Annotated in this window: 177 protein-coding genes, 1 tRNA gene and 1 pseudogene (2 of these 179 only partly in view); 91 read left to right on the forward strand and 88 right to left on the reverse strand. The window is 38.5% G+C overall.

Features of this window, described 5'->3' with window-relative positions:
* The 3 genes from IEX65_RS08625 to IEX65_RS08635 all read left to right on the forward strand — a co-directional run.
* Positions 1-48 carry the final stretch of an ATP-grasp domain-containing protein gene (locus IEX65_RS08625; RefSeq protein ID WP_188765643.1) on the forward strand. 1,158 nt of this gene lie to the left of the window's left edge, so the window shows 48 of its 1,206 coding nt (coding positions 1,159-1,206); its start codon lies beyond the left edge, outside the window; the stop codon is at positions 46-48.
* 102 nt (positions 49-150) lie between these two features.
* Entirely contained in the window at positions 151-1,500 is a 1,350-nt protein-coding gene (locus IEX65_RS08630) for a glutamine synthetase family protein (RefSeq protein WP_188765644.1), read from the forward strand.
* A gap of 244 nt (positions 1,501-1,744) precedes the next feature.
* Positions 1,745-3,073, forward strand: a complete 1,329-nt coding sequence (locus tag IEX65_RS08635) for a GntP family permease (protein WP_188765645.1) — start codon at positions 1,745-1,747, stop codon at positions 3,071-3,073.
* Between the two features lie 228 nt (positions 3,074-3,301).
* On the opposite strand, the gene IEX65_RS08640 is transcribed toward IEX65_RS08635, so the two are convergent.
* The 6 genes from IEX65_RS08640 to IEX65_RS08665 form a co-directional block, all read right to left on the reverse strand.
* On the reverse strand, positions 3,302-5,635 hold the full coding sequence (locus tag IEX65_RS08640) for a DUF5916 domain-containing protein (RefSeq protein ID WP_188765646.1): 2,334 nt from the start codon (positions 5,633-5,635) through the stop codon (positions 3,302-3,304).
* Positions 5,636-5,709: 74 nt separating this feature from the next.
* A complete protein-coding gene (locus tag IEX65_RS08645) occupies positions 5,710-6,663 on the reverse strand; it encodes a D-2-hydroxyacid dehydrogenase (RefSeq protein WP_188765647.1) in 954 nt (317 codons plus the stop codon).
* A gap of 12 nt (positions 6,664-6,675) precedes the next feature.
* Positions 6,676-7,305 carry a response regulator gene (locus IEX65_RS08650; RefSeq protein ID WP_188765648.1) on the reverse strand — a complete coding sequence of 210 codons (630 nt, stop codon included), beginning with the start codon at positions 7,303-7,305 and terminating at the stop codon, positions 6,676-6,678.
* An 84-nt stretch (positions 7,306-7,389) separates the two neighbouring features.
* A complete protein-coding gene (locus tag IEX65_RS08655; RefSeq protein ID WP_188765649.1) occupies positions 7,390-9,234 on the reverse strand; it encodes a sensor histidine kinase in 1,845 nt (614 codons plus the stop codon).
* Between the two features lie 69 nt (positions 9,235-9,303).
* Positions 9,304-11,163 carry a sensor histidine kinase gene (locus IEX65_RS08660; RefSeq protein ID WP_188765650.1) on the reverse strand — a complete coding sequence of 620 codons (1,860 nt, stop codon included), beginning with the start codon at positions 11,161-11,163 and terminating at the stop codon, positions 9,304-9,306.
* The gene (locus IEX65_RS08665; protein ID WP_188765651.1) at positions 11,160-13,058 is read right to left on the reverse strand and encodes a sensor histidine kinase; all 1,899 of its coding nucleotides are present in this window, start codon (positions 13,056-13,058) and stop codon (positions 11,160-11,162) included. The genes IEX65_RS08660 and IEX65_RS08665 overlap by 4 nt, the downstream gene beginning before the upstream one ends.
* 309 nt (positions 13,059-13,367) lie before the next feature.
* Between IEX65_RS08665 and IEX65_RS08670 the strand changes: the two genes are divergently transcribed.
* The 8 genes from IEX65_RS08670 (at position 13,368) to IEX65_RS08705 (ending at position 19,335) form a co-directional block, all read left to right on the forward strand.
* Positions 13,368-13,805, forward strand: a complete 438-nt coding sequence (locus IEX65_RS08670; RefSeq protein WP_188765652.1) for a hypothetical protein — start codon at positions 13,368-13,370, stop codon at positions 13,803-13,805.
* 127 nt (positions 13,806-13,932) lie between these two features.
* Positions 13,933-14,331 (forward strand): hypothetical protein, encoded by a 399-nt coding sequence (locus IEX65_RS08675; RefSeq protein WP_188765653.1) that lies wholly within the window; start codon positions 13,933-13,935, stop codon positions 14,329-14,331.
* Positions 14,332-14,369: 38 nt separating this feature from the next.
* Entirely contained in the window at positions 14,370-14,801 is a 432-nt protein-coding gene (locus tag IEX65_RS08680; RefSeq protein WP_188765654.1) for a hypothetical protein, read from the forward strand.
* A 57-nt stretch (positions 14,802-14,858) separates the two neighbouring features.
* The gene (locus tag IEX65_RS08685; protein WP_188765655.1) at positions 14,859-15,269 is read left to right on the forward strand and encodes a hypothetical protein; all 411 of its coding nucleotides are present in this window, start codon (positions 14,859-14,861) and stop codon (positions 15,267-15,269) included.
* Between the two features lie 170 nt (positions 15,270-15,439).
* On the forward strand, positions 15,440-17,137 hold the full coding sequence (locus IEX65_RS08690) for a hypothetical protein (RefSeq protein ID WP_188765656.1): 1,698 nt from the start codon (positions 15,440-15,442) through the stop codon (positions 17,135-17,137).
* Between the two features lie 4 nt (positions 17,138-17,141).
* Positions 17,142-17,987, forward strand: a complete 846-nt coding sequence (locus IEX65_RS08695) for a hypothetical protein (protein WP_188765657.1) — start codon at positions 17,142-17,144, stop codon at positions 17,985-17,987.
* A gap of 12 nt (positions 17,988-17,999) precedes the next feature.
* On the forward strand, positions 18,000-18,551 hold the full coding sequence (locus IEX65_RS08700) for a hypothetical protein (RefSeq protein ID WP_188765658.1): 552 nt from the start codon (positions 18,000-18,002) through the stop codon (positions 18,549-18,551).
* A gap of 79 nt (positions 18,552-18,630) precedes the next feature.
* Positions 18,631-19,335, forward strand: a complete 705-nt coding sequence (locus IEX65_RS08705; protein ID WP_188765659.1) for a membrane or secreted protein — start codon at positions 18,631-18,633, stop codon at positions 19,333-19,335.
* Between the two features lie 16 nt (positions 19,336-19,351).
* Here IEX65_RS08705 and IEX65_RS08710 read toward each other — a convergent pair whose 3' ends face one another.
* From IEX65_RS08710 to typA, 4 genes are all read right to left on the reverse strand, one after another.
* Entirely contained in the window at positions 19,352-19,804 is a 453-nt protein-coding gene (locus IEX65_RS08710) for a GlcG/HbpS family heme-binding protein (protein WP_188765660.1), read from the reverse strand.
* A gap of 1 nt (position 19,805) precedes the next feature.
* Entirely contained in the window at positions 19,806-20,171 is a 366-nt protein-coding gene (locus IEX65_RS08715; RefSeq protein ID WP_188765661.1) for a hypothetical protein, read from the reverse strand.
* 27 nt (positions 20,172-20,198) lie between these two features.
* Positions 20,199-21,233 (reverse strand): glutamate 5-kinase, encoded by a 1,035-nt coding sequence (gene proB / locus IEX65_RS08720; protein WP_188765945.1) that lies wholly within the window; start codon positions 21,231-21,233, stop codon positions 20,199-20,201.
* A gap of 112 nt (positions 21,234-21,345) precedes the next feature.
* Positions 21,346-23,166 (reverse strand): translational GTPase TypA, encoded by a 1,821-nt coding sequence (gene typA / locus IEX65_RS08725; protein WP_188765662.1) that lies wholly within the window; start codon positions 23,164-23,166, stop codon positions 21,346-21,348.
* Between the two features lie 349 nt (positions 23,167-23,515).
* On the opposite strand from typA, the gene IEX65_RS08730 reads away from it, so the two are divergent.
* From IEX65_RS08730 to IEX65_RS08740, 3 genes are all read left to right on the forward strand, one after another.
* Entirely contained in the window at positions 23,516-24,247 is a 732-nt protein-coding gene (locus IEX65_RS08730; RefSeq protein ID WP_188765663.1) for a DUF2490 domain-containing protein, read from the forward strand.
* Between the two features lie 141 nt (positions 24,248-24,388).
* Complete coding sequence (locus tag IEX65_RS08735; protein ID WP_188765664.1) at positions 24,389-25,420, forward strand: DUF6807 domain-containing protein; 1,032 nt, start codon at positions 24,389-24,391, stop codon at positions 25,418-25,420.
* 142 nt (positions 25,421-25,562) lie between these two features.
* Positions 25,563-26,915, forward strand: a complete 1,353-nt coding sequence (locus IEX65_RS08740; RefSeq protein WP_188765665.1) for a thioredoxin fold domain-containing protein — start codon at positions 25,563-25,565, stop codon at positions 26,913-26,915.
* A gap of 109 nt (positions 26,916-27,024) precedes the next feature.
* Here IEX65_RS08740 and IEX65_RS08745 read toward each other — a convergent pair whose 3' ends face one another.
* Positions 27,025-28,182 (reverse strand): iron-containing alcohol dehydrogenase, encoded by a 1,158-nt coding sequence (locus IEX65_RS08745; protein ID WP_188765666.1) that lies wholly within the window; start codon positions 28,180-28,182, stop codon positions 27,025-27,027.
* Positions 28,183-28,324: 142 nt separating this feature from the next.
* Positions 28,325-29,680, reverse strand: coding sequence for a methyltransferase RsmF C-terminal domain-like protein (locus tag IEX65_RS08750; protein WP_188765667.1), 1,356 nt, complete (start codon positions 29,678-29,680; stop codon positions 28,325-28,327).
* Between the two features lie 173 nt (positions 29,681-29,853).
* On the opposite strand from IEX65_RS08750, the gene IEX65_RS08755 reads away from it, so the two are divergent.
* From IEX65_RS08755 to IEX65_RS28115, 3 genes are read left to right on the forward strand one after another with little or no spacing between them, the layout of a single operon-like run.
* Entirely contained in the window at positions 29,854-30,552 is a 699-nt protein-coding gene (locus tag IEX65_RS08755; RefSeq protein WP_188765668.1) for a porin family protein, read from the forward strand.
* Positions 30,553-30,604: 52 nt separating this feature from the next.
* Positions 30,605-31,189, forward strand: a complete 585-nt coding sequence (locus IEX65_RS08760; RefSeq protein WP_188765669.1) for an ATPase — start codon at positions 30,605-30,607, stop codon at positions 31,187-31,189.
* Between the two features lie 2 nt (positions 31,190-31,191).
* On the forward strand, positions 31,192-31,320 hold the full coding sequence (locus IEX65_RS28115; protein ID WP_255364420.1) for a hypothetical protein: 129 nt from the start codon (positions 31,192-31,194) through the stop codon (positions 31,318-31,320).
* 86 nt (positions 31,321-31,406) lie between these two features.
* Here the strand turns inward: IEX65_RS28115 and tsf are convergent, their stop codons facing one another.
* From tsf to rplM, 4 genes are all read right to left on the reverse strand, one after another.
* Positions 31,407-32,231 carry a translation elongation factor Ts gene (gene tsf / locus IEX65_RS08765; protein WP_188765670.1) on the reverse strand — a complete coding sequence of 275 codons (825 nt, stop codon included), beginning with the start codon at positions 32,229-32,231 and terminating at the stop codon, positions 31,407-31,409.
* A gap of 106 nt (positions 32,232-32,337) precedes the next feature.
* Positions 32,338-33,150, reverse strand: coding sequence for a 30S ribosomal protein S2 (rpsB, locus tag IEX65_RS08770; protein WP_188765671.1), 813 nt, complete (start codon positions 33,148-33,150; stop codon positions 32,338-32,340).
* 201 nt (positions 33,151-33,351) lie between these two features.
* Positions 33,352-33,738, reverse strand: a complete 387-nt coding sequence (rpsI, locus tag IEX65_RS08775; protein WP_015028230.1) for a 30S ribosomal protein S9 — start codon at positions 33,736-33,738, stop codon at positions 33,352-33,354.
* A 135-nt stretch (positions 33,739-33,873) separates the two neighbouring features.
* Complete coding sequence (rplM, locus tag IEX65_RS08780; protein WP_188765672.1) at positions 33,874-34,317, reverse strand: 50S ribosomal protein L13; 444 nt, start codon at positions 34,315-34,317, stop codon at positions 33,874-33,876.
* Between the two features lie 389 nt (positions 34,318-34,706).
* Here rplM and IEX65_RS08785 point away from each other — a divergent pair, with 389 nt between their 5' ends.
* From IEX65_RS08785 to IEX65_RS08800, 4 genes are all read left to right on the forward strand, one after another.
* Complete coding sequence (locus tag IEX65_RS08785; protein WP_188765673.1) at positions 34,707-37,178, forward strand: T9SS type A sorting domain-containing protein; 2,472 nt, start codon at positions 34,707-34,709, stop codon at positions 37,176-37,178.
* A gap of 30 nt (positions 37,179-37,208) precedes the next feature.
* Positions 37,209-38,270, forward strand: a complete 1,062-nt coding sequence (locus IEX65_RS08790) for a ferredoxin--NADP reductase (protein WP_188765674.1) — start codon at positions 37,209-37,211, stop codon at positions 38,268-38,270.
* Positions 38,271-38,370: 100 nt separating this feature from the next.
* Positions 38,371-41,319, forward strand: coding sequence for a serine hydrolase domain-containing protein (locus IEX65_RS08795; protein ID WP_188765675.1), 2,949 nt, complete (start codon positions 38,371-38,373; stop codon positions 41,317-41,319).
* Positions 41,320-41,398: 79 nt separating this feature from the next.
* On the forward strand, positions 41,399-42,367 hold the full coding sequence (locus IEX65_RS08800; protein ID WP_188765676.1) for a ThuA domain-containing protein: 969 nt from the start codon (positions 41,399-41,401) through the stop codon (positions 42,365-42,367).
* A gap of 37 nt (positions 42,368-42,404) precedes the next feature.
* Here the strand turns inward: IEX65_RS08800 and IEX65_RS08805 are convergent, their stop codons facing one another.
* Entirely contained in the window at positions 42,405-43,016 is a 612-nt protein-coding gene (locus tag IEX65_RS08805; protein ID WP_188765677.1) for a M23 family metallopeptidase, read from the reverse strand.
* A gap of 214 nt (positions 43,017-43,230) precedes the next feature.
* On the opposite strand from IEX65_RS08805, the gene IEX65_RS08810 reads away from it, so the two are divergent.
* From IEX65_RS08810 to IEX65_RS08840, 7 genes are all read left to right on the forward strand, one after another.
* A complete protein-coding gene (locus IEX65_RS08810) occupies positions 43,231-45,369 on the forward strand; it encodes a M48 family metallopeptidase (RefSeq protein WP_188765678.1) in 2,139 nt (712 codons plus the stop codon).
* Between the two features lie 72 nt (positions 45,370-45,441).
* Positions 45,442-46,926: an FAD-binding domain-containing protein gene (locus IEX65_RS08815; RefSeq protein ID WP_188765679.1), complete on the forward strand. Its 1,485-nt coding sequence runs from the start codon at positions 45,442-45,444 to the stop codon at positions 46,924-46,926.
* Positions 46,927-47,055: 129 nt separating this feature from the next.
* The gene (locus IEX65_RS08820) at positions 47,056-47,643 is read left to right on the forward strand and encodes a carotenoid biosynthesis protein (RefSeq protein WP_188765680.1); all 588 of its coding nucleotides are present in this window, start codon (positions 47,056-47,058) and stop codon (positions 47,641-47,643) included.
* Between the two features lie 90 nt (positions 47,644-47,733).
* On the forward strand, positions 47,734-49,005 hold the full coding sequence (locus tag IEX65_RS08825; protein ID WP_188765681.1) for an SGNH/GDSL hydrolase family protein: 1,272 nt from the start codon (positions 47,734-47,736) through the stop codon (positions 49,003-49,005).
* 47 nt (positions 49,006-49,052) lie between these two features.
* Positions 49,053-49,799, forward strand: coding sequence for a glycosyltransferase family 2 protein (locus IEX65_RS08830; RefSeq protein WP_188765682.1), 747 nt, complete (start codon positions 49,053-49,055; stop codon positions 49,797-49,799).
* Positions 49,800-49,885: 86 nt separating this feature from the next.
* On the forward strand, positions 49,886-50,557 hold the full coding sequence (locus IEX65_RS08835; protein ID WP_188765683.1) for a thiamine diphosphokinase: 672 nt from the start codon (positions 49,886-49,888) through the stop codon (positions 50,555-50,557).
* Positions 50,558-51,059: 502 nt separating this feature from the next.
* Positions 51,060-53,531: a ribonucleoside-diphosphate reductase subunit alpha gene (locus IEX65_RS08840; protein ID WP_188765684.1), complete on the forward strand. Its 2,472-nt coding sequence runs from the start codon at positions 51,060-51,062 to the stop codon at positions 53,529-53,531.
* An 89-nt stretch (positions 53,532-53,620) separates the two neighbouring features.
* On the opposite strand, the gene IEX65_RS08845 is transcribed toward IEX65_RS08840, so the two are convergent.
* Positions 53,621-56,365, reverse strand: coding sequence for a carboxypeptidase-like regulatory domain-containing protein (locus tag IEX65_RS08845; protein ID WP_188765685.1), 2,745 nt, complete (start codon positions 56,363-56,365; stop codon positions 53,621-53,623).
* A gap of 145 nt (positions 56,366-56,510) precedes the next feature.
* On the opposite strand from IEX65_RS08845, the gene IEX65_RS08850 reads away from it, so the two are divergent.
* Positions 56,511-56,891 carry a hypothetical protein gene (locus IEX65_RS08850; RefSeq protein WP_188765686.1) on the forward strand — a complete coding sequence of 127 codons (381 nt, stop codon included), beginning with the start codon at positions 56,511-56,513 and terminating at the stop codon, positions 56,889-56,891.
* Positions 56,892-56,899: 8 nt separating this feature from the next.
* Here IEX65_RS08850 and IEX65_RS08855 read toward each other — a convergent pair whose 3' ends face one another.
* The 7 genes from IEX65_RS08855 to IEX65_RS08885 form a co-directional block, all read right to left on the reverse strand.
* Complete coding sequence (locus IEX65_RS08855; protein ID WP_188765687.1) at positions 56,900-57,514, reverse strand: hypothetical protein; 615 nt, start codon at positions 57,512-57,514, stop codon at positions 56,900-56,902.
* Positions 57,515-57,538: 24 nt separating this feature from the next.
* Positions 57,539-59,017 (reverse strand): DUF1501 domain-containing protein, encoded by a 1,479-nt coding sequence (locus IEX65_RS08860; RefSeq protein ID WP_188765688.1) that lies wholly within the window; start codon positions 59,015-59,017, stop codon positions 57,539-57,541.
* A gap of 1 nt (position 59,018) precedes the next feature.
* Entirely contained in the window at positions 59,019-62,258 is a 3,240-nt protein-coding gene (locus tag IEX65_RS08865) for a DUF1553 domain-containing protein (RefSeq protein WP_188765689.1), read from the reverse strand.
* A 150-nt stretch (positions 62,259-62,408) separates the two neighbouring features.
* Positions 62,409-62,870 (reverse strand): IS200/IS605 family transposase, encoded by a 462-nt coding sequence (gene tnpA, locus IEX65_RS08870; RefSeq protein WP_188765690.1) that lies wholly within the window; start codon positions 62,868-62,870, stop codon positions 62,409-62,411.
* A 163-nt stretch (positions 62,871-63,033) separates the two neighbouring features.
* Entirely contained in the window at positions 63,034-64,470 is a 1,437-nt protein-coding gene (locus IEX65_RS08875) for a c-type cytochrome domain-containing protein (protein ID WP_188765691.1), read from the reverse strand.
* Positions 64,471-64,611: 141 nt separating this feature from the next.
* Entirely contained in the window at positions 64,612-67,470 is a 2,859-nt protein-coding gene (gene uvrA / locus IEX65_RS08880) for an excinuclease ABC subunit UvrA (protein WP_188765692.1), read from the reverse strand.
* A 58-nt stretch (positions 67,471-67,528) separates the two neighbouring features.
* The gene (locus tag IEX65_RS08885) at positions 67,529-69,913 is read right to left on the reverse strand and encodes a T9SS type A sorting domain-containing protein (RefSeq protein ID WP_188765693.1); all 2,385 of its coding nucleotides are present in this window, start codon (positions 69,911-69,913) and stop codon (positions 67,529-67,531) included.
* 167 nt (positions 69,914-70,080) lie between these two features.
* On the opposite strand from IEX65_RS08885, the gene IEX65_RS08890 reads away from it, so the two are divergent.
* The 3 genes from IEX65_RS08890 (at position 70,081) to IEX65_RS08900 (ending at position 73,444) form a co-directional block, all read left to right on the forward strand.
* Positions 70,081-70,740, forward strand: a complete 660-nt coding sequence (locus IEX65_RS08890; protein ID WP_229250581.1) for an HAD family hydrolase — start codon at positions 70,081-70,083, stop codon at positions 70,738-70,740.
* A gap of 169 nt (positions 70,741-70,909) precedes the next feature.
* Positions 70,910-72,079, forward strand: a complete 1,170-nt coding sequence (locus IEX65_RS08895; protein ID WP_188765694.1) for an MFS transporter — start codon at positions 70,910-70,912, stop codon at positions 72,077-72,079.
* Between the two features lie 306 nt (positions 72,080-72,385).
* Positions 72,386-73,444, forward strand: coding sequence for a hypothetical protein (locus IEX65_RS08900; protein WP_188765695.1), 1,059 nt, complete (start codon positions 72,386-72,388; stop codon positions 73,442-73,444).
* A gap of 719 nt (positions 73,445-74,163) precedes the next feature.
* Here the strand turns inward: IEX65_RS08900 and IEX65_RS08905 are convergent.
* Both IEX65_RS08905 and IEX65_RS08910 read right to left on the reverse strand, forming a co-directional pair.
* Positions 74,164-74,394, reverse strand: coding sequence for a hypothetical protein (locus tag IEX65_RS08905; protein ID WP_188765696.1), 231 nt, complete (start codon positions 74,392-74,394; stop codon positions 74,164-74,166).
* A 63-nt stretch (positions 74,395-74,457) separates the two neighbouring features.
* Positions 74,458-74,724 carry a hypothetical protein gene (locus IEX65_RS08910; protein WP_188765697.1) on the reverse strand — a complete coding sequence of 89 codons (267 nt, stop codon included), beginning with the start codon at positions 74,722-74,724 and terminating at the stop codon, positions 74,458-74,460.
* Between the two features lie 755 nt (positions 74,725-75,479).
* On the opposite strand from IEX65_RS08910, the gene IEX65_RS08915 reads away from it, so the two are divergent.
* Positions 75,480-76,025: a YqgE/AlgH family protein gene (locus tag IEX65_RS08915; RefSeq protein WP_188765698.1), complete on the forward strand. Its 546-nt coding sequence runs from the start codon at positions 75,480-75,482 to the stop codon at positions 76,023-76,025.
* A 46-nt stretch (positions 76,026-76,071) separates the two neighbouring features.
* Here IEX65_RS08915 and IEX65_RS08920 read toward each other — a convergent pair whose 3' ends face one another.
* Complete coding sequence (locus IEX65_RS08920; protein WP_188765699.1) at positions 76,072-77,676, reverse strand: N-acyl-D-amino-acid deacylase family protein; 1,605 nt, start codon at positions 77,674-77,676, stop codon at positions 76,072-76,074.
* Between the two features lie 201 nt (positions 77,677-77,877).
* On the opposite strand from IEX65_RS08920, the gene IEX65_RS08925 reads away from it, so the two are divergent.
* From IEX65_RS08925 to IEX65_RS08940, 4 genes are all read left to right on the forward strand, one after another.
* Entirely contained in the window at positions 77,878-79,857 is a 1,980-nt protein-coding gene (locus IEX65_RS08925; protein WP_188765700.1) for a hypothetical protein, read from the forward strand.
* Between the two features lie 44 nt (positions 79,858-79,901).
* On the forward strand, positions 79,902-81,287 hold the full coding sequence (locus IEX65_RS08930; RefSeq protein ID WP_188765701.1) for a DEAD/DEAH box helicase: 1,386 nt from the start codon (positions 79,902-79,904) through the stop codon (positions 81,285-81,287).
* A gap of 352 nt (positions 81,288-81,639) precedes the next feature.
* On the forward strand, positions 81,640-82,470 hold the full coding sequence (locus IEX65_RS08935; protein ID WP_229250584.1) for a tetratricopeptide repeat protein: 831 nt from the start codon (positions 81,640-81,642) through the stop codon (positions 82,468-82,470).
* 29 nt (positions 82,471-82,499) lie between these two features.
* Positions 82,500-82,886, forward strand: coding sequence for a hypothetical protein (locus IEX65_RS08940; protein ID WP_188765702.1), 387 nt, complete (start codon positions 82,500-82,502; stop codon positions 82,884-82,886).
* Positions 82,887-82,927: 41 nt separating this feature from the next.
* On the opposite strand, the gene IEX65_RS08945 is transcribed toward IEX65_RS08940, so the two are convergent.
* Complete coding sequence (locus IEX65_RS08945; RefSeq protein WP_188765703.1) at positions 82,928-84,112, reverse strand: MDR family MFS transporter; 1,185 nt, start codon at positions 84,110-84,112, stop codon at positions 82,928-82,930.
* Between the two features lie 306 nt (positions 84,113-84,418).
* Between IEX65_RS08945 and IEX65_RS08950 the strand changes: the two genes are divergently transcribed.
* Entirely contained in the window at positions 84,419-85,618 is a 1,200-nt protein-coding gene (locus IEX65_RS08950; protein ID WP_188765704.1) for an acetyl-CoA C-acetyltransferase, read from the forward strand.
* Between the two features lie 71 nt (positions 85,619-85,689).
* Here IEX65_RS08950 and IEX65_RS08955 read toward each other — a convergent pair whose 3' ends face one another.
* A complete protein-coding gene (locus IEX65_RS08955; RefSeq protein WP_188765705.1) occupies positions 85,690-86,298 on the reverse strand; it encodes a Uma2 family endonuclease in 609 nt (202 codons plus the stop codon).
* Positions 86,299-86,459: 161 nt separating this feature from the next.
* Between IEX65_RS08955 and asnS the strand changes: the two genes are divergently transcribed.
* The 4 genes from asnS to IEX65_RS08975 all read left to right on the forward strand — a co-directional run bounded on the left by asnS (position 86,460) and on the right by IEX65_RS08975 (position 90,861).
* Complete coding sequence (asnS, locus tag IEX65_RS08960) at positions 86,460-87,887, forward strand: asparagine--tRNA ligase (protein ID WP_188765706.1); 1,428 nt, start codon at positions 86,460-86,462, stop codon at positions 87,885-87,887.
* Between the two features lie 71 nt (positions 87,888-87,958).
* Positions 87,959-89,173 carry an AAA family ATPase gene (locus IEX65_RS08965; RefSeq protein ID WP_188765707.1) on the forward strand — a complete coding sequence of 405 codons (1,215 nt, stop codon included), beginning with the start codon at positions 87,959-87,961 and terminating at the stop codon, positions 89,171-89,173.
* The gene (locus IEX65_RS08970) at positions 89,154-89,762 is read left to right on the forward strand and encodes a hypothetical protein (protein ID WP_188765708.1); all 609 of its coding nucleotides are present in this window, start codon (positions 89,154-89,156) and stop codon (positions 89,760-89,762) included. Before IEX65_RS08965 ends, IEX65_RS08970 begins: the two co-directional genes overlap by 20 nt.
* 13 nt (positions 89,763-89,775) lie before the next feature.
* Positions 89,776-90,861: a complex I subunit 1/NuoH family protein gene (locus IEX65_RS08975; RefSeq protein ID WP_064197400.1), complete on the forward strand. Its 1,086-nt coding sequence runs from the start codon at positions 89,776-89,778 to the stop codon at positions 90,859-90,861.
* Between the two features lie 73 nt (positions 90,862-90,934).
* On the opposite strand, the gene IEX65_RS08980 is transcribed toward IEX65_RS08975, so the two are convergent.
* The 6 genes from IEX65_RS08980 to IEX65_RS09005 form a co-directional block, all read right to left on the reverse strand.
* Positions 90,935-91,495 (reverse strand): Uma2 family endonuclease, encoded by a 561-nt coding sequence (locus IEX65_RS08980; protein ID WP_188765709.1) that lies wholly within the window; start codon positions 91,493-91,495, stop codon positions 90,935-90,937.
* A gap of 50 nt (positions 91,496-91,545) precedes the next feature.
* Complete coding sequence (locus tag IEX65_RS08985; RefSeq protein ID WP_188765710.1) at positions 91,546-92,322, reverse strand: LytR/AlgR family response regulator transcription factor; 777 nt, start codon at positions 92,320-92,322, stop codon at positions 91,546-91,548.
* A 1-nt stretch (position 92,323) separates the two neighbouring features.
* Positions 92,324-93,337, reverse strand: coding sequence for a sensor histidine kinase (locus IEX65_RS08990; protein WP_188765711.1), 1,014 nt, complete (start codon positions 93,335-93,337; stop codon positions 92,324-92,326).
* Positions 93,337-94,068, reverse strand: coding sequence for an ABC transporter ATP-binding protein (locus IEX65_RS08995; protein ID WP_188765712.1), 732 nt, complete (start codon positions 94,066-94,068; stop codon positions 93,337-93,339). The genes IEX65_RS08990 and IEX65_RS08995 overlap by 1 nt, the downstream gene beginning before the upstream one ends.
* 49 nt (positions 94,069-94,117) lie before the next feature.
* Positions 94,118-95,368: an ABC transporter permease gene (locus tag IEX65_RS09000; RefSeq protein ID WP_188765713.1), complete on the reverse strand. Its 1,251-nt coding sequence runs from the start codon at positions 95,366-95,368 to the stop codon at positions 94,118-94,120.
* An 81-nt stretch (positions 95,369-95,449) separates the two neighbouring features.
* On the reverse strand, positions 95,450-96,550 hold the full coding sequence (locus IEX65_RS09005) for an efflux RND transporter periplasmic adaptor subunit (protein ID WP_188765714.1): 1,101 nt from the start codon (positions 96,548-96,550) through the stop codon (positions 95,450-95,452).
* A 233-nt stretch (positions 96,551-96,783) separates the two neighbouring features.
* On the opposite strand from IEX65_RS09005, the gene IEX65_RS09010 reads away from it, so the two are divergent.
* A complete protein-coding gene (locus tag IEX65_RS09010) occupies positions 96,784-97,254 on the forward strand; it encodes a lipocalin-like domain-containing protein (protein ID WP_188765715.1) in 471 nt (156 codons plus the stop codon).
* A 46-nt stretch (positions 97,255-97,300) separates the two neighbouring features.
* On the opposite strand, the gene IEX65_RS09015 is transcribed toward IEX65_RS09010, so the two are convergent.
* On the reverse strand, positions 97,301-97,768 hold the full coding sequence (locus IEX65_RS09015; protein WP_188765716.1) for a regulatory protein RecX: 468 nt from the start codon (positions 97,766-97,768) through the stop codon (positions 97,301-97,303).
* Between the two features lie 56 nt (positions 97,769-97,824).
* Positions 97,825-99,639, reverse strand: a complete 1,815-nt coding sequence (locus IEX65_RS09020; RefSeq protein ID WP_188765717.1) for an ABC transporter ATP-binding protein — start codon at positions 99,637-99,639, stop codon at positions 97,825-97,827.
* Positions 99,640-99,804: 165 nt separating this feature from the next.
* Here IEX65_RS09020 and IEX65_RS09025 point away from each other — a divergent pair, with 165 nt between their 5' ends.
* Entirely contained in the window at positions 99,805-100,236 is a 432-nt protein-coding gene (locus IEX65_RS09025; RefSeq protein ID WP_188765718.1) for a CHRD domain-containing protein, read from the forward strand.
* Between the two features lie 59 nt (positions 100,237-100,295).
* On the opposite strand, the gene IEX65_RS09030 is transcribed toward IEX65_RS09025, so the two are convergent.
* From IEX65_RS09030 to IEX65_RS09050, 5 genes are all read right to left on the reverse strand, one after another.
* Positions 100,296-101,672: an MATE family efflux transporter gene (locus IEX65_RS09030; RefSeq protein ID WP_188765719.1), complete on the reverse strand. Its 1,377-nt coding sequence runs from the start codon at positions 101,670-101,672 to the stop codon at positions 100,296-100,298.
* Positions 101,673-101,991: 319 nt separating this feature from the next.
* Complete coding sequence (locus IEX65_RS09035) at positions 101,992-102,582, reverse strand: 3'-5' exonuclease (protein ID WP_188765720.1); 591 nt, start codon at positions 102,580-102,582, stop codon at positions 101,992-101,994.
* Between the two features lie 122 nt (positions 102,583-102,704).
* Positions 102,705-104,150 (reverse strand): APC family permease, encoded by a 1,446-nt coding sequence (locus IEX65_RS09040; RefSeq protein WP_188765721.1) that lies wholly within the window; start codon positions 104,148-104,150, stop codon positions 102,705-102,707.
* A gap of 37 nt (positions 104,151-104,187) precedes the next feature.
* Positions 104,188-104,796: a Uma2 family endonuclease gene (locus tag IEX65_RS09045; protein WP_188765722.1), complete on the reverse strand. Its 609-nt coding sequence runs from the start codon at positions 104,794-104,796 to the stop codon at positions 104,188-104,190.
* 20 nt (positions 104,797-104,816) lie between these two features.
* Positions 104,817-106,472, reverse strand: coding sequence for an amino acid permease (locus IEX65_RS09050; protein WP_188765723.1), 1,656 nt, complete (start codon positions 106,470-106,472; stop codon positions 104,817-104,819).
* Positions 106,473-106,707: 235 nt separating this feature from the next.
* On the opposite strand from IEX65_RS09050, the gene deoC reads away from it, so the two are divergent.
* The 3 genes from deoC to IEX65_RS09065 all read left to right on the forward strand — a co-directional run bounded on the left by deoC (position 106,708) and on the right by IEX65_RS09065 (position 109,847).
* Positions 106,708-107,460, forward strand: coding sequence for a deoxyribose-phosphate aldolase (gene deoC / locus IEX65_RS09055; protein ID WP_188765724.1), 753 nt, complete (start codon positions 106,708-106,710; stop codon positions 107,458-107,460).
* Positions 107,461-107,898: 438 nt separating this feature from the next.
* Positions 107,899-108,609 carry a GntR family transcriptional regulator gene (locus tag IEX65_RS09060; protein ID WP_188765725.1) on the forward strand — a complete coding sequence of 237 codons (711 nt, stop codon included), beginning with the start codon at positions 107,899-107,901 and terminating at the stop codon, positions 108,607-108,609.
* A gap of 92 nt (positions 108,610-108,701) precedes the next feature.
* Entirely contained in the window at positions 108,702-109,847 is a 1,146-nt protein-coding gene (locus tag IEX65_RS09065; protein WP_188765726.1) for a Gfo/Idh/MocA family protein, read from the forward strand.
* Positions 109,848-109,935: 88 nt separating this feature from the next.
* Here the strand turns inward: IEX65_RS09065 and IEX65_RS09070 are convergent, their stop codons facing one another.
* From IEX65_RS09070 to purH, 3 genes are all read right to left on the reverse strand, one after another.
* Positions 109,936-110,406 (reverse strand): type II toxin-antitoxin system VapC family toxin, encoded by a 471-nt coding sequence (locus IEX65_RS09070; RefSeq protein ID WP_188765727.1) that lies wholly within the window; start codon positions 110,404-110,406, stop codon positions 109,936-109,938.
* A 2-nt stretch (positions 110,407-110,408) separates the two neighbouring features.
* Positions 110,409-111,338 carry a hypothetical protein gene (locus IEX65_RS09075; protein ID WP_188765728.1) on the reverse strand — a complete coding sequence of 310 codons (930 nt, stop codon included), beginning with the start codon at positions 111,336-111,338 and terminating at the stop codon, positions 110,409-110,411.
* A 182-nt stretch (positions 111,339-111,520) separates the two neighbouring features.
* The gene (gene purH / locus IEX65_RS09080; protein ID WP_188765729.1) at positions 111,521-113,041 is read right to left on the reverse strand and encodes a bifunctional phosphoribosylaminoimidazolecarboxamide formyltransferase/IMP cyclohydrolase; all 1,521 of its coding nucleotides are present in this window, start codon (positions 113,039-113,041) and stop codon (positions 111,521-111,523) included.
* 153 nt (positions 113,042-113,194) lie between these two features.
* Here purH and IEX65_RS09085 point away from each other — a divergent pair, with 153 nt between their 5' ends.
* Positions 113,195-113,710, forward strand: a complete 516-nt coding sequence (locus IEX65_RS09085; RefSeq protein WP_188765730.1) for a hypothetical protein — start codon at positions 113,195-113,197, stop codon at positions 113,708-113,710.
* 141 nt (positions 113,711-113,851) lie between these two features.
* Here IEX65_RS09085 and IEX65_RS09090 read toward each other — a convergent pair whose 3' ends face one another.
* The 3 genes from IEX65_RS09090 to IEX65_RS09100 all read right to left on the reverse strand — a co-directional run bounded on the left by IEX65_RS09090 (position 113,852) and on the right by IEX65_RS09100 (position 117,955).
* The gene (locus tag IEX65_RS09090) at positions 113,852-114,403 is read right to left on the reverse strand and encodes a cob(I)yrinic acid a,c-diamide adenosyltransferase (RefSeq protein WP_188765731.1); all 552 of its coding nucleotides are present in this window, start codon (positions 114,401-114,403) and stop codon (positions 113,852-113,854) included.
* Positions 114,404-114,495: 92 nt separating this feature from the next.
* Entirely contained in the window at positions 114,496-116,985 is a 2,490-nt protein-coding gene (locus IEX65_RS09095; protein WP_188765732.1) for a hypothetical protein, read from the reverse strand.
* The gene (locus tag IEX65_RS09100; RefSeq protein WP_188765733.1) at positions 116,942-117,955 is read right to left on the reverse strand and encodes a hypothetical protein; all 1,014 of its coding nucleotides are present in this window, start codon (positions 117,953-117,955) and stop codon (positions 116,942-116,944) included. Before IEX65_RS09100 ends, IEX65_RS09095 begins: the two co-directional genes overlap by 44 nt.
* 212 nt (positions 117,956-118,167) lie before the next feature.
* Here IEX65_RS09100 and IEX65_RS09105 point away from each other — a divergent pair, with 212 nt between their 5' ends.
* The 7 genes from IEX65_RS09105 (at position 118,168) to nusG (ending at position 123,357) form a co-directional block, all read left to right on the forward strand.
* The gene (locus IEX65_RS09105; RefSeq protein WP_188765734.1) at positions 118,168-118,671 is read left to right on the forward strand and encodes a hypothetical protein; all 504 of its coding nucleotides are present in this window, start codon (positions 118,168-118,170) and stop codon (positions 118,669-118,671) included.
* 40 nt (positions 118,672-118,711) lie between these two features.
* Entirely contained in the window at positions 118,712-119,926 is a 1,215-nt protein-coding gene (locus IEX65_RS09110; protein WP_188765735.1) for an S-adenosylmethionine:tRNA ribosyltransferase-isomerase, read from the forward strand.
* Positions 119,927-120,061: 135 nt separating this feature from the next.
* Positions 120,062-120,721, forward strand: coding sequence for an outer membrane beta-barrel protein (locus IEX65_RS09115; protein ID WP_188765736.1), 660 nt, complete (start codon positions 120,062-120,064; stop codon positions 120,719-120,721).
* 253 nt (positions 120,722-120,974) lie between these two features.
* Positions 120,975-122,297 (forward strand): tyrosine--tRNA ligase, encoded by a 1,323-nt coding sequence (gene tyrS / locus IEX65_RS09120; protein WP_188765737.1) that lies wholly within the window; start codon positions 120,975-120,977, stop codon positions 122,295-122,297.
* 203 nt (positions 122,298-122,500) lie between these two features.
* Positions 122,501-122,571: transfer RNA gene (locus IEX65_RS09125), tRNA-Trp, on the forward strand.
* Positions 122,572-122,593: 22 nt separating this feature from the next.
* Positions 122,594-122,776, forward strand: coding sequence for a preprotein translocase subunit SecE (gene secE, locus IEX65_RS09130; RefSeq protein ID WP_188765738.1), 183 nt, complete (start codon positions 122,594-122,596; stop codon positions 122,774-122,776).
* A gap of 23 nt (positions 122,777-122,799) precedes the next feature.
* Entirely contained in the window at positions 122,800-123,357 is a 558-nt protein-coding gene (gene nusG / locus IEX65_RS09135; RefSeq protein WP_188765739.1) for a transcription termination/antitermination protein NusG, read from the forward strand.
* 48 nt (positions 123,358-123,405) lie between these two features.
* Here nusG and IEX65_RS09140 read toward each other — a convergent pair whose 3' ends face one another.
* Both IEX65_RS09140 and IEX65_RS09145 read right to left on the reverse strand, forming a co-directional pair.
* Positions 123,406-124,104 carry a GNAT family N-acetyltransferase gene (locus tag IEX65_RS09140; protein ID WP_188765740.1) on the reverse strand — a complete coding sequence of 233 codons (699 nt, stop codon included), beginning with the start codon at positions 124,102-124,104 and terminating at the stop codon, positions 123,406-123,408.
* Positions 124,104-125,024, reverse strand: a complete 921-nt coding sequence (locus IEX65_RS09145) for a glycosyltransferase family 2 protein (protein WP_188765741.1) — start codon at positions 125,022-125,024, stop codon at positions 124,104-124,106. The genes IEX65_RS09140 and IEX65_RS09145 overlap by 1 nt, the downstream gene beginning before the upstream one ends.
* 115 nt (positions 125,025-125,139) lie before the next feature.
* Between IEX65_RS09145 and IEX65_RS09150 the strand changes: the two genes are divergently transcribed.
* Positions 125,140-125,928, forward strand: coding sequence for an SDR family oxidoreductase (locus IEX65_RS09150; protein ID WP_188765742.1), 789 nt, complete (start codon positions 125,140-125,142; stop codon positions 125,926-125,928).
* Between the two features lie 100 nt (positions 125,929-126,028).
* On the opposite strand, the gene IEX65_RS09155 is transcribed toward IEX65_RS09150, so the two are convergent.
* Together IEX65_RS09155 and IEX65_RS09160 are read right to left on the reverse strand one after the other, a co-directional pair.
* Entirely contained in the window at positions 126,029-126,559 is a 531-nt protein-coding gene (locus IEX65_RS09155; protein WP_188765743.1) for a YceI family protein, read from the reverse strand.
* Between the two features lie 169 nt (positions 126,560-126,728).
* Entirely contained in the window at positions 126,729-127,778 is a 1,050-nt protein-coding gene (locus IEX65_RS09160; protein ID WP_188765744.1) for a quinone-dependent dihydroorotate dehydrogenase, read from the reverse strand.
* Positions 127,779-128,287: 509 nt separating this feature from the next.
* On the opposite strand from IEX65_RS09160, the gene IEX65_RS09165 reads away from it, so the two are divergent.
* The 5 genes from IEX65_RS09165 to IEX65_RS09185 all read left to right on the forward strand — a co-directional run bounded on the left by IEX65_RS09165 (position 128,288) and on the right by IEX65_RS09185 (position 135,532).
* Positions 128,288-128,899 (forward strand): TetR/AcrR family transcriptional regulator, encoded by a 612-nt coding sequence (locus IEX65_RS09165; protein WP_188765745.1) that lies wholly within the window; start codon positions 128,288-128,290, stop codon positions 128,897-128,899.
* Positions 128,900-128,963: 64 nt separating this feature from the next.
* Positions 128,964-130,325, forward strand: coding sequence for a TolC family protein (locus IEX65_RS09170; protein ID WP_188765746.1), 1,362 nt, complete (start codon positions 128,964-128,966; stop codon positions 130,323-130,325).
* A gap of 60 nt (positions 130,326-130,385) precedes the next feature.
* Positions 130,386-131,516 carry an efflux RND transporter periplasmic adaptor subunit gene (locus IEX65_RS09175; RefSeq protein WP_188765747.1) on the forward strand — a complete coding sequence of 377 codons (1,131 nt, stop codon included), beginning with the start codon at positions 130,386-130,388 and terminating at the stop codon, positions 131,514-131,516.
* 82 nt (positions 131,517-131,598) lie between these two features.
* Positions 131,599-135,030: an efflux RND transporter permease subunit gene (locus tag IEX65_RS09180; RefSeq protein ID WP_229250587.1), complete on the forward strand. Its 3,432-nt coding sequence runs from the start codon at positions 131,599-131,601 to the stop codon at positions 135,028-135,030.
* A 106-nt stretch (positions 135,031-135,136) separates the two neighbouring features.
* On the forward strand, positions 135,137-135,532 hold the full coding sequence (locus IEX65_RS09185) for a hypothetical protein (protein ID WP_188765748.1): 396 nt from the start codon (positions 135,137-135,139) through the stop codon (positions 135,530-135,532).
* A gap of 103 nt (positions 135,533-135,635) precedes the next feature.
* Here IEX65_RS09185 and IEX65_RS09190 read toward each other — a convergent pair whose 3' ends face one another.
* Positions 135,636-135,869: a hypothetical protein gene (locus IEX65_RS09190; RefSeq protein WP_188765749.1), complete on the reverse strand. Its 234-nt coding sequence runs from the start codon at positions 135,867-135,869 to the stop codon at positions 135,636-135,638.
* A 107-nt stretch (positions 135,870-135,976) separates the two neighbouring features.
* On the opposite strand from IEX65_RS09190, the gene IEX65_RS09195 reads away from it, so the two are divergent.
* Complete coding sequence (locus IEX65_RS09195; protein WP_188765750.1) at positions 135,977-137,116, forward strand: endo-1,4-beta-xylanase; 1,140 nt, start codon at positions 135,977-135,979, stop codon at positions 137,114-137,116.
* Positions 137,117-137,131: 15 nt separating this feature from the next.
* On the opposite strand, the gene IEX65_RS09200 is transcribed toward IEX65_RS09195, so the two are convergent.
* Complete coding sequence (locus IEX65_RS09200; RefSeq protein WP_188765751.1) at positions 137,132-138,256, reverse strand: DUF4249 domain-containing protein; 1,125 nt, start codon at positions 138,254-138,256, stop codon at positions 137,132-137,134.
* A gap of 280 nt (positions 138,257-138,536) precedes the next feature.
* Between IEX65_RS09200 and sucD the strand changes: the two genes are divergently transcribed.
* The 8 genes from sucD (at position 138,537) to porN (ending at position 147,743) form a co-directional block, all read left to right on the forward strand.
* Positions 138,537-139,412 carry a succinate--CoA ligase subunit alpha gene (gene sucD, locus IEX65_RS09205; RefSeq protein ID WP_188765752.1) on the forward strand — a complete coding sequence of 292 codons (876 nt, stop codon included), beginning with the start codon at positions 138,537-138,539 and terminating at the stop codon, positions 139,410-139,412.
* A 190-nt stretch (positions 139,413-139,602) separates the two neighbouring features.
* Positions 139,603-140,733, forward strand: coding sequence for a DUF4271 domain-containing protein (locus IEX65_RS09210; protein ID WP_188765753.1), 1,131 nt, complete (start codon positions 139,603-139,605; stop codon positions 140,731-140,733).
* A 69-nt stretch (positions 140,734-140,802) separates the two neighbouring features.
* Positions 140,803-141,588, forward strand: a complete 786-nt coding sequence (locus IEX65_RS09215; protein WP_064198047.1) for a uroporphyrinogen-III synthase — start codon at positions 140,803-140,805, stop codon at positions 141,586-141,588.
* A 180-nt stretch (positions 141,589-141,768) separates the two neighbouring features.
* A complete protein-coding gene (locus tag IEX65_RS09220; protein WP_188765754.1) occupies positions 141,769-142,710 on the forward strand; it encodes a PorP/SprF family type IX secretion system membrane protein in 942 nt (313 codons plus the stop codon).
* 371 nt (positions 142,711-143,081) lie between these two features.
* Entirely contained in the window at positions 143,082-144,179 is a 1,098-nt protein-coding gene (gene porK, locus IEX65_RS09225; protein ID WP_188765755.1) for a T9SS ring complex lipoprotein PorK/GldK, read from the forward strand.
* Between the two features lie 157 nt (positions 144,180-144,336).
* A complete protein-coding gene (porL, locus tag IEX65_RS09230) occupies positions 144,337-145,149 on the forward strand; it encodes a type IX secretion system motor protein PorL/GldL (RefSeq protein WP_188765756.1) in 813 nt (270 codons plus the stop codon).
* 110 nt (positions 145,150-145,259) lie between these two features.
* Positions 145,260-146,843, forward strand: coding sequence for a type IX secretion system motor protein PorM/GldM (gene porM / locus IEX65_RS09235; RefSeq protein WP_188765757.1), 1,584 nt, complete (start codon positions 145,260-145,262; stop codon positions 146,841-146,843).
* A gap of 21 nt (positions 146,844-146,864) precedes the next feature.
* Positions 146,865-147,743: a type IX secretion system ring subunit PorN/GldN gene (gene porN, locus IEX65_RS09240; RefSeq protein ID WP_188765758.1), complete on the forward strand. Its 879-nt coding sequence runs from the start codon at positions 146,865-146,867 to the stop codon at positions 147,741-147,743.
* Positions 147,744-147,815: 72 nt separating this feature from the next.
* On the opposite strand, the gene IEX65_RS09245 is transcribed toward porN, so the two are convergent.
* The 9 genes from IEX65_RS09245 to IEX65_RS09285 form a co-directional block, all read right to left on the reverse strand.
* Complete coding sequence (locus IEX65_RS09245) at positions 147,816-148,694, reverse strand: inositol oxygenase family protein (RefSeq protein ID WP_188765759.1); 879 nt, start codon at positions 148,692-148,694, stop codon at positions 147,816-147,818.
* 273 nt (positions 148,695-148,967) lie between these two features.
* On the reverse strand, positions 148,968-150,650 hold the full coding sequence (locus tag IEX65_RS09250) for a RagB/SusD family nutrient uptake outer membrane protein (protein ID WP_188765760.1): 1,683 nt from the start codon (positions 150,648-150,650) through the stop codon (positions 148,968-148,970).
* 19 nt (positions 150,651-150,669) lie between these two features.
* Positions 150,670-153,702, reverse strand: a complete 3,033-nt coding sequence (locus IEX65_RS09255) for a SusC/RagA family TonB-linked outer membrane protein (RefSeq protein WP_188765761.1) — start codon at positions 153,700-153,702, stop codon at positions 150,670-150,672.
* Between the two features lie 422 nt (positions 153,703-154,124).
* On the reverse strand, positions 154,125-154,931 hold the full coding sequence (locus tag IEX65_RS09260; RefSeq protein ID WP_188765762.1) for a 2-oxo acid dehydrogenase subunit E2: 807 nt from the start codon (positions 154,929-154,931) through the stop codon (positions 154,125-154,127).
* The gene (locus IEX65_RS09265; RefSeq protein ID WP_188765763.1) at positions 154,928-155,278 is read right to left on the reverse strand and encodes a hypothetical protein; all 351 of its coding nucleotides are present in this window, start codon (positions 155,276-155,278) and stop codon (positions 154,928-154,930) included. Before IEX65_RS09265 ends, IEX65_RS09260 begins: the two co-directional genes overlap by 4 nt.
* Positions 155,279-155,383: 105 nt before the next feature.
* A complete protein-coding gene (locus IEX65_RS09270; protein WP_188765764.1) occupies positions 155,384-156,565 on the reverse strand; it encodes an alpha/beta hydrolase family protein in 1,182 nt (393 codons plus the stop codon).
* A gap of 24 nt (positions 156,566-156,589) precedes the next feature.
* Positions 156,590-157,750: an alginate lyase family protein gene (locus IEX65_RS09275; RefSeq protein ID WP_188765765.1), complete on the reverse strand. Its 1,161-nt coding sequence runs from the start codon at positions 157,748-157,750 to the stop codon at positions 156,590-156,592.
* Between the two features lie 11 nt (positions 157,751-157,761).
* On the reverse strand, positions 157,762-158,115 hold the full coding sequence (locus IEX65_RS09280; RefSeq protein ID WP_188765766.1) for a cupin domain-containing protein: 354 nt from the start codon (positions 158,113-158,115) through the stop codon (positions 157,762-157,764).
* Positions 158,116-158,184: 69 nt separating this feature from the next.
* Positions 158,185-160,080, reverse strand: coding sequence for a pectinesterase family protein (locus IEX65_RS09285; protein ID WP_188765767.1), 1,896 nt, complete (start codon positions 160,078-160,080; stop codon positions 158,185-158,187).
* A 160-nt stretch (positions 160,081-160,240) separates the two neighbouring features.
* Here IEX65_RS09285 and IEX65_RS09290 point away from each other — a divergent pair, with 160 nt between their 5' ends.
* Positions 160,241-163,384 carry a S41 family peptidase gene (locus tag IEX65_RS09290; RefSeq protein ID WP_188765768.1) on the forward strand — a complete coding sequence of 1,048 codons (3,144 nt, stop codon included), beginning with the start codon at positions 160,241-160,243 and terminating at the stop codon, positions 163,382-163,384.
* Between the two features lie 91 nt (positions 163,385-163,475).
* On the opposite strand, the gene IEX65_RS09295 is transcribed toward IEX65_RS09290, so the two are convergent.
* From IEX65_RS09295 to IEX65_RS09310, 4 genes are all read right to left on the reverse strand, one after another.
* Positions 163,476-167,168 (reverse strand): PVC-type heme-binding CxxCH protein, encoded by a 3,693-nt coding sequence (locus IEX65_RS09295; RefSeq protein ID WP_188765769.1) that lies wholly within the window; start codon positions 167,166-167,168, stop codon positions 163,476-163,478.
* A gap of 22 nt (positions 167,169-167,190) precedes the next feature.
* Positions 167,191-168,975, reverse strand: a complete 1,785-nt coding sequence (locus tag IEX65_RS09300; protein ID WP_188765770.1) for a Helicase associated domain protein — start codon at positions 168,973-168,975, stop codon at positions 167,191-167,193.
* Between the two features lie 159 nt (positions 168,976-169,134).
* A complete protein-coding gene (locus IEX65_RS09305; RefSeq protein WP_188765771.1) occupies positions 169,135-170,250 on the reverse strand; it encodes a Gfo/Idh/MocA family protein in 1,116 nt (371 codons plus the stop codon).
* 5 nt (positions 170,251-170,255) lie between these two features.
* Positions 170,256-171,068 carry a sugar phosphate isomerase/epimerase family protein gene (locus IEX65_RS09310; protein ID WP_229250589.1) on the reverse strand — a complete coding sequence of 271 codons (813 nt, stop codon included), beginning with the start codon at positions 171,066-171,068 and terminating at the stop codon, positions 170,256-170,258.
* A 241-nt stretch (positions 171,069-171,309) separates the two neighbouring features.
* Between IEX65_RS09310 and IEX65_RS09315 the strand changes: the two genes are divergently transcribed.
* Both IEX65_RS09315 and IEX65_RS09320 read left to right on the forward strand, forming a co-directional pair.
* Positions 171,310-172,176, forward strand: a complete 867-nt coding sequence (locus tag IEX65_RS09315; RefSeq protein ID WP_188765773.1) for an AraC family transcriptional regulator — start codon at positions 171,310-171,312, stop codon at positions 172,174-172,176.
* Between the two features lie 189 nt (positions 172,177-172,365).
* Complete coding sequence (locus IEX65_RS09320) at positions 172,366-174,252, forward strand: beta-N-acetylhexosaminidase (protein WP_188765774.1); 1,887 nt, start codon at positions 172,366-172,368, stop codon at positions 174,250-174,252.
* A 60-nt stretch (positions 174,253-174,312) separates the two neighbouring features.
* On the opposite strand, the gene IEX65_RS09325 is transcribed toward IEX65_RS09320, so the two are convergent.
* From IEX65_RS09325 to hutH, 4 genes are all read right to left on the reverse strand, one after another.
* On the reverse strand, positions 174,313-175,290 hold the full coding sequence (locus IEX65_RS09325) for a formimidoylglutamase (protein WP_188765775.1): 978 nt from the start codon (positions 175,288-175,290) through the stop codon (positions 174,313-174,315).
* Between the two features lie 6 nt (positions 175,291-175,296).
* On the reverse strand, positions 175,297-176,523 hold the full coding sequence (gene hutI, locus IEX65_RS09330) for an imidazolonepropionase (RefSeq protein WP_188765776.1): 1,227 nt from the start codon (positions 176,521-176,523) through the stop codon (positions 175,297-175,299).
* Positions 176,524-176,614: 91 nt separating this feature from the next.
* Positions 176,615-178,294 (reverse strand): urocanate hydratase, encoded by a 1,680-nt coding sequence (gene hutU / locus IEX65_RS09335; RefSeq protein ID WP_188765777.1) that lies wholly within the window; start codon positions 178,292-178,294, stop codon positions 176,615-176,617.
* Between the two features lie 240 nt (positions 178,295-178,534).
* Positions 178,535-180,043, reverse strand: a complete 1,509-nt coding sequence (gene hutH / locus IEX65_RS09340; RefSeq protein ID WP_188765778.1) for a histidine ammonia-lyase — start codon at positions 180,041-180,043, stop codon at positions 178,535-178,537.
* 308 nt (positions 180,044-180,351) lie between these two features.
* Between hutH and IEX65_RS09345 the strand changes: the two genes are divergently transcribed.
* Together IEX65_RS09345 and IEX65_RS09350 are read left to right on the forward strand one after the other, a co-directional pair.
* The gene (locus IEX65_RS09345; RefSeq protein ID WP_188765779.1) at positions 180,352-181,857 is read left to right on the forward strand and encodes a malate:quinone oxidoreductase; all 1,506 of its coding nucleotides are present in this window, start codon (positions 180,352-180,354) and stop codon (positions 181,855-181,857) included.
* Positions 181,858-181,860: 3 nt separating this feature from the next.
* Positions 181,861-182,730: a LysR substrate-binding domain-containing protein gene (locus IEX65_RS09350; RefSeq protein WP_188765780.1), complete on the forward strand. Its 870-nt coding sequence runs from the start codon at positions 181,861-181,863 to the stop codon at positions 182,728-182,730.
* On the opposite strand, the gene IEX65_RS09355 is transcribed toward IEX65_RS09350, so the two are convergent.
* Positions 182,722-184,533: a hypothetical protein gene (locus tag IEX65_RS09355; RefSeq protein ID WP_188765781.1), complete on the reverse strand. Its 1,812-nt coding sequence runs from the start codon at positions 184,531-184,533 to the stop codon at positions 182,722-182,724. The genes IEX65_RS09350 and IEX65_RS09355 overlap by 9 nt on opposite strands.
* 69 nt (positions 184,534-184,602) lie before the next feature.
* Positions 184,603-185,070: a CAP domain-containing protein gene (locus IEX65_RS09360; protein WP_229250591.1), complete on the reverse strand. Its 468-nt coding sequence runs from the start codon at positions 185,068-185,070 to the stop codon at positions 184,603-184,605.
* Positions 185,071-185,336: 266 nt separating this feature from the next.
* Here IEX65_RS09360 and IEX65_RS09365 point away from each other — a divergent pair, with 266 nt between their 5' ends.
* The 3 genes from IEX65_RS09365 to IEX65_RS09375 all read left to right on the forward strand — a co-directional run bounded on the left by IEX65_RS09365 (position 185,337) and on the right by IEX65_RS09375 (position 190,028).
* Positions 185,337-186,197 carry a ThuA domain-containing protein gene (locus IEX65_RS09365; RefSeq protein WP_188765783.1) on the forward strand — a complete coding sequence of 287 codons (861 nt, stop codon included), beginning with the start codon at positions 185,337-185,339 and terminating at the stop codon, positions 186,195-186,197.
* A 95-nt stretch (positions 186,198-186,292) separates the two neighbouring features.
* Complete coding sequence (locus tag IEX65_RS09370) at positions 186,293-189,442, forward strand: PVC-type heme-binding CxxCH protein (protein ID WP_188765784.1); 3,150 nt, start codon at positions 186,293-186,295, stop codon at positions 189,440-189,442.
* Between the two features lie 64 nt (positions 189,443-189,506).
* On the forward strand, positions 189,507-190,028 hold the full coding sequence (locus IEX65_RS09375; protein ID WP_188765785.1) for a DinB family protein: 522 nt from the start codon (positions 189,507-189,509) through the stop codon (positions 190,026-190,028).
* A gap of 72 nt (positions 190,029-190,100) precedes the next feature.
* Here IEX65_RS09375 and IEX65_RS09380 read toward each other — a convergent pair whose 3' ends face one another.
* The 8 genes and pseudogenes from IEX65_RS09380 to IEX65_RS09415 form a co-directional block, all read right to left on the reverse strand.
* The gene (locus IEX65_RS09380) at positions 190,101-190,862 is read right to left on the reverse strand and encodes a hypothetical protein (protein ID WP_188765786.1); all 762 of its coding nucleotides are present in this window, start codon (positions 190,860-190,862) and stop codon (positions 190,101-190,103) included.
* 128 nt (positions 190,863-190,990) lie between these two features.
* The gene (locus tag IEX65_RS09385; RefSeq protein ID WP_188765787.1) at positions 190,991-191,398 is read right to left on the reverse strand and encodes a hypothetical protein; all 408 of its coding nucleotides are present in this window, start codon (positions 191,396-191,398) and stop codon (positions 190,991-190,993) included.
* 83 nt (positions 191,399-191,481) lie between these two features.
* A complete protein-coding gene (locus IEX65_RS09390) occupies positions 191,482-192,342 on the reverse strand; it encodes an alpha/beta hydrolase (RefSeq protein WP_188765788.1) in 861 nt (286 codons plus the stop codon).
* Between the two features lies 1 nt (position 192,343).
* Positions 192,344-192,997, reverse strand: a complete 654-nt coding sequence (locus IEX65_RS09395) for a carbohydrate-binding protein (RefSeq protein WP_229250593.1) — start codon at positions 192,995-192,997, stop codon at positions 192,344-192,346.
* Positions 192,998-193,109: 112 nt separating this feature from the next.
* Positions 193,110-194,135, reverse strand: a complete 1,026-nt coding sequence (locus IEX65_RS09400; protein ID WP_188765789.1) for a glycoside hydrolase family 43 protein — start codon at positions 194,133-194,135, stop codon at positions 193,110-193,112.
* Positions 194,136-194,144: 9 nt separating this feature from the next.
* Positions 194,145-195,905: pseudogene (locus IEX65_RS09405) on the reverse strand (ATP-binding protein); the annotation flags it as partial.
* 67 nt (positions 195,906-195,972) lie between these two features.
* A complete protein-coding gene (locus IEX65_RS09410) occupies positions 195,973-197,214 on the reverse strand; it encodes a DNA cytosine methyltransferase (RefSeq protein ID WP_188765790.1) in 1,242 nt (413 codons plus the stop codon).
* Between the two features lie 207 nt (positions 197,215-197,421).
* Entirely contained in the window at positions 197,422-198,072 is a 651-nt protein-coding gene (locus IEX65_RS09415; RefSeq protein ID WP_188765791.1) for an NAD(P)-dependent oxidoreductase, read from the reverse strand.
* 258 nt (positions 198,073-198,330) lie between these two features.
* Between IEX65_RS09415 and IEX65_RS09420 the strand changes: the two genes are divergently transcribed.
* Together IEX65_RS09420 and IEX65_RS09425 are read left to right on the forward strand one after the other, a co-directional pair.
* Positions 198,331-198,774 carry an FKBP-type peptidyl-prolyl cis-trans isomerase gene (locus IEX65_RS09420; protein WP_188765792.1) on the forward strand — a complete coding sequence of 148 codons (444 nt, stop codon included), beginning with the start codon at positions 198,331-198,333 and terminating at the stop codon, positions 198,772-198,774.
* Positions 198,775-198,812: 38 nt separating this feature from the next.
* A complete protein-coding gene (locus tag IEX65_RS09425) occupies positions 198,813-199,223 on the forward strand; it encodes an FKBP-type peptidyl-prolyl cis-trans isomerase (RefSeq protein WP_188765793.1) in 411 nt (136 codons plus the stop codon).
* A 105-nt stretch (positions 199,224-199,328) separates the two neighbouring features.
* Here IEX65_RS09425 and IEX65_RS09430 read toward each other — a convergent pair whose 3' ends face one another.
* The gene (locus IEX65_RS09430; protein ID WP_188765794.1) at positions 199,329-200,603 is read right to left on the reverse strand and encodes a PQQ-dependent sugar dehydrogenase; all 1,275 of its coding nucleotides are present in this window, start codon (positions 200,601-200,603) and stop codon (positions 199,329-199,331) included.
* A gap of 283 nt (positions 200,604-200,886) precedes the next feature.
* On the opposite strand from IEX65_RS09430, the gene IEX65_RS09435 reads away from it, so the two are divergent.
* The 10 genes from IEX65_RS09435 to IEX65_RS09480 all read left to right on the forward strand — a co-directional run bounded on the left by IEX65_RS09435 (position 200,887) and on the right by IEX65_RS09480 (position 216,829).
* On the forward strand, positions 200,887-203,217 hold the full coding sequence (locus tag IEX65_RS09435; protein ID WP_188765795.1) for a PSD1 and planctomycete cytochrome C domain-containing protein: 2,331 nt from the start codon (positions 200,887-200,889) through the stop codon (positions 203,215-203,217).
* Positions 203,218-203,400: 183 nt separating this feature from the next.
* On the forward strand, positions 203,401-203,901 hold the full coding sequence (gene tnpA, locus IEX65_RS09440; RefSeq protein WP_229250597.1) for an IS200/IS605 family transposase: 501 nt from the start codon (positions 203,401-203,403) through the stop codon (positions 203,899-203,901).
* A 270-nt stretch (positions 203,902-204,171) separates the two neighbouring features.
* Positions 204,172-205,623 carry a DUF1501 domain-containing protein gene (locus tag IEX65_RS09445; protein WP_188765796.1) on the forward strand — a complete coding sequence of 484 codons (1,452 nt, stop codon included), beginning with the start codon at positions 204,172-204,174 and terminating at the stop codon, positions 205,621-205,623.
* A 214-nt stretch (positions 205,624-205,837) separates the two neighbouring features.
* On the forward strand, positions 205,838-207,982 hold the full coding sequence (locus IEX65_RS09450) for an FN3 associated domain-containing protein (RefSeq protein ID WP_188765797.1): 2,145 nt from the start codon (positions 205,838-205,840) through the stop codon (positions 207,980-207,982).
* Between the two features lie 74 nt (positions 207,983-208,056).
* Positions 208,057-208,530: a YchJ family protein gene (locus IEX65_RS09455; RefSeq protein WP_188765798.1), complete on the forward strand. Its 474-nt coding sequence runs from the start codon at positions 208,057-208,059 to the stop codon at positions 208,528-208,530.
* 136 nt (positions 208,531-208,666) lie between these two features.
* Positions 208,667-209,059, forward strand: coding sequence for a hypothetical protein (locus IEX65_RS09460; RefSeq protein ID WP_188765799.1), 393 nt, complete (start codon positions 208,667-208,669; stop codon positions 209,057-209,059).
* 32 nt (positions 209,060-209,091) lie between these two features.
* A complete protein-coding gene (locus tag IEX65_RS09465; protein ID WP_188765800.1) occupies positions 209,092-210,420 on the forward strand; it encodes a M14 family zinc carboxypeptidase in 1,329 nt (442 codons plus the stop codon).
* Positions 210,421-210,469: 49 nt separating this feature from the next.
* A complete protein-coding gene (locus IEX65_RS09470; protein ID WP_188765801.1) occupies positions 210,470-211,180 on the forward strand; it encodes a carboxypeptidase-like regulatory domain-containing protein in 711 nt (236 codons plus the stop codon).
* Positions 211,181-211,292: 112 nt separating this feature from the next.
* Positions 211,293-213,014 (forward strand): M3 family oligoendopeptidase, encoded by a 1,722-nt coding sequence (locus IEX65_RS09475; RefSeq protein ID WP_188765802.1) that lies wholly within the window; start codon positions 211,293-211,295, stop codon positions 213,012-213,014.
* Positions 213,015-213,163: 149 nt separating this feature from the next.
* Entirely contained in the window at positions 213,164-216,829 is a 3,666-nt protein-coding gene (locus IEX65_RS09480) for a M12 family metallo-peptidase (RefSeq protein WP_188765803.1), read from the forward strand.
* A gap of 63 nt (positions 216,830-216,892) precedes the next feature.
* Here IEX65_RS09480 and IEX65_RS09485 read toward each other — a convergent pair whose 3' ends face one another.
* The 3 genes from IEX65_RS09485 to IEX65_RS09495 all read right to left on the reverse strand — a co-directional run bounded on the left by IEX65_RS09485 (position 216,893) and on the right by IEX65_RS09495 (position 221,616).
* The gene (locus IEX65_RS09485; protein WP_188765804.1) at positions 216,893-217,573 is read right to left on the reverse strand and encodes a head GIN domain-containing protein; all 681 of its coding nucleotides are present in this window, start codon (positions 217,571-217,573) and stop codon (positions 216,893-216,895) included.
* An 80-nt stretch (positions 217,574-217,653) separates the two neighbouring features.
* Positions 217,654-219,558 (reverse strand): DUF3858 domain-containing protein, encoded by a 1,905-nt coding sequence (locus IEX65_RS09490; protein WP_188765805.1) that lies wholly within the window; start codon positions 219,556-219,558, stop codon positions 217,654-217,656.
* A 93-nt stretch (positions 219,559-219,651) separates the two neighbouring features.
* Positions 219,652-221,616 (reverse strand): transglutaminase family protein, encoded by a 1,965-nt coding sequence (locus IEX65_RS09495; RefSeq protein ID WP_188765806.1) that lies wholly within the window; start codon positions 221,614-221,616, stop codon positions 219,652-219,654.
* A 253-nt stretch (positions 221,617-221,869) separates the two neighbouring features.
* Here IEX65_RS09495 and IEX65_RS09500 point away from each other — a divergent pair, with 253 nt between their 5' ends.
* Positions 221,870-222,325, forward strand: coding sequence for a nuclear transport factor 2 family protein (locus tag IEX65_RS09500; RefSeq protein ID WP_188765807.1), 456 nt, complete (start codon positions 221,870-221,872; stop codon positions 222,323-222,325).
* A gap of 102 nt (positions 222,326-222,427) precedes the next feature.
* Here the strand turns inward: IEX65_RS09500 and IEX65_RS09505 are convergent, their stop codons facing one another.
* The gene (locus tag IEX65_RS09505) at positions 222,428-227,179 is read right to left on the reverse strand and encodes a beta strand repeat-containing protein (RefSeq protein ID WP_188765808.1); all 4,752 of its coding nucleotides are present in this window, start codon (positions 227,177-227,179) and stop codon (positions 222,428-222,430) included.
* Between the two features lie 193 nt (positions 227,180-227,372).
* Positions 227,373-230,686 carry the 3' portion of a LamG-like jellyroll fold domain-containing protein gene (locus IEX65_RS09510; protein ID WP_188765809.1) on the reverse strand. The gene runs 4,228 nt beyond the window's last position, so 3,314 of the gene's 7,542 nt are visible here — the last part of the coding sequence; its start codon lies beyond the right edge, outside the window; it ends in the stop codon at positions 227,373-227,375.

Raw genomic sequence — 230,686 nt, forward strand, 5'->3', positions numbered from 1 at the left:
TTGGGCTACCATGCTTCTGCTCCCGCTCCCGATAAACCTGTACATTAATTTGATTTACGAATTACAATTTTGGATTTACGAATAATATCCTATTCCATAAATCGTAATTCGTACTCGCACGGGCGACCCCGTCTTAAATCGTAAATCGAAATGACACAACAAGAAATCATCAATTACGTAAATACTCATCCATCAGGCAAAGTCAAATTGGCGATTGCTGATATTGATGGGGTTTTACGTGGAAAATATATTAGCAAACAAAAATTTATGTCGCTACTTGATGGCGACTTGGGTTTTTGTGATGTAGTTTTTGGCTGGGATATGGCCGATGTTTGCTACGATAACCCCAGTTTTACGGGTTGGCACTCGGGCTATCCTGATGCAAAAGCAAAGCTGGATTTAAGTACATTTCGGAAAATTCCGTGGGAAAATGATATACCGTTTTTCTTAGCCGAATTTATTGAAGATGCTGCCGAAGTTTGTCCAAGAAATGTACTGAAAAGAGTCATTGAAGATGCTGATAAACAAGGCTTTAAGCCTTTCTTTTCGCAAGAATTCGAGTGGTTTAATTTTGAAGAAACGCCAGCCTCTGTTCACGAGAAAGGCTTTCAGAATCTTACGCCACTTACCCCAGGAATGTTTGGTTATTCGTTGCTCCGCAGTAGTTTACGCAACGATTTTATGACCAATATTTTCGAGCAACTCACCAAGTTTGATATTCCACTCGAAGGTTTGCACACCGAAACGGGGCCTGGAGTTTACGAGGCTGCAATTACCTATTCAGATATTTTATCGGCTGCCGATAGAGCGATTTTATTCAAAACTTCGGTCAAAGAAATTGCCAATAAATTGGGTATTATGGCAACTTTCATGGCAAAAATCAATGAAAATCTCCCAGGTTGTAGCGGTCACGTGCATCAAAGTCTGTGGGATTCTGCTGAGAAAACCAATCTTTTTTATGATGAAAATGCTCCAAATCATATCAGTTCATTGATGGAAAGCTACATGGCTGGACAGTTGCATTGTTTGCCGCATATTTTGCCAATGGTTGCTCCGACAATCAATAGCTACAAGCGTTTGGTAGAAGGTGCTTGGGCTCCAACAACGCTTACTTGGGCGGTCGATAACCGAACAGTGGCTCTGCGAGCTTTGCCTTTAGGTAAAAAATCGTGTCGCCTCGAAACCCGTGTGGTTGGCTCAGATACCAACCCTTATTTGGCATTGGCGGCTTGTTTGGCAGCTGGATTGTATGGTATTCGTCATCAGCTTAAACTTAATCAACCCGCTACGGTTGGCAATGGCTACCGTGACCTCAGCAATGGAATTTTACCAAGCAATTTACACGAAGCTACGCAAGCCATGAAAAATTCGGCTATTGCTAAAGAACTTTTCGGCGAAAATTTCGTGCAGCATTTCACCCAAACCCGTGATTGGGAATGGCGACAACACGCCAAAGTTGTAACCGATTGGGAGTTGAAGCGTTATTTTGAGATTGTATAAAATCAATGATAGAATATTGAATGATAGAATGAGTGAATATTCAAGTGCTTGATTATAATTAAGTAGAATGACGAATTTAGATTTACGAATGACGAATTTAAAATGCTTACTATCAATTATTTAAGCCATTTCAAATTTAAAATAAATTCATCTCTCTACTTAACTTATGGTTATAGGTGTTCTAATCGAATATTTTCTCATTCATTCTCCCATTCTCTCACTCTCTCATTCACTCATTAATTCTATGATAATCCTTGTTGTATTTTTGGCGATAGCCTTCATTGTTGTTTCTTCTACTTGGTTCAAACTTCACCCTTTAGCGGGCTTACTTTTGGCGGCTTTAGGCGTTGGTATTTTTGCAGGTCTGCCGATTGATAAATTGGCCGAAACAATCGGAAAAGGCTTCGGAGAATTGATGTCGAAAATTGGCTTGATGGTTATTTTGGGCTGCGTGATTGGGGCTATTTTGGATAAATCAGGGGCAGCAATAAAAGTTGCGGATGTTATTCTGAAACTTTTTGGTGAAAAATATCCTGCCTTTGCGATGTCGGTCATTGGAGCGATTGTCGGTATTCCAGTTTTTTGCGATTCGGGTTTTATCATTTTAGCAAAACTTAATAAAATCGTAGCAAAAAAAGTAAATCGGCCACTCGGAACGATTGCTATTGCTCTTTCGGGTGGACTTTTCGCTACGCATACGCTCGTACCACCCACGCCTGGCCCACTTTCGGCGGCAGGAAATTTGTATCTAACTGATTCGGTCGGACTTGTGATTTTGGTTGGTTTGGTGGTTTCGATTCCGAGTTTATTTGTCTCTACTTGGTTTGCTCAGAAATTTGCGACAAACGTAGAAATAATCGAAGATAACGATTTGGAAATCAGCGAAGTAAAGAGCAACAATTTGCCCGCTTGGAAAGCATTTATGCCAATTTTATTGCCGATTTTATTGATTGCTTTTGCATCTTTTGCCAAAATCTCACACGTTTTCAGCGAAGAAGTTTTGCATTGGTTAAGTTTTCTTGGAAGCCCACTGGTATCGTTTTTATTGGCAATTGGGTTTTCTTACACACTTTTCCCTGAGAAACCTGCTGAAAAATTGTTGACTTGTTTTAAAAGTGGAATTGAACATTGCGGTACAACGCTTGTATTGGTAGGAGCGGGGGGAGCTTTCGGTGCGATTTTGAAAGAAACTGCTCTAAAAGATATGATTAGCGATTGGCTTTTGGCCAATCAGACATCGGGCGTGATGTTTTTGGTGATTGCGTTTTTGGTGGCGGCATTTTTCAAAACTGCACAGGGTTCAACCACCACTTCGATGGTGCTTACTTCGGGCATTTTAGAACCGCTCACCACCACCGTAGGTTTCACCGAACCGCTCGACCTTACGCTTTTAGTAATGGCCGTTGGTAGCGGAGCAATGACCGTTTCACATGCCAACGATGCTTGGTTTTGGGTGGTTTCGCAGTTTACTGGCCTCAACCAACGAGATGCCTATCGCACCCACACATTGCTTTCTGGCTTGCAAGGAATTGTGAGCTTGATTGTGGTTTGTTTGATATATTTGATATTTTGAGTCTAATTATCTTTAAAAATAAACCACGAAGTGGTTGAACATAAATAGCCGTAGGTGAAACCTGCGGATTAGTGGAGAAATAAGTTTAACCCTGACAGGGTTGAACTTAAAAGAAACCTCACAATTTTCCATAGGTTTCACCTACGGCTATTCAAGTTTAATCTCTTCGAGATTACAAAAAACATCACTAAATGGAAGCTTTTATACTATCAAATTAAAATCTTTTTTCTACACATTCAACCAATAAGTCATTTTCAAAATCAATGCTCGGTTTTTAGGAGTCCATGCTTTGATATAATAATTCGGAATACTTTCGGCAAAATAATTATCGGTATAAACCAAGAAAATATCTGAAACAGGACGGAAACGCCACTGTAAACGAGAGTTGATATTCGTATTGTTGGTTTGGGTATTATACTGAAAAAACGTACTGAAAAATACACTTTTCGAGAACGACAACTCAGCACGAGGCCCGACAAGCCAATATTTTACACTGTTGTATGGCTTCGACATATCAATTTGGGTATAGTTAAAATCAAGGCCAAAAACGCCGTAAGGCTGATAACGATACCCGATGCTTCCTTCTAAAAACAAGCTTTTTCCCTCAATTCCTTTGACTTTATTCGTAAAATAATCACCTTTTGTGTAGCTAAATGAACCATTGAGGTCGTTACGATTACTACTTGTATAACCAAAACTTATAAAGTTTGAGCGATAATCTCCCACAGGCAGTTCAACCACATTTTTGAAGTTATCAGGGTTTGGATTATCGCTGGCATTGGTGGGGTCGAAAGAAGCAAATAAATGCGTAAAACTCCAGCCTTTTGCCAAATACACCTCCGAACCAGCCGAATTATTAGCGAAAAGAAAAACGTTGGTTTCTCCGTCAAGACGTTTGCCTTTTAAGTCGAAAACGTCACTTCCTTCAGTACCGATTCCGTAGGCATTGATGTATTTGGCCACTTTTTTCGATTTCGGATTCAGAATAATATTTGCTGGGCGGTATATTTGCCAAATGCCCGTACGTGGCACAAAACCCACATCTGCACGATAGTTTTCGCCGATACGTTGCACACCTAAGTTCAATTCAACATTTGGATGGCTATACCCCATAAAGTGGGCGGCACTTCCTGCATCTTTCTTGTTTTCAGGCGAAAAAGATTGATGATAATAACTTTCAGACTGAAAACGGCTATCTTTTGAGTAATAATTAAACTCTAATCCACCGACTCGATTAAATTTTCGGTAACCCGCCGTTTGTTCGGCGGTTAGATTACTGAAATCATTTTCTTTATTAACAAAAATTCCTCCGAGCGTAGAGCGATTCAAGAGTTTTCGTTGCACAACTGCCACCGAATAATTGGCCGCTGGTAAATATTTATCTTCACCGAAATTTACTTTGCGGGTTTGCATATTCATTACTCCAATTCGCCAATCGTCGTTGAGTTTTCCGCTGAGTCTTGCACCTGCCAAAATCGGTACTCGTTGTGTATTTCCTGTATTTGGATTTCGAGTAATACCGATACGACGTGAGAAAAACGGACGAGTATCAGGAAAACCAAATGTGCCAAAAAGGTCGTTATTTTCAAGGAAAAACTGACGTCTTTCGGGGAAAAATAGTTCAAAACGGCTGAGGTTTGTTACTTGTTTGTCAACTTCAACTTGTGAAAAATCGGGATTGACTGTTAAGTCTAAATTTAGTGATGGTGTGACCGCAATTTTGGCGTCCATGCCCACACCAGCAGGGAAATTAGAGGTCGTTGGTAGGGCTTTTAAGTCACTTTCATTGCGTGGAAAATCCTTTTCGGTTGCCACCGATACAAACGGAATCAACGAAACATTAGCCCCAGGTTTTGGCGGGTTTTCGTCCCAAATCATGTTTCCTGCAAAAGCCAAGTTGGCTGGTCTAAAATTACGTGGAACTGGTCGCCAAGTCGAGATTTCATTTTTTTTCAGCACATTCCTCCCAAAATTTACACGCCAAGTATTTTGTCCTTCAGTTACTTTATAGCGTAAAGTTTTAAAAGGAATCGCCATTTCTACGACCCAAAAATCATCGTGCTGTTTTACCTGAGAGTACCACTTATTATCCCAAAAGTTAGACGTTTCTTCTCCGTTAAAAATCAATCCTTCACGTTGCACACCGTAAGGGTTAGTAGCAAACTGAAAACCATTGAGTTTATCTTTGAAGGTGTCAAAATTGACCGTAAATACATCGCTTGTACCTCCCTCAAAATCACGTTTCAATGACGCAACCGTGTAGAGGCTACGGGGTTCGTAGCAGACAGCACCAACGTAAATAAAATTATCATCAAAAAGGACTTTTACTTCGGTTTGAAGTTGAGCAAAAGAAGAATCATACGGTCGATTCAGAAAGAAGTTTTTGGCAACTTCGGCAGTTTTCCAAGAATCTTCGTCGAGCAGCCCATCTAATTTGATGGGAGTTGTTGATTTTTTGATGTGAATATTATATTTGTCTTCGTCCTGAGTTTTTGAGTCCTGAGCAAATAATAAGTTCATTCCCAATAGGATTGCCCCTACGGTAAAGTAAAGTTTTTTCATAAAGAATTTTAGAAATTGTAGTTTGTTGCTTTTAAAACAGACACATAAAAGTACGAAAAAGTTGCAAAAATGCTTTAAATCATTCCTTTTGGAGTCTTTCCTTGCTGAAATGCCACGATATTTTCTACCACACCTTTCAACAATTCTTTGCGTGCATTTACACCTGCCCACGCAATATGTGGTGTAATAATGGTGTTTTTGGCTGTCAATAAAGGATTGGTTTTAATAGGTGGCTCAACTGAAAGCACGTCAAGTCCAGCACCTGCAATCACGCCTGCATTGAGAGCATCAGCCAAGTCTTGTTCGTGAATTAATCCACCCCTTGAAGTGTTTATCAAAATCGCAGATGATTTCATTAAAGTTAATCTTTCTTTGTTGATAAACTGTTGATTATCATGTGTTAATGGGCAATGTAGTGAAATGAAATCGCATTCTTGAAATATTTGTTCTTGGCTACAAAGTTGCACATCGGTCATCCCGCCCGAGGTCAAATCACGCTTGTTTGCCAAAACCTTCATGCCAAATCCTAAGCCAATATTGGCTACTTTTTTGCCAATATCACCCAAGCCTATGATGCCCAAAGTTTTTCCTTCGAGTTCGACCAAAGGCGAATGATAAAAACAAAAATCAGGGCAAGAAGTCCATGTATTTTCTATGTTTTGGGCGTGTTCGGCTACTCGATTCGTAAAACCTAAAATCAGCGAAAACACTAATTGAGCTACCGATGCCGAGCTATATCCACGCACATTAGCTACTATAATTCCACGAGCCTTAGCCGCTTCAATGTCAATGATATTATAGCCAGTTGCTACCACTCCAATATATTTTAGATTGGGTAATTGGCTGATAGTCTGTGCATTAAGCGGACATTTATTGGTCAGTATTATTTCTGCATCTTTTGCTCGCTCAATAATTTGGTCGGGTGAAGTGCGGTCATACAATGTAATATTTCCGAGCGTATTTAATATAGAAAGGTCTAAATCATTGAGCGGATTTAGGGTGTAGGCATCAAGAAAAACGATGTTCATTGCTAAGGTTGATTAAGATAATCCATTTTCAATGGCAAATTTAACCAAATCGGCTGGTTTATTGATGCCTAATTTTAAGTTGATATTATTGCGATGAGTTTTTACGGTGGCAATGCTTAGAAATAATTTATCGGCAACTTCTTCATTTGTATAGCTTTTTCCGATGAGTCCAATGATTTCGATTTCTCGCTTAGTTAGCTGAAATTGTTTCATAAAAAAATCATCGGTATGCTGGTTATTTGTGGTGCTTTTGGTGAGTTTTGGGTCATAATATTTTTTATCACTCATCACCGATTCAATCGCCATGATGACTTCATCAACGCCAGAGTTTTTTAAAATATATCCCTGAACGCCCATTTTCTGACAGTCTTCAACAAATTTTCGGTCGTTATACATCGTCAGAATAATCACTTTTAGGCTCGGATGATGTTGCATGATTTGAGCCGCAACTTCCAAACCATTGAGATGCGGCATATTTATATCAAGCAAAACCACATTAGGAGATAGCCGATGAATGGCATCCATCACGTCTTTTCCAGTAAAAACTTGTCCAACTATTTGAATATTATCTTCGGGCGAAAGCATCATTTTGATTCCATCGTTGAATAATTGGTGGTCGTCGGCTATTAATATTTTTATCATGTTTTATTGGCTATTTGAAATCATAGATAATGTTTGTAATTAATTTATAGTCAATTAATTATGTTGCATAAGTGCTAAAAGTTATTAACTAAAAGGTATCTCCACAATTACCGTTACACCACTATCATTTACATCCAGATTGAGCGTTCCGTTGATAAAGTTTACTTTCGATTCGAGGTTATTATACATGGGTTTTCCGCTACCATCATCTTCCGAAATTAGTGTTAATTTTTCTTCATCATAAATCAATTGTAAAGTGGCATTTGTGGCAAACGAATTTTTTAAAATATCATTGATAAGTTCGGAGGCGATTCTGAAAATCTGGATTTCTACGGCCGAACTCAACCTTTTTTCTTTGCCAACAACCACATATTCAAAATGAATATCGCTGGTTTCGGATACTTTATCAATGGTTTCGGCGAGAGATTTTGATAAACCTAATTGAGCAAAGTTTTTAGGCATCAAGTTGTGCGAAACGTTTCTTAGGTTTTCAACTGCTCGCTCTAAAAGTTTTCGTGCTTCCGAAATTATCGGATATTTTTCTTTGACTTCGGCTTTCCGCGTGATACTCGAAATATAACCGATTGCCGTCGAGAGAATCGCTCCGACATCATCGTACAGGTCTTCGGCAATCCGATTTCGTTCGATTTCAAGAGCATCAATAATTTTCTGCGACTGTGCCTGTTCGTGTTGGTGAAGTGTGGTCAAAAGTTCTTCATTTTGCGTGCGAAATTTACTGAATCCAAAATACAGAACTCCCAAAGAAAGAATAATTAAATCGAATAGAAAATTGTATAAAACTACCGATAAACTATCAAATTCAAAGAGTTTGAGTGCCACATTTAAGAGATAAATCAATAAAATTAATGATTTGAAAAGCGTTACGGCTGCTAAAAAAAGTATGATTTTTTCACGTTTTTTGATACGTTCAACAACACTAATAATGCCCAATGGAATGACTATAAAGTCGAAGAAAAGTGACAATAAGAGCATAATACCGAAGAAATGCTGCGGAATTATGTCTAAAATCAATACGATGATACTGATAACCAGCGAGCCAATGATAAACGATTGGATTTTTTTTACGAAGTGAAAAATACGGCTATTTTGGGCAGTTTGACCGATGAATTGTTGCATAAAATACAACTGAAATAATACCACGAGCCACGATGAAAATGTTTGTGGATAATAACCATTAATATCGGGAAAATTCGGCCATAAATACTGAAAACTCAGCCCAGTGGCGGCCCCAATATGAAAAGCTCCCGTGAGGATAATCATCATAAACCAGCCGTAAACAATATCTTTGGTGGCAAACCAAACTACGGCATTGAGTAGCAATACAATCAGCGTTAAGCCAAATAAAATTCCCCAATTTAGGTAACTTTTTCGGTCATTTTCTTCAAATTTATCGGCTTGCCAAAGCTGAATTTTATAAGTCAAAGCTTCATAGCGTTTTTCGGCCATGATGTAATAAATGGCCGTTTCGTTGGGTTTGAGCGATAGCTGGCAAACAAAATTTCGATTTGGGAAACCTCTGCTCTCAAATTTTAGAGCATCGCCTGTGTGTATTTTTTTCGTGAGTGAATCAGTTCTAAATTCATAAATATCAAGATGATTAATTCTTGGATTTACGACTTCGATAAAATAGTTAATTGTTTGGTCATCAGTATTTTGCAATTTGAACTTTACCCAATGATTAGATGGTGAATTACCGACATTTACCTTTTCGTTTTTCAGTAATTCAAAGTTTTTTTGTTGGATGTTTCGCTCAGTAAGTTGGTTGGTTTTATCTTCAAAATGATACAAATACCCCTTTAAAGAAAACGTTCCTTCGGGCTTTAATTCAAGCGAGCGGATTATTTCCTGCGATTGTACGGAACTTGAAATTAGCACCGCAAAAAAGATATTTAGTAGTTTTTTGAACATCAACTTGGTTTCAACTCGCAAAATAGAATAACAGCATTAATTAAAAAATACAAACTTGTTTGTATTTTTCTAAATCGGAACATCAATCTTAATCGTCGTTCCTTCTTGGCTCGAATCAATTTTTACATCACCTTTCAAATATCGGGTTCGTGAATGTAAGTTTTTTACGCCAATTCCGCTCTCAGTATCGTCTAATTTGCTGATTTCAAAGCCTTTACCGTTATCTTTTACCAGCACGATTAGTTTTTGAGGCTTGTAATCGAAAGAAATTTTTGCCTCCGAAGCACCCGAATGTTTCAGAATATTATTGATTAATTCACTTACAATGCGGTAAATCTGCACTTCTTTTTGGGTACTAATTCTTTGTTCTTCGCCTTTTACGGCATAATTAAATGAGACACTTTGTGTTTGATTAAGTTTTAAAACCAATTCATTGACGCTCTGAATAAGGCCTTTTTCGGCAAATTCGAGAGGAAGAAGGTTTTTTGAAATCTTGTTTAAATCTTGATTGGCTTTATCAATGAGTTTTAGCGAATCGGTCAATAAAGCTGTTGATTCGAGGTTTTTAATTTGGTTTTGGGCCGCAATTAATTTTTCGCCAACGCCGTTTTTAAGCATAAAATTTATTTGTTCTCTCTCTGACTCAAGCGAGTCGATTACGCCTTGATTGACTTCCTGTTGAGCTTGGATTAATCTAATTTGTAATTGTTGGTTTTGGGTATGAGAATTTTGGTAACGAACCGATAAAATATAAGTAAAAAAGATGAGGTCAATCAGAAAAACCCAAAGATAGATAATGTGCGGCTCGGGAGTTATTAAATCTAATTCTTGGTATTGTTGGAGCAAGTTTTTGATGATTACAAGCACAAAACCCAATAATTGAATCAGAATGGCAATAGAAAAAAAACGTTTTAGAATATCGTCGGAGCGTAAATGTGCAAAACCAATAATCAAAAACACAATGGTAGCCAATGAAGAAGAAACCGAATGAATCTTGGCACTGAGATTATAAAGATTATGAGTTATTGTAGAGCCTGTTAGCTGTAAAATTAGAAAAATACAAAAAAGTGTAAAAAAGAAGTACTTGAAAAACTGTGAAATGTAAAAGAGTTTTTTGCGGTATTTTTTGAGTTCAAAGAATGCTTGCTGAAACTGAATCATGGCTGGTAAAAATAGCCAAAGAGCTTGTAATAAAGGATTTGGCCGATTGAAAATCGGAAAATCATACCAAAAAAACTGAAAACCCAGCCCAGCATCAGTGAGCTGTCGGAGCGAAAGACCAAGTATATATAACGTAAACCAAATATAAATAGGGTCTTTGGTGAGCCAGCCAAAAATAACATTGAGTACCACAATCAAAAGCACAATGCCGATATAAAACCCCCATAAAAAATAAGTTCGTTGGTCGCTATTTTCAAAATCATGGGTATTCCACAACAAAATTTTAGTAACTAAATTTTCTTCTCTTTTGTCGATTTTTAGTAAATAGGTAGCATTTTGGTAAGAATCTAAGCTGATGGGATAAACAAAAGTCTTGGTTGGCGATGGTCGTTGACTAAATTTTAACCAATCGCCAGTTTTTCCGAGCGAAATAAGTTGGTTGTTTTTCAGCTCAAATAATTCCAATTCGTTGATTGAATTATTCGTGATTTCGAGTGATAATTCTTTAGGAACAAGTTCAGATTTGAGCTTGAATCTAAACCATTGAATGGCTTTTGTATTACCAAAATTGCTTTGGTTGGGTGATATTTTTTCAAATAAATGGCTTATAATCAGCTGATTAGGCAAAGTTGTATTTTGCTGGTCTTGAAAATGTTCGATTTCGAGAGGCAAAGAATTAATGTTTTTTACAGAATGAAAATGATACCACGAAAACCCAAAGATTGTCGAAATCACCAATAAGAGCAATATAATTAGGTTTCGGGTCATTGGGCTTTAGCAATTAGATGATTATTGGTCGGTACAGTCAATATTACTGATGTGCCATGTTCGCTCGAATCAATTAATAATTCACCTTTTAGGTATTCAGCACGGGCATAAAGATTCCGAATACCTTTGCCATCGTGGGTAGCATTGCCAAAACCTTTGCCGTTGTCTTCCACGATTAAGTTCAGAAAATCTGCATGATAAATCAATTGTATGGTAGCTTCCGTTGCTTCTGAGTGGCGTTGAATATTGTTTATGAGTTCGGTCAGAATCCTAAAAATGACCAATTCGTCCGATTCTGAGAGTTTTTTAGGCTCACCAATCGTAATGAAATCAAATTGCGTTTTTTCTGAATTTATCTTTCTAATACTTTCATCAATCGTGCGGGAAAGAGCAATTTTATTAAAGTTTTTAGGCATTAAAGTGTGCGAAATCGTGCGGAGTTCTTCGGCTGCTTTATCTATTATGATTTGAGCATTTATCAATTCTTTTGATTTTTTATCTCGCCCCAAAACCGACAAATAACCTTTTGCGGTAGCCAAAGTTGCACCAATATCATCGTGCAAATCTTGTGAAATTCGCTTTCTTTCTTCTTCCAGCGACTCAATGATTCGTTTCTGGCTTTCTTGCTTCGTATTTAAAATATTAAGTTCGAGGTTTTGGTTTTGCCTTTTATAGCTTTCAAAACGGTAAACCAAACCATACGAAAAAAAGAAAATATCAATAACTACCACAATTCCCATCACCACATAAGTTTCGATATCGAAAGGTAAATTAAAGCCGTTTGACTGACTTAAATTCAGTAAAGTGACGGTTGTGTAGCCCAAAAACTGAAAAAATAGTGCATAAGCATAGTATTTTACGAGTTTTTCTTTTTCGTTGCGTTTTTCGTAAAGACTCACAACTGTTAGTATGCACATTATCAATACAAAAATCGAAGTTGCCGTAGCCACGGCTTTATACATGTAAATTTCTTTGCCTTTTGGTTCAAAAAAATGAATGCTAATGGCTGTCAAAAGAGCAATCGTCAAAAAAACTTTGAAAGCGATAATCCACTTAAATACTTTACTATTTCTTCGAGTTTGGTGCAGAAAATACTGCATAAATGTGAGTTGGGCAATCATTGCTCCCCAAATGTAGAGATAAACGGGGTCGTAAATATTGAATTGCGGATAATCATGCCAGAGATATTGAAACCCCAAACCTGCATCCGAAAAAAGGTGCATCGTGATGCAATGTTGGTAAAGAATATACCAAAAATAAATCCAGTCTTTGATGATAATCAGCATCACGAGATTAACTACCAACAAAATCATAATAATACCGATATATATTCCCCAAACTACATATTCTTGTCTGTCGGTTTTCTTGAAATAATCATACTGAAAAAGTCGAATCGCAAATGATAAAATAGCATTTGGCTGATTGATATGTAGAAAATACTGGGTTTTTTGATTGGGTTCTAACCTCAGTAAAAACACATAATTGTTGTTATAATAAGGTCTTTGTTCATACTTATAAATGTCTCCTGCAAAGCCTAAAGAACGAATTTCGTCATTTTTTACTTCAAAAAGCTCAATATGGTCGATGTTGGCGTACTCAATTTCGAGTATCAACTCTCGTTTTTGTGCAGCATTCACTTCAAAACTTAGCCAGTGTTTAGCCTTTGTATTATGACCAAAATTTTGTCGATGAGTTGTACTTTCTGATAAAATAAACTTCTTGTTTTCGTACAATTTTATGGCTTGCAGAATATCAATATCGCCTTCGGGGTGTTCGAGATGAAAAATGAAGTCTTTGAGAGGAAGTTCGCTTGCAGCATTTATATCTAAAACTTTCTGCCCCATAGCCATATCAAAAACCAGCAGGAGCAGTAAGCAAGTAAAGTAGTTTTTCATGGAGTAGGGTAAGAATTTGTCAAAAATAAGGAGATAATCTGAAAATACAAACAAGTTAGTATTGAAAAAGGGGTAGTGAATCTGCCAACTTTGCATCATCGAAAGGTCGTTAAGATTTGCAGTTTTTAAGCAGCGATTTCAACAAAATTCAAAAATACAAACAAGTTAGTATTGAAATCGGGGTAGCGAATCTGCCAACTTTGCATCATCGAAACAGTAGCCATCGAAATATTTACAATCAAAACTATTTTTTTAAAACAGCCACGAAAATTAAATTATTAACAATAAAATAAAACAAAAAAAACAATCATGAAAACTACAATTTTAAGTATCGTATTTTTATTAATTTCAGTTCTTACGTTTACTGCATCAGCTCAATCCGAAATGCCAAGTTATGATAGCTCTACCGAGGTTCGCTTATCAAATGGCATGAACACTTTTGCTATACCAAATTCAAAATCAAGCCTTCGTGTCATTGTTAGAAATGGCGATATCATTCAAGCCGTAGTACAAACCGAAGGTGGGAAAAGTATCAAAGCAGACCTCAATGAAACAGCAGGTCCAGAGGTTCGTAGCGACTGTGGTGAATGTGGGAAAAACAAATATATTGCCTTCACATGGAACGATGACAGCGGTAATGGTGGGTTTGGTTGCAAGGCGTGTAAAGGGAAAAAAGCACCAAATTCTTCATCAAATAATGAGCCTGAGTCTTTGACAATTTATTTAAAAAATGGCCCAAGAAATTAATCATTTTGATAACGACTTTGAAAAGAATTAGCCCTGCGTGGTAGGTCTGACTCGTGAACTTGAACAAATTATCAATGTCGTTGTCAAACTTAATAAATAATTTTTAAAAGCAATTAAACAATCAGCCATGAAAAACACAGTAATAACTTTCGTATTTGTACTTGCTACGGCATTTGCAATAAATGTTGCAGCACAAGATGCTCCAAGTGCTTCACAGCAAACCATATACCTTCGAGAGGGCATGAATACAGTAGTATTTAACCAATTTGGCACACTTAGATTTTTGTGTCGTAACCAAGAAGTCAGCAATGTAACATTGCAAGACGAAACAGGAATGCAACTTAGGTCTAAAAGAGCCGAAGCTTCAGGAGATTCCCGTGAGTTTGATTGCAAAGGGAATATAATTTATTTTAAGAATGAAGAGAAAGGAATCAACGTTTATTTCTGTCATTCGGATATTACAAATGAAGGCAATAGCTCAGGGAAAGTCCAAAATCGAAGAGTAGAAGTTAAACTTTCAAAATGATTTTATTTTAAACAAATTTTTCAAACAAAAAACAAGCCATGAAAAAAACAATCGTAGTATTCGCCCTTTTATTAGTAGCCTTCGTAGGCAAAGTTTCAGCACAAAGATATGAGTTGGAAAATGTTTTGATAAGTTCCGTCAAAATGACCGAAGGAACTAACACAGTTCAGATTCCCAACGGAAGAGGAACAATCAGATTTGTAAAGCGAGGAGAAACTTTCTCAAATGTAATTTTCCAAGATGCCGCAGGTAAAATTGAGCGACTAAGCCCAAGTGATGGCTCGGTCGAAGGAGCTCCAACAATTCCTTGTAAATGTCCAGTGCCAGATGCGTGTTTCGGAACAGCCAACAAAAATATTGGAATGTGTATGTGCAAACCTTGCGATTTGTCGAATGGTCAAAATGAATGGAATATCGGGCTTTTATTGCCAGCCGTTCAGAAAGTAAGAGAAGCAGCATCAAGATTATAAACTATTCATTATCAATTCTTTAAAAAAAGTGGCGATTGTATCGTCTAATAAAATATCATGAAAACTAAATTTTTTGTAGCCGTAATTATCTTTATTTCAAGTTTTAGTACAGCCGTTTTTGCACAAACCTCACGTGAAAATACAGTAGAAAAAAACGTAAGATTGGTAGAAGGAAATAATACCATAGATTTTGGAAGAGCAGGAACGCTTTTTATTACCAGAAGAGGTGGAAAAACAGTAGCGATTAGAATGAAATGCCAGAATAATCTCAAACAATTAGCATTAGGCAACCACGATGGTAGCACCAACGGTGGCTTAGATTGTGAGTGCGGCATCAAAGTTATCACCGAAGGATGGGCCGAATGTATTCCTTGTCCTGCCCCTGGGCTTCCATTTATTCCATCGGGAGATTTAACCCGAATCGTTTGGAAATTGGATGATAATAATAGTCCAAATACTGGAAATTGAAATATCATTTTTTCATAGTAATTATAAAACCAGCCATCTTTAAAGGTGGCTGGTTTTGTTTTAAATGACTAATAGCCAAATAATTACGCAAAAATACAAACAAGTTTGTATTGAACTGAGGCATCAAAAAAGTGCAAATTTGTATCATCAATCTGATACAGATTTTAGCCATGAAAACTATCTTATTTATCGTTATTTTAACGTCAAATTTTACTTCAATCCTTGCCAATGATTCTACCCAAACAAAGGCAGATTCTATAAAAATACCTGCACCAAAACTAAGCATTACGGGCGATTGGAGTATATCGACGGGTTATTACAAAATGAATGGTCTGGATTCACCTCGTGGACAATTTAATCCGTGGGGAATAAATGGTAAGCTCAGTATCAAGACCAGCAATGGTTGGTTTGTGCCTATTACGATGGTTTATAGTAGCCAAAATAACCGCTTTCGACAACCTTATAATCAAGCAGGGGCAAGTCCTTTGTATAAAAACTGGTTGGTGCTGCACGGCGGTTATCGAAATGTATATTTTTCACCTTTTACATTGGCTGGGCATACTTTTCTCGGAACAGGCATCGAACTCAATCCAAAAAAACTCAGATTTGGCTTTATTTATGGAAAATTCAATCGTGCGATTGAAAATAATTTTGCCGAACCAGACCGAATTCCTTTTTTCAAACGCACAGGTTTCGCTTCCAGAATTGGGGTTGGTACAAAAACAAATTACCTTGATTTGATAGTTTTAAAAGTAGCCGATGATGTAAATTCTATCAGCTTACCAGCTGATTATCAATACACTAAGCCTGCCGAAAACTTGGCGTTTGGTATAAGTTCAAGGCTGAAAATTAAAAAGAAATTTATGTTTGAGTTAGATGGTTCGGTGAGTGCCTACACACGAGATAGTCGCACCGAAGCCATCGCCGAATTTATTAGCATCAAGTTTTATGATGTCATCAAAAAAGTGTTTATTCCACGGGTTTCAACGCAACTTTCGACGGCCTTTCAATCATCAATTGCTTATAAATCAAAGTTTTTTAATACCAAAATTCAGTATAAACGCATTGAGCCAGAATTCAAGACAATGGGTGCGTATTATTTTCAGAATGATATTGAAAGCTATACTTTTAATCCAAATGTGAATTTGTTTAAAAGCAAGTTGAAACTCAATACGAGTATTGGTTTGCAGCACGATAATCTGTTGAATCAGAAAAAAACACAGACAAATCGACTTATTGGTTCGGCGGCGGTTGTGTATGCTCCAAATGAAAGTTTCTCGACAGATTTTTCGTATTCTAACTACGGAATTACACAAAAAGCGGGTTATTTACCCATTATCGACACACTCCGAATTGCCCAAAATAATAAAACTCTTTCTCTCAATTCGATTTATATGCGTATCGGTGAAAGCAATATGCAGACTTTTATGGTTTCGGCAATTTATCAAGAATTACAAGATTTGAACAGCAGAACTGCTCTTTTCAACGAAAATCAAAACTGGAATTATAATGCCAGTTATTCTTATCAAAACCTTCTTTCAAACTTCGACTTTAGTCTAAATTATTCCTATACACTCACCAAATCGGCTGATATTGAAAGTGTTTTTCATGGTCCAACCGCCAGTTTTAATAAACGTTTTTTGAAAGAAAATAACTTAGTTCTTTCTTCAAATGTAGGATTTATGTTTAGTCAACAAAAAATCTACGAATTCAATGATAATGGCAGTGTTATAAACGCTTCGGCAAATGCCTCTTATACATTTCTAAAAAAACATACTTTGTCGCTCAATTGGAGTTTGATACAAAATAAAGGTCAACAAGCATTCTCCGAAAACAGAGGTGCAATCGAATATCAACTAAATTTCTAAAGTCATGAAAAAATATATCTTACTAATAATCAGTGTTTTAAGTTTAAGTTTTACTTTCGCTCAGCAAGTTTCGGTCAATGTATCGGTTGCTCCGCCATACACGCCTTATTTACTTGATTATTTGTTTTCCACAGGAAAAATCACCCTTCAAGTTAAAAATAATACTCGCCAGATTCTGCAAATAAAACTGCTTGGAAGTATCACGGGCGATAACGGACTTTGGGTAAAAACAAAACCTAATTTTCAACCAACAAAGCCTATTATTTTAAATCCAAATGAGATAAAAATCTTTAAAAATTGGCAAGAACTACAAGGCTTTTTTGATGGGAATAATGTAGAATACTCCGAAATAAATCCAGAAGTTATCGCTCGAAACGGATTTCCCGAAGGAACTTATAATATCTGTTTGAGAGCTTTAGATTTTACGACTAATACAGTTTTATCTTTTGAAGAACCCTTGGGTTGTAGCAATCCTATCAGTATTCGATACGTCGAGCCGCCAGTTATTATTTTTCCCAAAGATGAAGATATTGTGAATATCGGTAATCGCCAGCCCATTATGTTCAATTGGTCGAATATAATTGGTTTGACAAAAGGTATTAGTTTTTCTTTCAAATTGGTAGAATTACCCAACGATGAAGTAAGCCCAAATGCTTACGTAGAAGCCGTTTCGATTCCGATTTATGAACAAAAAAATATTCGTTCGACAACATTAATTTATGGAAATAATATGCCAATATTGAAGCTAAATACCAAATATGCGGTCAGAATAACGGCTATTGATATTGATAAAAAAGTATCATTTCTAAACGATGGTCATAGTTTTGTAACAACATTTACCTGTAAATAACCAATCAAACCCATGAAAAAACTATCTAATTTCTTTTACACCCGAGCCAGTGGTTACCTTGTTTTAGGTTTTTTAGCCTTACAATTTACTTTTTCGGGGGCAATTCTGCCCTATTTTCAAAAACAATTCGACCCTGAACTAAATCGAGGTTTGATGGATTTAAGTTTTGGTTTTACTCCCGACAAAGGTTATAGTATTATTGAATCGTATGGCGAGAAAGGCCGAGAAATTTATCTCTTTGTCGAATCCTTCGTTGATGTCATTTATCCGATTATCTACACGCTTTCGTTTATCATGCTGGTTAGCTTTTTGTTCAAGAAAAACCAATGGCAAATGCAACGTTTTTCGGTAATCAATGTCATTCCGATTGGCGGTTTAATCTTTGATTTGTGTGAAAACTATGGAATTGTGCAAATGCTTCGAGCCTTTCCCGAAAAAGTTGAATTTTGGGCAACATTTGCTTCTAATTCAGGTTTAATTAAATGGATTTTTGCAGGAATAACCGTTTTGATGGTTTTGTGTGGTTTGGTAGGCTGGGCGATAAAGGCTTTAAAAAATAGATAACACTTTGTTGCAGAAGGTCGGCAAGGCTCAAAGCCTTGCCGACCTTGAAAATAAGACTCAACCTTAAATTCTAAAAAATATGAAAACAACGATTTTTGCTTCATTCTTTATATTGACAATGGCTATTCAAAGCTTTGCTGGCACGTTGCGTGGAGCGTGGGAAATGCAGCCAGAAAGCAGTGTTTCTAACGAAAGAGCGGTGATGATTGCCTCCGAAAATTATCTTTCGATTGCCATTTTTGAGAAAAATACGTACATCCGAACTTACGGCGGTACTTACGAAATTAATGATGCTGGTCTTATACTGACACTCGAATTTAATGATAAAAATCCTGAGAGTGTAGGCACGAAAATCACCTATAAGTTTAGAAGAAAAGATAACGAGTTTATGATTGAAAATCAAGCAAAAACAACTTGGAAACGCATTGATGAAGGAAAAGATGCTTTGTCGGGCAATTGGCGAATCTCGGCACGGGTTGGGCAAGATGGACAAATGACTGAAATGAAGCGTACAGCTCGGAAAACCTTAAAAATATGTTCGGGAACACGGTTCCAATGGTTTGCGATTAACCCCGAAACCAAGGAGTTTTTCGGTACAGGCGGAGGTTCATACACCCTCAAAGATGGTAAATATACTGAAACCCTCGAATTTTTCTCAAGAGATAATAGCAGGGTAGGAGCGTCGCTCACGTTTGATGCAAAAGTGGAAGGAGATAAATGGCAACATTCGGGTAAAAGCTCAAAAGGCGACCCTGTCAATGAAATTTGGGGAAAAGAGAAATAGCTTTTCCCCTTCATATTTAGATTTGTTGTAAAGCTGCTTCTGCGGCTTTTTTTACGATTGCCAAGTCGGTTGCACCTTTAAAACCACTAAAACCGCACGAAATAGTCGTTTCGTCATCTAACTGAATCGGTTGGCCACCTTCCCAGCCCATGAGTTCGGGCAGTGGAATACCAAAATCTCGGTAATTGAGTTTATCGGTAAAAATTAAACGCTCAAATTCGCCAGTTTTATAGCCAGTTATCCAAACTTGCGATGCTTTTCGGTAGGCCACATCGTAGTAGCGTCGGCCTTTTAGTTTATCATCACCCCAAATTTTGCCGTAAACATTGCCTTCGTCGTCAATGATACAAACTGCTACATTTCCTTCACAAATCCCCCAATCGGGTTCGCTATTTTGGTACGTAGGCACTTCGATTGAGATATTTTCGAGTATTTGATGAATAATTTGTTGGCGTTTTTGAGGTGTCATTTTAGAAGATTTTTATAAATAACCAATTGAGAAAAAAAGTAGTAATCGTGGCTAAACCGATTGATAAAACATAAGAGCGAATTACGAAGCCATCTGCTTTGAAAATATCAAAAAGGTCTTTGGTAAAAGCAAAGTAGGTAATTTCCAGTAAGAATGGCAACAAAAAATATAAATGTTGGTAGTTCTGCCCCAGATTAGTGTTTTTAGTAAAATAAAAAATAAGCGAACAACTAATAAAAATCGGAATAATAAAAATCAATTGTATAACAGGAGCAATGCCTACTTTTCTGCCCGCTGTACTACTGGTCACAATCAAAATATTGAAAATGAAAGCTAAAATGCCAATCGCTAAATAGAGGAAGTACATTGTTTAGTTTATAAGATGAAAACACCCTCAAATCAACACAATATCATTGGCATTTGCTACTTCGTAGTTGATTGTTTTTAGATTTGCTGCTAACTCAGCCGAAGAAACCTTTGTGCGGGCAACAGCCAGCATTTCACCGTGATTATCAACAATTTCTACAACTTCGCCCATTTCAAAATCACCTTTTACTTTTCTTATACCAACGGCCAACAAACTACTGCGTTTTTGGATAGCTTTGGCTGCTCCTGCATCAATCTGTAAAGTTCCTACCGTAACGCTTCCACTGGCCAGCCATTTGTTTCTCGACGATAAATTTACTTCTTGAGCCGTAAATTCGCTTCCTGCATCGCCTTTAATGGCTTTCAAGATGCCATCTTGCTCTTTCATTCCGAAAATAATAACTCTGATTCCCATTCGAGTGGCGAGCTTCGTAAAGGTGAGTTTTGAGGCCATACCGCCAGAACCAAGTGCCGATTTACTGTTATCAACCAAACCAAGAATCTGATTATCAATGTTTTCTATTTTACGAATGATGTTTTTGTCTTTATCCAAAAGTCCACCAACCGAAGTACAAATCATTAGCGTTTCTGCACCAAAACCTGTGGCAATGAGAGTTGCCAGTTCATCGTTATCCGAAAATTTTAACTCACGGTTACTCACTACGTCGTTTTCGTTGGCAATCGGAATGATATCGTTTTCCCACAATTCTTGGTACGTTTCTTTGAGTTGCAAAAACTGTTCACGATTGCCAAAATGTTGGCGTTCGCACAAACTTTGGGCAATCTGAATGCCGTATTGTGAGAAATATTTCGAGTAAATATTCAACAAAAGTGGGTTTCCGATGGCAGCGGCGGCTTTACGCTCGGCAATTTCACCCGAATAATTTTTGATAAAATGTTTTCCTGCACCCACCGCACCCGATGATACCATAACTATCTGATAGTCAGCGTGAAGAATGGCCACTTGGCGAGCAATATCGGCAATGATGGTTTCGTCAGGCTCTCCGTTTTTTTGAGTAATCGAAGCCGTTCCGAATTTTAGTATGAGGATAGGTTTTTGAATCATAATGGCAAAGATACGATTTTCAAACTACACAAAAAAAGCCTTGATAATCATTCGACTATCAAGGCTTTTAGAAAATGAGTCAGACCTGCGGTACAGACTCTATTGATAATTACGCCATTGCGAAAGTACCTTTACTTTCTGCACGTTTACGCTCGTTTTCGTCAAGATAAATCTTACGCATACGAATCGATTTTGGTGTAATTTCTAAGTATTCATCTTTTTGGATATACTCCATTGCATCTTCCAACGAGAAGTTGATTTTTGGAGCAATCTTCACGTTTGTATCTGAGCCAGATGCACGCATGTTGGTTAATTGTTTCGCAGTTTGTACGTTCACAACGATGTCGTTCTGACGGTTATGCTCACCAATTACCATACCCATGTAAACCTCTTCACCTGGGTCGATGAAGAACGCTCCTCTGTCTTGTAGTTTATCAATCGAGTAAGGAGTAGCTGGGCCATTACCGCTGGCAATCAATGAACCGTTTACACGGCCAGCAATTGCTCCTTTGAATGGCTCATAAGATTTGAAACGGTGGTTCATGATAGCTTCTCCGAAAGTAGCTGTCAATACGCTCGAACGCAAACCAATCAAACCACGTGATGGAATATTGAACTCAAGGTGTTGTAAGTCGCCTTTTGGCTCCATAATCAACAATTCACCTTTACGTTGCGTAGCTAATTCGATTACTTTACCAGCAGTTTCTTCTGGAACGTCAACAACCAATGTTTCGATTGGCTCGAGACGCTCGCCGTTTTCACCTTCTTTGTATAATACTTGTGGTTGACCAACTTGAAGCTCATAACCTTCACGACGCATCGTTTCGATAAGAACCGACAAGTGGAGGATACCACGACCGAATACTAAGAATTTATCTTCAGTATCGCCCGATTGTACTCTCAAAGCAAGGTTTTTCTCAGTTTCTTTCATCAAACGGTCACGAAGGTGGCGTGATGTTACGAATTTACCTTCTTTTCCGAAGAAAGGAGAGTTGTTAATCGTAAACAACATGTTCATCGTAGGCTCGTCGATTGAGATACGTGGTAAAGCCTCTGGGTTTTCCATATCAGCGATAGTGTCACCGATTTCGAAATCTTCGATACCTGTAATCGCACAAATTTCACCCGAAGCTACTTCTGCAACTTTTACTTTACCAAGACCTTCAAATACTTGTAATTCTTTGATTTTGTTTCTCTTGATTGAGCCATCCGCTTTACAAAGAGCCACTTGCATACCCTCTTTCAAAACGCCTCTTGCTACACGACCGATAGCGATACGACCTACAAAAGAAGAATAATCGAGTGAAGTGATTTGTAATTGAGCCGTTCCGTCAACTACTGGAGAAGCAGGAATATGCTCAATGATAGCATCTAACAACGGAACGATGTCGGTTGTTGGAGTTTTCCAATCAGTACTCATCCAACCTTGTTTTGATGAACCATAAAGACAAGGGAAATCAAGTTGGTCTTCTGTTGCTTCGAGGTTAAACATCAAATCGAAAACTTGCTCGTGAACTTCGTCTGGGCGGCAGTTTTCTTTATCAACTTTATTTACAACAACGATTGGTTTCAAACCTAATTGAAGAGCTTTGCCCAATACAAAACGAGTTTGTGGCATTGGTCCTTCAAAAGCATCAACTAATAAAATTACGCCATCGGCTAATTTCAATACACGCTCCACTTCACCACCAAAGTCAGAGTGACCCGGGGTATCAATGATGTTAATTTTTACGCCATTGTATCTCACTGAAACGTTTTTAGAAACGATAGTGATACCACGCTCACGCTCAAGGTCATTGTTATCAAGAATCAAATCACCGAATTCTTGGTTTTCTCTGAAAATTTTTGAAGCGTGAATGATTTTATCAACCAATGTAGTTTTACCGTGGTCAACGTGGGCAATGATGGCGATGTTTCTGATATTATTCATTAAATGTAATTGTTTAGTTCGTTGGCGTCAGCATTTACCCAACGGACGACGGATAAACAATGACGAAGAACACTTTTTCTTAAATAAACCGCAAAATTACGGAATATAAATGATAATTCCTTAACTAATTCAGACAATCCCCTGATTATCAAATTGTTAATAAGAATAGTACAATTATTTTTACGAAAATCAATAATTTGAACAATATCTATGGGCCTTAATCAGGTTTAATTTACCCTAAGTCACACTAATTTGGTAGATTTAGTGGTATTTTAATCTCGTGTTTATTTTTTTCTTGTAATTTTGCAAACCCTTTTTTAGAACTCTGTATATCAGATAATTACACTCAGTGAAAAACGTACAACAAGCCTTCAAAATACATAAGCAAACTTACCAAATCGTCGGATTTTGCCTTGGGATATTTTTTTCTACTTCGGGTTATGCCCAAACTTACAATCATACCAGCGTTTGGTCGAGATTATTGGTCAGTAAACAGATTAATAAATGGTCTTTGTCGGCCGATTTCTCTTACCGTCGTCAAAATGATTTTCGTTATTCAAAATATAATTTTTTGAGCAAACCTTTTCTTGATGCTCAACGAATAATTGTTGGGTACCGCACTACAAAATGGCTATTTAACCTTGGTATTTCGAGGTGGCACTCTTACCAAATTTTAGGGAAAGAGGCAGATTTTTTACGTACGCCAACCGTTGAATGGCGATTTACACCAGGCGTAGAGTTTTTTCAGAAAATCAATAAAGCTACTTTTCAGTGGCGAACCCAATATGAGTATCGAAGCTTCATTGACCGTACGGCTGGACGTTTTCGCCAGCGTTTGCAGCTTCGTCAACCTCTTTCCGAAGCCAATAGTTTGGTTTTTATGCAAGAATTTTTGTTTGGAGCTCCTCCAAATTCAACTAAAAAATATGAACAAAATCAGATTGGATTTACGTTCAATCATAATTTTACAAAACATTTAGAGTCGGAGTTGGGCTATCGTTACATTTTCCGCCGCCGCCGTACTACCGCCGAAATTGATAACGAAAATGCACTCGTAGTTGGGTTGATGTTTCGTTATTAACACAATTTTTAGTTTGTAATTTCCTTGTTGAACTAATTTAAAGTCAAAAAAATATAAGAAAAAGCAAATATTTCGGTAGCTAAGATTGAAAAAGAGTGCTTACTTTGCTATATTAATTTACTCTATCCAATTTAAAAAACCATGAAAAAAATATTTTTGCTTTTTTCACTCGTTCCTGCCGTTATGTTTGGGCAAACAAAACCTGTGAAACTCGTTCGTGACGATGCCAATAAAAAGGTTGATGTCTTGGTCGATGGCAAACCTTTCACTTCTTATATCTACCCAGGCCCAGATGTGCTGAAAAAAGCGGTTTTATACCCAGTTCGTACATCCGAAGGTACACTTATCACGCGTGGCTGGCCAATGGACCCACGCCCAGGCGAGCGTATCGACCACCCGCATCATGTTGGCGTTTGGTTTAACTACGAAGATGTAAACGGACACGATTTTTGGAATAACTCAAATACGCCGCCCAATCCGAAGGGAGTTTACGGAACAATCGTTCACACGGGAATCAAATCAGTAAAATCGGGTGCAAATAAAGGTTCGTTGGTAGTTACAGCCGATTGGTTGGATAAAGACGGAAAAATTATGTTGAAAGAAACAACGACCTATATTTTCCAAGGTACTGATAAACAACGAATTACTGATAGAATCACAACCCTGACGGCTGCTGATAAAGAAGTAACATTCAAAGACGTAAAAGATGGTACGTTTGCTATTCGTTTGGCTCGCCAGTTAGAGCATCCTTCAAACAAAGCCGAAGTATTTACTGATGCAAGTGGCGTGGCTACCAAAGTGCCAGTATTGGATAATACCGGAATCACAGGGAGTTATCGCAACAAACAAGGAATTGAAGGGGAAGATACTTGGGCAAAACGCTCTGATTGGGTGAATCTTCGTGGAAAAATCGGTGAAGAAAAAATCTCAGTTGCCATTATCGACCACCCGAAAAATGTTGGGTATCCAACCTACTGGCACTCACGTGGTTATGGTCTTTTCTCGGCAAATCCATTCGGACAAAAAGTGTTTTCTAACGGCAAAGAGGAACTCAATTTCAAACTTGCTCCTAAGCAATCAACTACCATGCGTTTCCGTTTGGTGGTAACTTCGGGCGAAGTTTCGGATACAGAAATGAACAAACTAACTGCCGATTTTGCGAAAGTGCAGTGATAACATAGCTTTTTGAGAAAGAAAAACGTGGCATATTTTAAGAATGTGCCACGTTTTTTATTTGCGTAACGTCTTTTCTTTTTGAAATTTACTACTTTAATTGCGACAGAATCCAATCAAACACATCTAATTTATTCACACCATGCTATTCCGTTTCTTCGTTGTATTACTATTACTAACTTCTCAGATAGGTTTTTCACAAGTTAAGTTTGAAAATTTCGATGATTTACAAGCTTTGCTTACAGCCGCCAAAACACGCAATAAATTGATTTTTGTTCAGACAAAATCTGATAATTGTAATCAGTGTAATGATGTTGCCCGAACGGGTTTGAGCAGTACAAAATTGAGAGAAAAATATGCTCAAAACTTTATTTCCGTCGAAATTGATTCGAAATCAAAGATTTATGGACAGTTATTAGAGAAAACTGGTTTGAGAGGACTTCCACCTTCAACCTTTTTCGATGCCGAAGGGGCATTGATTTATCAGTTTGCCATGACAACTTCGGCGGAAATGAAATATTTAGAAGTAGCAGATGAGGCCATTGCAAACGCAAAAAATCCAGCTTCGAAAGAGTTTGAGATGAAGTATAAAAATGGAAATAGAGATAAAGCTTTTCTGAAAAAATACATCGAATATAAATTATCAGTTGAGCAAGAAGCAGATAAATTGGTTGATGAATACATTGACCAACACACAATTGGTGATTTATCAACGATTGATAATGTGAAGTTTTTGATGAGTACTGCTCCCGCCCTTGATAGTAAAGCACGAAAAATAATGTATGTTTTATTACCTGAAAAAACGGTTGATAGCTTGTTCAGAGCATTACCGCTTTCGGAGCGAGTAAAAATCAATAATCAAATTATCGATAAAACAACAAGAATTGCTGTTAGACAGAAAAACGTAGTTTTAGCGAATCGTTTGTCGAGTTTTGTTGCAGGAACATACGATAGTGACTGGGAAAAGGCCAATTTTTTCAATCAGATAACGATGCTCAATTTTTTTAATGCCATAAAAGACACCCCAAATTATTTGCAGAGAGCCGAGCCTTTTGCCGAATACACCTTAATGCGTTATTCGCCCGATAGCTTATTGAAAAAAGAAGAAATTGCCCGAACACGCTCATTGGAGAGGTCTCGTGCGGAGGTCAAAAAAGAAGGTAGGGTAGAAATTGCTTATGCGTCATTTTACAATCGTTATGCCAACGAACTAAACAATATTGCTTTCAATTTTTTGACTTACAGCAATGACTTAGAAAAACTGGCAAAGGCTCTGAAATGGTCGAAAAGAGCTTTGGAGATAAACGAAGAGCTGGCAATGGATAAATCTCGAAAGAAAAATCCATACATGATGGATACTTATGCTCAGCTACTTTTTAAATTAGGACAAAAAGAAGAGGCTATCAAATGGCAAACTGATGTAATAGAAACGGCTAAACTATGGAAAGCAGATACTACAAAATTTGAAGAAACCCTCGAAAAAATGAAGAAATAATCGAAAGTAAAAACGTGGCAGATTCTTGAAATATACCACGTTTTTTTGTAGAAATATTTTTTCAAAACGACGAGACAAGGCACTGCCTTGTCTCTCTATCAATGTGATATTACGCAATACTCATTTCTAAAATTTCGGCTACAACCTCTGGTGTAATATCGGCTTTTTCTCCGAAATTCATTCCTCTTTCAACAAAACGTTGCTTTATCTTTTCGATTGTCTCTTTATTAACGCCGTACTCGCTGGCTTTGATTGGTAAGCCCAATGATTCGTAAAATTCGCCAGTTTTCTGAATTGCTCCCGCTACTAATTCGTCATCGGTTCCGCTCAGATTCCACACTCTTTTGGCATATTGAATCAGTTTTGCACGTTTATCGGCTTTTTTATACTGCAATAAATGTGGCAATACAACTGCGAGCGTTCGGGCGTGGTCAACGCCGTGGAAAGCCGTAATCTCATGCCCGATCTGGTGCGTTGCCCAATCTTGTGGTACGCCCAAGCCAATCCAGCCATTGAGTGCTACCGTAGCCGCCCACATAAAATTGGCACGAGCTTCGTAGTCAGTTGGATTTTCGAGTGTTTTTGGAGCAACTTCGATGAGTGTTTGAATTACGGATTCTGCAAAACGGTCTTGGATTTGTGCATCAACAGGATAGGTCATATACTGTTCCATTACGTGCGTGAAAGCATCGGCAATGCCATTGGCAATTTGGCGTGGCGGTAACGAATACGTGGTTTCGGGGTCGAGAATCGAGAATTTAGGATAAACTAATGGCCCGCCCATTCCTTTCTTTTCGTGCGTCGATTTTTTGCTAATTACTGCGTAATAATTCATTTCCGAACCAGTTGCAGGAAGTGTAAGCACCGCACCCAACGGAATTGCCGTTTTATATTTCTCTTTCCCCGTTACGATTTGCCAAGCATCTTCGCCTTCAAACGGAATAGCGGCGGCAATAAATTTGGTTCCGTCAAGCACCGAGCCACCACCAACGGCCAGCAAGAAAGTAATTCCTTCTTTACGCCCCAACTCAACGGCTTGCATGAGCGTTTCGTAAGTAGGATTGGCTTCGATTCCACCAAATTCTACGATATTTCGGCCTTCGAGGGCAGTTTTTACTTGTTCATAGACGCCATTTTGGAAAATACTTCCACCGCCATAAGTAAGTAAAATTTTTGCATCGGCAGGAATTTGTTTGCTCAGTTGAGCAATCTGACCTTTACCAAAAAGTATTTTTACTGGATTTTGATATACGAAATTATTGAACATTAGCTTTTTGTTTGATGATTCTATCTATTTCAAACAAAGCTATTTTGAATAAAGTTTTCTAAATGAGGATTAAATAAGCTCGAAAAAAGCCCTCCCCGTTCCCTGAGCGTAGTCGAAGGGCGGGGAGGGTTGGGAGGGGCTTTTACTCAGGAATATCCATCCGAATTCGCCATTCTTTCGGCAAATAATTATTCATTCTATTGCCAATGACTTTCATAAAGCCGAGATTCAAGCCTTCATAACGAGCCAAAAGCCAGCCATTTGGTGCATTTTCGACCGAAATTTGTTCTTTTTTCAAAAATTTTAAAGCATCTTCTTTTGATAAATCTACGTGTGGTAAATCATCAGAAATGGCCGTACTCAAAGCTAAATCATGGCTCGGAATAAAATCTTCACCTTTAAATTGTCCAATCTCAAAGCCCGATGAACGCTTCTGTAAAACCCTCAGAATCGCAGAATATTCGTTGGTCAAATTAGTTGGAATCGCTACGATTGCACCTTCTGGTTTTTCGTAAAACTCAAAATATTCGGGGTTGGCGAGCCATTTTTTCAATAACTCAACTTTCTTTTGCGGTACACGGTTAAACTTAACTTTGCCTCTCACTTCGGCTCTTGAGCCTTGTGTTTTGCGGAAAATAGCCAAATAAAAACCTTCACCTTTGGTTTTGTGAGGATAAAATTGATAGCCAAAACTTTTCTCAGTAATATTCCAATCGGCAGGAATATTGAGTTTAACCTCCTCAAAATCAGCGGTTTGAGTGAGCCATTTGGCATTTTCTTGGTTCTCTTTTTCGTTGTAGGTGCAGGTCGAGTAGCACAAATAGCCATTCGGAGCAACCAACATCGCTGCTGCTTGAAGAATACGTTTTTGGCGGGCCGAGCAGAGCTGTACACTATCCTCCGACCATTCGTTACGAGCCTTTGGGTCTTTTCTGAAAAGTCCTTCGCCCGAGCAGGGAGCATCGGTCAGAACCAAATCAAAAAATCCCTCTAAATCAATCATATCTTCGGGGTCGTGATTGCTCACAATGTAGTTCGGGAAACCCCACTTTTCAAGATTTTCTTTCAATGGTGCAACTCGGCTTTTGATGACTTCATTGGCCACCAAAAGACTTTTTTCGTTGAGTAACGATGCCAAAAGGGTCGTTTTTCCACCAGGAGCGGCACATAAGTCCATCACTCTGAGAGGCTTATCAAAATCAAGTGTTTGTTTGATGGCCTCTGCTACAAACATTGACGATGCCTCTTGCACATAATAGGCTCCTGCATGAAAAGCAGGGTCGAGCGTAAATACTGGTCGCTGTGGTAAATATCGCCCATCGGCGTTCCATTTTACTGGTTCGGTATTTTGGTCAAATAAAACTTCGTTTGTTACCTTTTTGCGAGGGTTCAGTCGAATTGTCGTTGGAGTTTCTTGTTCGAGACTTTCGGCAAAGACCGAATACTCAGCACCAAGAATGTGCTGCATTTGGGCGATAAAGTTTTCGGGTAAATTCATTAACTTTTCATTAACAGTAAAAGTGCAACGCTCGATGTCTTAATGGCATCTACATAATGTAGAATCAAGAATGTAGAATTAAGAATTTTCTACATAAACTTCCCAAATTCAAATTGCCTATTGCAAATCAATACTCATTTTTTATGCAAATTTAATTAAAACTGATTACTAAAATGAGAACTATGTTCAAAACACTTGTATTTGTGTTACTGGCAAACTTGACTTTTGCCCAAATTTTTGTTGGTGTGCGTGGAGGCGTTACGGGCTCAACTATGACAAAATTCAAATTGATTGAAAATATTACGCCCGATTTTAAACTTTTACCTGCTCCATCGGGTGCGATTTTTGTTGAGTTGCCTATTTCGGATAGAATTTCGATTCAGCCCGAGTTGGCTTTTACACAGAAAGGTTTTGTGATAAACGAATCGTTTAATATCAATGGAGGCGAGAATTTGTTTGGTATTGATATTCCGATAGGTGGGAGAATCGCACTGAAAAACAACCATTTAGAAATGCCAATTTTAGCAAAATTTAAGCTCGGTGACTCAAACGAAGGTCATGCTTATATTTTATTGGGGCCATCGGTTGGGTATTTGTTTGATTCAAGAACGGTGATTCGTGTGCTAAATATTTTTCCGATTCGTACGGGTCTCGGCACTGGACTTTTCAAAGATGCCGAATTTAGTGGAGTAGGGGCTTTGGGTTACGAAATTCCGTTTAAAAACGGTAAGTTTTTTATGGAAGGACGCTACCAACATGGTTTTTCTCGGGTGTTAAACTTACCCTTGGTTCAATTACCCGTGAGAAATCAAACCGTAGGTTTTTCGGTAGGGCTATCATTTGCTCTAAGGTCGAAAGTAACAAAAGCGTAAAAGCTTGTGGAATTAGGCATTTTTAGTAAATTTGACCAAATTAAACCTTACAATGCCTAATTTATACATCATAGCTGGTTGTAATGGAGCTGGTAAAACAACTGCGGCAAAAGTACTTTTACCCGATGTTTTCAGAATTGATACTTTTTTGAATGCTGACATCATTGCTGCTCAATTAAACCCTATTTCTCCCGAGAGTGTGGCTATCCAAGCGGGTAGGCAAATGCTAAACGAAATACATATAGCTTTAGGAAAACGAATTGACTTTGTGATAGAAACAACACTGGCTACTAAGAGCTATGTTGAATTAGTCAAGAAAGCTCAAAATCTTGCTTATGAAGTTGTTTTGGTATATTTTTGGATTGAAAATGCGGAGCATGCTATTGAAAGAGTAGCTCGAAGGGTTCGTCAAGGAGGGCATAATATTCCTGAAGAGGTAATCAGAAGACGTTATGAAAGCGGCATAAAAAACTTGATGAATCTTTTCTTGCCGATTGTTGACAAATGGTCAATTTACGACAACTCAGATTATACATTGGGGCATCCTCAACTTATTGCAGAGCAGTTTCCGCAAGAAATGGTGATAGTTGAAAATGCTGAAATTTGGAATATCTTGAATAATATTAGCAAAACATAAATATGAAAATATTAAAACGTGACCCTCTTCTTGAGAATATTCACAAAGGTCTTCTCAAAGCCTACGCCCACATTCCTGCTGAGCTGGAGCAAGAAAAGAAACGCAAAGAAGCATTGAAAGATAAAAAATAAGGAGGCTTCTAAACAAAAAAGGAAGCCTTCGGTAAAGGGGGACACCCAGTCCGAAGACTTCCTTAGAATTAATCGTCCTTGGACTATTAGATTTGAACTCTTTTGAAAGCTGTGATTTTTAAGCCTTTCAAAGTTTTCTCTAATAATTGAGCGATTGTCAATGAGTTGTCTTTTACGAACTCTTGGTTCAATAAAGTAGATTCTTTGTAGAATTTACCTAATTTACCCATAGCAATTTTCTCTAACATCGCTTCTGGTTTGCCTTCTTGACGAGCAACTTCCATACCGATTTCGATTTCTTTTTGAACGATAGCTGGGTCAACATCGTCTTTATCAAGACCTACTGGCTTCATCGCTGCGATTTGCATCGCTACGTCTTTACCAACCTCAGTTACGTCAGTTCCTTGAGTATTATCAAAAGCAACTAATACACCTAATTTACCAGTTGAGTGAGTGTATGATACAACTTGCTCAGCTTCTACGAATTGGTAATCAGTTACAACGATTTTCTCACCGATTTTACCTACTAATTCGATGATAGCCTCTTCAACTGTGCGGCCATCAGACATTTTAGTAGCTAATAAAGTTTCTTTATCTTTTGCGTTGTTTTCAACACCTGTTTTCAAAACATCAGCTGCTAACTCACGGAATGAATCAACTTTAGAAACTGGCTCAGTTTCGCAAGCCAATGCTAAGATTGTAGCATTTTTACCGTTATCGCTAATCAATACTAATCCTTCGTTTGTTTCGTTGTCAGCACGTTTTGCTGCAACTTTTTGTCCAGCTTTACGGAGTATTTCAACTGCTTTGTCGAAGTCACCTTCTGCTTCTGTCAAAGCTTTTTTACAGTCCATCATACCCGCTCCTGTCATCTGACGGAGTTTGTTTACATCTGCTGCTGTGATATTCATTTTATGTTTTTATTAAGTTTGTATTAATACGTTGTCTTTTTGAAACAGAACAGCCCAAAACTTTCGCTTCGGGCTATTCTATCTGAATTATATCATTAGCCTTATATTAAGCTTCTGTTTCTTCTGCAGGGGCAGCAGCTTCTTCTGGAGCTGAAATGATAGCTTTCGCTTCATCAACTGCACGTTTTGCATCTTCTTCATCTTGCAAAGCAGCGTTGTCTTTGTCAAGTTTACGCTCCATGATACCTTCCTCGATAGCCTTACCTATAGCCAAAGTAATCAAGGCTACTGATTTGTAAGCATCATCGTTTCCTGGGATTGGGTACTCAACTGCCTCAGGGTTTGAGTTTGTATCACAAATGGCAATTACTGGAATACCAAGACGGTGAGCTTCTGATACTGCAAGGTGTTCACGTTTTACGTCAACAACAAACAAAGCAGCAGGGAGTCTTGAAAGGTCAGCAACACCACCCAACAAACGCTCTAATTTGATACGCTCACGGTCTAACATCAAACGCTCACGTTTTGCGATGTTTTTAGCAGTTGCTTCGTCTTTCAACATACGCTCTACGTTTTGCAATTTTTTCAAAGATTTTTTGATAGTTGCAAAGTTTGTGAGCATACCACCTAACCAACGCTCAGTTACGTAAGGCATTTTCAAGCGACGTGCTTCTTCAGCAACGATTTCTTGAGCTTGTTTCTTCGTAGCTACGAACATGATTTTGCGTCCAGAACGAACGATTCCTTTAACAACTTCTTGAGCGTCTTCTAAACAAGCAAGAGTTTTGTTAAGGTCGATGATATGGATTCCGTTTTTCTCCATGAAGATATACGGAGCCATTTTTGGGTCCCATTTGCGGGTAAGGTGACCGAAGTGTACACCTGCATCCAATAATTCTTTGTACTCTAATTGTGCCATTTGACTAAATTAGTAAGATGTAAATAATAAATTAAACTACGCAGCACAGCACACCGGACACGATTAAGTGCTGTCTGGACTTTATAAATAAGTTCTGAATGCTGAGTTATGAGTTCTGAGTTGCAGAAAGTTTTGAAACTTAGATTTTTTGCAAAAATTAAGTAAAAAAACTCAGAATTCAGAACTCTAAACTCAAAACTATTAACGTTTAGAGAATTGGAATCTCTTACGTGCTTTACGACGACCTGGTTTTTTACGTTCAACCATACGTGCATCACGAGTTAAGAAACCTTCTTTTTTCAACGCTGGACGGTTCTCTGCATTTGCTTCACACAAAGCACGAGAGATTGCCATACGAACAGCTTCAGCTTGTCCAGCAATACCACCACCACTTACGTTTACTTTTAAATCGTACTGACCAGCCGTACTTGTTGTATTAAACGGTTGGTTTAAGATGATTTGGAGAATCTCTGAAGGAAAATACTCCTTCAAACCTTTTCCATTTATAGAAACTTCACCATTTCCCGCTTTCATGTAGATACGGGCTACGGCTGTTTTTCTTCTACCTACTGCGTTGATAACTTGCATTTGTATATAGAAATTTGAAAATATTCTGAAATTAGATAAATTATTTTGGTTATTAGAAAATTGGTTATTTGGAAATTGGTTAAATAAATTACCTACTCACAATTAATAACCAGTAACTAATAACAAATCACCAAATTATAGCTCAATTGTTTTTGGTGTTTGAGCTGCGTGTGGGTGTTCTGCTCCAGTATATACATATAAATTTGTATATAAACGACGACCCAAACGACCTTTCGGCAACATACCTTTCACGGCCATTTCAACCACACGGCGACCATCTTTTGCCATTAACTCACGAGGAGTAGCAAAACGTTGTCCACCTGGGTGCCCTGTGTGACGGATATAAACTTTATCAGTCATTTTCTTTCCCGTCAAACGTATTTTTTCTGCATTGATAACAATTACGTTATCGCCACAGTCAACGTGAGGAGTGTAGTTTGTTTTGTTTTTACCACGAATGATATTCGCAATTTGGCTACACAAGCGGCCCAATACTTTGTCGGTAGCATCAATAACTACCCATTCTTTATTAACGGTTTCGCTGTTAGCTGAAATCGTTTTGTAACTTAAATGCTTCACTGTTTTGTTTATTTTAAATGTTCGATACACTTAGTTTCCTAAGCGGTTTGAAAAAAGCATTTGTCATCTATTTTTAGCTTTCACTCCCAACTGCTACGACTACCTTTCGATGACTTTTTCCACAAAGTTATGGGGTGCTGAAACAACACATGATTCGCTTCGGAATTAGCGTTTCTCCCTAACTTGAATTTTCCCTCGAACAAACGGGCTACGCTACGAGGGTGGTATTTTGGGGCTGCAAAATTATAAATTTCTTTTAATAAAACCAATAACTTACGAATTATTTTATGTGTAATTAGTTGATATGAAGATAAGAACGTAATTTTGTGCATATTGATGTCCGATAAAAGCTTCAAAAAAGCATCGACTGTTAGACCCACCCAAAAATCATGAGATATTTTCTTACAATTTTGCTGATTACATTTTCGGTACAAATAAGTTCTGCACAATGGAAACCCAATGATGCTACGCCTTCGATGGTGAGTGCCGCACCTGACTTTCAGTATGCTGTACTTTATTCGATTGATGATGACGGAAATAGCTTTTATGTTTGGGCTGATTATAGAAGTAATTTGATTGATTTGTACGCCCAAAAGCTCGATGCCAAAGGTACGCCGCAGTGGACAAAAGACGGCTTACGTATAGGCCGAATCTTAGATAAGAGTACATTTATCTATACGCCCAAATTAATTAAGCCTGATAGTAAAGGCGGAGCGTATATTTTGTGGCACAGATGTATTGATGTAAATAAAACTGACCGCAGAAATTTGTACGCTCAGTATGTTTCGAGTGATGGAAAAGCTCAATGGACGGCCGATGGTGTAAAGGTTACGGACCAAGAACTCACAAGCGATGATGCCAATGATGGTGTTTTGGAATTGAATGACCTAAAAAATGATAAATTGTTGATTACTTTCAATAATTTTAATCGTGCTACTAATGATAATGTGGTTTACACAAAAAAAATAAATTATGCAGGAAAAGTAGTCGAAGACGAAGCTAAACTATTGAGTGCCAAAGGTTTAGAAACGAAGGTTTTGTACGATGAAAAAAATAGCAAATTTATTGCCCTCATAAGAGACCCAAGCACTGATTATTCATTCCAGACTTTTGATGCCGCCAATAAAGCACTTCTTCCGGTGACAGCAGCCTTGCCAAATCCTTTTTTTGGCAAAACTCGCATTGATTTATTTAAGGTTGATAATGATGGAAATGCAATAATCGGAAGGACGCTTTCGAGCGATGCTGACTCGAAGAAAATTGTTTTGGTACATAAAATCAGTAAAGATGGAAAGAATATTTGGGGAAGTAGCGGTGTGAATTTAGGTTCAAACTCAACTTTTGATGTGCAAATTATCCCAACAAGTGATGGCGGCGGAATTGCGACTTGGATTGAAACGGGCGATAAATCAAGGCCTTTTCAGATGGCAAAAATCAATGCCAGTGGCAGTATTATTTGGAAAAAAGACGTCTTCACGCCACGTTCCGATAAATCTTACTTTTTACCCAATAAGCTTATCTCGGATGGTAAAGATGGTGTTTATACATTATGGTTATTTCCCAAAAACATTGGCTACGACTTAACGATTCAGCATTTTGATGCTAACGGAAATCCAAAATTTGGCGAAGATGGCGTTGCGATAAATGACTATACTTTCTACAGCGATTATCGTTTGATGCTTCACCCAAAAACTGGTGGTGTAATTGTGCTTTATGGCTGCAATAAAGAACTGGAAGATGGTCGTGGTGGTTCGGTAGATTTATACACGAATTATTTTACAGAAAATGGTAAAATTGGCTTAGATGTGCCGCCGAGTATTACGGTTGCTTTACCGAGTCCCAATAGTTTTTGTGCGGGACAAAGTTTTTCAATTTCGTTTACAACCGCCGATGGTAGCTTTAATCTCGATAATAGATTTAGGATTTTACTTTCTGATAAAACAGGAAGTTTCGATAAAGCGATTGAATTAGGAAACGATACCCGAAGAACTGTGAATGTAAAAACTACACAAGATTTAGAGAAAGGAACGTATAAAATAAAAGTAGTTTCGACTTCGCCAGTAATTGAAAGTACAAATACCGTTGAAATAACAGTAGGGGATACTGGTGTGCCGACAATCACATCTGATAAATTATCAATCTGTGCGGGAGGGAACGAAAAAGTAACGCTCACTACGAGCAGTTGCAAAGATGGCCTTTTGAAATGGTCGAATGGCTTAACTACTACTTCTATTGCAGTTTCACCCGTTGATAATACTACTTATACCGCAACCTGTACGATTTCGGGGTGTAAAGAAAGTGCCGCTTCAAATTCGATTCTGATTCAAGCAGTAAAACTGGCAGTTACAGCCAGCAATACAGGCCCATATTTTGAAGGTGAATTATTGAGACTGAGTAGTGCTTCAAGTACTGGAACTGCTCCGTTAAAATACGAATGGACTGGACCAAACAGTTTTGCTTCGACGGTTCAGAATCCAAGTATTTTGAATATTTCGGTGAGTGCTTCGGGTACATATACTGTAAAAGTAACCGATGCAAATAATTGTCAAGGAAATGCCCAAACTGAAGTAAAAGTTAGTCCAATTTTGGCCAATGAAGCTCCTAATAATGCTGTAGTAAATGTTTACCCAAACCCAGTTAGCGAGCAGTTGAGCGTTTCTTTTGATTCTGAACCCAATAAACAAATCAGTATAACGATTTTGGACAACCGAGGTCGAGTAGTAGAACAACGAAAACTCAAATCGGTAGGTGGCAATCAACAGGAGAAATTTGATATTAAAAACCTAACGAGCGGCCAGTATTTGCTCAAAATAAACACTTCGCAGCAAGAAGTAGTTAAGAAGATAGTAATTAGTCAGTAATAGACCACAGGTCTAAATAAACCAATAAAAATGTCGTTAAAAACATATTTCCTACAAGTAAAAGAAGTCGTACAAGAAACGGCTGACAGCGTAACCATTTATTTTTGGCATCCATTAAGCGAGCAAATCAAATATAAAGCAGGGCAATTTATTACGATTATTGTGCCAGCGGGCGAAGGTGGCAAGAAAGTACGTCGTAGTTATTCGATGTCCACTTCACCACACAGCGATACCGCCATTGGTGTTACCGTAAAACGAGTAGAGGGTGGTTTGGTTTCTAATTACCTAAACGATAACGTAAAAGTAGGCGATTTCTTAGAAGTGCTTGAGCCATTGGGTAACTTCTTCGTAGAGCCAGATGCCGATAAAACTCGTCATTTAGTGCTTTTTGCAGCAGGAAGTGGTATTACACCGATGATGTCAATCACAAAATCGGTGCTGAAAATGGAACCAAACTCTCGTGTTACTATCATTTACGGAAACCGTAGCGAAGAAACTATTATCTTTAAAAGTAAACTCGAAGAACTCGAAGCTCAGTATGGTTCACGCTTGGTTGTGCATCATTTGTTGAGTCGTCCATCAAGTGTTTGGGTGGGAAAATGTGGTCGAATCAATCAAGGAGCAGCTATCAGAATCATGAAAGAGGCGGATACTGATTTCGTAAAAGATAATTTTTATCTCTGCGGGCCTGTCGGTATGATGGAAGACGTAATTGCTGGTTTAGGTATTTACAATGTATCGAAAGACCGTATTCATAAGGAAAACTTCCACACGGTAATGGTTGAGGGAGAAGCTGAAGAAACCGACGAATCGCTACAAACTCAGACCGTAAAAGTGAAATACAATGGCGATGAATATGAATTTGAAGTAAAACCTCACCAAACAATTTTGGAAGCGGCTCTGGACTTAGATATAGATTTACCGTACTCGTGTCAAGCGGGTATGTGTACGGCCTGTATGGGAACTTGTACGGAAGGAAAAGTAAAACTCGATGAAGAAGATGGTCTAACCGAAAAAGAACTCAAAAGAGGCTTGATTCTGACTTGCGTAGCTCATCCAATCTCGAAAGGTGTTGTGATTGAGATTGATTAAGAAAGAGATAAAGTTTTCATTTTAAGCCATAGATTATTTACTTTTGTAATAATCTGTGGCTTTTTTGTTCGTTATACCCCCAAAACTTAAAATTACTTCCGTGCTTTTTAAAAACAGAAAAATACTTTTGCTGGCTATTATTTGTAGCTTTTTTGGTTTACTGACTTCGTTTATTTTACCGCAGAAAACTCCGCCCGATTATCTCGCTCGTCAAGAACGTTGGGCTGATAGTTTACTCTCAACAATGACTCTGGAAGAGAAAGTCGGGCAGTTATTTATGATTGCTACTTTCTCGAATCGTACCGAAACTTACTACCAACAAGTAGAAAATAATATTGCAACTTATCATCTCGGTGGTCTGATTTTCTTTCAGGGCGGGCCATATCGCCAAGCACGTCTGACAAATCGTTACCAACAAATTTCCCGTATTCCGCTCATGATTGGTATGGATGCCGAGTGGGGAGTGGGTATGCGGCTCGATAGTGTACTGGAATTTCCGAAGCAGATAACGCTCGGGGCAATTCAAGATAATAGTTATGTTGAAAAATTTGGTGAAGAAGTTGGCCGTCAATGTAAACGACTGGGTATTCATGTAAATTTTGCTCCTTCGGTTGATGTCAATACCAATCCCAAAAATCCGATTATCAATTATCGTTCGTTTGGTGAGTCGCAGTATAATGTTGCCGAAAAAGGTGCGATGTACATCAAAGGAATGAAAAAATACAATGTCATGGGAAGTGCCAAGCATTTTCCTGGGCATGGAGATACCGACCAAGATTCTCACCGTACCCTTCCATGGGTTAGCCATTCGATTGATAGATTGAATGAAGTTGAACTTTATCCTTTCCGCAAGCTAATTGCCGATAGTGTGGCTATGGTCATGACTGGGCATTTGTTTGTACCAGCTCTTGAGCCTCGCACCAATACTCCGACTTCGATTTCTCGCAAAATTGTGACCGAAACCATCAAAGAGAAAATGGGTTTTGAGGGAATTGCTATTACCGATGCCCTCAATATGCGAGGAATTACGGCAGGTTTACAAGCTGGCGAACCCGAATTGTTGGCTTTCTTGGCAGGAAATGATATTTTACTGCAATCGGGCAATCTTCCTGCGGCATTTAATCGAATTAAAGCGGCGGTAGAAAGTGGACAAATTCCGATAGCAGAATTGGAGGCTCGTGTAAAGAAAATCTTAAGGGCGAAGTTTTGGGCGGGTTTGAATACCTATAAACCAATCGAAATGGCTGGTTTAGGTAGTGATTTAAACAGCAAAAAAGCCACTGACTTAAAAGCTGAATTGTTTGAGCAGGCAGTTACAATTATCAAAAATCAAGATAATTTATTGCCTTTTGTGAATATTGATACCACGAGTTTTGCATCAGTGGCTATCAGTGCTGAGGCGGGCAATGAGTTTCAGAAAATGCTCAGTCAATATGCCAATTTTAGGCATTTTGCTGTGCCTTTTAAACCTGCGGCTGACAAAGACATTACTTGGGTTTTGGAAGAAGCATCCAAATATAAAACAGTAGTCGTGAGTGTGCATGACATGAACAGCCGAGGCGATAGAAACTACGGAGTTTCGCCCGCAACTATTTCGTTTATTAATCAACTTCGACAAAAAACTAAGGTTGTTGTAGTTGGTTTCGGGAATCCGTACGGCATGAAATTATATGATGGTGTACCTACTTTAGTTTGTGGTTACGAAGATGAAATTGCATCGCAGCGGGTTGTGCCGCAGATTTTATTCGGAGCATTACCAGCCAAAGGAAAATTACCAGTGACAGTTACTTACGAACAAAAAGTAGGAAATGGCGTGCAAACCGAACGCATCGGAAGAGTATCTTTCGGAACGCCCGAGAGCGTAGGTATGAACGAAAAAAAACTCAACGAAATAGAGCAGATTGTGCAGCAAGGCATCAGTAATCGGGCTTTTCCTGGATGTCAGGTGTTGGTGGCTCGTAATGGAAAAGTAGTTTATAACCGAAACTTTGGTACACTTCGCTACGACGTTTATGAGCCAGTAAACGACCAGACGCTTTATGATATTGCTTCAATGACTAAAGTATCGGCAACGCTACAAGCGGTTATGCTTTTAAACGAAAGAGGAGCAATTGATTTGAATGAAAAAGCCTCAACCTATCTACCCGAAATGCGTGGAACTAACAAAGAAAATATGTTGGTTTCAGATATTTTGATGCACCAAGCTGGTTTGGTGGCTTTCATTCCGTTTTGGGAGAAAACTAAGTCGGGCGGAACTTTTAAAAGTGATTATTACCGTTTCACAAAAGATAGTGTCAATCTGCAAGTAGCTGATAATCTGTATATTACACCCGCCATTCGAGATTCAGTTTGGCGTTGGGTACAGCAGTCAAAACTTATCAATGTCTATGATAGATTGGGCGGATATCGGTTTACTTACAGCGATTTAGGTTTGATTATATTGCAGAAAATGGTCGAAAGAATCACGAATCAGCCGCTTGATGAGTTTGTAGAGCAGAATATTTACGAACCCCTCGGAATGACTTCAACGCTTTATAATCCGAATACAAAATTTGCCAAAAACAACATTGCTCCAACCGAAAACGATGCGATTTTTCGAGCCTCACAAATTCAAGGAACTGTACACGACCCAAACGCCGCTTTGCTTGGTGGAGTGGCTGGCCATGCGGGACTTTTCAGCAATGTGAGCGATTTGGTGAAACTTTATCAGATGAATTTGCAGAAAGGCTATTATGGTGGTCGGCAAATTTTGTTTCCTACAACCGTTCCACATTTTGCCCGAAATTATACACAACGCAGCCACCGAGGGCTCGGCTGGGACAAGCCCGAATCAGGAGACGATAAACCTGTCATTGCGATTGATGCTTCGCCCAAAACTTTTGGCCATACTGGCTTTACTGGCACGGCCGTATGGGTTGACCCCGAGCGAGATTTAATTTTTATTTTTCTATCAAACCGAGTGTATCAAAGTTCGGCCAATAATAAAATCAATACTTTGAAGATTCGTAAACGTATCCACGAAGTTATCAACGCTGCCATTATTCAATAGTTTTGATATTACATACCCGACGATTTGTGTTTCATAGAACTTTATACTAATTTGCTTTCAGATAAAGACAACCCTTTCTATGAACAAAATAACTATTCTCCTTTCATTTCTTTTTCTTTCATTCACCGTTACAACCTTGGCACAAAAGAAGAAATCAATCATTCGAACCCTCATTGTTGATGGGCAAAATAACCATGTTCAATGGCCCAAAATAACCTTCATGATGAAGAATTATTTGGAAGAAACAGGTAAATTTAAAGTAGATGTGCAACGAACAAAATATACATGGTTGGGAGAAGAATTTATAAAGAAATTCCCGATTGAAGGCCTTGGCGAAACCGAAGCGATGAAAAAATCGCAAACAGACCCCGATTTCAAACCAGATTTTTCAAAGTATGATTTAGTGATTTGTAATTTTGGTTGGAACGCCGCTCCGTGGCCCGAAGAAACGCAAAAGAATTTTGAGAAATACATGAAAAAAGGTGGAGGATTAGTCGTAATTCATGCCGCCGATAATTCATTTCCACAATGGCCTGACTACAACAAAATGATTGGTTTGGGTGGCTGGGGCGACCGTACTGAAAAAGACGGACCTTATGTGTATTACAACAACGAAGGCACTCTTGTGAAAGATAATTCAGCGGGCAAAGCGGGTTCGCACGGGCCAGAGCATGAGTATGTGATTGAAATTAGAAATTCGGAGCATCCGATTACGAAAGGAATGCCAACAAAATGGCTACACGCCAAAGATGAATTATATGACAGGCTCAGAGGACCAGCCGAGAATATGGAAGTATTGGCAACTGCTTTTTCGGCAAAAGATAAGAGAGGAACTGAGCGTCATGAACCAATGTTACTCACACTTAACTACGGAAAAGGTAGGATTTTTCACACACCAATGGGGCATATTGATTATTCAGTCGAATGTGTAGGCTTTATCACTTGTTTGCTTAGAGGCTCAGAGTGGGCTGCTACTGGTAAAGTTACGTTGCCGATTCCGCAAGATTTTCCGACTGCCGAAAAGACGAGCAGTAGAACGTTTAAATGATATTTCAGAAGGGTAATCCACAAATAATCTTTGTGGATTACTTATTTAACATACTAATTTTTCCTCGTTCAAAATCCATAAACAAGAAATCAAACGGGTCGATGTATTGATTATTTTTCTTCAATGTATAATGCAAATGCGGCCCAGTTACCGTACCCGTAGCACCTACTTCTCCAATTACTTGCATTCGCTTCACGTGCTGGCCTTTCTTAACAGAAATCTTATTCAAATGGCCGTAAATTGACTCAAAACCATAGCAATGCTTGATTTTGATGTAATTTCCTAAGTCAACCTTAAAACCTACATCAATCACATCTCCATCGCCCGTAGCAATGGCTTTTTCGCCCGTTGCACCTTTCAAATCAATGCCACGATGAAACAATGAAACTTTATGCACAGGATGATTACGAAAGCCATAAAATGAATTGATATTGACTTCTTTATTAAGCGGATAACCCGCAGGAATAAAATTAATGTAATCTTCTTTGAAAGGGTCGCTGTAAATATGGCGAAGCATATCATTTACCTCGACCATCGGCGTGAGTTGAGTTTCCCAGTAATCTTCTTCGGGAAGGTTGTTGTTGGCAAGTTGTGAAAAAACCGAAAAATTTATTGACAGCAAAAATATTATTAACGCTACTTTCTTCATTATCAGACTTTTACTCCTTAGTACTTCACCACAAAAATACATCAAATTTAAGCTAAAAATGCTTTTTATAGGAATTGTACAACAAGTTCGATGGAAAGTTATAAGATGCTATTTAATTTTTGTTTAAAATATTTTGGAGCAACAGTGTTTTTTTTCGTTTTTAGCTAAAAAATTCTATCTAAATACCCACTTTATAAACCTGCTGTTAATTCTCATGTCTAATCGCTTTTATCCATCAAGTCCACTCATTAAAGATTATACCTTTTTAAAGCCGAGTGCCAGTTTTATCAAAAATGTAGGTTCTGTCTTTACAGCTATTTTGCTTTTTGCTGGAAGTTACATGTTTTTGGTAGCTGTGGGGGTATTATTTTTATACTTATGTGTACTGGGAGCCATTGCCATTCTTACTGCTAAAATTCACTGGATTACCTTAGCCTTAGCACTTGGTATATTGGCTTTTGGGGTAATGTTTTTTGCTTTTTTATTGAAGTTTATTTTTATGGTTAAGAGGAATAACCATGAAAATAGATTGGAAATCAATAGAAATGACCACCCCAAATTATTCGATTTTATTGACCAACTAACCAATGAAGTTCAAGCACCAAAACCTAAAAAGATTTTCCTGATTCCCGATGTAAATGCTTCCGTTTTTTATGATTCGAGTTTTTGGAGTATGTTCTTACCTGTTCGGAAAAACCTTCAAATCGGAATGGGATTGATTAATACTGTCAACCTCAGCGAGTTTAAGGCTATTATGGCTCACGAATTTGGGCATTTTTCGCAGCGAAGTATGAAACTCGGTAGCTATGTTTATACGGTCAATCAAATCATTTATCATTTGGTTTACATTCGTGATAAGTGGGACGATACCCTTGATAGTTGGGCTGATTCGACCAAAAGTGGTAATACATTTATGTTGGTTTTTGGCTTTTTTGCGATAATCACACGAGCATTGGTCAATGTGGTTCGTAGTATTCTTGATACCCTTTATCAGTTTATTAATAAGCGATACATGGCTCTTTCAAGAGAAATGGAATACAATGCCGACCTAATTGCTGTCAGTGCCGCAGGTACCGAAACTGCCATTACTGCTCTTCGCCGTATTGATGTTGGTAATGCTGCTTATAGCCGTACGCTGGGCTATCTCAATGAAGCTATACAAGAAGATAAGCTAACCGATAATGTTTATTCGCTTCAAAAAAGCTTTATTGAGCGTATTTGTACTGAAAATAACCTTGCTACCAGTAATTCTCTCCCAATTGTAGATGATGCTTTTGCAAAGAAAATGGTGCCGCAGTCACGTATTGTATATCGTGACCAATGGGCGTCGCATCCTGACCAAGATGAGCGTGAAGCCAATATAAAAACTGTAAATTTAGAGGCTCAAATTTCGGATGATTCGGCATGGGTTTTATTTGATAATGCCGAAAAGTGGCAGAAAAAAATGACCAACGTTTTGTATGCCAGTGCAGTTGAAGCCGAGAAAAAATACGCAGTGCTTGATGATACCGAAGTGCATCAAGACATTGACGAGAAAAATGCTCGTTATGAGTTTCCACTTCAATACAAAGGTTTTTATAATAATCGTTTTTTGTATGAAATTGATTACTCCGCAGCTATCAATGAGGCCAAAAATGCTGAACTCAATTTTGATGAAATTTATAATGATGAAAATACCGCCCAAATAAGTCAGTATTTCAATAACATAAATGACCTACGCACACTGGAGCAAATCCGAGATAAAGCAATAGACACTCGTTCTTTTGATTTTGATGGTGTAAAATACGAGCGAGAAGACGTTCAGCAAGTGATAGATAATTTGAGTACTGAAATCGAAACTCAGAAAAAATGGCTTGAAGATTTAGATAAAAAGGCTTTCTTGTATCATTATGGTTTATCAGAAAAACAAAATAAGGTAGAGGAATTTAAGCAAAAGCAAGGAGATTATCAGAACCTTTCAAAAGAAAGAGATAAATATCTGCAATTGGTTCATCAGGTAGAAGAGTGGATGTATCGTTTACGAACTAAACAACAATGGGATGAGTACGAAATGCCAAGCTTAAATAACGGCATGATTGAATTGTATGAAAATGCTCAAGCGGCTTTTTCAGAAAGTACCAAGCTGAGTATTTCGCCCAAAATACATCAGCAGGAGATTAACGATAGTTATTCTAATTATTTATTATCTGAGCCAATAGCCGATTTATCAAGTGGTTTTGAGCAAGGGCAATTTATAAAAATCTACAATCAGATTTATGGAATGTATAATAAAGCCAATTCATTGAGTGTAGAATCGCTTTATGAGCTAATAAAATTTCAGTCAACTATGATTATAAAGTCTGAAATAAAATGAGCTACGACTGTTCGAAAAACACTTTTAGGAGATAAGCACAAACAAAACCGCTTTCGTAGTGGTTTTGTTTGAATGAATATCGTCTGGTTTAAAAGAGACTTACGCCTAAGCGACCACGCACCTCTCAAAGCTGCCATCGAAGATGGAGAATCATTTTTGATGCTTTATATTTGGGAGCCGTCGGTCATGGCCGACCCACATTACAGCCCTCGACATTGGAATTTTGTTCAGCAATCACTCGACGACCTTAATAGTCAGCTTTCGGCTGGAAATGCTTTGCTGTCTATTACGGTTTTAGAAGGTGACGCAGAGGCTGTTTTCACTGCCATTCATAAAAAATATCAACTCAAAAAAGTATTTTCTTACGAAGAAACGGGACTGAAAATTACTTACGACCGAGATAAAATTCTGACTAAATATTTCAAAGAAAACAACATAGAATGGCGAGAATTTCAAACCAATGGTATTGTAAGAAAGCTAAAAAATCGTGAAAACTGGTCGGAGCTTTGGAAAACCCACATGCACCAAAAAATCGACGAGCCTGATTGGACAAAACTAAGAAATCCATGTTTGGTTTTTGATGAAGAAAATGAGATTTATAAGCAGTTTCTTCCTAAAAAATACTATCTAAATAACGATAAAGAACCTAAGCCAATTTTTCAGCCAGGTGGCGAAACTTACGCCCATCGCTATCTACAAAGTTTTTTGAATGATAGAGCCAAAAATTATTCAAAAACTATCTCAAAACCGCTTGAAGCTCGCAAAAGTTGCAGCCGACTTTCGCCTTATATCGCTTGGGGGAATTTGTCGATTCGACAAGTGTATCAGTACACCCAAAACGCCAAAAAGCGAGTTTCGTACCGCCGAGATTTAGAGAACTTTTCCTCTCGACTGCACTGGCATTGTCATTTCATTCAGAAGTTTGAAATGGAAGACCGCATGGAGTTTGAAAACATTAATCGAGGTTATGATAATTTACAAAAAGATGAAAAACAACACTTTATCGAGCAATGGCAAGCAGGAAAAACTGGCTATCCGCTCGTGGATGCTTGTATGAGATGTGTCTGTGAAACTGGCTATTTGAACTTTCGGATGCGGGCAATGGTGGTTTCCTTTCTTACGCACCAACTTTTTCAGCATTGGAAAGAAGGAGCGGTTTTTCTCGCCCAACAATTTCTTGATTTCGAGCCAGGAATTCACTACCCACAGTTTCAGATGCAAGCTGGCGTTACGGGTATGAACACTGTCAGAATGTATAATCCTGTGAAACAATCGCAAGACCACGACCCGCACGGAATTTTCATTAAAACTTGGGTAAAAGAACTCGAAAACTGTCCCGAAAACTTTATCCACGAACCTTGGAAAATGACACCAATGGAGCAAGACTTATATAATTTTCGTTTGGGAGAAAATTATCCTTTTCCAATAATTGATTTAGAGCAAACTACCAAATTTGCCAAAGACAAGCTTTGGGGAATCAGAAAAAATATTGAAGTAAAAGCCGAAAGCAAGCGAATTTTGAGCAAACACGTTGTGCATCGCAAGAAAAAGAAATAATTTTGTCTGTGGGGCGAACATCCTGTTCGCTGAAGAAATGGCAATAAATTTTGAAAAACAATTTGAAAAACCACTAATAAGAAGTATTAAGTGAAAAACCATAAACCCTACATTTACCTCCTAACTTCCATGTACATTGCAGGAGTAATTGGTCTAAATATCAATGCAACTGCCGAACTTTTTAAATTTCTCACGCCTTTCAATTTGGTCGCATCGTTGGGCATTCTGCTCTATTTTCACAACGATTGGAATCGTAATTTTATCATTTTTGCCGTAATTACCTTTCTAACTGGCTATTTCATTGAGGTCATAGGCGTAAAAACTGGACTAATTTTTGGGCATTATCAATACGACCGAACCCTCGGATTTGAGATTCTTGATGTTCCACCAGTTATTGGAGTTAATTGGCTTTTGTTGGTTTATTGTGTTGGAAGTTCTTTTTGTCGAGTTAATCAGCCGTTATACATCAAAGTGATTTACGGTGCAATGCTAATGACAATGTTCGATTTTTTGGTCGAACCAATCGCCATTCGTTTAGAAATGTGGTCGTGGTTTGGGCTGCTTCCACCTGTTCAAAATTACGTTGGCTGGTTTCTCGTTTCAGCGTTTTTACTTACTCTTTTTCATTGGTTACCCTTCCGAAAAGACAATAAAATTGCCTTTTGGTTGTTGATTCTTCAAATATGTTTCTTTGGCATACAGAGTTTGTTATTTTAATTTTCAAATCATTACAACTTTTTTCTGATAAATCGAATCATTATTTTTGAAAGAGTTCATTTACCTATTTTTACAAACACACTCTGATTTATGAAACCCTTTTTTAAAACCTTTGCGAGCCTATTGGTAGGTTTTGTGGCTGTTACAAGTTGCGAGAAACAAACCGAAGAACCAACTCCAGTTTTAACGACTGATACTTCTATTTTTGCTAAATATATTGCTGTAGGTGGCTCATTAGTTGCAGGTTATACCAACGGTGGGCTTTACCGAGAAGGCCAACTTGCTTCTTATCCAAACCTTATTGCTCAACAAGCAGGTGTAAAATTCGACCAAGCACTTTTTCCAGTGGGCCAAGAAAATGGAACTGGGTATTGGGCAACAACTCAAAATAATACTTCGACACTATTTGATAAAATTTCAGACAAACTGGCTGTAATTGCTACTGCTCCACTTACTTTGACTAAATATTCGGGTAGTGTTGCAAATAATTATGGAGTAGTGGGCTTACGAGTTTCGGATGTCAATAAAGCAGGGTTTGGCAATGCCAAAACACAAGGTTTTAATCCATTTTATGAGCGAATCCTTCCCGCAGGAAAAGAAGAAACTTCATACACCGATTTTGTCAAGGAAAGTAATGCTACTTTCTTTGTGGCGAGTATTGGTGAGCAAGATTTATTGTCTTATGCAGCATCGGGCGGTAAAACTTCAATGACCGAAACATCTTCTTTTGCTATCAATATTCAAAAATTACTCGATGCTTTAGTGGCAAATAAAGCAAAGGGAGTTTTGACAAATATCCCAAGCGTACTCGATTTACCTTATTTCAATTTTTATACATTTCAAGAACTTGCCAAAAGTGTTGGTACAACTGATATTTATATCACTACTGGAAATGGAATCGTGAGAGTCGCCACGGCAAATGATAAAATTTTGATGGAGGCTATTTCGAATGTTGGGAAAGCCAATGCCGCAGGTCAAAAGAAAGGATTTAGTATGGCTTATCCACTGACGAGTGAAGAAGTGTTAGACAAAGATGAAATCAGTATTATCGCTTCACGTCTAAGTGATTTTAATGGTGTTTTGAAGTTAGAAGCCGATAAAAGAGGCATTCTTTTAACCGATTTGAATGGTCTTTACGCCCAAGTAAAAAGCAAAACATATACTGTAAATGGCGTTAAATTTGATAATTCATTGTTTACAGGCGGCTTTTTTAGTCTTGATGGTATTAACCCAACACCACGTGGTTCGGCCGTTATTGCCAACGAAATCATCAAAGTTATCAACGAAAATTATAAAAATTCATTAAAAACAGCAATTCCTTCGCTTGATGTTAGTAAATTTGAGGCTTTAAAAGTCAAATAACTTAAATTTTAGACAGTTTGGTCTAAAATTGCGAAGCGAACCAAATAATGAAAATATCAATCGTTACGGCCGCCTACAATTCAGCGGCAACCATCAAAGACACCATCGACAGTGTACTCTCACAAGATTATCCAGATATTGAATATATCGTAGCCGATGGCGGCTCGAAAGATGGTACGGTTGAAATTTTGAAATCTTACGGCAATAAAATCAAGTGGGTTTCTGAAAAAGATAGTGGTATTTACGAAGCCATGAGCAAAGGCGTTAAAATGGCTACTGGTCATGCCGTTGGAATTATGGGTTCTGATGATTTTTATCCTAATAATCAGGTTATTAGCAAAGTAGCTAAAGCTTTTGAAGAATCAAAAGCTGATTCAGTTTATGGTGATTTGTATTACATTGATGCCGTTGACACCAATAAAATCGTAAGAAATTGGAAGTCAGGTAAATATGACCGTAACCGCTTCTTAAATGGTTGGATGCCACCCCATACCGCTTTTTTCTTAACAAAAGCTGCCTACGATACTTATGGTTTGTATGATACTTCATATAGAAGTGCGGGCGATTACGAACTCATGCTTCGTATGCTTTACCGCCACAAACTTTCTTCTTATTACATTCCGGAAGTTTTGATGAAAATGCGTGTTGGAGGAACAAGCAATGCCTCGCTTAAAAATCGAATAAGAGCCAATAAAGAAGACCGCCGAGCATGGGTTGATAATGGCATTGAGCCTCGTTGGTACACGCTCTACGCCAAGCCTCTTTCAAAGATTTTTCAATGGATTTTGAAGTAATTCTTTTGATTTTCACCAATGAATAATGATGTTGTGAAGAGTAACAAACATTCTTCATTCTTCATTCTTCATTCTTCATTCTTATTATGTCTTCACACCATATAGTGCGAGAAAAGCAAGAGCCTGCACTCATTATTGCAAATGGCGAAAGTTGCAGCTCAGAGTTACTCGGGCAGCTTCTCGAATGGAGTCCGTTTGTGGTTGTGCTTGATAGTGCCATCCATCGTGTGATGTCGCTCGGTATCAAGGTTGATGTATTGCTGGGCGATTTTGATAGAGATATTGATTTAGAAGAAATCGAGCAAAGTCAATATCCAATTGAGATTGTTCATACGCCCGACCAAGATAAAACTGACCTCGAAAAAGCCTTTGATTTCTTGATAAATAGGGGTTTTCCTGCTGCAAATGTGGTTTGGGCAACTGGCCGCCGTGCTGACCACTCCATCACGAATATGACTAATATTATTCGTTACAAAAGTAAACTTTCTATCGTTATGATAGATGATTATTCAGTTATTTACCCCCTTTTACCCCTCCCCAATACCTTTGAAAAGTGGTACGCAAAAGGTTCTAAAATATCACTTATCCCGATAGGTAACGCTATGGGTATATGTAGCAAAAATTTACTGTATCAACTTGATAATGAGCAACTTATATTGGGTTATCGCTCGGGTAATAGTAATGAGGCTGCCGAAGATGGAATCGTGAGTATTTCTTACCTATCAGGCGACCTTCTTCTCATGGAATGTCATGATTAATTTATGTTTTTTTCAATGTGGATAACTTTTTCAGAATTTATTTTTTTTTCTGAAAATAAAATATTTACATTTGTCAATGAAAATATAACCAAGCCACTTCAATAAAAGTCCCAATTTGGAAAGAAAAAAGTATTTACTTTATGTGGATAACTTTTTTTATTAAACTTTTCCAATCCGCTCATTAAGTAACTAATTGATTATTAGCTCTTAATAATTTCATAACATTACACTTTTTGACTAACGGTAAATAGGTATAGTTTTTTGATTTTTATATGCCTTGACATTTTACTAATTTTACATCTGTTGTTTTTGGCAGAGATAGTAATTTTGACCATTGACAGACTGCTTTATAGAATTGTTGTATTGAACCCAAAAAGTGACTGGCGGTCACAAAATATATAACTGTTTTTTTAGTAATTGAATCTTTTGTGCAAGGCTAAAATTGTTTGGCTCTGACTATAATCTTGTTGTGAATCCCTAAAACCCTTTTCTAAGGCTGCCTATGTTTGTAATTAAGAGAGACGGACGCCGCGAGTCGGTAAAGTTCGACAAAATCACTGCTCGTATCGAGCGACTTTGCTATGGTTTAGAACCTGCATTTGTCCAACCCGTTGAAGTTGCCATGAAGGTCGTGGCTGGTATTTATGATGGCGTTTCTACGTCTGAATTAGATAGCCTCGCTGCCGAAACGGCCGCTTCGATGACAACCAAGCACCCCGATTACGCTATTTTAGCTGCTCGGATTGCCATTTCAAATTTACACAAAAATACCCTCAAGTCTTTTTCTGGTACGATGAAGATGTTATATCAATACATCGACCCGAAGACAGACCAAAATGCCTCTTTAATTGCAAAAGATACGTGGAAAGTGATTCAGAAACATGCAGCTTTGCTTGATTCTGCAATTATCTACGACCGTGACTTTGGCTATGATTATTTCGGATATAAAACGCTCGAAAAATCATATTTGCTCAAACTCAACGGTAAAATCGTTGAGCGTCCACAACACATGTTGATGCGTGTAGCCGTAGGTATTCATGGTGAAGACATCGACCGTGTAATTGAAACTTACGAATTATTGTCGGAGCGTTGGTTTACTCACGCTACGCCAACGTTGTTCAATGCTGGTACGCCAAAACCACAACTTTCGTCGTGCTTCCTGCTTACGATGAAAGAAGACAGTATCACTGGAATTTACGAAACACTTGGTCAAACTGCTCAGATTTCACAGTCTGCTGGTGGAATTGGTTTGGCTATTCATAATATTCGTGCAACAGGCTCGTACATCAAAGGTACAAACGGCACTTCAAATGGTATCGTACCGATGTTGCGTGTTTTCAACGACACCGCTCGCTACGTTGACCAAGGTGGTGGAAAACGTAAAGGTTCGTTTGCGATTTATATCGAGCCTTGGCATGCCGACATCTTCGAGTTCTTAGATTTGAAGAAAAACCACGGAAAAGAAGAACTTCGTGCAAGAGATTTATTCTACGCACTTTGGATTTCGGATTTATTCATGAAACGTGTAGAAGCCAATGACACTTGGTCATTGTTCTGCCCTCACGAAGCTCCAGGGTTATCTGATTGCTACGGTGAAGAGTTTGAAAGACTTTACGAAAAATATGAGTTAGAAGGAAAAGCCCGCAAGACTATCAAAGCTCAAGACCTTTGGTTTGCTGTGATGGAGTCGCAAATTGAGACAGGTACTCCGTATATGTTGTATAAAGATGCAGCTAACCGTAAATCAAACCAAAAGAACTTAGGAACGATTAAATCATCGAACCTTTGTACTGAAATCATGGAATACACATCTCCTGATGAAGTAGCGGTTTGTAACTTGGCTTCGATTGCATTGCCTAAGTATATTACAAAAGATGAGAAAACTGGTTTCTTGAAGTTTGACCATCAGAAATTATATGAGGTAACGAAAGTTATTACGAAAAACCTCAATAAAGTAATTGATGTCAACTACTATCCTGTTCCAGAAGCAGAGCGTAGCAACCTCCGTCACCGTCCGATTGGACTGGGTGTACAAGGCTTGGCCGATACATTCATTACATTAAGAATGCCTTTTGAGTCTGACGAAGCTCGTAGATTGAACAAAGAAATCTTTGAAACAATTTATTACGCAGCAATGGAATCGTCGATGGAATTGGCAGTAATCGAAGGAGCATACCCAACTTGGGAAGGTTCTCCGATTTCGCAAGGTATTTTCCAATTCGATATGTGGGGCGTAACGCCAGACTCAGGTCGTTGGAATTGGGAAGAATTGCGTGAAAAAGTGAAGAAAAATGGGGTAAGAAACTCATTATTGGTTGCTCCAATGCCAACGGCTTCTACAAGCCAAATCTTGGGTAACAATGAGTGTTTTGAACCTTATACGTCAAATATTTACACTCGTCGTGTACTTTCGGGTGAGTTTGTGGTAGTGAATAAGCATTTATTGAAAGATTTAGTGAAAATTGGTTTGTGGAATGATACCATGAAAAACAAACTAATTGCCGCTAACGGTTCGGTACAATCAATTCCTGAGATTCCACAAAACTTGAAAGATTTGTATCGTACGGCTTGGGAAATTAAGCAAAAAACTATCGTTGATATGGCCGCTGACCGTGGAGCATACATTTGCCAAAGTCAGTCATTAAATATCTTCATGGAAAATGCTAATTTCGGTAAATTGACTTCGATGCACTTCTACGCTTGGAAAGCAGGTTTGAAAACAGGTATGTATTATCTACGTACGAAAGCCGCTTCTGATGCTGTTAAGTTTACGGTTGACCGCCAAGCAATTGCGGAGGTTGTACCAGCTACATCGGTAGTAGAAGAAAAACCATTAGATTACGCAAAATATGCAGAAGAGCAAACAGCCAAATCAGCGGCTGCTGCTACATTTGCCAGCGAAGAGGAATATCAATATGCAGCAATGCAATGCTCGCTCGACGACCCAGAGGGTTGCGAAATGTGTGGCTCATAAGGGATTCCGACTTGCAAATGCTCTTTCTTAATATAAAATCACTACAAAACCACCCCGAAAAGGTGGTTTTGTTTGTTTTAGTGCTTTTGTTATTTTTTTACTTCAATAAAAACCTCGGCTGTTTCATTGCCATTACTTACTAAGATTCGGTAAATGCTCGCATTATCGGCTGCATAAAATGAAAATGTACTGCTCGATAGATTTGGTTGCCAGAATAGGGTAGTTCTGATATCGAGTTTGGTAGATTCTTTGGCTTGGGTCGTGCCATAATTTGGACTAAAGAAAGGTTTTGGGTCGTGATAACCAATGATTGTTAATTGTTTGGCACTTGATTTTAGGCCAGCATTATTGCGTTCGGAAGGTTTTGAAACAGATGATTTGGTATAAATCGCAATTACGCCATTGGCCCCTCTCGACCCAAACATCGCACGAGCAGTTTTTAGCACTTCAATGCGGTCGATATTGTCCATACTCACATTCATTAAAGAGGTAACGTCTTCTACTGGAAAGCCATCAAGCAAATAGAGAGGAGCAGAGTCTCCCTCGATAGAGTTTTGCCCGCCACGCATACGTACTTTTATTCGCCCATCGGCATAAGTGATTTGTACGCCTGGTACTTTTCCTTGCAGAGCCATTACGGGGTTCATTCCAATCAAAGCTGGACTAATCTCTTTTGCATAAACTGTAAAATCGGGATTGCCGTAGATGGGTTTGCTGACAAATTGTTTTTCGCTGCGTTTGGTGCTTACGCTTACTTCATCAAGTTGAATCGCATCTTTCGGCAAATCAATGTCTTTTTCTATTAAAACCGTTGATTGTAAGTCTTTTACGGTAAAATTAGGCTTGAGGGTTGAAAGTTTTATTGCGGGAAATTCTTCGGCATCGAAAAGGACTCTTTCGAGTAATTTTCCTTTTAGGTCGGTTGCTTGGTAGTTGATGTCGGTAGTATCACTTAGCTGAATACCCGATACCGAAAACTTACCTTCGGTATCAGTCAAGGTCGTGACGGTAGATTTGGCTTTTCCAAAATAGAAAACCAAATTGGCCAGAGCGGGTTTATCGTTTTTATCTAAAACTTTGCCCGAAAGGCTCAGACCAGTTTCAGCCAAATATTTAAAATCGGGAATAGTTTTGAAGCTGGAAGCAGGCAAAAAGGCTTTTGCTTGAGCAGTTAAAGCCTTTGCTCGTCGAACCGCCATTGTATCGGTTACCGAAACTGTCAAGCTTTCGGGCTTTATGCCTTCAATCATAACATTAATTTTTTCACGAGTTTGATATGTTTTTTTATCAGTTATGACTTTAAAAACAGATTTCGTGGCCACATTATCAGCAATATATTGTTTGGGCGAAATAACGGGGATAATTTGTTCATAAAAGCATGAATCTCCAAAATTTCGCATCCATTTGGTGTAAGCACGAAGTCGATAATTGCCGAATGTTAGGTCGGCTGGGAGTGTAAACATTCCTTTGAAATGCAGCGAATCGACGTGGTGTTTTTGGCGAGTAATCAGTTCGTTTTTAGGGCTTATCCATTCAACATAAACCACTTTACTGATAGAGTCGCTCATGGAAGCATCGGCATACAGCATTTTGCCCGAAAACCAAAGGTTTTCGTTTGGATGATAATATGATTTATTGGTTGTGAGCTGTACTTGCTCTTGCAAACGCCACAGGCCTTTTTGGGTCGTAGAATCAAGCTCTATATTCAGTTTTTCTTTAGGAATTTCTCTTTCGATGCTTTCGTTAGGCAAGTAATCGAGCGGAAGCATTTCGGCCAAACGTTTGCTGCTCATAAAGCCCGAAATAATTAAATCTTTGGGATTTTGAATGACTCCACGGTCGTTGAAATCTAAATCTTTGAGGTTTTCTATCCACGAAATCATGCGGGTATCGTCACGGTAAAACTGCCCGTTGTAGTACGGACTCGCAAAGTGTAATTCAATACGTTTTGGAAATCTGATGCGGTATTCTGAAGCAATTCTTCCTTTTCTTACCAATGAATCTATCGGGTAGGCTAAAATACTTTTACCCAATTGGCCGTAAAAATTACTGGTTCGGTTGGCAGGATTGAACCCTACGGCATCTATAAAGCCTTCGTAGCCTTCGGCTTTGAGCTTTCGCTGAGCCAAAGCCCAAAAAAGATGACGGTCGGAGCCTTCAAAGGCCATTTGGCGGTTTTGTGTCCATTTATTAGCTTCTTTTTCGCTAACTGGTTTTAATTCTTCAAAACGAGCGTAGCCTTGATATTGAATTTCGTCGTTGGCTAAAACAAAACCCGTGAGTGTAAAAAAAACTCGGTAGCCCAATGCTAAATTTTCAAGTTCGATGGGGCGAGTGCTGGAGGCTTTTAAAACGCCTTTCGTATCTTCAAAATCTATCAGATAACTGTTTTTAAAGGAGCAAGCCTTCGCCAACGGACTTTCGCCCAAAATGGCTTTTGAGAAGCGTTGAAATTGTTTTTCCCAAGTTTTATCTTTGCTTGCCGAGACTTTTACTTCGCTGAGTTCTTGCTCGTTAGGGCTGATTGTGAAGTCGATTTCCTTTGTAGCATCTGTTTCGCCTCTGACAGTTTGGCGTGCAGGAGCATAGCCCACCATTGATACCGAGACAATTACAGTGCCAAACGGTATTTTTGAGATAGTATATTCGCCATTTTCGTTGGTGCTTGTACCTTTGGTTGTATTGGCAATAAAGACATTGGCAAAAGGCACGACTTCGGCTGTTTTAGCATCACGCACTACTCCCTTGATGGTGAATGTTTGAGCCGAAATGGCAAAACTGGCGAGCGAAAAAAATAAAATTGTGAGGAGATTTGAGCGGAAAAATTGTGTCATAATGTAATAGGTATATGTGTTTTAGGTTTTTTACTTTAAAGTAAACGAAATTATTTGAGTAAATGTATTTTGAAAGATGGCATTAATGAAATTTATGTAGCTAAAATTGTTAATTTTAATCCAATTTTAAAGAGAATATAACGAAATGACCCCGAAAAACGATAGAAAAGCCTACGGTAACAGCCTTGCCGAAAATGTGGCAATAACTCTGATGAATGGAAAATGTATTTGTTATTCACACCGAGAATATTGCGGTATGGGACTAATCTATGAAGATGAGGTTTTCTATTATTGTGAAGTAACCGATGGCTGTAATTTTTGGGAACAGCAGTCTTTTCCGAATAAAAAGGCATTTGTTAGTTGGCTGGCCAAACAGTCAGACTACACCATGAGTAGGGCCGAAGAAAAAGGTATTTCGGAGTTTTATGTAAATAATCAATGCCTTACTAAAGATAGATTGAGAAATCCTGCTGAGTGGATAGAGAAAGCGGAGCATATTGGAGTTGGGAAATTGGGTGATAGATAATAGGGATGTCAAATTACTTTCTCAAGAATCAATTTATAAAGCTCTTCAGCCTTGAATATTTTATCAAATTGCTTGACAGACTCATGCACATGACTGCCATCAGGGTGAAGCTCAAGATTGAAAAAATCAGTCTGTTCAGTCAATAAGCTGTCTAAATCAAAATGACAAGTTTCGAGGATAACTTGTTGATAATGAATATAAAGCGATTCTTCTTGAAGGTGCTTTAAAATCTGCCCGAATGCAATAATCCATTCGGTTTTATACCACAGAAAATTGAAAATACTACCTTTCTGAAAACTCTTGTTGGATAGATATACCACGTAAACGATTCGCTCTTCTAAAGTCAGTGTAGCAAAAAAATCATCGAATTGCCCGCCTTTTAGCTTCCAACTTTCTTCTTTCGGACGAATGTTCTTTCGGAAAAGTTCTTTTAACTGTAACTCAGGCGTTGTGCCTTCAAAAGCAAAAGCTATTTTTTCAGAAGTAATTTTTTCTTGAAATAAATTGAAAAATCCACGCTTTGGGTCATGCTCAAACTTTACTACTTTTCGATTAGATTTCAATAAACGAAGAGCAAAAACTATCAATAACAATAATTTGAATATGACCCAGAAGTGTTTCAAGTTTAAGTGTTTTATGCGGCAAATTTACGATAAAATTCCTTTAATAATTTGTCCATGCACATCAGTTAAACGAAAACGACGACCTTGATATTTGTAGGTTAGTTGTTCGTGGTCGATGCCCATGAGATGCAGTAAAGTGGCTTGAAAATCATGTACATGAACTGGGTTTTTGATGATATTATAACTAAAATCATCGGTTTCTCCGTAGCTAATACCTGATTTTACGCCAGCACCCGCCATCCACATCGTAAAGCATCTTGGGTGATGGTCTCGGCCGTAATCGTCTTTGGTTAGTTTGCCTTGAGAGTAAACCGTTCGTCCAAATTCTCCGCCCCAAACTACTAAAGTATCTTCAAGCAAACCTCTTCTTTTTAAATCTATAATCAAAGCTGCGGTGGCTCTATCGGTTTGTTTGCATTGGTGAGCCATTCCTTTGGGTAACGAACCGTGGTGGTCCCAGCCTTGGTGATAGAGCTGCACAAATCTCACGTCTTTTTCGAGTAATTTTCGAGCTAAAAGGCAATTAGCGGCATACGTTCCTTTGTCTCGGCTACCTTCGCCGTACAATTCAAAAACTTCATAGGGTTCTTTAGAAGTATCCATTACTTCGGGAACAGAGGTTTGCATACGATACGCCATTTCGTATTGGGCGATTCGGGCATCTACTTCGGGGTCGCCCCAAGTTTCGTTTTGTAACTGGTTGAGTTTTGTCAAATATTCCAACATTTCTTGGCGGTCTTGGCCGTCATAACCTTCGGGATTATTGAGAAATAAAACTGGGTCTTTTCCCGAACGGAATTGGACTCCTTGATGCTCGGAAGGCAGAAAGCCATTTCCCCACAAACGAGCATAAAGTGGCTGGTCTTTCGAGGCATCTTTTGAAACCAAAACAATAAACGCAGGCAGATTTTGATTTTCAGAACCCAGTCCGTAACTCATCCAAGAACCAATTGAAGGTCGGCCAGGGAGTTGATGCCCCGTTTGAAAAAAAGTTATGGCGGGGTCATGATTGATTTGCTCGGTAAACATAGATTTTACGATGCACAAATCATCAACCACTTGGGCAGTATAAGGCAGTAAATCGCTTACCCAAGTCTTACTTTTTCCGTATTGATTAAATTTATAGGCCGACGGAACGAGCGGTAAAACCGCTTGATTGGCACTCATACCCGTAAGTCTTTGCCCTTTTCGCACCGAATCGGGCAAACCTTGCCCAAACATATTACTGAGTTTGGGTTTATAGTCGAAAGTTTCAAATTGCGAAGGGCCACCACTCATAAACAAATAAACGACTCGCTTGGCTTTGGGGGCAATGCTCGGTAAAGCACTCATAATTTGCTGTTCGAGCGTGTTGCCTTTTGCGTTTGAACTAATCAAACTACCCAAAGCCATTGCACCTAAACCAGAGGCCGTGCGGAGCAAAAAATTACGTCTATCCAATTTTCGATTTAAAGTCAAAAACTCAGGCGAATGAAGTTTGAAAGTATCGTCGTGATGTGCCATTTTATCGTTTGGTAAGGGTTGCGTCTGAGTTTAAAATCGTACTTGCCACAACGGCATTGGCGGCTACTGCGGCGGCTTCTAAAGTTGGGTCAATTTTGTAAAGTCCTGTTTTTAGCCAACCTTTAGTTTTATCTGGATTTCGTTTAAACTGTTCATATTCAGCTTTTTGTAGAGATAAAAGTAAGTCCAGTTCTCGTTCAGATGGCATTTTACTGCTTAGTTTTCGGTAAATTTCAATGATTGCTTTTCGTGTATCGGTTTGTTTGGTCATACTTTCTCCCATTACTTTGGCGGCTTCGACAAAAGTTGGGTCGTTGAGCGTAACGAGGGCTTGCAAAGGCGTATTGGTCTTTTGTCGGCGAACGACACAATAGCTGCGAGAAGGAGCATCGAAAGTACCCAATGTTGGATTTGGTACCGAACGCTTAACAATCACATAAAGACTACGGCGATAAATAGCATCGCTCGAATCTTGGGTATAGTGTGTATTATTGATTTCCCAAAGTCCATCAGGTTGGTAAGGTTTTACGCTTTTACCGCCAATTTTTTTATTGATTATGCCACTCACTGCCAGGGCGTTATCACGCATCATTTCGGCCGAAAGTCGATTGCTTGGCCCGTGCGAAAGCAAACGGTTTTCAGGGTCACGCTCACGCACTTCCTTGATAGCTTTTGAATCTTGTCGATACGTGGCCGACATCACGATTAGTTTATTAAGTTTTTTTACATCCCAATCTTCTCGAAAATTGACTGCCAGCCAATCGAGTAATTCGGGGTGGCTTGGCATTTCGCCTTGATTGCCAAAATCTTCGGTAGTTTTCACAATGCCCGTTCCGAAGAAATTTTGCCAAATTCGGTTTACTGCTACTCGTGCAGTGAGCGGGTTATTTTCATCAGTAAGCCATTGTGCCAAACCAAGTCGATTTTTAGGTAAATTGGCAGGAAATGCAAGAATATCTTTAGGTGTATTGGGTTTTACCTCTTCGCCCAAAGCATCATATTGCCCTCGATGAAGCAAGTGCGTGACTTTAGGTTTAGGCATTTCTTGCATGACCATTATTTCAGCGATTTTTTCACTTGAATCAGATAAAGCCGTTCGGAGTTTTTGTAGTTCTTTTTGTGCCGCTAAAACGCTTGGATTGATGGCCGAAAAGTAATAGTCTTTTAAAATCGCTTTTTCCGTTGCATTTAATTCGCTCGCTGATTTATTGGTAATACTGCTCCAATCGGCCTTTTTTGCTAAGATTTTTACTTCAAATGGTGTCAATGCTCGATTGTAAACTACGGCGTCGTCAACCTTTCCACCCTTAAAACCTAAGCCACGCCACCAGCCGCCAATTTGTAAGGCAGGCTCTGATTTTGAGAAAAAAATAATGTCTTTGTATAGTTGGTCGATGACGGTTTCCATCGCCATTTCTTCGCCATCGAGATATAATTTGAAACCATTGGCTCTGGCTGAACCATCATAAGTCATGCTCAAATGCAGCCATTTTTCTCGTGGGGCATCTTTCAAACTCAATTTTGTAATGGCATTTGAAGGAGCGGTGTGAGCCATCGTAATTTCCAATTTATTGTTTCGTAGAAAAAGGTGGTAGCCCTTGAAATTATACAGACGCTCGGCGTTGCTTTTATGAAAAATCACTCCATCTTTCATTTCTTTTGGTATGTACGCCCACATTCCAACCGTAAAAGCCTCTGATTTTCTGAAAACGCCTACGTCTTTTAAATCAGCATAGACATCGCCATCCAAGAGCAAGACTTGACCTTTAGAGGTTTTCTCGAAAGTAGGTTTATCAAGTGTGCCCGCATCACGCCGCATCACGCCCGATTGTTTTGGGTTGATACTGTTTCTAAGGGAATCTTCAAAGGTATAAAATCCTTGTAAGTTTGCTTGTGGTAAAGTGTTGTTTATCAATGATTTATATTCATTGTTTTGCAGCCATTTTTCAAAATCTGCCGAAGCCGAATTTTGTGTTTCGATAACTTTTTGTTCTTGCTGTGTGATGGAGTTTTTGATGAAATTAACGACTTTTTCTTGTTCAGCAGTAGGTAAAAGTAGGGTTGGAGTGGGAAGGTCATCATTCCAAGAAATCTGCCCTGCTTCTCTTACATTATTGAAAAAACTGAATAGTTCATAATAATTTTTCTGCGAAATAGGGTCGTATTTATGGTCGTGGCATCTGGCACAACCAACCGACATCGCCAAGAAAGCATCGCCAAAAGTATTGGTTCTATCCATGACATATTCGGTCTGAAATTCTTCTTCTACAATGCCACCTTCTAAATTTTGAGGATGATTTCGATTAAAAGCCGTAGCGATAATCATATCTTTTGTGGGCGAAGGAAGCAAATCACCAGCCAATTGTTGGTGGATAAAATTGCTATAAGGCATATTTTCGTTGAAAGCCCGAATGACCCAATCTCGGTAGGGTGACATATCTCGAAGGCGGTCAACTGTATAGCCATGTGAATCGGCAAAGCGTGCCAAATCGAGCCAATCAGTAGCCATTTTTTCGCCATAATGTGCTGAAGCGAGTAATCTATCTACTTGTTTTTCGTAGGCGTTGGGGCTATTATCGTTCAAAAAAGCATCAATTTCTTCGAGAGTTGGGGGCAGTCCGGTCAAATCAAAAGATAAACGACGCAGTAAAATTTCTCTCGAAGCCTCCTTCGATGCTGATAAACCTTCTTGCTCCAGACGGCTAAAAACGAAGTTGTCAATTTGGTTAATAGGCGAAAAAGTAAGCGTATTTTTAAGAGAAGGAATATTTCTTTTTTGTGGTTTCACAAAAGCCCAATGAGGTTGATAAACCGCTCCATTTTCAATCCACTTGATGATGACAGCTTTCTCGTGAGCCGATAAACTCAAATGAGATTTGGGCGTAGGCATCATATAAGTTGGGTCGGTAGAGAGGATTCGGTGAAAAACCTCACTTTTTTTTAAGTTTCGTGGAGAAATTGCTACTTTTCCTGGGCTTTCTGGTAGTTGTGCATAAGCGGCTTCGGGTAAATCTAAGCGTAAACCTGCTTTTTGTTTGGCTTTATCTGGTCCGTGGCACGCAAAGCATTTATCCGATAAAATGGGTTTTACATGAAGGTTATAATCTAAATTTGCAGGTAAGTTTTTATAGGCAAGTGCTACATCTTCGGGCAATTTTGTAGGGTTAGCATGCTGATGCCCATTCGGTTTGAATGACCATAAATAAATACAAGCAATGAGTAATAGTAAGTATTTTTTCATGATTGACTCATTATTTGAAATAGTAAATTTTGACTTGCAAGCTATGAATGTAATTATATTGCTGTATTATATAAATACTCCGTTAGGAGTTAAATATCGGTAGTAAAGCTTATGCACAAATTCAATTTGCTCCGTAGGAGCTAAACCAATTTACTCAGGGTCTTTGAAAATATATTTTTCATCAAATTCAATATCGAACAACTTTAAAAATCCCTTGTATTCTTCTAAAAATGTCCTCTTTTTGTGGTGTTCTTCTTGGTTTTCAATGTATTTTATGATGGTTGGTAGTTGAGATTGTCCATAAGAAAATGCGGCGTAACCTTCCTGCCAAGCAAATTTACCTTTGGTTAATTTGTTTTCGTTTATCCAAAGCGAGGTCATTTGTTTTATATCTCGCATCAAATCGGCAAGTGCTTGTGTACTACGAAATCCGATTAAAATATGAATATGGTCAGCCATACCGTTGATAATCAGAACTTTGTGACCATTATTTTGTATAATTCCAGTTGTGTATTTATAAAGTTTATCTTTCCATTCACGTTGAATTTGGCTTTGTCTAAATTTTACCGCAAATATCAAATGCAGATGTATTTGTGTGAATGTATTAGCCATTTTTTTGGGTGTATTTTTGCGTTGTTGTTGGTTAGTTTAGCTCCTTACGGAGCAAAAGAAATCTGTTTTTGCTGTTATTTCTACCGACATGGAACTCCTAACGGAGTATGCCATAGGCACTCAACTGTTATTGTGTACTTACATACACTTACCTCGATAATCTTTATTTTATCATTTTATTCGTATCAGGCTTCGCAAACTGAAACTCTCCCGTTTCGATTTGTAATTTGGGCGATGCCTTTTTCAACTGTTCGATTCCCGATTTACTTACTTTGGTTTGCCATAAATAAACCACTTTTAGGCTGGGATATTTTGCCAAAACTTGTAGTCCGCTATCGGTAATTTTTGTGCCATATAAATTGAGCTGTTCGAGACTTGGTAATGTTTTCAAATGCTCTAAAGAAGCGTCCGTTATGGCGGTATTTTCAAGATTTAACTTGGTCAGGTTTTTAAAGTTAGCGATTTTTTCTATGGCATCATCATTAACTGGTTGATTACTTAATCTTAGGTTAACGAGTTGATTATGAATGCTTTCTAAATCGTTTAATAATGAAGGTTGATAGTTTCGGACATTCACAAAATTGGCCGAAATATAATTTGAGCCATTGCCCAGATAAGTAATTCTGATGTTTTGTTGATTTAATTTTTCAAGTACAGATAAGCTGACGGCTTCTATATTGCTGGTCAGTAGTTTTGATTCGTTATTTTTGATATATTCTTTTTCAGCGATGGGAATATCTGAAATACTTTCAGGCGAAATTTGTGTATTTTGAATGACTAAATTAGAAGCCTTTTCGTTAGAAGTACTCTCAACTTCTTCTACAAAAGACGCTCCCCTTTTTATCCAAGAGTAAATGGTCGAAATCTCGTTTCGGGTAAGTTGCATTTTACCTTTTGGTGGCATGTGTTTATCATCGTTTTCGGGTAAAATTAAGTGCGTAAATAAGATACTTTGGTTTGGATTCCCAACGCTCACAATACGTCCAGTTTTGCCACCTTTTTTTATAAAATCTTCCGAATCTAAGCGTAATCCACCTTTCTTTTTACTTGCAGAGTGACAGTTATAGCACTTAGTTTTAAGAATCGGAATAATCTTATCTCGATACACAAACGATTTTCTTACGGCCGCATGATTGATGCTTTGTGTAGTGTCAATATTTTCAAAAGAAGCAATTTTTGTGGTGTCTATCGGTGTAGAAGTTTTGTTTTGAGAAGCAAATAGATAGCCCTCACCATGCGTGAGATTTCCACCAAAATGACCCGCTATCGTTAAACAAATGATGGTTGCGGTTGCTAAAATCCAGCGATGATTTTTGAGAAAATAGGCTAAAACTCCGAGAATGGCGGTACTTATACCTGTCCATTGATGTTTGAAAATGGCTTCGGTTTCGTAGTCGCCAGATTGGACTAAAAACCAACCTGCGATACAAGCTATTACAGAAGAAATCGTTCCGAGAAGTAGTGCTAAATCAATGGCAGCATTCATATCAATCTTTCTGAATTGCTGCAAAATCATCATTATATAAGCAAAAATCAGAATGCCGATGGGCAAATGCACAATGAGTGGATGTAAATGTCCGATTAATTCTGTTTGAAACATTTTTGTTTTTGTACAAAGATTTTCTCAAAATTAATCAAATTTACTTCTCAGAAAAGAAAGTAGTGAGATTAGATTTTATGTAGATAAAATTGGATGGAATGTATTTTAGAAGTCAGATTTTTATGCCTGACTTCTAAACTTTTATAATTTTCCTTTCAAAAAATCGGCAGTATAGTTTCCTTCGAGTTTTACCATTTCTTCTGGCGTACCTTCAAATGTTAAATAGCCACCTTTTTCGCCACCTTCAGGGCCTAAATCAATAATCCAGTCGGCCGATTTAATCACCTCCATATTATGCTCGATGATAATCACGGTGTCGCCTTGGTCAACCAAAGCATTGATGGCTTTCAAGAGTTTTTTGATGTCGTGGAAGTGCAAACCAGTAGTTGGTTCGTCAAAAACAAATAGCGTTTTACCTTTATCGGCATTGCCTTTGCTCAAGAAAAATGCCAATTTTACACGTTGTGCTTCTCCACCCGAAAGCGTACTTGACGACTGCCCCAAACCGATATAACCCAAGCCAACATCTTGGAGCGGACGAAGTTTATCGGCCAATTTTGGCTCACTTACACTAAAAAATTCAATGGCTTCGTCAACGGTCATTGCCAAGATATCGGCAATATCTTTTTCATTATATTTTACTTCCAGAATCTCCTGTTTAAAGCGTTTTCCGCCACAACTTTCGCATTTTAGGCGTACATCTGCCATAAATTGCATTTCGATTGTCTGCTCGCCTTCACCTTGGCAGGCTTCGCAACGCCCACCATCAACGTTGAATGAGAAGAAAGCTGGTTTGTAATCTCGTGCCTTTGAAAGTTGTTGTTCGGCCATCATTTGGCGAATGTAATCATAAGCCTTGATGTACGTAACAGGGTTCGAGCGAGATGATTTTCCAATTGGATTTTGGTCAATCATTTCAACCTGCGTGATGCGGTCGAGTGAACCAACCAAACCAGCGTATTTGCCTGCTTCTTCGCTATATTCTCCTTTCAAACGAGCGATTGCAGGGAATAGAATTTTACGAACTAAAGTCGATTTTCCTGAACCACTTACACCCGTAACAACTGTCAGTACACCCAACGGAAACTTTACATCAACTTCTTTGAGGTTGTTTTCTCTTGCACCTTTCAGTTCGATAAAATCAGTTGGTTTTCGGCGTTGTATAGGCACAGGAATTTGGTCGATTCCTGTAAGGAAATTGATGGTGTGAGAAATATTTTTTTCGCTTGATTTTTTATTAATTTCAGCCCAACTTCCTTGAAAAATCAACTCACCGCCCAGCCTTCCAGCATTTGGGCCGATGTCAATGATTTGGTCGGCAGCACGCATGACTTCTTCTTCGTGTTCAACCACAACTACTGTATTGCCCATATCTCGTAAAGATTCCAGAACGCTTACCAAACGCTGTGTATCTCGTGGGTGTAAGCCAATACTTGGTTCGTCAAGAATATACATCGACCCAACCAACGAACTACCGAGCGAAGTAGCCAACTTGATACGCTGAAATTCACCGCCCGAAAGACTTGAAGCAAGACGATTGAGTGTCAAATATCCCAGTCCAACCCGCTCCATAAACTCAAGACGGCTATCGATTTCAATCAAAATTCTTTTAGAAACGGCTTTTTGATAATCGGGTAATGCTAAATTCTTGAAGAAAACTGCCAAATCTGAAATTGGCATCAAAACCAAATCAACGATTGACGCACCGCCAATTTTTACGTAGCTGGCATCTTTTCGTAAGCGTGAACCTCGACAATCGGGACAGTCTGTGCGGCCACGATAGCGAGAAAGCATCACACGGTATTGTACTTTATGCACTTGGCTTTCGATGTCGGCAAAGAAAGCGTCAAGTCCTTGAAAATATTCGTTGCCCGTCCAAAGTAATTGTTGTTGTTCGGGTGTTAGGTCTTTGTATGAGCGGTGAATCGGGAAGTCGAAGCGAATACCATTTCTGAGCAAAGGAGCAAGCCATTCGCTCATGCGTTCGCTTCTCCACGGAGCAATTGCTCCTTCAAAAACTGAAAGGTTTTTATCGGGAATTACCAATTCTGGGTCAATTCCCAAAACTTTTCCGAAACCCTCGCAGCGTTTACAAGCTCCATAAGGATTATTGAACGTAAAGAGATTTACGCTCGGTTCTTCAAAAGCTATTCCGTCGAGTTCAAATTTATCTGAGAATGTACTGCGAATAGTTTGGCGTTCGCCAGTTTCGGCATTAGTTGAGATAACGTCAACGATACATTCGCCTTCGCCCTCAAAAAATGATGTTTGTACCGAGTCAGAAAAACGAAATTGTGTATCTTCATCGTCGTGTTTCACAACATTTCTGTCAATCAGAATTTCTAAATCTTGTTCGGTCGAAAGCTTGATTTTTGCTTCTTGGAGTTCTTCTATTTGCTTTATTTCTCCATCTACTACAATACGAGTGTAGCCTTTTTGGAGCAAAAGTTCTAATTCCTTTTCTATTTTTCGGCCTTCTTTTACTTTCAGAGGAGTTAGCACCATTACCCTTGTGCCTTCTTCGTGCGAAAGAATGAAATTTACGACATCGGTTACTGTATCTTTTCGTACTTCTTGCCCAGAAACAGGCGAGTAGGTAATACCCGCACGTGCAAAAAGAAGCTTTAAGTAATCGTAGATTTCAGTGGTTGTTCCGACCGTTGAGCGAGGGTTTTTGGTCGCAACTTTTTGTTCGATGGCAATCGCTGGCGAGACGCCTTTGATATAATCGACTTCGGGTTTTTCCATTCGACCCAAAAACTGACGAGCATACGAACTCAAACTTTCGACATACATACGCTGCCCCTCGGCAAAGAGGGTATCGAATGCCAACGAAGATTTGCCACTTCCCGACAGCCCCGTGACTACCACGAGCTTGTTGCGGGGAATTGCCACATCAATATTTTTGAGATTATTTACTTTTGCTCCCTTGATGATGATGTATTGCTTTGGGTCAAGAGATTCGACGTCGGTATGATGCGTGTTTTGGGTATTATTCATTCAATTGTTAAAGAATAGCTCGAACTAATTTAACCATTTTATCGGTAATATAGTTTCGTCATTTTAGGATTATTAAGCGTGCCGACCCCTTGAAGTCATCACCAGTTATTTTGATTTCATAAACACCTTTTTCTAAGCCTCTTATGTCGATTTCTTTTCGTTCGGCCGTATCGTCTAATTTAAACTTAAAAACTTGTTTTCCAGTAACGGTATAGAACTTTACTTCTAAATTTCGGAGCGTTTCTTTAGCATCTAAATAAATCAAATCGCCCGTTGCTGGATTTGGATAAACCGAAACAATATTTGTTGAGGCCTGAAAAATGATTGCTTCTGAAGGTTTGGATGTACAGCTAATCTCTTGATTATTAGGTGTTTTGTAGCTACGGAGAGTTGAAACTTGGTAACTGCCATTTTGTGTAACTTTTATATTTTGAGAAGCCGTTTTTAATAAAACGACGTTGTCTTTTTTCCATTCAAATTGGTCAGTAGATAAAAAGTCTCCGTTAGATGCTCTCAGAGTAAAGAGTCCAATTTGCGATAATATTGGTTGTTTTGGCGTTGGGTTGATGCTGAGTTTTTCGATAGTTGAAGTTGGCGATACGCAACCAAAATTATTGCTGACTTTTAGCGAGAATTCATAATTTCCGTTTTTATCGAGGGCAATAGTTTTTGAATTGGCATTATTACTCCATAAGGGTTTGTCGTTGCTGTCGGTCGAGAGCGTGATAACTTGCCCTTCACAAACATTATTGGTAGGAGAAACCAAGATTTTAGGCTGAGCAGGAATCGGATTTGCTTTTGTGGTCACTTTTTCCGAAACCTCCGAAATACAGCCGAAGTTATTTTGTGCTTTCACCGAAAAATCGCCCGATTTATCAACCGATATTTTCTGTGTGCTTTCTCCTGAACTCCAAATGTATGATTTTGCCCCCGAAATATTAGCTGTAAGTTCAATTTTTATAGTTCCTTCGGTGCAGAATTCCAAACTTTTATCAGCCGTAATAACAGGTTTTGTGGAAGGATAAATCAAGTTTGTGTTAATACTCGGCACAAGTAATTTATTGCCTTTGGGGTCTTTTACAGCTACCGTGAAAGTGCCTTTATCGACCGTAATTTGATTTGTTTTAGCATTGTTCGACCATTCGTAACTTTTTAGCCCTTCTGGCAGTTTGAGGCTTACTCGGTTGTTTGCATCACAGCTGATTTCGGGTTCGATGATTGATTTTGCCAAAATCGGTTTTGAGTTTTTGAAGAAATTATCGTCCAGCGATTTATCCCAATTCTCGGCTAAAAGCGAAATACCCATATTACCAGGCACATTCTGAAAATGCACATTGTCAATGCGTGGAATCTGTAAATTATCGGTGAAAGGGCCCGCAAAAACATTATTTCCTGCTTTATTGATTACTCGGTTTTGTCCACCAGTGACTTCTGGATTCGAGGGAGCCAAATACGTAACCGAAGTTCGAGCCACCATCCAAGTAAGATTTTCATCAAAATCATTTCTTGAAATATCTATCACTCGTTGAAGATTGGTAGAATAAGCATCAGCTGAAAGTCTATTCGGTGAATTATCGGTTTCGCCTTGAATCCAAAGCAGCGACCGAACACCCATCAATGAGCCATAGTAATTTAATGTATTTCGTAGGTTGACATAAGGCAACCCCTTGGGTAATTGGAAACGCCCGCCAACATCTAAAACAAAATTGAAAGTTGGTTTGCCTTCGGCACTTTCTCGCCAGTTAATGACCGAAACCAACAGAAGCCCTTCATTAAAAAATGCTACTGGTACGTTTAGTCTCTTTACGAGTCTATCGCCCAATTCTCCGTAGCACCACGGCCCATCACCCGAAGGGGCTATGTTTACTTTTTCACTCAATTGAACAAAATTAAGATTTTCGGGGAGTGGGTCTAATACTTCGGTGTTCTGAAAATCAATCGTATTTACTCTATCATCAGTTGCTCCTTTGGCTCCATAATTGGGTATTCCTTGAGCGTTTGATTGCCCCAAAGCGATAAAAACCTCACCAATTCCTACTTTTTCGATAGTTTTGGTTTGCAAAATGACATTATCTTTCGACACCCTGATGTCAAGTTTATACCAGCCACCTTGTCCTTGTATTTTTCCTGTAAAATATCCCGCTTTAGGATTCTCTTGTATTACACTCCAGTTTGTTTCTACACCTTGTCCAGCCAATACAGGAGTAAGTTTCGCTTCAACTTTATCAATAATTTGACTATAGTTTCCGATGATGTTAATGAATCCAACATTATCATTATTTCGTTGGAAAACGATGCGATTTGTGGGGAAATTGATAGTAAAAATATTGTTTGTTTGTGCCGATGTCGAGTAACTTCCCATCAAAGAAAACAACATGGGAAGTATAAGAAACTGTATTTTAAACTTGAAAGCCTTTGGTAAAATATAAGATTCGTAAAACATTGGGGACTTTTCGTTTCGGGGAGTGAATAATGGCAATTTAAAGCAAAAATAAGTCTTTTAAAAGATAAACAATCAATCCAGTGCTAATTTTAGCAAATCAAATGGTAGAATCTGGCCTTGAAAAATCGTACTTTTGCAAAATAAAACTTAAACCTCCCAAAAGAAAATTGGAAACATCTTTCGCCGTTATTTTTGACATGGATGGTGTCATCTGCGACACAAACCCTTATCACTCACTCGCTTGGAAAGCATATCTCGATAAACACGGAATAGCATCAAGTGAGGAAGAATTTATTGCTCACATGTACGGTAAAAGCAATAGTTATATTCTAAAGTATTTTTTTAAAAGAGAAATCGTAGGCGAAGAATTCGACCGCATGGAGTTTGAAAAGGAAGCTCTTTTTCGTGAAATCTACGAAGCACACGTAAAGCCAATTTCGGGTTTAATCGAATTTATCGAAGACCTAAAAGCTAATGGCGTGCGAACAGGAATAGCCACTTCGGCACCATATCTGAATATGGAAATGATTTTGAGCAAACTGCCACTGCGTGATAAAATGCAGTCATTATTGGCCAGCGAAGATGTAAACGCTCACAAACCAAACCCCGAAGTTTATCTCAAATCTGCTTCAAACTTAGATATTTCGCCTGAGAGATGCGTAGTTTTTGAAGATTCGTTCTCGGGCGTTACCGCAGGAAAAGCCGCAGGTGCAAAAGTTGTGGGCGTACTTTCGACTTATAAAAAAGAAGAACTTCCAGTTTGTGATGAATACATCGTTAATTACGAAGGGCTTACCTATCAGAAAATCAAAGAAATCGTCGGATAGATTTTATAGATTGTTTATGATTTCCACAGATTTTTGTTTAATCTGTGGAAATCAGCGTTATGAAATATCCGTTTCATCAGCGTGCCATATTTTAACAGCCAAAAAGAACTCCATTAATATAATCGCTTCAACTGACAGGTTAGAAACTTGTGCTACAATATTGTTTATAATGCTTACTCATTTACGTACTTTTTTTACCCATCGGCAGAGTTTGGCCATCGGTATGGTCTTTATTTCGGTGGGATTTTTATTTGGAAATTGGGCAACTTTAATTCCCTACATCAAACAAAAATTTGACTTAAACGATGCCCAGTTGGGTTTACTACTGCTAAGTTTTCCCATCGGAGCAACAGTCATGAATCCATTTTCGACCTTTTTCATCAATCGCTTCGGAATGCTCAATACAACTATTATTGGGCTGATTTTACTGGCTACCACATTTGTTTGTCCAGTTGGTGCAAGTTGCTTAGCTCTCACTTCTTTTAGCTTAATAATTGTAGGAATGTGCCTTTCGGTTACGAATGTGGCCATGAATACCTGCGTAACGAGCCTTGAGCATCAGTATGGCATCAATATTATGTCAACTTGCCACGGAATGTTCAGTGCGGGACTCATGTTTGGCTCAATAGCCGCCAGTATTTTGCGTGGAATGAAAATCGAACCAGCTTTACAGATGGGGGCCATCGCAGTTGTGATTACAGCTTTGGTTCTGCTACTCCGACCAACGATTTTGGGTATTCACGAAGAAAAAATTATTGAGGAAGAAAGCGGAGGAGGTGGAGCAAAGTTCATTCTTCCGAAAGGAGCTTTATTATTAATGATTCTGATAAGCCTCTGCACCAACGTAACCGAAGGAACAATGGCTGATTGGACGGCCGTTTATATGCGAGACATCGTTCAGACCGATGATTATTTTATTGGCTGGGGTTTGGCTGGTTATTCAATGTTTATGTCGTTGGGGCGTTTCGTGGGCGATGCTCTCATTCCTCGTTTCGGGGGAAATGCCGTTCTTCGCACGGGCGGAATTATCGCCGCTTTGGGTATTACGTTGGCCATTATTTTTCCTTATACCATAACAGCTATTTTGGGTTTTACGCTCGTGGGTGCAGGCGTATCGTGCGGAGCTCCTATATTATATGGTAGTGCGGCTCGTGTGCCAGGTATGGCCAAAGGTGCAGGTCTGGCAACCATGAATACTTTCAGCATGGGAGGTTTTTTGGCTGGGCCAGTCTTGATAGGTTTTATCTCAAAAAGTATCAGTCTTCCTTTTGCATTTTCGATAGTGGCAGTTTTGGCACTTGTTTGGGCTTTTTTGGTGAATCGGGTGAAATTATACTAATGTTTTTTCTTGAAAAGATAGTTTTCACTTCGCCACAAGCTATGTGCCAATTTTTTATTTACCATTAAATAAAAAAAACATTTCTCATAAATGTTACCACTCAGCAGAATTATAGCCAAATACTTGCTTATGGAATGATAATTGCTTAGTTTTATCGCAGAAAGCACTGGAAAATTCTTAAAAAGTACCCAACAACCCCTCATTAAGATGTTGTTGACCATTAAATAAAATTTAGTAAGAAAGTTTTTTCTTATTAAAACAAGTATTTACCTTTATATCAGGAAAACAAGATAAACGTATTAATATATGAAAAAAATCATCTACTCACTTGGCGTCTGCTTATTGGCTGGCCATGTTAATGCACAGTTTGTCAATAGTACAGACTTCTATGTAAGCGAGGGTGCAGTCGTGAGCTTCAATACCGATGTAGTAAATGAAGGTAAAATTACTAATAACGGTAAAGTTCATTTCCAAAAAAACTTAGAAAACCTTAGCACTGTTCAATCAACAGGAGTAGCGGTTTTTGATGGTAACGGGACTCAACTTATCAAAAGCAAAAACGAACTCTCATTTAGCCAATTAATGTTGGATAATGATGTAAAACTCGAAACTCCAGTTCGTGTAAACGAATCAGTAGCATTCCGTCGTGGCGTAATTGAATCTTCATCAACAAATCCATTAGTGTTCTCAGCAGATGCAAAGCATAGCGGAGCTTCAGACTTCTCACACGTAAGAGGTGTAGTGAAGAAAGAAGGTAGCGAAGCTTTTGAATTTCCATTGGGCGATGGCACAAATTTCCGTGCATTCAGTGTAGCACGTAACTCAGAAAGCCAAACACTTTCAGCTTCATATTTATACAAAAGCCCATTGAATATCTCTGGCCAAGTTTCAGAAAACGTTGAGACTATCAACGAAAACGAATACTGGACTTTGAAATCAGAATCAGTAAAAGCTTCTGCTAAAGTAGCAGTAAATGGTCAAGCTGGTTTAGAAGAAGTAGCTTATTTGAAAAGAGGTACTTGGAATGTTTTAGAAGATTCAAAACTTTCTGCTTCAACTGATTTGTCAAATGGTACTTTGTTTACACTTGCAAAAAGCCGTAATATCAAAGCTGAGATTGGTGTTTATCCTAACCCAACAGAAGGCGAGTACTTCTTGAAGTTGGGTGGAATGAACGAAAACGAGCAAATCACGGTAGATGTAACAAACCAAGATGGTTCGACAATCATGCACAAAGAAGGTATGGTAAAAGATTTACGTAAAGCATACCAATTACCAAGCAACCTTCCTGCTACTGAACTTACAGTTCGTGTATTGAGAGTTGAAAATAAACCATTGGTTCAAAAAATGATTTTGAAAAAATAATCAATAGCCGTACAGGTTTACGATTATAATATCATAAAATGGGAAAGCCGCTTCAAACGAAGTGGCTTTCTTGTTTTTATACCTTTTATAAACTTTAAAAATTGGGTAATTGAGATAAGATAAGTAGCATTGTGATAATTTTCGTTCTTCTGTGAAAGTCGCTGTTTAAGTAATAGGATAGTTATAATCGATAATTTTTCAAACAGCTAAATAACTGTTTATTAGTTAATTAACGTAAATTCGGCATTGTCAATATTATGTAAAGCTCTCATAGTCAGCAATTTAAAATAAAAAATATTTCGTAGGAGTTAAATATCGGTAGAAAATGTGACCTCCTTGCTTCTAAAGCCCTATCGGGGCGACCGTCAATATTAAGCCCCTTATTTTAATCCCGAATTCACGTTTAATTACCTTACTGTGGACTTGTCGAACGCATCGGCGGTCCGATATTGACCATAGACTACTTAATCTGCATTTAGAAAGAAACCCTATGAGCTGTTTTGGTTTGATGAAGTGAACGAAAGTTTCTGAAATGCAATCCATCATTTTTCCAATCAGATTGGCTATAAAAAAATAGACTCCCATAAAGAGAGTCTATCTTACTTTTACAATTTTGGATTACTATAATAACTTAAAGATTTCGATTTCCCTGAACTTTAATATCTTATAGTATAAAAGATTCACTAAAGTGAGACTTATTTTTATTCAAAAGGTAATGATTAACAACCGCAACCAGTTCCAGTACCTACAGTAACAGTTGGAGCGGCAGCAACTACAGAAGAAGCAACAGTACCAACTTTAGCAAGTACTCCAGCTACAGTAGATTTAACGGCAGCCACAGTAGGAGCTGCATTCACAGTTACAGAAGGTACACAGATAGCAGGAGTTGAGATAGCAGTTCCACCGATTACGTTCTCTGCGTTGAATTCAAAAGCATTAAATTTTTCCATTGTTTTTAATTTTAAAAGGTTCGTAAAAAAATATAGTTACTTAAAAAAGTACAACTTTAGATATTAACATCCACAGCCGTTAGAAGTACCAGCTGAAACACCAACGTTAACAGAAGCACCAACGTGAGCAGAAACAGATGTAGCAGTAGTGTGAACAGTAGATAGCAACCCACCAACTTTAGCTAAAGTACCAGCCACAGTAGCTTTCACACCAGCAACTACTGGAGCAGCGTTAACAGTTACAGAAGGTACACAGATACAAGGAGTTGAGATAGCAGTTCCACCGATTACGTTCTCTGCATTGAATTCAAAAGAGTTAAATTTTTCCATTGTTTTTAAAGTTTTTTGGTAAAATAATATAGAATATTGATATGAAAATATCCAAAAACCAGTGGTGAAGTATTGAAACTTCACCAAATTTGTCAAGGCAACATGCCCTTATGAGGCAGTACCTCACAATCGAACTTCTACAAATTTGAGTTACAGCAAGATTTGTTTTTCTGCTTAACCATATCATTACGACCCAAAGGTCATCTGAAGTAGGATAAGCTACTGAGCGAATTTCTTAAGATAGAAATAACCGAATGAAGCGATTAATCCTGACATTTTTATAATCAATAGTAAGCTTTGAATTTTTTCATTTTTAAATGATATACTAAAAACTTTACTAATTGGTGTAGATTTATTTTACTCAATAATCAACAGGGTACGTGTTTTCTAAAATCTTTAATTGTAGGATAAGCAACGAGAGTTTATAATAGTTGTGAGAAAACAGCAATTTAATACACTTACGAAATTGGTTTTATTTTGGATTTAAATATTTGTATATTTTTTTAAATTTTTAATTTTAACAATCATTTTAAATCGAAAATGAAACGTGTATTCGGAAAACGTGTCTTTTTTTAATTTTTAGAGTAGATACGAAAATGGTTTTAGTTTGGATTTAAGAGATATTATTTTTTTTATAATTAATTGAAGTACATAATAAAAGGATACTCCAATTTATCGTTATTATAAAAAAAGATTTGATTTTGTTATATTTTATGCAATATTAGAATATCTAATAACCTGTTGATTTTATTTTAATGACACCAGCGAAAGGGAAAATATTGATTGCAGAACCGTTTTTAGGAGATAAAAACTTCGAGCGAAGTGTGGTATTGCTATGCGAATATAATGAGCAAGGAGCGTTTGGATTGGTATTAAACCAGTTGACAAATTTGAAGTTAGATGATGTAATGGAAAATATTTATGGTGAACTGCCACTATATTTAGGTGGGCCAGTTGAACAAAATACCCTCCATTTTATACATCGTTTGGGTAATGAAATTGAAGGTGCAGTTGATATTGGAAATGGAATATTTTGGTCGGGTGATTTTGAGCAGATAAAAACCTTGGTGAATATCGGAAAAATAACAGAAGATGATATTCGGCTTTTTATAGGTTATTCGGGGTGGTCAGGTGGCCAATTAGAGGTAGAACTCAAGCAAAATTCTTGGATTGTATCGGACACCGATGCCAGCTTGATTTTTGAAACTCCAAGTAAGAATTTTTGGCGAGAAGTACTGAAACGGATGGGTGGGCAATATAAAGTTTTATCTAATTACCCAACCGACCCACGGCTAAACTAATCAGAGCGTGTAATTGCTTTAAAACTACACGCTCTGATTAATGATTTTAGTTTACTTTACCTTTCCCATAAATAATTTCGCCTGATTTCAGACCAGTATGTTTGCCATTTTCAAGCACGGCCACACCATTAACCAGTACGGCATCAATGCCTTCTGAGTAGGCGTGGGGCTTTTCAAATGTAGCTTTATCGGTAATTTTATTTTCATCAAAAATCACGATGTCGGCCGCATAGCCCGTACGAATTAAGCCACGATTATCAATTCTAAATCGTTGGGCTGGGAGAGAAGTCATTCGACGAACAGCATCTTCCAAGCGTAGTACGTTTTTTTCTCGCACATATACACCTAACACACGGGCGTTTGAGCCATATCCACGTGGGTGTGGTACATTTCGGTTAAACTGGATTACACCCGCATCAGAAGCAATCATCGTGAATGGATACTGTAAAATTCGAGCCACATCTTCTTCGCTCATTTTATGAAAAATCATTTGAGCTCCACCTTTATCAACCATGTCCATGATGAGGTCTGCTTCGGTTTCCATATTTAATTTCCTGCCTAAAAGCTTATTGATTTCGGTAATGTTCTTTCCATTAAGTGTCGAATCGGCTCTGTAACGTGCCACAAAAGCATAATCGAAGTTTTTACGATTATCTGCCTTCAAGCCTTTTAGCATTTCTTCTCGAATCTTTTTGCGAGTTTCAGGGTCAGTCAATCGAATATGTACCAACGAATCGCCGTCGGCTAATGCCCACGAAGGAAGCATCGTGCCCATGTTTGTGCTACTTGCTGTGTATGGATATTGGTCAATATTTACGTCAATTCCTTCCAAACGTGCTTTTTCTACTAAATCAAGGGTTACGTTGCTTTGCCCCCAAAGAGGTTTGCTCGAAATCTTAAAATGCGAAATCTCGACAGGAATGTGTGCCTCTCGCCCAATATTGATTGCCTCATTGATAGCTTCTTTGACTTTTGAGGCTTCATCTCTGATGTGCGAAGCGTAAATTCCGCCATAAGAAGAAGCAACTTTGGCAAGCCCAACAACTTCAGGAGTTTTAGAATAGGTGCCTGGAATATAAATCAAGCCTGTTGCCAGACCAACTGCTCCATCTTTCATGGCTTGCTCCACGAGAGCTTCCATCTGAGTTTGTTCTTTGGCGGTTGGGTCACGAAATACATTTTTCATGACATATCTTCGTACCGAATTATGGCCAATCAATGAGCCAAGATTTACGCTTAATTTTATTTGTTTGAGTTCATCAAAAAACTTAGCTAAGTTTACTTCGGAGCTACCACAATTGCCAGTAATGATGCTTGTCACACCATCATAGATAAAATTATCGGCCGTAGGGAGTTTCTGAATAGCATCTTCTACGTGCGTATGCACATCAATGAAACCAGGGCAAACGATTTGGTTTTTGGCATCAATAACCTTAGTAGCATCGCTTGCTTGTATAAAGCCAATGAAGGTAATTTGTCCGTTTTTTATGCCGACATCGGCCGAAAACCACGGATTCCCCGACCCATCAATGATACGCCCGTTTTTGATAACAGTGTCATATTTTTGGGCAAATAAGCTAAAAGAAAATGTAAAACTAATAAGCAGAAAAAACAGGTGTTTTTTGCTGAGGAGTTTGTTGAAGTATTTCATGTGTTTAGGTAGTTTTTGAATCCTACTAAAATACGAACTTATTATGTGAAATGAAATATTTATGTTCAAAAGCCAGTTTTTGGCTGTGATTTAAGCTATTTTTGTAAAAATTTAGACAAAAGATATTAGACAATAGCCAAAAGAAGAATGCCTTTTCTCATATCTCGTGTCTATTGTCTCACGTCTTATTTATCATAATCAATGCAATCAGAAACGGCAGGCTTCTTTAATCGTCAGACTTTATTCATTGTTTTTTTCGGATTAATCTACTTTTCGTTATCGCTTCCAGCAGGTTATGCGGGTTTTAATATAGATGCTTCGTGGCATGAGTCTCTTGTGATGGCGATTGATAAAGGCTTCGTTTTCGGGCATGATTTTATTTTTAATTACGGCCCGTTGGGCTATCTCAATACTGGACTTTTACCCAAAAGCGTTCCGATTTGGGTCTTGGTTTCGGCCGAAGTTTTTACGCTGCTCAATTACCTGATTATCATCAAATTTTGTTTTCAGAAAGCAGGTAAAAATTGGTGGATTGTGGCGGTTTCGTCGTTATTGATTTTTATGCCGTGGGGTTTTATTTCTGATACTTCATTTACGTTTTTCTATTTCTATTTGTTTTGGTTGCTTTATGCCCTTCGTACTCGTAACTCGGCTGCTTTGTTGTTGGCGGTCTTAATCTCAGTACTCATTTTCTACATAAAAGTAAACCTAAGTATTATAGTTTATGGCCTTTTTGGTGCATCTTTGGTCTATTTTGGATTGATTAAAGCCTTTACACTCCGTACGCTTATTGTTTGTTGGGTTGCCCAAATTTTACTGACTTATGCACTTTCGTTTATCTTGCATGTTGATATTCCAGCGTATCTCGAAGTCAGCCTTAAAATCATAGATGCCTACCAAGATGCAATGGCTGCCATGCTTCTGACTACCAAAGAATTGCTTTCTTTACTATTTTTTGAGGCATTGATTGTGGTGGTCGTTTTAGCTTTTGTTTTCAAGTCTTTTCGTTCAATTTTTCAGAAAAATTTCGAGGGCGTGTACTTATATCTGCTCATTGCACTTGCTTGGTTTTTGGGTTTCAAACAAGCCCACACGGCCGTTGGAGCGTATAATATTTTCGGGTTTTTCTTATTGATGCCCCCATTGGCCGCACTGATTTATTTATTTACCGAAAACTCGTATAAGATTTGGGCTGGGCGAATGTTTGTGGCTGTTTTGTGTTTACAATTATTGGCTACCCAACTGATTCGTTTTTATATTGGAGAAAAGACCCTCAAAGGATATTTGCTGACTTATCCGCCAACCAGTATTTCGCAGAAAATTTCGGAGAAAGGATTTTCAGGAAAAGATTTAGTAGAAATTTTGGAACAGAAAAATCCTATAAATTACCTAAAAAGACTCGTCAGCTACGAATATGAAGACAACTTCAAAAATTCGCCAGTAAGATTGCCAAGCAACCTGATGGCTAAAGTAGGAAATGCCAGTATTGATATAGTTCCGCATCAGATTTCGCATATTTATTTCAATCAACTGAATTATAATCCACGCCCAATCATACAATCTTATCAAGCCAATAGCGACTGGTTGATGAAAAAAAATGGCGAAAAATATCTATCAAAAACTGCTCCCGAATTTGTGCTGTTTCGCACCGAAGCATTTCGTGAGCAAAATCCGTTTTGGGTAGAAACCGATTTGAGTGAGGCACTTTTGAGAAATTATGCTCTGACCGATACGACCGTCATTCAGCAAGATACATTTTATTTGTTTCAAAAAAATAAGGTGCTTAAAGGTTTGATATACAGCGATTTATCAAGTATTAAGTTTAAATTAAACGAAGATATATCTTTGCCAAAATCACCGAACCCGATTCGTTTTTCGGCAAAAATCAATTATAGTACGAAAGGAAAATTGGCAAGGTTGTTTTTCCAACCACCTTATTTATATTGCTTGGTAACTTACGAAAACGGCCGTCAAGAAAACTTCCGAGTGATTGATAAAATCTTGCGTGGTGGTGTATTTATCAATCAAAAAGTAACCACTCAAGCCGAGGCGTGTAACTTTTTCTTGAATAAGGGTGTTGATAATCAGAGAGTTACAAAGATTCGTTTTTGGGCGAAATACACTTCGGGCTTTGAAGAAGGCTTTGAAGGAACATTTAAAGAGTTAAAAATTAGTAATTAAATTGAAAATAAACCCTCTCTATTGGGGAGGGCAGGGAGAGGTTTATGGAAGAAATAGAAAATACATTTGAACAATTTGAGCTTAATCGTCAGCTACTCAATGCCGTGGCTGATGCTGGTTATACAATACCCACGCCGATTCAACAGAAAACTATTCTGTTGACTTTGCAAGGGCACGACGTTTTGGGAATTGCTCAGACTGGCACGGGCAAAACTGCTGCTTATCTTCTGCCGGTTTTGATGAAAGTAAAATACGCACAGGGGAAATTGCCTCGATGCTTGATTTTTGCACCTACCCGTGAGTTGGTGATTCAGATTGACAAAGCGGTAGGGGAACTGGCAAAATATACCGATATTCGTCACGTAGCACTTTATGGTGGCCTTGGCCCAAAAACTCAAATCGAAGCCATTCAGGCGGGTGTTGATATTATTGTTTCGACTCCTGGTCGATTCATGGATTTATATTTGCGTGGCGAAATTGGCGTGAAAGACATCAAAGTGATGATTCTGGATGAGGCCGATAAGATGATGGATATGGGTTTCATGCCGCAGATTCGTAGTATTTTGGAGGTAATTCCTCGTAAAAGACAAAATCTGTTGTTTTCGGCCACTTTTCCCGAAAAAGTAGAGAAACTTTCCTACGAATTCCTCGAATTTCCTACTCGTATCGAAGTTTCTCCGCAAGCTACTACTGCTGAAACCGTTAAGCAACGAATGTTTCCAGTGCCAAATACGCAAACAAAAATCAATATTTTGGCGTATCTTTTCAAGACTGGCGAGATACAAAAAACGATTATTTTTACTCGCTCAAAAGACATTGCCGACAAGGTTTTTGAGGCTCTCAAGGGGCCAATCATAGCCAAAGGAGATATTCGAGTGATTCACGCCAACAAAGGCCAAAATACTCGTATTAATTCAATGGACGCCTTTCGTGAGGGTGATGTAAAAGTTTTAATCTCGACCGATGTGGCGGCCAGAGGGATTGATATTCAGAATGTTAGCCACGTAATAAATTTTGACGTACCGCTCATTTATGAAGATTACGTGCATCGAATTGGGCGAACTGGGCGAGCCAACAATATCGGCGAAGCCATCACTTTCTTGACGCCTGCTGAGGAATATCACATCAAAAAAATTGAGAAAATTATTCGCATGGAAATTCCTCGTGAGTTGATTCCGCTCGATGTAGAAATCGCTCCGACACCATTTGATGAAAATCAAGCGATGTTGCTCGAAATTGATAATCAACGCAAAAAAGAAGACCCAACTTTCAAAGGTGCGTTCCACGAAAAGAAAAATCCAAGAGCTGCCGCAGCCAAGAAAAAGGCGATGACTTCGGGTAAAAGTGGAGGAGGTTCATCATCAAAAAGCTCATCTTCGGGTGGAAAAAAATATGGTTTTTCAAAAAGCAATAAAGGTTCTAAGAGATAAGTAGTCGATGGTCAATAGACTACAAGTCCACAGAAAGTTCATAGCTTATAAACAGAAATGAGACGAATACCAAGCAGAATCCCGAAGGGATGGAATAATGAAAAACAGCTTTTTAGCGTTTATTAGAACCAAAAATTTCGAATGCTCGATAAATAAAATTTTATCGGGCATTATTTTTGTAATAACAATATTAGATATAATTCGTTTATAAAATTCAGTAAGTAAAGTATTTAAAAAGAAATGCTATTTTAGCTTAAAAAATCTTTTTAAATCCTGTTAAATTTTACGAGAAAAGCTAATAAATTTACAACAGATGTCGTTATATCTGTGATGTATCTGTCAAAAATTGCTAATGAGATTTTTATTATTATCGAGTTTGTGTGTCTTGATTTCTGCCGATATAGTAGCCCAACAAGCTGTTTTTCGTTCGCAGAGTGCCAATCTTAATAGCTATTCAACACCAAGCAAATCTTTATCAAATTCCTCAAATACGAAGTCGTTTGTGCCTGCTCAGGATACCCAAACACAAGTAGTAAAGAAGAAATTGGCTCCGAAAGGAGTAAATATTCATCTTTTGCCACTTTTTGGAGAATTCGAGAAAACCGATGCACAAAAAGCGGTTGATGAAGAATTTCTGAAAGCTTGTGATGCCAATTTCAAGAGCCGAAGCGAAGCCAGCGATTTTTTTGCCACTCGTGCATGGGAATATTTGAGCGAAGGCGAAAAAGATACAGCAACATATCGCTTCAATTTGGCTTACTTACTCGACGACGAAAATGCAGAGGCATATTGGGGATTGGGCGTAATTGCATACCAAAATGAAAAGTATGCACAAGCCATTGATTTGATGAATCGTGGGCTCGAAATTGAAGATGACGACAACGTAACGCTTATAGTTGACCTTTCTACGGTTTATATCAAATGCTTCACAGTTGATGCCGAAAAGGAAGATTTAAAAAAGGCATTTGAGTTACTCACTAAGGCACTCACGAAGCAGCCAGAGTCGGCTAATGCACTTATGCAATTATCGTTGGCCAAACTACTCAACAATGAAGTTGACGAAGCTTGGGAGCGTTTTCATCAAGGATACGAACTTGACCCCGACAATGCCAGCATTGAGATTCTCGAAGGACTTTTGGCCAAAAAAGAAGACCCAAGAGGCATTTTTAAGAAGAAAAACTAAACATTCATATAGAGCCAAAACCTAACGTTTTGGCTCATTCTTTTATCAAAAAACTGCATTTCGTTGTGCTTTTCGTAAAACAAGGTTTCAATATTTCAAAAAATGGTGTAGTTGCCGAAATTCAACATTCACATAACGGCCTACCCAACGGCACCTTTCTTCAATCTACCATCAGTAATAAAATTTGGGAAATCAAAGGCCGACTAACTTTCTCGCACGTTGAGCATCTACAAGTTTTGTTTGAAAATGAAACGCTATCGCCTATGTTGATGAGTTTTGCTTCGACCGAACAACTCGAAAAATCAAAGTCTGAGATTTTGAAGAGCGAAAAGGCCAATATTTTTCAATACATCATTTATAACCGAGAAAATTCTATTCCGAAAGATGGCGAAGAGCTGATTGCTATTAATCTTTGATAAAGTGCTAAATGAGCAAAAATGATTGAAGAAATTTATTGTCAAAGTCGCTTCAACCAAATAAATCCTACCGCCGAAACAATTCCAAACGACCCCAAAATATACCAAAGAGCATCAAAACCAAAGTGGGCAATGGTCTGAGTGCCAACCAGCGGAGCAGAAACCTGTGCTATCGACCACGTCATAGAATGTAGTGCCGAATACTGCCCACGATTGTGTGGTTTTGAGCGTTCGATACTGAAAGCATTCATAAAAGGCATAGCAAAGATTTCGGAGAAAGTAGCAAACAGAATTCCGATAATTAGCCAAGCATAATTATGCGAAAACAAGAAAATTATATAATTGACAACCACTAAACTTGCACCAAAACTTATCAGATTAAGCTTCTCGAATTTTCCTTCAATTTTATAAATTAATATCATTTCGACTAAGGCAACAATCAGTCCGTTTAGTCCCAAAATATAGCCAATCTGTATTTCTGTTAAAGCACAAACTTGTTTGTAGAAAACTGGACCAATTGTGAAAAGCTGAAAGAATGCAACCGCATAAATGGTCGTAAGCAGCAGAAAAATCCAATATTTTCGGTCACGATAAGCCGAATCTTTCGGGTCTATTTCTACTTTATTTGCCTTAATATCAGCTCTTTTCTGACGAGAACTTCTCAAAAAGAAAAATACTAACGTTGCTGCTCCGATATTCGTTAGTCCATCAGCCCAAAACAATAAAGTATAATCTCTTGAAGCCAAGAAACCTCCTACAGCAGGCCCAATAGACCAACCAATATTGATGGCCAAACGAATTAGAGAAACCGAGCGAGTGAAAGTTTCGGGTGTACTAAAATCAGCAATCGAAGCAGTATTTGCGGGGCGATAGGCTTCGCCAAAAGCACTCAAAAAGAAAACTAAAGTGCAGATAACGTAATAGTTTTGGGTTTGAGAAAGCAATAAAAACATGATTCCGCCCAACATCAGACTAAATAATTGTACAGGAAAATAACCAATTAGGTCGGTCAGTTTTCCACCAAGAAAAGTTCCGCAGATTGAGCCAACGCCAAATATAACCATCACAAAACCCGCATCAGTAATGCTAAAACCCAGTTTTTGAGTTAAATAAAGGGTTAAAAAGGCCACAACCATTCCGCCACTTCGGTTGATGAGCATCACCAATGCCAACAACCAAACTTGCCGAGATAAACCACCAAAAGCATTTCGATAAAGAGAAAGCATACACTGTGGAACGAAACGGTTCGCCGTAGCGACTTTGGTTCGTTCATTAATTATGAAAGGAAATATTTCGATTAAATACGCTCACTAAGTAGATGGTAGAAAATAGTCAGCAGTTCTATTTTGTGTAAAACAGTACTTATGGGTATTTTCATTACCATGGACTATCGACCATTGACCGTGGACTACTTACTGTCCAACAAAATTAGCCTTTTCCTCATTTGCATCAAACCAAACTATTGATTAGTTTTGTCAGATAAAGTATGCTTGCATACTAATTTCTATTCACCATTACATTAAATCTTACAAATGGAAGCATATATTTATGATGCCGTTCGCACGCCACGTGGCCGTGGAAAATCGGACGGTTCTCTGCACGAAATACAACCAGTTGACCTTCTCGCAACAGTTCTGAAGGCCATAAAAGACCACCACGACCTCGATACAAGTTATATCGACGATGTAATTATGGGTTGTGTTTCGCCAATCGGCGAGCAAGGGGCAGATATTGCTCGCACGGCAGTTTTGGCGGCTGGTTATGCTCAAAGTGTAGCGGGTGTACAGGTCAATCGTTTCTGTTCGTCGGGTTTGGAGGCCATCAACATGGCGGCGGCCTATGTGATGTCGGGACAAGTAGATATGTTGGTAGCTGGTGGTGTAGAGTCGATGTCGAGAGTGCCAATGGGTTCGGATGGTGGAGCTTTGATGATGAATCCGCAGATAATTTCTCAGCATAAAATTGTTCCGCAAGGTATTTCAGCCGATTTGATTGCTACAAAATATGGTTATTCTCGTAATGACGTTGATACTTTTGCCGTAGAATCGGTACGCAGAGCCGTAGCGGCACAATCGGCAAATCGCTATAAATCAGTTGTGCCAGTAAAAGATGAAATCGGAGTAACAGTCCTTGACCGTGACGAAGGTATTCGTCCTGATACAACTCTCGAATCTTTGGGAAAACTAAAACCAGCTTTCGAGATGATGGGCGGCATGGGTCTTGATGCTTTAGCTTTATTGAAATACAATGAGTTGGTGAATATCAACCATGTGCATCATGCAGGAAATTCTTCGCAATTGACCGATGGGGCAGGGGCTTTACTAATAGGAAATAAAGCAACTGGCGATAAACTCGGACTAAAACCTCGTGCCAAAATCAAGGCTTTTGCGATTGTGGGTTCTGAGCCAACAATCATGCTCACTGGCCCAGTACCTGCTACCGAAAAGATTTTAAAAAAAGTAGGCATGAATATCGGTGATATTGATTTATTTGAAGTAAATGAAGCATTTGCGGCGGTTCCGATGTTGTTTATGGAGCATTTTGGAGTTGACCACTCAAAAGTAAATGTCAATGGAGGAGCAATTGCCTTGGGGCATCCGCTGGGTGCAACAGGAGCAATTTTGTCAAGTACATTAATCGACGAACTTGAACGCTCTAATAAATCTACGGGACTTGTAACGCTTTGTATCGGTGGAGGAATGGGAATCGCTACGATTTTTGAGAGAGTTTAAAAAAGGTCAGCACCGAAGGTCTGACCCATAAAACAAAATGCCTTGAGAAGTGATTTTCAAGGCATTTTGTTTTACGAAATCTTAATTCCTTCTTCATCAAGATATTTGCCGATATTGATGTTTATTCCGTCGAAAAGTTCGATGTCTTTATCCCAACTTCGGATGTACCAATCTTCATTTGGTTGAGCAATAATCACTTTTTGAGATGCGGTAATTACCCAAAATACTTTTTCTGTGCCAAATTCAAAGAGTTTTTCGGTTTTCCGAGTTAAATAATCCATAAAACTGCTTTCACTCAAATCGGCATTTGTATCAACTTCGATAGCATATTTTGGGGGTACGTTTGAATATTTTGTGGTGATTTTATCGGCGGTTAAAACGGTTTTTTCATAAACTAAAATATCACCAGCAAGCGTGTCCTTATACCCTAATTGCAAGCCAGATTCGTTGGTGTGGATTTTATATTTCTTTCGGTCATACTGACTTAAAATAGTGTCTAAAATAAAAATTATTAATTCTGATTGTAATGAACTGCTTCCCATAATTTCCTCGACACTTAGGTGTTTTTTTATCGCTTCCTTGTATCCTTTATAATAAATTGGTTTCCCATCTATGATTTCATAGATGAATTCTTCAGGAATTTTGCGAGGAATTACTTCAATATCTTTTTCAAGTACCATACTACTATCGGTTTTAATAAAACTAAGATACAAAAAATATGCAAATAGTTGAATGAAAGTCAGAAAAATCTGTCAGTCAAAACACATAAATCAATCTAATCGGAGTTTAAGAAAAGTTTTATTCCTATTTTTGCAGTTCAATTCAAGAATAAAAGAGAATCATGCAAATCAAGGAATTACTGAAGCAATCGCCAAGCGAACAAGAAGTGACCGTGAAAGGTTGGGTACGTACCAAACGTGGGCAAGCAGCCGTAACTTTTATTGCCATTAATGATGGCTCAACGATACATAATATTCAGGCAGTTGCCGAAGGTGGAGCAATAGATGAAGAAACATTGAAATTGGTTTCGACGGGTGCGTGTGTGGCCGTGACTGGTAAATTGATAGCTTCGATGGGTTCTGGACAGGCAGTTGAGGTAAAAGCCGAGAAAATCATGGTTTACGGTACTGCTGACGAGACATTCCCGATGCAGCCAAAGAAACACTCAATGGAATTTTTGCGTGAAAAAGCTCACTTACGTTTCCGTACGAACACTTTTGGTGCAATTTTCCGCATTCGTCATGCTTTGGCTTATGCAGTGCATAAATATTATAACGATAACGGCTTCTTCTATCTTCATACGCCAATCATCACAGCTTCTGATGCTGAAGGTGCAGGAGAAATGTTTCATGTAACTAACTTCGACATGGAGAAACCTCCAAGAGCCGAAGATGGAAGCATTGATTACAGCCAAGATTTCTTCGGTCGTCAAACAAGTTTGACCGTTTCGGGGCAATTGGAAGGTGAATTAGGTGCATTAGCCTTATCGAAAATCTATACTTTCGGGCCTACTTTCCGTGCTGAAAATTCAAATACTACTCGTCACTTGGCGGAGTTTTGGATGATTGAGCCAGAAGTTGCTTTCTACGAATTAGAAGATAACATGGCTTTGGCTGAAGATTTTGTGCAGTATGTAATCAAATATGCTCTCGAAAATTGTGCGGAAGATTTGGCTTTCTTAGAAAAACGTCTTTTAGAAGAAGAGAAAAATAAGCCACAAAACGAGCGTAGCGAATTGAGCTTATTGGAGAAATTGAAGTTTGTGGTTGATAATAAATTTGAGCGTTTGACATACACCGAAGCGATTGAAATTTTACTTCGCTCGAAACCTCATAAAGAGAAAAAATTCCAATATCCAGTTGAGTGGGGAATTGATTTACAATCTGAGCATGAGCGTTATTTGGTTGAAAAACACTTCAAAAAACCAGTTATTTTGACCAATTATCCGAAAGACATCAAGGCATTCTATATGAAGCAAGATGCTGATGGAAAGACGGTAAGAGCAATGGATGTACTTTTCCCAGGAATCGGAGAAATCATCGGAGGCTCACAACGTGAAGATGATTACGAGAAATTGTTGGCTCGTACGAAAGAAGTAGGTATCGACCCAGAAAACATTTGGTGGTATCTCGAAACTCGTAAATTTGGTTCGGCTCCGCACTCAGGTTTCGGACTTGGTTTTGAGCGTTTGGTATTGTTCGTAACGGGCATGACCAATATTCGTGACGTGATTCCTTTCCCTCGCACGCCTAAGAGTGCAGAGTTTTGATAGACTTTAAATAGTTTTTTCTAAATTTGACAACTCTAAACAGAGTTGTCAAATTTTTATAACGAAACCTCATGAAAATTTCAATAAAAAATTTCGGCCCAATCGACCACTTCGAGTTTGACTTGGAGAAGGATTTGCATGTGATTTATGGCGAAAATAATATTGGAAAATCGTGGGCGATTAGTCTATTATATTTATCACTTAAATCATGGAAAGCATTATCGAATTTAAGTATTGAGCAGTTTAATAATATTAAAGAAAAGCAAAAATATAGATTAGAAAACACAGATAAAAAATTCTTATTACCCGAAACTACTTGGGAAGAAGATGAATTTATAAGAGATTTTAACAATTCATTGTATAATACATTTACTCAAATGAAAAATTTTATTTCTGGATTAGAACCAGAAATAAAATTTATAACTAATCACTTTACTTTACAAATTACAAGAGATGATGATGAGGAAGGAGACGAAGAACTCTTCTTTTATAATAAAGGCTATGTGTTTAGTGATTTAAATGTAGTGGAATATCTACCCAATGATGAATACGAGAATATTTATTTTTTACCAGCATCTAAGTCAGGTATTTATCAAGTATTGAGTAATATGGGCAATATCTTTGCACAACTTGCTCAATATTCTTTGAGAGATAAGAATCTGTCTCTTCCCGCAATGAATGAGCCTGTTTCTGATTATATTTTGAATATTGCAACTATTCAAAGTAAGCGTCAAGGTAGGTTCAATCAATTAGTTGATTTCTTAGAAGAAAAAGTAATCGAAGGAAGTGTTATTTTTGATGATTTTCAAAAGAAATTAAAATATAAAAGCAATCGGACAGGTCTAGTTTCAGAATTGCACGAAGCATCTTCTATGATTGCTGAAATTTCGCCTTTAGTTGCCTACTTAAAATATATTTTACCAAAAAAGAATTCAATTCTTTTTATCGAAGAACCCGAAGCCCATCTTCATCCAAAGGTGCAAGTTGAAATGATGAAAATTTTTGTGGAGTTGGCTAAATCGGGTGTGAAAGTAGTAATGACTACGCACAGCGATTTTATGATGAATGAGCTTACAAACTTGCTTTTAGAGAAAAAAATTGATGCTGATAAAGTGGGAAGTTATCATTTAATGATGGGCGAAAAAGGCAGCTATGATGCAGGAGATATGAAAGCAACAATCGAGGGGATTGAAGATTATAATTTTACGGATGTGGCGGTTGAGCAGTATGAAAGACGAATGGCAATACTCGAAAAACTGAATCAAGATGCTATTGCAGAGAATTAAAGAAGATATACGTTTTGCACCGTACAAAGCGAAAGAAAATAAGTTAGAGGTTGAAAGAAGTATAATTCAGACTGTATGCTGTGAAAATGGAATTTGTGCAGAAATAGATAGCACGATTCTTGAAGAAGATTATGTGATTATAAAAGTTGATAGTTATTTTCAGAAATTCAAAAGTGATAGTACTCCCAAAGGCGTAGATTGCTTGATTTTGGTGAGAAATAAAGCTGTAAATGAACGATATTGCTTACATTTGGTTGAATTAAAAAAGGAGGATTCAAGCAATGTAAAAAGCAAAGTAGATGATGTGATTGAAAAGTTTGGTTCAACAATTAATCTTTTTTTGAGAGAGAAATCATTGGCTAAATATTTTAATCGAATCTTTGAAGATGTTCAATTGGTGTTAGTGACAAAGGTTGCGATTGACAGTAAAAGTAATCGTAGAGACGAACTTCTTGAAGCAAAAGCATTCCGAAATTTATTGAACCATACATTTGAGATTTCGCTGAATCCAGTAAAGAGAACAAAAATTTTAGTTTCAATTCAAATGAAGCCTCATACAACAAAAAATATGGTTTCATCTTGTAAATGATATTTACCCAAAAATGCTCATAACCATACTCATATTTCTTGCTGCGATTTTTGCCAATGTGGTCGTTGGGGTGTATGTCGAACGTAAGGTTTCGGCATTTATTCAAGACCGTACTGGTCCGATGGAAGTTGGTAAGTGGGGGTTGCTACAACTCATTGCCGACCTTTTGAAGTTGATTCAGAAGGAAGACATTGTGCCTGCTGCTGCCGACCGCCGTATGTTTAAATTCGCACCATTGATGATTTTTATGGCGATTTTTGCGGGTTTTGCATTGTTTCCGTTGTCGCCAAGTTTGAGAGGTTCTGCTACACCGACTGGCGTTTTTATGCTTTTGGCGGTAGTTTCGCTTGATATTTTGGGTATGTTGATGGCTGGCTGGTCATCAAACAATAAATATTCTTTACTGGGGGCGATGCGTTCGGTTGCTCAGATTATTTCTTACGAAGTACCGCTCGGACTTTCGGTTTTGTGCGTAGTTTTAATTACACAAACACTTGATTTACAGGAAATTAGTTTCCAGCAAGGGTTTCTTTCACTCGAAAAAAACTATCTTTTTGGTATAAAAGCTACTGGCATTGAAGTCAATCAATACGGTGGAATCTTAACTTGGAATATTCTACGAAATCCGTTTCTACTCATAGTTTTTGTGATTTATTTCATCGCCTCATTGGCCGAAGCCAACAGAGCTCCATTCGATTTACCCGAAGCAGAATCAGAATTGATTGGTGGTTTTCACACCGAATATTCGGGTTTCCGTTGGGCAATCGTGATGCTCTCTGAATACGGAATGATGCTTTTGGTGTCTATTCTGGGAACAGTTTTGTTTCTCGGAAGTTGGAATACTCCTTTTCCAAATATTGGCTCTTTTACGCTTGGAAGTTGGACAAGTGGGCAAATCGGACATTGGTCAAGCGACCTTTGGGGTGCTTTTTGGTTGATTTCAAAAGCTTATTTCTTGATTTTGATTCAAATGTGGGTGCGTTGGACACTCCCTCGCTTGCGTGTTGACCAACTCATGTATCTTTCTTGGAAAGTGCTAACGCCTTTTTGTTTGGTACTTTTATTGATTTCGGGCGTTTGGCGTTTGTTGATGATTTGAGAAAGTCAACGGTTTTCAGTACACGAGTTCAGGGTAATTTTTAGCAGTTTTTGAACTTCTTTTTGTGAGTTATTTAGAAAATCCCCTCAAAAATGTCACCCATCAAAAGCGAAGCCTCAAGTGTCGTTAGTTCGATGTTTTCCTTTAAATCGGTGTAATACCTAAACTCCCATTTATCGGCATTTTTGGCATAAACCTCTACGAAAGGCTCTTCCTGCGAAACTATCAAATAGTATTGTAGAGTAGGCAAAATAGAATATTCTCTTAGTTTGTCAACGGTATCGGTTTTTACTGAATTATCAGAGAAAACTTCCACAATCAGCACAGGTTGGGTGATAGCGTGCGAATCTTCATCATCAATCGTGGGTGCAACGGCAATATCTGGGTAGCGATAGCGATTGTTTTCGAGCATCAACCGCACATCGTGATTATACACTTTCAATGCTCTTTTCTTGAAACTATTTCTTAAAGAAACATAGATATTTCCTGCAATTTCATTCGCTTTTTTTGATTCTCCAGGCATAGCAAAAAGTTTTCCGTTCACAAATTCGTGACGGATTTCAGAAGTCTTTTCAAGTTCAAAATACTCCTCAACGCTATATAATCTCTCTTCTGCTAAAGTTTCTGTCAGCATTTATTTGAAGTTTTACTCAAATTTAAAAGATATTTTGATAAAAACAAATATCAACCCAACTCAAACCAGCCTCTAAATTGGTGGGCTTTTTCTTTACTTACCACTACTTCATCTTTGGTTACCACTACCAATTTTAATTCAATTTTTCCAGTAAAATGTGTGCGATAACTTTCAATGGCGTGTTTATTGACTATAAACTGGCGGTTTGCTCGAAAAAATCCTTCGGGGTTCAATAACTCTTCTATTTCATCGAGCGAATTATAGTCTGTAATAAGTCGCTGATTATCAGTAGTTTGAATCCAAATAACTTCATCTCGATAAAAGCATGCAATTCGCTCGGTCGTTACAGCCACGATGTTTCGTTGGTGATGTGCCGTAAATCGAGTTTTGAATTTGGGGTTTGTGGAGCGATTTTCTAAATCGCTCAATAGATGTGAAAGTTGCTCTTTAAAATCATTCTGATTGGGTGTATGGTTTAGCTTTTTAAACTTCTCGAAAGCACTGCGTAGCTCATCTTTATCAATTGGTTTTAACAAATAATCAATGCTATTGAGTTTGAAAGCTCGAATGGCATATTCATCATAAGCAGTTGTAAAAATAATTGGGCATTGCGGCTGAATTTCTTGAAAAATATCAAAACTTACGCCATCAGAAAGCTGAATATCAGATAAAATAAGCTCTGGTTCAGCATTAGTTTTAAACCAATCTAAAGATTCTTTCACACTGCCAATTGTGGCCAATAAAACTGCATTTGGTTCAAGCTGTTTGACCAAATTTTCGAGGTTTTTAGCTACGAGTGGTTCGTCTTCTATTAAAAGGATTTTCATATTAAATCAGTGGGATTTTTACTCTGAAAACTTCGTTTTTTTCAATCAAAACTTCTTTATCACTCAGAAAACTATAGAGCGTTTTTAGATTATTTAGTCCTTGTCCGTTTGAGGTTTCAACTTGTTTTTTTAGTTGAATTACATTTTCTACAATTAAATATTGTTCTTGGTTAAAAATGTTGATTGTCAGCGGATTAGCTTGATTAATGATGTTATGTTTAAGTGCATTTTCGATTAAAATTTGGAGTGTTACAGGGGCAATCTGTAAGTCTAAAACTTCTTCAGAAATATTAAAATTGATTTTCAGAGATTCGCCAAAACGGGTATGGAGCAAAGCCACGTAATTTTTAATAAAATTAGCTTCGGTTTCGAGGCTGACCAAGCCTTTTTCTTTATTCTGTAAAACGTATCGGAATACTTTTGATAATTGTCTCAGAAACTCACTGGCCAGAGTTGGATTTTCGTGAATCAGCGAATCGAGAGAAGTAAGGCTATTAAATAAAAAATGTGGATTTAGCTGATTTTTCAAATTATCAAACTGTACTTGTGATTTTTCTTTTTCGAGGTTACTGGCTCTGAGTGCATTTTCACGCCATTTATTCAAAGAGTATTTGGCAAAATGAATAACATTTAGGAGTGTTACAACCAAAACCTCGGTAGCTACGCCCGCAAGTTGTGCAAGATTAGTAGCTTCTTTTTCGACGATTGAATGAAATGGCAACATTGTTCGCCCAATTAAAAATGCTAATCTTGAAACAATAATAATAAATACAAGATTGAGAAGAATTTGTGGTATTAATCGCTTGACAATTCCCTTGTCGTAGGGCATAAACTTATCGAAAAAGAGGCAAGTTTTGTGAAAAAAAATGTATGTTGTAGATAAAACGATGATAGAAACAAGAAATAAAACGGCGTTACTTTTGAGGTCAAAATCAAAAATATACCACCTAAAAAAGGCCGCAATCATCGCCATCGTAACAATGATATACAATACTATTTTATTTTCGTTTTTCATTAGCTAATGATTTGCCCGTCCGACATTTCGATAATTCTATCACTTCCTTTGGCAAAGTCGGGGTCGTGCGTTACGGCAATGATGGTTTGATTATTTTCATGTGCAATTTGCTTAAAAATCTCGAAAACCACCTCCGAATTTTTCTTGTCCAGATTCCCTGTTGGCTCATCGCCCATGATTATTGTAGGGTCGTTGATTAAAGCCCTTGCAATGGCTACACGCTGTTGTTGACCGCCTGAAAGCTTGGCCGACTGCTTGAGTGCGTGGTCTTGCATATCAACCAATTTTAACTTTTGATAGGCACGTTCTTCGATTTCTTTGTTTGAATATTTACCGAGTTTTAGAGCAGGAAGCATTACGTTTTGCAAAACGGTAAACTCAGGTAAAAGAAAGTGGAACTGAAAAACAAAGCCCAGATGCTCGTTTCTGAACGCCGCCAGTTGGTCTTGTGTTCGGCCTGTTAGGCGTTCGCCATTCATTACCAACGAACCATCGTAGGCAGTATCCATTGTGGAAAGAATATACAAAAGTGTAGATTTTCCACAACCAGATTTCCCGACCAAAGCCAAAAATTCACCACGATTGGCTTCAAAAGAAATGTTTTTCAAAACCTGAAACTTTTCGGGTTCGTAGAAATATTTGTTGATGTTTGTGGCGGAAAGCACAGCCCCCCCCACCTCTGATGTGGGAGCTACTTGCACTACGCTTTTTGGAGATTCATTATCAAACATAATTTGTTGCTATTTATTTTGTTTTTTACTCCCCTTTAGGGGCGGGGGGCTACCCCCTCAATATCGCTACTGGGTCGATTTTTGATGCTTTTCGAGCTGGCATATAACCCGCCAAAATGGTGGTTGTGATACCGAAAATCATTCCAAGTCCGTAGTATTTGGGTTCAAATAAAATTGGGAATGTTTTTATATCAAGAAAATCGCCTGCATCAAATGGAACGGATGAAAGTAAATAGCTTAAGCAAAAACCAATAATAATACCCAATAATGCACCCAAAATGCCGATAATAATTGATTGGATGAGGAAAATCGAAACAATATCATTTCCTGCAAAACCTGTGGCTTTCAAGATGGCAATGTCTTTCATTTTATTGATGACATTCATATTCATAATGTTATAAATTCCAAAGCCAGCCACTACTAAAAGTGTAATCGAAACCATGATTACCATGCCATTACGGATTTTATCACCTGCCAAAAACGCTGAGTTGGCTTCTGCCCAATCTTGGGTTTTGTATCCGTACTGATTTTTCAGCACTTTGGCGTAAGTAAGAGCCGCTTGCGAGTCTTTCATTTTTATGTGAATATCCGTCACGAAACTTTTATCTTTTTGTAGGATTTCCTGCACCATCGACATATTAGCGTAGCATTTTACACCATCAACGGTCTGAATACCAAAACCAAAAGTGCCTACGATTTTGACAAGTTTTAGACTTCCAGTGGGCGTTGTCACCGTGATTTTATCGCCGACTTTTACGTTGAGATTACGTGCCAAAGTCTTTCCCATCAGAATTCCGTTGGGAGTAGAAAGTAGCGATTCGATATTTCCTGATTTGATACGTTTTTTTAGGTCATATAATTTGTCTTCTTTCACCACATCGACACCCGCAATCTGACCCGAAAAAGGCACTGGACCTTTATTGAAAAATACCTGTGAACTTATCTGTGGCGAAACTCCTAAAACTGCTGGTTCTTTTTCGATATTAGCAGCAATTTGTAGCCCGTTTTTGATGTTAATCAATTCATTTTTAGGTAATTGATGATACGTAACATTGAAATGAGAAGGGTTAGCTTCTTCGATGATACTTGGGTGATTACTCGTTATCTCTTTATAAATTCTTATATGCGGCGATGAGTCGAGGGCCGAATCTTCAAGAAATTTATTGACACCCTTAATGACTGAAATCATGACGATAAACATCGCAATGCCGAAAGTAACGCCAAGCATCGCAATCAAGGTCTGACGTTTTTTTGTCAGTAGGTGAGTTTTGGCTATTTGGAGTGATATTTTTAGATTCATTTTTTGTGGTGCGAACTTCCAGTTCGCCGAAAAGGGTATTTACACAAAATTCATAAACGAAACGGAGTTTCGCTCCACAGTTTAATTTCCAAGCATCAAAACCGATTTTTCGGTCAGGCCAGCTTTTACCTCAACCATATCAAGGTTTTCAACGCCTTTCGTGATTTTGATTTTCTTTTTATCGCCATTTTCTTCAATCCAAACCGAATCGCTGCCTACTAAATAGTTTTTCGGAATCGTCAGCACTCTTGGATTTTCCGAAACCACAATGTTAGCTTCAATCGTCATGCCGTAGTAGGCATTGGGTTTTTCCTCCACAAATTCGGCATCAACCCTAAAAGTTTGGTCGGCTTTATTGAGTTTTGGATAAAGTTTGGTCACTTTTGCTTTGAAAATTTTGTCTTTGTAAACATCAATTTTTACCAAAACCGTTTGTCCGATTTGTACTTTTACAAAATCCGACTCGTCAATGGCCAATTGAGCGTAAACCTCGTTGGCATCACCTACCAAAGCCACTGCTTCGCCACGACGCACGAGTTCACCTTGTTTTTTATAAATTTCGTAGAGTTTTCCTGCTTCAAAGCTCTTTATTCGATAGTTATCTTCTTCACGAGCATTGACTTTGAAATTCGATTTTGAATTTTGTAAATCTACATAGAGCTGATTTTTTGTACGTAACCAAGCCTTTCTACGTGCCGAAACATCATTTTTGGAAGTTTGGTAAGCCAGTTCAGCTCGCTCGTATTCGATGCGAGTGGTGGCGTTGCGGTCGTAAAGTTCTTTGTAACGTTTAAAATTTATTGAATCGTTGGCCAATTTTGTGCGAGCATTTCGGAGTTGAGCTTCGAGTTCATCAAGAATAGGGGAGTTATCGCTAAAATTGGCTTCTGACTGGCGTAAAATATTGCTCGACGCTTCCAAACGAGCTTCTTGGGAAGCACTTTCAAGCTGAAAAAGCAACTGGTTTTTGCCCACAGCATCGCCTTCAAAAGCGGTTTGTTTTATTAAAAAACCATCGGCGTTTGCTGTGAGTTTATACTCGTTTTTTGGATAAATATTCCCCGAGGCATAAACCGCTTCGGTAAGTGATTTATATTGGGGCGAAGTATTGGTATTTGCTGATTTTTTGCAGGAAACCAATGTGCCAACAAAGGCTAAAATGATTAGGCAACTATTTTTCATGTGATGTTTATGCTTTCTGACGTACGAAAAATGGCATTCTTAAATATTACCCAAAGGTGAATCTAAATTATAGAAGCATCAAGAAATTTTGAACGAAGCGGAAGAAAAAAACGCCGAGACAGGAATAAATTTTGCCGTTAAGTAAATAAGTATTCAATTTTGTTGTAGTAAGTTCGTTCTAATAAAGCATCCTATCGTACATTAGCCCTTTCAAAAATTAAATCCAAAAAAATATGAAAATTTCATCAGGTCTTAGAAAACTACTTGTATTGTTTGTATTAGCATCTTTGTCAATGACAGTAATGAACTGCTCGAAAGCAAAAGATGATTCACCCTCAGCTCAGATTGTAGGTACATGGAAAATAACTAATATATATGTTAAAGAAGGTTCTGCTGCCGAAGAAGACCAATTTCCGTTACTTGTATTGATTTTCCCTTGTTTTAAAGATATTAGTTTTACCTTTAAAAGTAATGGAGACTTAACTGGGTCAGTTCCTGCAGCTTGTAAAAGTGAGGCCGATAATTTAGGCGTTAGTAGTGCAGCCAAATACGAGGTAAAGGACGGTAAATTAATAATAACAGATACTGACGGCACAAAAACAGAAGAAAATGTAAGCTTTAGTGGTAGTCAAATGACTTGGACTTCGACAGATGTTGATGCGGGTGTAACTACAACAACTCGAATAGTATTTACTAAACAATAACAGTAATTAGCCAATATAACTCGTAGCCCATTACCTCGGTGATGGGCTATTTTTTTGGAACAATTTTCCCAATCATTTCCCAAACTAAATCGGTCTCAAAACCTTTGCCGATGGCGTAGCGAGCAAGCTTTTGTTTGAGAATTAAAGGCTGTTTTTCGGTGCGAAGTTCGTGCTTTTTCTTTTCGAGAATTTCTTGCAAGGTATTGATATAATCTTCGTCGTCGATTTCGGCCATGCCTACTTTTATGCAGTATTCTGAAAGCTTTCGAGCTTTGAGTTCATATTTTATCTTTAGCCTTCCCCATTGTTTTACTCTGAATTTACTTCCTGCAAAAATCTTAGCAAAACGTTCTTCGTTCAAGAAATTATCTTCAATCAAATACGCAATTATTTCTTCGGCTTCATCGCCCCAAACCTCCCATTTTTGTAAACGCTCACGCACTTCTGCATGCGTTCGCTCTTGATACGCACAGAAGTTAGCAGCTTTTACGAGTATGTCTCGGCGAGTTATCAATTAAGTAAAAAATTATCAATTCCAGACTCAGAACTCTACACTCTAAACTCAGAATTCTACAGCGTCTGCATCGAACTTAGTTTTTTGTAGAAACCATCTTCTATTTTCAAAAGTTCGTCGTGCGTGCCACGTTCAATGATTTGTCCTTGATGAATAACCAAAATTTGGTCGGCACTCTGAATCGTACTTAGGCGGTGAGCAATCACGAGTGTCGTGCGGTTTTTCATCAAATTCGTAAGAGCTTCTTGTACCAATTTTTCGGATTCTGTATCAAGTGCCGAAGTAGCCTCATCGAGAATCAAGATTGGTGGATTTTGCAAAATGGCTCGTGCAATCGACAAACGTTGGCGTTGTCCGCCCGATAGTTTTGTTCCTCTGTCGCCAATAACTGTTTGATAGTCAGATGATTGCTGCATGATAAAGTCGTGAGCATTTGCGATTTTAGCTGCTGCCACTACTTCTTCCAAACTTACGTTTTCACCAAAAGCAATATTATTAAAAATCGTATCATTGAATAAAACGGCTTCTTGAGTAACGATTCCCATGAGTTTGCGAAGTGAGTGTTGCGAAACATCTTTCATATCAACACCATCAATCGTGATTTGTCCACCAGTAGGGTCGTAAAATCTCGGAATCAAGTCGGCAATCGTTGATTTCCCACCGCCCGATGAGCCAACTAAAGCAATGGTTTTGCCTTTTTGTAGCGTAAAATTGATGTTTTTCAAAACCTCAACATCCCCTTCATAAGAAAAACCAACGTTGTGTGCTTCGATGCTGTGTCCAAAATCTTTGATAGGAATAGCATTCGATTTGTCTTTGATAAGTGGTTGATTATCAATTAATTCAAGGATTCTTTCGCCCGAGGCTAAACCTCTTTGTGCCGAACTAAAAGCATTAGAAATATCTTTGGCTGGACGCATCACTTGCGAAAAAATAACGATATAGCTAATAAATTCGGACGCAGTCAATTCAGATTTTCCATCAAAAATCAACGAACCGCCGTAAAGCAAAATACCGATTACGACAAAAACGCCCATGATTTCGGAAAAAGGCGAAGACATTTCTCGGCGAGCCGCCAATCCAAAAATAGCATTTCTGTAACCTTGGTTTTCTGTGCGGAATTTTTCGCTAATAAATTTTTCTGCGACAAAGCCTTTCACGACACGCATTCCGCCAAAGGCTTCGTCCATGAGAGTTATTAGGTTACTGAGGCGTTGTTGGCCTTCTCCTGCGTCACGTCGCATACGTTTCACGAGTGTAGAAATAAAAATTCCCGAAACAGGAATTACCAACAAAGCAAAAAATGTCAGATTCCAAGAAATATAGAAAAGCGAAGCAATGTAAAATATAAACAGAAAAACCTCTTTGGTAGCAGCCGAAAATGTATTGGCAATTGAGTTTTCAACTTCTTGTACATCGGTTACGATGCGAGAAATTAGATTCCCTTTACGTTCGTTGCTGAAAAAACCGAGGTGAAGATTGATTGAATTATCAAAAACCGCTTGTCGGAGATTCGACACCATATTGGATTTAAATTTTTCTAAAAGCCTAATACTCACATATTTAAAGATATTAGCCAACAAAACCGAAACCGCTATAACTCCACAGACAAACTGCAATGCTCCGAATTTGCCATATTGAGTTAAGAATAGCCCGAAATAATAATTAAATTGATTTTTTAGGTCAAAAATTGAGTCAGGTTTGGCTACAGCTTCAAAGGCGATTTTATCGAATAAAACATCCAAAAGAGGCATTAAAAGTGTAAAATTGAGTACACCAAATAAACTTGCCAAGATAGAAGTAATGACAAATGGCACAATAAAACCACCAAGCGGCTTGGCATAAGAAAGTAATCGAAAGTAATTTTTCAATTGTGTATTAAGAAAATGTTAATGCTACAAAGTTCGGAAAGATGTTAGAAATAGAACTATTAAAAGCCATATTTTTTGAAGAATCAAAAAAAGATTAAACATATACATCCCACAAGCTGTTGATTCCGTATGTGATTATGAATTATTTAAACGTTTCTTTTATTTATGAAAAATTTATTGACTCTTGCAGTCCTATTGGTAGGTTTGACTTTTGCTTCATGCAAGAAAGATGAGGTTGCATCATCGGATGTGGCTTTTATGGCAATGCTTTCGGGTTCGGAAGAAGTTCCAGCAGTAACTACTACTGCCACTGGAATGTTTGATGGTGTGTATAACAAAGATACAAAAATCTTAACCTACACAATTACTTATTCGGGTATTACTCCAACTGCTTGGCATATCCACAAAGCAGCTAAAGGTGCGACAGGTGGTGTTATCTTTCCTCTTGGAACTACATTTAGTTCTCCTTTCAAATCAGCAACAGTAGCTCTTACAGCAGAGCAAGAAACTGATTTGATGGCAGGAAATTATTATGTAAATATTCACTCAGCGAAATCGGCATCTGGCGAAATTCGTGGACAATTATTAAAGCAATAATTTTTGTTGGATTTAAAAAAGCTGCAAGGTTTCTAAGGATACCTTGCAGCTTTTAATTTTTAGACCGTTGTAGTTTTCCAACGACCTCTTTTGAATACAAAAATTGCCACAATCGCCAAGATTGACTCGCTAATAGCAATCGACCAAAATACGCCATTCGGCCCCCAATCAAGGCTTTTGGCAAAGAAATAAGCTAAAGGAATTTCGATTAACCAGAAGCAAACAAAATTCATAATCGTTGGTGAAAGCGTATCTCCAGCACCGTTTAACGATTGTCCAATGACCATTCCATAACCAAAGAAAATATAGCCTAAGCAAATGATTTGTAGGCATAAGACGCCAATTTCAATGACTTTTGGTTCATCGGTAAAAATTCCAACGAAGTTTTCGGCAAAAAAAGCAAACACTATTCCGACCAAAAGTAAGAAAATCATATTGTAGAAGGCCGTTCGCCAAACCGAAGTTTCGGCACGTTCGGGTTTCCCTGCACCGAGATTCTGTCCGACTAATGTTGCAGCAGCATTCGACATTCCCCATGAAGGTAAAATCGTGAATATAATGATACGAATGGCAATAGTATAGCCTGCCACAACCTCACTTCCGAAAGTCGAAAGAATACGAGTCAAGAAAATCCAACTGGCCGACTGAATCAAAAATTGCCCCGTTCCGCCAGCTGCTACACTCAGCATATTTTTAATAACTTCTTTATCTGGCACAAACTGTTTAGCTAAAATCTGAACATTGCCATTTCCGCCATAAAGTGCATACAATTGATACAAAACGCCTATTGTTCGGCCAACAGTTGTGGCAATTGCTGCTCCTTCAACTCCAAAACCCATGACAGGAATCAGAATAAAATCCATGACGATATTCACGAAATTAGCAAGCAAAATCGAACGCATGGCCGTTGAGGCATCGCCCGCACCACGCAACGCACCACTGAGTGTATAAAGCAAAACGATTGACGGACTACTCGAAAAAATGATTCGAGTAAAACTTGAGCCTTTTTCAATCAGGTGTTCGCTGCCACCCATTAAACGGAGAATATCTTCGGCAAAAACAAAGCCGATAATGCCAACCGAAATACCTAAAACCAACGAAATCATAATGACTTGAGCCACCGCCAAACCGCCACCAATTTTGTTGCCTTCACCTACTCGCCGAGCCACAATAGCCGTAGCAGCGGCACTCAAACCAATAGCTACTGAGTAAATTAGTGTTAGTACTGATTCGGTCAAACCAACAGTTGCCACGCCTTCTGTGCCTACATATCGAGCCACAAAGAAAGCATCAACAACCGCAAAAAGTGACTCGCCAATCATTTCCAAAATCATTGGTACTGAAAGCAGAAAAATCGCACGGTTGATGCTAATATCAGTATAGTTTTGGTCTTCGCCACGAATGGCTTCCATGAATAATTGTATAATTTTTCGCATTGTAAAAAAGAGTGTAATAATCCACCGCCAATGTTTGATAGCAACATAGTAATACATTGAAAATCAATACTTTGTGAAGTCGGATTTTGTTAAAAACAATAAGTTTTATCGTTCAGGAGAATACCGAACAACCAGTAATAGTTTTATAAAATAATTAGATTTGGCTTATGAAAATAAGCTCAAAAAGGAAATAAGAATGTAGAAATGCGTTTGCAATTAGCAAACAATATCGAGCAGAATCATCGGCTTTTATAATTTTGTGTTACAAAAGTAGATATTTGTTTTTTGAAAAAAAATATTTGTGGAATAAATTTCAAAGTTAGGCCCTAATCACCCCACGCCTCAATAATTCCCAAAAACATTTGGCAGTGGCTTCAATGTCAATGCTGGCATCGTGGGCGTCAATAAATCTTTGATTGAAAAGTTTGTAGTATAATTCCTCCAGTTTTGGCCATTTGTAGCCGTTTTTACCTGTAATTCGGCAAAAACTTACTACATCTTTGTTCTTCATTGTACAAAAACTGCGTTTGGTTAGTAGAGGTTTAGTGTCAAACTCTTTTCTGACAAACTCTGCCCCAACGATATTTCTATCAAAATCAAAATTATGGGCAATTAGAATGGCTGATTCGCTGATAGCATCAGCAAAAATATCTAAAACTTGTGTTAAATCTTTTCCTTCGGTTTGGGCTTGTTCGTTGGTTATTCGATGAATTAGCGTAGCATCTCGTGGAATAGTGAAGCCTTCGGGCTTGATAATGTAATTGTGTTTGGCAGCAAGTGAGCCATCTTCGTAGTATTCGAGAAAAGCCAATTGCACCAAACGAGGCCAATTATTGACTTGCGTGATTGGTACATTATAGAATTGTGGTAATCCAGTGGTTTCGGTATCGAAAAAGAGGATTTTTCGCATTGTTATTCTCTGTTTTTTCACCACGGAGGCACGGAGGACACAGAGTTTCACAGAGAATATGCTCCGTGTTAATTCGTGTTCTCCGTGCCTCCGTGGCGGCCGACGCTCGGTAATTTAAAAATCTATTCTTTCTTACTATTAAACCAATAATAAACAGGAATACCGATGGCTACAATTCCAAGGCCAGGGTATGTAAACTGAGGTTTTTCTTTTACTAAAATCAATACGATAATTGATGCTACGATTACATAAAGCATTGGCAAAATCGGATAACCAGGTGCTTTGATTGGACGCTCAGCATCTGGCATTTTTTTACGTAAAATAAAGATTCCGTAAATGGTGAAAGCATAGAACAGAATTACAACGCCCATCAGATAATCAAGCAAATCGCCGTACTTTCCTGTTAGACAAAGGAAAGATGCCCACGCACACTGCCACCAAAGGGCATTTTGCGGAACACCTGCTTCGCTCAATTTGCCAAAATTCTTGAAGAACAAACCATCTTTAGCCATTGTATAATAAACCCTCGAACCTGACAAAATCAAGCCATTATTGCAACCAAATGTCGAAATCATAATCAAAATTGCCACAATTACCGAGAAGCCTTGTCCACCAATTACTTGTGCGGCTGCCGCTGCTACTCTGTCTTCCGAAGCAAATTGGATACCTCGGCTCATTACGTCAGCACCATTTGGGTCGCCTTTTAAAGGTAAAATGCAGAGATACGCAAAGTTCATCAATAGGTACAAAGCAGTAACTAAGAATGTTCCAATCATCAAACCTCTTGGAATTGTTTTTTCGGCATTTACCACTTCATCGCCTGCAAAAGTAAGCCCATTCCAAGCATCGCTCGAAAACAATGTTCCTACTTGTGTTACGCCAATTGCCAAGATAATTCCAAAACCTGTGATTCCCGTCACAATCCATTCTCCATTAACTTTTGCAGTACTTGAAGCATCAAAAATATTTGAAAAGTTTTGGGCAATTACATCTCCGTTTGCTCCAAGTATAAAACCCAAAATAATGAGCATCGCAATAGCTCCAAGTTTGGTTGTACTGAATATATTTTGAATGATTTTGCCTTCTTTCACGCCACGAGTATTGGCATAAGTAAGCACAACAATACTCAAAATAGCCAGTAAACGCTGAGAAGTAAGTTTAAATGAAGTATCACCAAGTGCAAAAATCTCGTGTTTATCGCTGATAACTTCAGGAAAAAGCACACCTGAATACTTAGCAAAAGCCACCGCAACGGCCGCAATAGTTCCTGTCTGAATTACCGCAAAAAACGACCAACCATAAAGGAATCCAGTGAGTTTGCCGTAGGCTTTTTGTAGAAAAACGTATTGCCCGCCCGCTTGTGGAAACATGGCGGTTAGTTCACCGTAGCACAATGCACCGAGCATTGTCAGTACACCTGCCAAAAGCCAAGATGCCAAAAGCCAGCCAGTTGAGCCAACTTGACGAGCCACATCGGCACTGACAATAAAAATACCAGAGCCAATCATCGAACCAGATACGAGCATTACGGCATCGTAAAGTTTGATTTCTTTTTTAAAATTTGCCAAAATAGTAAGAAGGTTAGGGTTTGTTAATGGAAATAAATTACTCGAATATTTTGTTTAATTCTAACTCAAATCCTTTGATGATTTCTGATGTAAGAACATCGTTTTTTTGAATATCTCTTTGCCAACGAAGTTCATTATCTACTTGTTTATAAAGCGTTAATGACTGTTTTTCTACATTTATCAGCCAATATTCTTTTACACCTGTTATTTCATAGATGTGTTTTTTATAGGACATTTCATTGGTATCATTTGATGGAGAAAGAATTTCAACTACCAAATCAGGCGAACCTTCAATTTTATTTTCACCGATAATATTGAGTCTTTCTTTTGTGATAAAAAGCAGGTCGGGTTGAAAAGTATCATGGGGAGTAAAAATTACATCCATTGGAGCTGCAAAGAGTTTTCCAAGCTTATGAGTAATTATAAAAATCCCTAAATAAGTGTTCAGTAAGCTGCTTATTTCTTGATGCGAAGGTTTAGGAGATGCCATAAAATAGATTTGACCATTGAGCAATTCAAAGTTTCCGTTATCGGGTGGCGTTAATTTTACGTAATCTTCATACGTAAGCAATTTAGGTTGAGGAATTTTCTTCTCAACCTTCTTTCCTCCAAGTTTATACCTCGAATGTGTTGCTATTGCGTTCATAATCAATCTATTATGTTTCTTTACTTCTTAGCCAATTTGCTATGTTTATAGCCATAAGCAAAATAAATCACCAAGCCAATGCTCATCCAGATGATAAACATTCGCCAGTTTGTCCAGCCGAGTTCGGTCATTAGATAGAGATTTGTTAAAATTCCGAAGATTGGTAGGAGCGAGAAATTATATTTAAAACTCATCACCGACAATGCTAACCACGTTGCCCAAAACACAAAAAGCAATGGTTTTTCTTCTAAATGCTGCATGACATCACCTTGTGAATACGTAAAGTATAATGCTCCAACCATCAAGATTCCGCACAAATATTTGGCATTGATATAAGGAATTTTGAATTTAGCGTCTTTACTCATACCTTTTGTATCAAGGTATAACACACCCGCACAAACCAAAATAAATGCAAAGAAAGTACCCACACTCGTGAGGTCAACAAAGAAACTCATTTTGAAAAATAACGAAGGTACAGCCACCAAAATACCAGTAATAATTGTCGCAAAACCTGGCGTTTTGAATTTTGGGTGAATCTCGCCAAATTTTTTGCCCAAAAGTCCATCACGGCTCATGGTCATCCAAATACGTGGTTGCCCGATTTGATAAGCCAATAATGCACTCGTGATGGCCACAACTGCACTCACCGAGATAACTCCTGCTACGGTATCAAATCCTACATTCGTAAATACATAAGCTAATGGGTCGGCTACGTTCAACTCTGTATAATTTACCATTCCAGTAAGCACCAAAGATATAAGCACGTAAAGAATCGTACAGATTACCAAGCATAAAATCATCGCACGAGGCAAATCTCGTTGAGGATTTTTGGCTTCTTCGGCAGTTGTCGAAATCGAGTCGAAACCAATAAACGCAAAGAAAACCGCCGCAACTCCGCTCAACACCCCTTCAACACCATTTGGTGCAAAAGGCGACCAATTCGCAGGTTTTACATAAAAAACTCCCGCTACAATTACTAAAAGTATCACCAAAAGCTTCAAACCAACTAAAAAATTACTCGCATTGCGAGATTCTTTGATTCCGATATAACAAAGTGTTGTAATCAAGACCGTAATCATTCCCGCAGGAAGATTAAAAATAATTTTCAAGAAACCCAAACTTGGAGCATCTTGAAAAGCTTGAGCCAAACGTTTAGTACCATCGTTAATTTCTGTTCCTCCCGCTTGCACACTTTCAAAGGCTTCTTTGGCGGTTGTGTAATCTACGGCCAGCCAAGTCGGAAAGTGTACTCCGAAACCTTCGAGCATCGAAGTAAAATAACTCGACCACGAAATGGCTACTACCATATTCGATACGGCATATTCAAGAATCAATGCCCAGCCGATAATCCAAGCGAGCATTTCGCCAAACGACACATAAGCGTAAGTATATGCACTCCCACTCACAGGTACCATTGAAGCAAATTGGGCGTAGCTAAGAGCCGTAAAAACACAAGCAATAGCCACAAAAACAAAAAGAAGCGAAACCGCAGGGCCTCCGTTGAAACTCGCAAGTCCGATAGTACTGAAGATACCAGCCCCGATGATGGCTGCAATGCCGAGCAAGGTTAAGTCTCTGACTCCCAATACTTTAGCGAGTGAGTGTTCGCTTCCACGCTCTTCGGTTTCTTTGATAGCTTGCGTTACATCCTTTCTACGAAAAAGAGAATTACTCATATATTTTTTAGTAAGTTTAGGTTTAGTTTCTGATGAATACTTTCCAAAACTATTAAAAAAACATCAACTCTGTTGTGCTAATCCCCAATTATTTATTGAATGTCATGGGTTTTTATCTGAAATTTGAATAATCCCATGATATTTCTAAAAACAATTTCGATTAACTTGTCTATACAAGTTGTTTGTTTTATTTTTGTAGAAATTCATTATTATTAAAAAAACTTCACAAAACCTCATGAAATATTCTCTCCACCAGATTGCTAAAATGATTGACCATTCATTGCTTCATCCCACAATGACCGATGCCGACCTAATAGCGGGTTGTGAACTGGCCAAACACTATGATGTAGCAACGGTTTGTATAAAACCATATTTTGTAAAACAGGCGGCTGAGTTACTTAAAGATTCCGACGTTAAGGTTTGTACAGTCGTAGGTTTTCCGCACGGAAGCAGTACGATTCAGCAAAAGGTAGCCGAAACCCGTCAGGCTTGCAAAGACGGAGCAACCGAAATTGATATGGTTGTCAATGTTGGCAAAGTGTTATCAGAAGATTGGCGATATGTGAAGAAAGAAATCAATGCGATTTTGAAAGAAAGTCATAAACACGGAGCAATTTTGAAAGTAATCTTTGAAAATGATTTTCTTCCAAAAGATAGACTCAAAATAAAACTCTGCAAGATTTGTAGCATCGTGGGAGTAGAGTTTGTGAAAACTTCTACGGGTTACGGTTATGTAAAGCAAGCCAATGGCGACTATAATTATAAAGGAGCAACCGAGCATGATTTGCTTTTGATGAGAAAATATTCATCAGAAAAGGTTCAGATAAAAGCAGCAGGCGGTGTACGAACCCTCGACGGTTTACTGAAAGTCATGGATATGGGCGTAACTCGCCTCGGAGCAACTGCCACCGCCACAATCATTGAAGATGCCAAGAAACGCTTGGGTTTAGATGCCAAAGAAATTACCGTTACAACGGCAGGTTATTGAACATTTTAGAGTACAATTTGTTAAATCAAATCTATTGTTTTTTAGATAAAAAATAATACTTTTTTGACTATTTTGTTTTTTAAAGGTGTTAATTGTAAAAAAAACATTTAAAATATTTGCCTGAATACTGATTTTTAGTTTCTTTTGTAAGTAATTATTCTGTTGTCTATACAAGTTGTATAAAATATATTTCGATTTCATCTGAAATCATAAAGAGTTTGAGTACCCCGATTTATCGGGTTTATTCATCATAGGTTAAAGTATTTTCGTCTTGGAAAGGCATTTGGGATTCCTAAATGCCTTTTTTCATAAATAATTTATAAAGAACCTTCTGAAAATATTCTATCAATGTTTGGTGTCTTTTATGAGTTTATTAGATTAATTTGCCTTTCAGAATTTCTATTCACACTGACATAGCCAACTTGCTGGAGACTATTTATGAAAATACCACTTTATCGACAAATTCAAGCTAATTTAAAAGAGAAAATCACTTCGGGCGTTTATGAAGAAGGTGGACTTTTACCCTCTGAAAACGAACTTTGTGTAGAGTTTAATGCTACTCGCATGACCGTTAGGCAAGCCCTTAACGAACTCGTGCGTGAAGGCTACATTACTCGTCAGCATGGTAAAGGAAGTACAGTTTCGGCCAGTCGGAAGTCGTTGGGTTTACTTTCGCTGAAAGGTTGGACAGAAGTAGTGGTAGCCAGCGACAGACACGGTAAAACCTTGGTTTTGGAAGGCCCAGTATTAAAAAAACTGGAAGATGCCGCTCTTAAACCCTTAATTGACGACGAAAAACACGAAGAATTTATATTTTTTAAGCGATTGCGTTTGGTCGAAGATTCGCCAGTGATGTTTGAACAAACCTATATTCCGAACGAAAATTTACCAAATTTTATCGAAGAACCATTGTTAGAAGGCTCACTTTTCCGAACTTTGCTCATCCGATATCAAATTGATGTGCAGAGTATGACGCAAGAAGTGCGAGCCATTGCGGCGGATAAAGAAACAGCGAATTTGCTGAAAATTAAGCAAAAATCACCAGTTTTGCATTTATTGAGAAAATACAAAACTTCGGTTGATGATTTTTTTCTTTATAGTTCAATTTATTGTAATACCGAAAAATTCGCCATAAGTAGTTTTAACTAAATACCGCCCCCCCGCCCCTAAAGGGGGGCTTTTATTCTTATCTATTCACTAAAAAAAATCCCCCTTTAGGGGTTAGGGGTGTTTGTTTTACCATGAAAAAAATCAAAGTTGCCGTTGTTGGCACAGGTTTTATCGGGCCAGCTCATATCGAAGCCCTCCGTCGTTTACCAAATGTTGAAGTTTTAGGACTTTGTGAAGCAAATATTGATTTAGCGAAGGATAAAGCAGCTTCTTTGGGTATCGAACGTGCGTATATCTTTGAAGATTTATTGAAAGATTCAGAAATTGAGTGTGTACACGTTTGTACGCCAAATTTCTTGCACTATTCACAATCAAAAGCTCTTTTGTTGGCAGGAAAACACGTAGTGTGCGAAAAACCATTGGCTACTAAAATCGAAGAAGCAGAAGAATTAGTGAAATTGGCCGCTGAAACAGGTTTAGTAAATGCCGTTCACTTCAATTTGAGATATTATCCGTTGGTTCGTCAGATGAAAACTATGCGTGAAAAAGGCGATTTAGGCGAAATCTACTCAATCATGGGTAGCTATTTGCAAGATTGGCTTTTCTACCAAACAGATTATAACTGGCGTTTAGAACCAGACAAGTCTGGCGATTCGAGAGCGATTGCTGATATTGGTTCGCACCTTTTAGATGTGACTGAGTATATTACAGGAATGAAAATTACGGAAGTAATGGCCGATTTCAATACTGTACATAAAACTCGTTTGAAGCCATTAAAGGCCATCGAAACGTATTCGGGCAAAATGCTTGAGCCGTCTGATTACCAAGAAGTGCCAATTAATACCGAAGACCACGCAAGTGTACTTCTAAGATTCGATAACGGTGCTAAAGGAAGCGTAACGGTAAGCCAAGTTTCGGCTGGACGTAAAAACCGTTTGAACTTAGAGATTTCGGGTTCGGTAGCAAATTTTGAGTGGTGTTCAGAAAAACCAAACGAAATGTGGATTGGCAAACGTGATGGAGCTAACCAACAATTGATGAAAGACCCATCGTTATTTTATCGTGAAGCACAAAGTCTTGTGAGTTTCCCAGGTGGACATAATGAAGGATTCCCAGATACATCGAAGCAATTATTTAAGGAAGTTTATGCAGCAGTTGCAGCAGGAAAACAACCTGAAAATCCAACGTATCCAACATTTGCTGATGGTTTACGTGAATTATTGATTTGCGAAAGAATCATCGAAAGTCACCGCAAACAAGCTTGGGTTACTATCTGATAGTTTCGGAGATAGATTTATATAAAAAGCGAGTTATTCCAAAAGAATAGTTCGCTTTTTTGATTTATCGAAGTTTGAAAAAGATGTATTAAAATACTCTTGTTCCGTCAGGTTTATATTTTATCAAGTTAATTTTAGTTCTTAAATGGTCAAAGTCTCCATCAGTAGTAATTAAAGTGGCTCCAGAAATTTTAGTAGTGGCCGCTATCCATAAATCATTTTTGCCCATTTTAACTGCATTTTGTCCTTGAGGTAAAGGCTGATTTAAGAGCTTATTTTGGCTGTAAGAATCTATTTCTGCATACGCTTCAAATAAAGCATTGTCCGACGCATTTATATCAAGAATAAAAATCTTATTTAGAAGTTCATTTAGCTTTTCTTTCCTTTTTTCGCCCCAATTATTGTTTAATGCAAAAGCCATTAATTCTCCTTTAGTGACTGATGAAATCATAACTATATTTTGAGAATTAGTAATATTTAACTCATTTTCAATAATTGTAGATAATGGAGCTGAACGAAGATAGGCAACAAGAATATTAGTGTCAAATAGAAATCTCATCATTAATCAAGTTGGGTTAAGATTTCTTCAAAACTTTCTTCTCCTGGCCATTGACCAACTATTTCAGACAAATAATTAAAATGCTTTTTCTCACTTAATTGTCTTTTGATTTGTTGCTCAATATTTTCTGTTTTAGGAATTTTATTGAAAAATAGATTTGATTCTTCCATTGGAAAAACACGTTCTACTTCAATGAATGAAAGTCGTGCATTGGGTTTGTAGTGTGCTGTTCCTGTTAATGTAATGTCCTTCCCCCAATATTTGCTTATCTCTTCAGTTGAAATATCTTCTGACAAAATTCCGTTTACAAAGCCCTCATTCGTTTCTACTAAAATTCTTGAGGCACTATATTTAAGGGTGTCTAATTTTCCAGAAATTACTGCAAATTGTGCTTCTGGGATACTTTCTTGAATAGAATTGATTTTATCAAAGTCATTTTTTTTAAGGATTAATTCTGGTATACTACCTCGATTTGAAAATTGTATAGTTTCTGAATCGGTAAGAAAAAGACTTTTAAAATCACTTAATTTTTTTAATAGGGGTTTATCTACCCATTCATAGTCTTTATCTTGTTCCAATACTCCTCTAAAAGTATTCATTACCAGCGATACAGGAGTTAAGTTGGGTAATTCTTCTAAAATATTGGGATTAAAAATATCCCCTTGCCAACCACTAAGATATTTAGAAAAGGGCTCGCATTCTAATTCTAAAGCGGTATAGATATTTTCTTCATATAAACCAGATAGGCGAATTTTAAGGGCATTAGAGATTTTTTTTGGTGGTTGTCCCATTAATTTACTAAAACCTACTAATCGTATCTGTAAAGCCCCTTTAGCGATTGATTTTATATTTTCTGCAAGTTGAATTAATCGGTCAAATTCAATTGTACCGTTATCTTCTTCTGCACCTTGTAATTTGATGTCGTAATTCATTATTATAATTAGAGTAATAAACAATAATATTAGATAACCACTATAATAACAAATTCTTTACCAATAATATTTCAAAATAAAGTTTATTTATTGAATTATTTGAGGCAATCTTTGTTAAAATCCCCACAAAAAAAGCGAACCATTCACCGAACAGTTCGCTTTCCATTAACAAAAAATAGTTATTAATGTAAGAAGTGTCTCACGCCAGTCATGACCATCGAAAGACCGTTTGCATTACAATAATCAATCGAATCTTTATCACGGATTGAGCCACCTGGTTGAACAACCGTTGTGATACCTGCTTGGTGAGCAATCTCTACACAATCAGCAAATGGGAAGAACGCTTCCGAAGCCATTGCTGCTCCGTTAAGGTCGAAACCAAAGGTTTTTGCTTTGTCGATTGCTTGTTTCAAAGCATCAACACGTGAAGTTTGACCAACTCCACAAGCCAACATTTGGCCATCTTTTGCTAATACTACGTTGTTAGATTTCAAGTGCTTACAAATCTTCAAAGCAAATTCTAAAGCCTTAACTTCGCTTTCGCTTGGGGCTTTTTCGGTTGCTACCGTAAAGTCTTTCGCAGTTTCAATCGAATTGTCTTTATCTTGTTCCAAAACTCCATTTAAAAGCGTTTTGAATTGTTTTTTGCTAACTTCAACTGGCTTTCTGATTAACAAACGACGGTCTTTTTTCTTTGTTAAAATTTCCAAAGCATCGGCATCAAAACTCGGAGCGATGAGGATTTCAAAGAAAAGTTTGTGTAGTTCTTCGGCAGTTGCCAAATCTACATTAGAATTTGTGATGATTACACCACCAAAAGCCGAAACAGGGTCGCAAGCTAAGGCGTTCACGTAGGCTTCTTTAGCCGTTGGGGCAGTAGCTACACCGCAAGCATTGTTATGCTTCACGATTACAAATGAAGTTTCGGTAAATTCATCCATCAAACGTACGCACGATTCTACGTCCATGAGGTTATTATATGATAATTCTTTCCCATGAATTTGCTCAAACATCGCATCTAAATCACCGTAGAAAGTAGCCGCTTGGTGCGGGTTTTCGCCGTAACGAAGGACTTTTTTAGGCAATAAATCAAAACTTTGAGTTGAAGTATAAACATCATCAGCAAAGTAGTTATGAATAGCTGTATCGTAGCTCGAACTCATCTGGAATCCTTCTTTTGCGTAACGACGACGGTCAGAAAGGTCAGTTGCACAGCCTTTTTCTTTCAAAATTTCAAAAACATCGTCGTATTGGTCACGTGACGAAACTATCAATACATCATTGAAGTTTTTGGCCGCTCCACGAATCAACGAAATACCGCCGATGTCGATTTTTTCAATAATATCTTCTTCGTCTGCTCCCGAAGCAACCGTTTCTGTAAAAGGATACAAATCAACAATCACCAAGTCGATTGACGGAATCTCAAATTGAGCGGCAGTTTGCACATCGCCTTCGTTGTCACGGCGGTAAAGAATTCCACCAAATACTTTCGGATGAAGCGTTTTTACACGTCCACCAAAAATGGAAGGGTAGCTTGTAAGGTCTTCAACGGCCGTTACTGGAATGCCCAAATCTTCAACGAATTTTTGTGTTCCACCAGTCGAAAAAATTTGAACATCGTGTTCGTGAAGCAACTGTACGATTTTATCTAAACCGTCTTTGTAATAAACCGAAATAAGTGCCGATTTGATTTTCTTGGTCATTTTGGAATGATTTTTGCAGTATTACTAATACAGATATGTTTGATGCCCGTGCCAAGTTTTGAGCAGCGAGTCATAAATATTGAAAGTGCAAATTTAATGCTTTTTCTTGATAACCCAGTACTTGACCTAAAAACATTAAAAAAATAGCAATAAATGATTAAAAAGTGTGTGCTGTTGGCTATTTGTGTACTGTTTTCAAAAAGAGAAATTTTTGCACAATCTCAGAATAATACAAATTTGAGAAATCAATATTTGGGGGTTAGGTATAAAGATTATCGAGAGTTGCGAGAGCTTACGAAGGTAAATAGCAATATGATTAACCTTCATTACGGAATTGCCTTAATGAAGAAAGAGGATAAACATTTTCTTTTTTTATCAAGATTCGAAAACTCCGAAAACCATTCGGATGATTTTCAATTAAAGGTGATTGACATTAAAGAGATTCCGAAATTTAATGAGTTTTATCACTGTGTATCGGTAAAAGGGTGTTCGCAAAATGGTAAAAACGACCCAACGCTTTTTGCATTGGCAGTCATTGAGCCTCAAAAGTATCTTACAAAAATAGTAAAGGTTTGGAAGCTCGATAAGCCTACGGGTAAAATTTTAGATTATACGAGTTCGGGTGTGAAGTGTATTAATCACAGCCAATTGGCATTAGTAAGTGAGTAATCTTAGCAAAGTAGCGGAGGAGGCTTACTCCTCGCTACTGAGCGTTTCTATACGGGGTGCAGGTTGTCCGAAAGGCGGCTTGCATCTTTTTTTATATCGAGAAGAAAGAAAAATTATCCATTCTCCATTATCAATTCTACATTAAACACGTGGTTTCCATGCTACTTCTTCGCTGCCTAATTCCTGAGTCATTTTTCGTGAAAGTACAAAAAGATAATCCGAAAGGCGATTTAAGTATTTTATAATCAACGGATTAACTTCTTCTTCGTGCGAAAGTCGAATACTCAGACGCTCTGCCCGACGGCAAACCGTGCGAGCAACGTGCGTGTAAGAAACCGACTGATGTCCACCTGGCAAAACAAACGCTCTGAGTGGCGGGATTTCAGCATCCATCAAATCCATTTGTTTTTCGAGTAGCTCAATATCTTCATCCAAAAGGTCAGGAATTTTCTTTCTCCGAACCTGTTCTGGCTCGGATGCTAAATCAGAACCAATCGTAAATAATCGGTCTTGAATTTCCTTCAAAATTTCTTTTCTCGATTCGTTGATTGCTTGGTCACGTACCAACCCAATCCACGAATTGAGTTCATCAACCGTACCGTAAGTTTCGATTTTCAAATCTGCTTTGCTGATTCGAGTACCGCCAACCAACGAAGTTGTACCAGCATCACCTGTTTTTGTGTATATTTTCATTGTTTTACTTTAGAAAAGCTGTGGCACACTTCAAAAGTGTGCCACAGCTACTTTAAAAATCTCTGTTCCCTGAGCGAAGTCGAAGGGAAGGGTTATTTTCCTGCTAAATAATCTTTATAAGTGCTACATTCTTCAATCAATTGGTCTTCGTAGGCGGTGCTACCGAATTTGGTTTTTAAGAGATTGAAGTAAGTAGAATATTTATCTTTTTTCAAATTAACCAAAATTTGCTTGTTTTCGGCTTCTTTTTTCTTCATTTCATCTTCTGGGAGCAAGTATATGCCATCATTGAGTTTTGAAGCAATGGTATTGTATTTAATTTGCTGACAAGCTGCCGCCAAATAACAAGCCTTAGCGGCGAGTTCGGGTTTAGGAGCGGTTTGCATGGCCTTATCGAAATAAAAGAGCGTTTTTTCGTAAGAATAATAATCATCTTGCTCATTGATGGCATCCATGCTACTCCAACCACGACGTAGCAAAACCCAGCTATTGCCATAATAACTCATGTTGTAGCTGCCACAACCCAAAAGCATCCAGCTTTCGTAATCGCTCGGGTTTTGCTTTACTTTCTCGGCCAAAGCGGCCATTCGAGTGGCAAACGAAAGAGGAGTTACTCTCTGTTTGGCATTAGCATCTCCTTGCCCGTTTAAACTAAACGGATTTACATCTAAATATGTTTGAAAAGGCTCAGCTTGCCAATTTTTTGGCGAGATGTGTTTCCAAGCCTCAGCTGCTTGTGCGTATTGATGCTCAGACAAAGCCCTACGACCCAAAACCATATAAAGATAGTCGTTGTCAAATCCAGCTAATTTTTGCAAACGTTTATCGAAATCATTGGTAGAATTTTTTGAGAAATAATCAATCACATAAGCAATGGTTTTTGATGAAGTCGAATCTTCGATTTTGTATTGGTCTGTATTGCTCATAAACGAAGCCGTTCCGCCGTATTCGGTTTGTTTAGCTTGCTGATACGAAGCCAGAACCTTCATAATAAAAGCTTTAGCTTGATTTTCGGGCGAAGCATCAGACGAAGAACCACCTTTTTCTGCGGCATCTTTTTTACCGAAACATCCCGAAAACCAACCGAGTGATTTTGTGCTTTTGGTTTCAGAAAGTGTCGTTTTTTCTCCCAAATTTTCGGAAAATTCATCGTTTACAGGTAAACCTTCATATTTAGCGGCTAAAATTTTGCAGGCAGCATTAAAATTATTGGCCGTTCGGAATTTATCGGAGCGAGCAAATCTTTCGAGCAATGGCATGACAGTTGCCTCCATTTTGGGCGTTACTTCGGGTGTTTCATAGATAGCCAGCATCATCTCTTGCATTGCAATTTGGTCTTTCAAACTTTGATTTTCAGTCGGAATCGCCTTAGCTTTTTGTAATAATTCGTTGGCTTTCTTGAAGTCTTTGCCAATGAATGTCAGATACGAAGCGGCGGTGTACCAAAAAGGTGAATTTTTCAAACCATCACTTTCTGCGGCATCCAGATTAAAGGCCAATAATTGCTCGAAATAATTTTTTGCATTGCTTTTCCACTCGACTTTTTTCAAGGAATCTACCGCCCAAAAACCGTATTGAATAGTCTCTTGATTATTGAAAAAATAATACTCGTTTTTATTAATTTCACGAGCCATCACAAACTCCAAAAGAGGATTTTTTGTGTCTAAACTTTTGATTTTCTCAAGAAAAGGTAATCCATCTTGTAGCGGTAAAACAGCCGTTGCGGCATACAAATTAGCCTTTTCGGTGTCGTTTTTGCAGAGTTTTACGGCATCTTCGCTAAACTTTGAAGCGTATCGTAAACTCAAATAAGCTGCCGATTGGCGAGTAGGAGCGTTGACCAGAAGTTGAGAAAAAAGATAATAAGCATTTGTCGAATCGCCAGCGTGCATGTACGCACCTGCCATGCGAGAAGCTGCCCAATCGCTGATAAATGTTTTGGTTTTTAGGGGTTTTACCAGCTTTTCGTATAAATCAATGCTTTTCTTTGGGTTGTCAGCCATATCAGCCACTTTTACGGCTTGATAGGCTAATCTTTCTTTCAAAAAGACATCATTTGTCTGAGCAAATTGAGACTGAATTTTACTTTGCAAACCCTCATAATCAATCGCTTTCTCGACTTTGGTTGTGTCTTCTTCGGCATAAGGGGCATCAAAAGCCGTATCAATTGCTTCAATTTCTTTGGCTAAAACTAAATACTCAATGGCTTCGGTTTTCCCTTTTCTTTGCAAAGCATTGCTGAGCGCATTTCCGCCATTTTCTCCATAAGCTGGATATAATTCGACCGAAACTTCTTTTTCCGAAACACCCGCATACTCGGCCCATGCCTTTACATTGGCTTGTTGAGCTGGGTCAGCAGTGTTCACTTCGTCTGACCAATAATTATCGCCGTAGGTAAATTGAGTAGTGAAGTTGTAAGGTCGAAATTTTGCCTCATTGGCTGCACTTTCGGGCGAGAAAAAACTCTTAAACTCATCATAGTCAAACGGCATGGGGCCGCAGGCAATCAAGAATAAAATAATGAACGATTTTGTTCGATTACTCAAACGAAGCATAGATTTCAGCGAGTTTTTCATTGCCATAAAAAGTGATATTCTGTTGGTCCAAATGATACAAAGCAAAGGTAAGTTTTTGACTTGATATTTTTTCATGCAAGGTCTTTGAGCCTTTAATAATTTCTTCGGCATTTACTTCCTCGACCCGAATCATATCGCCTTTTCTCAACGAAATTCCAAACGCCGAAGTATCGGCCAAAACAGTAAATTTATTGTCGTTTTTTTCTAAGAATTTCTTCTTACTAAGTGCTTGATTATCAATGTTATTGATGACAGTCAAGAAAACATTATTGCGGTAAATAATTGCCCATCTAAAAATCGGCATGACCAAATCAAGTGGGAGCGGGTATTTATCGAGGGTAGCCAAATATTGAGAAGCCGCATCGAGGTCATAAATCGAATTCCGAATTTGTGGCTTTTTCCAGTTCGACATATTATAAAACATCAACATTCCACGCTCCACGGGCGGAATGCCCGTTTTATGAGCAAATTTTATCTGATGCAGCCTAATAGTGGCCGAAAGGTGTTTTTCGGGAAAAAGTTTTTTGAATGCTCTGAGTAAATAGAAATAACGTTCACGGGTCGAAATCGTCCAATCGCAATCAAACTGGATTTCTTCAAAATTTTTGTTTTTCAGTACAGTTCGGAGGTGTTTGTTGATAAACGAAATCGTTGTATCTAATTGCTGGTCAGTGGTTTGCTTTAAAACATTGTTCGTAATAAAAACCGTCGGAATAATGGCGAGATTGCTCGGAATTTCCTCTTCAAACCTAATCGAAGCCTTCAGAATCGCTCGCCTTTTTGTGAAATCCCAATCCATATCAAAAGCCTTGAAATAGAGTTTTTTTATTTTGCACGAATCAAGCGTTTGGCGTTCGACTTCGCTGAGTCTGAAAGTTGACTTCCAATAATAAATTCCTCTTGAAACATCTTTGGGAGTAGTTTCTTTTTGGCAGGAAAGACAAAAAACAAAAGCAAAAAATAAGAAAAAACGCATGACTTGGGTTTCGGAATGAGTTTGTAAAGATACAACAAATTAGTTTTTTCAATAAAAATCAAATTCTCTCGAATCTCTGCCCTAACTTTGCACCCGAAAACAATCGCCCAAAACAGGCGGTTTTCAGTAAAATACCTTAGTAGTTAATAACGGATAAGTGATGAAATTGTGATTTTAACTCATAATTCATAACTCAGAACTCAAAACTCTTCATGTCAATATCAAACGTATTCTTTAATTTTTGGCGTAAAGCCTCGATGCCACTTTTGGTGGTGGCTCTTATGTTATGTTATTTCACAATGCCCGATAATGCCGCCATTCACCACGATGAAAAAGGCAATCCTGATGGCTTTATTGATAAGCAAAACTTCTTTTATATTACATTCGGAGTCATCATTGCTTTCAATTTTCTCTTGAATTTACTCAAAGCTCAAGTATTAAAAATTGATTTTGCGAAAGTAAATCCACTGAGTATATGGGCCAAAAACCGTGAAAAACTTAGCTCGTTGATTGAAGGCTGGTTCAATGCTTTTGTGGCAATCACCAATACATTCTTGGCGTTTGTGCTAATCGGTTTACGCCGAATCAACGGAACCGAAGGCCAAAAGCTTGATTTCGATTATAACTGGCTTTTGATTGCTGGCTTTGCCTTGTTGATTATCTTGATTTTCTTCTTGCCACTCAGATTGCTTTTCTCAAACCCAAGCGAAGATTAATTGTAGGACAGGTTTCCAACTTGTCAATCGTTGAAGAAAAATGATTGAAATAGACTTAAAAGAATACAACTACGAGCTTCCCGATGAGCGAATCGCACGTTTTCCCGTAGAACCTCGTGATTCGTCTAAGTTGTTGTTATATAAGGGTTTACAGATTTTGGAAGATGTTTTTTATAACGTAAAAAATCATCTTCCTGAAAACACTTTCTTGGTTTTCAACAATACCAAAGTAATACCCGCTCGCTTGTTTTTTCAGAAAGCCAATGGCGTAGTTATCGAAGTTTTTTTGTTGAATCCCGTTGAGCCATCAAATGTAGTTTCGCAAGTAATGGAAACTACCGAAACTTGCACGTGGGCCTGCATGATTGGCAATAAGAAGCGTTTCAAGGAAAAAATAGTAGGAACATATAATATAGAGGTAGGGGAGCATCGCCGCATACGTCCAGAAAATGTAGAATTGACAGCAGAATTAGTCGATTCTGAAAAAAATTACGTAAAATTTTCGTGGAATAATTCAGATTTAACTTTTGCCGAAATTGTTAGGTATTTCGGACAAATCCCGTTACCGCCTTATCTCAAAAGAGAAACCGAACAAAAAGATTACGACACCTACCAAACCGTCTATTCAAAAAATGATGGAGCAGTAGCCGCACCAACCGCAGGGCTTCATTTTACCGAACAAGTTTTTGCCGATTTAGCCCAAAAAGGTATCAAGCACGACTTCGTTACGCTGCACGTAGGAGCGGGAACTTTTCAGCCCATAAAAGTCCAAAACGTAGTCGAACACAAGATGCACTGCGAGCAAATAGTTTTCGATAAATCGTTTATTATCAATTTGTTAGAAAATGTTTCGTTCGTGATTCCTGTCGGCACAACCTCCATGCGTTCGCTCGAAAGTTTGTATTGGTTTGGCGTAAAATTGCTGTCGGGAAAGCAAGAGTTCTTTATCGAAAAACTTTCACCCTACAATCAAACTGAAAGCTTCACGGCTGAAAAATCGCTGAAAGCAGTCATTGATTATATGACCGAAAATAACCTTTCACAACTCGTTGGCGAAACCGAAATTTTCATTTTTCCGAGTTATGAATTCAAAATTTGTAAAGGAATTATCACTAATTTTCATCAACCAGATTCTACATTAATCTTACTCGTAGCGGCATTGGTAGGCGAAAATTGGAAGAAAATTTATGAATATGCCCTCGAAAATAATTTTCGTTTTCTAAGTTATGGTGATTCTTCGCTTTTGATTCCGTAATTTTGCGACTCAAATTTCGTTATCAACTGTGGAGCGAACTTCCAGTTCGCATATTTATTTCTCATAAATGGTGAACATGTAGGTCACTAAAACCAAAAAGCGACAGGTTGAAAACCTGTCCTACAAAACATTTCAATGAAAAAAGCATTAACCACTATTTTAGTTTTTGTAAGCATTCTTAGTTTTGCACAAGTGCGTCCAGCTACGCAATACGGTTTCAAACTTGGTATCAGCGATTCTAAAACTGCCATCATTAATAACCGTACTAATATTACTCCTAAGCTAAAAAATAATATTAATGCAGGAGTGTTTTATCGTTGGAATCTGAAAAAAATTAGCATTCAACCCGAAGCATATTTTCAGGCAAAAGGAGGAAGTTTTAAAGCAACAACCAATTTTGCTGAAACAGGAAATACCATTCTTCGTAATGACTACCAATACCTTACGGGCTCGTTGGTTTTGGGGTATGAAGTTGCCAAAAATATACATTTAGTAGTTGGCCCTGAATATGGCTATGCACTCAATGCTGGTACAAAGCGTGGTCCTTATGCTCAGACTGATTTTAGTATAGCTGGTGGTGTGCGTATAGATATGCTTGATGCGGCTCATTTGTTTAGTCTCAACATCAGATATGTACACGGTCTGACAAATACAACTAACAAAACCTACACCCTCGAAGATAAATCGGTTATTCCGCTTAACTTCCAAAACCGTACATTACAGGTATCGGCGAGTTTCAATTTCAGCGATTACTACCGTTGGGCAAAAAAAGACAAAACCAAAAAGAAAAAATAAGGCAGGTATTTTTTTCAAATACAAATAATTGCTTTAATTTTGCCATATGAAAAAACAAGTGTCATATAGTGTATTGTATTATTGTTTCGGATAAAATCCGCATCAAGCAAGATAACTATGTACATTTTTGATATATAATTAATCCTCTTGGTGCAAGCTAAGAGGATTTTTTTATAGTTCTCCTCGTCCCTAAAGAGGAGAAAATTACGTAACTTTTTTTAGCTCCCCTTTAGGGGCGGGGGGGTGATATACTATGAATTTCATCGAAGAATTACGTTGGAGAGGAATGTTGCAAGATGCCATGCCAGGCACCGAAGAACAACTCAATAAAGAAATGACGGCTGGGTACATCGGTTTCGACCCAACCGCAAAATCATTGCATATCGGTAATTTGGCAACCATTATGTTGCTCAAACACTTCCAATTGGCAGGCCATAAACCTTACGCCCTCGTGGGTGGAGCAACAGGTATGGTAGGAGACCCTTCTGGAAAATCGGCTGAGCGTCAGTTTTTATCAGAAGAAGTGTTGAAGGCTAACCAAGATGGCATCAGAAACCAGCTGGTAAAGTTTTTGGACTTTGATTGTGGTGCAAATTCGGCCGAAATGGTTAATAACTACGATTGGTTCAAAGAAATCGGTTTCTTAGAGTTTTTGCGTGAAGTAGGTAAATACTTGACTGTAAACTACATGATGTCGAAAGATTCGGTAAAAAATCGTCTGACAACGGGTATTTCATTCACCGAGTTTTCTTATCAATTATTACAAGGCTACGATTTCTACTGGTTATACAAAAACAAAAATGTTCGCCTACAAATGGGTGGCTCTGACCAGTGGGGAAATATCACAACAGGTACAGAATTGATTCGTAGAAAAGAAGCGGCAATAGTTGGCGATGTTGAAGATGAAAATGTAACACACAAAGCATTTGCTCTTACTACACCATTGATGACAAAAGCCGATGGACAGAAAATGGGTAAAACAGCAGGTGGCGAAACCATCTGGCTCGATGCAAATCTAACTTCACCTTACCAGTTTTATCAATTTTGGTTAGGCCAAGACGATAGAGACGTACCGAAATTATTGAGAGTATTCACTCTATTCTCGAAAGAAGAAATCGAATCAATCGAAGCCCAACACGCTGAAGCACCACATTTGCGAATTGCCCAAAAAGCATTGGCAAAAGACGTAACTTCTCGTGTACACGGCGAAGAACAATATGAATTAGCCGTAAAAGCCTCAGAGGTTTTATTTGGAAAAGGAACCCTCGAAACCCTCCAAAGTTTAGATGAAGCCACTTTTACGAGTGTATTTGATGGTGTTCCAACGACCGAAATCTCGCAAGAGGCATGGGCTGGCTGTGCAAGTGTATTAGATTTGATTTCGGTTACGACAAATAACGAAGTTTACGCATCAAAAGGTGAAGCACGCCGTGCCATGCAAGGGAACGCCGTAAGCATCAATAAAGTAAAAATCACCGATGAAAAACTGCCAGTTGCTGAATTACAACTCTTACAAGGAAAATATTTATTGGTAGGTAAAGGCAAGAAAAACCATATTGTGAAAATAGTAGAATAAATTGAGAATTAGGAATTGAGAATTAAGAATTGCAAGTTTTACTGTAAAGGATTAATAATCAGTAATTTGCAAAGAATAATTTTCAATTCTCAATTCTTAATTCTTAATTCTCGAATATTTTTTGGCATAATTTTGGTATTTCTAATTTGCAAAGAAAAAAAATACACTTATCTTTGCAGTCCCAAACAAAAAGGGAAACATACACGGGCATGGTGCAATGGTAGCATACGGGTCTCCAAAACCTTTGATCTGAGTTCGAATCTTAGTGCCCGTGCAATTTTATTAATAAAGAAATTATGCAAGAATTTTTTAAGAACTCTTGGGAAGAAGTAACCAAAGAGGTAACATGGCCCAAATGGAGTGAACTACAATCAAGTGCAACGCTTGTATTAGTAGCATCATTAATTTTTGCTTTAGTAGTAGGTGTTATCGATTTTTTAATCGAAAACGGTCTGCGTTTATTCTACCAGTCAATCTAAGTTTCCTATAAATTTCCTATACAATGAGCGAAATCAATTGGTACGTTGTGCGGGCAGTTTCGGGACAGGAGAAGAAAATTAAAACCTACATCGAAAACGAAGCAATTCGACGCAAGTTGGATGAATTAATACCAACGATATTAATTCCAACCGAGAAAATCACAGAGGTTCGTAATGGCAAAAAGCGTGTTCGTGAAAAGAGCTACTTTCCAGGATATATCCTTGTAAATGCCGACCTCAATAATGGTGAAGTGCTTCACTTAATTAAGAGTATGCCAGGTGTAATTGGTTTCTTGGGTCGTAATAATGGTACATCCATGACACCAGAACCTTTACGTCAATCTGAAATCAATCGTATTTTAGGTGTGCAAGAAGAGGTCATTATCGGTGATAATATTTCTCCAACACTCACATTTGTGAAAGGCGAAAACGTAAAAGTAATCGATGGTCCATTCAGCGGTTTCGATGGTGCGGTTGAAGAGGTGAACGAAGATAAGAAGAAACTCAGCGTAAGCGTCAAAATCTTCGGACGTAGTACACCTGTGGAGTTGGGATATATGCAAGTTGAAAAATTGCAATAGTCAATCAAAGAATATTGAAGAAAGCCTTTCTGAAAAGAAAGGCTTTTTTTATGCCCAGAAATGATAAATGTTTTGGACTGATTTTTCAGTAAAGCCACATCTTTCATAAAACCTACAAGCTTGAATATTATCAAGTTGAGTTGGTACATCGAGCGTTATGATATTTTCAGCTTTACAATATTGCACGCAAGCATCAATCAACGACATTCCTACGCCTTTTCCCTGCAAAGTTTCATCTACGGCAATTAGCCCGATATTAGCCGACTGTTCCTTAACTCCTAAGGTTACCATCCCTTTTATTTGCTGCTTATCTTCATAAACAAATACTTTTTTAGCAATCTGATAGCTTACTGATTTGTCAATCCATTCTCGATATAAACGTTGAAAGTTTTCAATGCCTAAACCCTTGTCTAATCTGAAACGTGAATGATTACCACTCAAATAAGCCAAGTCATATAACAAGTTGCTGTCGGGGTTATCAAACTCTTTGATTTCGACAGTAGATTTGGTTCGTAAGCCTTCTATTTGAGCAGTATAAGTGATTTTTCTATCAACTAATTTTCCATTAAATCTTGTGAGAATGTTGCTCGGAATATCAGTGTTTTTATCGCCAAAAACATAAATTAAATCATACTGTTGTTTAAAAGCCTTTTCAAGTTCTTTAACTAAGCCAATACAATCATCTGCCACATCAATTCTTCCAATTTTCTTGCCGAAAAAATTACTATCCCATGTTAGTTCTATCATCAGAAATTAAGTTTTTGGTCTATAATGTGAGCAGGGCGTCCTTTTACTTGCTCAAAAGTTTTACCTAAGTAAATACCAATGATGCCGAGAATAAATATGATTAATCCTGAAAAGAAAGTAATGGAAATAATTATACTCGCAAATCCTAATTGTTTGATTTGGTCAGTGAAGTAAAGATAAAGATATCCGACTCCTAAAAGGATAGCTATGAGCGACATTATCAGACCCAAACGTACTGTGAGTCTTAGAGGTTTATCAGAAAACGAAATGATATTATTGAATGCCAGTTCGATAAGTTTAGACCACGAGTATGAAGATTTTCCTGAAGCTCGTTCGTCGTGTTTTACGGGTAAATACGCTTTTCGGAAGCCTACCCACTGGGTCATGGTAGGAAAGAATCTGATGCGGTCACCTAAGCCAACCACGGCATCAACAACTTTACGGTGATAAATTCCGAAATTGGCTACACTGCTATCTTGCACAGTATCAGTTAGATAACTGAAAACCTTATAAAATAATTTTGAAGAAAGTTTCTTAAAAAAACCGTCTTGGCGGACTTGGCGTTGGGCAAAAACTAACTCGTAGCCTTCTTTTGCCTTAGCCAGTAGGTGAGGAATTTCGTCAGGTCGGTCTTGAAGGTCACAGTCCATTACTACTACCCACTCACCTTTTGAAGTAGCCAAACCTGCTGTGATAGCTGCATGTTGACCAAAATTGCGGCTAAGTTTTACGCCTTTTACTGCCTTATCTCGCTCACATACTCGCAAAATTGCTTCCCAAGATTTGTCGGGGCTTCCATCTTCTACTAATATGATTTCATAAGAATCAGTTATTGGTTTGACAGCTTGATGGATTTCTGCAACTAATTGTTCAACAATTTCTTCAGCTCTGTAAACGGGCGAAATAATAGATAAGTACATTGAAAGTTTTTTTATTGCAATATTCGCTACTTACAATTAGAGTGCCAAATGATTTACCTATGATTTTAAAATATATTAATAAAACCGTAACTTTGGTCACAAATAAAACAAAGCTATGAATCTAGACTTAACAGGAAAAACTGCCTTCGTATGCGGCAGCACACAAGGAATTGGAAAAGCCACAGCCATTGAATTGGCTCTTTTGGGTGCGAGTATCACGCTTGTCGCTCGAAATGAAGAAAAACTAAAAGCCGTCTTAGACGAATTACCCCGCAAAAAAGGTCAGAAACATCGCTATCTGTTGATTGACTTCTCCAAAACAAACCAAATTAAATCCCGCATCGAACGTCATTTGAAGAAGTATCCCGAAGCACATATTTTGGTCAATAATACAGGGGGACCAGTTGGAGGGGCAGTACTTGAAGCCAGTACTGAATTGTTTACACAAACTTTTAATGAACACGTAGTATCGGCTCAGGTTATGACCCAAGCGATTGCTCCACTAATGATAAAGACTGGTTTTGGTCGAATTATTAATATTACTTCGGTCGGAATGAAGCAACCAATAGTTGGTTTGGGAGTGTCAAATACAATACGTGGTGCGATGGGAAATTGGGCGAAATCGATGGCTAATGAGTTGGGAAAGTTTGGTATTACGACCAATAATGTTTTGCCGGGTTATACTACAACTGCTCGTTTGCAGAAAGTAAACGAAATGCGAGCTGCTTCTACGAATAAATCTGTGGCAGAAGTAGAGCAAGAGTTAATCAAAGACATTCCGATTGGTCGATTCACTTCTCCGCAAGAAACCGCTGCCGTAGTGGCATTTTTATGTTCGCCTGCGGCTGCTTCGGTTAATGGAGTAAGCATTCCAGTTGATGGTGGAAAAACGAGTAGTTTATAAGTAAGTCCACGGCTTTCGGACGATAGATTAAAGTATTCGTAATAAAAAATGCTCTTTGAAATTAATCAAAGAGCATTTTGCGTTTATCACCTTAAAAAAATTAAGCTTGTTTAGCTACCTGAATGTTGAAAGCTAATCTTACTTCGTCACTCACAACTACACCACCAGCTTCTGTAACTGCACCCCAAGTAAGACCAAAATCTTGACGATTGATTTTACCCGAAATATCGAAACCAGCTTTTGTATTTCCGTAGAAATCGCCCATGATTCCACCAAATTCCGCTTTCAAAGTTACTTGTTTTGTTGTTCCTTTGATTGTCAAATCGCCAGTTACTGTATATGTGTCGTCATCAACTTTTTCCATTGAAGTAGAAGCAAAAGTCAATTTCGGGAAGTTTTCTACATCAAAGAAATCTCCTGATTTCAAGTGACCATCTCTTTGCTCTTGTCCAGTCGAGATGCTGTCAATGTCAGCAGAGAAACTTACTTTTGAACCTGCAAAATCTTCTTCGTTTGCTGTTTCTACACTTCCTTCATAAGTTCCGAAAGTACCAGTTACTGTCGAAATCATTAAGTGTTTTACTTTGAAGTGTACTTCTGAGTGCGTTGGGTCAATAATCCAAGTTGCCATTGTTTTGTAATGTTTAAATTTTATGAATATTTTTAATAATGTTTTTACATTGTATGTATATACATATAATACAACTAAGACTAATAAAAAGTTTCACAGAAATAAAAAAAGTGTTATTCTTTTTTCAGAATAACACTTTTATGTAGCCAAGTGTTTGATTATCAGTTGATTATTTCTTTGGAGTTTCTTTCAAAATTCCTTCACAAATTTCCTTAACGATACTTGGGCCTTCGTAGATAAAACCCGAATATACTTGTACGAGTGATGCTCCCGCATTGAGTTTATCAATGGCATCTTGGGCGTTGTAGATTCCGCCCACACCAATAATAGGGAATGCGTTGTTTGATTTTTCGGATAAATATCTGATTACTTCGGTTGAGCGGTCGGTGAGGGGTTTTCCGCTTAATCCACCTGCTCCGATTTCGGTAACTGTCTCTTTATCAGATACTAAGCCTTCTCGGCTGATGGTTGTGTTGGTGGCAATTACGCCCGCTGTGCGAGTTTCTTTAACAATTTCGATGACATCATCGAGTTGTTCGTTTGTCAAATCGGGAGCAATTTTCAAGAGAATTGGCTTTGGTTTTGACTTTCGGCCGTTGTCTCTTTCCAAAACTTTCAAAATATATTTGAGTGGCTCTTTTTCTTGTAAATCTCTCAGCCCTGGAGTATTTGGCGAACTCACGTTTACTACAAAATAATCAACGTAGGGGTAGAGGTCATTGAAGGCTTTAAGGTAATCATAAACAGCATCATCATTTTCGGTGACTTTGTTTTTGCCAATATTTCCGCCGATAATCACTTTTGATTTGCGTTTACGCAGATTATTTGCCGCTTCTATTGAGCCTTCGTTATTGAAACCCATTCGGTTGATGAGTGCTTCGTCTGGTTTTAGTCTGAAAAGGCGAGGCTTTTCATTGCCCGCTTGAGGCTTTGGCGTAACTGTTCCGATTTCTATAAACCCAAAACCAAGATTTGAGAGTTGGTCAGTCCAAACGCCATTTTTATCGAAACCTGCTGCCAGTCCTACAGGGTTTTTGAATCGTAAACCAAAAACTTTTCTTTCGAGGCGAGCGTCTTTTTTCTCAAAAATCAATCTCAAAATACTGGGCATGAGCGGAATCGCACAAGCAGTTTTGAGGGCATTCATCACAACGTAGTGAATTTTCTCAGCATCGTAACGAGTGAGGTATGGGAATACAAAACTTTTGTAGAAACTCATTTAGGCTTTAAAAATTTAGGTTTTATGTAAGTGTTTTTTGTAAATTATTTGATACTCTTTTTGTGATTTTGAATAGCACCAAAACCAAATCTTGAATTTTATATAAGACTTTTTGAGTATTAAAATTATACAGCAAAGCAGAACGAATAGATAGGTTTACAAAAGTACGATTTATCCACAAAATTTCCTCAAAAATCGCTTATAACATTTTGGTGATGAAATGACGAATTTGAAAAGTACAATTTTTTATTAACTTGATTCAATTAGTTATACAGCTAATTTATGCTTAAATATAAGTTCATCCTCGTATTTTTAAGGTTTATACCTATATTTTATTGCTTCATCATCTTTGTTTTCGATATGTAAGCTTGATTTTTAAAATTTGTATGGTTAAAGAGGAGTTCTAAAAAAAATTATAAAAACTTTGAACCTTTTAAAAGTTTCCTGAGTTTCTTAGAGTATAAAAACAATTTATTACAATGAAACTGGGTCATTTTTAAGAGCAAATAATGGAAGTAAGAGAGCGTATATTAAAAACTGCCGAAGAACTTTTTATGAAGTTTGGGATTCGTAGTGTGACAATGGACGAGATTGCTTCTGAACTCGGGATTTCGAAGAAGACAATTTACATGCACTTTGAGGATAAAGATGCAATCGTACATGAAGTTGCTACATTCAGAATGAGTTGTGAGCAGGATATTTCCGAACAGATTTGGAAAGAAGCCGAAAACCCGATTCATGAAGTAGTCAAAGAAATTGAGATGCTCAAAACCCACGTTGCGGCTCTAAATCCAGTAGTTATTTATGATTTGAAAAAATATTATCCGAAAACATGGGCGGTTTTTCAACAACATAAACAAACAATTTTTTTGGATATAACCCGACGTAATCTACAAGAAGGCGTGAAACAAGGTCTTTACAGACCCGAAATTAATATTGAAGTCTTATCAAGATTACGCATGGAAGAAATTGATTTTGCTTTCGACCAAAGTGTTTTTCCGAATAATGTCTTTAATCAGTTTGAGATTCATCAAACGTTTATCGACCACTTTCTTAGGGGAGTGCTAACTCCAAAAGGTTTGACCGTTTACGAACAATATATAAATACCGATAATAACTAAACATCCATTTTTAAAAAGAATATCTACAAAACCAAAGTCTTAATTAAAAAACAAATACACAAATATGAAAATAAAATACCTACGGGCGGCGACACTCTGCCGAAGGGCATTTAGCTTACTTTTTCTGATTGTGGGTACGAGTGCGTATAGTCAGCAATCGTTCACACTAAAAGAAGCCGTTCAATATGCTTTAAAAAACCATATTACTGTAAAAAATGCCGAATTAGAAATCTACTCAGCTGAAAACACCATCAAGCAGGTAAAAGCTGCTGGTATGCCGCAAATCAACGGCCAGTTTCAGTACACTGCCAACGTGATTGTTCCGACACAATTGGTTGATGCTAAGAACTTTAACCCACAAGCTGCCGAAGGCGAAGTTGTAAAGTTTAAGTTTGGTGTGCCGTGGGGCGGACAAGCAGGTATAGGTGTGAATCAGTTGATTTTTGATGCTACTTGGTTGGTTGGCTTGAAAGCTGCACCAGTGTATCGTGAATTAGCTAAACGCAGCGTAACAAGCTCGAAAGTGGCAGTTGCCGAAAACGTAATGAAGGCTTATTATTCGGTTTTAGTTGCCGAAGAAAGAAGCAAAATTCTGGGCTTGAATATCAGTCGTTTGGATACGCTTCTTCGTGAAATCAAGATAATGAACGAAAAAGGTTTCGTAGAAAAATTAGACGTTGACCGCCTACAAGTACAACGCAATAATTTGGTTACGGAAACAATCAAAGTACAAAACTTGATTCAGTTATCTTATGGCTTATTGAAATTCCAGATGGGAATTAAGCAACAAGAATCAATTTCGTTGAAAGATAAACTTTCAGAAACCGATGTGAATTTATTGCAATTGCCAGAATATCAAGGAGTTGATTACGGAAACCGTATCGAATACTCAACTTTGATGACGCAACGTAAACTCACAACCCTTGACATCGAACGTATTCAGAAAGGTGCTTTGCCAAAGGTGTTTTTCAGTGGTTCGTTGGGTGCAGGTCATAGTAACCCACGTTTCAATCCTTTCGAGCGTTGGTTTGGTTCTTCGGCTTTGAGTTTGGGCGTTCAGATTCCGATTTATGATAGTGGTCTTCGCAAGATTCAGGTGCAACAACAAAATATCAATTTGACGAAAATCGACCAAAGTGCTTTGTTATTACGTGAATCGTTTGAATTACAGGCAAGCCAAGGAATTATCAGTTTGAAAAATGGTTTGGAAACACTCAAATCGCAAAAAGCAAATATGGAATTGGCTACTGAGGTGGTTCGAGTATCAAAAATCAAATATCAAGCTGGTGCAGGTACAAACATCGAGGTTGTCAATGCAGAATCATCATTGAAAGAAGCACAAACCAATTATTTTGCGGCCTTATATGATTTATTGATTGCAAAAGTAGATTTAGACAAAGCAATGGGTAAACTATTAGCCGAGTAAAAACAATCGGGCGGCGTTCCGCTATCAATTATTAATTATCAATTATTCATTGAATCATTTATGAAAAACACATTATATATTTTATCAGCGGTTATTATTTTAGCTTCTTGCTCTAAAGGAGGCAGAGACAAAGTTTCAGAAAAAAGAGCAGAACTTGCTAAACTTCAAGCCGAAGAAAAAACTCTTGCGGCAAGTATCAAAAAACTTCAAGCCGAACTCGATATTCTTGACCCTAAGAAAGAGGTAGAGAAAGTAATTTCGGTAACTGTTTCGCCGCTTGCAACGCAGACTTTCAAACACTTTGTAGAGATTCAAGGTCGTGTTGATGCTAAAAATAATCTTTTTGTATCGCCACAAATGGGCGGTGCCATCACGAATCTTTATGTGAAAGAAGGTGACTACGTAAAACAAGGCCAAGTAATTGCAACGATTGATAACTCAGTTTTGAAACAATCAATTCAAGAAATTGACGTACAGTTGGGTACAGCAAAGGTTTTCTTTGAAAAACAAAAATCGCTTTGGGACCAAAAAATTGGTACGGAAGTACAATACATTCAAGCAAAAGCGAATGTGGAAGCTCTTGAAAAACGTCTGGCTACGCTCCAAACACAAACCGCAATGACTAAGGTAATTGCTCCATTGAGTGGTTTTGTTGATGAAGTACGTATGAGAGCTGGCGAAATGGCTGCTCCAGGTCTTGGAATTGTGAGAATCGTAAATTCTGATAACTTGAAAGTGATAGCACAAGTGGCTGATACTTACGCAAGTACAATCAAACAAGGCGATGTAGTGACTATTAAATTTCCTGATTTAGGTAAAGAAACAACCGCCAGATTGACATTCGTTGGTCAAACAGTAAATCCTGCTTCAAGAACATTTTCAGTAGAAGCTTCGATTTCGAAAATTGACCCTAAGTTGAAGCCAAACATGACGGCCGTAATGAACATCAACGACCAAGCTAAAGGTAATGCGATTATCATTAACCAAAATTATATTCAGCACACTGAGTTAGGTGATATTGTTTATGTAGCCGTAACCGAAGGTGCAAAGAAAGTAGCACGTAGCCGTAAAGTAACAACGGGTGTAACTTATAATGGAGATATCGAAATTACATCAGGTTTGCAGTCTGGCGATATGCTTATCACGCAAGGCTACCAAGATTTAGTTGATGGACAAGCGGTTAATTACTAAAAGGTTTTGAGAATTGGTTTCTTTTTAATTTCCTCTCCGAAAGGTGAGGGGAAAATATTGGAATCTAAAAACATTACACTAAATGGAAAAAGATAATTTACATGAACAAGATTTACCTCACGGAAGTGGGTCTATCTACAACCTCGTTCGCTGGTTAGGCAATAACCAAACGACGGTCTATATTTTCACGGTCATGATTTTTATGGCAGGTTTAGGAATTTATTTCAACCTTCCAAAAGAGCAGTTTCCTGATATTAAAGTACCACAGATTTACGTTCAAACGATTTATTTCGGAACTACGCCTTCCGATATCGAAAACGTTATCAATAAACCAATTGAGAAACAATTAAAGACGATTTCGGGCGTAAAACGAATTAAATCGAATGCTTTGCAAGACGTTTCTGTGATTTTAGTAGAGTTTAACCCAGACGTAAAAGTTGAGGCGGCTCTTCAAAAAGTGCGTGATGCGGTTGATAAAGCCAAGCGTGATTTACCACAAAAACTTGATAGCGGTCCAACAGCTCAAGATGTAAACTTCTCGGAGTTTCCGATTATGAATATCAACTTGGTTGGAAACTTTCCGCTTGAAAAACTCAAAGGATATGCCGAACAATTACAAGATGAGATTGAGTCTTATCCTGAAATCACAAAAGTTGATATTGTAGGTACTTTGAAGCGTGAGATTCAGATTAACCTCGATTTGTATAAAATGCAAGGTGCAGGTCTGACTTTCTATGATATTCAGAGTGCAGTTCAAGGCGAAAACGTAAATATCTCGGGTGGAGAATTGAACGTTGATAATGTACGTCGCACAATTCGTGTAAAAGGTGAATTTAGTGGTGTTCAGCAAATTCAAGACTTGCAAATTCGTAGCTCGACGGGAGCAACGGTTCGTTTGGGTGATGTAGCTGATGTGCGAGATAGCAATGAAGAACAACAAGATTTTGCTCGTTTAGATGGAAAATCTGCCGTTACACTTAACGTTGTGAAGCGTGCAGGAGCAAACGTAATTGCTGTTTCGGAGCGTATCGAAAAATTACTCGAAAAATATCGTGAAGACCGTTTCCCGCAAGGTTTAGAGGTAAAAGTTACAGCCGATACTTCGGAACGTGTAAAAAGCGATATTGCTGACTTGGTAAATACCGTTGTTTTAGGTTTTATCTTCGTTGTAATTGTTTTGATGTTCTTCATGGGTGTGCGTGATGCCATCTTTGTTGGTCTTTCGGTGCCACTTTCGGCCTTGATTGCCTTCATTCCGCTTTGGTTTTCGGGCTTTACGCTCAATACTATCGTACTTTTTGCCTTCTTACTCGGACTCGGTATTGTGGTGGATGATGCCATTGTGGTTATCGAAAATGCTCACCGTTTGTTCAATAGATTCAAAAATCTTAGTATTAAAGAAGCGGTGGCTTTGGCCGCATCTGAGGTTTTCTTGCCTGTATTGTCAGGAACACTCACAACCATTGCTCCGTTCTTCCCATTGTTATTCTGGCCAGGTATCGTTGGTGAATTTATGAAGTATTTGCCAATAACGTTGATTTACACGCTTTTGGCTTCGTTGATTGTAGCTTACGTAATCAACCCAGTTTTTGCAATTTCATTCATGAAACGCCACGAAGAAGGCGACCACGAGGACACCAGTTTCAAGGCCATTCAACGCCCGATGATTATCATGGCGGTTATTGCGTTGCCTGCCTATTTGATTAATGTTGGTATCGGTAATCTCGTTGTTTTGTGTGCTATCTTGTATGCTTTCAACCATTTTATTCTTACGCCAAAAATCATTTTGCCTTTCCAAGATGGAGCTTTACCACGTTTCAAACAAGCGTATCGTAACCTTATTTCGTGGGTAATTACTGGTTATCGTCCTGTTTATGCAGTTTTAACGATGTTTGGAGTCTTGATTATGACTTTCGTTTTGTTGGGAATCGTAAAGCCAAAAGTTATTTTCTTCCCGAGTGGCGAGCCTGACTATATTTATGTGTATAACGTAATGCCAGTAGGAACTGATGCTCGTGTGACAGATTCAGTGACCAAGGTTATCGAAAGCAAGGTTTTTGCAGTAATTAAGAGAAATAAGGCCGAAGGTGCTATAAACTCAGTAATCTCAAACGTTGGTAAAAACGCAGGTGACCCATTCAATCCTGACCGTTCGGCAACGCCTCAGAAATCGAAAGTGACAGTTGCGTTTGTGAAAAAAGAATTCCGTGGCGAAACTTCTTCGGCCAAACTTTTGGAAGAAATGAGAAAAGAGATTCAGGGAATTCCAGGAAGTGAAATTTCGGTACAAAGAGAAAATAACGGGCCACCAACTGGAAAGCCGATTTCGGTTGAAATTTCGGGAGATGAGTTTGATAAACTCATTGCTATCGAGAAAGAAGTTCGTAAACGTATCATTGCCGAAGGCATTCAAGGTATTGAAGAATTAAAGTCAGATTTGATTACGAATAAACCAGAAATCATTGTTGATGTCGATAAAGTAAAAGCTCAACGTGAAGGTATCAGTACCTCGCAAATTGCTTTGGCAATTCGTACGGCCTTATTTGGTGCAGAAATCTCAAAATATAGAGATGACAAAGACGAATATCCGATTCAATTAAGATTAAAAGCTGATGACCGTAATCAGATTGAGAAACTATTGAGTTTGAATATCACTTATCGTGATATGAATTTGGGCGGTGTTTTACGTCAAGTTCCATTAAATTCGGTAGCAAAAGTAAGTTATTCGACTACTTTTAGCCAAATCAACCGCAAAAACCAACAACGTATCATTACGCTTGGTTCGGAGGTTTTAAATGGCTACAATGCCAACGAAATTGTGGCTGAGATTCAAGAAAAAGTTATTGACAGAATGGAAATTCCGAGCGGCTATATCGTGAAGATGGGTGGTGAGCAAGAAGAACAAGCCGAAACTGGAATATTCTTGGCAGGTGCTTTGGGTGCAGCCGTTTTGTTGATTTACTTGATTTTAGCGACACAGTTCAACTCGGTTATTAAGCCAGTTATTATTTTTGTTACGATTCTACTTTCATTTATTGGGGTATTCTTAGGCTTTATGGCATTCGGAATGACCTTCTCGGTAATTATGTCGGGTGTTGGTATTATTGCATTGGCAGGTATTGTGGTGAAAAACGGTATTTTGCTCATTGAGTTCACCGACGAATTACGCAGTAGGGGATATGGCCTCAAAGAAGCGATTGTAGAAGCAGGAGGTGTGCGTCTAACGCCTGTATTGTTGACCGCATCGGCGGCTATCTTAGGTCTTGTGCCTTTAGCATTTGGTGTGAGTCTCGACTTCGTGACGATGTTCACCGAACTAAATCCACACTTATTCTTTGGTGGTGATAGTGCCGTTTTCTGGGGAATCTTGGCATGGACAATTATTTTTGGTTTGAGTTTCTCGACCATTCTTACATTGGTTATCGTGCCGTGTCTGTACTACATCAATGAGCGTGTACGTGACAAATGGTTCCGCAAGAAAAAAACAGTAGAATTGGTTGAAGAACCAGCTTAATTCTTGCCAACTCGGCTGAGCGAAGTCGAAGGCAGCAACAAAAATCCTCATTCTCGCAAGAGTTTGGGGATTTCTTGTTATTTTGCTCTCGTAAATATTCAGAAAGATGAAATTTCGCCCCTCATACCTTTTGTTCCTGCTTTGCTTTTTCTGCTTTACTTGTTCTGATAACAAGCTAAAAGTCAAGAATAATTCTTCAAAAGAAATTATAGTGTATTATTTTAGAACTGATGAGATTACAGAATATGGGGGAGGAACCAGAATACTACCAAATTTCACCAAAAGTATTCCAGCAATAAACCGAACTAAGTGGGAGGAGGTTTTTGAAGAAAGCCCAGATAAAAAAGTACGTTTTTACATATATGATGCTGATTTAATGGTTGGTAAAACCGCAACAGAGCATCTTGATTGGATAAGAGACACTAAAAACTGTTTAAGTAAACAAAAATTAAGCGTTTCAGAGCTTGAAAGTCTTAATTGGGAAATATCTTATAGTGATTAGTGACAATCAATAATAAATAAGTTAAAACCAAGTCGTGTTACCTGAGCGAAGTCGAAGGCAGCAACAAAAAAAAACATTCTCGCAAGAGTTTGGGGATTTTTGTTTATGATTTCTTCACAATTGTTGGTTTAAAAGAAGCATCTAAATAAAACTTTTCTTCAAAAGTAACTTTAGGTTCTTTACTTTTGAGTATGGCATAGACCATCCAAATGACCATAATATGTAGCACAAGAAACGTGGCCATGATGAATGGATAAGGCATTTCAAAAACAATAAATAAGCAGTAAACTACCAAGAAAAGGGTAGTGATGTAAATAGTAAAAGAGTCTTTTTTCATGATGATACAAGGTTAAGTCTGAAATATGTTTCTAACTATCAGACCTTACTGATTGTTTAATTCTCCATTTTGCTCTATCTTTAAAACCAAAATTCAACCATATACTAATGATTTCTATTAAACGTACAATCCGCTATTCATTTCTAATTTTACTTTCTACTTATTGCTCTGCACAAACCCTCAAAGATGCCTACAAAGATGCTTTCAAGATGGGTGTTGCAGTAAATGATGCCATCGTTTCGGGGCAAGATAAAGCCTCGCAAGATATTGTTGTAAAGCAATTCAATACCATTACCATCGAAAACTCTATGAAGGCCGAACGTATTAATCCTAAGCCTGGGGTTTTTAATTATGGACCTGCCGATGCGTTTGTAGAGTTTGGTAAGAAAAACAACATGTTTATCGTTGGTCATACGCTGGTGTGGCACAACCAAACGCCTGCATGGTTTTTTCAAAATGAAGATGGAAAACCAAAAACAAAAGAAGAGGTAAAAGAGCGTTTGCGTGAACATATCCAGACCATTGCTGGAAGATACGCAGGTAAAGTCAATGCTTGGGATGTGGTGAATGAAGTAATTGATGACGACGGGAATTACCGCCAAACTACATGGGTAAAAGGCATTGGTAGTGGCGATGAGTTAGTGAAATTGGCCTTTAAATATGCCGCCGAATATGCACCAAATACCGAACTCTATTACAATGATTTCAATGCGTGGCGACCAACCAAACGAGACGGAATAGTGAGAATGGTAAAAATGCTTCAAAAAGAAGGTATTAAAATTGATGGTATCGGCATTCAAGGCCACTGGGGGCTAAACTATCCAAAGACAGAATACATTGAGGCTGCCATCGAAGCCTATGCTGCTTTAGGTGTAAAAGTAATGATTACTGAGTTGGATGTCGATGTATTACCATTGACAAAAGAAGGACAAGTAATCGGGCAAGGAATGAGCGAAAAACAGTTTCAGAACGAAGAATTTAAGGAGTTCCTCGACCCGTACAGCAAAGGTTTGCCAGCCGAAGTTCAAACCCAACTGGCCAATCGATACGCCCAGTTATTTGAAATTTTCTACAAAAAACGTGATAAAATAGATAGAGTAACGATGTGGGGAATCCACGACGATATGTCTTGGAAAAACGATTATCCAGTACCAAGAAGAACCAATTATCCATTACTTTGGGATAGAAATAAACAACCAAAACCAGCGTTTGATGCAGTTTTGAATCTACCAAAGAAATTGAAATAATTGCAGAAACGAATACTATTGAAGCCAGCCATCAGGCTTATTAGGAGTGCGTGTTGGGCTTAGCAAACACTTAACTAATGGAGGGCGACCAATTTCGCCAGAAACTGGGGGTTCTTGACTTAAAGTATGGTCTCTGAGACCCACAGTTTTTATTTTTAATTCATTGGGTTCTTTTCTATCTATCCAATACCTTTTGCTCTTTATGCTCTTAACCATAAAAAAACCAGCAACGGGTTCACTGGTATTATTGATATTAGTTATGTTTCCGATAAGTGCAGCGGGTGGGGTATCAACCAAAGTGCCTGTATTTTGAGTTTGGTCAGCTAATAATTTTAAGTATTTGTAGGCCTCGTTTGAGATGGACTGTTGACTAATCTCAATCAAAGCTCCATTGGTAGTATAATAAGGAATTTGGGCTACTAATCTATTTGAAATAGTCTTACCGTTGGATGTAAAATCGTTTAAAACATTCAGTTCCGAACTTCTCAAAATATCCCAACAATCTCCCTCACAATAATAGTCAAAAAATAACCCTTGATATTCATTTTGGGCTCTACAACCAGTATTTGGGTAATATCTGCCTCCTTCACAAGTTATACAAATATCTTGTTTTTCCCAAAGTTGCCAAGTCCATAAATAATTGTTTTTCTCTTCGGCAGGGTCTTTAGTGTCGATGTAAACAAAGTTTGCAGGAATAAATTTTTCTTCTTTCAATATTCCATCTTTGTAAAACACATCATGAATTCTTATTATTTCAGGCACTTCAACAAGCTTTTCAATACCAGATTTATAGCTACTTCCATCGTTTTTCGTGAAAAATAACTGATAGCTGGTGCCTGTTTTTAATTCAAAATTTGTCGGAAGAGCATATATGCCTTCTCCTTTTTCAATAAACTTAACGGTTTCTTTTCCATTGATTAGTAGCTCAACCGAAGCTTTTAAAATAGGTGAATTAAAGGCCGTTCCTTTGGCATTAAACGACTCGGATATGGTGACACGTTGTTCTTTAGCAATGTCGGTGAGTGTGGCATCCACGGTCAATATTCTTAAATCGCTCACAACCCCTAATTCAAAGGGTTCAACACAGGCTGTTACCCACAGTCCGATGGTTATTATGAACCCTATAATTTTAGTTTTCATTTTAGAAGCTTTTGGTACTAATCAATAAACAAATTTAATATTTGATTTTGTATTTTATGTTATTTCATAAATCTTATATAAAGTTAGCGAAATACTTAGCAGAACTTTAAAGTTTTCAAAGAACTATAAAATTTTAGCAAAAATTAATTAAAATTTAATTGCTTGATTATAAGTTGTTTATGTCTATTAATTATCGTGTCATATCTCATAACTCATATTTTTTTTTGTACTTTTCTCATTTCAAACTACTTTTACGTAAAATTCAAAATACACGAAAATAATGAGCGTTCTTGTAAATAAAAACTCCAAAGTAATCGTACAAGGTTTTACTGGCTCGGAAGGTACATTCCATGCGAGTCAAATGATTGAATACGGCACAAATGTCGTTGGTGGTGTAACGCCAGGAAAAGGTGGACAATTGCACCTTGACCGCCCTGTTTTCAATACTGTTGAACAAGCAGTAGTTAGCACAGGTGCTGATGTCTCAATTATTTTCGTGCCACCAGCGTTTGCAGCAGATGCAATCATGGAAGCAGCCGATGCAGGTATCAAAGTAATCGTATGTATTACTGAAGGTATCCCAACTAAAGATATGGTAACTGCCAAATCTTATATTCAAGGCAAAAATGTTACTTTGATTGGCCCTAACTGCCCAGGTATTATCACAGCTGAAGAATGTAAAGTAGGTATCATGCCAGGTTTTATCTTCAAGAAAGGTACAATCGGTGTAGTTTCTAAATCTGGTACTTTAACTTATGAAGCCGTTGACCAATTATCAAAAGCAGGTCTTGGTCAAACAACTGCTATCGGTATCGGTGGTGACCCAATCATTGGAACAACTACAAAAGAAGCCGTTGAATTATTAATGAACGACCCAGAAACTGAAGGTATCGTAATGATTGGCGAGATTGGTGGTGGAATGGAAGCCGAAGCTGCTCGTTGGATTAAAGCAAACGGTACAAAACCAGTAGTTGGTTTTATTGCTGGTCAAACAGCTCCGAAAGGACGTCGCATGGGTCACGCAGGTGCAATCATCGGTGGTGCTGATGATACAGCTGCTGCTAAGATGAAAATCATGGAAGAATGTGGAATCTTCGTGGTAGCATCTCCAGCCGACATCGGTGCAACGATGTTGAAAGCTCTCGGAAAAGCTTAATTCAAAATTCATGATTCGTTAAGATTTAGTAAACATTAAGCCTAAATTTGAGTAATCATACTCAATAATCTTACAAATCTTTTCAGTCTAATTATAAAAACAAAAGGTCAGACTCAACAAGTCTGACCTTTTTTGCTTAATTTTGCAAAAAATTTAAAGCAGGCCGTTGAAGAAGATTCTTTACATACTTTTGCTAATCATATCGTCAAAGTCGTTTGCCACAACCGTTGGCCCAAACGACCAATACTTCTTGGTGCATGATTACCACGATGATTGGCAAGTATATAACGACCGAATGAAAGCCTACATTCCGTATATTTCGGAACAGCACTTGGGATACCCTTCTCACACCGTTTTCTGCGATATTCAGAGTAATCGTGGGTATAGTATTTTAGTCTATGCACAAAAAGCCGATAATTTCTTATTCATCAATGGCTCTCTTCGTCAGAAAATTCCCGTTGGCAAATGGATTGTACTGAGTGTCGATAGTTTGTATCGAGCTTATGAGCAACCAACGATTTACATTACTCTTTACGGTTCCAACGATATTGATGATAAAAAACTAATGTTGGGCTATAAACGCTCCCTTAATCAGAAACCAATTGTATTGGCTGAATCGGGTATTACGGCCAAGCCTCGTACGCCAGCACCATATAGAAATTATATCGTATTGGTGTCGATGTTCATTTTGGTGTTCTTTTCATATTTATCGAACTCATATATTAGAGCCTTTCAGCGGTATTTCAACTTTAAAGATTTATTTAACACCTTTGTTCGAGAGCAGTCGTTTCTGATAAATAAGCCACTCAATAGAATGAATGTGATGTTTATCATTCTTTTGAGTTTAATCATTAGCTTATTTTATATGTTACTGCAAAGCAAAGGGATTCATGTTTTTGGTGGAAGAGCAATCTTGCAAGAAGGCGATACCCTCGGAGTATTGCTTTCCAACTATTTTCGAATCAGTTTGGCGGTGTTCGTAATCTTGGTCATGAAATACTTTTTTATTGGCTTAGTAGGGCAACTATTCAATCTCGAAAAAGTAGTTGATTTGCATTATTTCAAGATTATCCAAGCGTCGAGTCTTTTCTATTCGGCTTTGGTTATTGTGTTGTTAGTACTCTTTATGGACTACTTCCCGCATGATTTCAACTGGCAAGTGTACCTATTTACACCAATCGTTGTATTTTATTTAATTAGATTTTTCATTCTATATTTTACCATAATTCGTAGTATTCCTATACAAAGTCTCTATTTAATTTCGTACCTTTGTATCGTGGAAATATTGCCCGTTATTCTCGGCATAAGGTTTGCCATGTAATGATGTCTTTTTAGTGTTCATCATTTTAAAAACCAAATACAATTTTGTACTTGAAAACCCGCAATTTGGATGAGTGAAGTAACAGAAAAAATAACTCAGGACCGCCTCCGTAAAGTGGAGAGTATTTTGGTAACTCAAGCGAGACCGACCGACGAAAAGTCTCCGTATTTTGAGTTGGCCAAAAAGTTTAATTTAAAAGTGGACTTCCGTTCTTTTATTGAAGTAAAAGGCTTAGACCACCGTGATTTTCGTCGCCAAAAAGTGGATATTTTGGCTCATACAGCCATTATTCTCACAAGTCGTAATGCCGTAGATAATTTCTTCCGTATTGCTAAAGAACTTAGAATCGAGATTCCGATAGATATGAAGTACTTCTGTATTTCGGAGCAAACGGCCAATTATTTACAGAAATACATCGTTATCAGAAAACGTAAGATTTTTGTGGGGCAGAAAACCGCAGCTGACTTGGAAGCATTAATTTTAAAGCACAAAGGCGAGAAATTCTTGTTCCCATGCTCAAACATTCGTAGTAATGACATCCCGAATCTGATGAATCGTAATGATTTGCACCTTACGGAAGCAATCATGTACGAAACCGTTCCATCTGATTTATCAGACCTTACAGAGGTTTTCTACGATATTATATGTTTTTATAGCCCATCGGGAATTACCTCATTAAATTCTAATTTCCCAGATTGGAAGCAAAATAATACTCGCTTGGCAGCTTTTGGCCCAACAACAGCCAAAGCCATTCGAGATGCAGGGTTTATTCTTGATATTGAAGCACCGCTCCCAAATGCACCTTCAATGACAGGAGCTTTAGAACTCTACATAAAAAAAGCGAACAATATATAATAAAAATAAGTTAATAGGCTAAACCACAAGTTTAGCCTATTTTTTTTCGTTATGGTGTTAGGAATACAAATAATTAATTAAATTGCCAATAGAAATAGAATTGATACAAAAAGATTGTTGCATTTGCAGCCCCAAACCTATCATTTCTCGTCTATTGACCATCGACTATTTTAGCCCACTATGAGAAAGATTTATTATATAGTTTTATTAATAGCGTCTTTTACTGCTCATGCTCAACAAGATGCCCAGTTTACGCATTACATATACAATCAATTATTTGTAAACCCTGCCACAGCTGGCTCTGAAAACGTGACCCGTTTTCAGGCAATTTACCGTACACAATATCAGGGCTATCAGAGTACGTTTGATGATGGTGGAGCACCAGTTTCTCAGGTTGTTTCGGCCAATGTTCCGCTCAAAATGATTAAAGGTGGCGTGGGCATTACATTTGTTAATGATAAAATAGGAGCAAGCACCCAACGAGATTTTAAATTATCTTATGCTTACCAAATGCCAGTCGGTAATAGCCAGTTGGGGATTGGTGTTAGCGGAGGATACTTTTCGAGAGGAATAGACTACAGTCGCTTGCGTGCAAGAGACGAAAATGACCCACTCTTGGCAACTGGTCGTTTGAGCCAATCGGCAATAGATTTAGGAGCAGGACTTTATCTAAATAATCCATCCTATACCGTTGGTTTATCAATGAATCATATCAATCAGCCAACATTTGGCCTTGGTACTGACAAAGCAACCAATACGCTCAAGCGTAGTGCCTATCTGACAGGTAGTGTTTTGATAGGAGTATCATACACGGTTGATGTAAGCCCGATGCTTATCGTGAAATCTGACCTAAATACAATTTCTGCCGAAGCAGGAGCAATAGCAACTTATGATAGTCGTTATTGGATAGGGGCAAGCTACCGCACAGGAGATGCAGCTTCGGGTCTTGTTGGAGCAAATTTAATGGGGGGAAGTCTGAGAATAGGCTATGCAATTGATGTAATTGTAGGTGGAAAAAACGCCAAAAGTCCTACCTCACATGAGTTACTTTTGAGCTATTCGTTGGCAGCTCTTAGAGCGGGCAAAAAATCAATTGTTCGTACGCCAAGATATAGATATTGATAAAAATTACCAAAGAAAAAATTAATAAATACTACTGTTTATTATCTTCAAAAATGCTATTGAATAGTATTTTGGCATAATTTGTGCCGTTTAATAATAAAATTGCTATTTCTCCACTCATCTACCTAAGTTTGACAAAACATTAATTGTTTTAGCAAATAACTATGAAGAATTTAAACAAATAGGTTTGAGCAAGACCCGTAAATAGATATTTTGGCTTAATAATTGCTTTATCAGTTGTTAGTTATCGGAAAAACTTATTTTTTTTCATAACTTTGTGAGCTAATGCAATATTATTTTCGGAAGTCACGTTTCTATATTGTCGAAAGTATCAATACCAAAAAAAATAGATAACCAACTTGTTTTCAGCTATGAACAAGAAAATGTTAAAGACCTTTTTGAAAAGTCTGTTAGTGATTGCCCCAATCGTAATGATGCAGAGTTGTGGTTCTTCAAGTAAGAGTCCATTGGGCAAGGTTTTCGGTGGAAAGAAAAGCAGCAAAGGAGGAGGCAAGGATATCGGAATGGATGGAATCCGTGACGGTGAAATCATGGCAACCTCTCGTAAAGGCTATAAGCAAACTGCTCCTTACGGAATGGTACTTATTCCATCAGGTTCATTAATGATGGGACAAGCTGACGAAGACGTAATGTCAGCTCGTATCTCAATGAACAAAAGAGTAACAATCGTTCCGTTTTATATGGATGATACAGAAGTTACTAACCACGAGTATCGTCAGTTTGTAAATTCAATGATGACCGACTCAGTTTCAGTTTTAGGTGAGGAGTTTATCATGTCAACACTTTATCCTGATACTTCGGTTTGGAGTAAAGACTTTACTTATCATAATGGCGACCAAATGACAGAATATTACTATTCGTCGCCAGCATTTGATATGTATCCAGTAGTGGGTATTAGCTGGGATGCCGCAGTATATTTCTGTAAATGGCGTACAAAACTATTGAACGACAACAGAGCTCAAAAGAATTTATTTAAATCACCTCGCTATCGCTTGCCTTCAGAAGCAGAATGGGAGTGGGCAGCACGTGGTGGCAAAGAAGGAGCAAAATACCCTTGGGGTAATCCTTACGTAGCTAATGGAAAAGGTTGTTTCTTAGCTAACTTCAAACCATACAGAGGAAATTATCGTGCTGATGGTTATCCTTACACTGCTCCATCAAATGCCTTCAATCCGAATGATTACGGTTTATATAACATGGCAGGAAATGTGGCAGAGTGGTGCCAAGATGCTTATGCAGAATCATACATGCCAGTTACATGGGATTTGAACCCTGTGTATAATGATGAGAACGAACCTCGTAAAATCATCAAAGGTGGTTCTTGGAAAGACGTAGCGTACTTCCTCGAAACAGGTACTCGAACTTATGAATTCCGTAACGAACGCCGCTCTTATATCGGATTCCGTTGTGTAATGGACCGTTTAGGTAGTGTTCCAGGAAGAGAATAATATCAAATTGAATTGCGAAGTTGCAAATTGACGTATTCCAATCAGTGAATACATCGCTTGTACTTCGCATTTCTTATGTTTACTCAAAAGTAGATTTTAAACACAAAAAATAAATTACCTTTTAAACTAAAGCTTAATTCTTAACTTTTTTAAACACATGGCAGCAAATAACAACGGTACAAGTTTATTTTGGGACAAAATTATTCCGTTTTTCTATGGAGCAGGAGCATCAGTTGTAATCTTAGGTGCATTGGGTAAAATCATGCACTACGATTGGGCAAACTTCATGTTACCTATTGGTTTAGGTACTGAGGCCGCTATCTTCTTAATCTATGCTTTCCAATCATTCCTTCGCCCAAGTACTGAATATCAGTGGGAAAAAGTTTATCCAGAATTAGCTGATGATTTCCAAGGTGAACTTCCAAAAAGAAGCGTTTCAACTCAAGGTGCTGGTTTAACTGCGAAAATGGATGATATGCTTGCTAACGCTAAAATTTCACCTGATATTTTTGATGGTTTGAAAACTGGTATCCAAAGCTTGACTGGCCAAGTTGCTAAGATGTCAGATTTGACAGATGCAACCGTAGCTACAAGCGAGTATGCTAAAAATGTAAAGACAGCTTCTGGCCAAGTAACAGCTATGAATGCAGCTTACGGTACTGCTGTAACTGCAATGAATAGCATGGCTGATGCTACTAAAGATGCTCAAGAATACCGTTCACAATTCAGTAAGATTACTCAAAACATGGGTGCTTTAAATGCTGTTTACGAACTTGAATTACAAGACACTAACAAGCACTTGAAAGCAATGAACGCTTTCTACGGTAACTTGACAACTGCTATGCAAGATATGTCAGATGCGTCGAAAGAAGCTCAACAATTTAAAACTGAAATGTCGAAGTTGACAAATAACCTTACTTCATTGAACAACGTTTATGGAAGTATGTTGTCAGCAATGAAAGGCAACTAATTGAGTTCTGAGTGCTGAATTCTGAGTTTTATTACTCTAATTATACATTCATCATTCTACATTTTTAATTAACACTAAAATATTTACTAACTGTATAATATATAGAATATATGGCAGGTGGAAAAGAGTCGCCACGTCAGAAGATGATAAACATGATGTATCTCGTTCTGACGGCAATGTTAGCACTGCAAGTGAGTAATGCTCTCTTGCAGAAATTTCAGCTTTTGAATAATAGTTTGGAAAGAGCAAACTCTGCTGCTAATGGCAATAACGAAAAATCGGTAAAAGCAATTGAAAAGGAAATCAGAGAGAAACCAGGTGGTGCTCAGTATGCTGATGTGCTTCAAAAGGCTGTTGAAGTAAGAAAAATTACAACCGAAATGGATAATTATATCAGTGGTTTGAAGCAAGAAATCGTCACTGCTGGCGGTGGACTTGATGCCGAAACTGGTGGTGTGAAAAATCCTTCGGAAGAAGAAAAAGTAGCCATATTGATGGTTGGTGATGCGAAAAATGGTAAAGGATATGAATTGAAAAAGAAATTGAATGATTTCGCTGTTCAGTTACAGAAATTTGCTGCTCCAAACACTAAATTTCCTGAGTTAGCTGTTGATGCTTCGCAAGACCCAGCTTTGGCAAGAACTGATAATATTACTAAAAGTAAAGATTTCTCTGAGTTATATTTTGCTCAAACTCCAGTACCAGCGGCATTGGCTGTATTGAGCCAAAAACAATCAGAGGTTCGTCGTTTAGAAGGTGAAGTATTAGAATATCTCGCAAGCCAAGTTGGTATCAAAGAAATTAAGTTTGACGAAATTTTTGCAGTAGTTATTCCAGATTCACGTTCGGTAGTTGCGGGTCAGAAATACAAAGCTGAGGTAGCAATCGGAGCGTACTCTAAATCAATTACACCAAGAATTAGTATTAATGGTTCGGCTTTACCTGTGAAAGACGGTAAAGGTTTATACGAAATCACAGCTTCTGGTGGTGATTTTGATAAAAATGGTCAGTTGAAACGTTCATATAAAGCAACTGTCTCCTATCCTTCACCTGATGGCTCAATGAAGTCAGTTGAAAAAGAAGAAACATATACAGTATTGAAGCCATCGGTTCAAATCGAAACAGCAACGATGCCAGCTTTATATTTCAAATGTGCTAACCGTTTAGCAACATATTCACCAGGTTTAGGTGCTTTGTATAGTCCAACGTTTAGTGGTTCTGGTGCTGAATTTATTCCAGGTGGAAGTGGTAAAGTTACTATCGTACCGAACTCTGCAAAAGTAACTATGGATGTGATTAATGGAGGAATCGTTCTACAGCCATTTAACTTCCCTGTTCGTCGTGTTCCTAAACCAACGATTAAGTTACTTGGAATTGATGAGCGTAGAGGAGCTTCGGCTACTGGTTTAAGAACAATTAATATCGGTGCAATAGCTGATGAATCTTTCAAATCAACTAACCCAGAAGATGCTGCGTTTAGAGTGGCAGAATTTGAGGTGAACTTGGTTCGTGGTCCAAGAAGAGTAGGAAATAGCACATATAGTGGAACTGCAAATATTTCTAACCTTGCACAACAAGCACAAGCTGGTGACCGTTATGTAATTGTAGTTAAGCGTGTAGAACGTAAGAATTTCAAAGGTGAAATTGAGTCAGTTGATGTGGGTGAAGTTATCTTCAATATCCCACTGAATTAATAATAAAAAATTGTCAGAATTATGAAGAAATTACAAGGCTTGGCTTTTGGTATGTCTTTGATTATCAGCCAGTTTGCAGTAGCTCAAGAAAAGTCAAATAATTATTTGAATCCGCTATCGCTTCGCCCTATACATGAAGAAAACGTCATGTATAAAACAACTTTGTGGCGAAGAATTGACTTGAAAGAAAAGCAAAATCAACCGCTTTTCTCGAAAGGAAGTGAAATTACAAGACACTTGATTGATGCCGTAAAAGCTGGTTTGATTGAAGCCTATGATAATGATTCTTTGACAACAAAGCTTACACTCGACCAATTCAATGAGCGTTTATTATTGAAAGGCGAAGGCGGTGGTTTATCAGAAGAAGAAAAAGCAGCTGGTTTTTCGACTGGCGGTGACGACGGTTGGGGTGGAGATAGTGGCGGTGCTGCTAAACCCGCAGCTGGTGGTGCTGCTCCCGCAGCAGCAGCTGACCCTGGTGCTGGTGTAGAGATTTTCCCGACACAGTTGACAACTCTCGAGTTGAAAGAAGACTGGATTTTTGATAAACAACGTTCACGTCAGTATTTTGATATTCTTACGTTGAAATTAATCATTCCAGCTGACCAAACAACTTTAGGTTTCGACCGTCCGATTTGTGTATTCAAATACAAAGAATTGGAGCGTTATTTCCGTAGCAATCCTAAATGTATTTGGTACAATGCTGCTAATGTAGCATCGCACAAAAACTTAGCAGATGCTTTTGAATTGCGTTTGTTTCATGGAAAGATTATCAAAAAATCGAATGCTTTAGATAATTTCTTAGACGATATTTATAAATCTCCACGTGAAGGTTTGTTGAAGTCTGAGCAATTAGAACACGAATTGATGGAATTTGAACACAATTTGTGGGAATATTAAGATTCAGTTAGTAATCTAACAAAAAAGGGAAAATCTTTCGATTTTCCCTTTTTTGTTGCCCTATTATCTCGATTAGAATTTCAAAGTAGCTGGCAAATATTTAGCTACTAAATCTTCGTAGTAAGGGCGAAGTTCTTTGGCATTTGGTGGCACTGGCACTTTAGAATACAAATCGTAAGGATTGAATTTATCTACCCATTTGAACATTTTGTAGTCGTGAGCCGACATCAAATGACTGTAAGCATCATCACGGTGTTGCGGATAGAATGAGTGATAACGAATTGGGTAGAGAGCTTCTTCTGGCAAATAATTTTTCATCATTTGGTAAAGATACTCGTCGTGTCCCCAAGACATTTTTACGTTTTCAAGTCCACAATTTGGTGAATAGATACCATATTTTGTGTTATAACGTTCGTCTTTAGAGTCTGGGTTTGCCTCGAAAAACTCAGGGTAAACGATTTTATCTGAGTGCTTGCAACCCACAGGAAAGGTATCGCCTACAACTGCCCATTGTGGCTCGCCGAACAAGCAAAGAACCTTGCCTAAATCGTGCATAAAGCCCATTAGAACGAACCAATCTGGGTGGCCGTCGGCTCTGATAGCCTCTGATGTTTGAAGTAGGTGTTGAAACTGGTCGAGGTTCGTATCTGGGTCAGAATCATCAACCAAAGTATTCAAGAAATCAATCGCATCCCAAACTGACATTTCACGTTTGTCGAACTTCAAGAACTCTTTTTCTTTCTGAACAACAAAATCGTAAGTTTGATAAGTATGATTCAAACGGTAGAATTCTCTAACGGTATTTACTCGCTCCGAATCAGTATAGTTACGGTATTCTTCTTTCTTTTTCTTAGTTTCAGCGTTTTTAGGCTCTGGGTATCTTTCGAGCAAATCATCTTCCCACTCTTCGATGCTTGCGAGGGGCGAAATTTCTTTTTCAGTGAAGTTCATTTCTATTATTTTTTGAATTGTCTAATGAATTTTTCGGCTTTTTGAAACTTAATAAAAATATCTGACCTATGATGCAGACATTCAAACTAAATCTCATGCAATAAAGTAATAAAATCTATAACATTTCAAATAAATTTTACGCAAACGTTTGAAATCGTTGCAAAAAGAAATTTGATAAAAAGCGATGATAAATAAAATTTAAGTTTTATTTATCATCGCTTAATCAATTAATAATGAACGCTTTACAATTATTAATTATACATTCCAATAAAATTAATATCCTTGATTTTGTTTCAAATAGCCAGGAAGGTTTGATGCACCATCAATGGCTGTTTGTGGAATCGGGAAGATACGTTTGAGTTTATCCGTGTTGGTTTTCTCGGTCCAAGTTCCTTCGTATTTTCCGAAACGAATCATATCAGTACGGCGAAGCATTTCCCAGTAAAACTCAAAGCCACGTTCTCTAAATAAAATATCGAGCGACATTGATGTAAGAGCAGGCGGAGGGGTTGTACGTGCAGCACGAACGATGTTTACATCGGCTAATGCACCCGCAGCATCATTACTTTTACGTAGTTTTGCTTCGGCACGCATCAGATAAACATCTGCCAAACGAACAATCACGATGTCGGCTTCTCCGAAGTTACGTCCACTAACTGATTTTTTACTGAATTCATATTTTTCAACACGGTAGCCAGAACTGTAATCGCTTCCTGCGGTTGTAAAGTCAACTTTTTCGGTAAAATTTACTGGTACAGTTGGGCGATTACGAGTATCATTGAAGAGTTTACCTACTTTAAATTTACCATCTGGACATTTCAAGAATACACCATTTTTTCTAATCAAACCATATTGTTGACCTCTCAAAATACCACGGTTAATATTAAAATTAGCTTCAGCTACACAAGAGTCAGCAGGGTTTGAGTATGCCGAAAGATTTTGTTTGTAGAAACGTGGGTCAACTGCCGAAGGGTCTTTTGGAGCGTATTGGTCAACCCAAGTACGATAGAAATCAGGTGTGATAGCTGGGCCATCAGTACCATTCGCATTTGGATAAGCTGGAAGAGGGAACTGGTCGCCCGATAGCGAGAAATAAGCCATACGGTTGTGTCCATTCAACTCTGCACGTTGGTCAACTGCAAAAATCAACTCAGGGTTAGTGTGATTGTCAGAACCGAAAATTGAGAAGTAATCTGGAGATAATTTGTATGTACCAGAGTTAATGATTTTATCACAATATTCAGTTACTTTGTCCATCTCATCAGCTTTGAAAGTAGGAGTGCCGTAAACATCACGATAAACCGCAGCATTGAGGTATAAGCGAGCCAATAAACCCCATACGGCACCTTTCGACAAACGACCTGGGCCAACTGTTGCATCTAAGTTTGGTTCAACCGCCAAAAACTCATTTTTAACATATTGGAATGCTTCTTCTCCACGAAGAATTTTTGAAGTTTCGCCAATGTCTTCTTTCACGAAAACTAATCCAAACAAATCGAGTGTAAGCATCGAGTAATAAGCACGCATTCCACGAGCTTCAGCCAAATATACTTTAGCGTTGGCATCATTGAGCGTTGGAAGGGTGTTCATGGCCGTAATGGCACGAGACATTCCTTGCAAAATGAAGTTCCAAGTATTTCTGATATTTGGGTCGGTGCTTTGGTAAGTATGTTGGTGCATGGCAATGTAAATACCATTATCGCCCCAGTCAGTACCGCCACGGTAAGGCAAGATAGCCTCATCGGTCGAGATTTCTTGAATCGCAAAATAGTTGGTATGCAAGAAAATATCCGGGAGACGTGCATACACAGGGGCGATGATACCGTCGGCAGCTTGTTTGTCAGTAAGTTTGGCAGCCGAAAGGGTTTCGTCCAGAATTTCTTCTTTCAGGTCGGTGCAGCCTTCTAAAACAGCAAAGCTACACAGGAATAATAATGAATATATTTTCTTTTTCATTGGAGTATTTTTTGAGCTTTTAGAATGAAACATTTAGACCAAAGATGATTGATTTAGCTTTTGGATAGCTTAAATAGTCGATACCGTACGATGAAATACCGTTGATAGTTCGGTCGGTGTTTACTTCTGGGTCATAGCCATCGTATTTCGTAATTACGAAAAGGTTTTGGCCTGTAACAGATAAACGCAATGCTGGAATGTATTTATCAATACCCAATGCTTTGGTATTGAAGCTATAACCTAAAGCTAAGTTATTGAGGCGAAGGAATGCTCCATCTTTTAAGAAACGAGTAGAAACTGGTGCTGAGTTATTAGTCGATTCGTTGGCATATTTTACAGCCTCAGGTGTTGTATTGATTCCTTTCGACAAACGGAGTTTGTAGAAGTTAGAGTTGGCAGTATTATCATAGATTTTATTGCCACGAACACCGTTGAAGTTTACTATTAAATCGAAGCCTTTGTAACCGATATTTCCGAAGAAGTTATATTGCATAGTAGGCAAAGCACTACCCGCTGCGATACGGTCTTTGTCAGTAACGAGGCCATCGCCATCAACATCACGGTAGGTGCTAAGACCTTTGTCGTCGAAACCTGTGAAGTCTTTCAAGAAGAAAGTTCCGATTGGCTCACCACTAAGATAACCATTGATTGTAGCCGATGTAAGACCCGAACCAGAAGCACTTCCCGAAGGAATAACCGAATAAGGCGAGTTTGTTACTTTGTTACGAATGAAAGTTACGTTTCCACCGATTCCGTAGTTTAGACCGCTATTTGTTTTCTGACGATAAGCGAGTTCGATTTCCAAACCTTTGTTGGTGATATTCATATCTTTTACGTTTGTCCAGAATGTACCTGCTGGTTGAACAGGGTCAGAAGGAATAACTTCTAAGAGAATATCACTCGACACTTTATTAAAATAGTCAACCGAGCCTGATAATGCACCATTCAAGAAACCAAAGTCGAGACCAAGGTTTGTTTGTGTTGAAACTTCCCATTGAATATCAGGATTTGCTAAACGGCTATAAGTAGTACCTGCTGGGTAAACACTTGATGAATTGAGCGGATAACTCGTAGCTGCTGAAACCGTTGATGTAAATAAGGCTTGGGTAATTTTTGATGGAATTTCTTGGTTACCAGTTTGTCCCCAACCTGCACGAAGTTTCAAGTTGCTAACTGGCGAGCCTTTCATGAAAGCTTCTTCTGAGATTCTCCAACCTGCTGCGAACGAAGGGAAAATACCGTATTTGTTGTTATCACCAAATTTTGATGAACCATCGGCACGAACCGTAGCTGTGAGTAAATATTTGTCTTTGAAACTATAGTTTACTCTTGAGAAAAACGACTGTAATTCGTTTTTGAGGGCATAACCCGAAGGCTTGTTATTAGCCAAAGTAAGTTCTTGACCTAAACCTGGGTTATAGATAGGCTCAATATCCGAAATTGGGAACTTATTGATACTCGACGAACGACCTTGCAAGAAAAACTTTTGGTAAGAATGTCCAACCAATGCTGTTAGGCTGTGGTTGTTGAAATCTTTAGTATAAGTCAAATAGTTTTCGATGAGGCTATTGCTATTGTTTGTATAGATAGTTTCGAGGCGACCATCTTGCAAAGGCACAGCGTTTGGTAAAGATTCTAAATCACGTACCGAATTTGAGTTATCAATACCATAGTTGAGACGGTAAGTCAAATCTTTTGTGATTTTGAGCGATGGCGAGATATTTCCAATCAAACGATTTGTTTTTGTAATATCTTTTTCCAATTTCAAACTAACCAATGGGTTTACTAAGTTTGGATAAACCGCAGGATTGCCGTTGGCATCGAGTGCAGGGTAAGTTGGGTTTACTGAAATCGCATTTCCAATCATACTTCCGATTGGCGGACGCATGTTAGTAGTGAAAGTAGCATTAAGGTTTACATCAACACTTAGACGGTCTTCCCAGAATTTCTGATTGACATTGATACGACCTGTATAACGATTCAAATCGTTGTTTTTCAAGATACCTTCTTGTTTTTGAGCTCCAAACGACGCATAATATGTCAGTTTTCCTGCTCCACCACCCATTGTAAGGTTATGGTTTTGCGTATAGGCCGTGCGAGTGATTTCTTTTTGCCAATCGGTATTTCCTTTTAAATCTTCTAAAACACCACCTACGCTTGGTACGGCTTTGCGGTATTCGTCAGCTGTATAAACAGGCAATGCACGAGCGATTTCGGAAATACCCAAACTCGCCGAATAATTCATCGAAGAACTTCCTGCTTTTCCTTTTTTAGTAGTAATCAAAACTACGCCATTTGCTCCACGAGCACCGTAGATAGCTGTTGCAGAAGCATCTTTCAATACATCAATTGTTTCAATATCTTGTGGGTTCAAGAATGTAAGTGGGTTCATTGCACCACCTGTTCCCGAATTATCCAAAGCTAAACCATCAACCACGAATAGGGGAGTACTGCCCGTACGAACACCACCTGGCCCTCTGATTGAGATATTTTGTGCCGAACCTGGCTCTCCACTGGCTGAAGTAACGTTTACACCCGCTACTTTACCTTGTAAAAGCTGCTCAGGAGAGTTGATGATACCCTTGTTGAACTCTTCGCTTCTAACTGATTTTACTGCACCTGTGATGTCGGTTTTCTTGGCTGTACCGTAACCTACAACTACAACTTCGCTGAGGGTTTTGCTATCAGATTTGAGTTGTACATTGATTTGAGTTTGGCTGCCTACGTTTACTTCTTGTGGCGTGTAACCAACATAGCTAAATACCAAGACAGCTTTGCTATCTGGCACAGCGATTGTATATTCACCATTGCCGTCGGTGATTGCACCTTTTGTGCTACCTTTGGCCGTTACGCTTACTCCCGGAAGGCCATCGCCTGTTTCGGCATCGGTAACTTTACCTTTTACAGTAATGTCGATGGCATTAATGCGTGCAGTGGGTTGATTTTTGGCAAAGCCAACATCGACCCCCAGAAATGCAAATAATAGGATAGTGACAGATAGCTTTGTGAATAATGGAGAAAGCAACCTGTTTTTCAGTAATTTTTGATTCATTGTCGTTGACTGATTTTGTGATTAAGAATACTTGTTAGGTTTGTGAAAGGCAAATACAGAAAACTGTATCAGATGAACAGCACATGACATTGGTGTTAAATTAGGTAATCATAAATGGTTTGGTGAAAAATTGATTTAAAAAGAGAAATAAAGACACTGGGTTGCTCAATTAGTAAGTATTTGCCTTGAGAAACAACTGCAAAACTACATCTTACTGATTAGGAGAATATTACCGTAATGTTACGATTATATTGTCAAAAGTCAATAGTTTATACGTAATGAAGTGTTAAACATAGAATACTTGCTACTGCATTTTACTAATAAAAAATAAGATATTTCTCATAAATTATTACGCAAACGTTTGAAATAGTTATGCAAACGTTTGAAATTGGGGAGGGTGTGAGGAGAAATGAATTAAACCTTTAAGAAATAGGTAACTCCAACAACTCAGGATTATTAACAAATCGTTTCAGTAGTTTAAATAATTTGCCACCGTGCGAAGCATCGATGACCCGATGGTCGAGAGCCGCACCGAGCATCAGAATACTTCGAGGTACGATTTCGTCATTCACAACCCAAGGTTTTTTACTAACGCCTCCTAAAATCAAAACAAATGCAATATTAGCCGAAGGCATCAAGGCAGGATAGCCAATGTCCAGACCAATACTACCGATATTTGATAGAATAAACGAACCAAAGTTATTGGCCGAAAGCCCCAGCGGAGGAATAGAAATACCAAGTGTGGTAGTAATATATTTGATTGACTGATAAACCCACCCACGCAAGGGCCACGGAATAGCCGCCAGTTTTTCTTTCATTTGCATGGTGGCGTTTTCATCGCCATTGTAAGTTTTTTGGATTTCTTCTCGCAGTTTTACAGCCGACTCTGTAAGGGTCAGTTTATCAGCATTCAGCATTTTTACCGAACCCATTTCTCCGCTTTGCAAAAGAATACTTACGGTGGCATTGATTGCTTCTTGCGAATAAATATTCCCCCTCTTTACATAGGTATTTAGCTCTGGAATTTCTTTAATAGCACGAGCCGTAGCTACCAAAAAAAAGTGTGTAAGTGTGATTTTTACGCCAGATTTGCGTTTGTCGGCAATGTATTTTTCTAAATCAGTAATATCAATCTCGACCGAACCAAAGATTTTTGAGTCAACAGGTTTTTTGTATATCGTTGAGGCGGTCTTTCGCCAAGAAGTATTCAATGGGTTGTTTTCTTTCATTTGCTCGTTTTTAGTTTCTTTCTCAAATTCTCAAATGTCTGCAAATGAGCTTTTTTCAAAATTGACGCAAAATAAGCAATTAGTAAAGGATTTCCTTTTATTTCGACTCTTTCAGTTAAATCAAAATTAGTTCTTGAATCATTTTCAGGAAAAACAAAGTCAATATTTAGTAAAATCGCACCTTTGATGTGGCTGAAATATCGAACGTGTTTCTGTGCTTCAAGTTCGATTACTTCAACTTCATAAATAGGCTTCGTTTTCAAGAAACCTAATAAAAGTGCTTCTTCCTTTACCTCATAATTGGTACTATTTGGCTCGATTTTAGAGAGTTCTGTAACCTCTTTCATGTATGGATGAATTTCTCCAAACTTTTTGAAGTCAAGAATATAGTCATAGACGGCCTCAATTTTTCATCGAAAGAATGATTTAAAAGGATTGTTTTATTTGCCATTTTATTTCTTTTCTAAAAGAGCCATCACTTCTACATCGCCTATCACCGCATTACTTGGTCTGGGGTGTTTTTCATCGAAAACTTGTAGTTCGGTTTGGCTTAAAACCTTATTGGCACTTTCGTCTATTTTTCCATCTACCATTACTTTCTGAAGGTCGAGTTTTAAATATTTTGCCAAAAATGGGTAAGCCGCTTGGCGTTTTGAAGGGCCGTAATCGTGCTTTTCGTTGGCGAGATGCACATTCTCTACTTTATCTGTCGCCCCGAAAAACGAATAAACATTTTTGATGTACGGATACTCCATCGTAGGTGTGTTAACAGTCCAATCTCCGCCATCTGAAATCAAAAGCATAGGTTTGGGAGCAAAGGTAGCGGCAATTTCTACATTGGTTGTTTGGTGCGTTGGGCGTTTATGAATCGGCATTCCACTTTCACAAACACAACCACCGAAGAAATAGCCTGAAACCATCACAACGGGTACGGAAACTTTAATGCGGTCGTCGATAGCTGAAAGAATAAAAGTCTGTGTTCCTCCGCCCGACTCGCCTGTCATACCGATTCGATTTTTATCAATATTGGGCAAATCTATCAAGAAATCAAGAGCCGCTTTGCCATTAATTATTTGAAGTTTGAGAGCTTTTTCTATCTTGTGAATAGATTGTTTTGAATCGCCCATGCCAATCATATCATAAGCAAAGACAATTGCTCCCATGCGTGCGAGCGTGGCACAACGCTGCTGCGTGTAAGCCGCAAAACGTGGGTCTGGGCCATGCCCATGTGGACATAAAATTCCAGCAGTTTTTCCTTTGGGCGGCAAACCGTTAGATTCAGCTGGGCGATACAGATTTCCAGTTACATAAATACCTTCAATACTCTGAAACGATACATTTTCAACCGAATATCCATTCAAATCTTTTTTACTGTGAATAACGATATTTGTCGGTTTCTTGAATTCATAATTACTCAATTCTGCCCCATCTAAAATTCCCTGTCTGATTTCTTGAGCGTGTTTTTGCCAAGATTTTTTATCAGAATATCGCTTCGCAAAATCAGCGTGTAGGTTCCTTGCATCTTCCTCCGTAAAAAATTTGCCTTGACAAAGGTCTGGCTTTTCTGGGTTGTATTGAGCAAAACTCATTTGCCCAACGAGCAGCAGAGAAAGCATTAAAGATGATGTTTTCATATTTTTTATAAGGATGAATAATTTTTAAAGCCAAAGTATTGGATTTCGGATGGGTAAATTTCTGATTACTTCGTCATTTTTCGGGAAATGTTCGAGCCTTTTCCATGTCTCAAACCAATTTTTAGTGCCAAAGTGCTGATAACCAAATAATAAAAAAGGCTGTGCTACTGGCCATTCTTCCCAATACATCACATCTTTTGGGGAAGCCCAAAGATTTTTGTTTTCGATGAAAGGGTACAAAAACTCAATCGCCTTTTTCATCGTGCGGCCATCTTCCAGTCTAAAACTCCATAAATCATCTTTTGAGTCGGACAAGATTTGGCAAAGCGTAGCCATAGCGTCAAGGTTGAAAATCGAATATCCGTAAGGCTTGGTGCGTTTGAGTTCGAGCGGAAAACTACCATCTTTTTCGAGCTGATTGGGCAGTAAAACTGCCTTAAAACGATTTTTGCAATAGTCAATTAAGCTCTGATTTTCGGTTAGTTTCGCAAATGATGCCACTTGCATTACCCAGCAAGTGCCATGATTATTTTTGGCTTCTCGCTCATCAATGCCGTATTGGTGAGTTGTGAGCCATTCTAAGTATTGAGCAAACCAGTTTTTGATGGTGTTCAGATTGTTTTTATCTACACTCGCTGCCTTTTGCATTACTAAAATCCCTTGAGCGACCTCCATCAAATGAATCGTGTCGATGATTCCGATGCCTCTTCCCGTAGCCTTACCTTTGATGGCTTGAGCATAAAGCAACGAAGGATTCATCGCAGTATTTTTATCAACAAACCAAGCATTAATGTGCAAAAAAGCCTGTTTGACATATTTTTCATCTTTGGTAATCAGATACGCCGAAGCCAACGAACCAACGATTTGGCTAAACCGAATCATGGCCTTGCGGTGAGCCACAAAATTATCTGGATTAGTCTGTCCATCTCGCTGAATATAAGGCCCATTTGGGTCGTCGGGATTTTTCCACCAATAATCTCCCTCTGAATAAAAATCATGCAAGCCACCCGCCGAACGCTCGCATTGCTCGGTCGTAATCGTGACTGGTTGTTGGGTCATTGCCCAATTGGCTTGAGCAATGATGTCTTTCTGCAAAACTTCAATTACTTGACTGGAAACTCGCTTTTGACCAAATAATGTAATTGAAAAAAGGTGTAGCAAAATAAAGATATAAGTAGTTTTCATTTTGTTCCCCTTTAGGGGTTAGGGGTGTTTACAAAATCCTCACGCATCGGATTGAATACATCAATCAAAATACCATCTTCCAAACAAACTGCTCCGTGAAGTACATTTGAAGGAATAAAATAAACATCGCCTTCTTTCAGAACTTTGCTTTCGCCATCGACCGTAATTTCAAACGCCCCACTGGCTACATAGCTAATTTGTAAATGAGGGTGCTTGTGCGTAGTACCGATTCCGCCTTTTTCGAAAGCTACTTTTACGAGCATGATGTCTTCGTTGTAAGACATGATTTTACGTTTGATTTTTGGGTCAACCACTTCCCACGGAAGTTCGTCGTCGGTCACTAAGGTTTTGTTGAATTGTATCATGTTTCGTTACACAATTTTCTAAATTGTGCTTATATTTTGTTTGAGAAATTAACAATTCGGAGAATTGTACTACTTTAAGACTTTCTTTAAAAAGGTATCAATATACTCAACCGTAGGGTCAAACCATGGTGAGAGTAAACAAAATGAGTGCGGGGAATTTTCAAAAGTATGAACTTCTGAGTAAATGCCAAACGCATCTAATTTTTTGCGGTAGTCGTCACGGCCAGCGTGCATTCTGTCAACTGAGCTATTCAAGAAAAGGGTAGGAGGCGTGTTTTTGCCTGCGTGCGTCAGTGCCGAGGCTTCGTGCCAAAGTTCGGGGTTTTCTTCTTTGCTAAATCCAAACCAATAAGTAGCAGCCGAAGTACTTTTTCGGTCATCGCCCTCGCCTGATTCTGGGTGAATATAGGCCAAAATTCCATCAATATCTACGATGGCGTTTATTTTGCTCGAATGTTTCAAATCACCAATGTTTCCTTCAAATTTTGGTAAATTATTCGTATTTCCGAGGAGTGCTGAAAGCTGTCCTCCTGCCGAAAAACCTACGCTGGCAATTTTATTGGTATCTATTCCGTATTTCTTGGCATTGGCTCGAATCCATCTTACGGCTGCCTTCAAATCATGTACGCCAGCAGGGTAGAGGGCTTCGGTCGAAAGGCGATATTCGGCCGTGAAGGTTGCATAACCCAAAGCTGCCAAGCGTTGAGCCAATGGAATATGTTGCGAACGATTACCCGTACGCCAACCACCACCATGAATAATTAAAACCGCAGGACGAAGTTTTTTGGATTTAGTTTTTGGATAAAAAGCATCGAGTTGTAAATCTCTCGTACCTGTGTTGGCAAAAACGATGTTTCGTTCTTCAATTACATTTTCTGGCGTTTTTTCTGGTACTAAAGTGGCATTTGGGTGCGTTTTTAAACTATTTTTCAATGCACTATAATTACTATAAGAAGTATCTCGAACATTCGTGATGCCTTTCAAAGAAGGCGTTTTACTCCAAAAATCTTGGTATTGAGTCAGTAATTTTCCTGAGAAAATCTCCTCTTTTGTATATGTTAGAGCTTCTTTTTCACTCAGTTGGTGCGACCATTTTACTCTATTTTGTGTATTTGTACCTGCTCCTTTTGAGCCAAACTCGGCATAGAAAGTGCTTTTTTCGGTTTCTGGTCTGCCCCAGTTATTCCAGCCTTCGGGCAAAATATGACTGTCCATTTCGCAGTTGATGAAAACAGTTTTGGCAAAATCTCGCCACGGTCTGCCTAAATATACTTTGGTAGCCGCTTTATCGGTCGTTAGTTTACAATCTTTGAAAACGTAGCCATAAGCCACCCATTTTGGCGTAGAAGCGGCCGTAACATAACCATCGGTTTTGGAGTGAATATGACAGTTTTCAAACAAAGCCGTTGACGACCCGAAAATAAAATCGACTGTACCTTCGATGTAGCATTTCGAGAAATATTGTCTTGAGTTTTCGCCCGAAGCAAAGATTGTGTCTTGGTTTCCCAGAAATTTACAGTTTTCAAAAACACAGCGGTCGCCCTCTACGTGCAAGGCTACTGCTTGCCCGACTCTCCCTGCGGTATTTTCAATAGTGAGGTTCTTAAATTTAATATCATTTCCCAACACTTTTAAGGTGTACGAATCAAAGGTTTCCATTTTACCTTTTCCAGAAAAATCATCGTAGCTGATGATGGTACTATCGAGGCTTTCGCCCACAAAAGTGATGTTTGTAAGAGTGCTATAAACTTCGAGTTTTTCTTTGTAAATGCCTTTTTTGATTTTAATCGTAATTGGTTTGGGCAAATATACCCGCACGGCATTGATAGCATCTTGAATGTAGCGAAAATCTCCACTTCCATCTTTGGCTACTACCAAATCGTGCTGAACTTTGAGGGCTTGGGAATAGATTTTTGTACTGAAAAGTAATAAACAAATTAAGAAAATACTCGAAAATCGTTTCATTTTATGAGGTAGGCTGATAAAAAGGCTTAAATTACAAATATCGTAAACACCTCGAAATATGCCTTCATGTAGTGTGATTTTTATTATTCGTTTGATTCTACTTTTTCATAAAAATCTTTTTCCTTAACTTTCAAAATCAATCAACAAATTATCTCACCAAATGAAAAAAGCTATCTTACTTTTATTGGTATGGGTATCGTTTTCGCACAAGATTTCGGCTCAAACCAACGACCTCTATTTTGCTTCTTATCCGAGCATCAGTCCCGATGCTAAAACTGTGGTTTTCTGCTATGAAGGCGATATTTGGAAAGCAGATTTAGCTTCTAAAATAGCCACTCGACTAACGGCCATGACTGGTAACGAAACTCGCCCACGTATCTCACCCGATGGAAAATGGGTGGCGTTTTCGGGCGTGCAATACGGCAATAATGATGTATATGTGATGCCTTTGGAGGGCGGAAACATTCGTCAGCTAACTTACCACGATGCGGCCGATTTGGTAGAATCTTGGTCGTGGGATTCGCAAAGTATTTATCTTACATCAAGTGCTTACAATGGCGGAACAACCTACAAAATTGGATTAAACGGCGGAACCCCAACGAGGATTTTTAAGCATTTTTTTAATCGAGTTCATAATGTGGCCGAGCATCCGAGTTCGGGAGAATTGTTTTTCAATGATACTTGGGAAAGTGATAATCAAGCTTATCGAAAAGGTTACAAAGGGGAATTTAATCCTGACATTCAATCATATAACCTAAAAACCAAAGCTTATAAGCGTTATACCGAGTACAATGGTAAAGATTTCTGGGCGAGTATTGACCGTTCGGGTAAAATCTATTTCGTATCAGATGAAGCCAATGGCGAATACAATCTCTATACTTTTGAGGGCAACAAAAAAACGGCTTTAACTACCTTTAAAGAATCGGTCAAACGCCCGCAAGTGAGTGCTAATGGCGAGAAAGTAGTTTTCGAGAAAGATTATCAGCTGTTTTTGTATGATGTTTCGAACAAAAAAACGCAGGCTTTGCAGCTCACACTGAACAGAAACTTTACTTTGCCCAAAGCACAAGATTTTAATGTAAAAGGAAGTATCGTGGAATTTGATGTTGCTCCTGATGGCAAGAAAATGGCTTTTAGTTCACGTGGACAGCTATTTGTTTCTGACCTCGAAGGCAAGTTTTTGAAACAACTTAATACGAGAGCTGATGGTCGAGTTTTGGAAGTGAAATGGTTGGCCGATAGCAAAACTTTGGTTTTTAATCAGACCGTTAATGGTTATCAGAATTGGTTTTCGATTGTGGCCGATGGTAAAGGGGCAGAAAAACAATTGACCAATGATTTGAAAAATAATCGAGATTTGACACTTAACAAAGACCGAACTTTGGGGGTGTTTTTGAGCGGAAGAGATGAAATAAAAACGATTGATTTAAAGGCTTTTACCACAAAAACAATCGCCAAAGAAGAAATTTGGGGCTTTCAGAACTCGAAACCGTATATTTCGCCCAATGATGAATATGTAGTATTTATGGCCAAAAAGAACTTTGAAGGTGAGCTTTTTCTCCATAATTTAGTCAAAAATGAAACGATAAATTTGACGAATACAGGAATAACTGAAGAAACTCCTTATTGGTCGCCAGATGGAAAATATCTTTATTTTGCATCTAATCGCACTAAAGCCAGTTATCCATTTGGACTTGACAAAGAGCGAATTTATCGTTTGCCATTGAGCAAAATCGAAGCACCGTTTAAGTCGGATAAATTCAATGATTTATTCAAACCTGCCGAGAAAAAGGCTGATGATAAAGCAAAAGCAGACTCGACCAAAGCAAAGAAAATAGAGCCGATGGTAATTGATATGGAAGGTTTGATGGAGCGAATGGAGGCAGTTAGTCCAAGCAATGGAGCGGCCGATTCGCCGATTGTGTTTCAAAAAGATACCAAAACTTTTGTGATTTACCCATCCGACCACATAGATGGTAAAAATAATCTTTACAAGACAACCATTGAGCCGTTTACGCCTAATAAAACTGAAAAAATAGAGGGTGCAGATGCTTCAACTACCAATATTGTGCAAGCTGATGGCAAGTATTATGCGTTGATAAACGGCACGATTTGTAAGCTCAATTTAGATGGAAATAAAGTTGATAAAGTAGATGTAAGTTTTACGTTCCGAAAAGATTTTGCGAATGAATTTAAGCAAATGTTCTACGAAACTTGGGCCAATGTTGAGGAGAATTTCTATAACGAAACCTTCAATAACGTCAATTGGGTGGCTATCAAAAAGAAATACGAGGCATTTTTGCCATACATCAATACTCGTGCAGATTTCCGTACGATGCAAAACGATATGTTGGGCGAATTAAATGCGTCGCACACTGGATTTTCGAGTAATGGTGCCGAGGAAAGTATTTTCTACAAAACCACTACAATGGCCACGGGAATCATATTTGAAGAAGAAAATCCGTACAAAGTAAAATACATTGTGAGAAAGTCGGCAGCTGATAAAACAGGCAAAGGAATTTTGGCGGGAGATGTACTGACGAAAGTAAACGGAGAAAGTATTGATACGAAACAAAACCGTGATTTTTACTTCCAAAAACCTTCGATGGATGATGAAATTGAGCTCACATTTGCTCGAAAAGATAGTTCGTTTGCTGTCAAGATTCATCCACAAAGCTCGGGTGCTTTGGTGAGTAATTTATATGATGAATGGATTCAGTGGAATCAGAATTATATCGACCAAAAGAGTAAAAAACGAATCGCTTACGCTCACATGCGTAATATGGGAAATGAAGAATTGGAGAAATTTTTGATTGATATGACTTCGGAAGCCTATAATCGTGAAGGTTTGATTTTCGATTTACGCTATAATACAGGTGGAAACGTACATGATTTGGTGCTGAATTTCTTGGCTCAAAAACCTTATTTGAAATGGAAATACCGTGAAGGACAATTTACGATTCAACCCAATTTTGCTCCCGCTGCTAAACCTTTGGTTTTGCTAATCAACGAACAATCTTTAAGCGATGCCGAAATGACAGCTGTTGGTTTTAAACAACTCCAACTCGGCAAAATTATCGGTACTGAAACTTACCGTTGGATTATTTTTACTTCAGGAAAAGGCTTGGTTGATGGCTCGTTTTATCGTTTGCCTGCGTGGGGGTGTTATACGCTTGATGGGCAGAATATCGAACGTGAAGGTGTAAAACCAGATATTTACATAAAACAAACATTCAAAGACCGTCTCGAAGATAAAGACCCACAATTAGATAAAGCGATTGAGGAGATATTGAAAGGTTTGTAACATAGATGAAATTACCACGGAGGCACGGATTACATAGATTTACACAGAAAATCTGTGCTAATTCGTGTAACCCGTGCCTCCGTGGTAAAAATTACTTCACTACTTTCATAACACCATTCATGATACTCCAGTGCCCTGGGAAAGTACATACAAATGGATAATCACCAACTTGGGTTGGGGCAGTAAACTTCAAACGATAAGTTTCTCCTGCATTCACCAATGGCGTTGAAAATAATACTTGCGGAATAGCAGGAACGTAGTTTTTCTCAACTGCATCTTTCTGCGTAATCATTTTATTAGCAGCATTTCCGATGATTTCAAGACTTTTTGGCTTACCAATTACCAAATTGTGTTGCATGGCATCGGGGTTTTCGAGAACCAAAATGATGGTTTTGCCTGCTGGTACTGAAAACTCTTTTTTATCAAATTTCATTGCTTCTACCACAGTCTTGATGTTGATGACGATGGCATCTTTTTCTGCTTCGCTGGCCGAGTTTTTCAAGTTCCAAGCTTGCATCAACTTATTGATTCTTGTCAAATTATCATCGCTCAATTTACTGCTTAGACTCGCCATAAATTCTTGATTCGCAGCGTTTACTGTTCCTTTTTTACGAGGATTCCAGCCACTTGATAAACCTTTCAATAATGCGGCGTTTTCGGTACTTGGCAGTTTATCCCACAATTTCAAAAGAGCAACAATCGAATCTGGTGCTGAAACCGAAGCATAACTACGAGCCGCTCTTTCGAGTGCAAAGGTGCTGAGTTTTTGTGCTTGTTGGTAGGTTACTTTTTTTACGAAAGTATTATTTCTTTCGTTGCCTTCCGCAATTTTGTTTTCTTCATCAACCATCACTGTGAAAGTGTATTCACCTGCCAAATCGGTTGAGTAACCAAAATCTCCTGACCAAGGGCCGTTGGTGTTTTTGCTAATCGTTACGGTTTCGTTTGGTGCAATGCCCGAAGTATGCACTTTACTCCAAACCGTTGATTTTTGTCCTACGCCCGTAATATCAATTTTGAGAGAAGCAACTTGTCCTTTTTTCAATGAATCAGTTCCGTTATTTTTTACTTCTACAAAGTATCTCATGCCTTCACGCACAAACGGAGAAGTTGGTTCGGTACGCACATTTGTAATTACTAAATCTATTGAGTTCTGAGTTTTGAGTTCTGAGTTCTGAGTTGTTTCATTGCTTTTGTTCTCTACTGGCATTGAATGGTTCATTGCTGAATGGTCGTGCGACATTGCTGCTGGTTTAGGAGTTGAAGCAAGATTACGTAGATGTTTCTTCAAAAGTACCGATTTATGACTTGTTAAAGCAGTTGCAAACGCATCTGGAAGCCAGCGGTCATTGGCCTCCGTTGCTTGGTCGATGCGTGTTAAAATTGCTTTTTCGGCTGCTGCCGTTAATGGCATTTGGTTGAGTGCCAAAACACTATTTAAGATAACCAAAGGCTCTTTATCATTCAATAAATTGTTTTTCAAGATAACATCAACCGACTTTGCATTGGTTGGTAAAACCTGCACGGCATTCTTACGAACTGCCCAAGATTGATGTTTCAATGCCCCAACGGCCGCTTGTAATGCCGCTGGGTTTTTATCAATCGCACCTAAGCCTTTCAATGTCCAAAGGGCATGAATAGCTGCTGTATTTAATCCAAGTTCATCAACCGATGGGTCGTTTACGAGAGCAATCAAAGCAGGCACAACGTCGATGTTTCCACGCTCTACTAAAAGACGTTGAGCATGATTTCTCCAAAACATATTGTCGTTTTTGAGAGCTTTTAGCAAACCATCTTTGTCGTTTTTATTGAGTGTAATTGGCTGATAAGCAGGAGCATTTTTGTAACCAACTCGGTAAATACGTCCGTGTGTGAAATCTCTCAAATCTGTATCGTAAGCATTTCCTTTACCATTGCCAAAACCTTGTGGTGTTGGATTGTGCTGAATGATGTAGCTGTACCAATCGGCTACCCAAACGGCTCCATCGGGACCAACTTCGGCAAAAACTGGCGAAAACCACTCATCAGCACCCGCCATGAGGTTGAACGATTCTTTATCTTCATAGTTAGTTCCTTTTTTCACCATCATGTTTTGGTGTAAAATATGTCCTGTTGGCTCGGCAACAAACGCAATCTGATTCCAGTAATTTTTCGGGAAAGCACGAGCCGTGTAGAAATTATGTCCAGCAGCGGCCGTAAAACCACCAAAAACGTCAACCTGACGAACCTTTTCGGTGATAGGTTTCATGTCTTTGTGGGTATCTGTTCCACGACTTCCGTTATCGCCATTAAAACCTGGATTCAAGAAGTTTTGATGAGGAATGGCCATGTACCAACCATGTGAGTTGTTGGCCGTTGAGCCAAATACATCGCCCGCTTCGTTGAAGCCCATTCCCCAAGTATTGTTTGAAGTGCTGGTTGTCCATTCCATTTTAGAGCCATCTGGCTTGAAGCGGAAAAATGCTTGTCCAAACTTTAATGAATCGCCTTCGGCCAATTTTCCGTTGAAACCCGAATAACCTACGCAACCCCAAATCCAGTTATCGAAGCCGTAGTGCAAGTTCGATGGCCCTGCGTGTGTATCGCCAGTTCCGAAACCAGTGAATAAAACTTTCTTTTCGTCGGCTTTATCATCGCCGTCAGTATCTTTCAAAAACAACATGTGTGGGGCTTGCGAAACAATCAAACCGCCATTGGCAAAAACCATTCCTGTTGGAATACTCAAACCTTCGGCAAAACGAGTGAATTTATCGGCTTTACCATCTTTATTGGTATCTTCACAAATCAAAATATAGTCGCTACCGCCCGATTCTTTGCGTTCGTTCGGATAATCTTTTGTGATTAGTACATACAAACGCCCTTTTTCGTCCCAACTCATCGCAATCGGGTGCATTACGTTTGGTTCGGCAGCAAACAAACTCAAATCAAAATCAGCAGGTACTTGAATGTGCTTCATTGATTCTTCAGGCGTAAGAGCCAATTGTTGTAGTTGTTCACCTGGACGTTTTTCGTAGTTAGGTAATTTTGCTCCACGATATTCAAATGGCTTCGGATTCAATGCTACATGAGCTGCACGAGCTTCGTCGTTTACTGCCCAAAGAATACCATTTTCAAGCAATTTTTGGAAGTTTACATTGCTCCAAGTTCTATCATCGTGGCCGTAAGCCGTGTAGAAAACTCGACCTTTTCCATAGCTGCGAGTCCAAGTATAAGGCTCAGTTTTTGCATCGGGGCGGTCTTTTGTTTGGTCGGCTTTTATTTCACGAGTTTGTAAAACGTTGTTATCGGCTTGTAATTGGCTGTGCAAATAGGTTTCATCAAAGGCTTTTATTGTGCCTAAATCCTTCATAATGATATGATTTGGTTGCACAGTATTCACTTGAATCGTGTCCATACGATGTCTCCAGAACTGCCCACCAACCATTTTTACATATTCAGGCGAATTGCGGAAACAATAAGAAGCACAGTGAATCGGTAAAATACCTTTTCCCGAAGCTACGTAATCGAGCAAAGCCTTTTCGGCTGCGGGCGTGATGTCGTCCCAGTTAGCAAAAATCATCAAGGCATCGTACTTCGATAAGTTTTGGGCGTTAATATCCTCTAATTTATCGGTATAAGTAAAGTTGATGCCTCGGTTTCCCAAAGCCGCCATGATTGTCGGAACTCGCTCAATGGGTTTATGATGCCCATTATCACCGAGGAAAAGGATTTCGAGCCTTCGGCCTGTTTGGGCGTTGGCAAACTGGTAAAGGAAAAAGGTTAGGAGAACGAGGGCTTTTTTCATTTTTTATTATTTAGTTAATATGTTATTCATCGACATTTAAACCTAATTTTCTCATTTCATCAATGTATTCTTTAGGTAAATGTTCAATGTGTTTTTTAAATGGAGTTTGTTTATTTATTCTTCGATTAAGCCAATTATACATTATTTTATCATGGGTGGCTCTAACATTAAAAGTGCCATTTTGTTCTCTATATTTTAAAAATAGATTAATTCTGTCTGAAATTTGGCTATCAGTATTATGTACAGGTTTATCTAACATAACTCCTAAATCTATCAATTCAAGAATTTCACTATCACTAAAAAAAGAGTTCTTTCCTTTTTGCTCTTGACGATAATAGAACAGAATCTTGTAGAGTGCTTTTCTAAGTTTTGAATTATTGTTTTTTAATACCTCAATGTCAAAGTTGGGATTTTGAAATTTGGCATTTCTTAAAGTTTTGAGTACATATAATGTATCTTGATTCCCACCTTTCTGCTTTTCAAGTTTGCTCTCTAACTGAAAGCCAATAGATTGTAATTTTCGTAGATGTTCATCTGTTAATTGTTCAATTAGTGCTTTTTCTGTCTTTTTAGGGTAATAAAGATAATGTACCCAATTTCGTAAAGTTTTTTGTTCTTCGTGTGTTAGCCCAACTTCGGAGAAATCTTTATTCCTATGCAAATCAACTCTTATCGCCTCTTTTTTGCCAATTTTCTGGTAATGGTCGTACATTTTTTTCAAAAGCGAAAACTTTTCTTCAAATCTTACATCAAAACTTTTATCTCTTCTTTCTTCTCTTTCGCCCCAATCGAAACCTATTGAATCCAGCAGTTTTTTTCTTTCATCCAATATAGTTTTGTCAAGTTTATTATTGTACTGTACGTATGCCCAAGCTCCCAGTTTTACCTTCCCAAAACCTGTATCGAATAACTCTCTTACTTTTATATTTGTATGGCCGTGTAATGACTTGTATTTTGACATTTGTTCAAACATGAAAAACCATCTTTGCTCTCTGTCTTGAATAAATTCTTCTAATTTTAATAGACCTTCTTCTTCCTCTATATCTTCGTTACTTAATGACTTAAATTTTTGGATTTTAATTCTTGCTTTATTTAGGGCTTTTAAATATGAATTTTGCCAATTAGCCACCTCAATTGCAGATGGTAAATCAATCACTTTTCTTGTTGGGAAAAGGTTTGCCAATTTGGCTGAAGGGTTTTGAATTGCTTGTTTTCTCTGACTTTCATATTTAATCATCTTATCAAGAATTCTATCATCTTCTGTACCTATGATTTTTCTTTCAAGCAACCCTTCAATTAATTCTTTAGAAAGCTTCTTTATGTTTGAATCTGTTCCGTCTAAGAGATTGGCAAAGTAATCTTTGATTTCTTGAATAAAAATTTGTCCGTCTTTATCATTCGATGATGTTTCTACTAAAATAGACGATTCTACATTTTGAAATAATCCTCCTTTTGTCAAATTGGAAGAGCCAATAATTACTTTGGACGTATTTTTTCCTTCAAAAAGATATATTTTAGGATGGAAAATTTGATTTTCCGATGGATTATAAAAAACATAGCTATCTACGTTCATATTTAAAATCATATTCAGTGCTTCAACAGATGTTACTTGTTGGTCAATTCCAACTATGATTTTTATATTTTTATTGACAGCTTCTTTAATGTATGCAACACCTGTTTTTGAAGCAAATGCTGAAATTAAATACATAGAATGATACTCATTGCTTGAGGCAAAAGTTGTCAAATAATAGCCTACATTATTTTCATTTTCTCCTCCTAAACCTTGTCCTAAAAAGCTAATTTTCATAAAAAATATTTCATTAGATATTCATATGGACATTATTTTATGGCAAATTTTTGGTGTTATTCATAATTTTAAAAATTCCCTCGGTAGAGACAGGGCATTGCCCTGTCTCTACATTGCGACGAAATATTCTTATCCCCCTTTAGGGGTTAGGGGTATTTCTCAAAACTCAGGCAAATAAATAATCTCGCCACCTTTCATGGCCGACTCGTGTGCCAAAATTCCAACCGATGTCCAGTTGGCCGATTGTACGGCATTCGGGAATGGGTCACGGTCTTCGATGAGTGCCGAAATAAACTCATGAGCCAAATGCGGGTGCGAGCCACCGTGTCCGCCACCTTGGGCAAAACTTAGGTGCGTATTGTCGTCGTGGTCATAGACACCTTTTCCTGTAAAAGATTGAATCTCCTGCGGAAGCAAGTGTGCATAATCAGGCGTTTCAACTTTTTCTGGAATTTCTGGCTCTGGCTTTTTGGCAGTGTGAATAACGTTTGGTTCGTTTTCAATCAAAGCCCACTCGAAAGATTTTTTCGAGCCGTAAACCTCGAAACTCTCACGGTATTGACGTGCTACATCGAACAACGAACGATAAACGTAAGCACTCAAATCGCTATTTTTGAATTTTATGTGTGCGGATTCAACAGCAAATGGTGAATTATGTATTTTTATCAAATCTTCCGAAATTGTTCCTGAACCAAAACACGAAACGTATTCGGCTTCTAATCTCAATAAACCCGCCACAGGCCCAACGCAGTGCGTAGCGTAGTGCATTGGCGGTAAACCTGGCCAATAGTCAGGCCAGCCTTCCATGTCTTGTTGGTGCGATGCTTTCAAGAATTGTACTTTTCCGAGTTCACCTTTTTCGTATAATTCTTTCACAAACAAGAACTCACGGGCATAAACCACAGTTTCCATCATCATATACTTTTTGCCAGTTTCTCGGCAAGCATTTACTATGGCTTTGCAATCTTCCACCGAAGTTGCCATCGGAACTGTACAAGCAACGTGCTTTCCTGCATAAAGAGCTTTCAAAGTTTGTTCGGCGTGGTTCGGAATTGGCGAATTGATATGTACCGCATCAATATTTGGGTCTTTCAATAACTCGTCATAATCTGAATAGCGAACATCAACCCCAAAAGTATCTCCGATTGCGTTGAGTTTTTCAACGTTTCTTTGGCAAATAGCGTACATATTTGCGTTTGGGTGACGTTGATAAATTGGAATAAATTCTGCTCCGAAGCCAAGTCCAATGATGGCTATGTTAATTTGTTTTGACATATTATTTATAGGTGAGATTTTAAAAACGATAGACTATCTTTCATTAATTGTTCTTCTGAATCAAACATTTTTCGCCAAATATTGGCCGCTGGAAGTTTCATGCTGAATGCTTCGATGCTTAGCATTCCATCATAATTGATTGATTTTAAGGCGGCTAAAATTTCGGTAAAATCAATTCGCCCTTTGCCAAGCGTACTACGGTCGTTTTCCGAAAGCTGCACATGAACGATGTGTTTGGCCAATTTCTTGATGGCTTCGGTCATTGATTTTTCTTCGATATTGGCATGGAAAGTATCAAACATTATCTTGCAAGCAGGGTGATTGATGTCTTCGACCAAAGCCAAAAGTTCGTCCGACGACGAAACTAAATAACTTTCAAAGCGATTCAAATATTCAAGTCCGAGCGTGATACCCATGCTGTCGGCGTATTCGGCTAAATCCCAAAGATTTTCTTTTGCCCAAAGCAATTCTTCTTTGGTTGGTGGCACGCCCGTAAAAACGCCCAAAGCTGAGTGAAAAGGCCCCGTGAGTAAATCCGAACCCAAAATCATGGCACAATCAATGGCACGTTTGTTTCGTTCCAAAGTTGCTTTACGCATCTCTGCATCAGCACTGATTTGATTGAAATCTGGTCCGTTTATCGTTACAGCGATGCGTTTCAGTTCTAATTCGTCTAATTTTGCTCGCCAAGAATACCATTTTTCTGGATTTACATCGAAGATTGGAATCTCCACACCATCAAATCCAATTTCCTTAATTTGTTCTAAAACTGGAAAAAGGTCTTCGTTAATTTCTGTTCCCCATAAAAGGAGATTCATTCCGTAGGTCATGTCCCCAGCCCCTAAAGGGGAGTTTATAATTAAAAATAATAGTACAAATTTATCGTAATAAAATTATATAAAATGTGCGTTGATTAACTTATTTTGACTGTATTTTGATATTTAATAATATTTATTTCAATATTTATGCAAAAAAAGTGTTTATAAAAGAAAGCCTTTATTCATAAAGTAATCAGAGAAGTAGAAGCTCCCCTTTAGGGGCGGGGGGGCGATTGGGGCTATGAAGTTATTAAAAAAAACACTCGGAAGTCAGGTTTATTCATTTGAAGTGCAAGAATTGCGTCAATCTCATTTTGATTCGAGTTGGCACTTCCATCCTCATTACCAACTGTTTACCGTTTTTGAAGGAAGTGGTACTCGCTTCATCGGTGATGATATTCAGCATTTTGAAGCGGGCGATACTGTTTTTTTAGGGCCAAACGTCCCACATCTTTGGAGGAATGATAAAGCCTATTTTGAGCAAAATTCGGGTTTAGAAACGCACGGAATTGTGGTCTATTTTACGGAAGATTTTCTGGGGAATAATTTCTTTGAAAAATCAGAAATGCACCGCCTCAAGCAACTTTTGCAAAATGGTCAACGTGGAATGGACATCGTAGGTAAAATGCGTGATAAAATCAGAGAAGGTTTAGTTGAACTGAACAAACTTGAAGGCTTTGAGAGAGTTTTGAAACTGCTTTCGATGCTACATGAACTTTCTCAGTCAGTTGATTATGAGTTTATTACGAGTTTAGGTTATGTAAATATGCACAAGATTTCAGAAACCGAGCGAATGCAAAAAGTGCACGATTACGTAATGAAACATTTCAAAGAAGAAGTACGATTGAGCGAACTGGCTTCGCTGGTGAATATGAGTGATGCGGCTTTTTGTCGGTATTTTAAGAGCCGAACCAATAAATCTTTCTTCGATTTTATTGCCGAAATTCGTATCGGTCATGCCTGTAAACTGCTGCATGAAGGCACGCTCAATGTTACGCAAATTGCCTACGAAAGTGGTTATAACACTATCTCAAATTTCAATCGGCAGTTTAAGGCAATCGTTGGAAAATCGCCATTAGTTTATCAGAAAGAGTATAGGAGGGATTGAAAGCTTTGGATTAACCAGTAACGAGTTTAATTCAAAACGAAAATCAAGTATTCTAAAATATTTTTTTAATATTAATTTATTGAAAAATAATTTTTTAAAAAGACTTGAAAAGAAGGCCTTACTACCTTAATATTGTAGTATAATTCAACCCCAACCATTTTCAATTCAACAAAACTCTTCTTTCGTTCTATGAAAAAAGTTCTTTTTTCGGTGCTTAGTTTTGCCTTTCTCAATCTAAATGCCCAAAATACTCCCTTAAATCTTATTCCGCAGCCCGTTGAGGTATTGCAAAGTGCAGGAAGTTTTGCTCTCACTGCCAAAACAACTATCAGCTACAACAAGGCCGATGTAAGCGGTGTGGCTGAAATGTTGGTGCAGAAATTGAGCGTGCCTACGGGCTTAGCTTTAAAAGCCCAAGAAGGAAAAACGGGCTTGATTCAACTCAATTTGAATGATACTCCGAATGCCCAACTTGGCAAAGAAGGCTATACTTTTGAATCAACTCCGAAGGGCGTCGTTATTTCGGCCAATCAAACTGCGGGTTTGTTTTACGGAATGCAGACTTTGCTACAACTTTTACCAAAAGAGATTGAAAGTAAGGTAGTTACGAAAGCTACGTGGGCGGTTCCTGCCGCAAAAATCACTGATTATCCACGTTTTGGCTGGAGAGGAATCATGCTTGATGTAAGCCGTAATTTCTTCACAAAAGCCGAAGTGAAAAAATACATTGATGATATTGCTCGCTTAAAATATAATACTTTTCACTGGCACTTAACCGATGATGAAGGTTGGAGAATCGAGATAAAATCTTTGCCGAAATTAACCGAAGTAGGAGCGTGGCGTGTGCCTCGTGCTGGTCATTTTGGCGACCGTGAGCCAGCGAAAGTAGGCGAAAAAGCTACGGTTGGAGGTTTTTATACCCAAGAGGACATTAAGGAAGTAGTAAAGTATGCCCAAGAACGCAACGTAACGATTGTACCCGAAATTGATGTGCCAGGCCACAGCATGGCGGCAATAGCAGCGTACCCAGAATTAAGTACAACTAAGAACCCAAATACATTCGTAAATCCAGGGGCAAATATCGCAGATTGGTACGGAAACGGAACTTTCAAGATGCGTTATGAGAATGCCTTGAATCCTTCGGACGAAAAAGTGTATGAGTTTTTGGATAAAGTAATGACCGAAGTGGCAGCACTTTTCCCGAATCAATACATCCACGTCGGTGGTGACGAATGTTACAAAGGTTTTTGGGCAGCCGATGCTGGTTGTCAGACTTTGATGAAAAAATTGGGTATTCGCCACGTTGAAGATTTGCAAGGATATTTTATGAATCGTTTGGAGAAAATTTTGGCAGCAAAAGGGAAAAAACTCATCGGTTGGGACGAGATTTTAGAAGGTGGAATTTCGCCAAATGCAACCGTAATGAGTTGGAGAGGAGTGAAGGGCGGAATCGAAGCGGCACATCTCGGACACGAGGTTGTAATGACACCAACGACTTATGCTTACATTGATTATAACCAAGGCGAAAACACCATTGACCCTCCGATTTATGCAGGTTTACGTGTGAGTAAATCGTACAGCTTTGAGCCAGTGCCTGACGGAGTTGATGCAAAATATATTTTGGGTGGACAAGGGAATCTCTGGAGTGAACAAACACCAACTTTACGCCACGCCGAATACATGACTTACCCACGTGCGTGGGCGTTATCGGAAGTGTATTGGTCGCAAAAATCGGCTAAAAATTGGGATAATTTCAGCAAACGCATGGAAGCTCATTTCGACCGTGCCGAGGTTGCCGAATTAGGTTTCTCGAAAGCCGTTTACGATGCGATTATCACACCAAGCATGAAAAATGGTAAATTAATGCTCGAATTGGGTAGCGAAATTTCGGATTTAGATATTTTCTATTCGATTGACGATTCGATGCCCGATAAATATTCTTCAAAATATTCAACTCCAATCGAACTGCCCGATGGCCCAATTACGCTTCGTGTGATTACTTACCGTGCAGGAAAACCAATCGGTCATTTGATTACTTTGAAACGTGCTGAGTTGGAGCGTAGAGCTGGGAAGTAAATTATCTTATTACCACGGAGGCACGGATTACACAGATTAACACAGAGAACATGCTCCATGCTAATCTGTGTAATCCGTGCCTTTGTGGTTGAAGGCCTTCATAAAATCGCTTACCAAATAACTAATTAATTTTCCTGTTAAAGTAGAAGCCTGACCAGTAGCTAATTGCGTTGCACCTTCACAAATATGTAAATAAGCAATATCAGTTAAAGTAGCGGTTTGATAAATATATTGTCGGGTTTGTGTGGGTGAGATTCCGCAGGGAGTCATGGCACTTGAAAGTACATTTTCTACACAATCAAGGTCGAGTTCTATGCCCGTTGGGGTGTTTTTTGTAAAATCAACTGCTTGCAGAATTGCTTCTTTGAAAGTCATTTTTTCTCTCAAAAAAATATCCTCCCAAAACGAAAACTGAATTGCAGGATTCTGCGAAATTTCATTAATAATTGCTTGTGAATTATAATTTTCGTGCAACCCGATAATGGCATATTTTTGCAAAAATTCCTCTACAAAAGCATACCGAAAACCATTGCCACTATGTCGGCCTTCTTGTATCCTAAAATCAGAATGAGCGTCTAAATTGATGGCGTTGATGGCTCGTTTTTTTGCCATACTCACACCCTTAATTATCGGATAAGCATTGTTGTGTCCACCGCCAATTATGATTAGTGTTTTACCCAAATTTACTATCTCAGAAATTGCCTTAACTACTTCATTATCAATTATTTCAACGCTTTTTGAATTGACTTTTAAATCATCAAAAGAAAGACAGCCATAAATGCCGATTTCAGTACCCGAAAGCATTTTTGTACTTTGAATATTCAGAAAGGCATTCAAGAAACTTTCCCAAGCTGTATGCGTGCCACCAATTCCTCGATTTACTTGTACGCCAATATCTTCGGCAATGCCGAGAAGCACAAACTTTACTTCGTCGGCTTGCCAATTGAGGTTGATTTTTTCGCCCAATTTTGTTTCACCCATTCGGGTTTTAATGATTGAGTTTAAATCGTTTTGTTGATATGTTTTTAGGTTTGGCATAATTTGCTAAAACTTTCCCCGAATCATCACTTTATCAATCAAATTTTCTCCAAATGAATAAGGAAAATAAGCTAATGATGGTATGGGTTTGGTGAAAATCAAGTTGGCCAATTTTCCTATTGTGATACTCCCGACTTGCTCGGAAACTTCCATAGCATAAGCCCCATTCAGTGTTGCGGAATTGATGGCTTCTTCGGGTAACATTTTCATCTGAATACAACTCAAAGCAATCAATAATGGCATATTTCCGCTGGGCGATGAGCCTGGATTAAAATCGCTTGCCAGTGCCAATGCAACATTGGCATCAAGCATTTGTCGAGCGGGTGGATATTGCATTCGCAAGAAAAAAGCCGCTGAGGGTAAGAGTGTGCCTATGGTGTTTGAATTGCTCAGACAAGCAATTTCTTCATCGCCCATTGTTTCCAAATGGTCAACCGAAATGGCTTGGTGTTTTACGCCAACTTGCACGCCACCCGAACGATTTAACTGATTTGCGTGAATTTTGGATTTTAGTCCGTATTTATAGCCTGCCTCTAAAATCTGTTCCGTTTCTGCCACCGAAAAGAAGCCCGCTTCGCAAAAAACATCAATATAATCGGCCAGTTTTTCGGTGGCTACGGCTGGCAACATTTCATCAATTATTTGTCGAATATAGCCCTGATGATTATGCTTGAAAGCCTCTGGATAAGTATGAGCCGCCAAAAAAGTTGATTTTATGAGCAAATTTGAAGTTTTTTTGAGCCGTTCTATCACTCGGAGCATTTTTAATTCACCTTCAATGCTTAGACCGTAACCACTTTTAATTTCGATTGCTCCCGTACCTGTTTGTTTTACAGCTTCCAAACGCTGCCATGCTTGCTCAAAAAGTTCATCTTCCGAAGTTTCGGCAATTCGCTTGGCTGAATTCAAAATTCCTCCACCTTTTTGTGCAATTTCGGCATAACTCAGTCCTTTTATTTTATCAATAAATTCATTTTCTCGGCTTCCTGCATACACAATATGTGTGTGCGAATCGCACCAAGTAGGCATCACGAATGCTCCTTTTGCATCATAAATTTCATCGGTTTCATTGCTCAAATCTAAGGCTTGCATCAAACCATAATCTAAAATCTTTTCGCCCTTAATTCTTAAAAAAGCGTTTTCGAGCAGTGGCAAATCTGCCATTGCTACACCTCTTAGCAATTGAGGGTTTTCTCTAACTCCGATGAGTTGTTTGATGTTGATAATGATCATATTATTGAGTTCTGAGTTTAGAGTTCTGAATTCTGAGTTAAAAAGTTGTTGATACAAATTATTTTCTGAACATTTAGAATCGCACAACAACTCAAATCTCAGAATTCAGAACTCTTTTAATACGATGTTGACGAGCCACATCTTTGGCAATATCATAGCCTGCATCGGCATGGCGAATCACGCCCATTGCGGGGTCGTTGTGCAAAACTCTTTTTAGTCGTTTGGCGGCATCTTCCGTGCCATCGGCCACGATTACCATTCCAGCATGAATTGAATAACCCATGCCCACGCCGCCACCATGATGCAACGAAACCCAACTTGCCCCGCCCGCAGTATTTATCAAGGCGTTCAAAACAGGCCAGTCGGCAACGGCATCAGAGCCATCAAGCATGGCTTCTGTTTCTCGGTTTGGCGAAGCTACCGAGCCAGTGTCGAGATGGTCACGACCGATGACGATTGGGGCTTTGACTTTACCAGTTCGTACTAATTCATTAAATGCTAAACCTGCTTTTTCTCTTTCGCCTTGTCCCAGCCAACAAATGCGGGCAGGTAGCCCTTGAAAAGCGATGCGTTCTTGGGCCATTGTCATCCAGCGTTTCAAAGATTCGTTTTCGGGGAAAAGAGAAAGAATCAATTCATCGGTTACTTTTATATCTTCGGGGTCGCCCGAAAGTGCTGCCCAACGAAAAGGTCCTTTTCCTTCGCAGAATAGTGGACGAATATAAGCAGGCACAAATCCAGGGAAATCGAAAGCATTTTTTAGTCCTTGTTCGTAAGCTCTTCCACGTAAATTATTGCCATAATCGAAGGTAATAGCTCCTTTTTGCTGCAATTCGAGCATTAATTCTACGTGTAATCGCATCGAACGATTCGCCATTTCGAGGTATTGTTCGGGATTTGTTTCACGCAAAATGTTGGCTTGTTCTTGCGAAATCTCATGCGGAAAATACCCAATAATTGGGTCGTGGGCAGAAGTTTGGTCGGTCAGAATATCGGGCGTGATATTTCGCTCAATACATCTTTGGAGCAAATGAATGATATTGCATTTTACGCCGATAGACAAGGCTTCACCGTTGATTTTTGCTTCAATGGCACGGTCAATGGCTTCATCAATATCATTAAAATAAATATCCAGATAGCGAGTTTCGATTCGTTTTTGAATTCTCCATTCTTCCACTTCGGCTACCAAACACACACCATCGTTCATCGTTACAGCCAATGGTTGAGCTCCGCCCATCCCACCCAAACCTGCGGTTATTGAAAGCGTATTTTTTAGGGTATTATTGAAATGTTTGCGAGCAATCGCCGAAAAAGTTTCGTAAGTGCCTTGTACGATACCTTGTGAACCAATGTAAATCCATGAGCCAGCAGTCATTTGTCCGTACATCATTAAGCCTTTTTGTTCGAGTTCGCTGAAATGCTCCCACGTTGCCCACTTCGGAACGAGTTGAGAATTGGAAATCAATACCCTCGGAGCATCTTTATGAGTCGGTAAAATCCCGACAGGTTTTCCTGACTGAATGAGTAAAGTTTCATCTTCTTCTAAATTCTGTAAAGCCTTGATAATCAAATCTAAAGATTCGATATTTCGGGCAGCTTTTCCACGTCCGCCATAGACAATTAAGTCTTCGGGACGTTCGGCCACTTCGGGGTCGAGATTATTCAGAAGCATCCTGAGTGCTGCTTCTTGCACCCAACCTTTGCAAGAAAGTTTGTTGCCTGTTGGGGTTTTATATTTTGCGAAATCGTAAGTGCTTTCTATGGTTTTCATAATTATTATTTTTATTCACGTTTTATAATTTCCTCCCCTTTTTTCAAGGGGAGGTGTCCTGACGATAGTCGGACGGAGGGGTTTTTCGGCGTAGAACAGGCTTTTATTTCAATTTTACTACCCTTGTTTAACCGTGCGACGGTCGCCACCTCCCCTTAAAAAATCAAGAAAAATGATTTTTTAAGGTACTCCTCCTTGAAAAAGGAGGAGAAATTAACTCAGCAGTTTGTGGAGTAATCACTAAACAGTCATCATATTCAAAAACTCTACCGCCAATTTCATATCATTTTGCAGCACTCGGTCGGCTTCGTTGAATGGGACTTTTTTGCGGAAATCCTCATAAACTTGTTCAATAATGGGTGAGCTTTTGAGCGGTCTTCTGAATGCCAATGCCTGCGTAGCAGTCAGTAATTCTATCGCCAAAATTCGTTCTACATTATTTAGCACTCGTAAACTCTTGGTGGCGGCGTTTGCCCCCATGCTCACGTGGTCTTCTTGTCCGTTTGATGAAACTATCGAGTCAACACAAGCAGGTGTGCAGAGTTGTTTGTTTTCGCTCACGATTCCTGCGGCGGTATATTGCGGAATCATCAAGCCCGAATTTAGACCCGAATTTTTAACCAAAAACAAAGGTAAACCACGTTGTCCCGAAAGCAATTGATAAGTACGTCGCTCAGAAATACTTCCGATTTCGGCTATTGCCATGCTCATCAAATCAAAGGCGATTGCCAATGGTTGACCATGAAAGTTTCCGCCCGAAAGAATCAAATCTTCATCGGGGAAAATATTAGGGTTATCGGTCACGGCATTGATTTCTTGCAAGAAAGTTTTACTCACAAAATCAATCGAATCTTTGCTTGCACCGTGTACTTGCGGAATACAACGAAACGAATAAGGGTCTTGAACTTGCGTTTTTGTTTGGTTGATTATTTGGCTGTTAGTCAGATACTTACAAATAGTTTCGGCGGTTTCTACTTGTCCCTTGTGCGGACGAATCGAATGAATTTTTGGGTGAAAAGGTTGTAGTGAAGCATCAAACGCATCAATCGAAATTGCCGAAATTAAATCAGCTATTTTGAGGAGTTTTTGAGCTTTCAACAGACCATGAATCCCATAAGCGGCCATAAATTGAGTACCATTTATCAACGCAATTCCTTCTTTACTTTGCAGCTCAATAGGTTGCCAACCAAATTGGTCTAAAACTTCTTTTGTGGCTCTTTTTTTGCCTTTAAAATTTACTTCTCCTAAACCAATGAGCGGTAATGCCAAATGTGAAAGCGGAGATAGGTCGCCCGAAGCTCCGAGCGACCCTTGTGCATAAATAACAGGCGTAATATCGTAATTATAAAAATCTATTAATCGCTGAACAGTTTGCTCTTGCACACCCGAATGCCCGTAGGCAAGCGACTGGAATTTCAAGAAAAGCATCCATTTGACAATTTCTTTCGGTACTTCATCGCCCATGCCGCAAGCGTGAGATTGCAATAAATTATATTGCAGTTGGGCAATTTGAGTTTTATCAATCGCCACATTTTGTAAAAATCCAAAGCCTGTATTGATACCATAGAAAAGGCAATCACTGTTGATAAGTTTTTGGTCAAGGAAATCTCGACAATGATTGATTCGGTGGCGTGCTGCTTCCGAAAGTTCGAGGTCGTGCGTATGTGTCGAGATTTGCTGTAAAGTATCAATATCGAGCCAATCTTGGTCAATGAAATATGTGCTTTTGTCGATGGTTGTCGTTAGCATGGTTAAGGCTGATTTTTTGACAAAATTCGAGCTTCTATTTAATAATAAAAAATAGTATTTTTGTAGTTAATTAATCAATAAAAGTGATTAATATAAAATATACATGACCACATACTGGTCAAACATGAATAGCCCTGAATGCAATTCAGGGAAAGGGAAGAAAATAGTATTAAGTCACGACTCTGAAGGAGTCGAACTTCTTTTTTGATTGTGTTAAAACCGAGCAAAACATTTTAATCTCACCCGCTGGCATAGAATTTTAATGAAAGTATTTAGCTTTACACAACCAACAACAGCAAACGTAATTAATGACAAGAATAGCAAAGACTATCAATAAAAAGCCCGATGTGGTGCTTATTGGGGCAGGAATCATGAGTGCTACGCTCGGAATCATGCTCAAAGAGTTTCAACCTGACCTCACTATTGAGGTCTTTGAGCGACTGGATTTTGTAGCGGGCGAAAGCTCAGATGCGTGGAATAATGCAGGAACGGGGCATTCGGCACTTTGTGAATTAAATTATACCCCCGAACTCGAAGATGGTTCGATTGATTGCAAAAAAGCCATTACGATTGATGAAGCCTTTGAGACTTCTCGTCAGTTTTGGGCTTTTTTGGTCGAGAGAAATATCGTTCAATCGCCCGAAAGTTTTATTCGTAGTATTCCTCACATGAGTTTTGTTTGGGGCGAAGAAAATGTCACTTATCTCCGAAAACGTCATGCGGCACTTACAAAATATCATCCATTTAAAGGTATGCAATATTCGGAAAGTCATGACCAGCTGAAAAAATGGATGCCGATTGTGATGAAAGAGCGTGACCCCAATCAGCACGTGGCGGCTACAAAAATGGATATCGGAACTGATGTTAATTTCGGAGCTTTAACTCGTGCTTTGCTCGACTATTTAGATGGTTTAAATGGCGTGAATATTCATTTGCACCACGAAGTAGAAGATATTGAGCGAGAAGATGATGAGAAAAAATGGACGATTGAGGTAAAGAACTTAGATAATGGTGAAGAAACCGAGGTAAAAGCCAAATTTGTGTTTATCGGGGCGGGTGGAGGCTCATTGCATTTGCTCGAAAAGGCTGATATTCCCGAAGGTAAAGGTTTTGGCGGTTTCCCAGTGAGCGGGCAATGGTTGAAATGTATTAACCCCGAAGTCATCAATGCTCATCATGCAAAAGTGTATGGAAAGGCTTCGGTTGGAGCTCCACCGATGTCGGTTCCACACCTTGATTCTCGCATGATTGATGGCGAAAAAGCTTTGCTTTTTGGCCCGTATGCAGGTTTTTCTACGAAATTCTTAAAAAATGGCTCTTATTTCGATTTGCCGACTTCAATCAAATGGTCGAATCTGATTCCGATGATTTCGGCAGGTTTAGATAATATTCCGCTTACAAAATACCTGATTCATGAAGTCATGCAATCTGAAGAGGCAAAGTTGGAGGCTCTCAGAAATTTTATGCCAACCGCCAAAATGGAAGATTGGGAATTGGAAATTGCTGGGCAACGTGTGCAGGTAATCAAAAAAGATGATGAACATGGTGGTGTTTTGGAGTTCGGAACAGAAGTAGTCAGTGCTGCCGATGGCTCTTTGGCTGCTTTGTTGGGGGCTTCGCCTGGAGCATCTACATCGGTTTCGATTATGCTCAATGTGATAAAGAAGTGTTTCCCAATACAAATGCAGTCGGACGAATGGCAACAGAAAGTCAGACAAATGATTCCGTCGTATGGTCGTCCGCTGATTGAAAATCCAGCTTTGTGTGATGAAGTAAGAGCGTGGACAAGTAAGGTTTTAAAACTGAACGGATAAAAAATGGAACTCCGACAACTTCGTTATTTTCTGATGCTTGCCGAAGAACTGCACTTCAAGCGTGCAGCTGATAAGCTATTTATTGTTCAACCTGCACTGACAAAGCAGATTCAAGATTTGGAGGCAGAATTGGGTGTTTGTCTGTTTGAACGTAACAAACGAAATGTAAAACTTTCGGTGGCAGGAGAATATTTCAAGTTAGAAATAACGAAGTTGTTTGAACATTTAGAGAAATCTAAAAACGAGATTAAGCAAATAGAACTGGGGCAAAAAGGTGAATTGAAAATTGGTTATGTAGGCTCGTGTATTCATACTTTTTTGCCTGATTTACTCGGAAAATTACACGATAAATACCCCGAAATTCATACTTATTTATCGGAAATGACTTCGGCTTTGCAACTTTTGGCGGTTCAGAAAGGCGAGTTGGACATTACTTTTCTACGCAATCCACCGCCCAATAAACGTTTCCTGCAACGAATTGTTTTTCAAGAAAACTTTGCGTTGGTTTTGCCCAAAAATCATTGGCTTGATGCAACGAATTTTCAATCCATCGCACAAGTTGCCAACGAAAAGTTTATTCTTCCCACCAAAACCGATGGCGAAATTTACCATAACCTTCAATGGAGTATTTGTGAAGATGCGGGTTTTACGCCACAAATTTCCCACGAAACAGTTCACGGTTATACTACACTAAAATTAGTCGAGAATAATCTGGGTATTTCGCTCATTCCGATTTCATTTGAGCGAGTAACCAATGCTGCTGTTAAATTTATTGAACTTCAAGATATTCCACAAAAAGCCGAAATTACTGCCCTGTGGAATCCACAAAATCCTAATCCGAGTTTGAGGCGGTTTTTGGAGGTACTACCTTAATTTTCGTACGGTTATTGGCGTACATTGATTATTAAGTTGAACAATTTTTATGGAATTGCTGTCTCCACTAAAACCACAAGATGTCTGACATTTTGCTGTGTATGAACCTTCTTTCAGAACGGTAATAGTTGTTCCAGTTGAACCATTATTCCACAGAACTATTTCCGAACAACCAGTTGCCGTGAGTATAGCATTATCAGTACCACAAAGAGCAGTTTTTGTACTTGTGATGGTTGGAGTTTGTGAGTTGTTTATAGCTTTAATAACAACACTATTAGAGACAGCCGAAACACCACATATAGTATTACAAGTAACGGTATAAGTACCTGATTGCGAAATCTGTACGGATGTGGAAGTCATTCCGTTGTTCCAAATTACTACACCATTACACCCAATTGCAACTAGAGTTGCTGTTTCTCCATTACAAATAGATGTCTTATCAGTGATTGCAGTTGGAATAGTTGGTGAAATACCACGTCGCAAAATAATTGCATTTGAAGGTCCACTTTCCCCACATTGGTTTTTACAAATAACAGTATAAGTACCTGATGTAAATAATTGAATAGACGTAGTAGTTGAACCTGTTGACCAAACTACTTGGCCTGAGCAGCCCGTTGCCGATAATGTTGCCGATTCGCCATCGCACAAAAGAATTTTATTTGAGGAAATAACTGGTGCGGCTGGCGGGTATCCTTGCTGAATAGTCCATGTATTCGAAGGATTGCTATTTCCGCACGATGTTTGACAAATAGCTGAGTAAGTTCCTGTTTGTGTGACTGTTATGATAGATGTAGTTGCTCCAGTATTCCATAAAACTGTACCATTGCAAAGCGAAGCTGTTAGCGTAGTAGAAGAGCTATTACAAATTGTATTTTGATTGGAAGACACAAGAGGCGTTGTAGGAGTGGCCCCACTTTGTGAAATAGTAATGATGTTTGATGGTGGACTCGTTCCGCAGGAATTTTGGCATTGAACCGAATAAGTTCCTGTTGTTGAAACCACAAGAGATGTTCCTGTACTGCCATTGCTCCATAAAAGTGTACCATCTACACAAGCACTTGAAATCAATGTAACAGTTGGATTTAGACAAAATTCGCCATTTAATGCTGAAATGACAGGAGGATTGGTATTGATAGCGGAGATTACTAAAGTATCAGAATTAAGACTACGGTTATCATCTTTCGTACAAAAGGCGTAATATTCTCCTGCGGTATCTACCGAAATACTGCTACCCGTAAAGCCATTGCTCCAATTGATTAATCCTGGGCAATTTGTTGCAGTTAAGACTGCTCTTTCTCCGCTGCATAATGAAGTTTTGTCGGTGGAGATTATAGGGATGGGTAAAACATTTACTTGAATAGTATTAGAAATAGCACTCCTGCACGGCGAGCCTTGACAATAAGCATTATACGAGCCATCAGCCGTTACGGTAATGCTTGTGCCTTCTGCTCCATTATTCCAAATGACAGCTCCATCACAGCCGCTTGCAATTAGAGTATTGGCATTCTGAGTGATTATCGGGGCAGTTGGTGGAAGTATCGTTACCGTAATAGTGTTTGAAACTTCACCAGTTGGCATACAAGTAGCAAAATAGTTACCACCTTGAACCGCATGAATAGCCGAAGGATTATAGGTGTTGCCGTTATTCCAAATGATATTGCCTGTGCAGCCCGTAGCAACAATATTTACCGAATCGCTACTACAAATAGTTGTTGGACCAATAGCACTGATAGTGAATGTATTATCGTTCCCGAAAGCAAAAATAGAACACGTCAATAGCAAAAGTGTAGTGAATATACGCATGGATTATTTATTAGTTGTTCTCTAAGAAATAGCAAAAATCATTCCAAACGTAGCCATCTAATCAGTATTTTATTTATTCAAAAATATCTGCGTAAAATAGATATACCCATCATTTCTTTTTATGATTCCAACGCCTGTTAAGTTGAATTTTCCTTCGATATTCTTTCGGTGTCCTGCACTTTGTATCCAACGATTTACTACTTCTTGTGCCGAAAATTTTCCGTAAGCTACATTCTCTGCAATGGCATTTGATTGTTCAATTTGGCTCATTAATCTATCGGCTCGACCATCAAAACCATCGTGTCCGAAATCTACTCGGCCATCGGCCATGTTTTTGCTGTGTTTTAATGCCTCCGCTGTGATGAGTGGCATCATTTTGAGTGGTGCTAAACCTCGGCCTCTGCGGTATTGATTTACATAATCTAACACCGATTGTTGAAGCTGGGCTTCGCCACTGATTTGTTCGGGCGACTGTGAACAAGCTTGAAGTGAGAGCAAAATGAAAGCACAAAAGGCAAAAACGAAGCAATTTTTCATCATAAAATTATCAGTACGTTTATCCTAACGTAATTGATGGGGTTTTGTATTGTGCTTGAGTAAATTAAAAGCAAAAATTATGTTATTCTGCTGATAAATAATGCTTTATAGGCTTTCTTAAATTTTCTTAATAATATTCTTTCGACTAAATGGAATTTAATAGAATTAATACTTATTTTTATGAATAAAAGTTTGGTGACTGAAAAGCTGCCGTTAATCGACTGTTAGCCACCTACTTAACTCAACCTTCAATCTATAAAACTATAATGCGTAAAACTTTTTTATTACTGAGTTTTGTGCTGCTGGGTGCGTTTGTGCATCAGGCAACGGCACAAGCTAAAAAACAGCCATTGGTAGTCTTTGTAACTGGCGACCACGAATATAGTGGTGAATTCACACTTCCATTAATCGCCGCCGAACTCGAAAAAAACTACGGTTTCCGAACCAAGGTTTTGAAGTCTTACCCCAACCAAAACGCCGAAAAAGACATCCCAGGTCTGGAGGCTTTGCAAGAAGCGGATTTGGCAGTTTTCTACCTTCGTTGGCGACAACTTCCGCCCGACCAACTCGAACACATTGAAAAATACCTCAAATCAGGAAAGCCAGTAATGGGTTTCCGAACAACGACTCACGCCTTCAATTTTCCGAAAGGTGATGCTTCCGAACGTTGGAATGCCTTTGGCGAATTTGCTTTGAATGCCCCTCCAGGTTGGGGTGGAAAAGCTGCCCACACGCACTACGGACACGAGAGTAGCACAGATGTTTCGGTCATTGAAGCGGCCAAAAAACACCCGATTCTGACGGGCGTTGCACCAAATTTCCATGTACGTTCGTGGTTGTATCGAGTTTTGCCCGATTACCCAACCAAAGGTTCGGAGTGGTTATTAATGGGAAAAGCCGTGAATCCTGATAAAGCTGCCATCGAAAATCCAGTTGCGTGGACAGGTACAAATTCGTTTGGTGCAAAGGTCTTTACAACTACAATGGGACACCCCGAAGACTTTCAAGTAGAGTCTTTCCAACGCCTCATTATCAATGCCATTCATTGGGAACTGGGCAAAAAAGTGCCAAAAAATTGGAAAGGTAAAATAGATATTAATGTGCCATATCGTGGCATGGTGAAATGATTTTTTATCAACCACTAAGGGACTAAGGTTCACAGAGAATTAACTTAGTGAATCTTAGTGTTCCTTAGTCCCTTAGTGGTAAAAAAACAACCAAAATGAAAATCAAAATATTACTCACAATATTCGTACTGACGGTTTTTCTGGTCAGTTCGTTTCTTCCTGCTCCGCTTGATATTATTAAAGTCGAAAAGGGAAGCCATATATCGCTCATTGGTGGAAATCTTGGTTCACGGATGATGAATTATGACCATTTCGAGACCGAAATGCACGTACGTTACCCCGACAACTCATTGATTATCAGAAATATGTGCGATGGTGGCGATACCCCAGGTTTTCGTCCGCATGCCAGTCGAAATCTGCCTTGGGCTTTTCCGGGAGCGGATAAATTCCAGACCGAATATGCCAAAAACTCAGAAAGTGAAGGGCATTTTGAGTATCCCGACCAATGGCTTACTCGCCTAAAAACCGATGTAATTATTGCATTCTTTGGTTATAGCGAATCGTTTCAAGGCAAAGCAGGTTTGGCCAATTTCAAAGCCGAATTAGATGCTTTTATTAAATATACATTGAGCCAAAAATATAACGGAGCAAATGCTCCACAGTTGGCCATTGTTTCACCCATTGCTTTTGAAGATTTGACCAGCAAATATGATTTGCCGAATGGCGTAAAAGAAAACGAGAATCTTCTACTTTATACCAACGCCATGCGTGAAGTTTCGGCAGCGAATAAAGTGCTTTTTGTCGATGCTTTTACTCCTTCAAAAGCATGGTATGCCAGCACGACCGAACCTTTGACGATTGACGGTTCTCAACTTAATGCGGCTGGGTATAAAAAATTGGGCGTGCTACTCACCGATAAAATTTTTGGTAAAACACCAGCAAAAGCCGAAGAACGCCGTCAGTTAATTTATGATGCCGTGATGGAAAAAAACTGGATGTGGCACAATGATTACAAAATTCCGAATGGTGTTCATGCGTATGGTCGTAGATATAATCCTTTTGGGCCAGATAATTATCCTGCCGAAATAGAGAAGATTCGACAAATGACCGATATTCGTGATAATGCCATTTGGTTGGCAGCCTCAAAAGGCGAAAAAATGGATGTAGCAGCTGCTGATAAAAACACCCGAACGCTTCCGCCAGTAAAGACAAACTTTAATCCAGAAAAAAATGGTAGTCTTGAATACCTCTACGGACAAGATGCCCTCAATAAACTGAAAGTGCCAGCGGGTTATAAAATTGAGCTTTTTGCCTCCGAAAAAGAATTCAATGATTTGGCAAATCCAGTGCAAATGTCATTTGATAATAAAGGGCGTTTGTGGGTAGCCACGATGCCAAGTTACCCGCATTATAAACCTGGTGATGCCAAACCAAACGATAAAATTTTGATTTTGGAAGATACCAATAACGATGGTAAGGCCGATAAGCAAACGATTTTTGTTGAAGGTTTGCATTTGCCGTTGGGCTTTGAAATTGCTCCCGAAGGCGTGTATGTTTCGCAAGGAACAAACCTTAAACTTTTTACCGATACCAATGGAGACGACAAAGCTGATAAAGAAGAAATCTTACTTAGCGGCTTCGACGACCACGATACGCACCACAATAACAGTGCATTCTGTGCCGACCCATCGGGTGCAATCTATGGCGGTGAAGGTGTTTTCTTACACACAAATGTCGAAACGCCTTATGGAACTGTGCGTGCCACCAATGGTGGTTTTTATCGTTATTCACCGCAATTACACAAACTCGAACGCACCGCTCAATTATCTATTCCAAATCCTTGGGGAATTGCCTTCGATGATTGGGGACAACCATTTTTTGCCGAAACTTCAAGTCCTGATGTACGTTGGATGATGCCCGGAACTGTACTTCCACGTTATGGTGAAGCTACGCATAAAGGTATTCAACTCATAGAAAAAGACCACATGGTTCGCCCAACTTCTGGGCTTGAGTTTTTGTGGAGTCGCCACTTCCCCGATGAAGTGCAAGGTGATATGCTCATCAATAATACCATCGGCTTTTTGGGTACAAAACAACATTCAGTTTCGGACGATGGCACTGGCTACAAAACCAAACATCGCCAAGATTTAATAGTGAGTGAAGACCGAAATTTCCGCCCAGTTGATATGGAAATTGCTCCCGATGGCTCGCTTTATGTCATTGACTGGCACAATATTCTAATCGGACACATGCAGCACAACGCCCGTGACCCATTGCGTGACCACGTACATGGGCGTGTATATCGTGTTACGTATCCATCACGTCCATTGCTAACACCAGCAAAGATTGATGGTGCAAGTATAGAAGCTTTGCTTGATAATTTGAAGCTGCCAGAATACCGTACTCGTTATCGCACACGTCGAGAATTGCGAGGAAGAAATGCTGCCGAAGTTTTACCAAAAATCACAAAATGGGTTGCAAGTCTTGATAAAAATGACCCTCGTTACGAGCATCATGTATTGGAGGCCTTGTGGGTAACTTGGGGTTTGAACAAAGTTGACCAAAAGCTGCTTCGCCAAATGCTCAAAGCTAAAGATTATCATGCACGAGCGGCTGCGGTTGAGGTTTTACGTTTTGTGGGGCATCAAGTGCCTGACCAAGCGGCTTTATTGATGCAGGCAGTGCGAGACGAAAACAGTCGAGTGCGATTAGATGCCATCGTGGCGGCTTCGTGGATTGGTAAAGAAAAAGGCTTACCAATTTTAGCGGAAGCCAAAAAGAAACCAATGGACGAATGGATGATTCATGCTCACGAAACTGCTGTTGCTCACTTGAGTGGAATGCCCGTGAAGAAAGCTAAAGAAATTGCCGAAAAATCTGCTTTGAAAGATAAAGAACTTGAACTGTTTACAATGGGCAAGAAGATTTATGCCAAAGAAGGCTACTGCGGAACGTGCCATCAAGCCGATGGAAAGGGTTTGACTGCTTCGGGATTTCCACCATTGGCAGGCACAAAATGGGTAACGGGTAATGAAGACCGAGCTATCAAAATCGTATTGAAAGGCTTAATGGGACAGATTGATGTCAACGGCAAAACTTACCCTGGACAAGTACCAATGACACCGTTTGAAGGTTTGCTCAACGACAAAGAAGTAGCGGCAGTTTTGACTTACGTTAGAAACTCGTTTGGCAATAAAGCATCGGCCATTTCGCCCGAAAAAGTGAAAATTGTGCGTGCTTCGGTAGCCAATCAGAAGGATATTTATAATGTTTCAAAATTGCTTTTGGAGCATCCGTTGGAGTAGGGGATGAACTACTGAAAACAAGTTTATGTTATTTAATTTCAACATATAAACTTCCTCATTAATTATGAAAAGAACATTTTTATTCTTGTTTTTTGCTCTTATTGGCTTGTCAAATCTAAGTTTTGCACAAGATAAAGAACAAATGCTTACTGATTGGCAACGTGCAAAAGAATATACTAAAGAGTATCTCGATGCTATGCCAGAAGATGGTTATTCGTTTAAACCATCGCCAGAAATGCGGTCGTTTGCTGAGCAAATGCTTCACCTAACTGATGCGAATTTTGGTTTTGCATCAGCGGCGAGTGGTATCAAAAGCCCAATCGAAAGAGGTGCTGCCGAGAAATCAGCTGACAAGTCGAAAGCTGCTACTGTAAAAATGGTAATGGATGGCTATGATTTTGTAATTGAAGCAATTAAGGCTATCAAACCTGAAGAAATGAGTGTTAAAGTACCGTTTTTTAGAGGAGAAATGGCAAAAGCAACGATTATTAATAAGTGTTTTGAACACCAAACTCATCATCGTGGACAAACAACTGTTTATATTCGTTTGAAAGGTGCAAAACCACCGCAAGAGAAGTTATTTTAAGCTTTAGATAATTGAGAAAAGACACAGGTTTTACAAAATTAGTTATGTTCGTAAAACCTGTGCCTTTTTTTGTTAATAACTAAACACACACTGAAAAGTAGCATCGCCCATGCCATTCATATTGCTTTTTCTTCTGATAGTCATGGTTTTTACTCTATTTTCTGCATCAAACTTATAACTGTAATCTAAAGTCACGTTTTCTCCTTCTGAAAATTGCACCCTTTTCAATAGATTTGTACTGAAATTTCCTAAATAATTGTCTCGGGTAATTGCATAAAGACTTATAGAACTGGGAGATACAACCTCCTGACGAATGGTATTTGGAAATTCGGTGTACTCATAATCAGCCTTGATGCCGTCGGCTCTTCGGGCAATTAGATTTCCTTCGGTAGAATATGTATTAGCAAAACCCTCTTTTCCTATACTTAACCACAAATAGCCATCTTTGTAATAAAAATTATCCATCTGAGCAAGCCCCGATTTATCAAGCGTGTATTTTTTATTAATCAACCCTGAGCCGTTTGAAACTATCAATTCGTTGCCTTGATATGAGAAAGTCCAAATATCTTTTAGATTTGATTTAATAGCTTTAATTTTTCCGTTTAGGTCATATTCATAATTATATACATAATCCAGATTTGGCCCTTTATCATACTGCACATTTACTTCAACTTTACTGACCAATTTTTGTGATACAGGTTTTGCCAAAATACTGGGTTTGGCATCAATATCGGCCAAAATTTGCTTTTCGATGGCATCTTGAGCATTAGGTGTGTCTTTTGTTGAACAAGCAAAAAACAATGCAGGAAGCAATAAAATGGGTAAAGTTTTCATAAGAATGGTGGTTTAGAATCAAAGATTGATGTGTATATGATGATTTTGGTGCATAAAAGGTTGTATGACAATAAAAAAGTTGACTACAACACAAGATTATAGCCAACTCATTCATTTTCATTCAATATTTACTTCCCAAATACCAAAGTCTTTGTTCCACCATTTCCACCGCTTGATTTGGTGAATTTTAGCGTTGTATCGGTTTGTTCGCTCAAAATCCAGTCTTCGTTGATTTCTGCCAATGTATTGTCAGAAGTCGCAATTACGATATTGAATTTTTGCTTGCCGCTATCCATCACGGTTGCGTATGTACCGCTGTATTTGGTGGCACTATTAGTAACTACAATTTCACCAGTCGATTTGAACTCAAAGCTATATGCAGCATAGTTGCTCGTGCGGTCACGGTTATTATTGTCGATAAACGATTTTATTTTCCACGAACCACTGATGCCCGTGTTGTTACTGCTGGTTACATCATCGGAGCTACAACTTGTCAGAATGGCTACAAAAGAGAAAAGAATTAAAAGATTTTTCATAAATAATACATTTTAGGTATGTCAAATATAATCAGTACGATTGTTAGTACTTCAAGGTTGCGTAAAAGTCTCAAGAAAACTTCTCAAAGACCATTTTCTTTTAAAAACTTTGCAATTTTTTCCATCAATTCGGGTTTGCTATAAGCGGGGTCAGAGTGGCCAGCATTCGGAATAAACTCAATCTGAACTTTCAGATTTTTGGCTTTATAAGCACTCATTAACTCAATCGACTGATTGACAGGTACTTGAATATCCTGCTCGCCATGCACAATAAAAAGTGGTGGGTCATTGGCATCAACTTGATAAACAGGACTTGCCAATTTTGCCAATTCGGTAGATTGGTCTAAGGGTTTTCCGAGCAAAATAGCCAATGCTGGCAAACGAACATTGAGGCCATGCGGTGTTGATTGATTGAGAATCGTCAGAAAGTTGGTAGGGCCATAAAAATCAATACAACCTTGAACCGAAGATGAAGTATTGGTAAAATCTCCGAGCTTTCCTTCTAACTCAGCATTGTTGTTAGTGGTAGCTACCAAAGCCGCCAAATGTCCGCCCGACGAACTTCCCCAAATAACTATATTGTCGGCTTTATAACCATATTTACTGGCATTGGCTCTCAGAAAACGAATAGCGGCCTTAATATCATGCACATCAGCAGGGAAAGGTTTTTCGGTACTGGCATGAAAATCGACACTTGCTAAAGCGTATCCGAAAGGAACTAAGCCCAACGGTGGGTTCTCTTTACTACCCGAATGCCATGCACCCCCATGTACCCAAACAATCAGGCGAGGCTCTTGCACGGCTTTTGGTTTATAAATATCGAGTTGGAGTTTTTTGTCTCCATCTTGGGCATAAACAATGTTCTTTGTGGTTTCAATATCGTTTTGAGCATATAATTTCCCTATACAACCTATTAGTATTGTGAACAGAAGGAAGTTTTTCATGTTATTTGATTTTTATAAACTCAATAAAATCATAATTCATATTGCCTCTTTCGACAGTTCGGAGGGTCAGAATATGCTTGCCTTTGCTGAGCTTTTTGGCTTTAAAAATGCTTTGTTTGTTCCAATGATGCCATTGCCGCCAAGCAATGGGGTCTTTCTCATTGAAAGTCGATTTGATTAAAATCAACTCTGTCCAAGGCAAACCATCAATTTCAATCGCAATTGTAGCATCAGCATTAGCGGTGTACATCAATGAGCCATCATATTCGCCGTCTTCCTTTACCTCAACCGAATACTTAATCCATTCGCCAGCCTCAGTCCAACCTACATATAATTGTTGCATCAGAGGCTCTACTACATTATAAGGGTTATTGTCAATGTCTCTTTCTTTGGTGTACGAAATATCAACCCCTTCTTTGATTCGATAAGTATTCAAGTAAGTGCCATCATTGGGGTTGAGTTTTCCGCTGCCATTATTAACACTATCTTTGTCATGGTAAGCGATACCTTCTCCACCTAAATCGTATTTTTCGCACTCCAATTTACCAGGAATTGTCTGAAAAACACCATTCCACGGTTTGCCTTTATAATTAGTTTGTGCTAATAAATTGAGGTTTATGAGGCAAATGACAAGAAGAAATAGATTATTTTTCATAGAATATTCGCTGTTTGGGTTTACCACAAAGAACACTAAAAGAATGCACAAAGAACTCAAAATTTTTAAGACTTTGTACAATACTTTGTGTCCTTCATGGTTAAGAAAAATCTTACTTCAACTTCACTTTTCCAACGCCCTCAAAGGTCATTTTCACGTCTTTGATGGTATCGTCTTCGTTGAAATACATTCGGTCGATGCACGTTACACGGTGGTCACGGTCGAGATTCGGAATCGGGCGACGGTGATAAACAATGTACCAATCATCTGTATTCGGAATATTAATCACCGAGTGATGACCCGCACCAGTTGCCACTGCCTCGTCGGCCACCAAAATCGTAGATTTTTTCTCGAAAGGTCCAAAAACATTGTCCGAAACCCCGTAGGCTACTTTATAAGTGCCGTTTGTCCAACCACCTTCCGACCACATCAAATAATATTTTCCTTTGCGGACAAACATCGTTGGGCCTTCAACGTAGCCTTTGGGCGTAATTTCTTTCACTAAATCGCCATTTTCGTAAGGTACTAAAGCCGTGAAATCTTTGTTGAGTTTGGCAATATTGCAGCGTCCCCAACCGCCATACATGATATAATATTGTTTGTCTTTATCTTGAAAAACGTACTGGTCAATCGGCTGGGCTTTGTTATAAAACTGATTGATGAGCGGCTTGCCCAAATAATCTTTGTAAGGCCCTTCGGGACGAGACGCCACACCAATACCGATGCCACCGATTTTATCATCTTTGTCGGGATTATTCGGCCCAAAGCCTTTACGCTCCGAACTCTGAATATCATTGGCCGAGAAAAACAGAAAGTATTTGTTGTCTTTTTTGACGATACTCGGAGCCCACATTGCCTTATTTGCCCATTTTACGGCCGAAGTATCAATGATTCGTGGGTGTTTTGTCCAGTTTACCATGTCTTTTGATGAAAAAGCATCTAAAAAAACTTGGTCTTTGTATTTGGCCGAGAATGTCGGGAAAACCCAAAATTCTTTGTTCAGAATCACACCTTCTGGGTCGGCGTACCAACCCTCAACAATCGGGTTGCCAGAAGTGGTTTTTGGGGTTTGGGCGGTGAGAGATTTTGAGAAAAGTAAGGAAATTAGGGTTAGGAATAGAGTTGGTTTGATAGTCATTGTTAAGTTTTATTTGTATTTATCATATGTTTCAATAAATTCTCTGTGGTATTCTTTTGATTGTTCTAACAGCTCTCTGTATGTCTTTACAAAAACTTCTCCAGTAGACATGTAAGACTTTTCTTTACTCCTAAAGATAGCTTCCTCTGATTTTTCTCCACCAACAACAAAACATACAACTTTTGAAAACCCTGTTTCAGATGCATATTTATCTTTCAAAAAGACACCATACTCATATGCTTGCTCCAAAGCGTCTTTGTCAACCTTAAAGTTACTTCTTTTTATTTCTATAACATATAGTATTTCACCCAAAGCATTGCTACATAAAAAATCAATTCTTCTATCTTTAATATCTAATTTGTCATCAGGGTATGTTTCCTTTAGAAGTTTTGTATACGTTACTTCATCTCGAAATTCTAATATCCTTGGGTCAAGTAGCCAAGAGAATTTTTTAAGGAAATTATGCAAAGTTGGTACTTCTTTGGTATTTGTATTAATATATTCTTCAAATTGTTTTATTACTTCGATTCTTGCATAAGCTAAATCTCTGTACTGTTTAGCTTCAATAGCTTTCCAATCATCCATTAGCTTTAATAAAGCTGGAATATCTTCTGGTTTTGAAATATCTGCGATTTTAGAAGCATATTCCTTGAATGTTTTATTCTCAAATTTATCAATTACATTTCCAATTATTTCACTTGACTTTTCAATATCAATATTTGCATTCTCTAAAATAGGATTAATAATCTTGTCACTTAATTCTCTTTCATAAGTTGGTAACGTATTTTGCCATACTTCTATATCCAAACTTCTTTCTTCCTTAATCGAAGAACGTTTTAACTCACTTCTTTTCTTTCGCCAATCCGAGCCAATTTTTTTTATGACTGATTGAATATATTGTTGTAGTTCTTTAGTTTTGTCATTTTCCCAGTTTAAGGAATGTCTATCAGTAGATATAACATCTTCATCAAAATTATCTATAAAATCAACCTCTAAATATCCCGTTACATAACTGTGAAATTGGTCATTGTCTCTCAGACCATAGAAACTTGCGGTGTTAACAATTTTACCTCTTGATGTTAAATATATCCCACTCATTTCGGTATCTTTAACGGGGGTTTCCGTTGTGATTATTGAACCTCTAACAGATTTCCAATATGGATACCCTTCACCAAAATCAATATTTGGAAATTTCCATCTGAATTGTTCTTTTAAATCGTTGAACTTTAATTCGTTTGTTACAACTGTTTCATTAGCATTATTGAGAGTCAACGAAACGGTCATTTTATCAAATATTAAAAATTTTTTTGATAAACTTAATGAGATATTTTCAAGGTCAAAGTTAGATTTCCGTCTTATTTTCTTTAATAAAATTGTTGTGCCTTTTTCTGTTGATGCAGTAGGTTGATTAAATAGAATAATTTCGGGGGAATATAAATTGGTTCGGCTATTTTTTATTTCATTAATATCCATCTTAAAATGATTTTTTAAATCATTTTTTATAGAAATAACTTCAATAATGTCACAAATACCAAAAACGGATAGTTTACCCAATCCCTTTTTACCAATAACTTCTCTTCCTTTTGAGCTGATTTGAGCATCGGGTTCCGTTCTTCTATTTCTTCCTATAACTAAATATTTTTCGTTTAATTCTTGAAATGTCATTCCTGCTCCATCATCAGAATAGGAAATTTCCTTGGTTTCATCGGTATCGGCAAAGTCAATAGACACATTATCTGCATCAGCATCCCATGAATTTGAAATTAGTTCAGATAAACACTTGGAAGTTTTGAATAAAGAGAAATTCCTAAGTGTTCAATTGTTGTTGGGTCGAATTTTAATACAAGTTTTTCGGATTTTTCAGACATAATAATTCTTTAATTTTAGTAGCAATAGCAAAAGCCATTAGTGGAGGAACGGCATTGCCGATTTGTTTAAAAGCTGCTGAGCGTGAACCTTCAAAATAAAAATCATCAGGAAAAGATTGCAATCTGGCGGCTTCTCTCACTGATATTGAGCGGCACTGTTTTATATCAGGATGTATATAATAATGCCCATCTTTGGCAATATGAGCCACAACCGTATGAGAAAACCCATTGCCATCAACAACTTTATATCTATCCGTAAATGATGTTTCGTTTTTGTGGGTCTTTAGGTGGTCAGATAAATCAGGATATTTGAGTCTTTCTTTATTTTTATTCCATTTTTGAATTGCCGTTTTGTATATTTCTAAATCTCTCGGATTATGAGGTCTTGAGATATGTTGAGTTACAAAATCAACACAGTTACGGAGTTCAAATTTTTCTAAATATTCGTTTTTATCGCTTGTATAATTTACACTTTTGAATCCATCACCTGGTTTTAGCTTCGGCAAATCTTGCAGTACATCATTGACTCTAAAGGGAGTGATGATTTTTTCAAATTCAGGAAACCCTAAATCGTTATCTTTTTGCCAACCTATTATAATTATACGTTTTCTGGCTTGTAAAACTCCAAAATCAGATGCAATCATTGTGCTACTATGAACTTCGTAGCCTATTTTCTTGAAATATGCTTTTAAGTCAGTAAAATGTTGTCCTTTGTTGGCACTTAGTAGCCCAGGTACATTCTCAAAAACAAAAGCTTTTGGCTTAAACTCTTTCAAGAATCGCCCATACTGAATATACAATTTGTTTCTTGGGTCATTTTCAATATTATCTTGATGACGACCCAAAAGAGAATATGCTTGGCAAGGTGGCCCACCAATAATTAAATCAATCTCTTTTTTTGATTTTTTTATAGTTTTGAAAATTCCAGAAATTGTATCGTCATTAATTTCAACATTGATAACAGTATTCAGAATTTCGTCAGGTACTAATTTGTAAAGTTCATTTTTGGAAATCTCACCTTTAGTGTATTGATGGTAAAAATCAAGTTTATCGACAGATTTTAGATAATGATATGCAGCTCTTGTCTTTATTGTTTGACAAGCTTCTGCGTCCATTTCGATATGCGAAACGGGGTTAAAACCAGCTTTAATAAAGCCTTCGGACATTCCAGATGCCCCAGCAAATAAGTCTATAAAATTAAGCACACGCATTATATTTTCTACTTAAAAAGACCTCAAAACAAGTCTTGAATCGAAGTTTGATTAAGGTTAAAGCCCTTTTATAAGGGCAAAGTACCCCCACTTAGCAAAAATAGATAAATATTTAGATTATATCTAAATCCATACCAATAATTCTACGTAGTAAACTTTAATTATGATTAGCTGGTACTAATTTTTTAGTACCAGCTAAATTTACCCCTACAAACTCCACAAAAAAGGAGCTTGACGAATGAAAGTTTTGTCGGTTAATTGCTCAATCAGAAAATGAGCTAAGTCGGTTGCACTGACTTTATCGCCTTCGCAATCTTCCAAACTGGTTTGGGTTTGCCTTTGCTCGTCGGTTTGCTCGATGAGTGGTAGCCGTACCAAAGTCCAATCAATATTATTTGCTATTAGTAGGGCATATTCGGTTTGTTTATCGGCCGTCGAGATAGGGAAATTCTCGTACATCCAACGAGTAGCCATAAGATTTTTGTCGCTTTTTTTATCCCAAATAGTATCAACATTTAAACCCGTAATCACCACATAACGCCTGATTTGATGCTCATTCATTGCCCGAATAATATTGGTCGTTGATTGGCTAAAGATTGTCTTTTCGCTCGCAGGAATGCCCATACCTAAAGTGCTGATAACTGCTTCACAACCATCAATGAGCGTACTTATGGATTGATAATCATTGGCATTACCTTCTATGATTTCGATGAGCGGATGCTTGGGTGTATCTGTTCGATTAGTCGAAGGACGAAGAAGAAGTTTGATAAAATATCCCTGTTTGATAAGTTCTCTAACAAGGTATTTACCTGATTTGCCTGTACCGCCAATAACAGCGATTTTTGTATGTTTTTGCATAAAATTCTCTATAAAATTTGATAAAACAATAATACGAGCATGTGCTGTGGCACAAACCCTAATCAGCAAAAGCACCGAGGCTTCTGCCCGAAATCAATATTTTATAAAGAGATTTTAATGAGTCAAAATTAGTCGTTTTTTAGTCATGCCCAAGCATTTAACCAGATTTTTTGTATAATTTTGAACTTCCTAAGCAACAGCTATCAAGCATAGACTGTTAAGCATTGGCTCAAAAGACCTAACACTAAACTCAATTTTATGCGTAAAATTTATTTATTCCTTGCGATTTTGGCGGTAGCTATCACGGCTTGTCAGAAAGATGGTATTCCAGAAGATGACCAAATCAATAGCTATGTTACGAGCAAAAATCTGACTGTTACTGAAAAAACAGCTTCGGGCTTACGTTATATTGTCACGAAAGCCAATCCTACGGGAGCAGCTTTGAAAGCAGGACAAATCATTAACGTAAATTATGCAGGAACGTTTTTGTCTGGAAAATCTTTTGACTCAGGAAATTTCAGTTTTGTATTAGGTGCAGGTCGTGTAGTTGAAGGTTTTGATGAAGGAATCGCAAAAATGAGAGTCGGAGAGAAAGCAATAATTATTTTCCCTTCAACTTTAGGCTATGGCCCGAATGACTACAATGGTATTCCAGGAGGTTCGCCTTTGGTTTTTGATATAGAAGTAGTTTCAGCAAGATAATACAAGAATAATATTTTTTAATTATAACTTCAATAATAATGGCAACATACGGAAAGGATGGTTTTTCGGGTACGGAAGATGAGCAAATAGAAAGCTATATAAGCAGTAAAAACTTGGCTATCACCGAGAAAACATCTTCGGGGTTACGCTTTATTCTGACTTCACCAAATGAAGCGGGTGCAGTATTAGCAGCAAGACAAAACGTTACGGTAAAATACGCAGGAAGACTTCTATCTGATGAGCAATTTGATGAAGGTACTTTCAGTTTTATACTGGGCGTTGGGCAAGTAGTTGGTGGTTTTGATGAAGGTATTGCCAAACTAAAAGTTGGCGAAAAAGGTACAATCATTTTTCCTTCGTCGTTGGGTTATGGCTCACGTGGTGCGGGTAGAGATATTCCAGGGTACTCTCCTTTGGTTTTCGATATTGAAATTGTTTCGGCAAGATAACCCCCAGCCGCAGACCGCCCCTAAAGGGGAGGGAAATTTAAAAACAAAAATAGGTCTGCAAAGAATTGTGCAGACCTATTTTTGTGCTTAACTGATAGTTATCTATTACTTTTTATAAGCAATTCGGTAGATTGTGCCGTTCAAATCATCGCTTACATACAATGCTCCATCGGGGCCTTGTGCCAATCCGCAAGGACGGTGTTGTACTGGGCCAGTTGGCTTTACGAGGTCAATTCCTGCAAAATTATCAGCAAAAATCTCCCACTTTCCCGAAGGCTTATTGCCTACAAAAGGTACAAAAGCTACAAAATAACCTTTTTTTAATTCTGGTGATTGTCCGTGAAAAGCAATAAATGCTCCATTTCGGTATTTCGCAGGAAACATATTTCCAGTATAAAAAAGTAAATCGTTTGGCCCTAAATGAGCAGGGAAAGCCACTGTTGGATTGATTGCTTTTTCACCACCTGTTTTTTTGCCATCGCCACCATACTCAGGAGCAACGATTTTCTTCTTCTGAAATTGGTCATAATAAATATATGGCCAACCAGCATCATCGCCTTGATGAAGCTCGTAGAGTGTTTCGGCTGGAAGCTCGGCACTTTGTTGAGGTGTATAATATTGCGGGTAAAAATCATGGAATTGCCCACGTCCGTGAACGGTTGCGAAAAGCGTGTTTGTTTTTGAATTCCAAGCAGTTCCAACAGCATTTTTTAGACCAGTTGCATAGCGAATACCATCAGAAAATGTCTGATTCAATTTTTCAGCATTGAATTTCCAAATCCCACCCGCTGAATCTAAAATCGAACATGGCATGATACCTTTACCAGTGCCTTTTTCTCGGCAGGGGTCGTTATATGAGCCAACCGTTACATATATATTATTGGCATTATCCAACACAAAGGGTTTGGCGTTGTCTCTGCCCTTGTCAACCAACCCATCAACAATTTTTTCGGGGTTTTCGGTATCAATAATTTCTTCTTTTTCATTGAGTTTATAGCGAAGCACACCCGTATTTGATGAAACATATAAATAACCGTTTTTGATGGTAACACCCGTACCTGGGTAATTTCCAAAATATTTTGTTTCATCAATTATACCGTCTTTGTTGGTGTCACGCATGAGCAAAATGCCTTTGCCGTCTTTGAGTTTTGATAATTTTGCATAAATATCTCCATTTCTTGAGACAGTAAGGTGGCGAGTTGCTCCTAAATCAGTGCCAAGAATAGTTGCCGAAAATCCAGTAGGAAGCTTAATTTCTTCAGCAATAACTGCTTTTGTTTTCTTTTCGGGCGGTTCAGTGACGTTTTTATAAGAAAATAGACCTACACACCCTGCCAAAGTAGCAAACGTGAAGGCTGAACGAACGAATGTGTTTTTCATGAAAATTGAGGTTAGGATTAGATAGATTTTTCTGATACCGTAAAAATAGGAGTTTTTAAAGTTTTTTTTAGAGAAATATTATTTTTTTATTCTTTCTTACTATCTTTAATAAAATTTTTTAAAAACTATTTTTTAAGTGCTATTTACTATATTCGATGTTTATAAGTCAGTAAATGACTTATAGATAAGTGTTTAATAAACTTTTGAGTATAGAATGGTCACTTAAAAAGTTTTAAAAAATACTCTCAACAATCTATTCGCTATAATTCTATTTTACTAACCGATGAAAAGTGTAGTTTTTAAGGCTAAAACTTTTTTGTTTTTACTGCTTACGAGCGTAAGCTTGGCAATAATTGTGTGGAATTGTACTTCTTCTTCTGCCGCAGAAACAGGGGCAATTCCTGACGAGGTTGATTATAATTTTCATATTCGTCCGATTCTGTCCGACCGCTGTTTCAAATGTCATGGTCCCGATGTCAATAAACGAGAAGCTAATTTACGCCTTGATACTCCCGAAGGTGCGTATGCTGCCCTAAAAGATAACCCCAAAGCTCATGCAATTGTGGCTGGAAGTTTGGAGCAATCAGAGGTGTATCAGCGAATCATTGCCAAAGATACCGCCGTTTTGATGCCGCCGCCTTCATCAAACTTAAAACTGACTCAACACGAAATCGAACTAATTGCCAAATGGATTAAGCAAGGGGCAAAATATAAGCCTCACTGGGCGTTTATTGCACCACAAAAGCCCAAATTGCCCGAAGCTGACGAAGACTGGGTGAAAAATGAAATTGACCATTTTGTATATGCTAAAATGGATGAAAAAGGTTTAAAACCTAACGAAGAAGCCGACAAAGAACGCTTACTAAAACGTGTAAGTTTTGATCTCATTGGTCTGCCACCAAGCATAGAAATGCAAGAGCGTTTCTTGAAAGATAATTCGCCTAATGCCTACGAAAAAATTGTTGATGAATTATTGAAAAACAAACATTATGGCGAAAAAATGGCCATTTCGTGGCTCGATGTGGCTCGTTATGCCGACTCGCACGGTTATCAAGATGATGGACTTCGCACGATGTGGCCGTGGCGTGATTGGGTGATTCATGCGTTCAATTCAAATTATCCGTATAGTAAATTCTTAACTTGGCAGTTGGCAGGAGATTTATTGCCAAATCCGAGCAAAGAAATGTTGTTGGCAACGGGTTTTAACCGAAACCATAAAATCACGCAAGAAGGGGGCGTAATTGATGAAGAATATCGCATCGAATACGTGACTGACCGCACCAATACTTTCGGAAAATCTTTCTTGGCTCTCACTTTCGAGTGTGCCCATTGCCACGACCATAAATACGACCCGATTTCGCAGAAAGATTATTACCGAACCTTCGCTTTTTTCAATCAAGTGCCAGAAAAAGGGCTTTTCGGAACGATCGATGCTTCGTTTGCCGACCCTCCCAACATGAAAATTACGACCGAAGACGTAAATTCGATCTTGAAATTTATCAATAAAAAAGATACGGCTAAAGTAATGGTCATGGTGATGAAAGATAGCTCGAAAGTTCGCCCGACTTATATCCTGAATCGTGGAAATTATGATTCGCACGGAGAGATGGTTGGAGTCGGAATTCCGAAAGCTATTATGCCATTCGATACCAACAAATTAGAGAAAAACCGACTTGGCTTGGCAAAATGGATGCTCGATGCCCGAAATCCACTCACGGCACGAGTGTATGTCAATCGTCTTTGGGCTTCGTTTTTTGGTCGAGGAATTGTAAAAACTCTCGGTGATTTTGGAATGCAAGGTGAGCTACCTTCACACCCCGAATTGCTCGATTGGTTGGCGGTAGATTTCAGAGAAAATAGCTGGAATATCAAGCGTTTGGTAAAACAAATTGTGATGTCGGCCACTTATCGACAATCTTCAACAATCACAGAAAAACACCTAAAAACCGACCCCGAAAATATCTTTTTGGCTCGTTCAACTCGTATGCGTTTCCCTGCCGAAAACGTGCGTGACCATGTATTGGCAAGTAGCGGAGTGCTGAACGAAGAAATTGGTGGCCCAAGTGTAAAACCTTATCAACCAAAAGGGCTTTGGGAAGTAGCTACTTCGGGGCGTGGAACTTTGGCAAGATACGTGCAAGACCACGAATCTGACCTTTATCGCCGAGGAATGTATGTGTTTATTAAGCGAACTGTTCCTCCACCATCAATGCTCATTTTTGATGCCAGCAACCGTGACCAATGCGAAGTGCAACGCAGCAGAACGAATACGCCACTCCAAGCTTTGGTAATGATGAATGACCCACAAACAATGGAAGGTTCAAGGGTTTTGGCAGAAAATCTGATGTCGGAAAATATTCCGTTGGAAACTAAACTCGAAAAGGCATTCCGACGCATTATTTGCCGAAAACCAAAAGCCAAAGAACTGGATATTTTGAAGCAATATTTTGAATCAGAAAAGGAGTTTTTTGCTAAAAATGCCAAGAAAACTGATAAAATGCTCAGCATTGGCGAATATAAACGCAAGGAAGTAAAAGATAAAAACGCAACCGCCGCTCTCATGCAAACTATCCAGATGATTTTTAATATGGAAGAGGCGATTGTTAGGGGGTGAAATATGAGTTTAACCCCATTCGGGGTTAGCGTTTTCATCTTGAATCTTTATTCATAGGTTTCACCTACGGCTATTCGAACGGTCCGCCGCTGCGGTTAAAGCCCTTTGGGCTTTTTGCGAGAATTATTTAGAGAGTGTAACAAGCCCGAAGGGCTTTAACTTGAATAGCCACGATTGAAAATCGTGGAAAATGTAAACGAAAATAAGCTGACCCTGAAAGGGTCAAACATCAGAGAAATGGGAACTTTCACACAAACATTTTACCAGATAGTTTTTAGTACAAAATATCGAAAAAAGACACTTTCTAAAGATGAACGACCTGAATTATTCAAGTCAATTTGGGGGATTTTAAAGAATAATAAGTGTCATTTATATCGAATCAATGGGGTAGAAGACCACATTCATATTATCACAAGTCTTCATCCATCAGTGGCATTGTCTAATTTAGTAAAAGATATTAAACTGGGTAGTACAAGTTTTATCAAAGAGAAAAAGATTTTTCCCAATTTCGGAGGTTGGCAAGATGGATACTCCGCTTTTACATACTCAATTGAGGCAAAGGATAACTTGATAGAATATGTGAAAAATCAAGAAGAACATCATAAAGAAACAACATTCAAAGAGGAATTAATTGAATTATTAAACGAACACAGAATTGAATTTGATGATAAATATTTGGATTGAGGCCTTTAAGTTTAACCCCATTCGGGGTTAGGAGTTTGTGCAAAATCTTTTTTCCGTAGGTTTCACCTACGGCTATTCAAGTTTAAGCCTTTCAGGCTTTTAAAAATATTGAGTCGTAGAGTAAGTCTTATAGAGGCTTATTAACAATTATTCTGTTTATTAACCACGAAGTGGTTGAACACGAATAGCCACGATTGAAAATCGTGGAAAAGATAATAAAGTATAAACTGACCCTGAAAGGGTCAAACATAAAATAGAAACAGCATTTATATGCAAAACGAATTTTTCAATCATAAACTAAACATTACCCGCCGCCACTTTTTGGGTAAGGCTGCCGCTGGAATCGGCACTTTGGGTTTAGGCTCATTGTTGATGCCTAATTTATTTAAAGGCGATGAAAACCTCGACCAATTGCCTTTGGGTTTGCCGCATTTTGCCCCAAAAGCCAAGCGAGTGATTTATTTGTTTCAGAATGGGGCTCCATCTCAGCTTGAATCTTTTGATTATAAGCCTACGCTCACCAAAATGATGGGTCAAGATTTGCCAGAATCTATCAGAAATGGACAGCGACTCACGGGAATGACTTCTAATCAGACAAAGTTTCCGTTGATGGGTTCGTTTTTTGACTTTAAGCAATACGGTCAATCGGGTGCGTGGGTGAGCGATTTATTCCCGAATATGGCCAAAATCGTTGATGACCTTTGTATCATCAAAACCATGAATACTGATGCCATTAATCATGACCCAGCACTCACTTTCTTGCAAACTGGAGCTCAAGTGGGTAATCGCCCGAGTATGGGAGCGTGGGCGAGTTATGGCTTGGGTAGCGAAAACAAAAATCTTCCTGCATTTTGCGTTTTGCTTTCTCGTGGTCGTGGAAACGGGCAAGGCGTTTATTCAAAACTTTGGACGAATGGATTTTTAGACTCTACGCATCAAGGCGTAGTTTTTAGTAGTGGCGAAGACCCAATTTTGTATCTCAACGACCCCGAAGGCACGGATAAAATTGCCCGAAGAAGAATGTTGGATAAACTGGCCGAACTCAATCATTTAGGTTTTGAAGAAAACGGTGACCCCGAAGTACAAGCTAAAGTGCAGCAGTACGAAATGGCGTATAGAATGCAAACGGCTGTGCCAGAACTCACCGATTTATCGAAAGAACCCGACCATATCATAAAAATGTATGGCCCCGAGTGTTTAGTGCCAGGAACTTACGCTGCCAATGCTCTTTTAGCTCGAAAACTATCAGAATCAGGCGTAAGATTTGTACAACTTTATCACCAAGGTTGGGACCAACACGGAAACCTTCCCAACGAAATGCCACTGCAAGCCCAAGACGTTGACCGTGCTTCGGCAGCTCTGATTACCGACCTCAAACAACGTGGACTTCTGGATGAAACTTTAGTAATTTGGGGTGGAGAATTTGGCCGAACAAATTATTGTCAAGGAACATTCACAAAAGACAATTATGGTCGTGACCACCACCCAAGAGCATATAGTATTTGGATGGCAGGTGGAGGTGTAAAACCTGGCATTGTTTACGGAGAAACTGATGAATTTGGCTACAACATCGTGCGTGACCCTGTGCATATTCACGATTTTCATGCAACCGTTATGCACCTAATGGGCTTGAATCACGAACAACTTACCTACAAACATTTAGGTCGAAGATACCGCCTAACCGATGTGGCAGGAAATGTAATATCTGGGCTAATGGCGTAACATAATTTTTTAAATTGTGCCTTTTAGATGATGGACAATTTAGAAGTCAGACCGCCGACATATTTGTCCTATAAACAATATCCCGTAGGGATTAAATATCGGTAGAAAGAATAACACCACAATAGTTGAGCATGCCGTTAGGTATGCAACATCTAAATACGCATTGGTAAATAAAGATGTCTAATATGCAGTAAAACTTAGAATTCAGACCTAAATGACCCGTTTTTATAAAATTTCATCATACCTATTATTAAGTCTAAATATTCTCTTACTTTTCTTTTTGGTGTTTGAAGAGCAAGTAAGCCTTCCGCTTTGGATGAATCCACTTGGACGAATGCACCCATTATTACTGCATTTACCGATAGGTTTTGTGGTATTATTGGTGCTTTTTTCATTCTTGAAAAATGAAATCGAAACAAAAAGTTATGAACTTATCCGAACGCTTATACTGACTTTAACGGCACTTTCGGCAGCAATCGTGGCATTGATGGGTTTCTTTTTATCAAGAGAAGGAGGCTATGATGAGCGACTTTTACAGTTTCATAAATTCACTGGTATTGGTGTCAGTTTACTGGCTTATGCAATAGTAATTTTTGATGAAAAACTGAGTCAAAAAAGATATCCAAATTGGGCATTACTGGCCATCATGGCCGTAGCTGGACATTTCGGGGCGGGCATTACACACGGTGAAAATTATCTGTTTGAAGCGTGGCAAAAAACTGATACTGCTCCACAATTTTCGGAGAATGACCCAATGTACAGAGCTGCCATTTTTCCGATTCTTGAAGCCAAATGCGTGGCTTGCCATAACGATGATAAAACCAAAGGCCAACTCAATATGAGTAGCATCGAAAAGATTCTGAAAGGTGGAAAAAATGGTTTGATTTGGAAAGTGGGTGATGCCCTCAATAGCCATATTATTCAAAGAGCAAATCTACCGCTCGAACACAAAGAACACATGCCACCGAAAGGCAAACCACAACTAACAACCGATGAAATTGCTCTCTTATCTGCATGGATAAACGAAGGTGCAGACCTTAAAAAAGCTTTCAAAAACTATTTGGTAAGTTCAGAAACCAAGAAAATTGCTTCAAAACTTGTTGGTATGAAATCAGCGGCCAAAGAAGCCAAAGTTTATAGCTTTTCGATGCCTTCTGAATCGGATTTAGCGGCGGTTAATACACCTTTTTGTTCGGTTTTTCCGTTGGCAACGGGTTCGCCCGCATTGCAGGCCGATTTCTTTGTAAGTAAGAAATTCGACCGTAAAGTTTTAGAAAATCTCTCGAAAGTAGGTGAGCAACTGGTGATTTTGAATCTATCGAAAATGCCTGTACACGATGAAGATTTGGCTTTAATAGCCAATTTTCCGAACCTCGAAAAACTCATTCTTAATCAAACTGACATAACTGGAAATACTTTAGAACAACTCAAAAAATGCAAGAATTTGGAGTCTGTCGCTCTGGCAGGAACGAAAATTTCTAAAGAAAACCTTCAAAAAATACTTGATTTACCGAAATTAAAAGAGGTTTTTGTGTGGAATACGAATATTGACGAAGCCACTGTAACAGAATTGGGAAAGAAATATACCAAAATCAAATTTGATAGGGGAGGACTCGACAATCCAAATGAGATTCTGCAACTTAATCCGCCAATTTTGGTCAATGAAGATTTTATCATCAAAACCAATACACCAATTACGCTGAAACATACGCTCAAAAATGTAAAGATTCGCTATACGCTTGATGGTTCTGAGCCAGACTCAACAACGGTAAATATCTACGAAAAACCAATCATCATTGATAGTTACACAAAATTCAAGGCCATAGCAACCAAAGAAAATTGGTACGCCAGTCGAAAAGTAGAATATAGTTTCTTCAAGTCGAGTTTTGTGGCTGATAGCGTGTATTTGCTCAATTTGCCCGACCCCAAATACTCGGGTAAAGGTGGAAGCACACTAAATGATTTGAAAAAAGGGCCTACTGATAATTTTGGTGATAAAGCATGGCTGGGCTATCGTGAAAAGGAATTTATGGGGATTTTTGAGTTTAAGAAAGTTCAGCCCATCAAAGGTCTAACAATCAGTTATTTACAAAAAATGGATTCTTTCATTATGCCACCTTTGGCGGTGGAGGTTTGGGCTGGAAATAGCAAAGCTGATTTGAAAGTTATTCAGAAAATCACGCCAAAACAAGCTAAAAAAATGGAAGGAAACGCCAATGTTGGGCTTCAAATTCCTCTTATACAAGGCTCATATAAAATGATAAAACTGGTCATTAAACCAGTGTCGAAACTTCCAGTTTGGCACCCTGGAAAAGGGCAGAAAGGTTGGTTTTTTGTCGATGAAGTATTTTTTAATTGATTTATTGACGTACTTTGTGGCATTAATGCGGCTGTCTTTCAATCGCTAATTTTTAATTTTATTACGTTTATTCTATGTGCTACTGTGGCGAAGCAAAACCATTTTCTGACTGTTGCGAACCAATCATCAAAGGTGAAAAAACTGCCCAAACTGCCGAGCAATTGATGCGTTCGAGATACTCGGCTTATGTGGTGGTTGATGTGAAATATTTGATTGCAACTACCTATCCAACTCAACAAAAAAACTTCGATGAAGCCGATATTCGGGCGTGGGCAGTGGCCAATCAGTGGAAAAAATTGGAAGTTATTGCTACAAGAAAAGGTAAATTCAATGAAGAAGATGGTGAAGTTGAATTTAAAGCCTCTTATTTAGATGATTCTGGGACATTACAAATTCATCACGAAAAATCTACGTTCATCAAAGAAAATGATAAATGGTATTATCTGAGCGGAATAATTGGTAGTTCTGAAGCACCACAAACCCAAAATCGAAACGATTTGTGTGCCTGCGGAAGTGGTAAAAAATACAAGAAATGTTGTGGTAGATAGATTTAAAACTAATCAAAAATACTTGCGAGATTAGAATTTACTTAGACCTCTAAATTCTAATCTCAAAAAGCAGATTTTCTATTTTTTTAAATATTATTTTGCTCTTCAAATTGAAGGGCATTTTTATTTAAACTATATGAAAACTCCATTTTTTATTTCTTTATTCTTACTTGCTTTTGAGGGATTTTCGCAGAAAATAACCTCTATTACCCTCAACGAATCTACACGTGGTTTTAGGCGAGAAATTTTAATTTCCGAAAAGGAATATATTTTAGACGAAAATTCGATTATCTTTAAGAAAAAACTTTCTATTGAAGATTGGAAAGAAATCATGAAAATTTGTGAAAAGATTAAACTTGATTCATTTTACTCTTTCAAATCTTCATCAAGAAAAAGGGCAAATGATGCAGCTTTGCAGGCTACTATTGAAATAACAGTAGGAAATAAAAAGTATCAATCTTCTACTTTCGACCACAATAATCCACCCAAAGAGCTTGTAGCGTTGGTAAATAAACTAAGAAACTTCTGACTTTCTTTGAATCACGATATTCCGATAAATTTATGGTACTTCTTCACAAACGCCTTACCTTTGTGCTTTCGGTAATTATCTCATTTCTAACCAATATGTCAGCGATTGCACAGCCCAAACTCCCAGATTTTTCAAAACAATTATTCGATATTCACGAACAAATCAAAGAACAAAGCCTCACTAAACGCCGTTTTAAGCACAAAGATATTGTTCCGTTGATAGAAAAATTGCCTTTTTCGGTCGAGAAAATCGGGAAGTCATTTGAAGAACGAGATATTTATCAAATCAAGATGGGAAGTGGCAAAATCAAGGTTTTGTTGTGGTCGCAAATGCACGGCGATGAAGCTACTGCCACGATGGCCTTGTTTGATATTTTTAATTTCTTTCAAGGAAAAAATGATGGATTTGATGCACTAAGAAGCAAAATTCTTGAAAATTGTACGCTCTATTATGTGCCAATGCTCAATCCCGATGGAGCAGAACGCTTCCAAAGACGCACCGCTACCGACATTGATATGAACCGTGATGCTCTAAGTTTTCAGACTCCCGAAGGCAGAATTTTGAAGAAACTCCAAGACGACCTAAAACCTGATTTTTCGTTTAATTTACACGATAAAAATACCAAATACAGTGCTGGGGCGAGCGGAAAGCAAGCAACGATTTCGTTTCTGCCAACGTCATACAATTATGCAAAAGAGTGGAATCCTGCCCGAACACGAGCCATGCAAGTGATATGTGGCATGCACCAAACGCTACAACAGTTTATTCCTGGGCATTTAGGCCGCTGGAACGACGACCACGAACCACGGGCTTTTGGCGATAATATTGCTAAATGGGGTAGTAGTCTGATTTTGATAGAATCGGGCGGATATAAAGAAGACACCGAAAAACAATTTATCAGAAAACTCAATTTTGTGGCGATTTTGACGGGTTTACAGGCAATTGCAGAGCAATCATACACAAAGTTTGAGTTAAAAACTTACGAAGCTATTCCAAACAACGACCGCTATTTGTTTGACTTACTCATTCGTAATGCCCAATTTGTGCAGAATGGCAAAACCATCATCAAAGATATTGGTATTAATCTCAGCGAAAAAAACATCAACAACGCTACTGATTTTGTATTTTCGAGCGTTATAGAAGACCTCGGCGACCTTTCTATTTTTTGGGGTATCAAAGAGATTGATGCCAAAGGTTTGACAGTGAGTTTATTAAAAGAATATCCAGAGGTTTTGCAGAAATATAAAGTTTCAGAAAAAGAAATACAAAATCAAGAAATTAATCTCGACGAAACAGCGAGTTTCTTGCTTACGAAAGATAAAGAAGTGAAATACATCATCTTGAATGGACAAATTAAATAGCAGCCCAACCCAATCGAACCGTCGAATAGAGAGGTTTTTAAAAGTTCTTATGCTTCTTATTCCCCTTCAGGGGTTAGGGGTGTTTTCTGCTTTCGCCCAAAAGGCATACGTTCTTGGCAAAGCCATTGATAAGGCCACAGGCAAACCCGTTCCAGCTGCAACAGTTGTGAATAAAGACACCAAACAAATAACCAAAACGAGCGAAAATGGTAATTTTTTGGTACGAGCATCAAAAGGCGATTCAATAAAAATTACTTCGGTTGGTTATAAAGCAACGGGCATTGCGTGGGATGGTGTGAATATGGAGCCTGTCATCGAAATGCGGCAAGATGCCATTGCCCTAAAAGAAGTAGTGGTTAGAGATAAACGGTTGGAGCAAGTAAAGAAGCAAATTGATGAATTAATGGGTTCGCCTGAAGCTTCAACGAAGTTAAAATGGAAGGATATTTCAAACCTAATCAATACAAATACTTCTACTCCAGGCACAATTGGTATTTCGATTGATGGGCTTTACGAACTTTTCAGTAAAGAAGGAAAATCTCGTCGAAAACTGGCAGCCATGAAGCAAGAAGACCTCAAAAAGCTCTTGGTTGAGTATCGCTACAATGCCGAATACATTTCGTTTGTAACAAAACTCAAAGGCCAAGAATTGAAGAATTTTATGCGTTTTTGTAATTTACCCGATAATTTTGTGCTTACCGCCAACGACTACGACCTAACTTTTGAGGTTTTCCGTTGTTTGGATGAGTTTAAGCGTTAGAAAGAAGTGAGATTTTAGACAAGAGACAAAAGATTAAAGACAAGAGATTTATTTTAAGTAAAATCCTCTCTTGTCTTTTGTCTAACATCTTTTGTCAAAATAATAAATAATTATGCAAGAAATAGAAATACCACAGCGAAAACCACGCACATTTATTGGTGAAGAATTTGCCCTTAATCAGTGGCAAGATTTAAAGCCACTTTACGAAAATTTGGTGAGCCGTTCGATTGCGAATACCCAAGAACTCCGCCAATGGTTCATTGACCGTAGTGAGTTGGAATCGTATTTATCAGAAAATTTGGCTTGGCGATACATCAAAATGACTTGCGATACCGCCAGCGAAGAAAACCAGAAAAACTACCAGTTTTTTGTAGAACAGATTCAGCCCGAACTTTCGGTTTACAGCGACCAACTCAATAAAAAAGCTCTTGAAAGTGCATTTTTGAGTGAATTGACTGATGAAGGCTTCTTTATCACGATTCGTGGAATGAAAAAATCAGTTGAGATTTTTCGTGAAGAAAATATTCCGATTGAAACCCAAATTCAGACCAAACAAACTGAATATCAATCAACTACGGCCGCAATGACCGTAAACATCAATGGCGAAGAAATGACCTTGCCGAAAGCAGGAGATTTGTTGCAGTCGCCTAACCGTGCAATTCGTGAAGAGGCTTGGACAAAAATTGCCGAACGCCGCTACCAAGACCACGAAAAGCTCGATACTCTATTTAACGAACTCCGTGATTTACGTCACCAGTTGGCCGTCAATGCAGGCTTCTTGAATTTCCGTGACTATATGTTTGCGGCCATGGGGCGTTTCGATTATACGCCACAAGATTGCTTCAATTTTCACGAGGCCGTGGCCGAAACCGTTGTGCCTTTGGTGGATGAAATGGCCAAAGAACGCAAAGCAAAGTTGAATGTCGATGAACTTCGTCCATGGGATTTGAAAGTTGACCCTGATGGCAAACCTGCTCTCAAACCTTTCAGTAATGGAGAAGATTTGTTGGATAAAACCGTTGAATGTTTCCGAAGAATCGACCCGAAATTGGCTGATTATATTCGTATCATGCGACGCATGGGGCATTTCGATGTAGAATCTCGCAAAGGAAAAGCCCCAGGTGGATATAATTATCCGCTCGAAGAAATCGGTGTGCCGTTTATTTTTATGAATGCCACTTCAAGCCTGCGTGATGTGGTTACGATGGTTCACGAGGGTGGACACGCCATTCACTCTTTCGAGGTGCGTGATTTGCCTTTGAACTCATTCCGTAGTACAACCTCTGAGGTTGCCGAATTGGCTTCGATGTCGATGGAATTGATTTCGATGGAACATTGGGGTGTGTTTTTCGAGAATGAAGAAGACCTAAAACGTGCCAAAATAGAGCATTTGGAAGATATTTTGGAGGTTTTGCCGTGGATTGCCACCGTCGATAAATTCCAACATTGGATTTACGAAAACCCTACGCACAGCATCGAAGAACGTCAGACCCGTTGGGTACAGACGTTCGAGCAATTCTCCGATTCTGTGACCGAATGGAAAGGTTTTGAGCGATTCAAAAAATATAATTGGCAGCGTCAGTTGCATATTTTTGAAGTGCCATTTTACTACATAGAATACGGAATGGCCCAATTAGGTGCAATCAGTGTTTGGAGAAATTATAAACAAGATGCCCAAAAAGGACTCGATGGCTACCTAAATGCTTTGAGGTTAGGCTATACCACAACCATCGGTAAAATTTATGAAGCTGCTAATGTAAAATTCGATTTCTCAAAAGAATACATTGCCGAGTTAATGGATTTTGTAAAGTCCGAATTAGAAAAGTTGAAGTAAGCAATAGTTGCAGTCTAAATGATGCCTCTGGTATTTTATCAGAGGCATTTTTTATGTGATTTATTTCAAGAAAATGATGAAAATTCAGAATAAGATGCAGATTTTTGTATATTGAAACCAACAACAAATTCCATCATTAACAGACTTTTATGAAATTTAGATTTCCTTCACTTCTATTCCTGTTTTTAGTTTCCACACTTTCATTTGCACAAGACATCACTTGCGGGTTTAACGATAACGAAATCTCGCAGGAAATCATGAAACAGTTGCCGCAGTTTATCAAAGAACGCAAAACTCGTCAACAAGCCATTGATGATTTTTATCTATGCAAGGTAGTGGTTGATGTTGATTATCAGACTTTTAAGAAGTATAATGGCGATACCCTTTTTATCAAAAATGAGGTAGCTACTATCATTCAGAAAGCCTCCGAAATTTACGAAAATGAAATAGCGACCAAGCTCGTACTGACCTACGTAAATATCTGGAAAGAAGAAGCAAAAGACCCTTACAACAATGTAACGGATATTTTTACGATGCTTACTAACCTTCGGAATGTTTATACAAATACATCTTTATCGAAAATCCCGAGCGATGTGGTAATGTATCTCAATTCAAAAGGATTTTCTGGTGCGGGTGGCGTAGCGAGTGGTAAATTCAATGTTTCACCGTGGCAAAATATCTCGACAATCGCTCACGAGATTGGGCATAATTTTGGTTCGCCACATACACAAAGCTGTACGTGGCCAGGCGGAGCCATTGATTATTGCTATGCCGTAGAGGGTAGTTGTTATTCCGACGCACTCGAAAACATCAAAGGTACATTGATGAGCTACTGCGGCCGCCGCCTCAATAATTTTCACCCACTTTGCATTGAATTGATGAACCGAACGGCTGCATCGAGATTTCTGAAAATTAGGGCAATTACGGAAACCGTTAAGCTAAACGAAAACTGGGATTTTAATCGAGATGCTTATTTTTCTTGGAATACGATTGTCAATGCCGAAAGCTATCTAATCGAATTGGCGGATGGAGCTGATTTTAAGAATATCGTTTTGCGTGATACCAGCGAACAATCATACGCTGTGTTGCCGTATTTGAAGAAAAACCAGACTTGTTTTCTCAGAATTAAAGCAAAAAATAGGCTTGGCGAGGGTCAATGGTCAAATACAATGAAGATGAATGTACCAGCCATTGTAGAAACCCCGAAAATTCAGTCGCCAAGCAATGGGCTAACCAATGTAGATGGTTCGACGCTTGTTTTGAGATTTGATAAAATAGATGATGCCACCGAATACCAAATTCAGACGATTGGTTTTAGTTCGGGCAATACTTCGTATTCATTTGATTTAAACGCTACTAATCGTCGTTCGACTACCAATTCATTATCATTGGTTGTATCAAACGAAGCCTTTACTTGGCGAGTAAGAGCCGTGAGAGGAACGGAGACAAGTGCGTGGTCGAAACCTTCAACGTTTTGGATAAAACCCAATACGACTATTCTTGACCTTACCCAACAAGCACTCAATGGCTATCCGCTTACTTTTCCGATAAATTATAGTGCAGGCAGCGGCGATATTCTGGAGGTAAGGGTTATTGTTTCCGAGAAATCCGATTATTCCTCTCCGATTATTCAGAAATCTATCAAATCGGGTATTTATGCCAGTCAGACCAACTATCCGTTTTTGTTGCAAAATCTAAAACCTAATACCACCTATTATGTAAAGTTTGAAGAATACAACAACGAAAAGTTTAATATCATTGGTTTACCGCAGGGACTTGTGCGTTTTACGGAGCGTTCGTTCAAGACTGGCACAGAGGCTATTCCAGAAAGTTTTTCGTACTTCAATAATGCCAATGTCGAAAACCTGAGCCGAACGCTACGAAAAGTTGTTTTTAATGATAATTTCGCTTTTGTAACTACCAACGAAGGAATCGTTCAGATGAAACTCGATGGTACTTCGAGTAAATTGCTCAATCGAAACGTTACGAACGGAAATGTAAGTAATGTACTGCTTGATTCGAAAACCGATGTGGCAGGCAATCTATGGATTTTGACACAAGTGAGTAAACGCATTGCTTTTGATGGTGTTTTTCCGAAACCAACTTTCCGTTTGGCTAAATTAGACCCTAATACGTTCAAGATTCTTGAATCGAGAGATTTTGTGGGTAGCAATAACGCAAGCTTTAGCAGTTTCGACCCACAAACCAAATTCGTGACAGATAATACAAGTATTCAGAAAGTCAATCAAGATTCTACCGATATTGTTTATCAGTTGCCATCGGGTATTTCTCTTCAACAAAGTGTGGCTTGGGGCAAAAACTCGGCTTGGATGCTCGTTTTTAACAGTACAAATGGCACATACGAAATCTATAATTATAACTTTGAAACCAAAAAAGCAGAGGTTTTTAATCGAAGTAACAGCTTATTGAGTAGCTCAATTAGTCAGATTTATTTAGATTCAAAAGAAAATTTGTGGGTTATACATAGTGGGGGGGCACCATTGCTAAGATACAGTAAAGAAACTGGCTGGGTAAATCAGAATTTGCCACTTTCAGGTACAAATCGTGTCATTGGCGAAACAAACGGTAAGCTATTTTTATACAATATACTTGGTACTAAAAGAGACCTTTATTCTTTCAGTGGGAGCGAACTAAAGTTGGTTGAAAATATTCCGCTTGTGAGTACATCAGGTACTTGGCAATTAGATAATAGTGGTAAAGTGTGGCTTTTACAGTTTGATAAATTATTGAAAATAAACTCTTGTAATTATCTGAAAGCTCCCAAATTAAAGGCTTCTTCAAGCCAAATCTTGAAGGGTGAGCAAGTGAGTTTAACTGCCGAAGGCTGTAGCTCGGCCAAGTGGACTTGGACTGGTGAAAACCAAGCTGTGGAAACCTTGATAACCGACAAAAATAATATAATGAAGGTGAGTCCACAGGCCAATATTCAGTATAAAGTGCAGTGTCTTGACCAAGAATGTATAAGTGATTTGAGTAACCAACTCGAAATCAATGTGCTGGCTTTGAGTCTAAAGAGTTTTGATAAAAATCAGTATTGTTCAAACGAAAAAATTGATTTGAAACTCAGCATTGCAGGCAAATACAACGCCAATAATGAGTTTAAAATAATATTTACAGGAAAAAGCAAATACACTTCGTCGATTGGTAATGACCCACTCAAAGCGAATATTCCGAATGATATTGTTTCGGGAAAATACTGGGCAAAGTTGGAGAGTACCGACCCAAAAGTATCATCGACCGACTCGATAGAAGTACATATTTTTCAAGCACCAACCATTAGCCTTACGAAACCTGCTCAGGCTTATGTGTATGATACCGTGCAGGTTTTGGTCAACCTATCGGGTACGCCACCTTATAAGTTTGTGATTAACGGAAACGAGCGAATCACAACATCGGCGAGTACTTATATTAAGAAGTTTTATCCTACTGAGCCAATTTACTATGCTTTTTCGGTGGCAGATATATCAGATGCAAATTGCCCAAATGGTGTCGTTTTGACCCCCGAAGAGAGCCTAAGAGTTACATTAAATCCTAAAACACTTGGTTTTTGGGTCAATTATTTCCCTGTTCCTTTCGATAGCGAACTGAATTTTCATGTTTATAACAAACCAAGCACGAAACTCAACGTAACTTTATTGAATGAAAAAGGGAATTTGATAACTCAACAAGAATATCCAATCACTACATATTTTGATAAATTTAAGTTGAGTTTACCTGACCTCAATGCAGGAATATATTTTTTGATTTTAGAGACTGGCAAGAGGAGAGAAGTAAAGAAAATTGTGAAGTGGTAAAATATTGAAAACAAAAACGCTGGCATGATTCAAAACCATGTCAGCGTTTTTTATACCCAATTATCAATTCATAGACTTGACCGAACCTGCTCCCGACGTGCTTGATTTCACAGAAGCTCCGCCTTTGTAGCGTACACTACTTGCACCACTGGCATCAGCCACGATTTTGCTGGTTACGAATAATTTTATATCGCTTGCCCCCGAAGCATCAATATCGGCCGAAGCAACTTTATAATCTAAGGAATTAACGTTTGAAGCTCCCGAAACATCAGCATCAATACTTTGCCCATTACCGATAAGTGTAAGGCTCGAAGCCCCCGAACAATCTATTGATAAAGCTTTGGCATTGACCTTAAAGTTACCAACCGATGCTCCAGAAATACTGATAGATAATTTATCAGAATTAAACCCCGAAACTGTCGATTTTGATGCTCCCGAAAACTCAGCTTCCGTAAGTTTGGGCATCGTAATAGTCACGTAAACTTCTTTTCTGTTTTTACTCCCGCTCCAGTTTGATGGAAAATGTAAATCGAGCGTGCTACCATTGACTTTACCGATAATTTCTTTCAAATCTTGTTCTCGCCCTCTAACATCAACTTTGTAGGTGCTACCTTGTGTAACGTTAATGATAAAGGCACTTCCCATATCGAGTTTATCAAAATCTTTAAGATTGAACGAGCGTTTTAGTTCTTGAGCAAAGCAACTACTGGTGATTAATAAAAATAATGTAAATAATTTTTTCATGCGTTTTTATGTTTAAGTTTTCTTATTAGATGTAATGACTGAACAGAATGTTGCATGAAAGAGGGAAAATAAATCGACATTTAGGTTTTTTTCACCAAAACAATCTGATTTTTGTCGGCTTTTACTATTTTTTTTCGGAAATCTACAAATTCATTGAAGGCCGCCGCAGGATAACGCCCTTGAAGTAGCGTAATCTGACGAACATACAGAATCTTATCGCCAGTCATCTGCACATTTGTTGTGTAAGTGCCAAACTTCGATTGTATTTTGGTTGGTTCGGGCAGGTATTCCGAAGAAAAACCCGCAGGAATCTGAAAAGAAATACTATCAACATCCATATAATTTCCTGATAGCTCGAAATCAACTTTGCGGTCGGGATTGGGTAGTGGAACTGTGCGAGCTTGATTTAATAGATTAGGTGTCAGGAAAATCCTTGTGCCGCTTTTGTTCGAGATATTCCTAAGAGCCAAAGTCATTTTTTCGCTGACACTTGGTATTTTTTCTCGTTTTTCAGTCAGCGAAAATTGCTTGATTTCAACACTCGAAAGGCTCATATTATTGGTCAACCATTTCTTTTGTTCATCCGTTCCGAGCGTGTGAATCACGCCTGCGTGTGAGTCTTGCTGCAAACCCGAAAGGCGAGTTTCGATTTCTGCTTCGGCATTGCCATCTTCGGTCAAAACAAATTTCCCCTTTCTGACCATCATGTTGTCATTTGGTCTGTAAGTTGGCGTTTTTACGAGTTTCCCCCCATTTTCTTGAATCAAAACTACGTGTCGGTTGCTCGTAAAATCGCTCAAATACCCAAAAGCATTGGTTTGGCTTGTACATTCAAGCCAAAGTGTATCTTTGGTCTGTGGTACACACAAAAAGACGTGATTGAACTGAAAAGAAGGGAAATCGGTCAGAATATCGTTGGCATCATCGCCTGCTTTTACGAGTGCTTGGTAGGATTTTATGCCCAATTCTCGGAGCATTCCCATCGTAAAAGTCGTGAGAGCCTTGCAGTCGCCGTAGCCTTTGTTGGCCACATCTTCCGACTTCATCGACTGCCAGCCACCAATGCCCAACTGAATGCTCACGTAGCGAGTATTGGCTTGTAAATATTCATAAACCTTTTTTATCTTCTTGGTTTCATCGGTTTCGTTTTTGACCAAATCTTTGATTTTTGTTATCAATTCGGCAGGGAGTTTTTCACGGTCCTTGTTTAAGTTTCCATAAAATTTCGCCAAATCAGCCCAAGATTGAATATTCCCTTCGTAATCATCGACTTTGAATAGGGTAGGGGCAGTATAAACCGTTGGTAAAATCTCACTCAAACTTGGGCTGTAAGGCTCTCGTTCGATGGCTTTGAGATTGCTCACTTCCCAAGAATACAAAAATTTATCTCCATCTCTCCCCATCACTACTTTATTGAGCATGTTTTGCTCTTTGTAGCGTAGTTGTACGCCATTGGGCATAGAAACCATAAATGATGCTTGTTCGACAGAAGTGGCTTCTGCATTATATGGTATTGCCTCCCAACTCGGATAAAACATCATGTTTTTGGTCGTAAATTCATAGCTAAAAACAATCGTGTATGGATATTTTGTGTGCGTAAGGCTGGCATATTTTACAAAACTATCATCAATATTGTTTGCTCCCGACGAGCCACCGATGCTTTCGATGTCGTCACGTTTGAGGCTTTTTATTTTCTTACCCGTTTCGTCGTAGAGTTGGGCTTCCATATCGTTTACTTTCGTGAACTTATTGTATGGAATCACGAGCGTGGTGTGTTGCTCGCCTTTTTCGTCCAGAATCGTGATTGCTCCCTCCACTTTCGTGACGGCCGAACCAATGTCTTTCACAATAAACGAGGTCTTATGCTCACGCACTACTGCATGAGCTTTTTCTTTGAGTTCGGCAGGGATTGTCGAAACTGGGTATTTTTGTGCAAAAACACTCGAAAATGAAAGTGTAACAAGAAAAAGGAGTGCTTTTTTCATGCTTTAGTTTTGTTAATTGTATATGAAAGTAGAACGCAGGTTTGAGTAAAATCTACGTTCTATTCTGTTGAAACAGTAGAAATCTAACATTTTCTACTGTTTTTTCAATACTACTTGTTCGTTATGTTTCTTTACTATTTGGTCATAAAACTCTTTCAAAAACGGATATTCATCGGGCGTGTACGTTGTTTTTCGGAAACTCAAACGGCTCGTGACCGTGATTTTGTTTTCGAGTACATTGATTACGTGCGTGAATTTACCACCATTTTCGGGAAGTGCGAACGATACATTTTTGGGCGTTTCTATCACGGCATATCCCGCTGGAATTTCGTAGCTTGCCATAAAAGTTTCGTCGATTGGCATCGCAAAATCAATCGGATAGGTGCGTTCGGTATCTTTAAATGGATTTTCGGTGTGTCCTTCCGAAATCATTGGTTTTAAGTACATCATATTGCCCGCTTTCGTCACGAAATCGCTCATCTCTACGTCGTATCTTGCTTCCATCGGTTGGCTAATTTCATCACTGTTATTATATTCGGCTTTGCTGATTGTCCAGTTGGTTTTGGCTTTTTTTATTTCTTCCAAAAACTTCTCTTTTCCTTCTTTTTTGAAGGTCTTTCTGGCACTCCAAGCACTGTATCCAGCATAAGATTTCATGAATTTACCCTTCATTTCGCCTTCTTCGTCTATTTTCATTTCAGCCTTTTCAAACTCAATGTCACGTTCGATTGGTTCGAGTGATACAAATCGAGGAAAAGATGGATGCACCAACCAACCGCTATGATTGAGGCATTGATAAGGCAGCATTCCTACTTTGAGGTGTTCGTCGGTGGCATCAATCAGTAAGTCTTTACCATCTTTTTCGATATGAGCCACTACGTAATTGAAGCGACGCATCAAGGCGTATTGTTCATGAATACGACCATGGTCACGGGTACTCAGAATCACGGGATTAGCATCGTATCCGATTTCTCGTAGCAAGGCAACGAGCATAAGATTGATGTCGGCGGCATCACCTGTTTTTTTCTCAAAAACCTTCTTCAATCCTTCTGTGTAGATATTATTGTTGCCATCCCATTTTACATTTTTGACTATATAGTTTACGGCAGTCTGAATACGGTCGGTTGAGTCTTTGTATTTAGTTTTTATTTCGGAAGCAATATCTTTCAAGAAACCATTACGCTTGAGTTGTTGACCAAATTGCTCGCTTTCAAGAAGGGTTTTGTTGAGATTATTATAATCTAAAGAAAAATCTCTGACCAACACATCGGGCCAATTGACACTCGCCAACTCGAAATCAATTTTTGACAGATAGTCGCTTTCGGTTGTGATGTAGGCTTCGTCACGAAAAGCAGGTGCATCAAGCACGATAAAGTGATATTGCAACCCATTGACATTAAACTCACTGATATTGACATCTTTGTTTTCGTTGAGAGCCAAAGGTAAATAGCCATTCATAATCATTCGATAGTAGAAATAGGCAGGAATCGTGATTTTGTAGTCACTTCGCTCGACGGGAACTCCTTGTTGGAAATACCAAGTGGTCGGGTTATGACTAATACTCATCGGAGTTTGTTTTTTGTAGCTGTATTCAATCACCGAACCTTCTTTGATATTTGGCATCGAAATTTTGGTATAATAGACCGTTTCGGAAGCTTTTTCCTGAAAAATCATGTCTTTAGTCAGCTTATCTTTGGTTGGTGAGCCGTTATTATCATTATAGGTAAAGCCCTTAATATCGGTCAAAAACTCTTGAGAAGTGCCACTTTCTCGTATCACAGGAATTTTGATAGAGCCACGCTCCAAGGCCGATTTTTTAAGGATTTTGATTCGTTCGTGGATAATTTGTGTAATCATGATATTGCCACCCATGATTTCAAAATAGGTTTCGCCGCCATCATAAAGCACAACGGCTTCGGCCGAAGAATCTTTCGGATAAACTTTCATTTTGACAACATCAGAGAGTATATCACCAAACTTAACAGGAGCGGGTTTTTGTGCAAACGACGATAGTGTGACAAGCAGACACACAGAAAGAGTTGTAATAATCTTCAGCATAAAGGAATAGTTTTTAAGAAAAGTGTCGGTTTAGTATGGAAGAATAATAAGTTGTTGGAAGAAATTATTATCAAACCCTACATTTGTTACGAAAATAAGCAAATTTTGTACCCACTGAATCATTTCAGAAAAATATTTTTTTACCATTTTTTACCAAGAATTTACCCGAAATAGTTGAACCTATTTTGAGATTCAATCTTTTTTGTACTTTTGGTTCTTTAACTCTTATCATCACTTATTCAAACTAATTATTATGAAAAAACTATTGACTTTATTGATGCTCACGGTAGCAACTCAGTCATTTGCCCAAACCGACGAAGAACAAATCAAAGCAACCATTAATCAATTATTCGACGGAATGCGTAAGAGCGATTCAAGCATTGTGCGTGCAGCTTTGCATCCTTCGTGTACGCTCAAATCAATCGGGAAAAGTAAAACAGGGGAGGTGCGTCTGCAAGAAGATGCGATTTTAGGCTGGTTAAAGCAAATCGGGACTAAGCGTGAAGGAGTAATTTTAGATGAAAGATTGACGAGTTACGACATTAAAGTCGATGGAGAAATGGCAATGGCTTGGACACCCTACGAATTTTATGTCAATGATAAATTTAATCATTGTGGTGTAGATATGTTTACGATGATGAAAACCGATAAAGGTTGGAAGGTTGTAAGTATTGTAGATACTCGCCGAAAAGATAATTGTGTCAAATAATGATGTGATTATTAGTTATTGATATTGACTATAAAAAATCCCTAAGAGCATAGTGCCTTAGGGATTTTGGTTTTTGTCGCTTTCCGTTGTAATAAATAAACACTAATTACATCCTTTTATCTCTGCTTTAAATATGCTGCCACTGCCAGCTTCAAAGCCAGCGTTTAAAGAAATGGCTTTTCCTGCTTGGTAGCTGACATTGGCGGGGGCAATGATTTTATTAGTTGCCGATAATGTCTGTGTAGCTTTGTTGGTTACTGTGCCAGTCGATATATTTTGCGAAATATTTGAATTGAGCGGATTAACCGTTACAGCACTCATCGTTGGATTTCCAACTGCTGTTTGGTTAGCAGATGCTACTCGAATCAAGTAATTTGTTCCCTCAGCAATATTGGCTGGTATAAAACAAGAAACCGTACCCGTTGTATTAGATGTTCCGATGGTAGTTGGATTTTGGAATGAGCCATTGGCATCAGATAATTGTACTTGGAATTGGCTAACTTGATTGAAGTTTCCCGAAGTTGAAAAACTTACATCAATGCTGCTTCCCGCACAGATACTTTGTGATGAAATTGTTGGCATTGAGATTGTTCCGAGTGTTCCAACTACTTTGAAGGTAGTCACAATTGGTCCGTAAACAACGGCTCCGTTTTTATCATCTTGCGAATACCCAGTTACAGTCAAAGTATAATCACCAGGGGTGAAGTTTCTACCAAAAACATCTTCTTCTTCATTGCTAAAAAGAGCGAAGTATGATACGTTCTGAACCGTTAGATAGTTTAATTCTGGCCCAACGATTTTCATCTCAAAACTTTCGATATTGATTGTAGGACAAACGGGTGTTACGAGAATAGATGATTGCTCTGGAATTTGTTGGAGAACCATTCCATTGCTCAACGGGAAAAGAGGCTGATGCGGATTTCCAGCCTTTACGTAGCTATAATCCACGATTCTTTGTGGACTACACGGAGCAAAATTATTGACAATAACATTGGTTGTTGCAGTTGCTGTACAGCCATTTATCGAAACGGTTACACTATAGATTCCACTGTTTTGTAAGGTTGCATTGGTAATTGTCGGTGACGAAACCAAACTCGTAAAATTATTCGGACCTGTCCACGAATAATTCGGGCCATTACTTGCTGTGAGCTTGATGGTTTGACCAACAATATAAGGTCCATTATTACTTGCTTGTGCCGTTGGGGCTACTTTTATTTCTAATCCTGTGATAAGCGAACTTGATTCACTCACACAGCCATCAATGGTGCATATTGCTGATAATGAGTAAGTTCCAATGGTCGATAATGTGATGTTTGAACCAGTTGAATTATTAGACCAAGTAACCGTTCCTGTACAGCCATTTGCTGTCAAAGTTAAAGTGTTAGGAAAACAAACAACTAATTGACTCGGCACGCTGATAACAGGAACTGGAGGTTTGGGTTTTACAATTACATTCGTTGTAGCGGTAGCTGTACAACCATTTGCGTCAGTAATAGTTACGCTGTACGTACCCGATAAAGCGGTTGTTGCATTAGCAAAGCTTGGATTTTGAATAGTTGAACTGTAAGCATTGGGTCCAGTCCACATATAAGCGTTTCCAGTTTCATTTCTGGTATTTGTTGCATTTAGGGTAAGTCCAAATTCAGCACAAATCGGAGAATTATTTGATACACTCGGAATCGGCAATGGATTTACTGTTATAGATGTCGTAGCGGTAGCTGTACAACCATTTGCGTCAGTAATAGTTACGCTGTACGTCCCCGATAAAGCAGTTGTTGCATTAGTGAAAGAAGGATTTTGGATAGTGGAAGCATAGGAATTAGGTCCCGTCCATGAATAAGCGTTTCCAGTTGCATTTCTTATATTCTCAGCAGTAAGATTAAGCGTAAAACCAGTACAAATTGGTGAGTTGTTGGAAACACTCGGAATCGGTAGTGGATTTACGGTCACCGATGTCGTAGCAGTAGCCGTGCAGCCATTTGCGTCAGTAATAGTTACGCTGTACGTACCCGATAAAGCAGTTGTTGCATTAGTGAAAGAAGGGTTTTGGATAGTGGAAGCATAGGAATTAGGTCCCGTCCATGAATAAGCGTTTCCAGTTGTATTTCTTGTATTCTCAGCAGTAAGATTAAGTGTAAATCCGGTACAGATTGGAGAATTATTAGAAACACTCGGAATCGGTAGCGGATTTACGGTCACCGATGTCGTAGCAGTAGCCGTACAACCATTTGCGTCAGTGATAGTTACGCTATACGTCCCCGATAAAGCAGTTGTTGCATTAGTGAAAGAAGGATTTTGGATAGTGGAAGCATAGGCATTAGGCCCCGTCCATGAATAAGCGTTTCCAGTTTCGTTTCTTGTATTTGTTGCGGCAAGATTAAGTGTAAAACCAGTACAAATTGGTGAGTTGTTGGAAACACTCGGAATCGGTAGCGGATTTACAGTTACCGATGTTGTAGCAGTAGCCGTGCAGCCATTTGCGTCAGTGATAGTTACGCTATACGTCCCCGATAAAGCAGTTGTTGCATTAGTGAAAGAAGGATTTTGGATAGTGGAAGCATAGGCATTCGGCCCCGTCCATGAATAAGAATTTCCAGTTTCGTTTCTTGTATTTGTTGCGGTAAGATTAAGTGTAAAACCAGTACAGATTGGAGAATTATTAGAAACACTCGGAATCGGTAGCGGATTTACGGTTACCGATGTTGTAGCGGTAGCTGTACAGCCGTTTAAGTCAGTAATAGTTACGCTATACGTCCCCGATAAAGCAGTTGTTGCATTAGTGAAAGAAGGATTTTGGATAGTGGAAGCATAGGCATTAGGCCCCATCCACGAATAAGAATTACCAGTTACATTTCTTGTATTTGTTGCAGTAAGATTAAGTGTAAAACCAGTACAGATTGGAGAATTATTAGAAACACTCGGAATCGGTAGCGGATTTACGGTTACCGATGTTGTAGCGGTAGCTGTACAGCCGTTTAAGTCAGTAATAGTTACGCTATACGTCCCCGATAAAGCAGTTGTTGCATTAGTGAAAGAAGGATTTTGGATAGTGGAAGCATAGGCATTCGGCCCCGTCCACGAATAAGAATTTCCAGTTACATTTCTTGTATTTGTTGCGGTGAGGTTGAGTGTAAAACCAGTACATATTGGTGAGTTGTTGGAAACACTCGGAGTTGGTAGTGGATTTACAGTTGTCGATGTCGTAGCGGTAGCTGTACAGCCATTTGCATCAGTAATAGTGACACTATAAGTGCCTGACATCGAAGTATTTGCATTCGTTATAAATGGGTTTTGGTTAGCCGAAGTATAGGTGTTTGGCCCTGTCCAAGCATAAGAATTTCCAAAGGTATTTCTTGAATTTGATGATGTAAGATTGAGCGTAAAACCAGTGCAAATAGGGCTATTGCTTCCAATCGTAGGAATTGGCAAAGGATTTACAGTTGCAGCCTTAGATGTGGTCGCCGTACAGCCATTTGCATCAGTAACAGTTACGCTATAAGTACCTGATAAAGTAACAGTTGTTGCCGAAAATGAGAGGTTTTGATTAGTAGAAGTATAGGCATTTGGCCCAGCCCAACTGTAAGTATTTCCCGTATTCACTCTTTCATTTGTAGCGTTTAAGGTCAAAGGCATTGCCGTACATACAGGCGAGTTAGTGGTAATATTTGGAATCGGTAAAGGATAAATAGAAACTGTTGCCGTAGCCGTTGGGCAGTCGGCAGTAGAAGGCAGCATTGTTACGGTATATACATCGTTTGCTTTGACATCATTCACCTGCAAAGTATTGATAGTAGCAATAGCCAGCCCCCCTGTAGTGGCGGCATAAATATTATTTCCTAAGGCAAAAGCATCATTTAATGTATTAGTTCCTAAGCCATCGGTAGTGGTTTTATTGATAAAGAAATTCGTACCATTATCATTCGATAAGCTTAAACCACCAACAGTAGAAGCATAAATAAAACTACCAATAGCAAAAACACTTGAAACATTGTTATTTCCCAAACCATTAGCAGTTGTTTTGTTAATAAACGAGTTACCGTTATCTGACGAAATGCTTAGACCACCCGAAGTAGCTAAATAAATTCTGGTACCAACTTTATATACATCATTGATATTATTATTTCCTAAACCATTGACAGTAGTTTTGAGAATAAAATTTGCCCCAGCATCGGTCGAGACATTTAAACCCGCAGAGGTAGCAGCATAAATATTATTTCCATCTACAAAAACACCACGCACGCTATTCATACTCTTATTGGTAAAGCTCGCACCTCCATCTATTGAGATACTTAGCCCTGATGCAGTTGCAGCATAGACATTGGTTCCATCTACAAAAACATCATTAACAATATTGCTTCCCAAACCATTAGCGGTTGTTCTATTAGTAAAAGTCGTACCATTATTATCCGATATACTCAGACCACCCGCCGTGGCCGCATATATTTTGGTAGCGGTCACAAAAAGACCATTGACGAGGTCATTGCCTAAACCGTTGGAGGCTTTGGTTCTGTTTGTAAAAGTGCTACCCGAATTGGTAGAAATATTCAAACCTATTGAGGTAGCAGCATAGATATTACTACCAATTACATACACCTCATTAATCGTGTTATCACTCAAACCCGCTTCAGTAGTTTTATTGGTAAAAATAGGGAGAATAGCATTATTTAATTTCCATGTATAAAATGGCGTAGAACCGCCGTTGGTGGGTGTAGCTGTAAGTAATTCGCTTTTTCCTGCACATAAACCTGTTAGGTTTACACTCACCGAAGGAGTATTCACACAATTTGACTGGGCTTTAGCAAGAATGATACTATTTAAAAATAGCAAAATATAGAGTAGATGTTTGTTTTTCATGATTACGATTTTATAGAGAAGATACTTCGGAATGCCTGACTAATATTTTAAAAATATTCCACTCCTAAGAAAAGAAGTGGAATAAAAACACTGTTTTACCCCAAAACAATGTCGTTTAGTTAAAGTATTGAACCTCCTCACGAGGTGTATAAAATGCTCTAACTAAACGACATCATCTCTTTATTTTTGAGTTTTAATTACTACAACCTTCTATTTTTCCTGTGAAAACAGTTCCCGGTTTTGTTTCAAAGCCTGGTTTCAACTCAATCTTATTACCACCTTTGTATTCTAATCGAATACCCGAATTGACAACAACTTGCGATGAAATAGAAACCGCTTTTACAACGTCATTGGTGCCTTCGGTAACGTTTCGTACGACGACATCCAAACAAGCCCCTTGTTTTAGTCGTTGGAAACAGAAGGTAGTTTGGCCATCGCCGAAGTTCGGACAGTTTAAGGCAAAAGCATCAACACAGTATTTTCCAGTCCATGAAGTATCACGCATGACCGCCGTAATGACGCCATTATTGTTGGTGATTGTCAAAGGAGAAACATCTAAAGGTGCAGGTGTGATATAATCACCTAATTCTTTATTGTTTTTGTAGGTTACTCCTGATTTTACAACAAATGTCTTTTTCATAACATTTGAGTAATACTTCACATCAATCGGTGTTTCGGCCGAAGTAACGCCTCCTTTCACAGTGAAGTTGAAGACATTGAATTGACTATCAAAAGTAGCACAACCTACTGTTAGGCCCGTTGTTGGGTTAACAAATGATAGTACGTCATTACTCGAAACGAAAGTTGAACGCTCATTGTAGTTGATTTTCATTACCCCCGTCATGTTTCCTTCAAGTCCTGTTTGCGAAACGCACACTGGCTTGGTTTCGGTACCAACTGGTAAAACACTATTGAAAGTAAATGAACCACAAGCCGTTGATTGTCCGCTAACCGCCGCTGGAATCGAAACCGTTGGGAAAATTTTAGATGGTTGCCAGATTAATTGGTCTTTGATATCAATTGTAATCGGCACCAAATTCGCAGATTCCAAGTTGAAAATAATTGGAGCTTCAACTAAACCCGCCAATGTTTCTGATTTAAACGGAATGGTTCTATTGAGGCTATACTCTTTCTTTCTATCAGCTTTATACAATTTAAAGTTGATGTTCGACTCATCTTCAAAATAGATAGTTTGGAAAAATAATCTATCTTTTGAGTGAGCAATAGATTTATTAACTCCTACTAATTGCCCATTTATATATGCTCTTAGTTCGTCATCAGCATCAATCGTCATTCCATTTACTTTACCAATGAGGTTCATGGTGAGTTGGTATTTGGTGAAGTCAAAAATCATAGGAGCTTCTTGTGCTGCTTGAGCAAGCAAGGCCGTTGGAGTAATCTCTTCCGTTGGTCGGTTAGTAGTACCTGTCGGATAGACTAATGTTCCTGCATTGCTGATTTTCAATAAATATCCTTTGAGAGGCTCTAAGAAACTCAAGTTACCAATCCAACCAATACCCGCCACATACTGAGCAAACAAGGTTTGACTCTTGATAATATCACCGTTGAGCGGTGTTAAGCCTTTGAGTGCCTGACTCACCGTCATACCTGTTGAAGGTACATAACCAACCCAGTTCCAACCCGGAGAAATCGTAATCGGGAACTCTTCAGTCAGATACGGACTCCCTTTCATACAAATGGTATCCTTCTCAGAAACATTAATCATGTAGCGTTTTTGAGGAGTAATATTGACTAAACTTCCTTTCCAACCATTGATTGGGCTACCATAATACTTCGCACTGAAATCTTCACTCTTGATGATTGTACCTGGCTTGAACTTCATTGAGGCAAGTACGTTTGTTACGGTATTACCTTCAGGTAGATTGAGGTTAAATGATACCCAATTCCAACCTCTATTTAATGGGATACATTTCTTGACAACGTTGATTACCTGAATGGTATCAGGGGCAATCGGACTACCCACTAAATCTCCTGTTTGGAAATTGATTCGGTTAATTACCTCAACGTATTCATTACATTTATCGCCATCCCACACACGGAATTCAATTGGTTTATCGTTGTCAGCATCATCGCCGAAGACAGTCATAAATACTAACCAACGATTACTTTCATCTTTTGGCTTGCCAGTTAAGCCATCAATAGTGGCATCAGCGGCAGGGATATTTCGGTAGTATGCAACTTTACCAACACCTCTGATTTGCCCGTTGATTTTTGCAACCACAACATCAGAAGGGTCAACTGAGAACTTATCGAAAATACTTAATCGAGCAACGATGTTCATCGAACTCTCATATTGTGAAGGATTATCAACTACAAAATTTGGTTGTGGACAACGTACACGGTAGTCGATACCCATTGGTTCTTTCCCTTTTGAGCCAACTAAATTCAAAGTAGCGGTGTAATCCCCAATCAAGAGGTCTTGTTGGAAAGTAAACGTTACATCGGCAGTTTGGCCAGGGTTCAATGTACCAGTTGATGGGGTAACTGTTAACCAAGAAGGCACATTCTCCATACGGAAACTTGCGATACTACCACCACGGTTGCGTACTTGACGTTTTATTGAGAATGGTTTCAATACTTCATTGGTCTCGATGATGTCAGTTCCTACCCATTCAAGGTTATTTTGATTGACTGCAAATTCCCACTTAATGGTTTTCTCAATCATATTACCCGCCTTATCTCTAATAGCTGCTCTTTGATGATTAGGGTTTTGAGCCAGCATGGCATCGTCATAATCTTTACCACTTACTACAACTCTGAATGTACGGTTCTCAAAGAACACTGGGTTGATATTTGGTGTAATAATAATCTTATTACCTGTACAAGTAATGGTAGCATCAACAAGAGCGTTGGTGGTGGCATCATAAAGACCAATCGTATTATTGGCTAAAATATCGGCTTGAACTACTTTGTTACAGTCAATTGGTTCGTTGAAAGTAATAGAGATTTCATCGCCTGGGTCCCAAGTGCCATCGCCTGGCTCTGGTACACCAAATACTACTGGTGGTGTTCGAGCTACTTCTCCTTTAATAACCGTTGAAATACCTGGAGCAAGGTTAGGGTTGAAACATTCGGCTACTGCTCGGATTTCATACGGTCCATCTTTCAAGAGGGAAGAATCCCATTCTTTTATAGTAAATACCGCTCCTAAGTCATCCTTTAAAGTCTCGTTGATATTAATCCAAGAGCCATCTCCACCAATTGGGCGATATTGCAAGCGAATTAGTTTTAAGTCATCGTCTCCTTTATCATATTCATTTAGGGTAATACTTAATTTATTACCAGATGCTGGAGTAATTACAAAGTCTTGTAAAGGGAAGCCGATATCAACTTTTGAACATGGTTCTATAAAAGAAGCTCTTAAAGCTACCGTACTAACAAAATATTTATCAACGAGTGCGTCTCCGCCTCTTGCATCTGCTAATTCTGTTTCACATGCAGTTTCTAATTGAATAATTAGGTCTTCGTAGTTATATTCTATAGGCC

The organism is Emticicia aquatilis (genome assembly GCF_014644295.1).
GTDB lineage: Bacteria > Bacteroidota > Bacteroidia > Cytophagales > Spirosomataceae > Emticicia > Emticicia aquatilis.

Coding starts and splice junctions, on each gene's coding strand:
- IEX65_RS09195 (WP_188765750.1), top strand. CDS start 135,977: ATGATTTCTATTAAACGTACAATCCGCTATTCATTTCTAATTTTACTT.
- IEX65_RS08785 (WP_188765673.1), top strand. CDS start 34,707: ATGAGATATTTTCTTACAATTTTGCTGATTACATTTTCGGTACAAATA.
- porM (WP_188765757.1), top strand. CDS start 145,260: ATGGCAGGTGGAAAAGAGTCGCCACGTCAGAAGATGATAAACATGATG.
- IEX65_RS09155 (WP_188765743.1), bottom strand. CDS start 126,559: ATGGCAACTTGGATTATTGACCCAACGCACTCAGAAGTACACTTCAAA.
- IEX65_RS08690 (WP_188765656.1), top strand. CDS start 15,440: ATGAAAACTATCTTATTTATCGTTATTTTAACGTCAAATTTTACTTCA.
- IEX65_RS09485 (WP_188765804.1), bottom strand. CDS start 217,573: ATGAAAAAATTATTTACATTATTTTTATTAATCACCAGTAGTTGCTTT.
- IEX65_RS08815 (WP_188765679.1), top strand. CDS start 45,442: ATGAATATCGTCTGGTTTAAAAGAGACTTACGCCTAAGCGACCACGCA.
- IEX65_RS08695 (WP_188765657.1), top strand. CDS start 17,142: ATGAAAAAATATATCTTACTAATAATCAGTGTTTTAAGTTTAAGTTTT.
- IEX65_RS09035 (WP_188765720.1), bottom strand. CDS start 102,582: ATGCGAAAAATCCTCTTTTTCGATACCGAAACCACTGGATTACCACAA.
- IEX65_RS08875 (WP_188765691.1), bottom strand. CDS start 64,470: ATGTTTCAAACAGAATTAATCGGACATTTACATCCACTCATTGTGCAT.
- IEX65_RS08930 (WP_188765701.1), top strand. CDS start 79,902: ATGGAAGAAATAGAAAATACATTTGAACAATTTGAGCTTAATCGTCAG.
- IEX65_RS08945 (WP_188765703.1), bottom strand. CDS start 84,112: ATGCTTTCTCTTTATCGAAATGCTTTTGGTGGTTTATCTCGGCAAGTT.
- IEX65_RS09005 (WP_188765714.1), bottom strand. CDS start 96,550: ATGAAAAATAGTTGCCTAATCATTTTAGCCTTTGTTGGCACATTGGTT.
- uvrA (WP_188765692.1), bottom strand. CDS start 67,470: ATGAATAATACCCAAAACACGCATCATACCGACGTCGAATCTCTTGAC.
- IEX65_RS08800 (WP_188765676.1), top strand. CDS start 41,399: ATGAACAAAATAACTATTCTCCTTTCATTTCTTTTTCTTTCATTCACC.
- IEX65_RS09505 (WP_188765808.1), bottom strand. CDS start 227,179: ATGAAAAACAAACATCTACTCTATATTTTGCTATTTTTAAATAGTATC.
- IEX65_RS08900 (WP_188765695.1), top strand. CDS start 72,386: ATGAAAAAAATCATCTACTCACTTGGCGTCTGCTTATTGGCTGGCCAT.
- IEX65_RS09100 (WP_188765733.1), bottom strand. CDS start 117,955: ATGCGTTTTTTCTTATTTTTTGCTTTTGTTTTTTGTCTTTCCTGCCAA.
- IEX65_RS09220 (WP_188765754.1), top strand. CDS start 141,769: ATGAGAAAGATTTATTATATAGTTTTATTAATAGCGTCTTTTACTGCT.
- IEX65_RS09090 (WP_188765731.1), bottom strand. CDS start 114,403: ATGAAAATATACACAAAAACAGGTGATGCTGGTACAACTTCGTTGGTT.
- IEX65_RS09245 (WP_188765759.1), bottom strand. CDS start 148,694: ATGAACTTCACTGAAAAAGAAATTTCGCCCCTCGCAAGCATCGAAGAG.
- IEX65_RS09445 (WP_188765796.1), top strand. CDS start 204,172: ATGCAAAACGAATTTTTCAATCATAAACTAAACATTACCCGCCGCCAC.
- IEX65_RS09150 (WP_188765742.1), top strand. CDS start 125,140: ATGAATCTAGACTTAACAGGAAAAACTGCCTTCGTATGCGGCAGCACA.
- tnpA (WP_188765690.1), bottom strand. CDS start 62,870: ATGGCTAATACATTCACACAAATACATCTGCATTTGATATTTGCGGTA.
- IEX65_RS09415 (WP_188765791.1), bottom strand. CDS start 198,072: ATGCAAAAACATACAAAAATCGCTGTTATTGGCGGTACAGGCAAATCA.
- IEX65_RS08860 (WP_188765688.1), bottom strand. CDS start 59,017: ATGGCACATCACGACGATACTTTCAAACTTCATTCGCCTGAGTTTTTG.
- IEX65_RS08905 (WP_188765696.1), bottom strand. CDS start 74,394: ATGGAAAAATTTAATGCTTTTGAATTCAACGCAGAGAACGTAATCGGT.
- IEX65_RS09180 (WP_229250587.1), top strand. CDS start 131,599: ATGGAAAAAGATAATTTACATGAACAAGATTTACCTCACGGAAGTGGG.
- IEX65_RS08655 (WP_188765649.1), bottom strand. CDS start 9,234: ATGTTCAAAAAACTACTAAATATCTTTTTTGCGGTGCTAATTTCAAGT.
- hutH (WP_188765778.1), bottom strand. CDS start 180,043: ATGCTAACGACAACCATCGACAAAAGCACATATTTCATTGACCAAGAT.
- IEX65_RS08910 (WP_188765697.1), bottom strand. CDS start 74,724: ATGGAAAAATTTAACTCTTTTGAATTCAATGCAGAGAACGTAATCGGT.
- IEX65_RS08635 (WP_188765645.1), top strand. CDS start 1,745: ATGATAATCCTTGTTGTATTTTTGGCGATAGCCTTCATTGTTGTTTCT.
- IEX65_RS08660 (WP_188765650.1), bottom strand. CDS start 11,163: ATGACCCGAAACCTAATTATATTGCTCTTATTGGTGATTTCGACAATC.
- IEX65_RS09140 (WP_188765740.1), bottom strand. CDS start 124,104: ATGATAGAACTAACATGGGATAGTAATTTTTTCGGCAAGAAAATTGGA.
- IEX65_RS08885 (WP_188765693.1), bottom strand. CDS start 69,913: ATGTTTTACGAATCTTATATTTTACCAAAGGCTTTCAAGTTTAAAATA.
- IEX65_RS08825 (WP_188765681.1), top strand. CDS start 47,734: ATGAAACCCTTTTTTAAAACCTTTGCGAGCCTATTGGTAGGTTTTGTG.
- IEX65_RS08715 (WP_188765661.1), bottom strand. CDS start 20,171: ATGTACTTCCTCTATTTAGCGATTGGCATTTTAGCTTTCATTTTCAAT.
- IEX65_RS08950 (WP_188765704.1), top strand. CDS start 84,419: ATGGAAGCATATATTTATGATGCCGTTCGCACGCCACGTGGCCGTGGA.
- IEX65_RS09310 (WP_229250589.1), bottom strand. CDS start 171,068: ATGAATCTCCTTTTATGGGGAACAGAAATTAACGAAGACCTTTTTCCA.
- IEX65_RS08805 (WP_188765677.1), bottom strand. CDS start 43,016: ATGAAGAAAGTAGCGTTAATAATATTTTTGCTGTCAATAAATTTTTCG.
- IEX65_RS09380 (WP_188765786.1), bottom strand. CDS start 190,862: ATGAAAACTTTACCCATTTTATTGCTTCCTGCATTGTTTTTTGCTTGT.
- IEX65_RS08670 (WP_188765652.1), top strand. CDS start 13,368: ATGAAAACTACAATTTTAAGTATCGTATTTTTATTAATTTCAGTTCTT.
- IEX65_RS08915 (WP_188765698.1), top strand. CDS start 75,480: ATGACACCAGCGAAAGGGAAAATATTGATTGCAGAACCGTTTTTAGGA.
- tyrS (WP_188765737.1), top strand. CDS start 120,975: ATGAATTTCATCGAAGAATTACGTTGGAGAGGAATGTTGCAAGATGCC.
- IEX65_RS08850 (WP_188765686.1), top strand. CDS start 56,511: ATGACCCCGAAAAACGATAGAAAAGCCTACGGTAACAGCCTTGCCGAA.
- IEX65_RS08755 (WP_188765668.1), top strand. CDS start 29,854: ATGAGAACTATGTTCAAAACACTTGTATTTGTGTTACTGGCAAACTTG.
- IEX65_RS09010 (WP_188765715.1), top strand. CDS start 96,784: ATGAAAATTTCATCAGGTCTTAGAAAACTACTTGTATTGTTTGTATTA.
- IEX65_RS09075 (WP_188765728.1), bottom strand. CDS start 111,338: ATGAATTACGACATCAAATTACAAGGTGCAGAAGAAGATAACGGTACA.
- IEX65_RS08995 (WP_188765712.1), bottom strand. CDS start 94,068: ATGTTTGATAATGAATCTCCAAAAAGCGTAGTGCAAGTAGCTCCCACA.
- tsf (WP_188765670.1), bottom strand. CDS start 32,231: ATGAATATCACAGCAGCAGATGTAAACAAACTCCGTCAGATGACAGGA.
- IEX65_RS08760 (WP_188765669.1), top strand. CDS start 30,605: ATGCCTAATTTATACATCATAGCTGGTTGTAATGGAGCTGGTAAAACA.
- IEX65_RS09500 (WP_188765807.1), top strand. CDS start 221,870: ATGAAAAAACTATTGACTTTATTGATGCTCACGGTAGCAACTCAGTCA.
- IEX65_RS09300 (WP_188765770.1), bottom strand. CDS start 168,975: ATGAAAATTAGCTTTTTAGGACAAGGTTTAGGAGGAGAAAATGAAAAT.
- IEX65_RS09105 (WP_188765734.1), top strand. CDS start 118,168: ATGTCAATATCAAACGTATTCTTTAATTTTTGGCGTAAAGCCTCGATG.
- purH (WP_188765729.1), bottom strand. CDS start 113,041: ATGACCAAGAAAATCAAATCGGCACTTATTTCGGTTTATTACAAAGAC.
- IEX65_RS09000 (WP_188765713.1), bottom strand. CDS start 95,368: ATGAATCTAAAAATATCACTCCAAATAGCCAAAACTCACCTACTGACA.
- IEX65_RS09385 (WP_188765787.1), bottom strand. CDS start 191,398: ATGAAAAATCTTTTAATTCTTTTCTCTTTTGTAGCCATTCTGACAAGT.
- IEX65_RS08820 (WP_188765680.1), top strand. CDS start 47,056: ATGTACATTGCAGGAGTAATTGGTCTAAATATCAATGCAACTGCCGAA.
- IEX65_RS09390 (WP_188765788.1), bottom strand. CDS start 192,342: ATGAAAAACTTCCTTCTGTTCACAATACTAATAGGTTGTATAGGGAAA.
- IEX65_RS09430 (WP_188765794.1), bottom strand. CDS start 200,603: ATGAAAAACACATTCGTTCGTTCAGCCTTCACGTTTGCTACTTTGGCA.
- IEX65_RS08965 (WP_188765707.1), top strand. CDS start 87,959: ATGAAAATTTCAATAAAAAATTTCGGCCCAATCGACCACTTCGAGTTT.
- IEX65_RS09270 (WP_188765764.1), bottom strand. CDS start 156,565: ATGAAAACATCATCTTTAATGCTTTCTCTGCTGCTCGTTGGGCAAATG.
- IEX65_RS08750 (WP_188765667.1), bottom strand. CDS start 29,680: ATGAATTTACCCGAAAACTTTATCGCCCAAATGCAGCACATTCTTGGT.
- IEX65_RS08685 (WP_188765655.1), top strand. CDS start 14,859: ATGAAAACTAAATTTTTTGTAGCCGTAATTATCTTTATTTCAAGTTTT.
- typA (WP_188765662.1), bottom strand. CDS start 23,166: ATGAATAATATCAGAAACATCGCCATCATTGCCCACGTTGACCACGGT.
- IEX65_RS08835 (WP_188765683.1), top strand. CDS start 49,886: ATGTCTTCACACCATATAGTGCGAGAAAAGCAAGAGCCTGCACTCATT.
- IEX65_RS08640 (WP_188765646.1), bottom strand. CDS start 5,635: ATGAAAAAACTTTACTTTACCGTAGGGGCAATCCTATTGGGAATGAAC.
- IEX65_RS09490 (WP_188765805.1), bottom strand. CDS start 219,558: ATGAAAAAAGCACTCCTTTTTCTTGTTACACTTTCATTTTCGAGTGTT.
- sucD (WP_188765752.1), top strand. CDS start 138,537: ATGAGCGTTCTTGTAAATAAAAACTCCAAAGTAATCGTACAAGGTTTT.
- IEX65_RS08970 (WP_188765708.1), top strand. CDS start 89,154: ATGCTATTGCAGAGAATTAAAGAAGATATACGTTTTGCACCGTACAAA.
- IEX65_RS09290 (WP_188765768.1), top strand. CDS start 160,241: ATGAAAAAAGCTATCTTACTTTTATTGGTATGGGTATCGTTTTCGCAC.
- IEX65_RS08645 (WP_188765647.1), bottom strand. CDS start 6,663: ATGAACATCGTTTTTCTTGATGCCTACACCCTAAATCCGCTCAATGAT.
- nusG (WP_188765739.1), top strand. CDS start 122,800: ATGAGCGAAATCAATTGGTACGTTGTGCGGGCAGTTTCGGGACAGGAG.
- IEX65_RS09285 (WP_188765767.1), bottom strand. CDS start 160,080: ATGAAACGATTTTCGAGTATTTTCTTAATTTGTTTATTACTTTTCAGT.
- IEX65_RS09480 (WP_188765803.1), top strand. CDS start 213,164: ATGAAATTTAGATTTCCTTCACTTCTATTCCTGTTTTTAGTTTCCACA.
- IEX65_RS09025 (WP_188765718.1), top strand. CDS start 99,805: ATGAAAAATTTATTGACTCTTGCAGTCCTATTGGTAGGTTTGACTTTT.
- IEX65_RS08990 (WP_188765711.1), bottom strand. CDS start 93,337: ATGAAAAACGAAAATAAAATAGTATTGTATATCATTGTTACGATGGCG.
- IEX65_RS08740 (WP_188765665.1), top strand. CDS start 25,563: ATGCTATTCCGTTTCTTCGTTGTATTACTATTACTAACTTCTCAGATA.
- IEX65_RS08710 (WP_188765660.1), bottom strand. CDS start 19,804: ATGACACCTCAAAAACGCCAACAAATTATTCATCAAATACTCGAAAAT.
- IEX65_RS09320 (WP_188765774.1), top strand. CDS start 172,366: ATGAAAAAAGTTCTTTTTTCGGTGCTTAGTTTTGCCTTTCTCAATCTA.
- IEX65_RS08700 (WP_188765658.1), top strand. CDS start 18,000: ATGAAAAAACTATCTAATTTCTTTTACACCCGAGCCAGTGGTTACCTT.
- secE (WP_188765738.1), top strand. CDS start 122,594: ATGCAAGAATTTTTTAAGAACTCTTGGGAAGAAGTAACCAAAGAGGTA.
- IEX65_RS09475 (WP_188765802.1), top strand. CDS start 211,293: ATGCAAGAAATAGAAATACCACAGCGAAAACCACGCACATTTATTGGT.
- IEX65_RS08840 (WP_188765684.1), top strand. CDS start 51,060: ATGTTTGTAATTAAGAGAGACGGACGCCGCGAGTCGGTAAAGTTCGAC.
- IEX65_RS08665 (WP_188765651.1), bottom strand. CDS start 13,058: ATGAAAAACTACTTTACTTGCTTACTGCTCCTGCTGGTTTTTGATATG.
- IEX65_RS08630 (WP_188765644.1), top strand. CDS start 151: ATGACACAACAAGAAATCATCAATTACGTAAATACTCATCCATCAGGC.
- IEX65_RS28115 (WP_255364420.1), top strand. CDS start 31,192: ATGAAAATATTAAAACGTGACCCTCTTCTTGAGAATATTCACAAAGGT.
- IEX65_RS08975 (WP_064197400.1), top strand. CDS start 89,776: ATGCTCATAACCATACTCATATTTCTTGCTGCGATTTTTGCCAATGTG.
- IEX65_RS08745 (WP_188765666.1), bottom strand. CDS start 28,182: ATGTTCAATAATTTCGTATATCAAAATCCAGTAAAAATACTTTTTGGT.
- IEX65_RS09470 (WP_188765801.1), top strand. CDS start 210,470: ATGCTTCTTATTCCCCTTCAGGGGTTAGGGGTGTTTTCTGCTTTCGCC.
- IEX65_RS08895 (WP_188765694.1), top strand. CDS start 70,910: ATGCTTACTCATTTACGTACTTTTTTTACCCATCGGCAGAGTTTGGCC.
- IEX65_RS09455 (WP_188765798.1), top strand. CDS start 208,057: ATGTGCTACTGTGGCGAAGCAAAACCATTTTCTGACTGTTGCGAACCA.
- porK (WP_188765755.1), top strand. CDS start 143,082: ATGAACAAGAAAATGTTAAAGACCTTTTTGAAAAGTCTGTTAGTGATT.
- IEX65_RS09280 (WP_188765766.1), bottom strand. CDS start 158,115: ATGATACAATTCAACAAAACCTTAGTGACCGACGACGAACTTCCGTGG.
- IEX65_RS08675 (WP_188765653.1), top strand. CDS start 13,933: ATGAAAAACACAGTAATAACTTTCGTATTTGTACTTGCTACGGCATTT.
- IEX65_RS08810 (WP_188765678.1), top strand. CDS start 43,231: ATGTCTAATCGCTTTTATCCATCAAGTCCACTCATTAAAGATTATACC.
- IEX65_RS09325 (WP_188765775.1), bottom strand. CDS start 175,290: ATGCCAAACCTAAAAACATATCAACAAAACGATTTAAACTCAATCATT.
- IEX65_RS09460 (WP_188765799.1), top strand. CDS start 208,667: ATGAAAACTCCATTTTTTATTTCTTTATTCTTACTTGCTTTTGAGGGA.
- IEX65_RS09250 (WP_188765760.1), bottom strand. CDS start 150,650: ATGAAAAAGAAAATATATTCATTATTATTCCTGTGTAGCTTTGCTGTT.
- IEX65_RS09190 (WP_188765749.1), bottom strand. CDS start 135,869: ATGAAAAAAGACTCTTTTACTATTTACATCACTACCCTTTTCTTGGTA.
- IEX65_RS09375 (WP_188765785.1), top strand. CDS start 189,507: ATGAAAAGAACATTTTTATTCTTGTTTTTTGCTCTTATTGGCTTGTCA.
- IEX65_RS09165 (WP_188765745.1), top strand. CDS start 128,288: ATGGAAGTAAGAGAGCGTATATTAAAAACTGCCGAAGAACTTTTTATG.
- IEX65_RS09395 (WP_229250593.1), bottom strand. CDS start 192,997: ATGAAAAATAATCTATTTCTTCTTGTCATTTGCCTCATAAACCTCAAT.
- IEX65_RS09295 (WP_188765769.1), bottom strand. CDS start 167,168: ATGAAAAAAGCCCTCGTTCTCCTAACCTTTTTCCTTTACCAGTTTGCC.
- IEX65_RS09160 (WP_188765744.1), bottom strand. CDS start 127,778: ATGAGTTTCTACAAAAGTTTTGTATTCCCATACCTCACTCGTTACGAT.
- IEX65_RS08735 (WP_188765664.1), top strand. CDS start 24,389: ATGAAAAAAATATTTTTGCTTTTTTCACTCGTTCCTGCCGTTATGTTT.
- IEX65_RS08935 (WP_229250584.1), top strand. CDS start 81,640: ATGAGATTTTTATTATTATCGAGTTTGTGTGTCTTGATTTCTGCCGAT.
- IEX65_RS09345 (WP_188765779.1), top strand. CDS start 180,352: ATGACAAGAATAGCAAAGACTATCAATAAAAAGCCCGATGTGGTGCTT.
- IEX65_RS09115 (WP_188765736.1), top strand. CDS start 120,062: ATGAAAAAAGCATTAACCACTATTTTAGTTTTTGTAAGCATTCTTAGT.
- IEX65_RS09410 (WP_188765790.1), bottom strand. CDS start 197,214: ATGCGTGTGCTTAATTTTATAGACTTATTTGCTGGGGCATCTGGAATG.
- IEX65_RS09465 (WP_188765800.1), top strand. CDS start 209,092: ATGGTACTTCTTCACAAACGCCTTACCTTTGTGCTTTCGGTAATTATC.
- IEX65_RS09095 (WP_188765732.1), bottom strand. CDS start 116,985: ATGGCAATGAAAAACTCGCTGAAATCTATGCTTCGTTTGAGTAATCGA.
- IEX65_RS09060 (WP_188765725.1), top strand. CDS start 107,899: ATGAAAATACCACTTTATCGACAAATTCAAGCTAATTTAAAAGAGAAA.
- IEX65_RS09420 (WP_188765792.1), top strand. CDS start 198,331: ATGCGTAAAATTTATTTATTCCTTGCGATTTTGGCGGTAGCTATCACG.
- IEX65_RS09215 (WP_064198047.1), top strand. CDS start 140,803: ATGAGTGAAGTAACAGAAAAAATAACTCAGGACCGCCTCCGTAAAGTG.
- IEX65_RS09365 (WP_188765783.1), top strand. CDS start 185,337: ATGCGTAAAACTTTTTTATTACTGAGTTTTGTGCTGCTGGGTGCGTTT.
- porN (WP_188765758.1), top strand. CDS start 146,865: ATGAAGAAATTACAAGGCTTGGCTTTTGGTATGTCTTTGATTATCAGC.
- rpsB (WP_188765671.1), bottom strand. CDS start 33,150: ATGGCACAATTAGAGTACAAAGAATTATTGGATGCAGGTGTACACTTC.
- IEX65_RS09070 (WP_188765727.1), bottom strand. CDS start 110,406: ATGAGATTTCTATTTGACACTAATATTCTTGTTGCCTATCTTCGTTCA.
- IEX65_RS08925 (WP_188765700.1), top strand. CDS start 77,878: ATGCAATCAGAAACGGCAGGCTTCTTTAATCGTCAGACTTTATTCATT.
- IEX65_RS09145 (WP_188765741.1), bottom strand. CDS start 125,024: ATGTACTTATCTATTATTTCGCCCGTTTACAGAGCTGAAGAAATTGTT.
- IEX65_RS09275 (WP_188765765.1), bottom strand. CDS start 157,750: ATGAAAACTACTTATATCTTTATTTTGCTACACCTTTTTTCAATTACA.
- asnS (WP_188765706.1), top strand. CDS start 86,460: ATGCAAATCAAGGAATTACTGAAGCAATCGCCAAGCGAACAAGAAGTG.
- IEX65_RS09350 (WP_188765780.1), top strand. CDS start 181,861: ATGGAACTCCGACAACTTCGTTATTTTCTGATGCTTGCCGAAGAACTG.
- IEX65_RS09265 (WP_188765763.1), bottom strand. CDS start 155,278: ATGAAAGAGGTTACAGAACTCTCTAAAATCGAGCCAAATAGTACCAAT.
- IEX65_RS08980 (WP_188765709.1), bottom strand. CDS start 91,495: ATGCTGACAGAAACTTTAGCAGAAGAGAGATTATATAGCGTTGAGGAG.
- IEX65_RS08865 (WP_188765689.1), bottom strand. CDS start 62,258: ATGAAAAAATACTTACTATTACTCATTGCTTGTATTTATTTATGGTCA.
- IEX65_RS09065 (WP_188765726.1), top strand. CDS start 108,702: ATGAAAAAAATCAAAGTTGCCGTTGTTGGCACAGGTTTTATCGGGCCA.
- IEX65_RS09400 (WP_188765789.1), bottom strand. CDS start 194,135: ATGACTATCAAACCAACTCTATTCCTAACCCTAATTTCCTTACTTTTC.
- IEX65_RS09360 (WP_229250591.1), bottom strand. CDS start 185,070: ATGAAAAATTGCTTCGTTTTTGCCTTTTGTGCTTTCATTTTGCTCTCA.
- deoC (WP_188765724.1), top strand. CDS start 106,708: ATGAAATATTCTCTCCACCAGATTGCTAAAATGATTGACCATTCATTG.
- IEX65_RS09185 (WP_188765748.1), top strand. CDS start 135,137: ATGAAATTTCGCCCCTCATACCTTTTGTTCCTGCTTTGCTTTTTCTGC.
- IEX65_RS09170 (WP_188765746.1), top strand. CDS start 128,964: ATGAAAATAAAATACCTACGGGCGGCGACACTCTGCCGAAGGGCATTT.
- IEX65_RS08680 (WP_188765654.1), top strand. CDS start 14,370: ATGAAAAAAACAATCGTAGTATTCGCCCTTTTATTAGTAGCCTTCGTA.
- IEX65_RS09200 (WP_188765751.1), bottom strand. CDS start 138,256: ATGAAAACTAAAATTATAGGGTTCATAATAACCATCGGACTGTGGGTA.
- IEX65_RS09450 (WP_188765797.1), top strand. CDS start 205,838: ATGACCCGTTTTTATAAAATTTCATCATACCTATTATTAAGTCTAAAT.
- IEX65_RS09255 (WP_188765761.1), bottom strand. CDS start 153,702: ATGAATCAAAAATTACTGAAAAACAGGTTGCTTTCTCCATTATTCACA.
- IEX65_RS08845 (WP_188765685.1), bottom strand. CDS start 56,365: ATGACACAATTTTTCCGCTCAAATCTCCTCACAATTTTATTTTTTTCG.
- hutI (WP_188765776.1), bottom strand. CDS start 176,523: ATGATCATTATCAACATCAAACAACTCATCGGAGTTAGAGAAAACCCT.
- IEX65_RS09045 (WP_188765722.1), bottom strand. CDS start 104,796: ATGAACGCAATAGCAACACATTCGAGGTATAAACTTGGAGGAAAGAAG.
- IEX65_RS08650 (WP_188765648.1), bottom strand. CDS start 7,305: ATGATAAAAATATTAATAGCCGACGACCACCAATTATTCAACGATGGA.
- rpsI (WP_015028230.1), bottom strand. CDS start 33,738: ATGCAAGTTATCAACGCAGTAGGTAGAAGAAAAACAGCCGTAGCCCGT.
- IEX65_RS08790 (WP_188765674.1), top strand. CDS start 37,209: ATGTCGTTAAAAACATATTTCCTACAAGTAAAAGAAGTCGTACAAGAA.
- IEX65_RS09050 (WP_188765723.1), bottom strand. CDS start 106,472: ATGAGTAATTCTCTTTTTCGTAGAAAGGATGTAACGCAAGCTATCAAA.
- IEX65_RS09370 (WP_188765784.1), top strand. CDS start 186,293: ATGAAAATCAAAATATTACTCACAATATTCGTACTGACGGTTTTTCTG.
- IEX65_RS08830 (WP_188765682.1), top strand. CDS start 49,053: ATGAAAATATCAATCGTTACGGCCGCCTACAATTCAGCGGCAACCATC.
- porL (WP_188765756.1), top strand. CDS start 144,337: ATGGCAGCAAATAACAACGGTACAAGTTTATTTTGGGACAAAATTATT.
- IEX65_RS09495 (WP_188765806.1), bottom strand. CDS start 221,616: ATGCTGAAGATTATTACAACTCTTTCTGTGTGTCTGCTTGTCACACTA.
- hutU (WP_188765777.1), bottom strand. CDS start 178,294: ATGAAAACCATAGAAAGCACTTACGATTTCGCAAAATATAAAACCCCA.
- IEX65_RS09425 (WP_188765793.1), top strand. CDS start 198,813: ATGGCAACATACGGAAAGGATGGTTTTTCGGGTACGGAAGATGAGCAA.
- IEX65_RS09260 (WP_188765762.1), bottom strand. CDS start 154,931: ATGAAAGAAAACAACCCATTGAATACTTCTTGGCGAAAGACCGCCTCA.
- IEX65_RS09085 (WP_188765730.1), top strand. CDS start 113,195: ATGATTAAAAAGTGTGTGCTGTTGGCTATTTGTGTACTGTTTTCAAAA.
- IEX65_RS09110 (WP_188765735.1), top strand. CDS start 118,712: ATGATTGAAATAGACTTAAAAGAATACAACTACGAGCTTCCCGATGAG.
- IEX65_RS09355 (WP_188765781.1), bottom strand. CDS start 184,533: ATGCGTATATTCACTACACTTTTGCTATTGACGTGTTCTATTTTTGCT.
- IEX65_RS09030 (WP_188765719.1), bottom strand. CDS start 101,672: ATGCGAAAAATTATACAATTATTCATGGAAGCCATTCGTGGCGAAGAC.
- IEX65_RS09175 (WP_188765747.1), top strand. CDS start 130,386: ATGAAAAACACATTATATATTTTATCAGCGGTTATTATTTTAGCTTCT.
- IEX65_RS09315 (WP_188765773.1), top strand. CDS start 171,310: ATGAAGTTATTAAAAAAAACACTCGGAAGTCAGGTTTATTCATTTGAA.
- IEX65_RS08705 (WP_188765659.1), top strand. CDS start 18,631: ATGAAAACAACGATTTTTGCTTCATTCTTTATATTGACAATGGCTATT.
- IEX65_RS08920 (WP_188765699.1), bottom strand. CDS start 77,676: ATGAAATACTTCAACAAACTCCTCAGCAAAAAACACCTGTTTTTTCTG.
- IEX65_RS09305 (WP_188765771.1), bottom strand. CDS start 170,250: ATGTCAAAACAAATTAACATAGCCATCATTGGACTTGGCTTCGGAGCA.
- IEX65_RS09435 (WP_188765795.1), top strand. CDS start 200,887: ATGAAAAGTGTAGTTTTTAAGGCTAAAACTTTTTTGTTTTTACTGCTT.
- IEX65_RS08955 (WP_188765705.1), bottom strand. CDS start 86,298: ATGGTACTTGAAAAAGATATTGAAGTAATTCCTCGCAAAATTCCTGAA.
- IEX65_RS08985 (WP_188765710.1), bottom strand. CDS start 92,322: ATGAAAATCCTTTTAATAGAAGACGAACCACTCGTAGCTAAAAACCTC.